The sequence below is a fragment of the Caballeronia sp. PC1 genome (assembly GCF_021353155.1).
GTDB classification, from domain to species: domain Bacteria; phylum Pseudomonadota; class Gammaproteobacteria; order Burkholderiales; family Burkholderiaceae; genus Caballeronia; species Caballeronia cordobensis.
This window is the reverse complement of the sequence record NZ_JAJUBH010000001.1, coordinates 1138911-1366749: the sequence shown is the minus strand read 5'-3', so window position 1 is coordinate 1366749 and position 227839 is coordinate 1138911. Positions and strand designations below refer to the sequence as shown.

Annotated in this window: 215 protein-coding genes, 5 tRNA genes and 3 pseudogenes (2 of these 223 only partly in view); 139 read left to right on the top strand and 84 right to left on the bottom strand. The window is 64.3% G+C overall.

Going from position 1 to position 227839, the window contains the following annotated elements:
- From LY284_RS06545 to def, 3 genes are all read left to right on the top strand, one after another.
- On the top strand, window positions 1–505 hold the 3' end of the coding sequence (locus LY284_RS06545; protein WP_014191119.1) for a cell division protein ZipA C-terminal FtsZ-binding domain-containing protein. Its footprint begins 767 nt before the window's first position; only the last 505 of its 1272 coding nucleotides appear in the window; its start codon lies beyond the left edge, outside the window; its stop codon occupies window positions 503–505.
- 212 nt (window positions 506–717) lie between these two features.
- Complete coding sequence (ligA, locus tag LY284_RS06540) at window positions 718–2796, top strand: NAD-dependent DNA ligase LigA (RefSeq protein WP_014191120.1); 2079 nt, start codon at window positions 718–720, stop codon at window positions 2794–2796.
- Window positions 2793–3326, top strand: a complete 534-nt coding sequence (gene def / locus LY284_RS06535) for a peptide deformylase (RefSeq protein ID WP_014191121.1) — start codon at window positions 2793–2795, stop codon at window positions 3324–3326. The genes ligA and def overlap by 4 nt, the downstream gene beginning before the upstream one ends.
- Before the next feature lie 51 nt (window positions 3327–3377).
- Here the strand turns inward: def and LY284_RS06530 are convergent, their stop codons facing one another.
- From LY284_RS06530 to map, 4 genes are all read right to left on the bottom strand, one after another.
- Window positions 3378–3614 carry a hypothetical protein gene (locus tag LY284_RS06530; protein WP_041730314.1) on the bottom strand — a complete coding sequence of 79 codons (237 nt, stop codon included), beginning with the start codon at window positions 3612–3614 and terminating at the stop codon, window positions 3378–3380.
- Between the two features lie 257 nt (window positions 3615–3871).
- Window positions 3872–5824, bottom strand: coding sequence for a pseudouridine synthase (locus LY284_RS06525; protein WP_014191122.1), 1953 nt, complete (start codon window positions 5822–5824; stop codon window positions 3872–3874).
- A 6-nt stretch (window positions 5825–5830) separates the two neighbouring features.
- On the bottom strand, window positions 5831–8416 hold the full coding sequence (locus tag LY284_RS06520; RefSeq protein WP_014191123.1) for a [protein-PII] uridylyltransferase: 2586 nt from the start codon (window positions 8414–8416) through the stop codon (window positions 5831–5833).
- A 70-nt stretch (window positions 8417–8486) separates the two neighbouring features.
- Window positions 8487–9296 carry a type I methionyl aminopeptidase gene (gene map, locus LY284_RS06515; RefSeq protein WP_014191124.1) on the bottom strand — a complete coding sequence of 270 codons (810 nt, stop codon included), beginning with the start codon at window positions 9294–9296 and terminating at the stop codon, window positions 8487–8489.
- 377 nt (window positions 9297–9673) lie between these two features.
- On the opposite strand from map, the gene rpsB reads away from it, so the two are divergent.
- The 16 genes from rpsB (at window position 9674) to LY284_RS06435 (ending at window position 25628) form a co-directional block, all read left to right on the top strand.
- On the top strand, window positions 9674–10426 hold the full coding sequence (rpsB, locus tag LY284_RS06510; RefSeq protein WP_014191125.1) for a 30S ribosomal protein S2: 753 nt from the start codon (window positions 9674–9676) through the stop codon (window positions 10424–10426).
- Window positions 10427–10571: 145 nt separating this feature from the next.
- A complete protein-coding gene (gene tsf, locus LY284_RS06505) occupies window positions 10572–11453 on the top strand; it encodes a translation elongation factor Ts (RefSeq protein WP_014191126.1) in 882 nt (293 codons plus the stop codon).
- 256 nt (window positions 11454–11709) lie between these two features.
- Window positions 11710–12423, top strand: coding sequence for a UMP kinase (pyrH, locus tag LY284_RS06500; RefSeq protein ID WP_014191127.1), 714 nt, complete (start codon window positions 11710–11712; stop codon window positions 12421–12423).
- 90 nt (window positions 12424–12513) lie between these two features.
- Window positions 12514–13074: a ribosome recycling factor gene (gene frr, locus LY284_RS06495; RefSeq protein WP_014191128.1), complete on the top strand. Its 561-nt coding sequence runs from the start codon at window positions 12514–12516 to the stop codon at window positions 13072–13074.
- Between the two features lie 84 nt (window positions 13075–13158).
- A complete protein-coding gene (gene uppS / locus LY284_RS06490) occupies window positions 13159–13941 on the top strand; it encodes a polyprenyl diphosphate synthase (RefSeq protein WP_014191129.1) in 783 nt (260 codons plus the stop codon).
- Window positions 13935–14747, top strand: coding sequence for a phosphatidate cytidylyltransferase (locus tag LY284_RS06485; RefSeq protein WP_014191130.1), 813 nt, complete (start codon window positions 13935–13937; stop codon window positions 14745–14747). The genes uppS and LY284_RS06485 overlap by 7 nt, the downstream gene beginning before the upstream one ends.
- An 18-nt stretch (window positions 14748–14765) precedes the next feature.
- On the top strand, window positions 14766–15983 hold the full coding sequence (locus LY284_RS06480; protein ID WP_014191131.1) for a 1-deoxy-D-xylulose-5-phosphate reductoisomerase: 1218 nt from the start codon (window positions 14766–14768) through the stop codon (window positions 15981–15983).
- 7 nt (window positions 15984–15990) lie between these two features.
- Window positions 15991–17373 (top strand): RIP metalloprotease RseP, encoded by a 1383-nt coding sequence (rseP, locus tag LY284_RS06475; RefSeq protein ID WP_045450452.1) that lies wholly within the window; start codon window positions 15991–15993, stop codon window positions 17371–17373.
- Between the two features lie 77 nt (window positions 17374–17450).
- Entirely contained in the window at window positions 17451–19763 is a 2313-nt protein-coding gene (gene bamA, locus LY284_RS06470) for an outer membrane protein assembly factor BamA (RefSeq protein ID WP_014191133.1), read from the top strand.
- Window positions 19764–19869: 106 nt separating this feature from the next.
- Window positions 19870–20370 (top strand): OmpH family outer membrane protein, encoded by a 501-nt coding sequence (locus tag LY284_RS06465; protein ID WP_045450453.1) that lies wholly within the window; start codon window positions 19870–19872, stop codon window positions 20368–20370.
- Between the two features lie 28 nt (window positions 20371–20398).
- Window positions 20399–21487 (top strand): UDP-3-O-(3-hydroxymyristoyl)glucosamine N-acyltransferase, encoded by a 1089-nt coding sequence (gene lpxD / locus LY284_RS06460; protein ID WP_014191135.1) that lies wholly within the window; start codon window positions 20399–20401, stop codon window positions 21485–21487.
- A 146-nt stretch (window positions 21488–21633) separates the two neighbouring features.
- Window positions 21634–22092, top strand: a complete 459-nt coding sequence (gene fabZ, locus LY284_RS06455; RefSeq protein ID WP_014191136.1) for a 3-hydroxyacyl-ACP dehydratase FabZ — start codon at window positions 21634–21636, stop codon at window positions 22090–22092.
- A 70-nt stretch (window positions 22093–22162) separates the two neighbouring features.
- Window positions 22163–22951, top strand: coding sequence for an acyl-ACP--UDP-N-acetylglucosamine O-acyltransferase (gene lpxA, locus LY284_RS06450; protein ID WP_014191137.1), 789 nt, complete (start codon window positions 22163–22165; stop codon window positions 22949–22951).
- Between the two features lie 12 nt (window positions 22952–22963).
- On the top strand, window positions 22964–24130 hold the full coding sequence (gene lpxB / locus LY284_RS06445; RefSeq protein WP_014191138.1) for a lipid-A-disaccharide synthase: 1167 nt from the start codon (window positions 22964–22966) through the stop codon (window positions 24128–24130).
- Window positions 24130–24834, top strand: a complete 705-nt coding sequence (gene rnhB / locus LY284_RS06440) for a ribonuclease HII (RefSeq protein WP_014191139.1) — start codon at window positions 24130–24132, stop codon at window positions 24832–24834. The genes lpxB and rnhB overlap by 1 nt, the downstream gene beginning before the upstream one ends.
- Before the next feature lie 17 nt (window positions 24835–24851).
- A complete protein-coding gene (locus tag LY284_RS06435; protein ID WP_014191140.1) occupies window positions 24852–25628 on the top strand; it encodes an RNA methyltransferase in 777 nt (258 codons plus the stop codon).
- Window positions 25629–25637: 9 nt separating this feature from the next.
- On the opposite strand, the gene LY284_RS06430 is transcribed toward LY284_RS06435, so the two are convergent.
- A complete protein-coding gene (locus tag LY284_RS06430) occupies window positions 25638–26456 on the bottom strand; it encodes a pyruvate, water dikinase regulatory protein (protein ID WP_014191141.1) in 819 nt (272 codons plus the stop codon).
- Window positions 26457–26958: 502 nt separating this feature from the next.
- Between LY284_RS06430 and ppsA the strand changes: the two genes are divergently transcribed.
- The 3 genes from ppsA (at window position 26959) to LY284_RS06415 (ending at window position 30860) form a co-directional block, all read left to right on the top strand.
- Entirely contained in the window at window positions 26959–29376 is a 2418-nt protein-coding gene (gene ppsA, locus LY284_RS06425) for a phosphoenolpyruvate synthase (RefSeq protein ID WP_014191142.1), read from the top strand.
- 102 nt (window positions 29377–29478) lie between these two features.
- Window positions 29479–29904, top strand: coding sequence for an NfeD family protein (locus LY284_RS06420; RefSeq protein ID WP_014191143.1), 426 nt, complete (start codon window positions 29479–29481; stop codon window positions 29902–29904).
- A gap of 29 nt (window positions 29905–29933) precedes the next feature.
- Window positions 29934–30860 (top strand): SPFH domain-containing protein, encoded by a 927-nt coding sequence (locus tag LY284_RS06415; protein ID WP_045450454.1) that lies wholly within the window; start codon window positions 29934–29936, stop codon window positions 30858–30860.
- Between the two features lie 35 nt (window positions 30861–30895).
- On the opposite strand, the gene smpB is transcribed toward LY284_RS06415, so the two are convergent.
- The gene (smpB, locus tag LY284_RS06410) at window positions 30896–31345 is read right to left on the bottom strand and encodes an SsrA-binding protein SmpB (RefSeq protein WP_014191145.1); all 450 of its coding nucleotides are present in this window, start codon (window positions 31343–31345) and stop codon (window positions 30896–30898) included.
- Window positions 31346–31464: 119 nt separating this feature from the next.
- Here smpB and LY284_RS06405 point away from each other — a divergent pair, with 119 nt between their 5' ends.
- Window positions 31465–31902, top strand: coding sequence for a type II toxin-antitoxin system RatA family toxin (locus LY284_RS06405; RefSeq protein ID WP_014191146.1), 438 nt, complete (start codon window positions 31465–31467; stop codon window positions 31900–31902).
- Window positions 31899–32231, top strand: a complete 333-nt coding sequence (locus LY284_RS06400; protein WP_014191147.1) for an RnfH family protein — start codon at window positions 31899–31901, stop codon at window positions 32229–32231. Before LY284_RS06405 ends, LY284_RS06400 begins: the two co-directional genes overlap by 4 nt.
- 6 nt (window positions 32232–32237) lie before the next feature.
- On the opposite strand, the gene LY284_RS06395 is transcribed toward LY284_RS06400, so the two are convergent.
- Complete coding sequence (locus LY284_RS06395; protein WP_233385311.1) at window positions 32238–33218, bottom strand: DMT family transporter; 981 nt, start codon at window positions 33216–33218, stop codon at window positions 32238–32240.
- A 221-nt stretch (window positions 33219–33439) separates the two neighbouring features.
- On the opposite strand from LY284_RS06395, the gene guaB reads away from it, so the two are divergent.
- From guaB to guaA, 3 genes are all read left to right on the top strand, one after another.
- Entirely contained in the window at window positions 33440–34900 is a 1461-nt protein-coding gene (gene guaB / locus LY284_RS06390; protein ID WP_014191149.1) for an IMP dehydrogenase, read from the top strand.
- 15 nt (window positions 34901–34915) lie between these two features.
- Window positions 34916–35731 carry a hypothetical protein gene (locus LY284_RS06385; RefSeq protein WP_014191150.1) on the top strand — a complete coding sequence of 272 codons (816 nt, stop codon included), beginning with the start codon at window positions 34916–34918 and terminating at the stop codon, window positions 35729–35731.
- A gap of 149 nt (window positions 35732–35880) precedes the next feature.
- Window positions 35881–37464 (top strand): glutamine-hydrolyzing GMP synthase, encoded by a 1584-nt coding sequence (guaA, locus tag LY284_RS06380; protein WP_014191151.1) that lies wholly within the window; start codon window positions 35881–35883, stop codon window positions 37462–37464.
- Between the two features lies 1 nt (window position 37465).
- Here guaA and LY284_RS06375 read toward each other — a convergent pair whose 3' ends face one another.
- The gene (locus LY284_RS06375) at window positions 37466–38290 is read right to left on the bottom strand and encodes an alpha/beta fold hydrolase (RefSeq protein WP_231927717.1); all 825 of its coding nucleotides are present in this window, start codon (window positions 38288–38290) and stop codon (window positions 37466–37468) included.
- A gap of 90 nt (window positions 38291–38380) precedes the next feature.
- Between LY284_RS06375 and thpR the strand changes: the two genes are divergently transcribed.
- From thpR to ltaE, 18 genes are all read left to right on the top strand, one after another.
- The gene (gene thpR, locus LY284_RS06370; protein WP_014191153.1) at window positions 38381–38956 is read left to right on the top strand and encodes an RNA 2',3'-cyclic phosphodiesterase; all 576 of its coding nucleotides are present in this window, start codon (window positions 38381–38383) and stop codon (window positions 38954–38956) included.
- Between the two features lie 84 nt (window positions 38957–39040).
- Window positions 39041–39604 (top strand): D-alanyl-D-alanine dipeptidase, encoded by a 564-nt coding sequence (gene ddpX, locus LY284_RS06365; protein ID WP_014191154.1) that lies wholly within the window; start codon window positions 39041–39043, stop codon window positions 39602–39604.
- A 22-nt stretch (window positions 39605–39626) separates the two neighbouring features.
- Window positions 39627–41213, top strand: coding sequence for an ABC transporter substrate-binding protein (locus tag LY284_RS06360; RefSeq protein ID WP_081478174.1), 1587 nt, complete (start codon window positions 39627–39629; stop codon window positions 41211–41213).
- 74 nt (window positions 41214–41287) lie between these two features.
- The gene (locus tag LY284_RS06355; RefSeq protein ID WP_085952630.1) at window positions 41288–42262 is read left to right on the top strand and encodes an ABC transporter permease; all 975 of its coding nucleotides are present in this window, start codon (window positions 41288–41290) and stop codon (window positions 42260–42262) included.
- A gap of 19 nt (window positions 42263–42281) precedes the next feature.
- On the top strand, window positions 42282–43193 hold the full coding sequence (nikC, locus tag LY284_RS06350) for a nickel transporter permease (protein WP_014191157.1): 912 nt from the start codon (window positions 42282–42284) through the stop codon (window positions 43191–43193).
- Between the two features lies 1 nt (window position 43194).
- Window positions 43195–44055, top strand: coding sequence for an ABC transporter ATP-binding protein (locus tag LY284_RS06345; protein WP_050878270.1), 861 nt, complete (start codon window positions 43195–43197; stop codon window positions 44053–44055).
- Window positions 44052–44813: an ABC transporter ATP-binding protein gene (locus LY284_RS06340; protein ID WP_014191159.1), complete on the top strand. Its 762-nt coding sequence runs from the start codon at window positions 44052–44054 to the stop codon at window positions 44811–44813. The genes LY284_RS06345 and LY284_RS06340 overlap by 4 nt, the downstream gene beginning before the upstream one ends.
- 277 nt (window positions 44814–45090) lie before the next feature.
- Complete coding sequence (locus tag LY284_RS06335; protein ID WP_014191160.1) at window positions 45091–45483, top strand: DUF1992 domain-containing protein; 393 nt, start codon at window positions 45091–45093, stop codon at window positions 45481–45483.
- A gap of 5 nt (window positions 45484–45488) precedes the next feature.
- Window positions 45489–46097, top strand: coding sequence for a tRNA adenosine(34) deaminase TadA (gene tadA / locus LY284_RS06330; protein WP_014191161.1), 609 nt, complete (start codon window positions 45489–45491; stop codon window positions 46095–46097).
- A complete protein-coding gene (ldcA, locus tag LY284_RS06325; RefSeq protein ID WP_014191162.1) occupies window positions 46091–47014 on the top strand; it encodes a muramoyltetrapeptide carboxypeptidase in 924 nt (307 codons plus the stop codon). Before tadA ends, ldcA begins: the two co-directional genes overlap by 7 nt.
- Window positions 47015–47309: 295 nt before the next feature.
- Window positions 47310–48056, top strand: coding sequence for a GntR family transcriptional regulator (locus LY284_RS06320; RefSeq protein ID WP_014191163.1), 747 nt, complete (start codon window positions 47310–47312; stop codon window positions 48054–48056).
- Window positions 48057–48403: 347 nt separating this feature from the next.
- Window positions 48404–49897 (top strand): NCS1 family nucleobase:cation symporter-1, encoded by a 1494-nt coding sequence (locus tag LY284_RS06315; protein WP_014191164.1) that lies wholly within the window; start codon window positions 48404–48406, stop codon window positions 49895–49897.
- Between the two features lie 12 nt (window positions 49898–49909).
- Entirely contained in the window at window positions 49910–50644 is a 735-nt protein-coding gene (locus tag LY284_RS06310; RefSeq protein ID WP_014191165.1) for an aspartate/glutamate racemase family protein, read from the top strand.
- A gap of 127 nt (window positions 50645–50771) precedes the next feature.
- The gene (gene puuE / locus LY284_RS06305) at window positions 50772–51722 is read left to right on the top strand and encodes an allantoinase PuuE (RefSeq protein ID WP_014191166.1); all 951 of its coding nucleotides are present in this window, start codon (window positions 50772–50774) and stop codon (window positions 51720–51722) included.
- On the top strand, window positions 51719–52240 hold the full coding sequence (uraD, locus tag LY284_RS06300) for a 2-oxo-4-hydroxy-4-carboxy-5-ureidoimidazoline decarboxylase (protein WP_014191167.1): 522 nt from the start codon (window positions 51719–51721) through the stop codon (window positions 52238–52240). The genes puuE and uraD overlap by 4 nt, the downstream gene beginning before the upstream one ends.
- A gap of 50 nt (window positions 52241–52290) precedes the next feature.
- Window positions 52291–53301 (top strand): allantoicase, encoded by a 1011-nt coding sequence (gene alc, locus LY284_RS06295; RefSeq protein ID WP_014191168.1) that lies wholly within the window; start codon window positions 52291–52293, stop codon window positions 53299–53301.
- Entirely contained in the window at window positions 53301–53804 is a 504-nt protein-coding gene (locus LY284_RS06290; protein ID WP_014191169.1) for an ureidoglycolate lyase, read from the top strand. Before alc ends, LY284_RS06290 begins: the two co-directional genes overlap by 1 nt.
- A gap of 143 nt (window positions 53805–53947) precedes the next feature.
- Window positions 53948–54952 carry a low-specificity L-threonine aldolase gene (gene ltaE, locus LY284_RS06285; protein WP_014191170.1) on the top strand — a complete coding sequence of 335 codons (1005 nt, stop codon included), beginning with the start codon at window positions 53948–53950 and terminating at the stop codon, window positions 54950–54952.
- Window positions 54953–55004: 52 nt separating this feature from the next.
- Here ltaE and LY284_RS06280 read toward each other — a convergent pair whose 3' ends face one another.
- Entirely contained in the window at window positions 55005–56198 is a 1194-nt protein-coding gene (locus LY284_RS06280) for a urate hydroxylase PuuD (protein WP_014191171.1), read from the bottom strand.
- A 66-nt stretch (window positions 56199–56264) separates the two neighbouring features.
- Window positions 56265–56618: a hydroxyisourate hydrolase gene (gene uraH, locus LY284_RS06275; protein ID WP_041730323.1), complete on the bottom strand. Its 354-nt coding sequence runs from the start codon at window positions 56616–56618 to the stop codon at window positions 56265–56267.
- 463 nt (window positions 56619–57081) lie between these two features.
- Between uraH and LY284_RS06270 the strand changes: the two genes are divergently transcribed.
- The gene (locus LY284_RS06270) at window positions 57082–58440 is read left to right on the top strand and encodes an 8-oxoguanine deaminase (RefSeq protein ID WP_014191173.1); all 1359 of its coding nucleotides are present in this window, start codon (window positions 57082–57084) and stop codon (window positions 58438–58440) included.
- A 641-nt stretch (window positions 58441–59081) separates the two neighbouring features.
- On the opposite strand, the gene LY284_RS06265 is transcribed toward LY284_RS06270, so the two are convergent.
- Window positions 59082–60014 (bottom strand): LysR substrate-binding domain-containing protein, encoded by a 933-nt coding sequence (locus LY284_RS06265; RefSeq protein WP_008349998.1) that lies wholly within the window; start codon window positions 60012–60014, stop codon window positions 59082–59084.
- 271 nt (window positions 60015–60285) lie between these two features.
- Between LY284_RS06265 and LY284_RS06260 the strand changes: the two genes are divergently transcribed.
- From LY284_RS06260 to LY284_RS06245, 4 genes are all read left to right on the top strand, one after another.
- A complete protein-coding gene (locus LY284_RS06260; protein ID WP_014191174.1) occupies window positions 60286–61860 on the top strand; it encodes an ABC transporter ATP-binding protein in 1575 nt (524 codons plus the stop codon).
- Window positions 61861–61864: 4 nt separating this feature from the next.
- Entirely contained in the window at window positions 61865–62971 is a 1107-nt protein-coding gene (locus LY284_RS06255) for an ABC transporter permease (RefSeq protein ID WP_014191175.1), read from the top strand.
- A gap of 11 nt (window positions 62972–62982) precedes the next feature.
- A complete protein-coding gene (locus tag LY284_RS06250; protein ID WP_014191176.1) occupies window positions 62983–63912 on the top strand; it encodes an ABC transporter permease in 930 nt (309 codons plus the stop codon).
- A 109-nt stretch (window positions 63913–64021) separates the two neighbouring features.
- On the top strand, window positions 64022–65113 hold the full coding sequence (locus LY284_RS06245; protein ID WP_045450457.1) for a BMP family ABC transporter substrate-binding protein: 1092 nt from the start codon (window positions 64022–64024) through the stop codon (window positions 65111–65113).
- Window positions 65114–65188: 75 nt separating this feature from the next.
- On the opposite strand, the gene LY284_RS06240 is transcribed toward LY284_RS06245, so the two are convergent.
- The 4 genes from LY284_RS06240 to LY284_RS06225 form a co-directional block, all read right to left on the bottom strand.
- On the bottom strand, window positions 65189–65398 hold the full coding sequence (locus tag LY284_RS06240; RefSeq protein WP_014191178.1) for a dodecin: 210 nt from the start codon (window positions 65396–65398) through the stop codon (window positions 65189–65191).
- 261 nt (window positions 65399–65659) lie between these two features.
- The gene (locus tag LY284_RS06235; RefSeq protein ID WP_014191179.1) at window positions 65660–66151 is read right to left on the bottom strand and encodes a hypothetical protein; all 492 of its coding nucleotides are present in this window, start codon (window positions 66149–66151) and stop codon (window positions 65660–65662) included.
- A 323-nt stretch (window positions 66152–66474) separates the two neighbouring features.
- Complete coding sequence (gene mscL / locus LY284_RS06230; RefSeq protein WP_014191180.1) at window positions 66475–66915, bottom strand: large conductance mechanosensitive channel protein MscL; 441 nt, start codon at window positions 66913–66915, stop codon at window positions 66475–66477.
- Between the two features lie 168 nt (window positions 66916–67083).
- A complete protein-coding gene (locus LY284_RS06225; RefSeq protein WP_052485618.1) occupies window positions 67084–68523 on the bottom strand; it encodes a DUF2252 domain-containing protein in 1440 nt (479 codons plus the stop codon).
- A gap of 199 nt (window positions 68524–68722) precedes the next feature.
- Here LY284_RS06225 and glgX point away from each other — a divergent pair, with 199 nt between their 5' ends.
- Both glgX and LY284_RS38600 read left to right on the top strand, forming a co-directional pair.
- Complete coding sequence (gene glgX, locus LY284_RS06220; RefSeq protein ID WP_045450458.1) at window positions 68723–70921, top strand: glycogen debranching protein GlgX; 2199 nt, start codon at window positions 68723–68725, stop codon at window positions 70919–70921.
- 170 nt (window positions 70922–71091) lie between these two features.
- Window positions 71092–71214, top strand: coding sequence for a hypothetical protein (locus LY284_RS38600; protein ID WP_255724164.1), 123 nt, complete (start codon window positions 71092–71094; stop codon window positions 71212–71214).
- 76 nt (window positions 71215–71290) lie between these two features.
- On the opposite strand, the gene LY284_RS06215 is transcribed toward LY284_RS38600, so the two are convergent.
- The 3 genes and pseudogenes from LY284_RS06215 to LY284_RS39000 form a co-directional block, all read right to left on the bottom strand.
- Window positions 71291–72541: a tetratricopeptide repeat protein gene (locus LY284_RS06215; RefSeq protein ID WP_045450459.1), complete on the bottom strand. Its 1251-nt coding sequence runs from the start codon at window positions 72539–72541 to the stop codon at window positions 71291–71293.
- Between the two features lie 132 nt (window positions 72542–72673).
- Window positions 72674–73354 (bottom strand): PspA/IM30 family protein, encoded by a 681-nt coding sequence (locus LY284_RS06210; protein ID WP_014191184.1) that lies wholly within the window; start codon window positions 73352–73354, stop codon window positions 72674–72676.
- A 422-nt stretch (window positions 73355–73776) separates the two neighbouring features.
- A pseudogene (locus LY284_RS39000) lies at window positions 73777–74004 on the bottom strand (hypothetical protein); the annotation flags it as partial.
- Window positions 74005–74487: 483 nt separating this feature from the next.
- Here LY284_RS39000 and LY284_RS06200 point away from each other — a divergent pair.
- Window positions 74488–77049 carry a penicillin-binding protein 1A gene (locus LY284_RS06200; protein ID WP_014191186.1) on the top strand — a complete coding sequence of 854 codons (2562 nt, stop codon included), beginning with the start codon at window positions 74488–74490 and terminating at the stop codon, window positions 77047–77049.
- A gap of 75 nt (window positions 77050–77124) precedes the next feature.
- Here LY284_RS06200 and LY284_RS06195 read toward each other — a convergent pair whose 3' ends face one another.
- The 3 genes from LY284_RS06195 to LY284_RS06185 all read right to left on the bottom strand — a co-directional run bounded on the left by LY284_RS06195 (window position 77125) and on the right by LY284_RS06185 (window position 78360).
- Window positions 77125–77556 carry a copper chaperone PCu(A)C gene (locus LY284_RS06195; protein ID WP_014191187.1) on the bottom strand — a complete coding sequence of 144 codons (432 nt, stop codon included), beginning with the start codon at window positions 77554–77556 and terminating at the stop codon, window positions 77125–77127.
- A gap of 7 nt (window positions 77557–77563) precedes the next feature.
- Complete coding sequence (locus LY284_RS06190; RefSeq protein WP_014191188.1) at window positions 77564–77926, bottom strand: copper resistance protein CopC; 363 nt, start codon at window positions 77924–77926, stop codon at window positions 77564–77566.
- An 86-nt stretch (window positions 77927–78012) separates the two neighbouring features.
- On the bottom strand, window positions 78013–78360 hold the full coding sequence (locus LY284_RS06185; RefSeq protein WP_231927718.1) for a DUF2946 domain-containing protein: 348 nt from the start codon (window positions 78358–78360) through the stop codon (window positions 78013–78015).
- Between the two features lie 190 nt (window positions 78361–78550).
- Between LY284_RS06185 and LY284_RS06180 the strand changes: the two genes are divergently transcribed.
- The 3 genes from LY284_RS06180 to LY284_RS06170 all read left to right on the top strand — a co-directional run bounded on the left by LY284_RS06180 (window position 78551) and on the right by LY284_RS06170 (window position 79754).
- Window positions 78551–78627, top strand: a tRNA-Met gene (locus LY284_RS06180).
- Window positions 78628–78853: 226 nt separating this feature from the next.
- The gene (locus tag LY284_RS06175) at window positions 78854–79351 is read left to right on the top strand and encodes a heme-degrading domain-containing protein (RefSeq protein WP_014191190.1); all 498 of its coding nucleotides are present in this window, start codon (window positions 78854–78856) and stop codon (window positions 79349–79351) included.
- Between the two features lie 64 nt (window positions 79352–79415).
- Window positions 79416–79754 carry a multidrug efflux SMR transporter gene (locus LY284_RS06170; protein ID WP_014191191.1) on the top strand — a complete coding sequence of 113 codons (339 nt, stop codon included), beginning with the start codon at window positions 79416–79418 and terminating at the stop codon, window positions 79752–79754.
- A gap of 18 nt (window positions 79755–79772) precedes the next feature.
- On the opposite strand, the gene LY284_RS06165 is transcribed toward LY284_RS06170, so the two are convergent.
- Window positions 79773–80156: a hypothetical protein gene (locus LY284_RS06165; protein ID WP_014191192.1), complete on the bottom strand. Its 384-nt coding sequence runs from the start codon at window positions 80154–80156 to the stop codon at window positions 79773–79775.
- A 298-nt stretch (window positions 80157–80454) separates the two neighbouring features.
- Between LY284_RS06165 and LY284_RS06160 the strand changes: the two genes are divergently transcribed.
- The 6 genes from LY284_RS06160 to LY284_RS06135 all read left to right on the top strand — a co-directional run bounded on the left by LY284_RS06160 (window position 80455) and on the right by LY284_RS06135 (window position 83800).
- On the top strand, window positions 80455–80727 hold the full coding sequence (locus LY284_RS06160; RefSeq protein WP_014191193.1) for a hypothetical protein: 273 nt from the start codon (window positions 80455–80457) through the stop codon (window positions 80725–80727).
- Window positions 80724–81080, top strand: a complete 357-nt coding sequence (locus LY284_RS06155) for a hypothetical protein (protein WP_014191194.1) — start codon at window positions 80724–80726, stop codon at window positions 81078–81080. The genes LY284_RS06160 and LY284_RS06155 overlap by 4 nt, the downstream gene beginning before the upstream one ends.
- Before the next feature lie 163 nt (window positions 81081–81243).
- Complete coding sequence (locus LY284_RS06150; protein WP_014191195.1) at window positions 81244–81528, top strand: DUF1488 domain-containing protein; 285 nt, start codon at window positions 81244–81246, stop codon at window positions 81526–81528.
- Between the two features lie 238 nt (window positions 81529–81766).
- Window positions 81767–81949: a hypothetical protein gene (locus LY284_RS06145; protein ID WP_041730329.1), complete on the top strand. Its 183-nt coding sequence runs from the start codon at window positions 81767–81769 to the stop codon at window positions 81947–81949.
- A 58-nt stretch (window positions 81950–82007) separates the two neighbouring features.
- Complete coding sequence (locus LY284_RS06140) at window positions 82008–82694, top strand: TetR/AcrR family transcriptional regulator (RefSeq protein ID WP_014191196.1); 687 nt, start codon at window positions 82008–82010, stop codon at window positions 82692–82694.
- Entirely contained in the window at window positions 82691–83800 is a 1110-nt protein-coding gene (locus tag LY284_RS06135; protein ID WP_014191197.1) for an enoyl-CoA hydratase/isomerase family protein, read from the top strand. Before LY284_RS06140 ends, LY284_RS06135 begins: the two co-directional genes overlap by 4 nt.
- Before the next feature lie 53 nt (window positions 83801–83853).
- On the opposite strand, the gene LY284_RS06130 is transcribed toward LY284_RS06135, so the two are convergent.
- The 6 genes from LY284_RS06130 to dusA all read right to left on the bottom strand — a co-directional run bounded on the left by LY284_RS06130 (window position 83854) and on the right by dusA (window position 87856).
- The gene (locus LY284_RS06130; protein ID WP_014191198.1) at window positions 83854–84279 is read right to left on the bottom strand and encodes a hypothetical protein; all 426 of its coding nucleotides are present in this window, start codon (window positions 84277–84279) and stop codon (window positions 83854–83856) included.
- 109 nt (window positions 84280–84388) lie between these two features.
- On the bottom strand, window positions 84389–84634 hold the full coding sequence (locus LY284_RS06125; RefSeq protein WP_041731017.1) for a hypothetical protein: 246 nt from the start codon (window positions 84632–84634) through the stop codon (window positions 84389–84391).
- 246 nt (window positions 84635–84880) lie between these two features.
- Window positions 84881–85258 carry a DUF4279 domain-containing protein gene (locus tag LY284_RS06120; protein ID WP_309243192.1) on the bottom strand — a complete coding sequence of 126 codons (378 nt, stop codon included), beginning with the start codon at window positions 85256–85258 and terminating at the stop codon, window positions 84881–84883.
- Window positions 85259–85309: 51 nt separating this feature from the next.
- Window positions 85310–86347, bottom strand: coding sequence for a hypothetical protein (locus LY284_RS06115; protein ID WP_231927719.1), 1038 nt, complete (start codon window positions 86345–86347; stop codon window positions 85310–85312).
- A gap of 309 nt (window positions 86348–86656) precedes the next feature.
- Window positions 86657–86732, bottom strand: a tRNA-His gene (locus LY284_RS06110).
- 119 nt (window positions 86733–86851) lie between these two features.
- Window positions 86852–87856, bottom strand: a complete 1005-nt coding sequence (gene dusA, locus LY284_RS06105; protein WP_014191200.1) for a tRNA dihydrouridine(20/20a) synthase DusA — start codon at window positions 87854–87856, stop codon at window positions 86852–86854.
- Window positions 87857–88033: 177 nt separating this feature from the next.
- On the opposite strand from dusA, the gene LY284_RS06100 reads away from it, so the two are divergent.
- The 3 genes from LY284_RS06100 (at window position 88034) to LY284_RS06090 (ending at window position 89093) form a co-directional block, all read left to right on the top strand.
- A complete protein-coding gene (locus tag LY284_RS06100; RefSeq protein ID WP_014191201.1) occupies window positions 88034–88336 on the top strand; it encodes a hypothetical protein in 303 nt (100 codons plus the stop codon).
- Between the two features lie 31 nt (window positions 88337–88367).
- The gene (locus LY284_RS06095) at window positions 88368–88775 is read left to right on the top strand and encodes a DUF5594 family protein (protein ID WP_014191202.1); all 408 of its coding nucleotides are present in this window, start codon (window positions 88368–88370) and stop codon (window positions 88773–88775) included.
- 114 nt (window positions 88776–88889) lie between these two features.
- Window positions 88890–89093 carry a hypothetical protein gene (locus LY284_RS06090; protein ID WP_041731021.1) on the top strand — a complete coding sequence of 68 codons (204 nt, stop codon included), beginning with the start codon at window positions 88890–88892 and terminating at the stop codon, window positions 89091–89093.
- A gap of 27 nt (window positions 89094–89120) precedes the next feature.
- Here LY284_RS06090 and LY284_RS06085 read toward each other — a convergent pair whose 3' ends face one another.
- Entirely contained in the window at window positions 89121–90152 is a 1032-nt protein-coding gene (locus LY284_RS06085; RefSeq protein ID WP_045450461.1) for a methyltransferase, read from the bottom strand.
- A 236-nt stretch (window positions 90153–90388) separates the two neighbouring features.
- Here LY284_RS06085 and LY284_RS06080 point away from each other — a divergent pair, with 236 nt between their 5' ends.
- Together LY284_RS06080 and LY284_RS06075 are read left to right on the top strand one after the other, a co-directional pair.
- On the top strand, window positions 90389–91126 hold the full coding sequence (locus LY284_RS06080) for an SDR family oxidoreductase (RefSeq protein ID WP_014191205.1): 738 nt from the start codon (window positions 90389–90391) through the stop codon (window positions 91124–91126).
- Window positions 91127–91180: 54 nt separating this feature from the next.
- The gene (locus LY284_RS06075; RefSeq protein ID WP_014191206.1) at window positions 91181–91558 is read left to right on the top strand and encodes a hypothetical protein; all 378 of its coding nucleotides are present in this window, start codon (window positions 91181–91183) and stop codon (window positions 91556–91558) included.
- On the opposite strand, the gene LY284_RS06070 is transcribed toward LY284_RS06075, so the two are convergent.
- The 5 genes from LY284_RS06070 to LY284_RS06050 form a co-directional block, all read right to left on the bottom strand.
- The gene (locus LY284_RS06070; protein WP_014191207.1) at window positions 91555–92025 is read right to left on the bottom strand and encodes a lytic transglycosylase domain-containing protein; all 471 of its coding nucleotides are present in this window, start codon (window positions 92023–92025) and stop codon (window positions 91555–91557) included. The genes LY284_RS06075 and LY284_RS06070 overlap by 4 nt on opposite strands.
- 35 nt (window positions 92026–92060) lie before the next feature.
- Window positions 92061–92408 (bottom strand): hypothetical protein, encoded by a 348-nt coding sequence (locus LY284_RS06065; protein ID WP_014191208.1) that lies wholly within the window; start codon window positions 92406–92408, stop codon window positions 92061–92063.
- A 4-nt stretch (window positions 92409–92412) separates the two neighbouring features.
- Window positions 92413–92802, bottom strand: a complete 390-nt coding sequence (locus tag LY284_RS06060) for a hypothetical protein (RefSeq protein ID WP_014191209.1) — start codon at window positions 92800–92802, stop codon at window positions 92413–92415.
- Between the two features lie 182 nt (window positions 92803–92984).
- Window positions 92985–93182, bottom strand: a complete 198-nt coding sequence (locus tag LY284_RS06055; protein ID WP_041731022.1) for a hypothetical protein — start codon at window positions 93180–93182, stop codon at window positions 92985–92987.
- Window positions 93183–93237: 55 nt separating this feature from the next.
- The gene (locus LY284_RS06050; RefSeq protein WP_014191210.1) at window positions 93238–94665 is read right to left on the bottom strand and encodes an MFS transporter; all 1428 of its coding nucleotides are present in this window, start codon (window positions 94663–94665) and stop codon (window positions 93238–93240) included.
- Between the two features lie 174 nt (window positions 94666–94839).
- Here LY284_RS06050 and LY284_RS06045 point away from each other — a divergent pair, with 174 nt between their 5' ends.
- The 3 genes from LY284_RS06045 to gnd all read left to right on the top strand — a co-directional run bounded on the left by LY284_RS06045 (window position 94840) and on the right by gnd (window position 99273).
- Window positions 94840–95892 (top strand): NADP(H)-dependent aldo-keto reductase, encoded by a 1053-nt coding sequence (locus LY284_RS06045; protein ID WP_014191211.1) that lies wholly within the window; start codon window positions 94840–94842, stop codon window positions 95890–95892.
- Window positions 95893–96193: 301 nt separating this feature from the next.
- Window positions 96194–98287 carry a transketolase gene (gene tkt / locus LY284_RS06040; protein WP_014191212.1) on the top strand — a complete coding sequence of 698 codons (2094 nt, stop codon included), beginning with the start codon at window positions 96194–96196 and terminating at the stop codon, window positions 98285–98287.
- A gap of 5 nt (window positions 98288–98292) precedes the next feature.
- Window positions 98293–99273 (top strand): phosphogluconate dehydrogenase (NAD(+)-dependent, decarboxylating), encoded by a 981-nt coding sequence (gnd, locus tag LY284_RS06035; protein WP_233385295.1) that lies wholly within the window; start codon window positions 98293–98295, stop codon window positions 99271–99273.
- A 45-nt stretch (window positions 99274–99318) separates the two neighbouring features.
- On the opposite strand, the gene LY284_RS06030 is transcribed toward gnd, so the two are convergent.
- Together LY284_RS06030 and nodI are read right to left on the bottom strand one after the other, a co-directional pair.
- A complete protein-coding gene (locus tag LY284_RS06030; RefSeq protein WP_014191214.1) occupies window positions 99319–100173 on the bottom strand; it encodes an ABC transporter permease in 855 nt (284 codons plus the stop codon).
- A gap of 3 nt (window positions 100174–100176) precedes the next feature.
- Window positions 100177–101139, bottom strand: coding sequence for a nodulation factor ABC transporter ATP-binding protein NodI (gene nodI, locus LY284_RS06025; protein WP_014191215.1), 963 nt, complete (start codon window positions 101137–101139; stop codon window positions 100177–100179).
- A 330-nt stretch (window positions 101140–101469) separates the two neighbouring features.
- On the opposite strand from nodI, the gene LY284_RS06020 reads away from it, so the two are divergent.
- Window positions 101470–101979: a universal stress protein gene (locus LY284_RS06020; RefSeq protein WP_041731023.1), complete on the top strand. Its 510-nt coding sequence runs from the start codon at window positions 101470–101472 to the stop codon at window positions 101977–101979.
- Window positions 101980–101997: 18 nt separating this feature from the next.
- Here the strand turns inward: LY284_RS06020 and LY284_RS06015 are convergent, their stop codons facing one another.
- The 3 genes from LY284_RS06015 to lexA form a co-directional block, all read right to left on the bottom strand.
- The gene (locus tag LY284_RS06015; RefSeq protein WP_014191217.1) at window positions 101998–102606 is read right to left on the bottom strand and encodes a DUF2939 domain-containing protein; all 609 of its coding nucleotides are present in this window, start codon (window positions 102604–102606) and stop codon (window positions 101998–102000) included.
- 80 nt (window positions 102607–102686) lie between these two features.
- A complete protein-coding gene (locus LY284_RS06010) occupies window positions 102687–103013 on the bottom strand; it encodes a hypothetical protein (RefSeq protein ID WP_014191218.1) in 327 nt (108 codons plus the stop codon).
- Window positions 103014–103209: 196 nt separating this feature from the next.
- A complete protein-coding gene (lexA, locus tag LY284_RS06005; protein WP_014191219.1) occupies window positions 103210–103887 on the bottom strand; it encodes a transcriptional repressor LexA in 678 nt (225 codons plus the stop codon).
- Between the two features lie 247 nt (window positions 103888–104134).
- Here lexA and LY284_RS06000 point away from each other — a divergent pair, with 247 nt between their 5' ends.
- The 6 genes from LY284_RS06000 to LY284_RS05975 all read left to right on the top strand — a co-directional run bounded on the left by LY284_RS06000 (window position 104135) and on the right by LY284_RS05975 (window position 110084).
- Entirely contained in the window at window positions 104135–105157 is a 1023-nt protein-coding gene (locus tag LY284_RS06000) for a sulfate ABC transporter substrate-binding protein (RefSeq protein ID WP_014191220.1), read from the top strand.
- 88 nt (window positions 105158–105245) lie between these two features.
- Window positions 105246–106130: a sulfate ABC transporter permease subunit CysT gene (gene cysT / locus LY284_RS05995; protein WP_014191221.1), complete on the top strand. Its 885-nt coding sequence runs from the start codon at window positions 105246–105248 to the stop codon at window positions 106128–106130.
- Entirely contained in the window at window positions 106127–107023 is an 897-nt protein-coding gene (gene cysW / locus LY284_RS05990; protein WP_014191222.1) for a sulfate ABC transporter permease subunit CysW, read from the top strand. Before cysT ends, cysW begins: the two co-directional genes overlap by 4 nt.
- 16 nt (window positions 107024–107039) lie before the next feature.
- Complete coding sequence (locus tag LY284_RS05985; protein WP_014191223.1) at window positions 107040–108095, top strand: sulfate/molybdate ABC transporter ATP-binding protein; 1056 nt, start codon at window positions 107040–107042, stop codon at window positions 108093–108095.
- A gap of 27 nt (window positions 108096–108122) precedes the next feature.
- Window positions 108123–109049 carry a CysB family HTH-type transcriptional regulator gene (locus LY284_RS05980; RefSeq protein ID WP_014191224.1) on the top strand — a complete coding sequence of 309 codons (927 nt, stop codon included), beginning with the start codon at window positions 108123–108125 and terminating at the stop codon, window positions 109047–109049.
- 42 nt (window positions 109050–109091) lie between these two features.
- Window positions 109092–110084, top strand: a complete 993-nt coding sequence (locus LY284_RS05975) for an asparaginase (RefSeq protein ID WP_014191225.1) — start codon at window positions 109092–109094, stop codon at window positions 110082–110084.
- A gap of 63 nt (window positions 110085–110147) precedes the next feature.
- Here the strand turns inward: LY284_RS05975 and lysM are convergent, their stop codons facing one another.
- The 4 genes from lysM to gcl all read right to left on the bottom strand — a co-directional run bounded on the left by lysM (window position 110148) and on the right by gcl (window position 114489).
- Window positions 110148–110639, bottom strand: a complete 492-nt coding sequence (gene lysM, locus LY284_RS05970; RefSeq protein ID WP_014191226.1) for a peptidoglycan-binding protein LysM — start codon at window positions 110637–110639, stop codon at window positions 110148–110150.
- Window positions 110640–110942: 303 nt separating this feature from the next.
- The gene (locus LY284_RS05965; protein WP_014191227.1) at window positions 110943–111848 is read right to left on the bottom strand and encodes a 2-hydroxy-3-oxopropionate reductase; all 906 of its coding nucleotides are present in this window, start codon (window positions 111846–111848) and stop codon (window positions 110943–110945) included.
- A gap of 25 nt (window positions 111849–111873) precedes the next feature.
- Window positions 111874–112674 carry a hydroxypyruvate isomerase gene (gene hyi, locus LY284_RS05960; protein ID WP_014191228.1) on the bottom strand — a complete coding sequence of 267 codons (801 nt, stop codon included), beginning with the start codon at window positions 112672–112674 and terminating at the stop codon, window positions 111874–111876.
- 39 nt (window positions 112675–112713) lie between these two features.
- Window positions 112714–114489, bottom strand: coding sequence for a glyoxylate carboligase (gcl, locus tag LY284_RS05955; RefSeq protein ID WP_014191229.1), 1776 nt, complete (start codon window positions 114487–114489; stop codon window positions 112714–112716).
- A 175-nt stretch (window positions 114490–114664) separates the two neighbouring features.
- On the opposite strand from gcl, the gene LY284_RS05950 reads away from it, so the two are divergent.
- The 8 genes from LY284_RS05950 (at window position 114665) to LY284_RS05915 (ending at window position 120602) form a co-directional block, all read left to right on the top strand.
- Window positions 114665–115627: a LysR family transcriptional regulator gene (locus tag LY284_RS05950; protein WP_233385272.1), complete on the top strand. Its 963-nt coding sequence runs from the start codon at window positions 114665–114667 to the stop codon at window positions 115625–115627.
- Between the two features lie 123 nt (window positions 115628–115750).
- Window positions 115751–116122, top strand: a complete 372-nt coding sequence (gene rpsF / locus LY284_RS05945; RefSeq protein WP_014191231.1) for a 30S ribosomal protein S6 — start codon at window positions 115751–115753, stop codon at window positions 116120–116122.
- A gap of 34 nt (window positions 116123–116156) precedes the next feature.
- Window positions 116157–116456 (top strand): primosomal replication protein N, encoded by a 300-nt coding sequence (gene priB / locus LY284_RS05940; protein ID WP_233385258.1) that lies wholly within the window; start codon window positions 116157–116159, stop codon window positions 116454–116456.
- A gap of 2 nt (window positions 116457–116458) precedes the next feature.
- Window positions 116459–116734 carry a 30S ribosomal protein S18 gene (gene rpsR / locus LY284_RS05935; RefSeq protein WP_014191233.1) on the top strand — a complete coding sequence of 92 codons (276 nt, stop codon included), beginning with the start codon at window positions 116459–116461 and terminating at the stop codon, window positions 116732–116734.
- Window positions 116735–116762: 28 nt separating this feature from the next.
- The gene (gene rplI, locus LY284_RS05930) at window positions 116763–117218 is read left to right on the top strand and encodes a 50S ribosomal protein L9 (protein ID WP_014191234.1); all 456 of its coding nucleotides are present in this window, start codon (window positions 116763–116765) and stop codon (window positions 117216–117218) included.
- Window positions 117219–117337: 119 nt separating this feature from the next.
- Complete coding sequence (locus LY284_RS05925; protein ID WP_014191235.1) at window positions 117338–118726, top strand: replicative DNA helicase; 1389 nt, start codon at window positions 117338–117340, stop codon at window positions 118724–118726.
- A 143-nt stretch (window positions 118727–118869) separates the two neighbouring features.
- Complete coding sequence (locus tag LY284_RS05920) at window positions 118870–119496, top strand: DUF47 domain-containing protein (RefSeq protein ID WP_014191236.1); 627 nt, start codon at window positions 118870–118872, stop codon at window positions 119494–119496.
- A 95-nt stretch (window positions 119497–119591) separates the two neighbouring features.
- Entirely contained in the window at window positions 119592–120602 is a 1011-nt protein-coding gene (locus LY284_RS05915; protein ID WP_014191237.1) for an inorganic phosphate transporter, read from the top strand.
- 27 nt (window positions 120603–120629) lie between these two features.
- Here LY284_RS05915 and LY284_RS05910 read toward each other — a convergent pair whose 3' ends face one another.
- From LY284_RS05910 to LY284_RS05855, 12 genes are all read right to left on the bottom strand, one after another.
- Entirely contained in the window at window positions 120630–121436 is an 807-nt protein-coding gene (locus LY284_RS05910; protein WP_014191238.1) for an SDR family oxidoreductase, read from the bottom strand.
- 55 nt (window positions 121437–121491) lie between these two features.
- Window positions 121492–122484 carry a C40 family peptidase gene (locus LY284_RS05905; RefSeq protein WP_045450463.1) on the bottom strand — a complete coding sequence of 331 codons (993 nt, stop codon included), beginning with the start codon at window positions 122482–122484 and terminating at the stop codon, window positions 121492–121494.
- Window positions 122485–122679: 195 nt separating this feature from the next.
- Window positions 122680–124539 (bottom strand): PhoH family protein, encoded by a 1860-nt coding sequence (locus LY284_RS05900; RefSeq protein WP_014191240.1) that lies wholly within the window; start codon window positions 124537–124539, stop codon window positions 122680–122682.
- A 399-nt stretch (window positions 124540–124938) separates the two neighbouring features.
- Complete coding sequence (locus LY284_RS05895) at window positions 124939–125400, bottom strand: peroxiredoxin (RefSeq protein WP_014191241.1); 462 nt, start codon at window positions 125398–125400, stop codon at window positions 124939–124941.
- A 72-nt stretch (window positions 125401–125472) separates the two neighbouring features.
- Window positions 125473–126369, bottom strand: a complete 897-nt coding sequence (locus LY284_RS05890) for a polysaccharide deacetylase family protein (protein WP_014191242.1) — start codon at window positions 126367–126369, stop codon at window positions 125473–125475.
- A gap of 10 nt (window positions 126370–126379) precedes the next feature.
- A complete protein-coding gene (locus tag LY284_RS05885; protein WP_014191243.1) occupies window positions 126380–127426 on the bottom strand; it encodes a bifunctional UDP-4-keto-pentose/UDP-xylose synthase in 1047 nt (348 codons plus the stop codon).
- The gene (locus LY284_RS05880) at window positions 127423–128409 is read right to left on the bottom strand and encodes a formyltransferase (RefSeq protein WP_014191244.1); all 987 of its coding nucleotides are present in this window, start codon (window positions 128407–128409) and stop codon (window positions 127423–127425) included. Before LY284_RS05880 ends, LY284_RS05885 begins: the two co-directional genes overlap by 4 nt.
- On the bottom strand, window positions 128406–129443 hold the full coding sequence (locus tag LY284_RS05875) for a glycosyltransferase (protein ID WP_014191245.1): 1038 nt from the start codon (window positions 129441–129443) through the stop codon (window positions 128406–128408). Before LY284_RS05875 ends, LY284_RS05880 begins: the two co-directional genes overlap by 4 nt.
- 25 nt (window positions 129444–129468) lie before the next feature.
- Window positions 129469–130635: a DegT/DnrJ/EryC1/StrS aminotransferase family protein gene (locus LY284_RS05870; protein WP_014191246.1), complete on the bottom strand. Its 1167-nt coding sequence runs from the start codon at window positions 130633–130635 to the stop codon at window positions 129469–129471.
- 53 nt (window positions 130636–130688) lie between these two features.
- Window positions 130689–131060, bottom strand: a complete 372-nt coding sequence (locus LY284_RS05865) for an SMR family transporter (RefSeq protein ID WP_014191247.1) — start codon at window positions 131058–131060, stop codon at window positions 130689–130691.
- 76 nt (window positions 131061–131136) lie between these two features.
- Complete coding sequence (locus LY284_RS05860) at window positions 131137–132810, bottom strand: glycosyltransferase family 39 protein (RefSeq protein WP_053568130.1); 1674 nt, start codon at window positions 132808–132810, stop codon at window positions 131137–131139.
- Window positions 132811–133180: 370 nt separating this feature from the next.
- Complete coding sequence (locus LY284_RS05855; RefSeq protein WP_045450464.1) at window positions 133181–133555, bottom strand: Mth938-like domain-containing protein; 375 nt, start codon at window positions 133553–133555, stop codon at window positions 133181–133183.
- Window positions 133556–134020: 465 nt separating this feature from the next.
- Between LY284_RS05855 and LY284_RS05850 the strand changes: the two genes are divergently transcribed.
- The 4 genes from LY284_RS05850 to LY284_RS05835 all read left to right on the top strand — a co-directional run bounded on the left by LY284_RS05850 (window position 134021) and on the right by LY284_RS05835 (window position 139846).
- Window positions 134021–135259 carry a pyridoxal phosphate-dependent aminotransferase gene (locus LY284_RS05850; protein WP_014191250.1) on the top strand — a complete coding sequence of 413 codons (1239 nt, stop codon included), beginning with the start codon at window positions 134021–134023 and terminating at the stop codon, window positions 135257–135259.
- Between the two features lie 24 nt (window positions 135260–135283).
- A complete protein-coding gene (locus tag LY284_RS05845; RefSeq protein WP_014191251.1) occupies window positions 135284–136606 on the top strand; it encodes a homoserine dehydrogenase in 1323 nt (440 codons plus the stop codon).
- A gap of 15 nt (window positions 136607–136621) precedes the next feature.
- A complete protein-coding gene (gene thrC / locus LY284_RS05840) occupies window positions 136622–138067 on the top strand; it encodes a threonine synthase (protein ID WP_014191252.1) in 1446 nt (481 codons plus the stop codon).
- A gap of 186 nt (window positions 138068–138253) precedes the next feature.
- On the top strand, window positions 138254–139846 hold the full coding sequence (locus tag LY284_RS05835) for an ABC-F family ATPase (RefSeq protein WP_014191253.1): 1593 nt from the start codon (window positions 138254–138256) through the stop codon (window positions 139844–139846).
- A 67-nt stretch (window positions 139847–139913) separates the two neighbouring features.
- Here LY284_RS05835 and LY284_RS05830 read toward each other — a convergent pair whose 3' ends face one another.
- From LY284_RS05830 to LY284_RS05820, 3 genes are all read right to left on the bottom strand, one after another.
- Window positions 139914–140117, bottom strand: coding sequence for a DUF1289 domain-containing protein (locus tag LY284_RS05830; RefSeq protein WP_233385247.1), 204 nt, complete (start codon window positions 140115–140117; stop codon window positions 139914–139916).
- 52 nt (window positions 140118–140169) lie between these two features.
- On the bottom strand, window positions 140170–141435 hold the full coding sequence (locus LY284_RS05825; RefSeq protein WP_233385244.1) for a phospholipase A: 1266 nt from the start codon (window positions 141433–141435) through the stop codon (window positions 140170–140172).
- Window positions 141436–141536: 101 nt separating this feature from the next.
- Window positions 141537–142871 (bottom strand): Nramp family divalent metal transporter, encoded by a 1335-nt coding sequence (locus LY284_RS05820; RefSeq protein WP_045450469.1) that lies wholly within the window; start codon window positions 142869–142871, stop codon window positions 141537–141539.
- A 551-nt stretch (window positions 142872–143422) separates the two neighbouring features.
- Here LY284_RS05820 and LY284_RS05815 point away from each other — a divergent pair.
- The 4 genes from LY284_RS05815 to LY284_RS05800 all read left to right on the top strand — a co-directional run bounded on the left by LY284_RS05815 (window position 143423) and on the right by LY284_RS05800 (window position 147533).
- Window positions 143423–144514, top strand: coding sequence for a polyamine ABC transporter substrate-binding protein (locus LY284_RS05815; RefSeq protein WP_374730227.1), 1092 nt, complete (start codon window positions 143423–143425; stop codon window positions 144512–144514).
- Window positions 144515–144643: 129 nt separating this feature from the next.
- Window positions 144644–145816, top strand: a complete 1173-nt coding sequence (locus LY284_RS05810) for an ABC transporter ATP-binding protein (RefSeq protein WP_045451935.1) — start codon at window positions 144644–144646, stop codon at window positions 145814–145816.
- Window positions 145813–146718, top strand: coding sequence for an ABC transporter permease subunit (locus LY284_RS05805; RefSeq protein ID WP_041730340.1), 906 nt, complete (start codon window positions 145813–145815; stop codon window positions 146716–146718). Before LY284_RS05810 ends, LY284_RS05805 begins: the two co-directional genes overlap by 4 nt.
- The gene (locus LY284_RS05800; protein WP_014191260.1) at window positions 146718–147533 is read left to right on the top strand and encodes an ABC transporter permease subunit; all 816 of its coding nucleotides are present in this window, start codon (window positions 146718–146720) and stop codon (window positions 147531–147533) included. The genes LY284_RS05805 and LY284_RS05800 overlap by 1 nt, the downstream gene beginning before the upstream one ends.
- Window positions 147534–147567: 34 nt before the next feature.
- Here the strand turns inward: LY284_RS05800 and LY284_RS05795 are convergent, their stop codons facing one another.
- The 3 genes and pseudogenes from LY284_RS05795 to mfd form a co-directional block, all read right to left on the bottom strand.
- Complete coding sequence (locus LY284_RS05795; RefSeq protein ID WP_045450470.1) at window positions 147568–148569, bottom strand: threonine/serine dehydratase; 1002 nt, start codon at window positions 148567–148569, stop codon at window positions 147568–147570.
- 9 nt (window positions 148570–148578) lie between these two features.
- Window positions 148579–149811: an acetylornithine deacetylase gene (gene argE / locus LY284_RS05790; RefSeq protein ID WP_053568054.1), complete on the bottom strand. Its 1233-nt coding sequence runs from the start codon at window positions 149809–149811 to the stop codon at window positions 148579–148581.
- Between the two features lie 751 nt (window positions 149812–150562).
- Window positions 150563–154059, bottom strand: a pseudogene (gene mfd, locus LY284_RS05785) (transcription-repair coupling factor).
- Between the two features lie 116 nt (window positions 154060–154175).
- Here mfd and ispD point away from each other — a divergent pair.
- Together ispD and ispF are read left to right on the top strand one after the other, a co-directional pair.
- Window positions 154176–154898 (top strand): 2-C-methyl-D-erythritol 4-phosphate cytidylyltransferase, encoded by a 723-nt coding sequence (gene ispD, locus LY284_RS05780; protein WP_014191264.1) that lies wholly within the window; start codon window positions 154176–154178, stop codon window positions 154896–154898.
- Between the two features lie 30 nt (window positions 154899–154928).
- Entirely contained in the window at window positions 154929–155420 is a 492-nt protein-coding gene (gene ispF, locus LY284_RS05775; protein ID WP_014191265.1) for a 2-C-methyl-D-erythritol 2,4-cyclodiphosphate synthase, read from the top strand.
- 6 nt (window positions 155421–155426) lie between these two features.
- On the opposite strand, the gene LY284_RS05770 is transcribed toward ispF, so the two are convergent.
- The 4 genes from LY284_RS05770 to ompR all read right to left on the bottom strand — a co-directional run bounded on the left by LY284_RS05770 (window position 155427) and on the right by ompR (window position 158946).
- Window positions 155427–155951, bottom strand: coding sequence for a carboxymuconolactone decarboxylase family protein (locus LY284_RS05770; RefSeq protein ID WP_233385228.1), 525 nt, complete (start codon window positions 155949–155951; stop codon window positions 155427–155429).
- A 98-nt stretch (window positions 155952–156049) separates the two neighbouring features.
- On the bottom strand, window positions 156050–156598 hold the full coding sequence (locus LY284_RS05765; protein ID WP_014191267.1) for a peroxiredoxin: 549 nt from the start codon (window positions 156596–156598) through the stop codon (window positions 156050–156052).
- Window positions 156599–156795: 197 nt separating this feature from the next.
- The gene (locus tag LY284_RS05760) at window positions 156796–158160 is read right to left on the bottom strand and encodes an ATP-binding protein (protein ID WP_014191268.1); all 1365 of its coding nucleotides are present in this window, start codon (window positions 158158–158160) and stop codon (window positions 156796–156798) included.
- A 60-nt stretch (window positions 158161–158220) separates the two neighbouring features.
- Window positions 158221–158946 carry a two-component system response regulator OmpR gene (gene ompR, locus LY284_RS05755; protein ID WP_008349770.1) on the bottom strand — a complete coding sequence of 242 codons (726 nt, stop codon included), beginning with the start codon at window positions 158944–158946 and terminating at the stop codon, window positions 158221–158223.
- Window positions 158947–159218: 272 nt separating this feature from the next.
- Between ompR and LY284_RS05750 the strand changes: the two are divergent.
- Both LY284_RS05750 and LY284_RS05745 read left to right on the top strand, forming a co-directional pair.
- Window positions 159219–159576, top strand: a pseudogene (locus tag LY284_RS05750) (hypothetical protein).
- Between the two features lie 15 nt (window positions 159577–159591).
- On the top strand, window positions 159592–160518 hold the full coding sequence (locus LY284_RS05745) for a DUF1501 domain-containing protein (RefSeq protein WP_045450472.1): 927 nt from the start codon (window positions 159592–159594) through the stop codon (window positions 160516–160518).
- Here LY284_RS05745 and LY284_RS05740 read toward each other — a convergent pair.
- On the bottom strand, window positions 160515–161357 hold the full coding sequence (locus LY284_RS05740; protein ID WP_045450473.1) for a squalene/phytoene synthase family protein: 843 nt from the start codon (window positions 161355–161357) through the stop codon (window positions 160515–160517). The two genes, LY284_RS05745 and LY284_RS05740, sit on opposite strands and share 4 nt — an antisense overlap.
- A 201-nt stretch (window positions 161358–161558) precedes the next feature.
- Here LY284_RS05740 and LY284_RS05735 point away from each other — a divergent pair, with 201 nt between their 5' ends.
- Window positions 161559–161945 carry a DUF5594 family protein gene (locus tag LY284_RS05735; protein ID WP_045450474.1) on the top strand — a complete coding sequence of 129 codons (387 nt, stop codon included), beginning with the start codon at window positions 161559–161561 and terminating at the stop codon, window positions 161943–161945.
- Window positions 161946–161988: 43 nt separating this feature from the next.
- Here the strand turns inward: LY284_RS05735 and LY284_RS05730 are convergent.
- Window positions 161989–162075: transfer RNA gene (locus LY284_RS05730), tRNA-Leu, on the bottom strand.
- Window positions 162076–162266: 191 nt separating this feature from the next.
- Between LY284_RS05730 and LY284_RS05725 the strand changes: the two genes are divergently transcribed.
- From LY284_RS05725 to LY284_RS05715, 3 genes are all read left to right on the top strand, one after another.
- Window positions 162267–162674, top strand: a complete 408-nt coding sequence (locus tag LY284_RS05725; RefSeq protein ID WP_233385218.1) for a DUF2946 domain-containing protein — start codon at window positions 162267–162269, stop codon at window positions 162672–162674.
- Window positions 162675–162766: 92 nt separating this feature from the next.
- Window positions 162767–165124, top strand: a complete 2358-nt coding sequence (locus LY284_RS05720) for a TonB-dependent receptor (protein WP_233385209.1) — start codon at window positions 162767–162769, stop codon at window positions 165122–165124.
- 41 nt (window positions 165125–165165) lie between these two features.
- Window positions 165166–166596 carry a PepSY domain-containing protein gene (locus LY284_RS05715; protein WP_233385207.1) on the top strand — a complete coding sequence of 477 codons (1431 nt, stop codon included), beginning with the start codon at window positions 165166–165168 and terminating at the stop codon, window positions 166594–166596.
- Here the strand turns inward: LY284_RS05715 and LY284_RS05710 are convergent, their stop codons facing one another.
- Complete coding sequence (locus LY284_RS05710; RefSeq protein WP_045450479.1) at window positions 166597–167754, bottom strand: glycerate kinase; 1158 nt, start codon at window positions 167752–167754, stop codon at window positions 166597–166599.
- A 539-nt stretch (window positions 167755–168293) separates the two neighbouring features.
- On the opposite strand from LY284_RS05710, the gene tig reads away from it, so the two are divergent.
- The 8 genes from tig to LY284_RS05670 all read left to right on the top strand — a co-directional run bounded on the left by tig (window position 168294) and on the right by LY284_RS05670 (window position 177513).
- Window positions 168294–169640, top strand: a complete 1347-nt coding sequence (gene tig / locus LY284_RS05705) for a trigger factor (protein WP_233385205.1) — start codon at window positions 168294–168296, stop codon at window positions 169638–169640.
- Between the two features lie 138 nt (window positions 169641–169778).
- The gene (gene clpP / locus LY284_RS05700) at window positions 169779–170432 is read left to right on the top strand and encodes an ATP-dependent Clp endopeptidase proteolytic subunit ClpP (RefSeq protein ID WP_014191278.1); all 654 of its coding nucleotides are present in this window, start codon (window positions 169779–169781) and stop codon (window positions 170430–170432) included.
- A 171-nt stretch (window positions 170433–170603) separates the two neighbouring features.
- The gene (clpX, locus tag LY284_RS05695; RefSeq protein ID WP_008349753.1) at window positions 170604–171875 is read left to right on the top strand and encodes an ATP-dependent Clp protease ATP-binding subunit ClpX; all 1272 of its coding nucleotides are present in this window, start codon (window positions 170604–170606) and stop codon (window positions 171873–171875) included.
- A 184-nt stretch (window positions 171876–172059) separates the two neighbouring features.
- Entirely contained in the window at window positions 172060–174483 is a 2424-nt protein-coding gene (lon, locus tag LY284_RS05690) for an endopeptidase La (RefSeq protein ID WP_014191279.1), read from the top strand.
- A 286-nt stretch (window positions 174484–174769) separates the two neighbouring features.
- A complete protein-coding gene (locus tag LY284_RS05685) occupies window positions 174770–175042 on the top strand; it encodes an HU family DNA-binding protein (protein ID WP_014191280.1) in 273 nt (90 codons plus the stop codon).
- A gap of 75 nt (window positions 175043–175117) precedes the next feature.
- Window positions 175118–175193: transfer RNA gene (locus tag LY284_RS05680), tRNA-Val, on the top strand.
- 26 nt (window positions 175194–175219) lie between these two features.
- Window positions 175220–175296, top strand: a tRNA-Asp gene (locus tag LY284_RS05675).
- A 294-nt stretch (window positions 175297–175590) separates the two neighbouring features.
- Window positions 175591–177513, top strand: coding sequence for a SurA N-terminal domain-containing protein (locus tag LY284_RS05670; protein ID WP_045450481.1), 1923 nt, complete (start codon window positions 175591–175593; stop codon window positions 177511–177513).
- 79 nt (window positions 177514–177592) lie between these two features.
- Here LY284_RS05670 and LY284_RS05665 read toward each other — a convergent pair whose 3' ends face one another.
- Both LY284_RS05665 and LY284_RS05660 read right to left on the bottom strand, forming a co-directional pair.
- Window positions 177593–177931 (bottom strand): hypothetical protein, encoded by a 339-nt coding sequence (locus tag LY284_RS05665; RefSeq protein WP_045450482.1) that lies wholly within the window; start codon window positions 177929–177931, stop codon window positions 177593–177595.
- A gap of 123 nt (window positions 177932–178054) precedes the next feature.
- On the bottom strand, window positions 178055–178726 hold the full coding sequence (locus tag LY284_RS05660) for an arylesterase (protein ID WP_045450483.1): 672 nt from the start codon (window positions 178724–178726) through the stop codon (window positions 178055–178057).
- Between LY284_RS05660 and LY284_RS05655 the strand changes: the two genes are divergently transcribed.
- Complete coding sequence (locus tag LY284_RS05655; RefSeq protein ID WP_045450484.1) at window positions 178725–179426, top strand: ABC transporter ATP-binding protein; 702 nt, start codon at window positions 178725–178727, stop codon at window positions 179424–179426. The genes LY284_RS05660 and LY284_RS05655 overlap by 2 nt on opposite strands.
- Window positions 179427–179468: 42 nt before the next feature.
- On the opposite strand, the gene pgi is transcribed toward LY284_RS05655, so the two are convergent.
- The 3 genes from pgi to LY284_RS05640 all read right to left on the bottom strand — a co-directional run bounded on the left by pgi (window position 179469) and on the right by LY284_RS05640 (window position 184253).
- Window positions 179469–181103, bottom strand: a complete 1635-nt coding sequence (gene pgi / locus LY284_RS05650) for a glucose-6-phosphate isomerase (RefSeq protein WP_233385190.1) — start codon at window positions 181101–181103, stop codon at window positions 179469–179471.
- 207 nt (window positions 181104–181310) lie between these two features.
- A complete protein-coding gene (locus LY284_RS05645; RefSeq protein ID WP_045450485.1) occupies window positions 181311–182882 on the bottom strand; it encodes an NAD(P)H-hydrate dehydratase in 1572 nt (523 codons plus the stop codon).
- 78 nt (window positions 182883–182960) lie between these two features.
- Window positions 182961–184253, bottom strand: a complete 1293-nt coding sequence (locus tag LY284_RS05640) for an FAD-dependent oxidoreductase (RefSeq protein ID WP_233385188.1) — start codon at window positions 184251–184253, stop codon at window positions 182961–182963.
- A gap of 456 nt (window positions 184254–184709) precedes the next feature.
- Between LY284_RS05640 and purL the strand changes: the two genes are divergently transcribed.
- The gene (gene purL / locus LY284_RS05635) at window positions 184710–188741 is read left to right on the top strand and encodes a phosphoribosylformylglycinamidine synthase (RefSeq protein WP_045450486.1); all 4032 of its coding nucleotides are present in this window, start codon (window positions 184710–184712) and stop codon (window positions 188739–188741) included.
- A 239-nt stretch (window positions 188742–188980) separates the two neighbouring features.
- Window positions 188981–191410 carry a family 20 glycosylhydrolase gene (locus LY284_RS05630; RefSeq protein WP_375294256.1) on the top strand — a complete coding sequence of 810 codons (2430 nt, stop codon included), beginning with the start codon at window positions 188981–188983 and terminating at the stop codon, window positions 191408–191410.
- 61 nt (window positions 191411–191471) lie between these two features.
- On the opposite strand, the gene LY284_RS05625 is transcribed toward LY284_RS05630, so the two are convergent.
- From LY284_RS05625 to LY284_RS05605, 5 genes are all read right to left on the bottom strand, one after another.
- Window positions 191472–192254, bottom strand: a complete 783-nt coding sequence (locus LY284_RS05625) for a peptidylprolyl isomerase (RefSeq protein ID WP_045450487.1) — start codon at window positions 192252–192254, stop codon at window positions 191472–191474.
- 85 nt (window positions 192255–192339) lie between these two features.
- Window positions 192340–192654 carry a BolA family transcriptional regulator gene (locus LY284_RS05620; protein ID WP_045450488.1) on the bottom strand — a complete coding sequence of 105 codons (315 nt, stop codon included), beginning with the start codon at window positions 192652–192654 and terminating at the stop codon, window positions 192340–192342.
- Window positions 192651–193187 carry a septation protein A gene (locus tag LY284_RS05615; protein ID WP_014191294.1) on the bottom strand — a complete coding sequence of 179 codons (537 nt, stop codon included), beginning with the start codon at window positions 193185–193187 and terminating at the stop codon, window positions 192651–192653. The genes LY284_RS05620 and LY284_RS05615 overlap by 4 nt, the downstream gene beginning before the upstream one ends.
- Before the next feature lie 117 nt (window positions 193188–193304).
- Entirely contained in the window at window positions 193305–193721 is a 417-nt protein-coding gene (msrB, locus tag LY284_RS05610; protein WP_045450489.1) for a peptide-methionine (R)-S-oxide reductase MsrB, read from the bottom strand.
- Window positions 193722–193768: 47 nt separating this feature from the next.
- Window positions 193769–195295: a YdiU family protein gene (locus tag LY284_RS05605; protein ID WP_231927735.1), complete on the bottom strand. Its 1527-nt coding sequence runs from the start codon at window positions 195293–195295 to the stop codon at window positions 193769–193771.
- 160 nt (window positions 195296–195455) lie between these two features.
- Between LY284_RS05605 and LY284_RS05600 the strand changes: the two genes are divergently transcribed.
- The 9 genes from LY284_RS05600 to LY284_RS05560 all read left to right on the top strand — a co-directional run bounded on the left by LY284_RS05600 (window position 195456) and on the right by LY284_RS05560 (window position 204952).
- Window positions 195456–197114 (top strand): 3-(methylthio)propionyl-CoA ligase, encoded by a 1659-nt coding sequence (locus tag LY284_RS05600; RefSeq protein ID WP_045450491.1) that lies wholly within the window; start codon window positions 195456–195458, stop codon window positions 197112–197114.
- 153 nt (window positions 197115–197267) lie between these two features.
- On the top strand, window positions 197268–199352 hold the full coding sequence (locus tag LY284_RS05595; RefSeq protein WP_045450492.1) for a 3-hydroxyacyl-CoA dehydrogenase NAD-binding domain-containing protein: 2085 nt from the start codon (window positions 197268–197270) through the stop codon (window positions 199350–199352).
- Between the two features lies 1 nt (window position 199353).
- Entirely contained in the window at window positions 199354–199995 is a 642-nt protein-coding gene (gene pncA, locus LY284_RS05590) for a bifunctional nicotinamidase/pyrazinamidase (protein ID WP_045450493.1), read from the top strand.
- Window positions 199992–201170: an acetyl-CoA C-acyltransferase gene (locus LY284_RS05585; protein ID WP_045450494.1), complete on the top strand. Its 1179-nt coding sequence runs from the start codon at window positions 199992–199994 to the stop codon at window positions 201168–201170. The genes pncA and LY284_RS05585 overlap by 4 nt, the downstream gene beginning before the upstream one ends.
- Window positions 201171–201231: 61 nt before the next feature.
- Complete coding sequence (locus LY284_RS05580; RefSeq protein ID WP_045450495.1) at window positions 201232–201534, top strand: Dabb family protein; 303 nt, start codon at window positions 201232–201234, stop codon at window positions 201532–201534.
- Window positions 201535–201539: 5 nt separating this feature from the next.
- A complete protein-coding gene (locus tag LY284_RS05575) occupies window positions 201540–202016 on the top strand; it encodes a PaaI family thioesterase (RefSeq protein ID WP_045450496.1) in 477 nt (158 codons plus the stop codon).
- Between the two features lie 27 nt (window positions 202017–202043).
- Window positions 202044–203048, top strand: a complete 1005-nt coding sequence (locus LY284_RS05570) for an NADP-dependent oxidoreductase (protein ID WP_045451942.1) — start codon at window positions 202044–202046, stop codon at window positions 203046–203048.
- Window positions 203049–203076: 28 nt separating this feature from the next.
- Window positions 203077–203937: an SDR family oxidoreductase gene (locus tag LY284_RS05565; RefSeq protein WP_045451945.1), complete on the top strand. Its 861-nt coding sequence runs from the start codon at window positions 203077–203079 to the stop codon at window positions 203935–203937.
- Between the two features lie 61 nt (window positions 203938–203998).
- The gene (locus tag LY284_RS05560) at window positions 203999–204952 is read left to right on the top strand and encodes an alpha/beta hydrolase (protein ID WP_045450497.1); all 954 of its coding nucleotides are present in this window, start codon (window positions 203999–204001) and stop codon (window positions 204950–204952) included.
- A gap of 5 nt (window positions 204953–204957) precedes the next feature.
- On the opposite strand, the gene LY284_RS05555 is transcribed toward LY284_RS05560, so the two are convergent.
- Both LY284_RS05555 and LY284_RS05550 read right to left on the bottom strand, forming a co-directional pair.
- Window positions 204958–205779 carry an NRDE family protein gene (locus LY284_RS05555; RefSeq protein ID WP_045450498.1) on the bottom strand — a complete coding sequence of 274 codons (822 nt, stop codon included), beginning with the start codon at window positions 205777–205779 and terminating at the stop codon, window positions 204958–204960.
- A gap of 8 nt (window positions 205780–205787) precedes the next feature.
- Entirely contained in the window at window positions 205788–206774 is a 987-nt protein-coding gene (locus LY284_RS05550) for a folate-binding protein YgfZ (RefSeq protein WP_014191308.1), read from the bottom strand.
- Between the two features lie 104 nt (window positions 206775–206878).
- On the opposite strand from LY284_RS05550, the gene mltG reads away from it, so the two are divergent.
- From mltG to LY284_RS05505, 9 genes are all read left to right on the top strand, one after another.
- A complete protein-coding gene (gene mltG / locus LY284_RS05545) occupies window positions 206879–207889 on the top strand; it encodes an endolytic transglycosylase MltG (protein WP_014191309.1) in 1011 nt (336 codons plus the stop codon).
- Entirely contained in the window at window positions 207890–208513 is a 624-nt protein-coding gene (tmk, locus tag LY284_RS05540) for a dTMP kinase (RefSeq protein ID WP_014191310.1), read from the top strand. It abuts the gene before it with no gap.
- A 15-nt stretch (window positions 208514–208528) separates the two neighbouring features.
- Entirely contained in the window at window positions 208529–209566 is a 1038-nt protein-coding gene (locus LY284_RS05535; RefSeq protein ID WP_014191311.1) for a DNA polymerase III subunit delta', read from the top strand.
- Between the two features lie 42 nt (window positions 209567–209608).
- Window positions 209609–210394 (top strand): TatD family hydrolase, encoded by a 786-nt coding sequence (locus tag LY284_RS05530; RefSeq protein WP_014191312.1) that lies wholly within the window; start codon window positions 209609–209611, stop codon window positions 210392–210394.
- Window positions 210395–210456: 62 nt separating this feature from the next.
- A complete protein-coding gene (locus LY284_RS05525) occupies window positions 210457–211230 on the top strand; it encodes an ankyrin repeat domain-containing protein (RefSeq protein WP_041730359.1) in 774 nt (257 codons plus the stop codon).
- A 103-nt stretch (window positions 211231–211333) separates the two neighbouring features.
- A complete protein-coding gene (locus LY284_RS05520; protein WP_014191314.1) occupies window positions 211334–211690 on the top strand; it encodes a Rap1a/Tai family immunity protein in 357 nt (118 codons plus the stop codon).
- Between the two features lie 180 nt (window positions 211691–211870).
- On the top strand, window positions 211871–213109 hold the full coding sequence (locus LY284_RS05515; RefSeq protein ID WP_014191315.1) for a mechanosensitive ion channel family protein: 1239 nt from the start codon (window positions 211871–211873) through the stop codon (window positions 213107–213109).
- Between the two features lie 78 nt (window positions 213110–213187).
- Window positions 213188–214573 carry an alpha,alpha-trehalose-phosphate synthase (UDP-forming) gene (gene otsA / locus LY284_RS05510; RefSeq protein ID WP_014191316.1) on the top strand — a complete coding sequence of 462 codons (1386 nt, stop codon included), beginning with the start codon at window positions 213188–213190 and terminating at the stop codon, window positions 214571–214573.
- A gap of 236 nt (window positions 214574–214809) precedes the next feature.
- On the top strand, window positions 214810–215880 hold the full coding sequence (locus tag LY284_RS05505; RefSeq protein WP_014191317.1) for a glycosyltransferase family 4 protein: 1071 nt from the start codon (window positions 214810–214812) through the stop codon (window positions 215878–215880).
- 97 nt (window positions 215881–215977) lie between these two features.
- Here LY284_RS05505 and LY284_RS05500 read toward each other — a convergent pair whose 3' ends face one another.
- The 3 genes from LY284_RS05500 to LY284_RS05490 form a co-directional block, all read right to left on the bottom strand.
- Complete coding sequence (locus LY284_RS05500) at window positions 215978–216568, bottom strand: YSC84-related protein (RefSeq protein WP_014191318.1); 591 nt, start codon at window positions 216566–216568, stop codon at window positions 215978–215980.
- Between the two features lie 398 nt (window positions 216569–216966).
- On the bottom strand, window positions 216967–217449 hold the full coding sequence (locus LY284_RS05495; protein ID WP_014191319.1) for a hypothetical protein: 483 nt from the start codon (window positions 217447–217449) through the stop codon (window positions 216967–216969).
- 252 nt (window positions 217450–217701) lie between these two features.
- Window positions 217702–217998: a PsiF family protein gene (locus LY284_RS05490; protein ID WP_014191320.1), complete on the bottom strand. Its 297-nt coding sequence runs from the start codon at window positions 217996–217998 to the stop codon at window positions 217702–217704.
- Window positions 217999–218217: 219 nt separating this feature from the next.
- Here LY284_RS05490 and LY284_RS05485 point away from each other — a divergent pair, with 219 nt between their 5' ends.
- The 8 genes from LY284_RS05485 to LY284_RS05450 all read left to right on the top strand — a co-directional run bounded on the left by LY284_RS05485 (window position 218218) and on the right by LY284_RS05450 (window position 227431).
- Window positions 218218–218499, top strand: coding sequence for a hypothetical protein (locus tag LY284_RS05485; protein WP_041730362.1), 282 nt, complete (start codon window positions 218218–218220; stop codon window positions 218497–218499).
- Between the two features lie 195 nt (window positions 218500–218694).
- On the top strand, window positions 218695–219657 hold the full coding sequence (locus LY284_RS05480) for a sugar ABC transporter substrate-binding protein (RefSeq protein WP_041730365.1): 963 nt from the start codon (window positions 218695–218697) through the stop codon (window positions 219655–219657).
- 164 nt (window positions 219658–219821) lie between these two features.
- Window positions 219822–221411 (top strand): sugar ABC transporter ATP-binding protein, encoded by a 1590-nt coding sequence (locus LY284_RS05475; RefSeq protein WP_233385186.1) that lies wholly within the window; start codon window positions 219822–219824, stop codon window positions 221409–221411.
- Window positions 221412–222401, top strand: a complete 990-nt coding sequence (locus LY284_RS05470) for an ABC transporter permease (protein WP_014191323.1) — start codon at window positions 221412–221414, stop codon at window positions 222399–222401.
- 196 nt (window positions 222402–222597) lie between these two features.
- Window positions 222598–223623, top strand: coding sequence for a LacI family DNA-binding transcriptional regulator (locus LY284_RS05465; RefSeq protein ID WP_014191324.1), 1026 nt, complete (start codon window positions 222598–222600; stop codon window positions 223621–223623).
- 17 nt (window positions 223624–223640) lie between these two features.
- The gene (gene rbsK, locus LY284_RS05460) at window positions 223641–224573 is read left to right on the top strand and encodes a ribokinase (protein ID WP_233385183.1); all 933 of its coding nucleotides are present in this window, start codon (window positions 223641–223643) and stop codon (window positions 224571–224573) included.
- 260 nt (window positions 224574–224833) lie between these two features.
- Complete coding sequence (locus LY284_RS05455) at window positions 224834–226537, top strand: methyl-accepting chemotaxis protein (protein WP_233385181.1); 1704 nt, start codon at window positions 224834–224836, stop codon at window positions 226535–226537.
- A 132-nt stretch (window positions 226538–226669) separates the two neighbouring features.
- Entirely contained in the window at window positions 226670–227431 is a 762-nt protein-coding gene (locus LY284_RS05450; protein ID WP_233385178.1) for a 2-keto-4-pentenoate hydratase, read from the top strand.
- Window positions 227432–227458: 27 nt separating this feature from the next.
- Here the strand turns inward: LY284_RS05450 and LY284_RS05445 are convergent, their stop codons facing one another.
- On the bottom strand, window positions 227459–227605 hold the full coding sequence (locus tag LY284_RS05445; RefSeq protein ID WP_233385170.1) for a hypothetical protein: 147 nt from the start codon (window positions 227603–227605) through the stop codon (window positions 227459–227461).
- Between the two features lie 187 nt (window positions 227606–227792).
- Here LY284_RS05445 and LY284_RS05440 point away from each other — a divergent pair, with 187 nt between their 5' ends.
- On the top strand, window positions 227793–227839 hold the start of the coding sequence (locus tag LY284_RS05440) for a PrkA family serine protein kinase (protein ID WP_014191328.1). 1876 nt of this gene lie beyond the right edge of the window; 47 of the gene's 1923 nt are visible here — the first part of the coding sequence; the start codon lies at window positions 227793–227795; the stop codon falls past the right edge of the window.

The window sequence follows — 227839 nt, the reverse complement described above, 5'->3', positions numbered from 1 at the left end:
GATGGAAACCGTCGGCATGGCACGCGAGCTCGACGCGTTCGCCGCGCAGTGCGATGCGCAACTGTCGATCAACATCCTCTCCGACGGCGCGCCGTGGTCCGCGAATTACGTGCAGGCGGTGGCCTCGCAAGACGGCCTGCTGCTTTCGCGCGACGGCACGCGCTTCGTGAAGCTCGACGCGAAGCAGAACCCCGTTTTCATGCTTCAGTTCGGCGACACCAATTTCCTGCGCGACGACCTCACCTACAAGGGCGGCCAGATGATCACGCTCGTGCTCGACGTGCCCGTCGCGGACGAAGACATCCTGCCGTTCCGGCTGATGTGCGATTACGCGAAATCGCTGTCGGAGCGCATCGGTGCGCGCGTCGTCGACGATCAGCGCCGGCCGTTGCCCGAATCGGCGCTGCTCGCCATCGAAAAGCAGTTGATGACGCTCTACGCGAAGCTGGAGCAGGCGGGCATTCCGGCCGGCTCGCCCGCCACGCGTCGTCTTTTCAGTCAGTAACCGCGGCCACGCGCGCGGCTGGCTGCGCGTGTTCGCCGTCGCGAAAATCGCGCCCCGCACCGGGGCGCTTTCTTTTGCGTGGGAGCCGCCGCGTTGAGGTCGCGCTTCAGGTGGAACCTAGGCCGTTCGGCCGATGCCACGATTTACCGATCTTCTGAGACAATCGAACGACCGGTTGTCCGATTTAACTCACCCATTCGAATCGAAGCCGCATGTCCGCAAAAACAAAAGCCGAATCCGCCGCCGTCCGACAGTCGGGCGCTGCCGTGCCCAGTGCCGATCGCCCGGCCGAGCGCGCGGCATGGCTGCGTGCGGAACTGGAGCGCGCGAACTACGCGTACTACGTGCTCGACCAGCCGGACCTGCCGGACGCCGAATACGACACGCTCTTCAAGGAGCTTCAGGGCATCGAGGCGGATCATCCGGATCTGATCACGCCGGATTCGCCGACGCAGCGCGTGGGCGGCGAAGTGGCCGAGGGCTTCACGCCGGTCGTTCACGACGTGCCGATGCTCTCGCTCAACAACGGTTTCGCGGACGAAGACATCGCCGCGTTCGACAAGCGCGTGTCCGATGCGCTGGGCCATGCGGGCGTCGAATACGCGTGCGAACTCAAATTCGACGGCCTCGCAATTTCCCTGCGATACGAGGACGGCCGCTTCGTGCAGGCGGCCACGCGCGGCGACGGCGCGACCGGCGAGGACGTCACGGCGAACGTGCGCACCATCCGCTCGATTCCGCTTACGTTGAAGGGCAAGAACGTGCCGAAGCGGCTCGACGTGCGCGGCGAAGTGCTGATGTTCAAGCGCGACTTCGAGCGCCTCAACCAGCGCCAGCGCGACGCGGGCCTGCGCGAGTTCGCCAATCCGCGTAACGCGGCGGCGGGCGGCTTGCGCCAGCTCGATCCGAAAATGACGGCGCAGCGCTCGCTCTCGTTTTTCGCTTATGGCATCGGCGTGCTGGAAGGCGCGGACATGCCCGCCACGCATGCGGCGCTCCTCGACTGGTACAAGGAGATGGGCTTGCCCGTGAATGCGGAGCGGGCGGTGGTCGAAGGGGCGGACGGCTTGCTCGGCTTCTTTCACAAGGTCGGCGAGAAGCGCGAGAAGCTGCCGTACGACATCGACGGCGTCGTCTACAAGGTCGATCGCCGCGACGAGCAGGACAAGCTCGGCTTCGTCTCCCGCGCGCCGCGCTTTGCGCTCGCGCACAAATTCCCGGCGCAGGAAGCGCTGACCGAACTGCTGGCCATCGACGTGCAGGTCGGCCGCACGGGCGCGATCACGCCGGTCGCGCGGCTCGCGCCGGTGTTCGTCGGCGGTGCGACCGTCACCAACGCCACGCTGCACAACGAAGACGAAGTGCGCCGCAAGGACATCCGCATCGGCGATACGGTCACGGTGCGGCGAGCGGGCGACGTGATTCCCGAAGTCGTCGGCGCCATTCTCGAGCGGCGTCCGGCGGACGCCCGCGAGTTCGTGATGCCGACGGAGTGCCCGGTTTGCGGCTCGAAGATCGAGCGCCTGCCGGACGAAGCCATTGCGCGCTGCACGGGCGGGCTCTTTTGCCCGGCGCAGCGCAAGCAGGCGCTCTGGCACTTCGCGCAGCGCCGCGCACTCGACATCGACGGGCTCGGCGAGAAAATCATCGATCAACTGGTCGAGCAAAACCTCGTGCGCACGCCGGCCGATCTCTTCCATCTGGGCTTTTCGACGCTCGCGGCGCTCGATCGCTTCGCGGACAAATCCGCGCAAAACCTGATCGACTCGCTGGAAAAAGCCAGCAAGACGACGCTCGCGCGCTTCATTTACGCGCTCGGCATCCGGCATGTGGGCGAATCCACGGCGAAGGATCTCGCGAAGCACTTCGGCTCGCTCGATCCGATCATGTCGGCGTCGGTGGAAGAACTGCTGGAAGTGAACGATGTCGGCCCGATCGTGGCCGAAGCCATATACAACTTCTTCAGCGAAGCGCACAACCAGCATGTGATCGAGCAGTTGCGTGCGAAGGTGTCGTGGCCGGAAGGCCCGCCCGCGCCGAAAGCGCCGCAGGGCGTGCTCGCGGGCAAGACCGTCGTGCTGACGGGCACGCTGCCCACGCTCTCGCGCGAGGAAGCGAAGGAAATGCTGGAGACGGCCGGAGCGAAGGTGGCCGGATCGGTATCGAAGAAGACCGACTACGTCGTGGCGGGCGCGGAAGCGGGCAGCAAGCTCGCGAAGGCGGAAGAACTCGGTGTTCCGGTTCTCGACGAAGACGGCATGAAGAAGCTTTTGGAAGGAGTCACTCCATGATTCGCGAAATCCTGAAAATGGGCGATCCGCGCCTGTTGCGCATTGCGCAGCCGGTCGAGCATTTCGATACGCCGGAACTGCACGCGCTCGTGCAGGATATGTTCGACACGATGCGCGACGCCAACGGCGCGGGGCTCGCCGCGCCGCAGATCGGCGTCGATCTGCAGGTGGTGATCTTCGGTTTCGGTCACAACGAGCGCTATCCCGACGCGCCGTCGGTGCCGGAGACGGTGCTCATCAATCCGATCATCATGCCCAACGGGCACGACATGGAGGAGGGCTGGGAAGGATGCCTGTCCGTGCCGGGCTTGCGCGGCGCGGTGCAGCGCTTTTCGATGATCCGGTATCAGGGTTTCGATCAGTACGGCAATGCGATCGAGCGCCTCGCCGAGGGCTTTCATGCGCGCGTCGTGCAGCACGAGTGCGACCATCTGATCGGCAAGCTTTATCCGATGCGCATCACCGATTTCTCGAAATTCGGCTTCACCGAAGTGCTCTTCCCGGGACTCGATCCCGTGCGCGACGAATAAAGCCTTCGAACCGCGAACGAACAGGGCCGCTCCGCAAGGGCGGCCTTTTCTTTACGCCAGCGTTTTCGGGCTGCCGCTGATATCGGGCTGGCGGAACAATTCGACATGCTCCGGATTGGCGGATGCCTGCAAGCGTCCGTCGGGCAGGCGGGCGATGACCATTTCGCCGACGCCGGGGCTCATCACGACGACTTCGTCGCGCAGGGCGAGCAGGGCTTCGAGCCGTCGTCGGCCGCTCACGATCTCCAGACCGGTCCCTGTTTCCCGAACGATGATTTCAACTGACATGACGCTTCTCCTTCAATGCCGTTCGATGCTGCTGATCCCGCCGCCCAGCCCGTTGGCAGGCCGCGCGCAGCGCCCATCTGCCTGACAGGTGTAACGGATCGATGACTCATTTTCTTTAGCCAAAAAGCGGCCAAAAACGAAAAGGCACGATCGGGACTGCATCGTGCCAAATTGCTTGCTGAAACGTCGTTTTTTTGCGACGCAACACGCGCGTCGCGCGCGCCTCGACCGGGGCGCGTGCGAATGCTGCGACTTGCTTAGAAAGTTTCGTTCGGCGCGAGATAGCGCCACTGTCCCGGCGGCAACGCGCCGAGCGTCACCCGGCCCATGCGGATGCGCTTCAGGCCGACGACTTCCAGCCCGACCAGTTCGCACATGCGGCGGATCTGCCGCTTCTTGCCTTCGCGCAGCACGAAACGAAGCTGTTCGCCGTTCTGCCAGCTGACTTGCGCCGTCTTGAGCGGCACGCCGTCGAGTTCGAGACCGTGACGCAGGAGCGCGAGCTTGTCGGCGGGCAAGTGCCGATCGACGTCGGCCGTATGGTCGCCCAAGCGCACGCGCACGAGATACTCCTTGTCGACTTCCGAATGGCCGCCGATCAACTGCTTCGCGATTCGGCCGTCCTGCGTGAGCACTAGCAGGCCCGTCGAATCGATGTCCAGCCGGCCCGCCGGCGCGAGCGTGCGCAGATGGCCCGGCGTGAAGCGGATGCCCGAGCGGTCCTCATCCCAGTGATTGGCCGCGTTGACGAGCGTGACGGCGGGCTCGTAGCCGTCTTCCGCCTGACCCGACACGTAGCCGACCGGCTTGTGCAGGAGGATCGTAACGAGTTGCGACTGCGCGGAGTGTGCCGCCGGCAGGATTTCGATGTTCTGCGTCGGACGAATGCGCGTGCCGAGCGTGTCGATGACGACGCCGTCGACCAGCACCCAGCCTTTCTCGATCCATTCGTCGGCTTCGCGGCGCGAGCAGAGGCCGAGCTCGGACATCACTTTCGAAAGCCGCACGAGGCCGTCGTGATGGTCGCGATGCTTCGGCTCGGATTCGGCGACGGGCGCGGCGGGTTTCGCCGCGGGCTTGCGCGCTTCGTCGCGCTTGGCGAACGGGCGCTCGGAATCGTCGCGGCGCGGTTTGAACGAGCGGCGTTCGTCGCCGCCCGATGCGCGTTCGCCGCGTGCCGGGCGATCTTCGGACGATTTTCGCGGACCGCGTTCGCCAAACGATGAGCGCGAATCGTCGCCGCGCGGTTTGAACGAGCGGCGTTCGTCGCCGCCCGATGTGCGGTCTCCGAACGACTTACGCGGTCCACGCTCGCCGAAAGCGGGACGCGAATCGTCGCCACGCGGTTTGAACGCGCGACGCTCATCGCCACCCGATGCGCGTTCGCCGCGTGTCGGACGGTCTTCGAACGACTTACGCGGACCGCGCTCGCCGAAAGAAGGACGCGAATCGTCGCCACGCGGTTTGAACGAGCGGCGTTCGTCGCTGCCCGATGCGCGTTCGCCGCGAGCCGGACGGTCTTCGAACGACTTACGCGGACCGCGTTCGCCGAAAGAAGGACGCGAATCGTCACCACGCGGTTTGAACGAGCGACGCTCATCGCCGCCCGATGCGCGTTCGCCGCGAGCCGGACGGTCTTCGAACGACTTACGCGGACCACGATCGCCAAAAGAAGGACGCGAATCCTCGCCACGCGGTTTGAACGTGCGGCGCTCATCGCTGCCCGATGCGCGTTCACCGCGAGCCGGACGGTCTTCGAACGACTTACGCGGACCGCGCTCGCCGAAAGAAGGACGCGAATCGTCGCCACGCGGTTTGAACGCGCGACGCTCATCGCCGCCCGATGCGCGTTCGCCGCGAGCCGGACGGTCGCCGAACGACTTGCGCGGACCGCGCTCACCAAAAACGGGACGCGAATCTTCGCCACGCGGTTTAAACGCGCGACGCTCATCGCTGCCCGGCGCGCGTCCTTCCGCGCCCTTGCGCGGACCGGACGCGGGACGCGAATCATCGCCCCGCGATTTGAACGCGCGCGGCTCGCGCGGCGCATCGCCACGCCTTTCAGCGCCCGGCTGCCCGGCGCGCTTCGGACGCGCTTCCTCCGGCGCCGCCGGACGCGCAGGCTTGCGCCCGGTGGTGGTGCCGGATCGAACCGGCGAGCGCGTCGCCGATGTGGGACGCGGATGTTTGGCTGTCAGTTTGACGCGCATAAAGTCTCAGGCTGCGATCGCGCGCAGCAACTCGGTTTCCACCTGGATCTGGGTGCGGTTGTTCGACAGGCTTTTGCCGTCGATCAGAAACACGTCCTCGACGCGTTCGCCGAGCGTGTTGATCCGCGCGGCCTGCACGCCGATCCGGTGTTGCGCCAAAACGCGCGCGATCGAATAAAGAAGGCCCTGCCGGTCATTGGCCGACACGGACAGGATGTAATACTGGCCGCGATCGTCGGGACGAAGATCGACGCGCGGCGTGATCGGAAACGTGCGCACGAGCCGCGAGACGCGGCCCTTCGACGGCTCCGGCAAGATGCGCTCGTCGGCCAGCAACGCGGCCAGTTGCTGTTCGACGAGATTGGCGATGTCGCGATAACTCCCGTCGTGATCCGGATGGGAAACGAGGAAGTTGTCGAGCGCATAGCCGTGGCGCGTCGTCGTCACGCGCGCATCGAGCACGGACAGACCGTTTTTGTCGAAGTACGCGCAGATGCCCGCAAAGAGATCCGGGCGGTCCTTCACGTAGACGAGCACCTGCAGCGCCGCGCCGATGGGCGAGGGCCGCGCGCGCACGATCGGCTCGTCGCTCTCGACATGCCGGTAAAGCACGCGCGTCTGCCACGCGATATCGGCGGGATCGTGCCGCAGGAAATAGCCGACGTCGAGCTGGTCCCAAAGACGCTTCTGCGCATGTTCCGGCACGGTTTCGAGGCGCAGCAGCGCGAGCGCCGCTTCCTGACGCGACTTGAGCTCCGAGTGAGCGTCGGGCTGCGCGCCGCCGAGCACGGCCAGCGTCGCGCGGAACAGGTCTTCGAGCAGCTTGCCTTTCCAGTTGTTCCAGACTTTCGGGCTCGTGCCGCGAATGTCCGCGACGGTCAGGAGATAGAGCGCCGTGAGCCGCCGCTCGGTATTCACTACCGACGCGAACTGCTTGATGACTTCGGGATCGCTCGTATCCTGTTTCTGCGCGACGTGGCTCATCGTCAGATGCTGCTGCACGAGCCAGACCACGAGTTCGCTGTCTTCCTGCCCGATATCGTGCTCGCGGCAGAAGCGCCGGGCGTCGACCATGCCGAGCGTCGAATGATCGCCGCCGCGCCCTTTGGCGATGTCGTGAAACAGCGCCGCGACGTATAGCACCCACGGGCGCTCGAAGTTGCCCATCAACTGGCTGCAGAACGGGTATTCGTGCGCATGCTCCGCGATTGCGAAGCGCCGCAGGTTGCGCAGCACCATGAGGATGTGCTGATCGACGGTGTAGACGTGATAGAGATCGTGCTGCATCTGGCCGACGATGCGCCGGAAGTTCAGCAGATAGCGGCCGAGCACGCTCGTCTGGTTCATGAGCCGCAGCGCGTGCGTGATGCCTTCGGGCTGCTTCAGGATTTCCATGAACAGGCGCCGGTTCTCCGGGTCGCGCCGCCAGTCGCGGTCCATCAGATCGCGCGCGTTGTAGATCGCACGAAGGGTGCGCGCCGAAAAACCCTTCACGCCGCGCGTTTGCTCGTAAAGCAGGAACGATTCGAGAATAGCGTGGGGCTCGCGCTCGAAAACGTCGTCGCGGGCGATTTCGAGCATGCCCTGTTTCTCGACGAAACGCCCGGAAATCACGCGCGTGATGCCGCTCGTCGACGGGAAAAGCTGCGCCTCGACGTTCTGGATCAGGATGGTCGCGAGCTGCGTGACCGCCTTCGCCGCCCAGTAGTAACGGCGCATGAGCTGCTCGCTCGCGCGCTTGGCCGTCGTGGCCTCGAAACCGAAGCTTTCGGCGAGCGGCGTCTGCAAATCGAAGACAAGAATGTCCTGGCGACGCTTCGCGATCACGTGCAGCCGCGCGCGCAGCGCCTTCAGGAAACCCTCGTTGCGGCGCAGTTCGCGCGCTTCGCGATCGGTGATCAGCCCGCACGTGTCCAGTTCGCGCCAGTTGCTGCCGAAGCCCGCCCCGCGCGCGATCCACAGGATCAGTTGCAGATCGCGCAGCCCGCCGGGGCTTTCCTTGATGTTGGGTTCGAGGCTGTAGGGCGTGTCCTGAAACTTCGCGTGCCGCTGGCGCATTTCCAGCACTTTCGCCTGGAAGAACGCGCGCGGATCGAGCGTTTCGCGATAACGCGCGCCGAAGCGCTGGAACAGTTGCGTATCGCCGCAGATGCGCCGCGCTTCGAGCAGCGAGGTCTGCACGGTGATGTCGTTGCCCGCTTCCGCGATGCACTGTTCGACCGAGCGCACGCTGCTGCCGATATCGAGCCCCAGATCCCACGCCATGCCGATGAAGCGCTCGACGCGGCCGTTGAGCTCCGCGTCGTCGTGTTGCGGCGAGGCGTCGGGCAGAAGCACCAGAATGTCGACGTCGGAATAGGGTGCAAGCTCGCCGCGTCCGAAGCCGCCGACCGCGACGAGCGTGGCGCGCTCGGGCATGTCGCAGGCGGCCCAGGCGCCCTTGAGGGCGTCGTCGGTGGCGTGCGCGAGCGCGTGCATCATCGGCTCGACGTTCGATGCCGCCTGAAAGCGATCGATGAGCGCCGCCTTCGCCGCCTTGTAGGCGGCGCGCAGCGTTTCACAGGGCGTGGCGACGGCGGCAGTGCTGCTCATGGATCGGACGGGAAGGCGAGAGAAGAGAGACGCGCCGGCCACCGTGGCCGTCGCGCGGACGAACGCGGTATCAGGCGGTGGCCGCGATCAGTTGCGACGGCGCCTGTGTGCCCGCCGAGACGGTCAGCACTTCGTAGCCGGTCGGCGTGACGAGCACCGTGTGCTCCCATTGCGCCGAGAGGCTGCGGTCGCGCGTCTTGACGGTCCACTGGTCGGGCATGGTGCGAATTTCGCGGCGGCCGGCGTTGATCATCGGTTCGACGGTGAAGATCATGCCCGCCTGCAATTCGATGCCCGTACCTGGACGCCCATAATGCAGCACTTGCGGCTCTTCGTGGAACACCTGGCCGATGCCGTGGCCGCAGTATTCGCGCACCACGCTGTAGCCTTGCGATTCCGCGTGCTTCTGAATTGCCGCGCCGATATCGCCCAGATGCGCGCCGGGGCGCACCTGATCGATGCCGAGCCACATGCAGTCGAAGGTGGTCTGCACGAGGCGCTTGGCGAGAATCGAGCCTTCGCCGACGATGAACATGCGGCTCGTGTCGCCGAAATATCCGTTCTTGATGACGGTGATGTCGATGTTGAGCGCGTCGCCGTTCTTGAGCACCTTCTCGCCCGGAATGCCGTGACAGATCACGTCGTTCACGGAAATGCAGGTTGCCTTGGGATACGGCGGATAGCCGGGCGGCTGATAATTCAGCGGCGCGGGAACGGTGCCCTGTTCCTTCACCATATATTCGTGACAGAGTCGATCGAGCTCCTCGGTCGTCACGCCGGGAACGATGCGCGGCGTGATGAAATCGAGCACTTCGCTGGCGAGCCGGCAGGCGACGCGCATCTGCGCGATATCGTGATCGTTTTTCAGCGTAATGGACATGACTTGGCTCGGAAATGCGTATAGGCGGCAGTGAGCCGCGAAAGCGGCATTATCGCACCTTAAGAAATGCGCCGCACCCGGATAGTTTCAGCCGCGGCGCGGCGGCGGGCGCGTTGCCGGCGCTCGGAACGCCGTTCGCTCCGACCGGGCGGCTTGAGCCGGACAATCGTCACATGCTATACTTGCTGGCTGAGTCGCAATCCATATTGCCGTCACGATGTCACGAGACAATCAGGGCGCAATCGGCGAATGCGACTTAGATTCAGCGGCTTAGTTAGTCGATACGCAAGCCGGCGCACCCAGGGTGTTCCACGCTCATATTGTAGAAGCGCGGAATGCGGCAGCCGGCTTAAGACCCAACCCTCGCGGAGAATTTCATGGCAGTCACGATGCGTCAAATGCTGGAAGCGGGTGTCCACTTCGGTCACCAAACGCGCTTCTGGAACCCCAAGATGGCCCCGTATATCTTCGGTCATCGCAACAAGATTCACATCATCAACCTCGAAAAGACGCTGCCGCTCTACAACGACGCGCTGAAGTACGTGCGCCAGTTGGCAGCGAACCGCGGCACGATTCTTTTCGTCGGCACGAAGCGTCAGTCGCGCGACACGATCGCTCAGGAAGCAGCGCGCGCAGGCATGCCGTTCGTCAACGCCCGCTGGCTCGGCGGCATGATGACCAACTTCAAGACGCTGAAGGTTTCGATCAAGCGCCTGAAGGACATGGAAGCGGCGCTGGAATCGGGTGAAACCGAGCGCATGAGCAAGAAGGAAGCGCTCCTGTTCGAACGCGAAATGGTCAAGCTGCAAAAGTCGATCGGCGGCGTGAAGGACATGGGCGGCATTCCGGACGCGATGTTCGTCATCGACGTCGGCTACCACAAGATTGCTGTCACCGAAGCGAAGAAGCTCGGCATTCCGGTCATCGCCGTGGTCGATACGAACCACTCGCCGGAAGGCATCGACTACGTCATCCCGGGTAACGACGACGCGTCGAAGGCCGTCGCGCTGTACGCCGAAGGCGTGGCCGACGCGATCCTCGAAGGCCGCGCGAACGCGGTGAACGACGTGGTCCAGGCCGTGCGCAACGGCGAAGGCGACGAGTTCGTCGAGGTCAACGAGCAGGCGTAATCGAGCCCTGCGGCCGACAAAAAAGGGGGCTTTGCGAAAGGCCCCTTTTTTTTAGCCAGCGCGATGTTTCGCGATCGTTGAAACCAATTCCTGCTGCCGGCGCTCGAAGCCGCGGCACGTATCAAACAGACTCAAGGAGCGAATGATGGCGGCAATTACCGCAAGCATGGTGGCAGAACTGCGCGCGAAGACCGACGCGCCGATGATGGAATGCAAAAAGGCGCTGACGGAAGCCGACGGCGACATGGCGCGCGCGGAAGAACTGCTGCGCGTGAAGCTCGGCAACAAGGCGAGCAAGGCGGCATCGCGCGTGACGGCCGAAGGCATCGTCACGGCGCACGTCGAAGGCGGCGTGGGCGCGCTCGTCGAACTGAACTGCGAAACCGACTTCGTTGCGAAGAACGACGACTTCCTGGCATTCGGCAAGACGATCGCCGAACTGGTCGCCAAGAACAATCCGGCCGACATCGCGGCGCTGTCGGCGCTGCCGCTGGAAAGCTCGACGGTCGACGCAGTGCGTCTCGCGCTGGTCGGCAAGATCGGTGAAAACCTGTCGATCCGCCGTTTCGTGCGCTTCGAGACCGCCAACAAGGTCGCGGCATACCTGCACGGCACGCGCATCGGCGTGCTGGTCGAGTTCACGGGCGCGGACGAGCAAGTCGGCAAGGACGTGGCCATGCACGTCGCCGCGATGAAGCCGGTTTCGCTGTCGTCGGACGAAGTGCCGGCGGACCTGATCGCCAAGGAGCGCAGCATCGCCGAGCAGAAGGCAGCCGAGTCGGGCAAGCCGGCCGAGATCGTCGCGAAGATGGTCGACGGCTCGATCCAGAAGTATCTGAAGGAAGTCTCGCTGCTGAACCAGCCGTTCGTGAAGAACGACAAGCAGACGATCGAGCAGATGCTGAAGGCGGCGAACGCGTCGGTGCAGAAGTTCGCGCTGTTCGTGGTCGGCGAGGGCATCGAGAAGAAGCAGGACGATTTCGCAGCTGAAGTCGCGGCGCAAGTCGCGGCGGCCAAGCAGTCGTAAGCATCACCCCAAGGCTCCCTTGAGGCGCGTGCGCTGTGAAAAGCGCGGCCACGCGTCGAGCCTGCAGTCCTGCGGCGGATTGTCCCGCCGCAAGAATTCGGCGATCCGGTTCGCACACGAGAGCGGGCGCGGCTGGGCAGGGGTAAACCCTGATCCTCCGCGCCCGCCGCCCGATCCGGCGCGCTTGCGGTAACTAATGTTTCACCCCTACAGTTCTACGTTGTTGCAACCCTCCTCGGCGCGATCGGAACCTCATATGCCCACAGCCTACAAACGCGTACTCCTCAAGCTCTCCGGCGAAGCCCTGATGGGCGACGATGCTTTCGGCATCAATCGCGCAACGATCGAAAGGATGGTGGCGGATATCGCGGAGGTGGTGCGGATCGGAACGCAACTGGCCGTCGTGATCGGCGGCGGCAACATCTTCCGCGGCGTGGCGGGTGGCGCGGCCGGCATGGACCGCGCGACTGCCGACTACATGGGCATGCTCGCCACGATGATGAACGCGCTCGCCTTGCAGGACGCGATGCGTCACGCGGGCATCGAAGCGCGCGTCCAGTCGGCGCTGCGCATGGACCAGGTGGTCGAGCCGTACATTCGCCCGCGCGCGATCCGTCAGCTGGAAGAGGGCAAGGTGGTGATTTTCGCGGCCGGTACGGGCAACCCGTTCTTCACGACGGATACGGCAGCCGCCTTGCGCGGCTCGGAAGTCGGCGCCGAAGTCGTGTTGAAGGCGACGAAGGTCGATGGCGTATACTCCGCCGACCCGAAGAAGGATCCGAGCGCGACGCGCTACAGCACGATCAGCTTCGACGAGGCGATCGGCCGCAACCTGCAGGTCATGGACGCCACCGCGTTCGCACTGTGCCGCGACCAGAAGCTGCCGATTCGCGTGTTCTCGATCACGAAGCCGGGCGCGTTGAGGCGCATCGTGCAGGGCGACGACGAAGGGACGCTCGTCCACGTGTAAACTCTCGCGGTATCGGGCGCTCCGCGGCACGGCAAAAGCCGCGCGGGATGCGCCGCGTTTCGCCGGTAAAACCAGGTTTGGAGGTTGAAAATGAGTGTGGCTGACATTAAAAAGGGTGTCGACCAGAAGATGCAGCGGTCGATCGAAGCGTTCAAGGCCGATCTCGCCAAGATTCGCACGGGGCGTGCGCATACGGGCCTGCTCGACCATATCCAGGTCGACTACTACGGCTCGAACGTGCCCATCTCGCAAGTCGCGAACATGACGCTCGTCGACGCGCGCACGATCGGCGTGCAGCCGTGGGAAAAGAAGATGGTGCCGGTCGTCGAAAAGGCGATCCGCGAGTCCGATCTCGGCCTGAATCCGGCCACGCAAGGCGATCTGATCCGCGTGCCGATGCCCGCGCTGACCGAAGAGCGCCGCCGCGAGCTCACGAAGGTCGTGAAGAGCGAAGGCGAAACCGCGAAAGTCGCCGTGCGCAACCTGCGCCGCGACGCGAACGACGCCCTCAAGAAGCTCGTGAAGGACAAGGAAATTTCGGAAGACGACGAGCGCCGTTCGAGCGACGAAGTGCAGAAGCTCACGGACAAGTTCGTCGCGGAAATCGACAAGCTCGTTCAGACGAAAGAAGCCGAAATCATGACGGTGTGAGGCCGTAGAGACGGTTTCGCCAGCTTCGGGCGCGCATTCGCCCGGGCTGGCTCTCACTCCTTCCGATTCCAAGATTCACCGGCCATGACCTATACCAGCTCTACCGTTACCGTGCCCGATGTCGCGGCTGTCCCGCGTCACGTCGCGATCATCATGGACGGCAATGGCCGTTGGGCGACGCAACGGCGCTTGCCGCGCGTCGCCGGTCACACGCGCGGCGTCGACGCGGTTCGCGCGACCGTCGAAAGCTGCGCGCGCCGCGGCGTCGAATTCGTCACGCTGTTCGCGTTCAGTTCCGAGAACTGGCGCCGTCCGACCGACGAAGTGTCGTTCCTGATGCGCCTTTTCGTCACCGCGCTCGAACGCGAGATCGGCAAGCTGCACGCCAACGGCATCCGCTTGCGCGTCGTCGGCGACATTTCCATGTTCGACGACAAGATCCGCGCGCTGATCCAGCGCGCCGAGACCAAGACCGCGCGCAACACCCGCCTCACGCTGACCATCGCCGCCAACTACGGCGGGCGCTGGGACATCATGCAGGCCGCGAAGAAGCTCATCGCGCAATCGCTCGAAACGGGCGTGGCCGCGCGCGTGGACGACGAATCCTTCGCCGAGCATCTCGCGATGGCCTACGCGCCGGAGCCGGATCTTTTCATCCGCACGGGCGGCGAGCAGCGCATCAGCAACTTCCTGCTGTGGCAGCTCGCGTACACCGAATTCTATTTCACCGATACCTACTGGCCGGATTTCGACGCCGACGCGCTGGACCGCGCGATCGCATCGTACGGCGACCGTGAGCGCCGCTTCGGGCGCACGAGCGCGCAGCTCGCTTCCCAATCGCAGAAGGCCGACACCCTTTCATGCTAAGAACCCGTGTCATCACGGCAATCGTCCTGCTCGCGGTAGTCGTGCCGATCACGCTGTTCGCGCCGATCGGCGCGTTCGGCGCGCTGATCGGCTTCGTCGTGGTGTTCGCGGCATGGGAATGGGGCCGGCTCCTCAAGCTGAACGGCGCGGGACCGGTGGCCTACGCGGTTGTCGCGGGACTGGCGCTCGTCCTGAGCGCGTTCCTCGGCATCAAATCCACGCCGCTGTACGAGATGGCTGCGATCTTCTGGGTGCTCGCCGGTCCGTATGCGCTGCTGCGCAAGCCGACGCTGGCCGCCCACGCGTGGCGCGCCTTCCTGCTTTTCGCGGGTATTGTCGTGTTTCTGGCCTGCTGGCACGCGGTCGTCGACGCGCGCACGCGCGGCGTGGCGTTCGTGCTATCGCTTCTGCTAGTAGTCTGGCTGGCTGATATAGGCGCATACTTCGCCGGAAAAGCGCTCGGCCGCCACAAGCTCGCTCCGTCGATCAGCCCCGGCAAGACCTGGGAGGGCGCCGTCGGCGGGTGGCTCGCGGTCATCGTCATCGGCGCGCTCGCCGCCGGCACCGGTTTTTATGCGCCCACCGTTTTCACGGCCTTCGTCGAGCATCTCGGCTGGGATCGCTCATTCGTCGCGCTTTCCGTGCTGGTCGCGTTCAGCGTGGTCGGCGATCTGTTCGAGTCGCTGCTGAAGCGCCAGGCCGGCGTCAAGGATTCGAGCGGCCTGCTGCCGGGTCATGGCGGCGTCCTCGACCGCATCGACGCATTGTTGCCCGTATTGCCGATTGCCTTGCTCATGCTCGGCTGACCGGCTAGAGAAGAATTCATGCAAAAACGTCTCACATTGCTCGGCTCCACGGGCTCGATCGGCGATAGCACGCTCGACGTCGTGGCGCGGCACCCGGACCGTTTCTCGGTCTACGCGCTCAGCGCGCATCGCAACGGCGAGAAGCTCGTCGCCCAATGTCTGAAGTTTCAGCCCGAAGTGGCCGTCGTCGGCGATGCCGAAACCGCCGCGCGCGTCGCTCAGGCATTGCGCGCCGCGGGCTGCAAGACGGAAGTGACGCACGGGCCCGACGCGCTCGTCGAGGTCGCACGCGCGGATTCGTGCGATACGGTCGTCGCGGCCATCGTCGGCGCGGCGGGCCTTGCGCCCACGCTCGCCGCCGCGCGCGCCGGCAAGCGCATCCTGCTTGCGAACAAGGAAGCGCTCGTGATGTCCGGCCAGATCTTCATGGACGCGGTGCGCGATAACGGCGCGATTCTGCTGCCGGTCGACAGCGAGCACAACGCGGTATTTCAGTGTCTGCCGCCTTGCGCGGACAAAGAGGCGAAGCTGCACGGCGGCGTCTCGAAGATCATCCTCACGGCATCCGGCGGCCCGTTCCGTACGCGCGAGCCGGCCACGCTCGTGAACGTCACGCCCGAAGAGGCCGTGAAGCACCCGAACTGGGCGATGGGCCGCAAGATTTCCGTCGATTCCGCGACGATGATGAACAAGGGCCTCGAAGTCATCGAGGCGCACTGGCTCTTCGATCTGCCCGGATCGCGTATCGAGGTGCTGATCCATCCGCAAAGCGTGATTCACTCGATGGTGTCCTACGCGGACGGCTCGGTGCTCGCGCAGCTCGGCAATCCCGATATGCGCACGCCGATCGCGCATGCGCTGGCGTATCCTGAACGTGTGGACTCGGGCGTCGCGGCGCTCGATCTCGCGCAGATCGCGTCCCTTACGTTCGAGAAGCCCGATTTCTCGCGCTTTCCGTGTCTCGCGCTCGCCATTCAGGCGCTGGAGGCGGGCGGCATCGCGAGCGCCGCGCTCAATGCGGCGAACGAAATCGCCGTGGAGGCGTTCCTCGAGCGCCGCATCGGCTTCATGGCGATCGGCGAAGTGGTGGAGCGCGTGCTGAGCGCCTTGCCGAACACGAGCGCCGCCACGCTTGCCGACGTCCTCGCCGCCGATGCGAACGCGCGCCGTCTCGCATCCGGTTTCGTCGCAGAGCTCACCGCGAGCGCGCCAGGCGCCGAACCCATCGCCCATTGAGGCCGTCATGAACTTTCTGACCGAAATCGTCGCCTTCGTCGTCGCGATAGGCGTGCTCGTCGTCGTCCACGAATTCGGTCACTACAGCGTCGCGCGCCTGTGCGGCGTGAAGGTGCTGCGTTTTTCGGTCGGCTTCGGCAAACCGCTCGTGCAATGGGTTAGCAAGAAGACGGGCGTCCAGTGGACGATCGCCGCGCTGCCGCTCGGCGGCTACGTGAAGATGCTCGACGAGCGCGAGGTCGATCCGGAGAGCGGCCAGAAGATTGCCCCGGAGGATCTGCCGCGCGCGTTCAACCGGCAGAGCGTCGGCAAGCGCATCGCGATCGTCGCGGCGGGGCCCGTCGCCAACTTCCTGCTGGCAATCGCGCTTTTTTCCGCGGTCTTCGCGGGCGGCGTGACCGAACCGGCGGCGATCGTCTCGCAGCCTGCGCCGGAAACGGCTGCGGCGCGCGCGGGCTTCGAAGGCGGCGAAAACATTCTTTCGATGCGCGACGCGCAAGGCGGCGAGACGCATCCGATCCGCTCCTGGTCCGACCTGCGCTGGAAACTGCTCGATGCGTCGTTCGACCACCGCCGCGTCGTGCTCACCGCGAAGACGCACGAGGGCACCTTCGACTTCCCGGTGAGCGTTGCGGGCATCACGGACGCCGACGCCGATCAGGACTTCATGGACAAGCTCGGCTTCGCGCCGGGCGGCGGCACGCTGACGGTGGCGGGCGTCGAGGCGGGCAGCGCCGCACAGAAAAGCGGCCTCAAGGCGGGCGACACGCTGCGCGCGATCGACGGCCGTTCCGTCGACAACGCGTCGAGCTTCATCGACTACGTGAAGGCGCATGGCGCGAAGCCCGTGACGCTCGTGATCGAGCGCAACGGCCAGCGCGAAGCGGTGCAGATCGTGCCCGACATCAAGCGCGATGCGTCGTCGGGCAAGGACATCGGCCGGATCGGCGCGGCGCTCGCGAACCAGTTGCCGACCGTGGACGTGCGCTACGGGCCGATCGAGAGCCTGCGTCTCGGCGTGAACCGCACGTGGGACATCAGCGTGTACTCGCTGCGCATGTTCGGGCGGATGATCGTCGGCGAGGCGTCGCTCAAGAATCTGTCGGGGCCTGTCACGATTGCAGACTATGCGGGCAAGAGCGCAAGGCTCGGTTTGACGGCCTTCGTTTCGTTTCTGGCGCTCGTCAGCATTAGCCTCGGTGTGTTGAACTTGTTACCGATTCCCGTTTTGGACGGTGGTCATCTGTTATATTATTTGGTTGAGGCTGTTACCGGCAAGGCTGTATCCGATCGCTGGCAGCTTGTTCTGCAAAGGGCGGGCCTGGTCTGCATCGTCGCGCTGTCGATGATCGCATTGTTCAACGACCTCGCTCGCCTGATTCGTTTCTGATCCACTTTGACAATTTCTGGCGGCGTCTTTCGAGCGACCGCCGGAACGAATGCAGCTTTAAATACTGGGGAAGCACGTTGTTCAAACCTCATCGCTTTGTTCCTAAGACGGCTGTGGCCGCGGCGCTCGCCGCGACGGGTATGGCGGCGCACGCCACCACGCCGTTCGTCGTGCAGGATATTCGGATCGACGGTCTTCAACGCATCGAACCGGGCTCCGTGTTCGCTTATCTGCCGATCAAGCAAGGCGACACCTTCACCGACGACAAGGCCTCCGAAGCGATTCGCGCGCTGTACGCAACGGGCTTCTTCAACGACGTTCAGATCGCCACCGAAGGCAACGTGGTGGTCGTGCAGGTGCAGGAGCGCCCGGCGATCTCCGCCATCGACTTCGCGGGCCTGCACGAGTTCGACAAGGAAAATCTGACCAAGGCGCTGCGCTCGGTCGGCCTGTCGCAAGGCCGCTCGTACGACAAGGCGCTCGTCGACAAGGCGGAGCAGGAGCTCAAGCGCCAATACCTCACGCGCGGCTACTACGCGGCGGAAGTCACGACCACCGTGACGCCGGTTGACCGCAACCGCGTCGCGATCCTGTTCTCGGTCGCCGAAGGTCCGAGCGCGAAGATCCGCCAGATCAACTTCGTCGGCAACAAGGCGTTCAGTTCGAACACGCTGCTCGGCGAAATGCAGCTTTCCACGCCGAACTGGTTCTCGTGGTACACGAAGAGCGATCTGTACGCGAAGGAAAAGCTGACGGGCGACCTCGAGAACGTGCGCTCGTACTACCTGAACCGCGGCTACCTCGAGTTCAGCATCGATTCCACGCAGGTGTCGATCTCGCCGGACAAGAAGGACATGTATCTGACGATCGCCGTGCATGAAGGCGAGCCGTACAAGATCAGCAGCGTCCAGCTGGCGGGCAATCTGCTCGACCGCGAGGCCGAGCTCAAGAAGCTCATCAAGATCAAGCCGGGCGAGCGCTTTTCGGCCGAGAAGCTGCAGGCCACGACCAAGGCGATCGTCGACAAGCTCGGCGAGTACGGCTACGCGTTCGCGCAGGTCAACGCTCAGCCGCAGATCGATCAGGCGGATCACACGGTCGCGCTCACGCTGCAAGTCGACCCGAGCCGCCGCGTGTATGTGCGTCGCGTGAACATCGTCGGCAATACGCGCACGCGCGACGAAGTGGTGCGCCGTGAAATGCGTCAGCTCGAAAGCTCGTGGTTCGATTCGAGCCGCCTCGGGCTGTCGAAGGACCGTATCAACCGTCTCGGCTATTTCACCGACGTGGACGTCACGACGGTTCCCGTCGAAGGCACGAACGACCAGGTCGACGTCGACGTGAAGGTCGCGGAAAAGCCGACCGGCGCGATCACGCTGGGCGCGGGCTTCTCGTCGACGGACAAGGTGGTGCTGTCCGCGGGCGTGTCGCAGGACAACGTGTTCGGCTCGGGCACGAGTCTCGCGGTCAACGTGAACACCGCGAAGACATACCGCACGCTGACCGTAACGCAGGTCGATCCGTACTTCACGATCGACGGCATCAAGCGCATTACCGACGCGTACTACCGTACGTATCAGCCGCTGTATTACTCGACGGATTCGAGCTTCAAGATCATCACGATGGGTGCGGACACCAAGTTCGGCATCCCGTTCTCCGAGCAGGACACGGTGTTCTTCGGCGTCGGCGCCGAGCAGAACACGATGGATCTCGACTCGGCCACGCCGCAGTCGTATCAGAACTACGTGAACGAGTTCGGCCGCGTGGTGAACAACTATCCGCTGACGGTCGGCTGGTCGCGCGACAATCGCGACAGCGCGCTGGTGCCGAGCCGCGGCTACTACATCCAGTCGAACGCGGAATACGGCACGCCGCTCGGCAACACGACGTACGCCAAGTTCGACGCGCAGTTCCAGTATTACTACTCGTTCGCGCGCGGCTTCGTGCTCGGCTTCAACCTGCAGGGTGGCTACGGCAAGGGTCTGCAAGGCCAGACGTACCCGATCTTCAAGAACTACTACGCGGGCGGTATCGGTTCGGTGCGCGGCTACTCGCCGAGTTCTCTGGGTCCGCGCGACTCCAAGACGAACGACCCGATCGGCGGCTCGCGCATGGCGGTCGGCAATATCGAACTGACGTTCCCGCTGCCGGGCACGGGTTATGACCGCACGCTGCGCGTCTTCACCTTCCTCGATGCCGGTAACGTCTGGGGCGATCCGAACCAGGGCGGCACGAGCGGCGGCGCGAACGGCTTGCGCTACGGCTACGGCGTGGGTCTCGCGTGGATCTCGCCGATCGGCCCGCTCAAGCTGAGCCTCGGCTTCCCGCTGCAGAAGCACGAAGGCGACCAGTATCAGAAGTTCCAGTTCCAGATCGGTACGGCTTTCTAAGCGGCCTGTCTTCGAACGCGAATTTCATTCATTCAGACGTAACGTGAGGAACACTTTGGGAACCGGTAAGCATTCGAAGCATAGGGCGCTGGCGCTTGCGTTGTCGATGGTTCTCGGCCTGGGCGCGGCGATGTCCGCCAGCGCTCAGGAAGCGCGCATCGCGGCCGTGAATTCGGACCGCATCCTGCGCGAATCGTCGGCGGCGAAGGCCGCACAGTCGAAGCTGGAGCAGGAATTCTCCAAGCGCGACAAAGCGCTGCAGGATATGGCGCAGCGCCTGAAGTCGATGTCGGACAACATCGACAAGAACGGTTCCTCGATGGCGCCCGCCGACCGCGCGGCGCGTCAGCGTGACCTCGCGCAGCTCGACGCGGACTTTCAGCGCAAGCAGCGCGAATTCCGCGAAGACCTGAATCAGCGCCGCAACGAGGAACTCGCAGCGGTGCTGGACCGGGCGAATAAAGTGATCAAGCAGATCGCGGAGCAGCAGCACTACGACCTCATCGTGCAGGAAGCGGTGTACGTGAGTCCGCGCATCGATATCACGGATCAGGTGCTGAAGGCGCTGGCCGCGAGCTCGGCCGGCACGGGATCGAGCTCGAACTGACGAGGACTGGGACGAGATGGCATCAGGCATGGCGATCACGCTCGACGAACTGGTGAAGCGCTTCGGCGGCGAGGTGGTCGGCGACGGCGCGCACGCGGTCGGGAGCCTCGCGCCGCTCGACAAGGCAGGCCCCGCGCAACTGGCGTTTCTTGCGAATCAGAAGTATCTGCCGCAGGTGGAAGACACGCGCGCCGGCGCGGTGCTGATTTCCCCCGCGGATCTCGAGAAGGTGACGAATCGCTCGGGCAGCAATTTCATCGTTACGCCGAACCCTTACGCTTATTTCGCGCGCGTCGCGCAGGCGTTCATCGACCTGGCCACGCCCAAGGCCAAGCCGGGTGTGCATCCGAGCGCCTATGTCGATGCCGACGCGAAGGTCGCGGCGAGCGCCGTGATCGGGCCGCACGTCACGGTGGAAGCGGGCGCGGTCGTCGGCGAGCGCGTCAGGCTGGATGCCGGCGTGGTCGTCTGTCGCGGCGTGCAGCTCGGCGACGACGTGCATCTGTACCCCAACGTCACCGTTTATCACGGCTGCAAGCTGGGCGCGCGCGTGATCGTGCACGCGGGCGCGGTGATCGGCGCGGACGGCTTCGGTTTCGCGCCGGATTTCACCGGCGAGGGCGAGGCGCGCACCGGAAGCTGGGTGAAGATCCCGCAGGTGGGCGCGGTGGATATCGCGGAGGACGTGGAGATCGGCGCGAACACGACGATCGACCGCGGCGCGATGGCGGACACCGTCATCGAGGCCAGCGTGAAGATCGACAATCTCGTGCAGATCGGCCATAACTGCCGTATCGGCGCGTACACGGTCATCGCGGGTTGCGCGGGCATCGCGGGCAGCACGACGATCGGCAAGCATTGCATGATCGGCGGGGCGGTGGGCATTGCGGGCCACGTGACGCTCGCGGACTACGTGATCGTCACGGCGAAGTCGGGCGTGTCGAAGTCGCTGCTCAAGCCGGGCCTCTACACGAGCGCGTTTCCGGCCGTGCCGCACGCCGAGTGGAACAAGAGCGCGGCGATCATGCGCAATCTGGACAAAATGCGCGACCGCATCAAGGCGCTCGAAACGGCGCTGGCGGACGCGGGCAAGCCTGACGATCGAAGCGGCGCCTGAGCGCCCGGCGCGGGAAACGCGAAGCGCCGAAGCCGAATCAAGAGCGGGCCGGTTCGAGCAGCCCGACAGACGCAGCAAACCGGGCGGGCGCCTGAGACGGCCCGCCATCCAATTTCCGCGCCGACACGCGCGTGAGCAGAACGACCATGAGCACAGAAAAAATCAATTTCGACATCCACAAGATCCTCACGCTGTTGCCGCATCGCTATCCGATCCTGCTCGTGGACCGCGTGCTCGAACTTGAGCCGCACAAGAGCATCAAAGCGATCAAGAATGTGACGATCAACGAGCCGTTCTTCCAGGGTCACTTCCCGACGCGTCCGGTCATGCCGGGCGTGCTGATTCTCGAGGCGCTCGCGCAGACCGCGGCGCTCCTGACCTTCGCGGAAGAGCCGCACGACCCGGCCAAGACGCTTTACTACTTCGTCGGTATCGACGGCGCGCGTTTCAAGCGCGTGGTGGAACCGGGTGATCAACTGGTGCTCAACGTCAATTTCGAGCGGTACATGCGAGGCATCTGGAAGTTCAAGGCGCGCGCCGAAGTGGACGGCGCGACGGCCGCCGAAGCCGAGCTCATGTGTACCGTGAAGGACACGGACGCTTGAGCGCATTTGCGTTGCGTACACCCCGCGTTCACCGTAACAAGCAGCACGAACCGCATAAGGCCATCAGCGCATGAGCAAGATTCACCCCACCGCGATCATCGAGCCGGGCGCGCAGCTCGACGATTCCGTCGAAGTCGGACCGTACGCGATCGTCGGTTCGCACGTCGTGATCGGCGCGGGCACGACCGTCGGCTCGCACAGCGTGATCGAGGGCCACACGACGATCGGCCGCGACAACCGCATCGGCCATTACGCGTCGATCGGCGGCCGTCCGCAGGACATGAAGTACAAAGGCGAGCCGACGCGCCTCGAAATCGGCGACCGCAACACCATTCGCGAATTCACGACGCTGCACACGGGCACGGTGCAGGATCAGAGCCTTACGTCCATCGGCAGCGATTGCTGGATCATGGCGTACGTGCACGTCGGCCATGACTGCCGGCTTGGCGACAACGTCATCATGTCGAGCAATGCGCAACTGGCGGGGCACGTGATCGTCGGCGATCACGCCATCATCGGCGGCATGTCGGGCGTGCACCAGTTCGTGCGCATCGGCGCGCATTCGATGCTCGGCGGCGCCTCCGCGCTCGTGCAGGACGTCCCGCCGTTCGTGATCGCGGCGGGCAACAAGGCGGAGCCGCACGGCATCAACGTCGAAGGCCTGCGCCGCCGCGGTTTTACGCCCGACGCCATTTCGGCGTTGCGCTCGGCGTATCGCATCGTCTACAAGAGCGGCCTGTCGCTCGAAGAGGCGAAAGTGCAGCTCAAGGAACTGAGCACGGCGGGCGGCGAGGGCGATGCGCCCGTCAAGGCATTCTCGGACTTCATCGCGGCGTCGCAGCGCGGCATCATCCGCTAAGCACGCCGCCCGATGACCCCGAACCACAACCCGCCACGCATCGCGATGGTCGCGGGCGAGCCGTCTGGCGACCTGCTCGCGGCCTCGCTGCTCAAGGGCCTGAGGCAAACGCTGCCGGAAGGCACGCGCTATAGCGGCATCGGCGGCCCGCGCATGACGGCCGAGGGTTTCGAAGCGCACTGGCCGATGGACAAGCTGACCGTGCGCGGCTATGTCGAAGCGCTCAGGCACATTCCCGAAATTCTCGGCATCCGCAACGAGATCAAGCGGCAGTTGCTCGCGGAGCCGCCTTCGGTGTTCATCGGCGTGGACGCGCCCGATTTCAATTTCGGGCTCGAACAACCGCTGCGCGAAGCCGGGATTCCGACCGTGCATTTCGTCTGCCCGTCGATCTGGGCGTGGCGCGGCGGGCGCATCAAGAAGATCGTGAAAGCGGTCGATCACATGCTGTGCGTGTTTCCGTTCGAAACCGCGCTGCTCGAAAAATCGGGTGTGGCCGCGACCTACGTCGGCCATCCGCTCGCGGACGAAATCCCGCTCGAGCCCGACACGCACGGCGCACGCCGCGAACTCGGCATCGCGGAAGGCGGCCCGGTGATCGCCGTGTTGCCGGGCAGCCGCCGTTCGGAAATCTCGCTGATCGGCCCGACTTTTTTCGACGCGATGGAGCTGATGCAGCTTCGCGAACCGGGCGTGCGCTTTCTGATGCCCGCCGCGAATCCGGCGCTGCGCGAATTGCTGCAGCCGCTCGTGGACGCGCATCCGCACCTGTCGCTGACGATCACGGACGGCCGCGCGCAAACCGCGATGACCGCCGCCGACGCGATTCTCGTGAAAAGCGGCACCGTCACGCTCGAAGCCGCGCTGCTCAAAAAGCCGATGGTCATCTCGTACAAGGTGCCCTGGCTCACGGGTCAGATCATGAAGCGGCAGGGTTATCTGCCGTACGTGGGCTTGCCGAACATTCTGGCGGGGCGCTTCGTCGTGCCCGAAATCCTGCAGCATTTCGCCACGCCCGAAGCGCTCGCCGACGCCACGCTGAAACAGTTGAACGACGACGCCAACCGCCGTACCCTGACGGAAATCTTCACCGACATGCACATCGCGCTGCGCCAGAATACGGCGCAGAAGGCGGCCCAGGCGGTCGCGCGGGTGCTGGACACGCGGAGGCCGCGCTAATGGCGGCGAAAAATTCAGCTCAGACGGGACTCGATTTCAGTTCGCCGTTCGACATCATCTGCGGCGTCGATGAAGCCGGGCGCGGCCCGCTGGCGGGCCCGGTCGTCGCGGCGGCGGTGATTTTCGATCCCGCCAAGCCGAGAATCAACGGCCTCGACGATTCCAAGGCGCTTTCGGCCAAGCGGCGCGAAGAGCTCTACGCGAAGATCGTCGATCGCGCGCTGGCCTATTGCATCGCGTCGGCGAGCGTCGAGGAAATCGACACAATCAACATTCTGCACGCGTCCATGCTCGCGATGAAGCGCGCGGTGGAAGGGCTCGCGGTCGCGCCGACGCTCGTCAAGGTCGACGGCAACCGCTGCCCGACGCTTTCGATCCGCTCGGAAGCGGTGATCGGCGGCGACGCGCTCATCAAGCAAATTTCCGCGGCATCGATTCTCGCGAAAGTCACGCGCGACCGCATGCTGCTGGACCTGCATCAAACCTATCCGATGTACGGTTTCGACGCGCATTCGGGCTACGGCACGCCTCAGCATCTGCGGGCGCTGCGCGAGCATGGTCCGTGCGAGCATCATCGGCGTTCGTTCGCGCCGGTGCGCGAGGCGCATGCGCTCGTGTTCGGCTCCGTGCTGCCGGAAATCGCGCCGGAAGTGCTCCAGGTCGCGTCGAACCTCGACGACGGGCCCGACGCGCTCGCTTTCTGAGCGTCATTCATTCCAACGTGAAATCCATCACTTCGCGGGACAACCCGCTCTACAAGCGCATCAAGGCGCTGGCCGGCTCGACCGCGCAACAGCGGCGCAGCGGCCACGCGCTGCTCGAAGGGCTCCATCTGGCGGCGGCCTATCTGGACGCGGCGGGACAACCGGAAACCTGTGTCGTCACCGAAGGCGCGCTCACGCACGAAGAGGCGCGCGAGATCGTCGCGCGGATCGAGGAACGGCGTGTCGTCGTGTTGCCGGATGCGCTATTCGGACAATTGTCGAGCGTCGTGCACGGCGTGGGCATGTTGCTGCTCGTCGAGAAGATCGACAGCGAACTTCCCGCGCGCGTCGCTGAAACCTGCGTGATCCTCGACGGCATTCAGGACGCCGGCAACGTCGGCTCGATTCTGCGCAGCGCGGCCGCCGCGGGCATCACGCGCGTGTTCTGCGCGCCGGGTACCGCTTACGCATGGTCGTCGAAAGTGCTGCGCTCCGGCATGGGCGCGCACTTTCTGCTCGATATTTTCGAGGATGTGGCGCACGAGGATCTGATCGCCCGGCTGGATGTGCCCGTCACGATCACGGATTCGCACGGCGCGGTCGCGCTGTACGACTGCGACCTGTCGGGCGCGCTGGCGTGGGTGTTCGGTAACGAAGGCGCGGGCGTCTCGCAGGTCTGGCGCGATGCGGTGACGCACCGCGTGACCATTCCGCAGCCGGGCGGCATGGAGTCGCTCAACGTGGCGGCCGCGGCGGCGATCTGTCTTTTCGAGCAGTGCCGCCAGCAGCGCTAGCGGGACGCGTCAGTAATAGGACGGCCGTTCGGGCTTGATTTCCTGGAGGATCGTCGTGGCGATCTCCTCGATCGACTTGTGCGTCGACGACAGCCACTTGATGCCCTCGCGCTTCATCATCATTTCCGCTTCGTTGATCTCGTAGCGGCAATTCTCCAGCGCGGCGTATTTGCTGCCCGGACGGCGCTCGTTGCGGATTTCGGCAAGGCGCTGCGGATCGATCGACAAGCCGAACATTTTCGCGCGATGCTCCAGTAGCGGCGTAGGCAGCTTGCCGCGCTCGAAGTCTTCGGGAATCAGCGGATAGTTGGCCGCTTTCACACCGTATTGCATCGCCAGATACAGGCTCGTCGGCGTCTTGCCGCTGCGCGACACGCCGACGAGAATCACGTCGGCTTCGGCGAGATTGCGGTTGGACTGGCCGTCGTCGTGCGCAAGCGAGAAGTTGATCGCCTCGATGCGATTCTTGTACTCCTCGGTGTCCGCGTTCTGGTGGACGCGGCCCATCGCGTGCGTCGATTTCATCTCCAGCTCGTGTTCGAGCGGCTCGATGAAAGTCTGGAACATGTCGAGCACGAGCGCATTGCAGCCCTTGACGACCTCGTTCGACGCGCTGTCGACGAGCGTGGTGAACACGATCGGCCGGCGCCCGTCGAGCGTGACGGCTTCATTGATCTTCCCGACGGTGGCATACGCTTTGTCGATCGAATCGACGAAAGGCACGCGCACGAGCCGGAACTTTTGATCGAACTGGGCCATGATCGAATGCGCGAAGGTTTCGGCAGTGATCCCAGTACCGTCGGAAACGATGAATACGGAAGGCGGCATCGGCAAAAAACCAAATGGGGAACGAAATGGGGTGGGCGCGCTCAGAAGGTAACACGCGGATAACGTGCTGAAAACGCGCGGCAACGTCTTGAGCGCGGCGGCATTAAGCGCCTGTGTTACATTGGTTGCCCTGCGGTGTGCGCCGGCCAACCCAGCGGCGTGAAAGACCTCGATTTTGCCGTGGAATTACTGTTTCTGCCGAAGCAAAACTGACAATCGGCACGGTAGAATAGCGGCAACCTGTTCGATAAGCAATTGCGGACAAACTGATTCGGATTTTCGTCAAATCGCGGTCGTTTCGTCGGTTTTGGCAGCAAAAACCACGTTTTCGAGCAGATTCCCGACGTCCCGCTTCTTTTTGCGACGCGCTCCGGTTCCGGCGGCGCGTTTCCCCCGATGGTTTATCAAACAGGTTGTACGAGATGCGGCCGCGCTCCCATTGAGCGCGCCGCATATGAGCCCACTCGTGCGATCGAGCATTCCATCCACCTTAGGGGCTTGTATGACTAACGCAGTCAATGTTGCGAAAGACGTCGCAAAGGATCAGGCGTATGTAGTTCCATTCGAGCAGTTGCGAATGACCGACGTGGAAGTGGTCGGTGGCAAGAATGCGTCGCTCGGCGAGATGATCAGCCAGCTTTCCGAAGCCGGCGTCAGCGTGCCGACGGGCTTTGCCACGACCGCGCTCGCGTTTCGCGACTTTCTCCAGCATAACGATCTGACCGAGCGCATCGCCAAGCGTCTCGAGACGCTCGACGTCGATGACGTGAAGTCCCTCGCCGAAGCCGGCAAGGAAATCCGCCAGTGGATCGTCGATGCGCCGCTGCAGCCGCGTCTCGAAGACGAAATCCGCCGCGGTTTCGACGTGCTCCAGGCAAGCTCGCCCGAAGAGCTTTCGTTCGCCGTGCGTTCGTCCGCGACCGCCGAAGACTTGCCCGACGCATCCTTCGCGGGCCAGCAGGAAAGCTATCTGAACGTGGTCGGCATCGAGGACGTCCTCGATCGCATGAAGCACGTGTTCGCGTCGCTCTACAACGACCGCGCCATTTCCTATCGCGTCCACAAGGGCTTCACGCATGCTGAAGTCGCGTTGTCGGCGGGCGTGCAACGCATGGTCCGTTCGGACGTCGGCGCGGCGGGCGTCATGTTCACCATCGACACCGAATCGGGCTTCAAGGAAACCGTGTTCATCACGTCGAGCTATGGCCTCGGCGAAACCGTGGTGCAGGGCGCGGTGAATCCGGACGAGTTCCACGTCTTCAAGACCACGCTCGAACAGGGCAAGTACCCGATCATCCGCCGCTCGATTGGCTCGAAGCTCATCAAGATGGAATTCACGAAGCCGGGCGAGCCGGGCCGCGTGAAGACGGTCGACGTCGCTCACGAGCAGCGCAACCGCTTCTCGATCACCGACGAAGACGTGATCCAGCTCGCGAAGTACGCGGTGATCATCGAGAAGCACTATCAGCGTCCGATGGACATCGAGTGGGGCAAGGACGGCCGCGACGGCAAGATCTTCATTCTCCAGGCGCGCCCCGAAACGGTGAAGAGCCAGGCGTCCGGCAAGGCCGAGATGCGCTTCAAGCTGAAGGGCCAGTCGAACGTGATCGCCACCGGCCGCGCGATCGGCCAGAAGATCGGCGCGGGCCCCGTGCGCGTGATTCACGACCCGTCCGAAATGGAACGCGTGCAGCCGGGCGACGTGCTCGTCGCCGACATGACGGACCCGAACTGGGAGCCGGTGATGAAGCGCGCGTCGGCCATCGTGACGAATCGCGGCGGCCGCACGTGCCACGCGGCGATCATCGCGCGTGAGCTGGGCGTGCCGGCGGTCGTCGGCTGCGGCGACGCCACCGACTTGCTGAAGGACGGCGCGCTCGTCACGGTGTCGTGCGCGGAAGGCGACGAAGGCAAGATCTACGACGGCCTGCTCGAAACCGAAGTGACCGAAGTGCAGCGCGGCGAACTGCCGAAGATTCCGGTCAAGATCATGATGAACGTCGGCAATCCGCAACTCGCGTTCGACTTCGCGCAGTTGCCGAATGCGGGCGTGGGCCTGGCGCGGCTGGAATTCATCATCAACAACAACATCGGCGTGCATCCGAAGGCGATTCTGGAGTACCCGAACGTCGATGCGGACCTGAAGAAGGCGGTCGAAAGCGTCGCGCGCGGTCATGCGTCGCCGCGTGCGTTCTACGTCGACAAGCTGACCGAAGGCATCGCCACGATCGCGGCGGCGTTCTATCCGAAGCCCGTGATCGTGCGCTTGTCGGACTTCAAGTCGAACGAGTACAAGAAGCTGATCGGCGGCTCGCGCTACGAGCCGGACGAAGAGAACCCGATGCTCGGTTTCCGTGGCGCGTCGCGCTATATCGCGGAAGACTTCGCCGAGGCGTTCCATATGGAATGCATCGCGCTGAAGAAGGTGCGCGAAGAAATGGGCCTCGACAACGTCCAGATCATGGTGCCGTTCGTGCGCACGCTGAAGCAGGCGGATCGCGTGGTCGAGCTCCTGAAGAAGTTCGGTCTGGAGCGTGGCAAGAACGACCTCAAGCTCGTGATGATGTGCGAAGTGCCGTCCAACGCGATTCTCGCCGAGCAGTTCCTGGAGCGTTTCGACGGCTTCTCGATCGGTTCGAACGACCTGACGCAGCTGACGCTCGGGCTCGACCGCGATTCCGGCATGGAGCTGCTCGCGGCCGATTTCGACGAACGCGACGAAGCCGTGCAGTTCATGCTCAAGCGCGCGATCGAAACGTGTCTGCGACTGAACAAGTACGTCGGTATCTGCGGTCAGGGTCCGTCGGACCATCCGGACCTGGCCGAATGGCTGGCGAAGGAAGGCATCGAGTCGATGTCGCTGAATCCGGACACGATCATCGACACTTGGCAGCAACTGGCGAAGACGTTGTCAAAATAAGTTGTGATCGCGCCTTTCCGCTTGCTTACGGATAAGCGCGGCGTGCTATAAAAAACACCCCGGAACGATTTTGTTCCGGGGTGTTTTCGTTTGGAGACCAGGATGATTGGGCTGATCTGGTGGTTCGCGGCGGGCGCGCTGATCGTCGCGGAGTTGTTCACCGGTACGTTCTATTTGCTGATGATCGCGCTCGGATTGATCGCGGGCGGCATCGCGTTCGTCATGGGCGCGCTCGCGCATGTGCAGATCGGCGCGGCGGCGCTCGTCGCGCTCATCGCCGTCGCGGTGCTGAGGCGTTCGCGCTTCGGCAACTGGAAGCGGCCCAACGACGCTTCGCGCGACGCGGCCGTGAATCTGGACATCGGCGCGACGCTGCAGGTCGAGCAATGGCGCGATGGCCGCGCGCGGGCGATGTATCGCGGCGCGCAGTGGGACGTCGAACTCGCGCCCGGGGAGTCGGAAGGCGCGAGGCTGTATCGCATCACCGCGCTCGACGGCAACCGGCTTATCGTCGCCGCTAAACGTTAGTCGAAGTCAGTGAAATAAGGAGAAAAACAATGTATTTCGCACTTGTCCTGCTCGTCATCGCGATCGTAATCGTGATGAACACGGTCAAGATCGTTCCGCAGCAGCATGCCTGGGTGCTGGAGCGCCTTGGCCGCTATCACGGCACGCTCACGCCGGGCCTGAACATCGTGCTGCCCTTCATCGACCGGATCGCCTACAAGCACATGCTCAAGGAGATTCCGCTCGAAGTGCCGAGCCAGGTCTGCATCACGCGCGACAACACGCAGTTGCAGGTCGACGGCGTGCTGTACTTCCAGGTGACGGACGCGATGAAGGCGTCGTACGGTTCGAGCAACTTCGTGTTCGCGATCACGCAGTTGTCGCAGACCACGCTGCGTTCCGTCATCGGCAAGCTGGAACTCGACAAGACCTTCGAGGAGCGCGATTTCATCAACCAGAGCATCGTCAACGCGCTCGATGAAGCCGCCGCGAACTGGGGCGTGAAAGTGCTGCGCTACGAGATCAAGGATCTGACGCCGCCCAAGGAGATTCTGCACGCCATGCAGCAGCAGATCACCGCCGAGCGGGAAAAACGCGCGCTGATCGCGGCGTCCGAAGGCCGCAAGCAGGAGCAAATCAACCTCGCCGCGGGCGCGCGCGAGGCGGCGATCCAGAAGTCGGAAGGCGAGCGTCAGGCGGCGATCAATCAGGCGCAGGGCGAGGCGTCGGCGATTCTCGCTGTGGCCGAGGCGAACGCGCAGGCGATTCAAAAGATCGGCACCGCCATTCAGACCGCGGGCGGTATGGAAGCGGTCAACCTGAAGATCGCGGAGCAGTATGTCGGCGCGTTCGGCAACATCGCGAAGACCGGCAACACGTTGATCGTGCCGGGCAATCTGTCGGACATGAGTTCGATGATCGCGTCGGCGTTGACGATCGTGAGGGGTGAGGGCGGCGGCGTCGTCAAAAAGGCATAAGACAATCGGGGCGCTCATGAGCGCCCCGATTCGCTTTATCGCGCCGCGCTCCGCATGAGCCGCCCGCGCTCGCGTTCCCAGTCGCGTTTCTTTTCAGTCTCGCGTTTGTCGTGCAGCTTCTTGCCCTTCGCAAGGCCGATTTCGCACTTCACGCGGCCGTCCTTGTAGTGGAAGTTGAGCGGCACGAGCGTATGGCCGCGCTGCTCGACCTTGCCGATGAGTTTGTCGATCTGGTCGCGATGCAAGAGCAGCTTGCGCGTGCGCACCGGGTCCAGATTGGCGAACTTCGACGCCTCGGGCAGCGGGCTGATATGCGTGCCGATCAAAAAGAGCTCGCCTTGCTTGATGACGACGTAGCCCTCCTTGATCTGTCCGCGGCCCGCGCGCAGCGCCTTGACTTCCCAGCCTTCGAGCACGAGACCGGCCTCGTAGCGCTCTTCGACGAAGTAATCGAAGAAAGCTTTTCTGTTGTCGATGATGCTCATGAATGGAAAGTGCCCAACTCGTTTAAAATCACGATTTTAGCAGCGCGCCGCCCGGCATTCGAACTACCGCCGCGTTCTCTTGCGCGTTGCCGCCCAATTAAGCCACCGCTGCGCCCTATATGGCAGACGTTCAGAAAACCGTATTGATCCGCCATTCAGCGGAAGAAATGTTCGACCTCGTCACCGATGTCGCCGACTATCCCAATTTTCTGCCCTGGTGCGGCGGCGTCGAGATCGGCCGCCAGGACGAGAATGGCATGGAAGCGAAGATCGACATCAGCTTCAAGGGCATCAAGCAGCATTTCGCGACGCGCAACACTCAGAAGCGGCCCACCAACATCGATATGGAGTTCCTGAGCGGCCCTTTCAAGAAGTTCACCGGCTACTGGCACTTCACGCCGCTGCGCGCGGACGCGTGCAAGATCGAATTCGCACTGCATTACGAGTTCTCCAACGTGATCCTGGAGAAGCTCATCGGGCCGGTGTTCAGCCATATCGCCAATACGTTCGTCGATTCATTCGTGAAGCGCGCGGATCAGCGCTACGGCAAGCCATGATGCAGATCGACGTGTGTTACGGACTGCCCGGCGGCGCGAGTTTTCTCGCCCGCGTCGATCTGCGCGAAGGCGCGACGGTGCGCGATGCGATCGAGGCGAGCGGCGTGCTGAGCGCGCATCGGGACATCGATCTCGCGACGCAGAAGATCGGCGTGTTCGGCAAGCTGACGCCGCTCGACGCCGCGCTCGCGAACTTCGATCGCGTGGAGATTTATCGTCCGCTGAAAGTGGATCCCAAGACGGCGCGCCAGCGCCGCGTCCAGAAAACCCGCAAGGCCGGGTCGATCGAAGGGCGCAAGTGGCAGTCGAAGGATTCGCGCTCGACCTGAACCGGTTCAGTGCGCGGGCGCTTCGCTCGCGACGGCGGGCGCCGCGCCCACCGTATGCTGCCTGACCGACCAGCACACTCCGATGAGCAGCAGCGCGATCGCGAACACTTCGGGCGTGCGCGGCCAGCGGCCATCGTAGACGAACGCGTAGAGCAGCGCGAAGAGCGTTTCGAACACGATCATTTGGCCCGCGAGCGTCAAAGGCAGGCGCTTCGCCGCCGCATTCCACAGCATGTTGCCGAGCCACGAACCGCCCGTCGCCAGCGCAATACACACGATCCAGAAGAGATGCCAGCGCGCGGCCGGCACGCTTGCCTGCACGGCGCCCGCCGGCAGCATCCATACGATCAGGCCCAGCACGACGCCGAGCAGCCCCGTCACGATGCCCCACAACACTGACCATTCGTAGCCGTCGAAGTGGCGGTTCGCCTGCAGATAGCGTGCGTTGACGACCGCGTACCACGTCCAGGACGCGAGCGCCCCGAGCGCGCAGGCGAGACCGGCTACGCGCGTGAGCACGCCCGTCGCATGCTCGCCGCTGGCGGAGGAGGCGAGCACGTCGCTGAACACATCGACATTGATGCACGCGATGCCCGCCAGAATCAGCAGCAGAGGGCCGGCGAGACGCCTGAGATCGACCGCGCCGTGATCGCGCCGCCCGGCGAGCGTGACCGTCACCGGCAAAATGCCGACGATCAGCGACGACGGCGCGACGCCCACCAGTTGCACCGCGCTCGCGAGCAGCATGTAGTAGAGCAGGTTGCCGACGAGCGCGAGCTTCACCAGCGCGATGAAATCCGCGCGCGTGAGTTTTGTGACGAGCTTGCGCGCAAACGGCAGCGCGACCGCGAGCGAGACGGCGCCGTACATCAGATAGCGCCCGATCGACAGCGTCAACGGAGCAAAATCGGGCAAAAGCCGGGGCGCGAGAAAAATGAAGCCCCAGATCGCGCCCGCCGCCATTCCGTACATCACACCGCGCTGCATTGCCCGCTCCCTGCGTTTATTCCTATTGACGGGGCGAAGAGTAGCGCGCCCCCGGCCGGCCGTCTTGTCGAAAACTGCACCCGCCGAACTGCCAGATTTGCGGCCGAATCGCCGCCGCCGGCGGCCCGGATTTTGCGGGCGAATCGCGTAAGCTGCTGTTCGGGCAGTGAAAATGCGGGGAACTATCGGTATAATCTGCTTTTGCGCCCATAGGATTTGCCATGCGTCTGATCCAGAAAGCACTCACGTTCGATGACGTGCTCCTCGTGCCCGCGTTTTCCAGCGTTCTCCCGCGCGACACCAGCCTGAAATCCCAGCTGACTCGCAACATCTCCCTGAACATGCCGCTCGTGTCCGCCGCCATGGACACCGTCACCGAAGGCCGGCTCGCCATCGCCATGGCGCAGATGGGCGGCATCGGCATCGTCCACAAGAATCTCACCGCCAAGGAACAGGCCCGCGAAGTCGCGAAGGTCAAGCGTTTCGAGTCGGGCGTCGTGCGCGACCCGATCACCGTGCCGCCGCAAATGCGCGTGCGCGACGTCATCGCGCTCACGCAGCAGCATGGCATTTCGGGCTTTCCGGTGGTCGAGGGCGCGCAACTGATCGGCATCGTCACCAACCGCGATCTGCGTTTCGAGGAGCGCCTGGACGAGCCGGTGCGCAACATCATGACGCCGCGCGAGCGTCTCGTGACGGTCAAGGAAGGCACGTCGCTGGCCGAGGCGAAGGCGCTGATGCACAGCCATCGCCTGGAACGCGTGCTGGTCGTCAACGACGCGTTCGAATTGCGCGGCCTGATGACGGTGAAGGACATCACCAAGCAGACCGAAAACCCGGACGCCTGTAAAGATCAGGACGGCAAGCTGCGTGTGGGCGCGGCAGTGGGCGTGGGTGCGGACAATGAAGAGCGCGTCGAGCTGCTCGCGGCGGCCGGCGTCGACGTGATCGTCGTCGATACCGCGCACGGCCATAGCCAGGGCGTGCTCGAACGCGTGCGCTGGGTCAAGCAGAACTATCCGCACGTGCAGGTCATCGGCGGCAACATCGCGACGGCGGCGGCGGCGAAGTCGCTCGTCGAATACGGCGCGGATGCGGTGAAGGTCGGCATCGGCCCGGGCTCCATCTGCACGACGCGTATCGTCGCGGGCGTGGGCGTGCCGCAGATCACGGCGATCGCCAACGTGTCCGAAGCGCTGCGCGGCAGCGGCGTGCCGGTCATCGCAGACGGCGGCGTGCGTTTCTCCGGCGACGTCTCCAAGGCGCTTGCCGCGGGCGCGAACGTCGTGATGATGGGCAGCATGCTCGCGGGCACCGAAGAATCGCCGGGCGACGTGTTCCTGTATCAGGGCCGCCAGTACAAGTCGTACCGCGGCATGGGCTCGGTCGGCGCGATGAAGGACGGCGCCGCGGACCGCTACTTCCAGGACAATTCGGCGAACATCGACAAGCTCGTGCCGGAAGGCATCGAAGGCCGTGTGGCCTACAAGGGCTCGGTGAACGCGATCCTGTTCCAGATCGTCGGTGGCGTGCGCGCGAGCATGGGCTATTGCGGCTGCCGCACCATCGCCGAGATGCACGAGAAGGCGGAATTCGTGCAGATCACGGCGGCCGGCATGCGCGAGTCGCACGTGCACGACGTGCAGATCACCAAGGAAGCGCCCAATTATCACGTCGATTAACTACGCGGACTGATCATGAAACCGTTGCTGCGGGTCGTGCTCGTCGTCAATGCCCTGATTTTCGTCGCGTTCGGCGTGTTGTTCCTGCTGACGCCGTGGCCAGGCTTGTACGGCGCGCTGCAACTGGATTCGATCCGCGTGCAGCCCGCGTTCGCGGGGCAGTTGCTCGGCCTTGCGCTCGTCGGTCTCGCGTGGCTCGCGTTTCATGCGGCGGTCGACGGCGCGTTGACCGCGCGGGCCGCGCGGGTGTCCGGCCACGTGGAATGGCTCTCGGGCGTGATCGTGCTGGTCTGGCTGCTCGGGCTGAAAACGCCCCAGGTCGATGGCTTCGGTCAGATGAGCGCGGCGGTGGTCGGCATCGTACTGCTGGTGCTGGGCCTCGGCAGCGTGAGGCTGTCGTCGGCGGTGCGGCGGCGCGAGCGCGCGGCGCAGGCCGGCGCGGCGTCGGCACAGCGCGCGGAGAAAAAGGCCGCGCAAAAGCGCGAAGTCACGCGCGCGGAGGCGGTGGATACCCCGCGCCCCGCGGCGCGCGCGCCCGACGCGACCGCCATCGACCCGGTTTCGGGCCGCGCGATCGATTCGTCGGGCCGTCCGCTCGATCCCGCTTCACCGATTTCGCCGATTTCCCCGATCCCGCCGGCCGCCGTGCGCGCGCATCCGGACGGCGCGGTCGATCCCGTCACGGGCGGCACGCTCGACCCGGTGACGGGCCGCGCGATCGATCCCGTCACCGGCAGGCGCATCGAGCCTGTCATCAGCGGCGAGATCGATCCGGCGACGGGCAGACGAGTCGATCCGCTCGCGCCCGACGCGGGCCGCGCCCCACGATGAGCGCGGCAGCGGAAAACACGCAGCGCAAACGTGAAGCACAAGCACGGTCGGCCTTCGCGCCGGCCGTCGATTTATTTGCAGGCGGGCCGCGCGAAGCCGCGTCCCGGCAGCCCCGTCATCATTCGTTCACTTAGCCTTTGGCCGCAGCCATGCACGACAAAATCCTGATTCTCGATTTCGGCTCCCAAGTCACCCAACTGATCGCCCGGCGTATCCGCGAGTCGCATGTCTACTCGGAAATCCATCCGTACGACGTCGACGAGACGTTCATCCGCGAATTCGCGCCGAAGGGCATCATCCTGTCGGGCGGGCCGAACTCGGTCCACGAGGCCAAGTCGCCGCGCGCCCCGCAAATCGTCTTCGATCTCGGCGTGCCGGTGCTCGGCATCTGCTACGGCATGCAGACGATGGCCGACCAGCTCGGCGGCAAGGTCGAACTCGGCACCGTGCGCGAGTTCGGCTACGCGGAAGTGCAGGCGCTGAACCACACGGGTTTCCTCGAAGGCATTCAGGACTTCGCGAGCGCACAGGGCGACTCCATGCTCAAGGTGTGGATGAGCCACGGCGACAAGGTCGTCGATTTGCCCGCTGGGTTCAAATTGATGGCGTCGACGCCGTCGTGCCCGATCGCCGCGATGGCCGACGACGACCGCCGCTTCTACGGTTTGCAGTGGCATCCGGAAGTCACGCATACGGTGCAGGGCCGCGCGATGCTCGATCGCTTCGTGCTGGAGCTGTGCGGCGCGCAGGCGGACTGGGAAATGGGCCATTACATCGACGAAGCGGTGGAGAAGATCCGCGCGCAGGTCGGCGATGAGCACGTGATTCTCGGCTTGTCGGGCGGCGTGGATTCGTCGGTGGCGGCGGCGCTCTTGCATCGCGCGATCGGAGACCAGCTGACCTGCGTGTTCGTCGATCACGGCCTGCTGCGTCAGAACGAGGCGGAGCAGGTGATGTCAACTTTCGCTGATCACCTCGGCGTGAAGGTCATCCATATCGATGCGAGCGAGGCCTTCCTGCAGAAGCTCGCCGGCGTGACCGATCCGGAGGCGAAGCGCAAGATCATCGGCGCGGAGTTCGTCGAAGTGTTCCATCAGGAATCGGACAAGATCACGGACGCGAAGTGGCTCGCGCAAGGCACGATCTATCCGGATGTGATCGAGTCGGCGGGCAAGGGCAAGAAGGGCGCGCACACGATCAAGAGCCACCATAACGTCGGCGGCCTGCCGGAAACGCTTAACCTGAAGCTGCTCGAACCGCTGCGCGAGCTTTTCAAGGACGAAGTGCGCGAACTCGGCGTGAAGCTCGGCTTGCCGCCCGCGATGGTGTACCGCCATCCGTTCCCGGGGCCGGGCCTCGGCGTGCGGATTCTCGGCGAAGTGAAGCGCGAATTTGCCGATCTGCTGCGCCGCGCGGACGCGATTTTCATCGAGACGCTGCGCAACACCATCGACAAGGAAACGGGCAAGTCGTGGTACGACCTGACGAGCCAGGCGTTCGCGGTGTTTCTGCCGGTGAAGAGCGTCGGCGTGATGGGCGACGGGCGCACGTATGAATACGTCGTTGCGCTGCGCGCCGTGCAGACGCTGGATTTCATGACCGCGCATTGGGCGCATCTGCCGCACGACCTGCTCGGGCATGTGTCGAATCGCATCATCAACGAAGTGCGCGGGATCAATCGCGTGGTGTACGACATTTCCGGGAAGCCGCCTGCGACGATCGAGTGGGAATGATCTAACTTCGCGCCGCGGGCGAGGCTTCGGCCTCGCCCGCAGGCATGATGTCTCGATTGCCCGGGCGAAGCAGGGCGCTGATCGCCCGCGCCAGACCATCGGGGTTATCGTAGGCGATCATGTGCTCCGCATCGGCCACGCGCTCGACGGCGCAGCCCGCCCGCTCGAACTGCTCTATCTCATCGCCCGCCGCTTTTTCCGACAGGATGATCCCCTTCGCCGCATCCAGATTGGCGAGGTCGTCCAGCCAGTTCCCCGCGTTATCGTCGAGGGCGGAGCGCGCCCAACGGTATATCGCGTGAGGCGAAGCGACGGAAAACGGCCCCAGCCACGCGTCGTTCGTACCCTGCGCCTTCAATTGCGCCAGCCATTCCGAAAAGCCGCCGTGGACGAATTGCGCTTCGGTCACGGAAGTCATCTCCGATAGCATCGCCACGCCATACTCGTTCAATCCGGGTTCGCACAAAATGACTGCGCCGACGTGCTCGCGAAGACGCCGCGCCAGCTTCATCGCGATAAACGCCCCGGCGCTGTGGCCGAAGAGATTCACGCGCTCGAATCCCGTTTGAGCGATGAATTCGGCCAGAACGGCGGCTTGCGCATCCGAACCGTATTCGCCGTCCGTGGGTTTGTCGCTGAAGCCCGCGCCCATGAGGTCGAGCAACAGCGATCGACCTTTGAAGTAGGCGTCCGAGGCAACGACGGGCGCATAATCACTGCTCGAAGCGCATCCGAGGCCGTGGATGAACACGAGCGGCGTCGCGCCGGCATATACATCCAGATAACGAAGGACGGTGCCGCATTCGGCCACGCAGAAGGTGTTCATGTCGATCCTTGAACGGGTTCGAAGCGATGACGCTATTTCACTATGGACACCGAAGCGAGAAAAGGTGTATCGAGCGCAAAAGGGTGAAAAATGGACACAACGCATGCCGATCCCGTTGGCCGGGCCCGCCCCACCGATTCTCTCTTCTTCGCCCTCTATCCGACCGCATCCGCCGCCGCGCGCATCGCCGAACTGAGCGCGCGTCTGTGCGCCAGTCACAAGCTGAAGGGAAGGCCGATTCCCGCCGATCGCCTTCACATCACCTTGCATTACCTCGGCGCGTTCGCGGGCCTTCCCGCCGATCTCATCGCGCAGGCACGCACAGCAGCGGCGCAAACGGCGTTCCCACCGGTCGATATCGTCCTCGACCGCATCGAGAGCTTTTCCGGCCGCCGCGCCAAGCGCCCATTGGTTCTCTCCGGCGAGATCAGCGAGTCGCTCGGCGCGCTTGAACACGCTCTCGGCGCCGCGCTGGACGACGCCGGAATTCCGCTCAAACGCCATCCCGAGTTCAAGCCCCACGTGACGCTGCTGTACGACGAGCGCCGCGTCCATCGCGAGGCCGTCTCGCCCGTCGCCTGGACCGCGCACGAGTTCGCGCTGGTGCGCAGCCGCCTCGGCAAATCGCAATACGAAGTGCTTGCGCGCTGGCCGCTCGAATCGTAATTTGCCGAAACCATCCGACAGAGGGTTTCGCGGATTTTTCTTCCGCGTTAAGGTTCGTCTATCGATATTCAGGCCGCGCCCCACATGACTCGATCCCGCCTGTTGCCCATCACGCCCGAAACGCATGACGTCCAGATCGATCTCGTCTACGCGACCGATCGCAATTTCACCGGCAAGCCGATCTACAAAGCCCAGCATTGCCTGCTGCTCGAACCCGCGGAAGCCGCATTGCGCAAGGCAGTCGATATCGCGCGCAGCATCGGCATGACGTTGCGGATTTTCGATGCCTATCGTCCGCCGCAAGCCCAGAAAGTGCTGTGGGATTTCCTGCCCGATCCCAACTTTATCGCCGAACTGGGGCGCGGCTCGAATCATAGCCGCGGCACGGCCGTGGACCTGACACTCGTCGACCGGCAAGGCAACGAACTCGACATGGGCACGGGCTTCGACGCGATGGTCGTCGAATCCGAACACTTTCATCTGGATTTGCCGGAGCCGGTGCAGCGCAACCGCACGCTGCTGCTGGGCGTCATGCACGGCGCGGGATTCACGCACATCAAAAGCGAGTGGTGGCATTACGAATTGCCAGGTTCGCGCGAACTTGCTTTGATCGACAACGAAGAAAGCGGCCCGCTGCGGCTCATGTAACAGGGGAAAATCGCATATGAAAATGAGTGCAGTCATTCTGGCGCTGGCGTTCGTCGTGTGCGGCGCCGAACTGGGGAGTGCGGCCAGTGCGGCGACGCCGAAGGACATGTTCGTCATGGCGACGCTGCTCGACGAGTTCACATCGCTCGACCCCGGCGAAATCTACGAACTGGTGCCGGAGGAATACGTCGCCAACACGTATGACCGGCTGGTGCGCGTCGATCTGAAAGACCCGTCGAAATTCAATGGCGATGTCGCCGAGTCCTGGACCGTCAGCCCGGATGGCCTCACGTTCACGTTCAAGATCCGCCCGGGGCTCAAGTTCCACTCGGGCAACGCGCTCACGGCCGACGACGTCGCGTGGTCGATCCAGCGCACCGCCTTGCTCGACAAGGGCGCGGCGGCCGTGCTCGCGGGCATTGGCTTGACCAAGGCGAACGCCGCGCAGAATGTGAAGAAAATCGACGATACGACCGTCTCCGTGACGACGGATCGTCGCTATGCGCCGACCTTCGTGCTGAACGTGCTCGGCTCGTGGCCGGCGTCGGTGGTGGATCGCAAGCTCGTGGAATCGCACGCCAGGGGCAACGATTACGGCAACGAGTGGCTGAAGACCAACGAGGCCGGCTCGGGCGCGTACAAGCTCGTCAAGTGGACCGCGAACGACAGCATCGTGCTGCAGCGCTTCGACGGCTACCGCATGCCGCTCGCGATGAAGCGCATCGTGCTGCGTCACGTGACGGAAGCGGCGAGCCAGCGGCTGATGATCCAGAACGGCGATATCGACGTCGCACGCGATCTCTCGCCCGACGATCTCGACACGCTCTCGAAGTCGGGCGTCATCAAGGCGACGGCCATTCCGCAGGCGACGCTCATGTATCTCGGCCTGAACAACAAGAACCCGAATCTCGCGAAGCCGGAAGTCTGGGAAGCGATGAAGTGGCTGATCGACTATCAGGGCATTCAGAAGAACGTGATCCGTACCACCTACAAGGTGCACGAAACGTTCTTGCCCGAAGGCTTTCTCGGCGCGCTCAACGAAAATCCGTATCACCAGGACGTGGCGAAGGCGAAGGCGCTGCTCGCGAAAGCGGGACTGGCCAACGGCTTCACCGTGAAGATGGACGTGCGCAACGACTATCCGTACAGCGAGATCGCGCAGGCCGTGCAGGCGAACCTCGCGCTCGCGGGCATCAAGGTGCAACTGATGCCGAGCGACAACAAGCAGACCCTCGGACGCTATCGCGCGCGGGCGCATGACATTTACATCGGCGAGTGGTCGGCGGATTACATCGATCCGCACAGCAACGCGCAGGGTTTCGTATGGAACCCGGATAACTCGGATGCGTCGAGCTACAAGATGCTCGCGTGGCGTAACGCGTGGGACATTCCGCAACTGACGAAGGAAACCAACGCGGCGCTCGCGGAAAGCGACACGAAGAAGCGCGCGCAACTCTACGAGAAGATGCAGCGCGAAGTGCTTGCCAGGTCGCCGTTCGTCATCATGTTCCAGAAGGTGTCGCAGGTGGCGGCGCGTCCCGGCGTGACCGGTCTCGAAGTCGGGCCGATCAACGATCTCGTGTCGTATCGCAACCTCAAGAAGCAGTGAGCACGCTTGCGCCTTCCGACCGCGCGAGCGCCGCGAAGGGGCGCGTGCTGCTCGCGCTTGCCCGCTGGATCGCGATGCTCGCCATCACGTTCACGGGGCTGCTTGCGATCACGTTTTTCATCGGCCGCAAGATTCCGATCGATCCGGTGCTCGCGATTCTCGGCGACCGCGCATCGGCAAGCGCGTACGCGGCCGCGCGGCTGCGGCTCGGCCTTGACAAGCCGCTCATCGATCAATTTCTGATCTACGCGCGCGACGTGCTGCACGGCAATCTCGGCATTTCGCTTCTGACGGCAAATCCGGTCATCGACGATATCAGACGCGTCTTTCCCGCGACGCTCGAACTCGCGACGCTCTCGACGTTCATCGGCGTGGCGATCGGCGTGCCGCTCGGCGTGGCGGCGGCGGTGAAGCACAATCGCATCGTCGATCACATCGCGCGCGTGATCGGGCTCGCGGGCAGCTCCGTGCCGGTGTTCTGGCTCGCGCTGATGGGTCTTCTGCTGTTCTACGCGCGGCTGCATTGGGTCTCGGGGCCGGGGCGCATCGATCCGATGTACGACGGCATGGTCGACACGCGCACGGGCAGCCTGCTGATCGATTCGCTCATCGCCGGCGAATGGGATGTCTTCAGGAACGCGTTCTCGCATATCGCGCTGCCGGCGAGCGTGCTCGCGTTTTATTCGATCGCATATCTGTCGCGCATGACGCGCTCGTTCATGCTCGAACAGTTGAGCCAGGAATACGTGACGACCGCGCGCGCGAAGGGCCTGCCCGAGCGCCGCGTGATCTGGCGGCACGCATTCGGCAACATCGCGGTGCCGCTCTTGACGGTGATCGCGCTCGCGTACAGCTATCTGCTCGAAGGCTCGGTGTTGACCGAGATCGTGTTCGCGTGGCCGGGCATCGGCTCGTACCTGACGGGCGCGCTGCTGAACGCCGACATGAACGCGGTGCTCGGCAGCACGCTCGTGATCGGCGCGACGTTCATCGCGCTGAACCTTCTCACCGATGCGCTGTATCGCGTCTTCGATCCACGGGCCCGCTGACATGGAGGACCTTGCGCAGATGAAACCGGCGCGAACGAACTGGCGCGCGTGGCTGCTCACCGATACGCCCGCGTCGCCGCGCCAGGCCGCGCTCGGCCGCGCGTACCGGCGCTGGCGGCGGTTCTCGTCGAATCCGCTCAGCATGCTCGGGCTTGCGATTCTGCTGTTGCTCGTGGTGGTCGCGGCCATCGGTCCGATGGTGGTCGCGCGGGACCCGCTGCAACAGGTGCTCGCCGAACGGCTGACGGCGCCGAACGCCGCGCACTGGTTCGGCACCGATCAGCTCGGCCGCGATATCTTCTCGCGGCTCGTGCATGGCTCGCGCCTCACGCTGGCGATCGCGCTGCTGGTCGTCGTGCTGGTCGTGCCGGTCGGGCTGCTGATGGGCACGGTGGCCGGTTATTGCGGCGGTTTCGTCGATACGGTGCTGATGCGCGTGACCGATGTCGCGCTGGCGTTTCCGAAAATCGTGCTCGCGCTCGCGTTCGCGGCGGCGCTCGGTCCCGGCGTGCTCAATGCGGTGATCGCGCTGTCGATCACCGCATGGCCGCCCTATGCGCGGCTCGCGCGCGCGGAATCGCTGCGGCTCGCGCAGGCCGACTACATTCACGTGGCGCGTCTGCAAGGCGCGTCGCCGCTGCGCATTCTGTTGCGCTATATCGTGCCGCTGTGCTCGTCGTCGGTGATCGTGCGCGCGACGCTCGACATGGCCGGCATTATTCTCGCCGTCGCGGGCCTCGGCTTTCTCGGGCTGGGCGCGCAGCCGCCGAGCCCGGAATGGGGCTACATGGTCGCGGCGGGCCGCAACGTGCTGCTCGACGCCTGGTGGGTCGCGACGATCCCCGGTCTCGCGATCCTCGCGGTGAGTCTCGCGTTCAACCTGCTCGGCGACGGTCTGCGCGACGTCTTCGATCCGCGTCATGGGGGCTGACATGCCGCAGCCGCTCGCGCAAATCGAAGGGCTCGACGTCGCGTTCGCCGGTCACGACGGCGTGCTCATGCCGGCCGTGCGCGGCGTGTCGCTGACGGTGCGGCCGGGCGAGCGGCTCGGCATCGTCGGGGAATCGGGTTCGGGCAAGTCGTTGACGGGGCGGGCGCTGCTCGGACTGTTGCCGCCGGAAGCGAAGTGGTCGGCGAAGTCGCTGCGTTTCGAAGGGCACGACCTGCTCGCGATGCGCCCGAAAGAGCGCCGCCGCCTGTGCGGCACGCGCATGAGCATGATCCTGCAAGACCCGAAGTATTCACTGAACCCCGTGATGACCGTGGCGCAGCAGATGCGCGAGACGTTCGTGCGGCAAGGCGTGAAGGAGGGCAGGCGCGCGTTGCGCGAGCGCATCGTGGCGGCGCTGGACGCCGTGCATATCCGCGATGCGGCGCGCGTCGCGGATGCGTATCCGCACGAGTTGTCCGGCGGCATGGGCCAGCGCGTGATGATCGCGATGATGGTCTCGGCCGGCCCGCGGCTGCTCATCGCCGATGAACCCACGAGCGCGCTCGACGTCCTCGTGTCGATGCAGGTGCTCGCCGTGCTCGACGAGATGATCGAGCGCCATGGCACGGGGCTCGTGTTCATCAGCCACGATCTGCCGCTCGTGATGTCCTTCTGCGATCGCGTCGCGGTGATGTACGGCGGCCGCGTGGTCGAAACGTGCGCTGCGCGCGATCTCGCGCACGCGACGCATCCGTACACGCGCGGGCTGCTCGCGGCGAATCCGCCGCTCGCCAATCCGCCCGACGAACTGCCGACCCTGCGCCGCGATCCCGCGTGGCTCACCGAATCCTACGAACGATGATCGATCTCGACCACGCGCGCATTCGCTTCAAGACGAAGACCGGCCACGTCGATGCCGTGCGGGATGTTTCCTTGCGCGTGGAAGAGGGCGAGGTGTTCGGGCTCGTCGGCGAATCGGGCAGCGGGAAGTCGACCGTGCTGCGCGCGCTCGCCGGGCTCACGCCGCTGCACGGCGGCAGCCTTCGCATCGGTTCGCGGCGCGGCAGGCACGATGTGCAGATGGTGTTTCAGGACCCGTACGGCGCGTTGCATCCGCGTTTTACCGTCGATAAAACGTTGCGCGAGCCGCTCGCGATCAACGGCATCGGCGATCAGGACGCGCGCATTCTCGCGGCGCTCGCCGAAGTCGGCCTCGGCGCGGCGTTCCGGTTTCGTTATCCGCATCAGCTTTCGGGCGGGCAGCGCCAGCGCGTGTCGATCGCGCGCGCGTTGATCGTCGAGCCGCGCGTGCTGCTGCTCGACGAGCCGACTTCCGCGCTCGATGTCTCGGTGCAGGCGGAAATCCTGAACCTGTTGCGGCGGCTGCATCGCGAGCGCGGGCTGACGATGATTCTCGTGAGTCACAACCTCGCGGTGATCGGCTTTCTCTGCCAGCGCGTCGCGGTCATGCGCAATGGTGAAATCGTCGAGCAACTCAGCGTGGACGCGGTGCGCTCGCGCGACGTCGCCCACGAGTACACGCGGCGGCTTCTGCTCGCGACCGAAGGCTACACGCGCGGCGGCGATGGAACGCGGCTCGAAAGCGAACAGGGAGCCTAGTCATCGTACAAGCACAGTTGTTGCGGCCAGGTCAACGAATGTTGCGAAAACGACGCATAAGCGTGCCAATAAGACCGGTATACACCGGCGCGCCGCGAACCCGCGGTTCTTGAGCGAAAACGTTGCGTTAGGCGCTGATAGAATAGGCGCTGGATTGTCGAGACGTGCCGAACAACGCCCGAGCGTGAGTTTCCGGATGCCTTCCGACTTCGAGCTAACCAACGGAAATCGTGACAGACCGCGCCCGTACGCGGGTGAAAGCCGGTCGTAATCCCCGATGAAATTGCTAGATGCTTTAGTCGAACAGCGGATCAATGAAGCCGCTGCGCGTGGCGAGTTCCATAACCTGCCGGGCGCGGGCGCTCCGCTTCACTTCGACGACGACGTCCTCGTGCCCGAGGAAGTGCGTGTCGCCAATCGAATCCTCAAGAACGCGGGTTTCGTCCCGCCTGCCGTGGAGCAACTGCGCGCGCTGCGCGGTCTTCAGGAAGAGTTCGATCGCGTGACGGACCCCACCGCGCGCTGCCAGTTGCAGGCCAAGATGCTCGCGCTCGATATGGCGCTCGAATCGCTGCGGGGCGGCGGTTGCGTGCCGCACGAGTATCGCCGGCGTATCGCCGAGCGGCTCTCGGAGCGCGCGCAGTCCCGCGTGGCGCTGGAAATGAAGTGATCGGGATGTTGCCCGGCGCTTCGCCCGATCCGCTCTCCACCGCCGATTCCTCCATCGAGCGCGACCGCCGCTTCATGGCGCTCGCGCAACGCGCCGCCGAAGAAGCCCGCCGTGCCGGCGAAGTGCCGGTGGGCGCGGTGATTGTCCTCGGCGACGAAATTATCGCGACGGGCTTCAATCATCCGATCCGCGGGCACGATCCTTCCGCGCATGCCGAAATGGCCGCGCTGCGCGCCGCCGCGCAAAAACTCGAGAATTACCGGTTGCCGGGCTGCGAGCTCTATGTGACGCTGGAGCCGTGCCTGATGTGCGCGGGCGCGATCATGCATGCGCGCATTGCGCGCGTCGTCTATGGCGCGGCGGACCCGAAAACGGGCGCGTGCGGCAGTGTCGTCGACATGTTCGCGAACGGGCAGCTCAATCATCACACCACGGTGACAGGCGGCGTGCTCGCCGACGAGTGCGCACACGCGCTCAAGAATTTCTTCGCGGAACGCCGCCGTCTCGCGCGCGATGAGCGTGATGCGCGCCGCGCGCGGGAAGCCGGGCGCAGCGCCGCCGCCGATTCCTCCGATCACGCCGATCACACAACGAATCCAACGACAACATCGTGAAATCACGCACCATCGACCTCGTCGCGCCGTCTGGCTATCCGCACGATCCGGCGGCCGTAGACCGCGGCATCGGGCGATTGCGCCGGGAAGGGCATCGCCTCGAAAACGTCGACGCGACGCGGCGGCGCTTCCAGCGCTTCGGCGGCACCGACGCCGAGCGCGCAGCCGACCTCAATCGCCTGGCCGACCCTTCGCGTTCGCTGCCGGATATCGTGCTGGCGGTGCGCGGCGGTTACGGCGCGTCGCGCATCCTGCACGGCCTGGACTACCTGGGCCTGCGCAGGCTCGCGGATCAGCCGGTCGCGATCGTCGGACACAGCGATTTCACGGCGATTCAGTGCGCGCTCTATGCGCATGCGGGCGTGAAGAGCTTCGGCGGGCCGATGTTCGCGGGCGATTTTGGCGCGGAAGAAGTGAGTTCCTTCACGATGCGGCATTTCTGGAACGCGATCTCCCATTCGAGCTTCACGGTCACGAGCAACGCGCCGCAGCGCCAGACGGTCGATGTGACCGGCATGCTGTGGGGCGGTAATCTCGCGATTCTGACCTCGCTCGTCGGCACGCCGTATCTTCCGCCGGTCGAGGGCGGGATTCTGTATATCGAGGATGTGAACGAGCATCCGTTTCGGATCGAACGGATGATCTATCAACTGCATCAGTCGGGCGTGCTCGGCCGCCAGCAGGCGATCGTGATGGGCGAATTTTCGGGCGGACGCCTCTCGGACTACGACAACGGCTATTCGCTCGACGCGATGATCGAGCAAGTTCGCAACGTGACCGGCATCCCGATCGTGACGGGCTTGCAGTTCGGTCACGTCGAGAATCTGCTGACCTTGCCTTTCGGCGCGACGGCGCATCTCGTATCGACGGAGCGGGGGTTCACGCTGAAGCTGTCCGACTATCCGCATCTGGCTTGACACGCATGAGACGGGCGCTCGACGAGCGCCTTATTTTGCCTCTTAATTCGCAACTAACCGTCTTTGCTTACCTTCACCGCAACTTCGCGACATGCCAGCCGGTCCTCTAAATTGTCGACAAAAAAGTGGCGGCAATGCTGACAAAAATGAGGGAAATTCCCGTAGAGGCTTATAGACACTGGCGATGCCGCCTGCGCGACCTCCACGAACCGCACCAAAATCGCCAAATTCGAAAATGAATTGTTGACAATCTTTATGTCGATTCTAAGATGCTTAACATGCAAGCGAGCACATCATGTCCGACACCAAGCGTAGTGCTGCATCGAATGCTTCAGATCCCGCTCCGAACGGCGCGAATGCCGAGTCGATCGCCGAGAATATCCGCGCCGCGATCCTCGAACATCGTCTCGCTCCGGGCGCGAAGCTGACCGAAGCGCAATTGTGCGAAGTGTTCGCCGTGAAGCGCGGAACCGTCCGCCAGGCGCTCGCGCAGCTGGCGAACGAACGGCTCGTCGATCTGGAGCCGAATCGCGGCGCGTTCGTCGCGAGCCCGTCGCTGCAGGAAGTGCACGAAGTGTTCGAAATGCGCCGCATCATCGAACTGGCGGTGGTGCAGCGGATCGCGCAGGGCCACGGCATGCGCCGGCTCAAGTCGATCAGCTCGACGATCGGCAAAGAGCGCCGCGCGTTCGAAAGCCAGGACTTTTCGTCGTGGATCAGGCTGTCAGGCGAATTTCACACCGAGCTCGCATCGCTCACGGGCAATACGGTGCTGTGCGAGTGCCTGTCGGGGCTCGTCGCGCGTTCGACGCTGATCTCGGCGCTGTATGAATCGCTCGGCAAGAGCTCGTGCTCCTTCGAGGACCACGAACAGATTCTCGCCGCGCTCGATGCCGGCGATGCCGCGCACGCCACCGACCTCATGGCGCAACATCTGCGCGATGTCGAGTTGAAGATGCTGGAGCGGCCGGCGCGCGGCGCGGTCGATCTGAAGGAAGTATTCGCAAGGCCGCCCGAGCGCGAAAGAGCGCTCGACGCGTAGCAGCAGAGACACGGCGAAGCGCAGACTTCGCCATCGAAAGAATCAAGCAGGACTAAATGAATGGAGGCCGTGCCTCGCGCCTTGCGCCGGGCGCGTGGAGAGTCGCACGCGGCGAACATCCGCGGCGTGCGCAGCATCGAACAGGACGCTCAGCCGAGCGTGCAATGAAATCCGCCGCGGGGCGGGCGTCGAGCCAGGGCTCGCGCGCTCTTTGCCTTACGCCCCGCTGCGAAAACGCAAATCCGAAGAATGCCGCGCCGATTCGACAGGTCGGCTAAGGCATCGATGGACGCTTGTCACGCAAGCCTTTGCTTTTTTTCATTACGCAAGCCTATGAAGGAGACGTCATGGCCCAGTTCAGTGCTTCCGGCAATTCAGCCCTGCCGCAATATCAAGAGCAGACAGAGGATCATGATCCCAGTCTGCCCGCCGGTTACAGCGACCGCCTCTATAACGAGGATCTTGCCCCGCTGAAGAATCAGACCTGGGGCGCCTACAACATCTTCGCGTTCTGGATGTCCGACGTGCACAGCGTCGGCGGCTACGTGTTCGCCGGCAGCCTGTTCGCGCTCGGCCTGACGAGCTGGCAGGTGCTCGTGTCGCTGTTGATCGGCATCGGGCTCGTGAATGTGCTGTGCAATCTGATCGCCAAGCCGAGTCAGGTTGCGGGTGTGCCATATCCCGTCGCGTGCCGCGCCACCTTCGGCGTGCTCGGCGCGAACATTCCCGCAGTGATTCGCGGGCTCATCGCGGTGGCGTGGTACGGCATCCAGACGTATCTGGCGTCGAGCGCGCTCGTCATCGTCGTGCTGAAGTTCGTGCCGTCGCTGATGCCCTATGCCGATGTCCACAAGTACGGCTTCGTCGGGCTCTCGGCGCTCGGCTGGGCGGGCTTCATGCTGCTCTGGGTGCTGCAGGCCGTGGTGTTCTGGCGCGGCATGGAGATGATCAAGAAGTTCATCGACTTCGCCGGCCCCGCCGTGTATGTCGTGATGTTCATTCTCGCCGGCTACATGGTGTGGCGCGCGGGCCTCGGGAACATCGGCCTGAATCTCGGCGGCGTGAAGTATCACGGCATGGAAGTGATTCCGGTGATGATCACCGCGATCTCGCTGGTCGTGTCGTACTTCTCCGGTCCGATGCTCAACTTCGGCGACTTCTCGCGCTACGGCAAGAGCTTTCGCAGCGTGAAGCGCGGCAATTTCTGGGGCCTGCCGGTCAACTTCCTGGCCTTCTCGCTCGTGACCGTCATCACCACCGCGGCGACGCTGCCGGTGTTCGGCCAATTGATCACCGATCCGGTGGAGACGGTTGGCCGCATCGATCATCCGTCTGCGGTGATTCTCGGCGCGCTGACCTTCACGATCGCGACCATCGGCATCAATATCGTCGCGAACTTCGTGTCGCCGGCCTTCGACTTCTCGAACGTCGCGCCGAAGCTCATCAGCTGGCGCATGGGCGGGATGATGGCGGCGGTCGCGTCGATCTTCATCACGCCGTGGAATCTCTTCAACAACCCGGCCGTGATCCACTACACGCTCGATATTCTCGGCAGCTTCATCGGACCGTTGTATGGCGTGCTGATTCTCGACTTCTATCTCGTGAAGCGCGGCAAGCTCTCCGTCGACGATCTCTACACGGTGTCCGAGACGGGCAAGTACTGGTACACGAAGGGCGTGAACCGCCGCGCGGTGATGGCGCTCGTGCCGGCCGCCGTGCTCGCGACGCTCTGCGTGATGGTGCCGTCGCTGGAAGGCGCCGCGAACTTCTCGTGGTTCATCGGTGCGGGGCTGGGCGCGGTGTTCTATTACTTCCTCGCCGCCCGCAAGCAGCAGCATTAAAGGAGCATGGCAATGCGCATCAAACTGATCAATCCGAACACCACGCAGCGCATGACCGATGCGATGGGCCGCTGCGCGCGGGAAGTCGCCGCGCCCGGCACGGAGATCGTCGCCGTGAGCCCGACGATGGGCCCGCCGTCCATCGAAGGCTATTACGACGAAGCGGTCGCGTCGCTCGGCCTGCTGGCGGAAGTGCAGGCCGGAGAAAAGCAGGGTTTCGACGGCTACGTGATCGCCTGCTTCGGCGATCCGGCCCTCTACGCCGCCCGCGAACTGGCGCGCGGACCGGTGATCGGCATCGCGGAAGCGGCGATGCACGCGGCGAGCGTCATCGCGCCGGGCTTTTCGGTCGTGACGACCTTGCAGCGCACCTGCGGCATGGCATGGCATCTGGCGGAGCGTTACGGCATGACGCGCTTTTGCAAGAACGTCCGCGCGACCGACGTCCCCGTGCTGGAGCTGGACGAGCCGGGTTCGCCCGCGCGCCAGACGATCATCGACGAATGCCGGCGCGCTCTCGACGAGGACGGCTCGGACGCCATCGTGCTCGGCTGCGCGGGCATGGCCGAGTTCTGCCGCGAGGTGGAAGACGCGATCGGCGCGCCGGTGGTGGAGGGCGTGACGGCGGCGGTGAAGTGGGCGGAGGCGCTCATCGCGCTCAAGCTGCACACGGCGAAACGCGGCGATTTTGCCCGACCGCTGGCGAAACGGTACGACGGCGTCCTGTCGGATTTCAGCCCCCGCTGATGGCGTTTGCGCCCGGGCACATACACCTGACGTGACCCGCATTATCTGCCCTGATGTATGGGCGCGTCAGGGCCTTTTCGCTACACTGAATCGTCGACAATCCGTCCCCACCCGTCCTATCCAAGCCATGTCACTCGATCCGAACTACCCACGCGACCTGATCGGCTACGGCCGCCATCCCGTGCAGGCGAACTGGCCGGGACGCGCGCGCGTCGCCGTGCAATTCGTGCTCAATTACGAAGAAGGCGGTGAAAACTGCGTCCTGCACGGCGATCCGGGCTCGGAGCAGTTTCTGTCGGAGATCGTGGGCGCGGCGGCGTATCCGTCGCGTCACATGAGCATGGAATCGATCTACGAATACGGCTCGCGCGCGGGCGTGTGGCGCATCCTGCGCGAATTCGAGAAGCGCGGCCTGCCGATGACGATTTTCGGCGTCGGCATGGCGATCGAGCGGCATCCGGAAGTGGCGAAGGCTTTTGTCGAACTCGGCCACGAGATCGCGTGTCATGGCTACCGCTGGATTCACTATCAGGACATGTCGCCGGAACGCGAGGCGGAGCACATGCGCCTCGGCATGGAAGCGATCGAACGCGTGACGGGCGTGCGGCCGCTCGGCTGGTACACCGGGCGCGACAGTCCGAACACGCATCGGCTGGTCGCGGAATACGGCGGCTTTCTCTACGACTCGGACAATTATGGCGACGATCTGCCGTTCTGGACCGAAGTCGAAGTGACGGGCGGCGCGAAGCAGCCGCATCTGATCGTGCCGTACACGCTCGACACGAACGACATGCGCTTCGCGACGCCGCAAGGTTTCAACACGGGCGAGCACTTCTTCACGTATCTGAAAGACGCGTTCGACGTGCTCTACGAAGAAGGCGACGAAGCGCCGAAGATGCTGTCCATCGGCATGCACTGCCGCCTGCTCGGACGCCCCGGGCGCTTGCGCGGACTGCAGAAGTTCCTCGATCACATCGAGAAGCACGATCGCGTGTGGGTGACGCGGCGTATCGACATCGCGCGTCACTGGCGCGAGCAACATCCTTTCGAAAAAGCTCATAACGGGACGGCGGCATGAAGGCGATGCATTACACACTCGACCAACTCAACTCCATGCCCGCCGACACGTTCGTGACGGTGCTGGCCGGCATCTTCGAACATTCGCCGTGGGTGCCCGAAGCCGCGGCGGCGCAGCGTCCGTTCGGCGATATCGGCGCGCTGCACACGGCGATGTCGAAGATCGTCGAAACCGCCGGCGAAGAGAAGCAGCTCGCGCTCATCAACGCGCACCCGGAACTCGCGGGCAAGGCGGCGGTGCGTGGCGAACTGACGGCCGAATCGACGCGCGAGCAGAGCGGCGCGGGCCTGAACCTCTGCACCCAGCAAGAGTTCGACAGATTGCAGGCGCTGAACAAGGCGTACCGCGACAAGTTCGGCTTTCCCTTCATTCTCGCCGTGCGGGGCTACGACCGCCACGGCATCATCGCGAACTTCGAAAAGCGCGTGAATCACGACCGCGCCGAAGAGCTTCGCACGAGTCTCGATCAGATTTACCGGATCGCGCGCTTCAGGCTGGACGACCTGATCCAGCACTGAGCGCGGCACGATCCGCTTTCACCGCAACCGAAACCCCAAGGACGAAGACAATGGCAATTCCGACACTCGATCCCAACGCGCCCGAATTCACGCGCCGCTATGTGAACCTCGCGGACCCGCGTCTGGGCGCGCAGGCACTGGAGGCGAGCGACGATTTCTTCGCGCCGAAGGAACGCATGCTGAACCCCGAGCCGGCGGTGTTCATTCCCGGCAAGTTCGACGATCACGGCAAGTGGATGGACGGCTGGGAAACCCGCCGCAAGCGCACGACGGGCTATGACTGGTGCGTCGTCAAGCTGGCGCGGCCGGGCGTGATCAAGGGCATCGATATCGATACGAGCCACTTCACCGGCAACTTCCCGCCGGCGGCGTCGATCGAGGGCGCGCATGTCGTCGAAGGCGCGCCGAATCAGTCGACGCAATGGACCGAGATCGTCCCGTCGACGACGCTGCAGGGCAACAGCCATCACTACCTCGATATCACGGCCGAGCAGCCGTTCACGCATCTGCGCGTGAATGTCTATCCGGATGGCGGCATCGCGCGTCTGCGTGTGTATGGCCAGCCGCAACTCGACTGGCGCAATGCGGATCGCAGCCAGCTCGTCGATCTCGGCGCGATGGAAAACGGCGCCTATCTCGTCGGCACGAACAACCAGCACTTCGGACTTGCCTCGACGCTGCTCATGCCGGGCCGCGGCGTGAACATGGGCGACGGCTGGGAAACGCGCCGCCGCCGCGAGCCGGGCAACGACTGGTGCATCGTCGCGCTGGCGCAGCCGGGCGTCATCAAGAAAGTCGAAGTGGATACGGCGCACTTCAAGGGCAACTATCCGGACCGCTGCTCGCTGCAGGCGGCGTATGTCACGGGCGGCACGGACAGCTCGCTCGTTACGCAGGCGATGTTCTGGCCCGTGCTCCTCGGCGAACAGAAGCTGCAGATGGACAAGCAGCATTTCTTCGAGTCGGAGCTCGCGGCGCTCGGTCCCGTGACGCATGTGCGCTTCAACATCTATCCCGACGGCGGCGTGTCGCGTCTTCGTCTCTTCGGCACGCTTGCATAATGAAAAAACTCGCTATCGAACCGTTGACGCGCGCTGCGTTCGAGCCTTATGGCGATGTCATCGAACTCGATGGCGCGAAGCAGATTCCGATCAACCTCGGCACCACGATCCGTTTTCACGATCTGTGCGATGTCGACGTCGAAGAGCAGGGCGGTCACACGCTCGTGAATCTCTTTCGCGGACAGCCGCGCGCGCTGCCGTTCGAGTGCAGGATGATGGAACGGCATCCGCTCGGCAGCCAGGCGTTCATTCCGCTCGACGACCGGCCGTATCTCGTGGTCGTCGCGCCCGCGGGCGATCTCGACGAATCGAAGATCCGCGCGTTCGTCACGAGCGGCTGGCAGGGCGTGAACTATGCGCGAGGCGTGTGGCACCATCCGCTGCTCTCGCTCGGCAAGGTGAGCGATTTCGTCGTGGTCGACCGGGGCGGCGGTGAAGGGCACAACCTCAACGAGCAGGATCTGAAAGAATCGCTCTGGCTGACCGAGGACGCGATGCGCTGATTCTTTCGGCTCGCGTGGTTTGATTGAAGGACCGGTGATCTCGCCGGTCCTTTTTTTTCGTCCCGCGCGGCGCCGACGTCAAACATCCGGAGCGGCTAAGATGGACGCCTCATTCCGATGCGCACATGAAGAGGTCCGACCGCATGATCGATTTACGCAGCGATACCGTTACCCGTCCCAGTCAGCCGATGCTCGCCGCGATGTCGGCAGCACCTGTCGGCGACGACGTCTGGGGCGACGATCCCACTGTGCTCGCACTCCAGGCCACGCTCGCCAGCCGCACGGGCAAGGAAGCGGGCCTGTTCTTCCCGAGCGGCACGCAGAGCAATCTCGCCGCGTTGATGGCGCATTGCGCGCGCGGCGACGAATACATCGTCGGGCAGTCGGCGCACACGTACAAATACGAAGGCGGCGGGGCCGCGGTGCTCGGCAGCATTCAGCCGCAGCCGATCGAAAACGCGCCCGACGGATCGTTGCCGCTCGACAAGATCGCAGCCGCGATCAAGCCGATCGACAACCACTTCGCGCGCACGAAGCTGCTCGCGCTGGAGAACACGATCGGCGGCAAGGTGCTGTCTGCCGATTATGTCGCGAAGGCGACGCAGCTCGCGCGCGATCGCGGTCTGTCGACGCATCTCGACGGGGCGCGCGTGTTCAATGCGGCGGTGGCGTCGGACAAACCGGTCGCGGATCTGTGCGCGCCGTTCGATACCGTGTCGATCTGCTTTTCGAAGGGGATGGGCGCGCCGGTGGGCTCGGTGCTGGTCGGGCCGAAAGCGTTGATCGACGCCGCGAGCCGCTGGCGCAAGGTGCTGGGCGGCGGCATGCGTCAGTCGGGCCTGCTCGCGGCGGCGTGTCTGTATGCGCTGGACAATCACGTCGATGGGCTCGCAGAGGATCACGCGAACGCCGCGCATCTCGCGGCCGGTCTTGCGCAAATCGAGCCACTCCGTATCGACTCGCACGCGACGAACATGGTCTTTGCGCAGATTCCCGAGGCGCATTGCGCGCCGCTCGAAGCTTTTCTGAAGGAGCGGGGCATCCTGACGCAGATGCTCTACGCGTCGCGCTTCGTCACGCATCGGGATGTGTCGCGGGAAGACATCGACACGGTGATCCGCGCAGTGAAAGACTACTTCACGCGTTGAAAATGAAAAAGCCGCGCTTCGAACCGAAGCGCGGCTTTTGCTCAACCGAACCTTATTCCACCGCGCCGCCGGCGAACCACGCCGCGACCTTCTGGCGCTCCGCATCCGTCATTTGCGTCACGTTGCCAAGCGGCATTGCTTTGAGCGTCACCGCCTGCTGGTGCACGCGCTGCGCGTTCTGCTTGATCTCGGCGGGCGTATCCAGCAACACGCCGGAGGGCGCGCTGCCCATCATCGTCGGATGCGCGGAGTGGCACGTCGCGCAGCGCTGCTGGATGATCGGCTGAATGTCGGCGACCTTGATCGTCGGCGCGCCAGCGGCTTGCGCGACCGGCACCGTGGGCGCGGGCATCGTCCAGGCGAACGCGCCGAGCACCAGCACGAGACCTGCGACCGGCATGTACCACAACACCTGGCCGCGGTGGCGCATCACGAAGAACTGGCGAATCAGCGCGCCCGCCAGCATGATGAGCACGAGGAGCACCCAGTTGTACTTGTGCGTGTAGGTCATCGCGTAGTGGTTCGACAGCATCGCGAACACCACCGGCAGCGTGAAATACGTGTTGTGCACCGATCGCTGCTTGCCGCGCTTGCCGTAGATCGCGTTCGGCGTCTCGCCCTTGAGCATCGCGGCGACCATCTTGCGCTGGCCCGGAATGATGACGAAGAACACGTTCGCCGACATGATCGTCGCGATCATCGCGCCGGTGATCAGATACGCGGCGCGGCCGGCGAACACGTGACACGCGATCCACGCGGCGACCAGCACATAGATGCCCACGCAAATGCCGAGCAGCTTGTCGTTGGTGCCGAGCAGGCGGCACAGCGAGTCGTAGACGATCCAGCCGGCCATCAGAAAGCCGAGCGCGGCGGATACGGCGACGACCGGGCCCATGTCGAGCACGTTCTTGTCGATGAGATAGGTGCTCGGCGACATCAGATACAGCACCAAGAAGAGGCCGAAGCCCGACATCCACGTGGTGTACGACGGCCAGAACGACCAGTGCAGATGCTCGGGCATGTCGGACGGCGCGACCGAATACTTCTGCATGTGATAGAAGCCGCCGCCGTGGACGTGCCAGAAGTCGCCGAACACGCCGCGCCGGCGCGCGTTCGGATCCGTGGGCGGTTTCAAACTGTTGTCGAGCGCGACGAAGTAGAACGATTCGCCGATCCATGCGATCGCGACGATGACGTGCAGACAGCGCAATACGAGATTGAGCCAGTCGGTGACAAAGCCTTCCATGTACTCCTCCACTACCGATTTATGTGCTTGTGGGGTCCAAGCTGTGTTTTGTCTTTCGCTTTTGGCTTAGCTTCCGCGATACGTGCTGTACGCCCACGGCGACACGAGCAGCGGCACGTGATAGTGCGCGCCCGAATCCGCAATGCCGAAGCGCAGCACGACGCGATCGACGAAGCGCGGCTCGGGCACTTTCACGCCGAGCGTTGCGAAGTAATCGCCCGCATGGAACACGAGTTCGTATTCGCCGGTTTCGAGATCGGCGCCTTCGAGCAGCGGCGCATCGGCGCGGCCGTCGTCGTTCGTGTGGATGGTCTTGATCGCGCGGCGGGCGTCGCCGTTGAGCGCGAACAGCTCGACTTTGAGATGCGCGCCCGGGCGGCCGTGCGCGGTGTCGAGGACGTGGGTAGTGAGCTTGCCCATTCGCAGTTTCCTTGAGTTGTGCGAGTTCCGGCGTTGCGCATCGATCCGAAATTCGGCACCTGGCTTTCATCGGTGCGTCAGCGGCGGATCGAGGCTCCACGTCAGTGGCTACATACCCGTCGGCGTTTCAGATGCGCGCCGTGTACAGCATTGTAGAAATTTGAGACGCGCTGTGCGCCCGCGATAGGAAAGATAATGCCCAACGCATGACAGCGGCGCGTAAGCCTTGGGATGCGGCTTTCCCCAGGGGCGCTTTTGCCGATGCTACGCGCGTCAAAAATCGCGAATATATGGCTGGCGTGAAGACGACTATGACGCCTGGTTGATTGCGTCCCGTTTTTTGACCGCGGACAGTGGCCATGCGCGCGAAATCGATGGATTTTCGCGGCGTCCCGAAGACGGCGGCAGACGCTGGGTAACCGGGGCTTTTCACCGGTTCTCAATCATCTGGAGGCATTTTCCGATGCAACGCAGTCTTCTGGTCAAGAACGCCCACATGCTCGTCACGATGGACGAGCAGCGCCGCGAGATCGCCGATGGCGGTCTCTATATCGAAGGCAACCGCATCGTCGCGGCGGGTCCGACGAGCGAACTTCCGCCCACGGCCGACGAGGTGCTCGACATGCGCGGCCATCTCGTGATTCCGGGCCTCGTCAACACGCACCATCACATGTATCAGAGCCTGACGCGCGCGGTTCCCGCCGCGCAGAACGCCGAGCTCTTCGGCTGGCTGACGAATCTGTACAAGATCTGGGCGCATCTGACGCCGGACATGATCGCCGTCTCGACTCAGACCGCGATGGCCGAACTGTTGCTGTCCGGCTGCACGACGTCGAGCGACCATCTTTATATCTATCCGAACGGCAGCCGGCTCGACGACAGCATCGCGGCGGCGCGCGAGATCGGCATGCGTTTTCACGCGGCGCGCGGCAGCATGAGCGTCGGGCAGAAGGACGGAGGCTTGCCGCCCGATTCGGTCGTCGAAAAGGAGGACGCGATCCTGAAGGATTCGCAGCGTCTGATCGAGACGTACCACGACGAAGGCCGCTACGCGATGCTGCGTGTGGTCGTCGCGCCGTGCTCGCCGTTTTCGGTGAGCCGCGAGTTGATGCGCGATGCGGCGGTGCTCGCGCGCGAGTACGGCGTGTCGTTGCACACGCATCTGGCCGAGAACGTGAACGATGTCGCGTATAGCCGCGAGAAATTCGGCATGACGCCGGCGGAATATGCCGAAGATCTCGGCTGGGTCGGCCATGACGTGTGGCATGCGCACTGCGTGCAGCTCGACAAACCGGGCATCGAACTGTTCGCGCGCACGGGCACGGGCGTGGCGCACTGTCCGTGCTCGAACATGCGGCTCGCGTCGGGCATTGCGCCGATTCGCGCGATGCGCGATGCGGGCGTGCCGGTTGGCATCGGCGTGGATGGATCGGCATCGAACGACGGTGCGCAGATGGTGGCCGAAGTGCGGCAGGCGCTGTTGCTGCAGCGCGTGGGCTTCGGGCCGGACGCGATGACCGCGCGCGAGGCGCTCGAGATTGCGACGCTCGGCGGCGCCAGGGTGCTCAATCGCGATGACATCGGGGCGTTGGCGCCGGGTATGGCGGCGGATTTTGTGTCTTTCGATTTGTCGCAGGCGTCGTTTGCCGGGGCGTTGCATGATCCGGTTGCTGCGCTGGTGTTTTGTGCGCCTTCGACGGTGTCGACTAGTGTGATCGACGGGAAGATTGTGGTGAGGGATGGGAGGTTGACTACGGTCGATCTTGGGGCAGTCGTGGAGAGGCACAATCGCTTTGCGCGGGAGTTGGTTGAGGTTTTGTGAGGGTTTTTGCTTTGGGTTTTCGTGGATTGCCTGATTTCGTGTCGGTCTATTGGCACTGCCCCTGTGCGGGGCGGCACCTACTTTCTTTGCTGCTGCAAAGAAAGTAGGCAAAGAAAGCAGCTTTCCCCAGCCTAAGCACTTCACGCCGGCAGCGGCACAGGCGATTGGGTGAATGGAACCCAGAGTAGCGAGTGTTCCCGTTGCCGCGCCGGGCGTGGATCGCGCACGGTCTGACGAGCCAGCACCTTAAGGGCGCTGGTTCAGCACGAAATAGCTCCGGCACAGCGCTACGCGCTGCCGCGGGGTTTGCAAAGGAAACCAGTGGGACACGAATGCGCTCGCGTACCCGATCGACCCATCGGCCGCGAAGCGGGCCGGAACTTGAAATGGCTGTACCGGTTTGTTAAGCGGCGCGATGTGACGGACCGTGCGCGATCCAAGCCCGATGGGTCCTTTGGGGGCGACACTTAGGCGAGTGCCGCCTAGGAGGAGAAGAGTGGCCAACGTGCGTGTGACCGCGGGCGGTGAGAAAGCTGCTTTCTTTGGTGACTTTCTTTGCAGCAGCAAAGAAAGTTACCCCCGCCCCGGGGAGGGGCAGCGCCAATAGACCAACACGAAAACAGGTTCCACGACGAAAAAGCTCAAGGCTGATCGATCAACGACCGGGTCGCCTCAGCAACAAGCCCCCGCAACCATCGCACCTCATCCGAATAATGACACCGCTCATGCCACAACTGGTAATACTGCATAGGTGGAAAATCGAGCGGCGCGGGCACCACCGCGAGCGGCAGGAACCGCGCATAGTGATCGGCAAACAACCGCGTCGTCGTGAACACAAGATCCGACTTGATCAACACATAAGGCGCGAGATTGAAGTACGGCAGCGTAACGACGACATGACGCTTCAACCGCTCACGCGCGAGATGCACGTCGATCGCGCCACGCTGGCCGACCGAATAAGGCGTCGGCGCAAGATGCGGCGCGTTCAGGTATTGATCGAGCGTCAGCCCGCCACGCTTCGCAAAAGGATGCGTGTTGCTGACGAGACACACGATCTTGTCGACGAACAGGTTCGAAAGATGCAACTGCTCAGGCGGCTCCGGCCAGTTGCCCACGACGATGTCGAGCTTGCCGTCCTCCAGCGCGAGCTCGTAGTCGAACGCGGGACCGAGCGAATGAAATTCGAGCGTCGCGTTGGGCGCGGCCTGCCGGAATCGTTCGACGACGGTCGGCACGAACAGCACGTTCAGATAATCGGGACAGCCGATGCGATAGCACCGGACCGACGTGGAAGGATCGAAGTTGTGCTGCTGAACCTTGATGCGCTCGATCTCGCGCAGCGCGTTCTGCGTCGGTTCCAGAAGGCGCAGGCCATATTCGGTCGGCACCATGCCGGATTTGCCGCGCACGAGGAGCGGATCGCCGGTGATGTCGCGCAGCCGGCGCAAGGCGGCGCTGATGGCGGGTTGCGACTGATTGAGCTTGACGGCCGCGCGCGTCACGCTGCGTTCCATCAGAAGGGTATGCAAGACGCGCAATAAGTACGTATCGATCGCCTCGCGTTGCTGACTCATGTTATCTCCACTATATGTTCTGGCTGATCGACGCAGGGGTGCGACATATCATTTTTAGTATGACGCGAAAATTTCGTCAAGGTGTGAGTTACCCGCAAATAGTGGCTTAACGCCGTACAACACCTAATTTTGAGTTATCGACTTCGAGTCTCGAATTCTGTAAATTCTGCCCGCGATATGAGTTCGTGCGACATAACGGTGTCTCAGGCTCCTGAGCGGTAACTTTTTCCAGCCCGGCCTGCTCGGTGGCCGGGCGCATTTCTGGATCTCAATGGGCGACGCCATCCTCACGTCGACGACGCCACCGCGCCTGGCGTTGTCCGGCATCAGCAAGCAGTATCCGTCCGTCAAGGCGAACGACGGCGTGAATCTCGTCGTCATGCCGGGCGAAATCCACGCCGTGCTCGGCGAAAACGGCGCGGGCAAATCCACGCTGATGAAGATCATCTACGGCGCGGTGCGGCCCGACGAAGGCGAGATCCGCTGGCAGGGCGAAGCCGTGGAAATCGGCAGTCCGGCGGCGGCGCGCAAGCTCGGCATCGGCATGGTGTTCCAGCACTTCTCGCTGTTCGAGACGTTGACGGTGGGCGAGAACATCGCGCTCGCGCTCGACGATAAATTCGACATGAAAGCGCTCGGCAAACGCATCCGGGAGGTGTCGAAGGACTACGGGCTCGATGTCGATCCGCAGCGTCACGTACACAGCCTCACGGTCGGCGAGCGCCAGCGCGTGGAGATCGTGCGGTGTCTGTTGCAGAACCCGCGGCTGCTCATCATGGACGAGCCCACTTCCGTGCTCACGCCGCAGGCCGTTCAGAAGCTCTTCAAGGTGCTGCGCCGGCTCGCGTCGGAGGGCTGCAGCATTCTCTATATCAGCCACAAGCTCGACGAAATTCAGTCGCTCTGCGAGAACGCCACCGTGATGCGCGGCGGACGCGTGACCGGCAACGTCGATCCGCGCCGCGAAACGCAGGCGTCGCTCGCGCAGCTGATGGTCGGCCATTCGCTGCCCGACTACACGCGGCGCGAGCACCGGCCGGGCGACGTGCGCCTTGCAGTGAAAAATCTGTCGGTCGCGAGCCCCGATCCGTTCGGCACCTCGCTCGACAACGTCTCGTTCGCCGTGCACGCGGGCGAGATTTTCGGCATCGCGGGCGTGTCGGGGAACGGTCAGGCGGAGCTGCTCGCGGCGCTGTCGGGCGAGATCCGCGACAAGCACGTTGCCGCCGATGCCGTGTCGATCTGCGGCAAGCCCGCGGCGCGTCTCAGCGCGGGCGGCCGGCGGCGCCGAGGCTTCGCGTTCGTGCCCGAGGAACGGCTGGGCCGTGGCGCGGTGCCCGCGATGTCGCTCGCCGACAACGGCCTGCTCACCGCGCATCGCGAAAATCTGGTGCGCGGCGGCTGGATCAGGGCGAACGCGGTGAAGGCGTTCGCGCAGCGCTGCATCGAGTCGTTCGACGTGCGCTGCGGCGGCAGCCACGCGCTCGCGCAAAGCCTGTCGGGCGGCAATCTGCAGAAGTTCATCGTCGGGCGCGAGATTCTCCAGGAGCCGAAAGTGCTCGTCGTCGCGCAGCCGACCTGGGGCGTCGATGTCGGCGCGGCGGGCTTCATCCGTCAGCAGTTGCTCGATCTGTCGGCGCGCGGCGTCGCGATCCTCGTCATTTCCGAAGAGCTCGAAGAACTGTTCGATATCTGCGACCGGCTCGCCGTGATCGCGCGCGGCAAGCTCTCGCCGGTGCGCAAGACGAGCGAAACCAACGCGGAGGAAGTCGGCCTCTTCATGGCCGGTCTCTTCGACGGCAAGGCCGCGCCCACAGCCGAACCCGACTCACTTCTCAAGCATTAAGCCGATGACCTTTCCCTATCGACTCGAAGCGCGCCCGACGCCCTCGCGCGTCATGCAGCTTGCCGTGCCGGTGGTCGCCGCCGTGGCGACGCTCGTCATCGGCTTTCTGATTTTCAGTCTCGTCGGGCAGGACCCGCTGCGCGCGATGCACGCGTTCTTCATCGAGCCGCTCGCCAGCGTCAACGGCTGGTCCGAGCTCGTGCTCAAGGCGTCGCCGCTGTGCCTGATCGCGCTCGGGCTCGCGGTGGGCTATCGGGCGAACGTGTGGAACATCGGCGCGGAAGGGCAGATGCTGCTCGGCGGCATCGTCGCGGGCGGCATCGCGATTCATGCCGGCGACGCCTCCGGCTGGTGGACGCTGCCGCTCATGATGGCGGGCGGCGTCGTCGGCGGCATGCTGTGGGCGGCGATTCCCGCGCTGCTCAAGAGCCGCTTCAACACGAACGAAATCCTGACGAGCCTGATGCTCACCTACGTCGCGACGCAATTGCTGATCTATCTCGTGAGCGGCCCGTGGCGCGACCCCGAAGGCATGAACTTCCCGATCTCGGCGATGTTCGGCGACGACGCCTTGTTCCCGCGCCTCTACGGCGACTGGCACTGGGCCTGGCTCAAGGGCACGCGCATCAACGCGTCGGTGTTTCTGACGGCGATCGCGATTCCGCTCGTGTGGCTCTTCATGCGCAAGAGCTTCGCGGGCTTCCGGATGAACGTCGGCGGTCTTGCACCGCTCGCCGCGCGCTACGCCGGTTTCTCCGACAAGAAGACGATCTGGACCTCGCTGCTGCTCTCAGGCGGTCTCGCGGGGCTCGCCGGCATGGGCGAAGTCGCCGGGCCGATCGGCCAGCTTCAGGCGGGCTGGTCGCCGGGATATGGCTTCACCGCGATCATCGTCGTGTTCGTCGGGCGGCTGCATCCGGTGGGCATCGTGCTCGCCAGCTTGCTGATGGCGCTGCTTTATCTCGGCGGCGAAGCGGTGCAGACGTCGCTGCAACTGCCGCAAGCGCTCGCGGGCGTGTTTCAGGGCTTGCTGCTCTTCTGTCTGCTCGGCTGCGATCTCTTCGTGAATTACCGCGTCAGGCGCAGGACGAGCGCGCATCACGCCGCATAAGAGGGAGGAACATGGATATCAATCAAGCCAGCAATCTCGCGTCGAGCGCCGTGGTCGCCGCCATCCCGCTGATGTACGCCGGCGCGGGCGAGCTCGTCGCGGAGAAGTCGGGCGTGCTCAATCTCGGCGTCGAAGGCATGATGCTGATGGGCGCCGTCACCGGTTACGCGGTCACGGCGATCACGGGCAGCCCGTGGCTCGGCATCGTCGCGTCGGTGTTCGCCGGGCTCGCGATGGCGCTGCTCTTCGGCTTTCTCACCATCACGATGCTCGCCAATCAGGTCGCAACAGGCCTTTCGCTGACGATCTTCGGCATCGGCTTCTCGGCGTATATCGGCAAGCCGTACACCTCGGCCGCGGTGCGCTCGACCATCGACGCGATGCCGATTCCCGGCCTCGCATCGATCCCCGTGCTCGGCCCTGCGGTGTTCTCGCTGACGCCGCTCGGCTATCTCGCGTTCGTCATGTTCGCGGCGATCGGCTGGTTTCTCTACAAGACACGCGCGGGGCTCGTGCTGCGTTCGGTCGGCGAATCGCCATCGGTGGCGCATTCGGTGGGGTTTCCGGTCGTCGGCGTGCGCTATGGCGCGACGCTTTTCGGCGGCGCGATGGCGGGCATCGCGGGCGGCTATTACTCGATCGTCTATCTGCACGTCTGGCAGGAGCAACTGACTTCGGGGCGCGGCTGGATCGCGCTCGCGCTCGTCGTGTTCGCGACGTGGCGGCCCGGGCGGCTCCTGATCGGCGCGCTGCTCTTCGGCGCGGTGATGGCGCTGCAGTTCTACGCGCAAGCCGTCGGCGTGCCGGTGCCCACGCAATTCCTCGCGATGCTGCCGTATCTCGCCACCATCGTCGTGCTCGTGGTCATCTCGCGCAATCCGAACACGATCAAGCTCAACGCGCCGGCCTCGCTCGGCAAGCCGTTTTTCGCGGCGAGCTAGCGACAGCCGTTGCGGGCGCGCCGCAACGCGGTTTCGTCCGTTTTTTTGGCCGACCACACTCGGACATCGCATTCCCGTTTCAAACACAACATCGACCAGGAGAATCACAATGAATAAACCGTGGCTTAAGGCGATCACCGCGACGGTCGCGCTGTCCGCCACCGTCGCCGCGCTGTCGACGGGCGCGCAGGCGGCCGACGCGCCGGGCGTCGCGTTCGTCTATCTCGGCAATCCGGGCGATGCGGGCTGGACCTTCGCACACGACGCCGGCAGCAAGGAAGCCGAAGCGAAGTACGGCAGCAAGATCAAGATCACGCGCGTGGAGAACGTGCCGGAATCGGCGGACTCGGAGCGTGTGTTCCGCGATCTCGCGAACAAGGGCAACAAGGTGATCTTCGCCACGAGCTTCGGCTATCAGGATTTCGCGCTGAAGGTCGCGAAGGATTTCCCGGACACGATCTTCCTCACGGCGACCGGCTTCAAGAAGGCGAAGAACTTCGGCACCTATGACGTGCGCATGTATCAGGGCGCGTATCTCGCGGGCGTCGCCGCGGGCTATGTGACGAAGACCAACACGCTCGGCTTCGTCGCCTCGGTGCCGATTCCCGAAGTGGTGCGCAACATCAACGCGTACACCATGGGCGCGCGCTCGGTGAATCCGAAGGTCCACACGAAGGTCATCTGGATCAATAGCTGGTTCGATCCGGGCAAGGAAAAGCAGGCGGCCGAAACGCTGATCGGCCAGGGCGCGGACGTGCTCCTGCAGAACACCGACTCCAACGCGACGCTCAACACCGCCGCCGAGAAGAAGGTCTACGCGTTCGGCTGGGATTCGAACATGAAGAAGTTCGGCCCGAGCGCGCATCTGGGCTCGGTGGTCGCGCACTGGGGCGTGTACTACAACGACGTCATCCAGAAGGTCATCGACGGCAAGTGGAAGAACGACCCGGTATGGCTCGGCATTCCGCAGAAGGCCGTCGATCTCGAAGACCTGAACACCGGCGTGATTCCGGCGAAGGCCGCGCAGGCGGTGGCCGCGAAGCGCGACGAACTGCACACCGGCAAGTGGGATGTGTTCAGCGGCCCGATCAAGGATCAGTCGGGCGCGGAGAAGGTGCCGGCCGGCAAGACGCTCACCGATCCGGAATTGCAGCGCATCAACTGGTATGTCGAGGGTGTCGACGGCTCGTTGCCGAAGTAAGCGCTTTTCCGTTCCAAAGCAAAACGCGCCTCGCTTCGCAGCGAGGCGCGTTTTTTCATGACATCGGCAAAAGCGTCAGTCTTCGATGCGCAGTCCCACCTTGATCGTCACCTGCCAGTGCAGGATCTTGCCTTCCTCGACGTGTCCGCGAGTTTCCACCACTTCGAACCAGTGCATGTTGCGCAGCGTCTTCGACGCCTTCGAGAGTGCGACGCGCACGGCGTCGTCGCTCGATTGCGGCGAGGAACCAGTGAGTTCGATCTGCTTATAGACGTGTTCCGACATGGTGTTCTCCTTGTAGTCCCCGAGGGGATGTCCTTCGGGGCATGATGAATCGGCTCAGGCGGCGCGTCGTGCCGCCCGAAGAAGCATGCAATACCGATGCAGCAAGGCACGCGCCATCACGCTCGTCGCGCGTGGCTTCCATTAAAGGACAGGAAAGCGCCGGGGAATAGTCGGGGTTTGCGCGAAGCGCGCGAGCACGCGGCGAGCCTCGTGAGAGAGGCTCGCACGCATCCGGTACTGCGGGGAAAGGTCACGCAGGGATCAACGCAGCGGCCGCGAGGCGGCATCGCCCGCATCCTGGCGGCGGGCGCCGCGGCGTCTGCGCGCCGAAACCGTCGCGCCGAATTCGCTCAGGATCTGCGCGCGCGCACGGCTCGCGAACACGAGGAAACCGAAACCGTTCGCCTCGTACCAGTAGCCGCCGTTCTCGAGACCGTCGAGCGGCTGTTCGAGCGCATTGGTGATCGATTCGACACAGCGCCTGTGCAGCTCGTCGATGGCCGGATACGGCGGCTGCGCGCCTCGTACGCTGCACAGAAGCACATCGAGGCCCGGCAGCACATGCGCGTACAGAACCGGTTCGTCCTGCGCGCGAGCGCGGGCGATCTTCGTGTCTAGCTGACCAAATGGCTTGAAATGCCGAACCACGGCGAGAAAAGACTCGTCGCCGTCGGCCTTCACGCGTTTACGCTTTTTCGGGAAGGACATAAAAACTCGCCTGAAAAAGAATTGCAAGAAACGCAGCGTCCTCATGCGGCCACTCCCGTCTTGGCGCGCCGCACGTCGATCTTTTATAGCGCATCGATGTGATTAGGTCACGGTGAATCGGGCCTGACATTTTTCGTGACCGCTAAGCCGCCGGTGCACGTTGCTGGCGCACGATTCGTGCCGATGACCGTTTGGCGGCCCGCTTGGCATCCCTCTGAGCATCTATCCCAATAATAGTCCTGCTGCTACCCGCGCGAACAGCTTTCATGAAGAAAAAAGCGGGTGGGCGCACCGAGCGGGGCGGGGTGGCAATCTGGAAGACCCGCGCGCGCGGCGCGGGTTCCCGTGAATCGGGCGGTTTTGCCCGCCTAGACGCGCGGCGACTTCTTGAGTTCGTCGCGGATTTCGCGCAGCAGCAGCACGTCTTCCGGCGTTGCCGCAGGCGCCGTTTCGGCCGGCTTGCGCAGGTTGTTGATGAACTTGACCATCAGAAAGATGATGAACGCGAGGATGATGAAGTTGATCAGCGTCGTGATGAACGAGCCGTAGCCGAACACGGCGACGCCCGCGGTCTGCAGATCCTTGTACGAATCGGGATTGCCTTTGAAGGTCGGTGGTATCTGCCCCAGCTTGACGAAGAGATTGGAAAAGTCGAGCCCGCCGGTGGCGAGGCCGACGACCGGCATGATCAGATCCTTCACGACGGAGTTGACGATCGTCGAAAATGCGCCGCCGATGATGACGCCGACTGCGAGGTCCATGACGTTGCCCTTCAGGGCGAAGTTCTTGAATTCCTCAATCATGCTCATGCGCGGCTTCCTCCGGTTTTTTGGGTTGGACGTTGTGCTGGCTCGGACGGCAGCAAGGGCTATGCCATTGAAACACCCGCGAAACGCTGCACATCGCGGGCACCGTCAATGATAGTCAATTCGACTGCGGATCGCCCGCGCGCGTGCGCTGTGTCGCCGAAGCGATCGTCATGCCGCCGGCACGCGGCCCACGCTGATGGCCGCGCAAAAGGCGGCGTGGTCGGCGACCACCTGCGAGCCATAGCGCTCGGCCCACATCGCATAGGCCGCGTCGAGCCGGTCCGAATGCCCACAGTAGCCCGCGATGAGCGCGGCGTCGCCGGTGCGCGCGTGGGCGCGGGCGAGCAGCAGCCCGAGGCACCACGCGTAGAAATCGAAGGTCGCGCCATGCAGCCAGTCGACCGGGATCGAGCCGCGGATCTGCTTCATTTGACGTACGTAGAAATCGCGGCCGGCGATGGTGGTCCAGCCGAGCAGGGCGTCGGAGGAGCTTTGCATGAGCCGCTGCCCGTGCACGACGCGCCGTCCCTGATGCCGGTACGGCTCGTCGAGCGGCGGCACGAAGGGCGCGGCGGCGGGCACGATGCCTTCTTTCACCTGCATGAAAAGCGGATCGCCGAGCGCGCGCCCGACGAGCAGCACGAGATACGCGCGCGTGCCGACGCTGCCCACGCCGACGACGCGATGCGCGACATCCGCGACGTCGTAGCGTTCGAGCATCATCCGCCATTCGCCCGCGATGGTCTGCAAATACGCCTTGAGGCCATCGATCACATGATTTTTCTCGGCGGCGTCGAGCTTCGTGAGGATCGGCGGATCGACCTTGAAGCGATAGCTCTTGCCGGCGGGCTCCGCGATTTTCGCGAGCATCGTCGCGTGCGAGCGCTTCATCGCGCGCTCGACGGTCTTCTCGATGGTGGCTTTTTCCTCCGCATCGAGTTTCGTCGGCGCGTCCATGTGCAACGCGCTCGCATAGGAGCGCATCTGCCAGAGTTCGTAGGGGCTGACTTGCCAGAGCCCGTCCATCGTCGTGCGGTACGCCGCGCACGCCGAGCGCACTGCGCGCTCGCGTCCCGTCGCGTCCACGCCGTTTTCGCGCGCGGCGACATTGATGCTCGCAGTCAGCCGCTTCAGGTCCCATTCCCACGGGCCGACGAGCGTCTCGTCGAAATCGTTCAGGTCGAACACGACGTCCTGGCGCGGCGTGCGAAACAGACCGAAGTTATTGATGTGCGCATCGCCGTCGATGATCACGTTGTGCCCGATCGACGGCGACCTGGCCAGGTCCCACGCCATCACCGTCGCGGAGCCGCGCAGGAACGCGAACGGCGACTCCGCCATGCGTTGCATGCGCAGCGGAATCAGCCGCTCCTGACGGCCCGCGTTGCCCGCGAGCACGCGCTCGACCGGGTCGGGCCGGTCGGGCGCGGGCGTCCAGGCGCCGTGGGCGTCGAACGCGATGGCGTCGCGCAACGCGCGGCCGGCGGCACGGCTTGCTTCAGCCGTGCCGTCGACCGGGGAATTCGCGGAGGTGTCGGGGCGTGTGGACAAGGCGTCTTCTCCTTCGGCGGTGCGGAACGTGGCGGACAGTGCTCGGACGCCCAGCATTCGGCGCTCCCAGGCGGAACGTTTTACACTCGACGCGTCCGAAGCATGAGCGGCGGGGCGTCGCCCACGGCCCGGAGCGGATGACGCGCGGGCACGGCGCACGGGCATAAGAAGTGCTTCTCACGATCCGCCTGAAGCCCCGCAATGCCAACGTGCACTCCCGACGCCCGGTGCGTCATCCTATCGAAGACATCATCTCATGCCGAACGAACTCCGCATTGCCGAAGGCTCGCCGTTCCCGCTCGGCGCGACCTGGGACGGAAAAGGCGTTAATTTCGCGCTGTTTTCCGCGAACGCCACCAAGGTCGAACTCTGCCTTTTCGACGAAAAAGGCGAGAAGGAAACGCAGCGCATCGAACTGCCCGAATATACCGACGAAGTCTGGCATGTCTACGTGTACGGTCTCGAGCCCGGCACGGTCTATGGCTACCGCGTGCATGGCCCCTACGAGCCGGAAGCCGGGCATCGCTTCAATCCGAACAAGCTGCTGCTCGACCCGTACGCGAAGGCGCACGTCGGCGAGCTGAAATGGGACCCGGCCGTCTTCGGCTACACGCTCAATGCCGAAGGCGACGATCTCACGTTCGACGAACGCGACAGCGCGCCTTTCATGCAGAAGTGCCAGGTCGTCGATCAGACCTTTTCATGGACGCACCCCACGCGCGTGCGCGTGCCGTGGGAGCACACGATCTTCTACGAGACGCACGTGCGCGGCTATACCAAGCGGCATCCGGCGATTCCGGAGTCGATGCGCGGCACGTTCGAAGGGCTCGGACAGAAAGAAGTGGTCGAGTACATCAAGAGTCTGGGCGTGACATCGGTCGAACTGTTGCCGATTCACGCCTTCGTGAACGACAGCTATCTGCTCGACAAGGGCCTCACGAACTACTGGGGCTACAACACGATCGGCTTTTTCGCCGCCGATCCGCGATACTTCGCGCGCGGGCCGGGCGTCATCGCCGAGTTCAAGGAGATGGTGGACCGGCTGCACGAAGCCGGGCTCGAAGTGATTCTCGACGTCGTCTACAACCACACCGCCGAAGGCAACGAGCGCGGGCCGACGCTCTCGTTTCGCGGCATCGACAACGCGTCGTACTACCGGCTCATGCCGGAGGAGGCGCGCTATTACATCAACGATACCGGCACGGGCAACACGCTCAACCTCTCGCATCCGCGCGTCCTGCAGATGGTCACGGACAGCCTGCGCTACTGGGTGACGGAGATGAACGTCGATGGCTTCCGCTTCGACCTCGCGACGATTCTCGGCCGCGAGCCGTACGGCTTCGACGAAGGCGGCGGCTTTCTCGATTCGTGCCGGCAAGATCCGATTCTGTCGAGCGTCAAGCTCATCGCCGAGCCGTGGGACTGCGGGCCGGGCGGCTATCAGGTCGGCGGCTTCCCGCCGGGATGGGCCGAATGGAACGACCGCTATCGCGACACGGTGCGCGAGTTCTGGAAGGGCGACGAAGGCATCGCGCCGGAGCTCGCCACGCGCATGACCGCATCGGGCGACAAGTTCAACAAGCGCGGGCGCAGGCCGTGGGCGAGCGTGAACTTCATCACCGCGCACGACGGCTTCACGCTCAACGATCTCGTGTCGTACAACGAAAAGCACAACGCGGCGAACGGCGAGGACAACAACGACGGCCACTCGGACAACAAGTCCTGGAACTGCGGCGCGGAAGGCCCGACGGACGATCCCGAGATCCGCACGCTGCGCGAGCGCCAGAAGCGCAACATGCTCGCGACGCTGCTGTTTTCGCAAGGCACGCCGATGCTGCTCGCGGGCGACGAATTCGGCCGCACGCAGCAGGGCAACAACAACGCGTACTGTCAGGACGACGACATCAGCTGGGTCAACTGGGACATCGACGACGACGGGCGCGCGCTCACCGAATTCCTGCGCAAGCTGACGACCTTGCGTCACACGCTGCCGGTGTTGCGGCGCCAGCGTTTTCTCACGGGCGAGTACCACGAGGACTTGCAGGTCGCCGACGTGAGATGGCTCGGCACGACCGGCGATGAGCTCACGCAGGAGCAATGGGACGATCCGAACATGCGCTGCTTCGGGCTCGTCATCGACGGACGCGCGCAGGCGACCGGCATCCGCAAGCCGGCCTCGGACGCGACGCTGTTGCTGATCGTGAACGCGTATCACGACGTGGTCGATTTCACGCTGCCCGATATTCCGGGCCCGGACGAATGGATCTGCCTGATCGACACGAATGCGCCGATTCGCGAGGAGTTGCCGGAGTTCGGCTCCGACGACGTGTATCAGGTGACGGGCCGCTCGCTGCTGCTCTTCGCGCTCCAGCCGCGCGGCGCGACGAAGCGCATTTTCAAGCGGCTGGAAGAAGCGCTCACGGACGAGGTGCCGCCCGAAAGCGGGGCGGGTTGAGTCTCGGATCGGCAGAGCGACGCGCGCGACCGGTTATCATCTGGTTTTTGCGATAGCGACAGGAGGCGGCGCGAGCCGCCTTCTTTTTTTCCGATGCCCGTATCGATCACGCTTGAAACGACGCTTGAATCAGCGCATGAACGCGCCAGCGCGCGCGCGGCCGCAGCGGCATGATCCTGCACGCCATCCTGCGCGTCGCGGGCTGGGATCAGCTTGAGCGCATCTGGGAATTCGTCGTCGGCTTTTTCAAGTTTCTGTGGGCGTTGCTGCGCTTTCTCGGCGGCGGCGGCTGATGCGCTGATTTTCCTCGCCGAAACGACAAAGGCCCCGCGCAAACGGGGCCTTCGCATTCATGCTGGCGTGGAAAAGTCAGGAATCGCGCCAGCCGTCATCGTTGCTGCCGAGGTCCAGACCACCGCCGCCGCCACCGCCGTTGTCGTTCCAGTCGTTCGAGCCGCTGCCGAAGTCCAGGCCGCCGCCGCCGTTGTCGTTGCCGTTGCCAAAATCGAGACCGCCATTGTCGTTCGACGGACGATCCACAGGCACCTCACGCTCGATCACGCGATCCCTACCGTGCGACAACGCCTGTCCCAGCAGCACGCCGGTAAGCAGGCCGCCCATGCCGCCGCCGAACCCGCCGCCGCCTTGCTGGATGATGACGGGCGGCTGCTGGCCCTGCTGCGGCGGATAGGGTCCTTGCTGAGGATACGGCCCTTGCTGAGGATACGGCTGCTGCTGGTTGCGTCCGAAGCGTTCCGCTTCCTGCGCGTAGGGCGAACCGCCCGGCGCGCCGTTTTGCGCGTAATTCTGCGCGTTCGGGTCGGGCCGGCCATCGGCGCGCGCTTTCAGGCTCTCGACCTGATTCTCCAGGTCTTCGATGGCGTACGGCGGCACCGGATTCTTCGCGTTCGACAACGCCTCGACCATCTCGCGCAACTGCGTCTCCGCGCCTTCCACGTCGCGCAGCAGCGCTTCGTGACCCGGCGCCGTGGAGAGCCGCACGTCGAGCTTGAGCGTGCGCACGTCGTTCAGCAGTTCGGTCGCGCGCTTGAGCTGGGCGCGGCGGTCATCGTCGGCGCGGCCGTCGTCGCGCGTGCGGGCGCGGCGCAGGCCCCAGCGCAGCACGAATGCGATCGCCGCGATCAGCACCGCCAGACCGATCCACGCGCCCATGCCGAGGCCGTGGCTTTGCGGCGCGGGCGCGGCGGCCTGATTCTGATTGAACGGATTCTGCGTGACCGTGCCCGTCGTGCCGCGTGTCGTGCCGTTGTCGGAACGCGGCGAAATGCTGGCGCGCGTCGCGTCGGCCTGAATGCGGGCTTGCGTAGCCGCGAAGCGCGACGGGTCCGTGAAGCTCAGCGACGGATCGAGCGATTTCGCCTGCTGCAGATGCGAAAGCGCGTCACTGTAGCGGCCCTCGCGGTCGAGCACCTGGGCGTAGAGATAATGCGCGTGCGCGTTCTTCGGATGCGCTTCGAGCACTTCGCTCAACTGCGAGTCGGCCTTTTGCCAGTTGCCCTGCGTCATCGACTGCTCGACCTGCTGCGCGGTCGGCACGGCGAACGCGAGCGGGGAAGCGAGCGACAAGGACAACGCCAGAGCGGTCAACATCTTTTTCATGATACCGGCCGGACGCGATGAACGTCCGCCTCCTGTCGATGCAATCGTGTACTGCACAAGGTAGCGCATATTCGTGCGACGCGCCGCTCGCGAGGTAGTTCGCGGCGCGTGCCCGCTTTCCGATATCGGCCCTTACTGCGCCGGCGTGTTCAACTGCTTCTTCAGCGCTTCGAGACGATCTTCGACGGACGGCCCGCGATTGAGTTCGGCGAGCTTGTCGTCGAGTGCCTTGCCCGATTTCTGATCGGCCGAATTCAGGCGCGCATCCGAGCGCGCGTTGGCGAGCTGAACCTTGTCTTCGAGCTTCTGAAAATCTTCGGAAAGATTCTTTCCGCCGATGCCGCCGAGCGCCGTCGCGGCGGTATCTTTCGCGGTTGCGATCTGCTGCTTCGCCTGAAGGATGTTCGAGCGCGCGTTGAGGTCGTTGCGGCGCTGACGCATGTCGGCGATCTGCTTCTTCAGATGATCGACCGACGGCTCCAGCGTCTGCAGTTCGGCCGCGAGCGCGTCGCGTTCGGTTTCGGCGTTCGCCTGCGCCGCGAGCGCTTCGCGCGCGAGGCCTTCGTCGCCCGACTGCAGCGCGCGCTTCGCGCCGTCTTCGTACTTCTTCGCCTTGTCGTTGGCGGCGTCGCGCTTGCTTTGCTGCGTCGCGACCTGCGCTTCGATCTCGATGAGCGAGTTTTCCGCCTTCGCGATGCTTTCGTCGAGCTCGCGCACGATCTGGCGAGCGTCGCGCGAAGGGTCCTGCATGGTATCGGCGGCGTCGTTCAAGAGGCCTTTGACCGTGCGCGTGATGGAATCGAAAAGCGACATGTATTTCTCCTGGATGAAGACGGCGGGGTGCGCGCCCGCCTGCGTGCCACGCGGCTCGAATGTGAGGCGCAAGGCGCGAGATTGCAAGCGCGCAGTGCGACGACGCGCGCACCGGGTTTACCCGCTCATTAGATCATGCCGCGACTTAATCGGGACTTAATGAAGGTTAAGGAGTGTAACGACATGGACGTGCGATGCCGCGACGCGTCCCGCCGATGGCGTGAAGCACGGATGCGCTGCCGTCAGCGTCCGGAACGCGTGCCGTCGGTGAGCGAGGTGTCGTCGCCGGGATCGGTGTCGTGCTCGACTTCTTCTTCGGATGCAGCCGGCGCGGGATGCGAACGTGGCAAGCTGCGCGCCTGCGCTGCCCGCTTGGTCGCGCTCGCCGCCGCCTCGCGGGCCTCGCGCGCCGCGGCTTTCGCGGCGACGCTCTTGAGCGCGGCATTGAGCGCATCGGGTGCTTTCGGCGCGCGCAGGCGGTCGACGATGCCGGCCACCTTGATCTGCTCGCTCGTCGCGTTGAAGTTGAGCACCGCGCGCCGCATGAGTTCGCTCACGCTGATGCCGAGCGTGTCCGCCGTCTGGCTGATGGCCATCTTCTGCGCGGGAGTCACGAAAACAACGATGCGTTCGCTGGGTTTGGTCGTCATGAGCGGCTCGCAAACAGTAAGGCGATCGTAACGGCGATCGCGACTTCGGTTCATCAAACAACGGCACGACAGCGCAACGGCGGGCTCTCGCGGTGTGGCCGGGAACCTGCGATCCGTTCATCCATCATATCGGTTTGTGCGCGGACGTGGGTGTGGCCCACCCCGCATCACGCGCGATGAGCGTCGCGCAAAAAAGGCGCGCGTTCAACGACTTGGGTATTTTCTCATACGGTTGTCCACAAGGCTCTCAACACTTTCTGTGGGTAACTCCTCGAATCATGCCGATTCCACCGCCGCGCGTCATTTACTTACAAAAAATCTCCGGCGGTTTTGTAGTGGCGCCCCCGAATTCTTTAAAATGCCCTGTTACGCTCGGTGAAAGCCGGCCCGCTCATTTGCTCGTCCCGTCTTTGCAGTAGCGCCCACACGGCGCATCGCAGCGCGGCAGCGCGCGCGCTTCACGGCGCGCCAACGAACCCAGTCATGCCTATCATCAAACGACCCGACTCATCGAGATCCTCGCGGCACGATCGCGAACCCCGCTGGAACAGCCTCAACGATGCCAGGCACGCTGACGGCGGCGGACGCGATGGCAACGGCGGCAACGGCCGCGGCGGTCGCAATGGCGGCAACGGCCGTCATGACCGCAACGACAGAAACGATCGCAACCGCCGCTCGCCGTGGGCGCGCATCGCGCTGTGGTTCGGCGGCATCGCGGCCATCGGCGCGGTGGTCGGTGCGCTCATCGTCGGGTACGCGCTCGTCGTCATGGAGCCGAATCTGCCGTCGCTCAACGCGCTGATCGACTATCGGCCGAAGGTGCCGCTGCGCGTCTATACCGCCGACCACGTGCTGATCGGCGAATTCGGCGAGGAGCGCCGCAGTCTCGTGCGCTTTCAGGACATCCCCGATCAGATGAAGAAGGCCGTGCTCGCGATCGAGGATTACCGCTTTTACGATCACGGCGGCGTGGACTTCATCGGCATCCTGCGCGCGGGCGTGACCGATCTCATGCACGGCGGCGCATCGCAGGGCGCGAGCACGATCACGATGCAGGTCGCGCGCAACTTCTTCCTATCGAGCGAAAAGACCTATACGCGCAAGGTCTACGAGATGCTGCTCGCCTACAAAATCGAGCGCGCGCTCACCAAAGACCAGATTCTCGAGCTGTACATGAACCAGATTTATCTGGGCGAGCGCGCGTACGGCTTTTCGGCTGCGGCGCGCGTGTACTTCGGCAAGGATCTGAAGGACATCACGCTTGCCGAAGCGGCGATGCTCGCGGGCCTGCCGAAAGCGCCGTCCGCGTATAACCCGGTCGTCAATCCGAAGCGCGCGAAGGTGCGTCAGCAGTACATCCTGAAGCGCATGCTGGATCTGAACTTCATCACGCGCGCGCAGTACGATCAGGCCGCCGCGGAAGAAATCCATACGAAGTCGGGCGGTACCGAATACGGCGTGCATGCCGAGTATGTCGCCGAAATGGTGCGGCAGATGATGTACGCGCAGTACAAGGAAGAGGCCTACACGCGCGGCCTCACGGTCACGACGACGATCGATTCCGCCGATCAGGACGCCGCGTACAAAGCCGTGCGCAAGGGCGTGATGGATTACGAGCGGCGTCACGGCTATCGCGGGCCGGAGGGCAACATCAGCCTGCCGTCGAATGCGGACGACCGCGCCGAGGCGATCGAAGACGCGCTCGTCGATCATCCCGACAATGGGGAGCTCGTCTCGGCGGTCGTCACGGCCGCGAGCCCGAAGCAGGTGACGGCGCAGTTCGTCGGCGGCGATACGGCCAACGTTTCGGGCGAAGGCCTGCGCTTCGCGGCGGCGGGGCTGCGCAGCAACGCGTCGAAGGCGCTTGCGATCAAGCCGGGCGCGATCGTGCGCCTCACGCAGGACGCCAAGGGCAACTGGCAGATCACGCAACTTCCGCAGGTCGAAGGCGCGCTCGTGTCGATGACGCCGCAGGACGGCGCGATCCGCGCGCTCGTCGGCGGTTTCGACTTCAACAAGAACAAGTTCAATCACGTGACGCAGGCCTGGCGTCAGCCGGGTTCGAGCTTCAAGCCGTTCATCTATTCGGCCGCGCTCGACAAGGGCATCGGACCCGCGACCATCATCAACGATGCGCCGCTGTACTTCCCGGCGGCGGGCGGCGGCGACGCATGGGAGCCGAAGGACGACGACCAGCCCGACGGCCCGATGTCGATGCGAACCGGCCTGCAGAAGTCGAAGAACCTCGTGTCGATCCGCATCCTGTCGTATATCGGCACGAACTACGCGCAGGACTTCGTCACGCAGAAGTTCGGCTTCGACAAGGACAAGACGCCGCCTTATCTGCCGCTCGCGCTCGGCGCCGGGCTCGTTACGCCGTTGCAGCTTTCGGGCGCATATTCGGTGTTCGCGAACGGCGGCTATCGCATCAATCCGTATCTGATCGCCGACGTCGCCGATGCGCGGGGCAGCGTGATCTCGCGCGCGAGTCCGCTTGTCGCCGGCAGCAACGCGCCGCAGACGCTGGAGCCGCGCAACGCGTACATCATGAACAGCCTGTTGCATACGGTCGCGTCGCAGGGCACGGGGTCGGGCACCAACGTGCTCAAGCGCAACGACCTGCAAGGCAAGACCGGCACGACCAACGACGCGAAAGACGGCTGGTTCGCGGGTTATCAGAAGCAGCTCGTCGCGGTGGCGTGGATGGGTTACGACCAGCCGAAGACGCTCGGCAGCCGCGAGTTCGGCGCGCAGTTGGCGTTGCCGATCTGGGTCGAGTACATGGGACGCGCGCTGCGCGGCATTCCGCAGGAGCAGATGGCCAAGCCTGACGGCATCACGACCGTCGACGGCGAACTGTTCTACGCGGACCGCACGCCGGGCGCGGGCTTCGTCGCGAGCATCGGGCTGGATAACACCAACCCGATGGCGGGCGACGCCACCACGATGGGCGGCGTCGGTCCGGCGGGCATGCAGGCGCCGCCCGCGCCGCCAGTCACGACCGACGAGCGTAAGCAGATCATGGATCTGTTCAGCAAGCACTGACCGTCTGCTTGTCGTCGAGCGCAAAAAAAGCGCGCCGGGTGTGAGCCCGGCGCGCTTCGCTTTTGGGGATGACGTTTATTGACCGACCGTCGCCGCCGATTTCACCGCGCAGGTCACGTCGAGCGTGGATTTGTCCGCGAACGTGAGGGTGAGGGGAATCGTCGAGCCGACCTTGAGCGGCTTGCCCGGTTCTTCGAGCATCAGGTGATAGCCTTTCGGCGCGAAACTCAGCGTGCCGTGCGCGGGCACATCGACGGATTCGACATGCGACATCGTCGCCGTGCCGTTCTTCGTTTCCGACTTGTGCATCATCGCCATGCCAAACGCGGGCGTTGCGGCGGCGGTGATCGTCGCGGGCTTGTCGCCGTTGTTCGCGACGGTGAAGTAGCCCGACGAAGGCAGATTCGGCGGCATCGCGCGAACCCAGCAGTCGCGGGCCTCGAGCGACGCGGCCTGAGCGAAGGAAGCGCAGGCGAGCGCGCCTGCGAGTACAGCGATCTTTTTCATTCTGTTCTCACTTGACGGTGAAGTTGTAATGACCTTGCGTGCGATGCCCGTCCGCCGCGACCGCGGTCCATTGCACCTTGTAGACGCCCGGGGCGAGATCGCCGAGCGCGACGCTCATGTGCTTCTTGTCGTTGGCGTCGACGATGGATTTCGCCGTGTTGACCTGCGTGCCCTGAGCATTGGTGACGATGAGCTTGCTGAAGGTCGGTTCGAGCGCCTCGCCGAAGTCGATCGCGACTTCGTGCGGTGCGCCGACAGTCGCACCGGGGCCGGGGTTTTGAATCTTCGGCAACGCATGCGCGAACGCGAGTTGCGCCGAGCCGATGAATGCGAGGGCGAGCGCGCCGCGCATGATCGATGATGAAAGCATGATGTGTCCTTGCGTGCCCGAAGCCGTTCGGTCATCGAGCGATGTGTGCGAAGTGCAAATGGAAGGCGTGTGTGCGCCCGTGCGACTCAGGCGACAGCGGGCGGGGCGCGCGGTTGCGCAAAGGCAAGCCACGCGCGACGCGGCGCGTCGGCGCGCAAGGGCGCAGCGAAAACCTCGCGCGGCGAGAATGTGAAGCCGGCCGTATCGAGCGACGAGGGCGGTGTGGGCGCGTGCGCGATGAGGTCGCAGTAGTCGCATGCCCGCAGATGATCGGCGACGCCGTGTTGCGGATGCTGCGGCGCTTGTGCGTTCGTCGCGCATACCGAAGCGAGCAGCGATTCGATGCGTGCATGTTCGAGCGTCTGCGATGCGGCGGGCGCGAGCGAAAGCAGCAGCATCGCGCATAGTGCCGCGAACCCGCCGATCTTCCTCATGATGCTCCGACGCAATTGCTGCATGCCGCGCTCGATACGATGATGAACGAACGATTATGCCACGCGTGTTTCGATGCACTTCGGCGCGCAGCGCGATGCTTCGACGCAGCCTCGCTATCTTTCTTCGCTTCGAAGCAAACGAGGCATTGCGCCCAACTAAGCGATGGCTTATAATCTTTTCTTCGACGGACGCGGGGTGGAGCAGTCTGGCAGCTCGTCGGGCTCATAACCCGAAGGTCGTAGGTTCAAATCCTACCCCCGCAACCAACACCGTCCAGCATCACATCGAAAAGCCCGGTCAAGCCGGGCTTTTTGCTTTTCATCGCCGTGATATCGACGCCTTCGACACCCCCCGCCGAAGTCGCATTTGCACCGGTTCATGGCCGACTCGCACGTGGCCGCATCGCATGCGCATGTCAAAATCGCGAAGATGCGGCGCTGCATCCCCACGCGCCCACTCAATCCAGGTACACGCAAAAGGAGTCGCCCGCTCATGGACATTCCACACGTTCTGCAGGCCATTGCGCATCAGGAGCGCACGCTCGTGTTCCCGCAGTTCCATGCCGACCATGCATGGCAGATCGGCACGCAATTGCGCGAGATGGCGCTGGCGCGCGATGCGGCCGTCGTGATCGACGTGCGCACGTTCGGCCGCAAGCTCTTCTATTTCGCGCTCGACGGCACCACGCCCGACAACGCGCGCTGGGTCGAGCGCAAGTCGCGCACCGTCGAGCATTTTCACCGCAGCTCCTATGCGCTCGGCCTCGCGCTGCAGCAGGCCGGGACGACGCTCGCCGAGAAGTACGGTCTTCAAACCGCCGAGTTCGCCACGCATGGCGGCGCGTTTCCGTTGCGCGTCGCAGGCGCGGGCGTGATCGGCTCGGTGGCGGTGTCGGGACTGCCGCAGCGCGACGATCATCAGATGGTCGTCGAGGCACTGTGCGCCGTGCTCGGCGAAAACTTCGGCAAGCTGTCGCTCGGACACGAGTGAAGGCCATCGCTTCGAACGACAAGCGACAAACGACGAACGACAAACGAACGAATACGACAACACGATGCGCTCAACCGCTTATGTGCTCCTCGCCATCGCGATCGTCGCGGAAGTCATCGCGACGTCCGCGCTGCGCGCCTCCGATGGCTTCACGCGCGCGCTTCCCGCAGCCATTGTCGTGGTCGGATACGGGCTGTCGTTTTATCTGCTGTCGCTGACACTGCGCGCGCTGCCCGTCGGCATCGTGTATGCGGTGTGGTCGGGCGCGGGCATCGTGCTCATCACGCTCGTCGCCGCGCTGCTCTTCAAGCAGACGCCCGATTTGCCCGCCATGTTCGGCATGGGCCTCATCGTCGCGGGCGTCGTCGTGCTCAATGCGTTCTCGAAAATGAGCGCGCACTGAAGGCGCGCCCGGTCGCGCTCACTTGCAGCGCACGATCATCGAGCGATTCTTGACGTTCGCCGAGATCACGTTGCTGATGCCGCCGCCGGTCGGGCCGCCTTCCTCGTTGTCCTTCGAGACGATGTCGTAGCCCGTCGCGCCGCATTTCTTGCCGGCGAGCACGTAGCAGCTTCCCCAGCTCGATCCGGCATCCGCGCCGCTGCAGTTGACGGCGTAGCCGGTCTGTCCGTCAGGCAGATTGATGAGCGATGCCTCGTTCGACGACGCACACGCGCCCAGGCTCGCGAGCGCGACGGCAGCCGCGCCCAACGCGAGCGCGCGCAACGACACGAAACGCGAAACGGCGCCGCCATGCGCGACGCGTGCGGAGATACGGCGCATGCGCCGACCGGGTTGCTTCATCTTTACCTCGTGAGATCGAATGGCGATGCGCGCCGCCCGTCGCGGCTTCGCGGCGAGGGCGCTTTTTGAGATGTGCATTGTCCCATACGCGGCTTACGCGACACGTAAGCGGATGTTAGCGGCGGCTTCGGGCGCGCCACTTGCGAAAGCAAAAGGCACACGCCCGCATGCGCCCATCTTGGCCGATGAACTATTTTCCGGATCGCGCGCCTTATTTCATTGCACTTCCGGTTGGAATTGCCAGTCCGGAGAACCACGAAACCGCGCATGCGGCGCGCACGAAAAGGGAGAGAAAGACATGGCGGAACGAGTCACGGGGCCATATCGAGGGTATTACATCAGCGCTTCGGCGCGGCTCGTGCAGACACAAGGCGAAAGCGGAAGCGATGGCGGAGCGCCGATCTACGTCGGCTCAGTGAGTCTCGCGCGCGGCGGACCGGACGACGTGCATCGCTTCGAGGCGCTCGTCGATCTCGGACCCGAGCAGCGCTTCGCGACCGAAGAGGAAGCGCTGGAACATGTGGAGCGGGCGGCGCGCGAGTACATCGATCGATTGCTGCACTCGACATGATGCGCCCCATTCATCTTCGGCACGCGGTGCTGTACGACGTCGCGAATTGCCTCATCGATCTGTTTCCGAGCGGTGCCGACGTCGCGGAAATCGGCCACGAGTCGGCGCCCGCGCTGTTCGTGAGTTGGCGCACGGGCGGCGTGGCGAATCATCCCGGCAACATCGCGTGGGGCGTGCATTACCGCTTCGACGCGCAAGTGCTGCGCGACTATCCGCATCTGCCCGAAGCCGCGCGCGACCGCGTCTGCGAACGCGTGCGCGACATGAGCCGCCTGCTCGACTTCAATTACGCCGATCCGCTGGCGAGCTCGCTGCTCGTCGTGGATGTCGACGAATCCGTTCTCGCCGCTTAGGTCGCCGCGACAGGCGAGGTGCTGGACCGCACGGCGCGAGCGCGAGTACCATAATCGCCGAATCGATTGGTGCGATCGTTTGCGGCGCCGCAAACAGACTCGCCTCGGTGACGCAACAAGCGCTTGAACGTAGCCGGCCGCCACGCCCAGCAACGAGACAATCATGAATATTCGATTCCTCCCGGACGCGCCCGATTATCGCGATTCCAACCTGACCGTCGAATTCGCCGCGCTCGTCGATGGCAGACGCGTGCCATGCGCGATATCGGTGGAGGCGCTGGAAGATCATTTCGGCGCGCAGACATATGACAGCGCCGGCTGGATCGGCGCGTTCGCTGCAGCACGTCCGCATATCGAAGCGGTGGCGCGCGAGCACTTGCGCGTGACCAACGGCATGCCCGTGCTGCTGAAAAGCGGCCATTTCCCGCCGGGCCGCGTGACCGTCTGATGCGTCGATCGCGTCATTAACGCAGCGCGGCATTCTTCTTCTTACACGGCCGATGTAAGACCTCCATCGCGCTGCTCGTCCTATCGCTGCGGGAGATGTCGCGCCGTCTTCCGCGCGATCGCGCAACGGAGTACCATCCCGATAACACGCCGTACGCGATGCGATTCGCTCGGCACATTACTTGCTCAACGGCATGCGCTGTCCAGAGCAACCATTATAAAAATCGCGCGGGGTCGTCATGCTTCAATCCTTTGTTCACTCGCTTATCGAGTCCAATGCGCTATGGCTCATCTGGGCAGCCGTCGGTGTGCTGATTCTCGGCTTTTGCATCGTGTTCGCGTCGGTCGTGCTGCGCGAATCGGACGAGCCGCTTTATCGCGCTGCATCGCGTCGCGACGACGACAGCAAGATGACCGTCTGAGCGCGCGCGCACGCGCCGCCATTTGACTTCGAGAGGGGCGCTGCCGACAATGCCTCGCATGGAACCGCAGCAGCGGCGCACCGAGCAAAGACGCGAGCAGCGTCACGCGCTGCGCGAGCGCATACTTGAGGTTTCGCGAGCGATCGTGAAGCGCGAAGGGTTCGCATCGCTCTCGATGAGAAAGCTGGCCGAGGCCATCGACTATTCGCCCGCCGCGCTCTATCTTCATTTCAGGAGCCGCGGCGAGATCGCGCGCGCGTTGCGCATGGAAGGGCACGCGAGTCTTCATGACGCGTTTCTCGCGCAGGCGACGATCGCCGATCCGGCCGCGCGGCTGAACGCGATGGCGCGCACGTATGTCGAATTCGGGCTGGCCGAGCCCGAGACGTATCGGCTGATGTACATGGAATCCGCAGTGTGCGCCGAGCCCGACGCGAACGGCGCCGGCCGCGTGGACAAGGCGGCCGAGTCAGGCGCGGCGACGCTTTCGCTGATCGCGGACGCGTTCGTCGAGTTGCGCGCGGCCGACCGGCTGCCGCCGCACGCCGCGCCGCTCGCCTGCGCGGAAGGGCTGTGGGCGAATCTGCATGGCATCGTCGCGCTGAAGCTGAATGGCGCGCCGTTGCCGGAGACGCCGGCCGCGACGCTCGTCGAGTTGTCGCTCGATGCGTGGTTCGCGCCGGTCGACCGAATTGAAGCGCGAGGCGCCGAACCTCGAAACCGACCCGACACTTCAACACGATGACCACCGAAGACATCCGTATCGACACCGCCAACGGCATCGGCTTCATTGCGCTCGATCGTCCGAAGGCACTCAACGCGCTGACCCCGCCGATGCTGCGCGCGATCAGCGAGGCATTGCGCGCCTGGCGGCACGATCAGGCGATCCGCGCCGTCGTCGTCTACAGCCCGCACGTGCGCGCGTTTTGCGCGGGCGGCGACATCCGCTTCCTCTACGAGTCCGCGAAGGCGGGCGAGCGCGACGCGATCGACGCGTTCTTCATCGACGAATACAAGCTCAACCACGCGATCTTCACGTTCCCGAAGCCGTATGTCGCGGTGATGAACGGCGTGGTGATGGGCGGCGGCATGGGCATTTCGCAGGGCGCGCATCATACCGGCGGGCTGCGCATCGTCACGCAGTCGACGAAGATGGCAATGCCCGAGACGCGCATCGGCCTCTTTCCCGATGTCGGCGTGAGCTGGTTCCTCGCGCGCGCGCCGGGCGCGATCGGCCGGTATCTCGCGGCGACCGGCGCGAGCCTCGCCGCCGCCGATGCGCTCTATGCCCGCATGGCCGACGCTTATCTCGACGATGGCGCGTTGCCGGGCCTCGTCGAGTCGTTGCGGCATCAGCGTTTTCTCGATGGCGTGGAGATCGTGCGCTTCGTGCAGACCGAAACGACCAAGCACAAGGTCGCGCCGATCCCGGAGAAGAGCGAGCTCGCCGCCGCGCGCACGATGATCGACAAGCATTTCGCGGCGGGCAATGGCGCGTCGATCATCGCGTCGCTGGAGCGCGAAGCCGACAACGGCAACGACTGGGCGAAGCGCACCGCGGCCGAGCTGCGCGAGCGCTCGCCGCTTTCCGTCGATATAGCGCTGCAGCAGGTCGATCGCGCGAAATTCTCGACGATGGCCGAGACGCTGCGCCGCGATCTCGATCTCACGCGCACGACGTTCGAGCGCGGCGACGTGCTGGAGGGCATCCGCGCGCGCATCGTCGACAAGGACAACGATCCGCGCTGGAAGATCGCGCGCGCCGAAGACGTCAACGCCGCGGATGTGGATCGCATGTTCGAAAGCGCGTGGACGCCGGCGGCGCATCCGCTGCGGCTTTTGAAGGACTGAAATGACGAAGCGGCCCGAGCGGGCCGCTTTTCGATTCGAGCGCTCGTCGCGGCTCAGCGCGAGTCGCTGCCCGCCATGAAGGCGCGCATGAAGACGAGCGCGCCCCAGCCCCAGATCGCATTGGCGATGAAGCTCGGCGCGAGGCGCGGCAGCATGTTGCCGCTCGGCCAGATGCCGCGCGCCGGGTCGATCACGAACGCGCCGACCGCCGTCAGCACGATGCCGCCGAAGACGAGTGCGCCGATCCACGGCGCGCTGTGATCGGGTGCGACGCGCAGAAGCCACGCCATCAGGACGGCGAAGACCGAACTCCACAGCGCGTTGGCGATGAATTCGGGAATGCCGAGCGGCAGGAACGGCGTGGTGGAAAAGCCGGCCGGATCGACGAGTCCCGCCGCGTGCAGCAGCGCCAAAGTCGATTCGCGAAAGAACAGCGCGGCGAGGAAACCAGAAACGAACGGCAGGATGACTTTTTGCATTGGCTGGACCGCCTGGAAGCCGAGGGCGCGGTGCTCTCCGATTATCGAAACGAGCGCCATTATAGTGGCGTCGCGCGCGTTTCCTGGCCGCTTGGTTGCCATGGCCGCGCTATTTCGCGATCGCGTCGCTCGCCGGACTGTGATGCAGCATGCGGTCGCTGTTGGGCGGCGGGCTGGGTTTCTTGACGGGCATGTTGTCGGGATTGTCGGGGCGCGTCGCGCTCGCGGACGGCGCGCCGGGGGCGCTCGGCGGTTTCACCATCGATGCGGTGTCGTCGGGGCGGGTGGTTTGGGCGTGGGCGGGGAGGGTCGTCAGGAGCATCAATGCTGCTGCCGCGAGAGGGTGCCGAATCATGGTGGTCTCCGCGAGGGCGAGACCTGAGTGGCGTGCATCCGGCGTGCCCGGCAGGGGCTTGAAATGCAAAAAGCCCAGTCGAATGACTGGGCTCAGACTGCTGACAAAGCCCAGGCTCTTGCCAGGGTTTTGTCGTTAAATGAGCGTCATGCTCAAGAACTCGTGTCCAAGGACCACTTGCTGCGCAAGATCGATGCGGCGGTGGATTTCGTCGCGACCGCGTTCGATCTGCTTTGCCGCCGCTTGCTAGCGGTATTCGTCAATCTCCACGGTCCCGCCGAGCGACTCCATCATTGTGCGGATGTCATCCGGGACGTCTGGTTCGCGATTGCCGCTCTCATTGTTCCAGTAGCACCAAAATCTTACTTCTACGCCTTCGCGGGCAAGCAGGTCACGAAGACCTGGCCGTGACAAGTTTAGGCGTTCGGCAAGATAGCGTAGATGGGGTTCGAGTTGATCACTAAGAACAAACAATTTGCTTCCAACGCCCCATAGACCGACTCGCCCCGGCGTGCGGCTTGGTCGACCGGATGGTGTAATGAAGTACTGGCCTTTCGAAATCGCCGTGTCCGGCTCAACGCCAAAATAGGCGGTCCAGAATGAAGGCGTTACTGAATCACCCATTACATGAAACGTCGCGTGTGCGAGTTGATGCTCACTCATCAGAAATCCCTGTTAGTTGGCCCAGTCATGGAAGTTGGCGACAAAATTGCCATTGAAATAGACATCGCCGTTGTCATGCCAAATAACGTTATCCGCCGGTCCGAGGCCATTATCAGGTTTGAAGTCGTGAAGGATATCGCCAAACCTTTTGTAATCGTAGCCAAGCATCTTCGCTGCGAAGCGCGGATTATTTGTGCTCGCTGCAAGTTGCTCAGCATCGCCGCTCAGGTCGCTCGGTACATACTCGAACGGCTCCGCATTACTGAGCAACGAGCCGCCGTCACTGTCGTCGGCACCTTCGAAGCTCTTGAGCATCGAATCGCCGCCGCTTTCGTCGTCCGAACCCGCACCGCCAGGCACGGCCCCGGCGCCTGCTTCGGTAGCGCCCAGCCAATCGAAACCGCTGCCGCCTCCGCTGATCGCGCCACGCGAGCCGGATGCGAAATCGCGCACTGAATCAAGGCCCGAGGCGAGCATATCGGAACCAAAGCCCGATTCGCCTCTGGCGCGTTTGAGCGCCGCGAATTCGTGCAGGTCCAAGACTTCGTCGTTCCTGGCTTTGAAGCAGACGCCGCCGCCTCGTTTCGGCCAATACTGCGGCGCATACCACTTGTACACCTCTTGCCCGCTCCACCAGTATCGTTGGCGATTGATGGCGGGCACGAGGCGGCCATCCTGAACGGCGCGGCGCAGCACGCGCGTGATGCCGTCACCATCGACCGGAACATCCCGACTCGATACCCGCAACTCATGACGGATGAAATCGACATACTGGCGGAATTCGGTACTCAGGTAAGTGCTGCGTCGATCGATGCGCGGCCGAAACAGCCGGTCGAAATCCCGACGGTCCTGCTTAATCTGCCTCTCTTGCTCTGTCTGCTTATCCTCGCGCTCTTCGTAGGACAGATCCCCGTATGGGTGAGTGCGCCACATAAACCAGTCGATCTGATGAAATTCACGCCGAGTCATCAGCGTGCATTGCCAGCCGAAGCCGCCTGACAGCGGCACATACAGCGCATTGAACGAGCGGCCCCATTTGGGAAACGCCATGTCACCTCCATATTTGACAGGATTGCTAATTCTAATAGGCGGCAATTTGCTGTCAGTGGAGGCGTCCCAAAAACGAAGTAGTCGAAACCGGACTAATCGCTGAGAACGGAGCGAAGAGCGACACGCCCGGGCGCATCGCGACAGCGCGCGGGTCCCGCAGCCATACGTCGGAATAAGGACTGTGGTTGTAAATCTGCGAAGACGAAAGAAGCAGTCGACAATTGACCGGATCCGTTCACAACGTGGTTACGCAAGAGCCATAAAGCAAAAAGCCCAGTCGCGATGACTGGGCTTTTTGCTTAAATTCTCTGGGGTGGCTGATGGGACTCGAACCCACGACGACAGGAATCACAATCCTGGACTCTACCAACTGAGCTACAGCCACCACTGTTACCGCGATCTCGACTGCTTCAGAACAGCAGCAGCAATCGAGAAGCGAGATTATACGAACAAAGATTGCGCTTGCCTAGTCCCTTTGAGCATCTTTTTCCGACGCACGCGCCATCACGATTCGATTGCTTCGACGGCCTCGCGAAGATGACCGCGCGCCTCGTCGAAAATGCCGAGATCGCCCGTGGCGAGGCGGCGGCTGTCCGACAGCACGCGACGCCATCCGCGCGCACCCGGCACGCCGCGATAGAGCCCGAGCGCATGCCGCGTCACCGCGCCGAGATACGTGCCGCGCGCGAGTTCATGGCGCGCATAGTCGATCAGCTCCGCTTCGATTGCTTCGCGCGAGGGAACCGGCGTATCGGCGCCATAGAAGCGCGTGTCGACGCCCGCGAGCACGTACGGATTGTGATAAGCCTCGCGCCCGAGCATCACGCCGTCGACGTGCTTCAGATGTTCCTCGACTTCGTCCAGCGTCTTGATGCCGCCGTTGATCGAAATCTCCAGATGCGGGAAGTCGCGCTTCAGCCGATAGGCGTACTCGTACTTGAGCGGCGGAATCTCGCGATTCTCCTTCGGGCTCAAACCTTTGAGGATCGCGTTGCGCGCATGCACGATAAACACCTCGCAGCCGGCATCGGCGATGGTGCCGACGAAATCGCGCACGAACTCGTAATCCTCGACCGTATCCACGCCGATGCGATGCTTGACCGTCACCGGAATGGACACCGCGTCGCGCATCGCCTTCACGCAATCCGCGACGAGTTGCGGCTCTTTCATCAGGCACGCGCCGAATGCGCCGCGCTGCACGCGTTCCGACGGGCATCCGCAGTTCAGATTGATTTCGTCGTAGCCCCATTGCTCGCCGAGCTTCGCGCTTTTCGCGAGATCGGCCGGCTCGCTGCCGCCGAGTTGCAGCGCAACGGGCGCTTCGGCGGGCGTGAACGCGAGATGGCGCGCGACATCGCCGTAGAGCAGCGCGCCCGTCGTCACCATTTCCGTGTAGAGCCATGCGTGGCGCGACACGAGCCGGTGCAGGGACCGGCAATGGCGGTCGGTCCAATCCATCATCGGAGCGACGGATACGCGGCGGGGGCTGATCTTCGATACGGCTGACATGAATGACGGCGGCCGCGCTTTCGGGCGAACCACTTGAATCTGAAGGGGAATCCGCAATTTTACCGCAGCGCGGCAGTTCGGTCGCAAGCACGCGCCTCCGGCGCAAACGCAAACCGCCGCGCGCCCACCGTGCTAGCATTTTCAAACCACCCCGAAAAGACGACATGGGAGGCAGCTATGGCTACTTTGGCGATCGACGGCGTGCGCTGGACCAATGACCGCGTGACCAGCGTGCGCTGGGGCAGTTTCGATCCGGGCACGAACGCGTGGACCACGCCCACCACCATCGTGGATGTCCAGCAGGTCGTGGACGCCATCAAGAGCGGCAAGGAAGTCCGCACGCTCTTCATCCTGGGCGGCCGCAGCTTCCTCGGCCCGAAAGTCGCCGCGCTGCCGTATGCGAACGGACATATCGGCATCGAGGCGCGCGTGCAGGACGGGCAGATCGAGAAATCGCTCGAAGACCTGCCAGCCGTGTGAGCCGCCTGCGGAGGACGCGCGGAGACAAGCGTTGAATCGAGAACAGGCGCTCCGGTTCGAGACCGAGTTCATGCCGCGCATCGCCGAGCGCGTGACGCGTATCGTCGGTCACGGCGTGCGCGTCGCCATCCTTCCGTATGAAAGCCCGCTCGTGCCCACGCGCCTGCACGTGAGCGCCGGCCGCGCACCGGGCGAGGGCAAGGATGAGGACGACGGGCACCGGCATGTCTATCGCTGTGCGCTCAACGTTTTCCTTACCTGGGACGACGAGGAAATCGAGCGTCTGCTCGGCGCCGGCGGCGAGGTCCGTTTCCTGCGCTATCTCGATGCAATCGCAGCAAAGCTCGACGCCTGGCAGGGCGCGCGCGAAGTCGATCTCGCCACGCGCTCGCAAGCGGAACCGTCGGTGCTGTTCGGCGGTCTGGACTTCGAAGCCTGATCACGGCGGCCGGCTGCCGCCCCTTAGCGCCCGTTCAGCCGGCGCATCGCATCGCCGGTGCATGCACATCGCGCATCGCCGGCCGGGCGCATCAACGTGAACGAGGAGGTCGGTATGGCATCGTCGAATGAAGGCAATCTGCGCGCATTCGTGCAGACCGCGGAACAGGCGGGCGGCTTCGTCTGGGTCATCGCGCTCGTCGATTTCAACGCGCGCGAAGTCAAACGCGCCATGGTGTCCGAAGAGAATTTCGCCACGGCCGACGCGGCCCGCGACGCGGGCAACGATCGCCTGAAAGGGATGTCGAACGACCGCTGACCGTCACGGCGCGCGCTCGAGACGCACTCACTTGGTTGCGATCACCATCGAATCCGGTCCCGCCAGGGGTTCGACGCGCGCCGTCGCAAAGCCGGCTTCCTTCATCCACGCGCAGCATTGCGCGCCGGTGTAGTCGAAGCCGCCCGGCGTCTCGATGAGCATGTTGAGACTCATGAGCAGGCCGAACGCGTTCCGGCGGCGTTCGTCGTCGATGATCGCGTCGTACACGATGAGACAGCCGCCCGGCGGCAGCGCGGCGTGGCATTTCGCGAGCAGTTCGAGTTTTTGCGTCAGGTTCCAGTCGTGGAGGATATGGCCCATCACGAGCACGTCGGCCGAAGGGCAGGCGTCCGCGAAGAAGTCGCCGGGATAGAAGTGCAGCCGGTCCTGCAAGCCGTGCGCGGCGACGTAGTCCTCGAAAACCGGGCCGACCACCGGCAGGTCGAAGCCGCCGCCCGTCAGATGCGGATGCGCCAGCGCGACCTGCACGGGCAGCGCGCCCTGCGCCGCGCCGATATCGATGAACGTGCGGTACTCGCTCCACGGAAACTGCCGTGCGATCGCCTGGGCCGCGCCCATGCTGACGCCGCTCATCGCCTGAAGAAAGCCGCGCAGTCGCACGGGATCGCTATAGAGCGCTTCGAAGAGATTGCCGCCGTGCTTCGCTTCGTTTTGCGGCAAACCGGTGCGCAACGCCTCGGTGAGCGATCCCCAGAACGGATAGAGACGCGCGTTCGCCATCTCCAGCAGTCCGCCGACGTACGAGGGCTTGTTGCGGTCGAGGAAGAAACCGGCATCGGTCGCGTTCGCGTAGCGGCCGTCTTCGCGCGTGAGCAGATCGAGCGCGACGAGCGTATCCAGAAAATCGAGCTTCGCACGCGGATGCAGTTCGAGCGCCTGCGCGAGTTCGTCTGCGGTGCGCGGGCCGTTCGCCAGTTCGGTGAACACGCCGAGCGCGACCGCGGAGAGCAGCGCCTTCGACGCCCAGAAACCCATGCCGATTTGCAGCACGCGCTGCGGATCGAGGCTGGCGTTCGTGGAATCTTGCGCGTCCTGCATGATGCGCCTCCTGTCGAAAGTACGACGAATGGCGGTTCGATTAACCTGTAGGCAAGCCTGAAGGTCTGCGTAACTCTAGGTGGCGCGCGTGCCGGGTTCAAGCCGATATGTGGCCGGTGACACTCAGCGAGAACGTTCGATGTTTTCGAACGTGTGCGCCGGGCGCATCGTACGGCAGGGCGCGAAAGCGCACCCATAATGCTTTCACACTGATCAACGTTCACAAGGAGAACGTCATGAATCGCTTCGAAGGCAAGACAGTTCTGGTCACTGGTGGCAACAGCGGCATCGGTCTCGCGACGGCGCAGGCATTCGCCGCGGAAGGCGCGCGGGTCGTCATCACGGGTCGCGACGAAAGCTCGCTCGCGACGGCGCGCGAATCACTCGGCGCGAACGCGCTCGCAATACGCAACGTGACCGGCACGGTCGAAGCGGCGCGCGAACTCGCGCAACGTCTCGCCGATGCGAATGTCCGGCTCGACGCGGTGTTCGTCAACGCGGGCGTCGCCCGGTTCGCGCCGTTCACCGACATCGACGAACAGGCCTGGGACGAAACCTTCGCCATCAACGTGAAGGGGCCGTACTTTCAGATTCAGTCGCTCGTGCCGCTTCTGAACGAAGGCGCATCGATCGTGCTGAACGGTTCGATCAACGCGCATATCGGCATGCCGATGTCGTCGATCTATGCGGCGAGCAAGGCGGCGTTCGTGTCGTTCGCCAAGACGTTGTCGGCGGAGTTGCTGCCGCGCGGCGTGCGGGTGAACGTGGTGAGTCCGGGCCCGGTCACGACGCCGCTGCACGATAAGCTCGGCCTCGCCGACGAAGCCGCCGCGCAACTGCGCAGCCAGATTCCGCTCGGCCGCTTCGGCAAGTCGAGCGAAGTGGCAGCGACGGTGTTGCATCTCGCCGCGCCGGAATCGGGCTTCATCGTCGGCACGGAGATCATCATCGACGGCGGCATGAGCCAGCTTTGAGTCCGGCGTAAAGGCGGCGCACAATCGCGCGAGGCGACCACACGGGCCATCGGCATGAGCGAAAACGAAGAGCGCGAAAACGTAGAGCGCGACAGCGCAGCGGCCGCACGGGAAGCGCGCTACCGGCGTTACGAAGCGGCGGGCGAAACCTCGGTTCGCGCGGACCTCGACGAAGCCGTCGACGGCGATCCGGAAGCGCCGTTCAAGCGCGCCTGGCTGCGCCGCAAGGAAGCGGCGCGTCAGGACGAGCAGTTTCGCGCGATGTTCGCCTCGGTGACATCGGCCAACGACGCCGCGCAACTGGCGCGTGATTCGGCGCAGGCGTCGCGCCGCTCGGCCTTCTGGACGATGATCGCGGCGCTCGCTTCGGCGATCGGCGTGATCGTCAATGCGGCCATCGCGCTCGGCTGGCTCGACTGGCTGCGGCGTTAGCGCACGATGCGCACGGCGGGTTGCAATTCGCCCCAGCCGACGAGGATCTGCTGGATGCTGCGCGCATAGGCATCGCGATGCTTCGGCGATTCCGAGTGATACGCGCCGATGGCCTGCCACGTGTTGCCGTACTTCACCATCTTCTGCTTCAGCAGCCACGCGGCGACGAACACGTTGACGCACGGATCGGTGAGCGCGCGATGCGGAATGCCATGACGGGCGAGATCCGAGAAATGGATGGAGTTGATCTGCAACTGGCCGACATCGATCGAGCCGTTTGCGTTGCGGTTGACGGCGGCGGCATCGCCTTTCGATTCGCGCCACGCGACTGCGCGCAGCACGAGCGGATTGACGCCCTGATAGGCGCCTGCCTGCTCGAAGCAGTCGTCGGCGCGGGCGGCGCTCGCAAAGAGCGCGGCGCCCGTCAGCACGCAGGCGGCGAGAACGCCGAAGGCCGGATGGACCATGAACGTGACCCCTACTTGAGATGAGCGGGCGCGGCTTACTGCGCGAGCGCGGTATCGATGCGAAGCTCGACGTCTTTCAGATAGATGCGCGATTCGTCGGACACCACGAGGCGCGGTTCGGGCGCGCTGCACTTGCAATCGACGGCGCGGCGCGTTTTCTTCGTTTTCTTGTTCGACGCCCGGGCGGGCGGATCGTCGTCGCTGGCCGCGGGCGGCAGCATCGCGAGCGTGGGCAGGGGCGGGTAGACCTTTTGCACCGCGGGCCCGAGCGCGGCGAGCGTTTGCACGGAGGCGGGCGCGCTCACGTCGAGCGGACCGGCGAAGGCGCTTGACGCCAGCAACAGCCCGGCGGCGATGGGAAGCAGGCGGGAGATTCGGCGCATGGCGTCAGCCTCCCTGCGTCGGCTTGATCGACACGCTGTACGGCTGTCGCGCGCTCGCGGTCAGGTTTTCCAGGCTGAGCCTGACCGCGTGTTTCGCCGGCACGCCTTTCCAGATCGCCTGATTCAGGTATGGAAAATCCTGCGCGAGCGCGGTGACTAGAATCGTCGTCGGCTGTTTTTGCGCGGCGGCGAGCGCGCCTGCTTTCGCGAGGATCGCGCTCAATTGCGGATCGCGCGCGCCGAGGGCGTCGGCGGGAATCTCGAAGCGCAGGATGTCGGCGCTGATCGCCGATTTATCGGTCTGGGCCGTGCTGGCCGCGGGCATCGGCGCGCAGCCGGTAACGGCGATGGCGACGGCGATGGCAAAAAGTGACGCTGCCCACTTCACTGGCATCTCCTGATTGAGTCATGGCGATATGCGAGTTGTCGGCGCGGGTTCGCGCGACTTGATAGCCGCGCGCAAACGTTTCGCCAAATAGCAAGACTTGACTCAGAAGACGCCGTTTCGAGAAATCGGCGCGCGCAAATCGGGATGACCGGCGTGGCGCCCTTGCCGATATGTCGGTGGCGTGACGCTCAGATGCGCCACCACGCGCCGACGCTCGGCTCGGCATCGAGCGCGCGAAGGAAATCGGCGGCGAACGCATCGGCGGCGAGCTGCCATTCCTGCGAGCCTTCGGCGAGATCGTCAGGGTTCTTCAAACCGCGCGCGTGACGGATGACGGCGACCGTTTCGGTCAGGGCGGCGAGGGAGTCGAGGGTGTGCGAGTTCATACCGCGGTTATCGGCGCAAAGGCCGCCGGCTTGAGCCTCGCGTTTCATAAAACCGTCACGCCTTCTTCTTCCCATGCCCCGAAACAAGCGCCCCTGCATCGCGTGACAGCCCGAACAGGTCCAGCACGCCGACGAGACCCACGAACGCCACGATCAGAAACGCGATGCTGAAATCCTCCGGCCCGATGGTCTGCGCATTGTGGCCGTGGATCCACTCGCCGATGCGCAACGCGATCGCGCCGATCGCGACGCCGATGCCCATCGTCATCTGAAAGAGCGTGCTGGACAGCGCCGATGCGCCGCTCATCTGCGATTTCGGCACGTCGGCGAAGGAGAGCGTATTGAGCGCCGTGAATTGCAGCGAGCGCGACAAGCCGCTCGCAAACAGCACGACGGCGATCACGAGCGTGGGCGTCGACGGTGTGAGCAGGCTCATCGCGGCCAGCGAGAGCGCGGCGATCACGCCGTTGACGATCAACACCGGACGGAAGCCGAAACGCCGCATTACGGGCGTCGTCACGAGCTTCATCGACAGATTGCCCGCGAACACCGCGAGCGTCAGCAAGCCGGATTCGAACGCGTTCATGCCGAAGCCGACCTGGAACATCAACGGCAACAGGAAAGGCGCCGCGCTGATGGCGATGCGAAAGAGCGAGCCGCCGCCCATCGCCACGGCGAAGGTCTTCACCTTCAGCGCCGACAAATCCACCACCGGCTGCGCCGCACGCCGCAGATGCCGCCACGACGCGACGCCCGCCACCACGCCCACCGCGGCGAGCAGGCCGATGCGCCGCCAGTCGGCATCGCTGCGGCCGATCAACTCCATCGCATAGAGCAGCGTCGTGCAGGCGATGCCGCAGAGCGCGAAGCCCGGCAGATCGAAGCGGCGCTTCGCGTCCTCGCGCACGTTGTCGATGTAGCGCAGCGTCAGCAGAAGGCCGATGAGACCGAGCGGCACGTTCAGATAGAAGATCCAGCGCCACGACGAATATGTCGTGATGAAGCCGCCGAGCGGCGGGCCGATCACCGGCGCGACGAGGCCCGGCCACGTGATGATCGCGATCGCGCGCATCAAGCCTTCCTTGGGCGTCGCGCGCAGGACGGCGAGGCGTCCGACCGGCACCATCATCGCGCCGCCCATGCCCTGCAGCACGCGCGCCGCGGCGAAGGCGGGCAGGGTCGAGGTGGTCGCGCACAACACGGAGGCTGCCGTGAATAGGGCGATCGCGCTGGCGAACACCGTGCGCAGGCCGAAACGGTCGGCGGCCCAGCCGGAAATCGGAATGAAGACGGCGAGCGTGAGCAGATACGCCGTGATGCCGAGACTCATGTCGGCGGGATGCACGCTGAACGAGCGCGCCATTTGCGGCAAGGCGGTGGCGATGATCGTGCCGTCGAGGTTCTCCATGAAGAAGGTCGCGGCGACGAGCATGACGATGAGCGACGAGCCCGTGTTCTTCTCGCGGACGCTTGTGGGCGGCATCGTCGGGCGCTCCTCTTCGTGTGGTCGGAAGGCTGTCATTCTAGCCGCGACAGCAGACCTTTCGTGGCTATGGTAGGTTTTGCGATTGCCGGAAAACCAGCCAAGTTTCATTCCGACAACGCGCCAACACGAAGCCAACAGCGCGCAAACACCACGCCAACAAGAGGACAGCACATGAAGTTTCGGAAACTGGGTGATTCGGGTGTCGATGTCAGCCTGATCGGGCTCGGCACCATGACCTGGGGCGAGCAGAACACTGAAAGCGAAGCGCATCAGCAGATCGACCATGCGCTCGGCGAAGGCGTGAATCTGATCGATGCCGCCGAAATGTACCCGGTCCCGCCGCGTCCGGAGACGCAGGGCCGCACGGAGGAATACATCGGCACGTGGCTCGCGAAGAACGCCGCGAAGCGCGGCGATATCGTGCTCGCGACGAAGATCGCCGGGCCCGCGCGCCAGCCGCACAATCCGCGGCACATCCGCGGCGCGGGCAATCAGTTCGACCGCAAGAATCTGAACGAAGCCATCGACGGCAGCCTGAAACGCCTGCAAACGGATTACGTGGATCTGTATCAGCTGCACTGGCCCGACCGCAACACGATGACCTTCGGCCGCACGGCGTATCCGTATATCGACGACGAGTACACGGTGCCCATCGAGGAAACGCTCGTCGCGCTCGCCGAGCTGGTGAAGGCGGGCAAGATCCGTTACGTGGGCGTATCGAACGAAACGCCGTGGGGCGTCGCGCAATTCCTGCGCGCGGCCGAGAAAGCCGGGCTGCCGAAGATCGTCAGCATTCAGAATCCGTACAGCCTCGTGAACCGCACGTACGAGTTCGGCTTGTCCGAGTTCACGCACCGGGAAGGCGTCGGGCTGCTCGCCTACTCGCCGCTCGCGTTCGGCTGGCTGACCGGCAAGTACGAGGGCGGCGCACGCCCGGCGGGCGCGCGCATCACGCTTTACGAGCGCTTCCAGCGTTACAGCAAGCCGCAGGCGCTCGCGGCGATCACCTCCTACGTCGAACTGGCAAAACGCCACGGACTCACGCCGACGCAGCTCGCGCTCGGCTTCGTCAATACGCGGCAATTCACGACCAGCACGTTGATCGGCGCGACCTCGATCGCGCAACTGAAGGAGAACATCGAGAGCGTGAACGTCGAACTGTCGGATGAAATTCTGGCCGAAATCGACGCGCTGCACGAACGTCAGCCGAATCCCGCGCCGTGAAATTGCCTGTCCGGTCAACGATTTGACCAAAAATCGCATGGCCGGGACGCGAATGTGTCAGCATTGACGTTCGCGTTTTCATTCGATATCGCTACATAGTCGCCTGTAACGCCGGGCTAACTTTTGGCCCGTACTCTGCCGTAACGCCGCCCCGGGTCCTGCAATGCGGGATTCGCGGCGCGCTCCCCGAGTCACCCGCGGTGCGGTGCCGTTCGCGAGGCACTACACTTGCTCGATGGTCCTGGTTGCCCGCTGCGGCGCCTTTCGCCACAGCGCGCTCTTTGCAAAGGAGTCGTCGCTCATGTCTCAAGCATCATCGCAGGCCAAAGATCTCGATCGCCTCACGATCGACACCATCCGCACGCTTTCGATGGACGCCGTGCAGAAGGCCAATTCCGGCCACCCCGGCACGCCGATGGCGCTCGCGCCCGTCGCTTTCCATCTCTGGCAGAACCATCTGCGCTACGATCCGGACGCGCCGCTATGGCCGAATCGCGACCGCTTCGTGCTGTCCGTCGGCCATGCGTCGATGCTGCTGTACTCGCTGCTGCATCTCGCCGGCGTGAAGGAAGTCGACGAAGACGGCAAGCCGACGGGCCAGCCCGCCGTATCGCTCGACGACATCAAGCAGTTCCGCCAGATCGACAGCAAGACGCCGGGCCATCCGGAATTTCGCCTGACCACCGGCGTCGAGACGACGACCGGACCGCTCGGGCAAGGTCTCGGCAACAGTGTCGGCATGGCGATGGCCGCGCGCTGGAAGGAAGCCCGCTTCAACAAGGGCAAGGACACGCTCTTCGATTACCGCGTCTACGCGCTCTGCGGCGACGGCGACATGATGGAAGGCGTCTCGCACGAAGCGGCTTCGCTCGCGGGGCATCTGAAGCTGTCGAACCTGATCTGGATCTACGACAGCAACACGATCACGATCGAAGGCCACACGGAGCTTGCCTACAGCGACGATGTCGAGGCGCGCTTTCACGGCTACAACTGGCACACGCTGCACGTCGACGACGCCAACGACGCGACCGCGCTCGAAGCCGCCATCAACAAGGCGAAGTCGCATACCGACAAGCCGACGCTGATCGTCGTGAAGAGCATCATCGGCTGGGGCGCGCCGAACAAGCAGAACACCGCGAGCGCGCACGGCGAGGCGCTGGGCGAAGAGGAAGTCAAGCTCGCGAAGAAGTTCTACGGCTGGCCGGAAGACAAGCAGTTCTACGTGCCCGACGGCGTGATGCAGCATTTCGCGGACGGCATGGGCGCGCGCGGAAAGAAGGCGCACGATGAATGGAAGCAGCGTTTCGACGCCTACGAAAAGGCGCAGCCGGACCTTGCGAAAGAAGCGTGGCACATGCTGCGCAACACGCTTCCCGAAGGCTGGGAAAGCGCGATTCCGACCTTCGAGGCGGACGCGAAGGGACTCGCCACGCGCGACTCGTCGGGCAAGGTGCTGAATGCGATCGCGCAGCAGATTCCGTGGCTCATCGGCGGGGCGGCGGACCTGTCGCCGTCGACGAAAACGAATCTCAAGTTCGAAGGCGCGGGCAGCTTCGAGCACGACAGCTACGGCGGCCGCAATCTGCATTTCGGCATTCGCGAGCACGGCATGGGCGCGGTCTGCAACGGCCTCGCGCTGTCGAACCTGCGCGCGTACGGATCGACTTTCCTGATCTTCAGCGACTACATGAAGCCGCCGATCCGCCTCTCCGCGATCATGGAAGTGCCGGTGATCTACGTGTTCACGCACGATTCCATCGGCGTCGGGGAAGACGGGCCGACGCATCAGCCGATCGAGCAGCTCGCGACGCTGCGCGCGGTGCCGGGCCTATGCCTCTTGCGTCCCGCCGATGCCAACGAGGTCGGCGAAGCATGGCGCGTGGCGCTGTCGCATAGCAAGGAGCCGACGTGCCTCGTGCTGACACGCCAGGCGCTGCCGACCTTCGATCGCACGAAATACGCGTCGGCGGAAGGCGTGCGGCGCGGCGCGTACGTGCTCGCCGATACCGAAGGCGGCAAGAAGCCCGAGGTGCTGCTGCTCGCGACGGGCAGCGAAGTGTCTTTGTGCGTCGATGCCTACGAGAAGCTGAAGGCCGAAGGCGTCGCGGCGCGCGTCGTCTCCATGCCTTCGTGGGACATCTTCGAAAAGCAGGACGCGGCGTACAAGGAATCGGTGCTGCCCGACGACGTGCACGCGCGCGTCTGCGTGGAGCAGGCCGCCACGCTCGGCTGGGACCGCTATGTCGGCCGCCTGGGGTCGCAGATCGTGATGCACACGTTCGGCGCGTCGGCCCCGCTGAAGGCGCTCAAGACCAAGTTCGGCTTCACGCCGGAGGCGGTGTACGAGGCCGCGAAGAAACAGATCGAACGCGTCAAATCCAACGGCAAGGAGTGACCATCATGCAGATCGGCATCGTGGGACTGGGGCGCATGGGCGGCAATATCGGGCGTCGGCTGATGCGCGACGGGCATACGTGCGTCGTGTACGACCACGCTCCGGAGGCGACCCAGGCGCTGGCGAGCGAAGGCGCGACGGGCGCCAAGGATCTGGGCGATCTTGTGGCGAAGCTCGACGCGCCGCGCGTCATCTGGCTGATGCTGCCCGCGGGCAAGATCACCGAGGACACGCTCAATGACCTGCACAAGATTCTCGGCGCGGACGACGTGATCATCGACGGCGGCAATTCCTTCTACAAGGACGACATCCGCCGCGCCGCGCAATTGCGCGAGCAGGGCATTCATTATGTCGATGTCGGCACGTCGGGCGGCGTCTGGGGCCTGACGCGCGGCTATTGCATGATGATCGGCGGCGAGGAAGCGGTCGTGAAACGCATCGATCCGATTCTCGCGACGCTCGCGCCCGGACGCGGCGACATTCCCGAAACGCCGGGCCGCGAAGGGCGCGATCCGCGCGTCGAGAACGGCTACATGCATTGCGGGCCGGTCGGCTCGGGGCACTTCGTGAAGATGGTTCACAACGGCATCGAATACGGCTTGATGCAGGCCTATGCCGAAGGCTTTCACGTGCTCGAACGCAAGGACTCGAAAGAGCTGCCGGAAAACGAGCGCTATTCGCTCGATCTCGCCGATATCGCGGAAGTCTGGCGGCGCGGCAGTGTCGTGTCCTCGTGGCTGCTCGATCTGACCGCGGGCGCGCTCGCGGGCGACGGCTCGCTCGACCGCTATTCGGCCGAAGTCGCGGACAGCGGCGAAGGGCGCTGGACGATCGAGGCAGCGATCGAGGAAGCGGTGCCCGCGCAAGTGCTGTCGGCGGCGCTTTACACGCGCTTTCGCTCGCGCGATGCCGAGTCGTTCCCCGAGCGCATGCTGTCCGCGATGCGCTTCGGCTTCGACGGGCATCACGAGTTTCCGGCGAAGTAGGGCTTCGAAAACGGCGATGGACTTTCCAGGGTCCATCGCCGGTTTTCACTTCATCATGCGTCGCCTGAAAAGCCACGCACACAGGAAAAACGGCACGATCGCATAGGCGATCAATACGCCGAGATGCAGCGCCACGCCGTCGAACGGGCGGGCGAGCATCGCGCAGCGGATCAGTTCCACCGCGTGAAACAGCGGCAGCGCCTGCGCGGCGTGCTGCGCGAAGGCGGGCAGTTGCGCGATCGGGAAGAACACGCCGGAGAGCAGGAGCATCGGCGTGAGCGCGAGCGTTTGATAGAACATGAAGAAGTCGTAGCTCGGCGCGAGCGCGGTGACGACCATCGCCGTGCTCGCGAACGCAAGCCCGGTCAGCACGATGACGGGCAGCGCGATCAGCATCGACGGAAAGTTCCCGTAGCCGAGCGCGCCCGCGACCAGCATGATCGCCACGCCCGAGAGCACCGACTTGCTCGCGGCCCAGACGATCTCGCCGAGCACGATATCGCCGAGCGTGAGCGGCGTGTGCATGATCGCCTCCCACGTGCGCTGCACGTGCATGCGCGAAAAGCCCGAATACATCGCTTCGAAGCTAGACGACATCATCACGCTCGACGCCACCGTGCCTGCCGCGAGAAACGCGATATACGACACGCCGTCGACGTGCCCGACCATCAGCCCGAGGCCGAGCCCCAGGCCGAACAGATAGATCATCGGATCGGCGAGATTGCCGATCATCGAGGCGATCGCGAGCTTTTTCCACACAAGATAGTTGCGCCGCCACACCGACATCCAGTGCGTCGCGTTCGCGGGCAGCGCATTGGACAGCGGCGTCAGATTGTCCGAACCCTTCGGCTGCGTGCGCGGGCGTTTTCGGTCGACGCGCGTTCGTTCGAGCGTATCCATGGCTCAGTCCACCATCTCGCGTCCCGTGAGACGCAGGAACACATCTTCGAGATTCGCCGGGCGATGCAGATAGCGCACGTCGGCGCGGCCTTTCACGCGCGCATGCACGGGCTGCGGATCGTCGACGTAGCAAAAGAGCGTCTCGCCGCTCACTTCCATGCGCTCGACGAACGGCTCGAGTTCGGCGGCGAGCGCCTGCGGATCGGGTCCGTAGATCTCGATCACGTCCGAGCCGATCACCGATTCGATCAGATCGCGCGGCCGGCCTTCCGCGATCTTGCGGCCTTCCTCGATCACGCAGAGCCGGTCGCACAGGCGCTCGGCTTCTTCCATGAAGTGCGTCGTCAGGAGAATCGTCTTGCCGCGCGCGAGCAGCGAGCGCAAGCGCTCCCAGATGAGGTGCCGCGCCTGAGGATCGAGGCCCGTGGTCGGCTCGTCCATCACGAGGACATCGGGATCGTTGACGAGCGCGCGCGCAAGCGTGAGACGCCGCTTCATGCCGCCCGACAACTCGCCGACGCGCGCATCGGCCTTGCTCTCCAGCCGCGCAAACTCCAGCAGCGAAGGCACGAGCGCGTTCATGCGCGCGCCCGTCAGGCCGAAATAGCGGCCGAAGACGAGCAGGTTCTCGCGCACCGTGAAATCGGGATCGAGATTGTCGAACTGCGGCACGACGCCCACGCGCTCGCGCGCGAAACGGGCGCGCGCGGGCACCGGCTCGCCGACGAGCCGGATCGCGCCGCTGTCCGGCGACGTGATGCCGAGCAGCATCTTGAGCGTCGTCGTCTTGCCCGCGCCGTTCGGACCGAGCAGCCCGAAGCATTCGCCGGGCCGCACGTCGAACGACAGGCCATCGACGACGGTGCGCTCACCGTAGCGCTTCCTTACTTCGGTGAATTCGATGGCGCGCGTGCCGCTTTCATCGCCGGCGGTGCGTGTCGTTGCTTGCAATGTTTGATCAGTCATGCATTCGTGACGCAGGAAAAGCCGCAAAACCGCATAGGGAAATCCAGCGGGCTAGTGTAATCCAATGCACCAGCGCGGCGCTCGGCGTGCAACCGCAAGCGGCGCTCCTGGGTCAAACCTGTGCGCGGTGGGCCCGAACCGATTCCGGCTGAAACTGCCAGAGGCTTGTCCGCCGGGCGGCTCGCGGATCTGGCACGGTGCGAGCTAGCGTGCTGCTTCGGTTAGCGTTTTCCAGCGTTGTCACGCATGGTGCGACACACGAAGATGAAGACGCATTCGGCCACATTGGGCTGCGCGCGGACGCGAACGGCATTGGCCAGGGAGATCATGATGGAAAGCTATCGAAAGATCCTGCTCTGCTACGACGGCTCCAGAGAGGGCCGCAAGGCCTTGCGGCAGGGCGCCAATCTCGCGCTCGACCTGAACGCGGAGACGCACGTGCTCGCGGTGGTGGATATGCGTTCGAGCATCGCCCAGAGCGCCGGACTGCTAACCGATATGGCCTGTGGCCGCTTCGAGGAAGCCGCGCGCGATATTCTCCAGGAGGGCGTCGAGTGGCTGCGCGAACGCGGCCTGCAAGCGCAGGGGCACTTCGCGTTCGGGCATCCGATCGACGAAATCGCGGCACTCGCCGAGAGCCTTCAGGTCGATCTCGTCGTGGTGGGGCATCGCTGCCGCAGCGGGCTCGCGCGCTGGTGGATGGGCGCGGGCAACACGCCGCTGCTCGACCGCGTGAAGTGCAGCATTCTGGTCGCCGTGTGTCAGGCGGGCGAATCGGCCGAGGCGGAAGACGAAGCGGCGTACGCGGCGAAGCCGGTCAAGGCCGAAGCCGGCGCCTGAGTTCGCACGCGTGCCGGATCAACCGGCGAGATCGACCGCAACGAGCTTCCACGACACGAGCCCGTAGCGATGGAAGATCGCCGAGTAACGCGCATCGCCGGCGCCGTGCCGATAGGTGACGACGAACGTGTTGAAGTCCCTGTACCCGGCGGTGGTCTGCGGCGGCTCGGCAGGCGCCTGTTGCGCGGTCGCGACGCCGGAGGAAGGCGCGTTCGCCGCTGCGTTGTCGTGCGGCGCTGCGCTGTCGCCCGCGGGCGGCGGACGCTCGCCGGGATCGCCGCGCGGCGGAATGCCGTTCAGAATGGCAGCGACGCCGTCCGGCGTCGCGTACGAATCCACCAAAGGACCGACGAGCGCCGCGCCGATCATCGCACCGATGATTGCAAGCGGATTGCCGCTCTTCTGGATATCGATGCGGCGCGTGAGCAGCGCGGCGACCTGGTCCTTGAGGCTCGCGCGAAGCGCGGGAAAATCCACGTATTGATTGACGGTCTGCGCATCGCGCGCATCGGCTGCGCGCTTGACGCGATTCAATGCGATATACGGCGACGCATAAACGAAACCGAGCGCCGCGACGAGAACCAGAACGACGAGCGCGGTGAGAACAGATCGGGAAGTGCGTGACATGCGGCGGCGAAGCCTCTCTTGCAGAATGTGATCCGGGATTGACCACGCCGATGCGCGATAAATCCCGGAGCATCGTGCATTCACGCGAGAATGCCGCCCGCGAGCTCCGCGCTTTCCTCGGCGATGCAACGGTCGATCATGCGCGACACTTCATCGATCTTGCCGACCAGAATGACGCGCGATTGCCCGCGATAGACCCGCACCGGTGCGCGTTGAGCGGGCTCCGCGTGCACACCGCTGTTCAACGACACGCGCGCGAAAGCCGGCTGGCGGGACGGCAGCGCGGGCATGTCGTCGAAGAGATCCGGCGTGGTTTCGGCGCGCGGCATGCCGCACGCGATCAGCGTGCGCAGATGGCGCAGGCGGCCGAATTGACGGAAGGGCAGCAGACGGGCAAAACGTTCCATGATGACTCTCCAGACGATAGGACGCACCGCGGCGCACCGCGCGCGGTGGCCGTCATGCTTGTTGTAGTTGAGACGCCTGAGGGCGTTCGAAGCAGTGTGTGAAGAGAGTTTCCGCTGTCACCGAGACATTTTCTGTCTCTTTGTGACGAGCGAGGCGACATTTATTCTGCCGCCTGCCACTCCCTCCGCTGCCCCGTCAGAACTCGCCCGAACGGATCAAACCGACCGCGATGCCTTCCAGCGCGAAATCGCCGCTGCCGGAGCGCACGAAGATGTTTTCATAGTCCGGGTTCTCGGCAATCAATTCGACGCCGTCCGCCCGGCGCTTCCAGCGCTTCACGGTGACGTCATCGCCAAGACGGGCGACGACGATCTGTCCGTCTTTCGCTTCATTGCGCTTTTGCACCGCGAGCAGATCGCCGTCGAGAATGCCGGCGTCGCGCATCGAAAGGCCGCGAACCTTGAGCAGATAGTCCGGCTTGCTGGAAAAGAGCGCGGGATCGCACGCGTAGTGCTGCGAGATATGCTCCTGCGCGAGGATCGGGCTGCCCGCCGCGACGCGCCCGACCAGCGGCAGCGACAGTTGCATGATGCTCTGATGCGGCAGCGTGAACTGATGCGGCAGATCCTCCGCGCGATCGAGGCGCGACACGTCGCCGAGCAGCCGGATGCCGCGCGACGAGCCCGCCGCCAGCTCGATCACCCCCTTGCGCGCCAGCGCCCGAAGATGTTCCTCAGCCGAGTTCGCCGAACTGAAGCCGAGCTCCGCCGCGATCTCCGCGCGTGTCGGCGGGAAGCCGGTGCGGTCGATCGCGCGCTGGATCAGTTCGAAAACCTGCTGTTGCCGCGCGGTAAGTTTTGATGTTCTGGTCACAGGCTAGGCCCCTGATGCACTGTATGAATGGACAGATCACTGTATTTTTATACAGTATAGCCCACTTTTCAAGCTTTACTTTAAGTTCGACCGTGCGGCCGCGAAGCCGCGTCGCTTCGCGCTTCTTCCACCCAGGAATAAGGTTCTTAGCAGTTTTACGTATAAAAAAGTGAGAAACGATTATTTCTAATCATATAGACCCGTCGATAGACTGATTCCGTCAATTCGATAAGACGGAGAACGGGGAATGCAAAGCATCAACACGGGATTGCGAAGGCTGCTGGCAGCGGCGACGCTCGGCGCGGCGGGCCTGATCATGACTGCACCGGCGCATGCCGACACGTCGTTTCTGAACGTTTCCTACGATCCGACTCGCGAGCTGTATCAAGACTTCAATCAGGCGTTCGCGAAAAAATGGAAGGCCGATACGGGCGAGACGGTGACGTTCAAGCAGTCGCACGGCGGCTCGGGCGGTCAGGCGCGCGCGGTGCTCGACGGCCTGCAGGCCGATGTCGTGACGCTCGCGCTCGCCTACGACATCGACGCGCTCGCGGGCAAGGGCCTCGTCGGCGCGGACTGGCAGAAGCGTCTGCCGGACAATGCGTCGCCCTACACCTCGACGATCGTGTTTCTCGTGCGCAAGGGCAATCCGAAGCACATCAAGGACTGGGACGATCTGGCGAAGCCTGGCGTTTCCATCGTCACGCCGAATCCGAAGACTTCGGGCGGCGCGCGCTGGAACTATCTCGCGGCGTGGGCCTATGCGCAGCACAAGCCGGGCGGCAACGAGCAGACCGCGAAGGACTTCGTCACGAAGCTGTACAAGAACGCGGGCGTGCTCGATTCCGGCGCGCGCGGCGCGACGACGAGCTTCGTGCAGCGCGGGCAGGGCGACGTGCTGATCGCGTGGGAGAACGAGGCGTTCCTGTCGCTCAAGGAGTTCGGCACGGACAAGTTCGAGATCGTGGTGCCTTCGGTGAGCATTCTCGCGGAGCCGCCGGTCGCGGTCGTCGACAAGGTGGTCGACAAGCACGGCACGCGCAAGCTCGCGGAAGCGTATCTCAAGTACCTCTATAGCGACGAAGGCCAGCAGATCGCCGCGCGCAATTTCTATCGTCCGCGCTCGGACAAGGTGCCGGCCGAGCTCACGAAGCAGTTCCCGAAGCTCAAGCTCTACACCATCGACGACACGTTCGGCGGCTGGACCAAGGCGCAGAAGACGCACTTCGCGGACGGCGGCGTGTTCGATTCGATCTATCAACCGCAATAAGCGAACGAAGCGGCGACGCGGCGCATAAGACGCCGCGCCCGCGAGAAGACGCGTCCGACCCCGGCGCGCAAACAAGGATGACTCAAGGATGACGACCCTCACATTCAGGAAGCCGAGCGCGCTTCCCGGGTTCGGCCTGACGATCGGCATCACGGTGGCGTATCTGAGCCTCGTGGTGCTGATTCCGCTTGCCGCGACCTTCGCGAAGACCGCGACGCTCGACTGGGCGCAGTTCGTGCGCGCGGTGACATCGCCGCGCGTGCTGGCCTCGTACCGGCTCACTTTCAGCGCGGCGCTCGGCGGCGCCCTCATCAACGCGGTGTTCGGCTTTCTCGTCGCGTGGGTGCTGGTGCGGTACACGTTCCCGTTCAAGCGCATCGTCGATGCGATCGTCGATCTGCCGTTCGCGCTGCCGACGTCGGTGGCCGGCATTTCGCTCGCGGCCGTGTACGCGGGCAACGGCTGGATCGGGCAGTATCTCGCGCCGCTCGGCATCAAGGTCGCGTTCACGCCGCTCGGCGTACTCGTCGCGCTGACGTTCATCGGCTTGCCGTTCGTCGTGCGCACGGTGCAGCCCGTGCTCGAAGACTTCGAGCGCGAGCAGGAAGAAGCCGCCGCGTGCCTGGGCGCGACGCGCTGGCTCACCTTCCGCCGCGTCGTGCTGCCTTCGCTCTTTCCCGCGCTTCTGACCGGTTTCGCGCTCGCGTTCGCGCGCGCACTCGGCGAGTACGGCTCGGTGATTTTCATCGCGGGCAACGTGCCGATGAAGTCCGAGATCACGTCGCTGCTCATCATCACCAAGCTGGAGCAGTACGACTACGCCGGCGCGACCGCGCTCGCGGTGGTGATGCTGTGCGTGTCGTTCCTGATGCTGCTGCTCATCAACACGCTGCAGTGGTTCCTGCAACGGCGCACGAGCAAGACGGGCGCGGCGCCCGCCAGTGTCGCGCTGGCAGCGGGAGAAACGGCATGAGCAAGGTGCTTCCGTTGCAAACGGCGACCCGTCGCGACGCGCAAAACATGAATCCCGTCACCGAGCCGCGCGCGGTGCGCTGGCTGCTGACCGGCATCGCGCTCGTCTTCCTGGCGCTCTTTCTCGTCGTGCCGCTCGCCGCCGTGTTCGTGCAGGCGTTCGCGAAGGGCATCGACTATTACTTCGAATCGCTGAAGGACCCGGACGCGTGGTCGGCGATCAAGCTGACGTTGATGACAGCCGCGATCGCCGTGCCGTTGAACGTGGTGTTCGGGCTCGCCGCGTCATGGGCGATCGCGAAGTTCGAGTTCAAGGGCAAGGCGCTCCTGACGACGCTGATCGACCTGCCGTTCTCCGTGTCGCCGGTGATCTCCGGTCTCATCTACGTGCTGATGTTCGGCGCGCAGGGCTGGTTCGGTCCGTGGCTCGCCGCGCACGACGTGCAGATCATCTTCGCGGTGCCGGGCATCGTGCTCGCGACGATCTTCGTCACGTTCCCGTTCGTCGCGCGCGAGCTGATTCCGCTGATGCAGGCGCAAGGCAACGACGAAGAGGAAGCGGCGCATGTGCTCGGCGCATCGGGCTGGCAGATTTTCCGGCGCGTGACGCTGCCCAACGTGAAGTGGGGCCTGCTCTACGGCGTGATTCTCTGCAACGCGCGCGCGATGGGCGAGTTCGGCGCGGTGTCGGTGGTCTCGGGCCACATCCGCGGCCAGACCGACACGATGCCGCTGCACGTCGAAATTCTCTACAACGAATACAACTTCTCGGCTGCCTTCGCGGTGGCGTCGCTGCTCGCGCTGCTGGCGCTCGTGACGCTCGCGCTGAAGCTCCTCGCGGAGCGGCGCATGACGCAAGCCGTCACCGAAGCCAAAGCCACCGCACAGAATTGAAGAGGCCGACACCATCATGAGCATCATCGTTCGCAATCTGCAAAAACGCTTCGGCGATTTCACCGCGCTCGACAACGTCTCGCTCGACTTTCCGGCGGGCGAACTGGTCGCGCTGCTCGGGCCGTCGGGCTGCGGCAAGACCACGCTCCTGCGCGTGATCGCGGGCCTCGAATTCGCCGATGCGGGACAGGTCGTGCTGCACGGCGAGGACGTCGCGGAAGTCGGCGCGCGCGAGCGGCAAGTGGGCTTCGTGTTCCAGCATTACGCGCTGTTTCGCCATATGACCGTGTTCGAGAACGTCGCGTTCGGCCTGCGCGTGAAGCCGCGCCGCGAGCGTCCCGCGGAATCCGTGATTCGCGAGAAGGTGCACGAGCTTCTGAAACTCGTGCAGCTCGACTGGCTATCGGAGCGTTTTCCCTCGGAGCTTTCGGGCGGGCAGCGTCAGCGTATCGCGCTCGCGCGTGCGCTCGCCGTCGAGCCGAAAGTGCTCCTGCTCGACGAACCCTTCGGCGCGCTCGACGCCAAAGTGCGCAAGGAATTGCGCAGCTGGCTGCGCCGTCTGCACGACGATCTGCATATCTCGACGCTTTTCGTCACGCACGACCAGGAAGAGGCGCTCGAAGTGGCGGACCGTATCGTCGTGATGAATCACGGGCGTGTGGAGCAGGTGGGCAGTCCGCAAGACGTGTACGATCATCCGCAGACGTCGTTCGTCTACGAATTTCTCGGCGCGGCGAACCGGCTGCAGGGCAATGTCGATGCGAACGGTTTCATCGCCGATGGCGCCGCGAGCCCGATCGCCGCGAATGCGCATTTCAGCGGCCGCGCGCTTGCGTACGTGCGCCCGCACGATATCGCGCTGTATCCCGCCGATGGCGCGCACCGCGACGGCATCACGGTCGGCGTGCGGCGCGTCGTGACGCTCGGCGGCTCGGTGCGCGTCGAGCTCGAAGGCAGCGGCGGCGTGATCGAGGCGGAACTGGATCGCGAGGCATGGCGCGCGCTCAGGCTCGATATCGGCGATGGCGTCACCGCCGTGCCGCGCGCCTTGCGCGTGTTTCCCGCGCAATGAAGACACCATAAAAATAGAGAGGCTGAAATGAACTTCCAGCAATTGCGCTTCGTGCGCGAAGCCGTGCGTCAGAACATGAATCTGACGGAGGTCGCCAACGTGCTCTACACGTCGCAGTCGGGCGTGTCGAAGCAGATCAAGGATCTCGAGGACGAACTCGGCGTCGATATCTTCATCCGCCGGGGCAAGCGGCTCACCGGTCTCACGGAGCCGGGCAAAGAGGTGCATCAACTGATCGAGCGCATGCTGCTCGACGCCGAAAATCTGCGGCGCGTGGCGCGCCAGTTCGCGGATCAGGACAACGGCCATCTCGTCGTCGCGACGACGCACACGCAGGCGCGTTATGCGTTGCCCAAGGTTATCCGCCGGTTCACCGAAGTCTTCCCGAAAGTGCATCTCGCGCTGCGCCAGGGCAGCCCGCAGCAGATCGCGCAGATGATCATCAACGGCGAAGCGGATATCGGCATCTCGACCGAAGCGCTCGACCGTTATCCGGACATCGTCACGTTTCCGTGCTATTCGTGGCATCACACGGTCGTGGTGCCGAAGGATCATCCGCTCGTCGGGCGCGAAAACATCACGCTCGAACAGATCGCCGAATATCCGATTGTCACCTACGACACCGATTTCACCGGCCGCTCGCACGTCGATCAGGCGTTCGCGAGCGCGGGCGCGATTCCCGACATCGTGCTGACCGCGATCGACGCCGACGTCATCAAGACGTATGTCGAGCTGGGCATGGGCATCGGCATCGTCGCGGCGATGGCGTACGACGCGAAGCGCGACACCGAACTGGTCGCGCTCGATACGCAGCATCTGTTCGAAGCCAGCACGACGCGCGTCGGCCTGAGAAAGGGCGCGTTCCTGCGCGCGTACGCGTACCGGCTGATCGAAATGTTCGCACCGCAACTCGACGAAGCGCAGATCGCCGCGCAGCTTCGCGAAGCGGCTTGATCGAACCGTGAGTCGCGCGCCGGCTGATTTACAATCGCCGGCATGAACACTTCTTCTCTACCTCGCATCGCCGTGCTCGCAACGGGCGGCACCATCGCCGGACAAGCGGGCGATGCATCGAAGACGGCGGGCTACAAGGCGGGCGTCGTCGGCGTCGACAAATTGCTCGATGCCGTGCCCGCGTTGTCGGCCGTCGCGCGCATTCACGCCGAGCAAATCGCGAGCATCGACAGCAAGGACATGAGCGCCGCGCTGTGGACGGCGCTCTCGCGCCGTATCGATGCAGTGCTCGCGCAGGACGATATCGATGGCGTCGTCGTCACGCACGGCACCGATACGCTCGAAGAAACCGCCTACCTGCTGCATCTCACGGTGAAGAGCACGAAGCCCGTCGTGCTGACGGCGGCGATGCGCCCGTCGACCGCGCTGTCCGCCGACGGCCCGCTGAACCTGCTGAATGCGGTGACGGTCGCGGCGTCGAAGGACGCGGCGGGCAAGGGCGTGCTCGTCGCGTTCAACAACCAGATTCACAGCGCGCGCGATGTCGTCAAGACGAGCACCTACGCGGTCGATGCGTTCCGGTCGCCCGAAACCGGCGCGCTCGGCTTCGTGCAGGACGGGCGCGTGGAATTTCAGCGCATGGTCCTGCGGCCGCATACCGCCGCGAGCGAATTCGCGGTGGCCGATCAGTGGCCGATGGTGGAAGTCGTCACGAGCCATGCGGATGCCTCGCGCGTGACGGTCGATGCGCTCGTCGCGGCGGGCGCGCAAGGCATCGTCGTGGCGGGCACGGGCAATGGCTCGATGCACGCGACGCTCACGCAGGCGATCGCCGATGCGGTGAAGCAGGGCGTCGCGGTAGTGCGCGCGTCGCGCGTGGGCTCGGGGCACGTGATGCGCAACGGCGCGGCCAGCGACGATGCGCTCGGCACCATCAGCGCGGGCACGCTCAATCCGTACAAGGCGCGCGTGCTGCTGATGCTGGCTTTGGCCGCGGGCGCGAAAGACCTGCAGCGCATCTTCGATACGTACTGAGCGTACTGAAAACAAAAAACGCGAACGGAGGTTCGCGTTTTTTGCGTCATGCTTGCGGCGGTATCAGGCGGCGGGAATGCGCAGCACCTGACCCGGGTAGATCTTGTCCGGGCTCTTCAGCATCGGCTTGTTCGCTTCGAAGATCAGATCGTTCTTCGAACCGTTGCCGTAATACTTCTCGGCAATCTTCCATAGATTGTCGCCCGACACCACGGTGTAGTACTGCGACTCGGGCTCGGCGTTCGGCACGGTCAGTTGATCGTCGACCTTGTCGACGTGCTGCACGTTGCCCGCGGCGACCAGAATCTTTTCCTTCGTAGCCTGATCCGCTGCCTGACCCGACACGGTCACGGTATGCGACGCGCCGTCGTACTTGACTTGCAGATTGTCCGCGTCGAGACCTTGCGAGCGGATATACGTCGCGATGGCTTCGCCCGCTTTCTGGTTGAGCGCGGCGACATCGACGGGCGCCGCTGCGGGAGCGGCCTGCGCGCTCGGCGTGGCTGCGCCGAAGAGTTTTTCGCCTGCTTCCTTGATAAAGCTGAGGATACCCATTGTTCAACTCCTTAATTAAATGGTGATTGAGGGCTCGCGAAGTCTAGGCAGATTAGTCGCGATGACCACCAGATAGTTCTGAGTTTCAACAAAAGGATTTGTAGCACCGCACATGCGTCAACGGTAGAACACAACTAGCAACAATCCGACGCGGACACCCGACGACAAACCGTCTGACCGACCAAGGCTTACCCGGCGCACCGCCGGGTGCCGCTTCTCGGACCCCACTGTGCCGCCCTCAGCCCAGAGCGGCAGTTGTCCCGCGTGCCCATACGCGGGACGCCCCACGGTTCAGGTGACGCGTTACGCGGCCTTGGCTTGCGCCGGCTCGTCGGCCACCTGGAAGTTCGACATGATCTCGAGCGCGCGCACGAGCGCCGAGTGATCCCATGCTTTGCCGCCGTTCGCCGCGCACACGCTGAACAACTGTTGCGCGCTCGCGGTGTGGGGCAGGGCGAGACCCATCTTGCGCGCGCCGTCGAGCGCGAGGTTCAGGTCCTTCTGATGCAGTTCGATACGGAAGCCCGGGTTGAACGTGCGCTTGGTCATGCGCTCGCCGTGCACCTCGAGGATGCGCGACGATGCGAAGCCGCCCATCAGCGCTTTGCGCACGCGTTCCGGATCGGCGCCCGAGCGCGCGGCGAAGAGCAGCGCCTCGGCGACGGCCTCGATGTTCAGCGCGACGATGATCTGGTTCGCGACCTTGCAGGTCTGGCCCGCGCCGTTGTCGCCAATGAGCGAAATGTTCTTGCCCATCAGGTCGAAGAGCGGCTTGGCCACGGCGAACGACTTTTCCGGCCCGCCGACCATGATCGTGAGCGTCGCTTCGCGTGCGCCGACTTCGCCGCCGGACACTGGCGCGTCGAGATAATCGCAGCCGAGCGCGTTGATCTTCTTCGCGAATTCCTGCGTTTCGAGCGGCGCGATCGAGCTCATGTCGATGACGAGCTTGCCCTTCGACAGGCCCTTCGCGACGCCGTCATCGGCGAACAGCACATTGGCGACATCGGGCGTGTCGGGCACCATCGTGATGACGATCTCGCTCGCCTGCGCCACTGCGCTCGAATCGTCCACGACTTTCGTCTGCGCGCGGATATCGTCCGGCACCGGATACTTGCCGTTCACGACGAGCGAATGACCGCCCTTGATGAGATTGCGCGCCATGTGCGCACCCATGATGCCGAGGCCGATGAAACCGATCGTTGCCATACTTTGTGCTCCTCCTTAACGTTTTTTACGCGGTGGCGGCGGTCTTCACGCCACCGATGCTCTGCAGCCAGCCGAGGCCCGCTTCCGTCCCGTTGAGCGGCTTGTACTCGCAGCCGATCCAGCCTTGATAGCCGATCTCGTCGAGCAGCGCGAACAGGAACGCGTAGTTGATTTCGCCGGTGCCCGGTTCGTTGCGGCCGGGGTTGTCGGCGAGCTGGATATGCGCGATCTGCGGCAGATTCTTCCTGATCGTCGCGGCGAGCTCGCCTTCCATGCGCTGCATGTGATAGATGTCGTACTGCAGGAACAGATTGTCCGAGCCGACCGCGCGGATCACGTCCAGGCCTTCCTTCGAGCGGTTCAGCGCGAAGCCCGGAATGTCATACGCGTTGCACGGCTCGACGAGCAGCCTGATACCTTCTTTTTTCAGTGCTTCGGCTGCGAATCTCAGGTTCTCGATGATCGTCGTGCGTGCCTGTTCCGCCGACACGCCCGCCGTCGGAATGCCGACGAGGCAGTTCAGTTGCGGCACGTTCAGCGCCTTCGCGTACTCGATCGCGCGCGGCACGCCTTCGCGGAATTCCGCGACGCGGTCCGGCAGGCAGGCGATGCCGCGTTCGCCCGCTTCCCAGTTGCCCGCGGGCAGGTTGTGCAGCACGATCCGCAGATCGTTCTCTTTCAGGCGCTGCTGAATATCGCCGATCGAGAACGCGTACGGGAACAGGAACTCGACCGCCTTGAAACCCGCGTTCGCCGCCGCCGCAAAGCGGTCGAGGAACGGGACTTCATTGAAGAGCATGGTCAAATTCGCGGCAAATTTCGGCATTGTTCTTTCCTGTTGGTCGGTCAGTGAAGGGCGCTTCGTTCAGTCGAGCGGCGTGACGGCGGTCGGCGCATCGGCCTTCGTTTCGGCGAGCTCTTCGAACTCGTTGATGGCGTCGATCTCGGTGCCCATCGCGATGTTCGTCACGCGCTCGAGAATCATCTCGACAACGACCGGAACCTGATGCTCCGCCGCGAGCGCCTGCGCCTGCTTGAGCGCCGGCGCGATGTCTTCCGGCTTGTGCACGCGCAGCGCCTTGCAGCCGAGACCTTCGGCCACCGCGACGTGATCGACGCCATAGCCTTCGAGTTCAGGCGCGTTGATGTTGTCGAACGCGAGCTGCACGCAGTAGTCCATGTCGAAGCCGCGCTGCGCCTGACGGATGAGGCCCAGATACGAGTTGTTCACGACCACATGCACGTACGGCAGCTTGAACTGCGCGCCCACAGCCAGTTCTTCGATCATGAACTGGAAGTCGTAGTCGCCCGACAGCGCGACGATCTTGCGTTGCGGATCGGCTGCACGCACGCCGAGCGCGGCGGGAATCGTCCAGCCGAGCGGGCCGGCCTGGCCGCAGTTGATCCAGTTGCGCGCCTTGAACACATGCAGGAATTGCGCGCCGGCGATCTGCGACAGACCGATCGTCGTCACGAAGCAGGTGTCGCGGTCGAACGCGAGGTTCATTTCTTCGTAGACGCGCTGCGGCTTCATCGGCACGTTGTCGAAGTGCGTCTTGCGCTGGAGCGTGCGCTTGCGCTGCTGGCAATCGGCAACCCACGCGCTGCGATCCTTCAGCTTGCCCGCGGCCTTCCATTCCTTCGCCACTTCGACGAACAGTTCGAGCGCGGCCTTCGCATCCGACACGATGCCGAGGTCCGGTCCGAACACGCGGCCGATCTGCGTCGGCTCGATATCCACGTGCACGAACTTACGGCCCTTGGTGTAAACCTCGACGCTGCCGGTGTGGCGATTCGCCCAGCGATTGCCGATGCCGAGCACGAAGTCGGAGGCGAGCATCGTCGCGTTGCCGTAACGGTGCGACGTCTGCAAGCCGACCATGCCGGCCATCAGCGGATGATCGTCGGGGATCGCGCCCCAGGACATGAGCGTGGGAATCACGGGCACGCCGAGCGTTTCCGCGAATTGCACGAGCAGGTCTTCCGCCGCGGCGTTCAGCACGCCGCCGCCCGACACGATCAACGGCTTTTCGGCGTCGTTGAGCATCGAGAGCGCCTTTTCGATCTGCGCGCGCGTGGCTTTCGGCTTATAGACCGGCAGCGGCTCGTACGTGTCGATGTCGAATTCGATTTCGGCCAGTTGCACGTCGATCGGCAGGTCGACCAGCACCGGACCCGGACGGCCCGAGCGCATCAGGTGGAATGCCTGCTGGAACACGCGTGGCACGAGCGCCGGCTCGCGCACCGTGACGGCCCACTTGGTGACGGGCTTGGCGATCGATTCGATATCGACGGCCTGGAAATCTTCCTTGTACAGACGCGCGCGCGGCGCCTGGCCGGTGATCGCGAGAATGGGGATCGAATCGGCCTGGGCGGAGTAGAGGCCGGTGATCATGTCCGTGCCCGCCGGACCCGACGTGCCGATGCAAACGCCGATGTTGCCCGGCGCCGCGCGGGTATAACCTTCGGCCATGTGCGACGCGCCTTCGACGTGACGCGCGAGCACGTGGCTGATGCCGCCCGACTTCTTCATCGCCGAGTAGAACGGGTTGATGGCCGCGCCCGGCACGCCGAACGCGGTATCGATTCCTTCTTTTTCCAGCACGAGGACGGCTGCGTCGACGGCTCTCATCTTGGGCATGATTGTCTCCTTCCTGGGGTCTCTATCCGAAATCGCTGTCTGCATATGAAGCAGGGTTCCATTGCACTTTAAGTTTGTGAAAAAGGTTTGATAAGATCAGTCGGAGTCGCTTTATCCCGTACAAAAAGTTTCGAATGGCGCTGCGGGGCGGTTTGGAGACGATTGGAGACGCGAGATGGACCGTTTCAAGCAGATCGAGACTTTCGTGCGCGTGGCCGAGGCAGGCAGTCTCGCCGCCGCGGCGCTGGAGGAGGGCGTGTCGCCGGTGATCCTCGGACGTCGCATCGACGCGCTGGAGAAGCGCCTGGGCGTCAAGCTGATGTACCGTTCGACGCGGCGGCTCGTCGTCAGCGAGGAGGGCGCGGCGTTCCTCGATCGCTGCAAGAATCTGCTGTCGGAATGGGATCAGGCGGAAAACGAGCTCGCGGCGGGACGGCGCGCGGTCGGCGGACATCTGATCGTGTCGGCGCCGGCGGCGTTCGGGCGCATGCATGTCGCGCCGCACGCGCCCGTCTTCCTCGCGGACAAGCCCGAATTGCAGATGTCGTTCAATCTGACCGATCGCGTCGTGGATCTGGTGCGCGAGGGCTACGATCTGTCGATACGCATCGGCGGGGCGGTCGATCCGAACTTCGTCGCGGTGAAACTGGCGAGCAACCGGCGCGTCGTGTGCGGCACGCCCGCGTATTTCAAGAAGCACGGCCGGCCGAAAACGCTCGAAGATCTGCCCAGTCACAATTGCCTCGCGTTCAATCTGCAAGGGGGCCAGAACCGCGGCTGGTATTTCCGCCGCAACGGCAAAGTCGTGACGGTGCGCGTCTCCGGCAACCTCGATTGCAACGACGGCGAGTTGCTGCATCGCTGGGCGTCGGAAGGACTCGGGCTCGGCTGGCGCTCGACGTGGGAAATCCAGCGGCAACTGGAGTCGGGGGAGCTGGAAACGGTGCTCGACGAGTTCGAATTGCCCGACTACGACATCCTGGCGGTCTACCCGCAGCAGCGCTACGTACCGGCGCGCGTGCGCTACTTCATTGATTATCTTAAGGAAATCTACGCGCAACCCGGTTATTGGAGCCGTCCGCTCACGCTTCCGGGCGAACCGCGCGCGGGAGCCCGCGCACGGCCGCTAACTGCTTGAAAACGCGCTCGAAATGGCAATTGCGCGAGCGCATACAAAAAGCTATAATCTCCGGCTTCTCACTTGCCGCACCGGTCCGACGCCCGGGCGGCTTCTATCCAAAAGTTCGCACAAGGAGTGAATATGCGTCATTACGAAATCGTCTTTATCGTGCACCCCGATCAGAGCGAGCAAGTGCCCGCCATGATCGAGCGCTACAAGGGCACGATCACGTCGCACGGTGGCCAGATCCACCGTATCGAAGACTGGGGCCGCCGCCAACTGGCCTACATGATCGAGAAACTCGCCAAGGCTCACTACGTCTGCATGAACATCGAATGCGATCAGGCCACGCTCGAAGAGCTGGAGCACGCATTCAAGTTCAACGACGCCGTGCTGCGTCACCTCATCGTCAAGATGAAGAAGGCCGAAACCGGCCCGTCGCCGATGATGAAGGAAGTGCAGCGCGAAGAAGCCAAGAAGGCGGCCAGCCAGCCGTCCGAAGCGCAGGCTTAAGGCGAACGCATTCGCCACAGCCACCAAGGTTTAAGTGAACCGGCTGCAACTGACAGCAAGCGTCGTGGAACGCGAACCGGTGCGACACACGCCCGCCGGCATTCCGATCGCAAGCTGCACGTTGCAACACGCCGCGGAAGTCGTCGAAGCGGGCATCGTCCGCAAGATCGAACTGACCCTGCAGGCGGTCGCGGCCGGTGAAGCGAGCGGCAAGCTGGAAAGCTGTCCGATGGGCGTCGAAACACGCTTCACGGGCTTTCTGGCGAAACGAAGCCGTAACGCGCGAACTTTGGTGTTTCACATCACAGAATTGCAGGACATTGGAAAGGACTAATCATGCCCCGCCCGACTGGTAAGAAATTCGACAAGCGTCGTCAGCAACAAAACCCGCTCTTCAAGCGCAAGAAGTTCTGCCGTTTCACGGCAGCCGGTGTCGAGCAGATCGACTACAAGGACACGGAAACGCTGAAGGACTTCATCGGCGAAAACGGCAAGATCACGCCGGCTCGTCTGACTGGCACGAAGGCGCACTATCAGCGCCAGCTCGACACGGCAATCAAGCGCGCGCGTTTCCTCGCGCTGCTGCCGTACACCGACCTGCACAAGGCCTAATCAGACGACGCACTAAGGAAAGCCAAAAATGCAAATCATTCTTTTGGAAAAGGTCGTCAACCTGGGCAACCTCGGCGACATCGTCAAGGTCAAGGACGGCTACGCACGTAACTTCCTGATCCCCGGCAAGAAGGCACGCCGCGCAACGAAAGACGCAATCGCCGAATTCGAAGTTCGCCGCGCCGAACTCGAAAAGGTCGCTGCTGAAAAACTGTCGGCTGCGCAAGCGCAAGGCGAAAAGCTGAGCGGCTTCACGGTTCAGATCTCGCAGAAGGCTGGCGTCGACGGCCGTCTGTTCGGTTCGGTCACGAACGCGGACATCGCCGATGCGCTGAAGAAGCAAGGCTTCGCGGAAGTGGAAAAGGCGCAAGTGCGTCTGCCGGAAGGCCCGCTCAAGATGGTCGGCGACCATCCGGTTCAAGTGGCGCTGCACACGGACGTGCTGGTCGACGTCACGGTGTCGGTGCTCGGCGAGCACGCGTAAGTTTCAAGCGAGGCCGCGCGCCTCGCGTCGTATTACAAAAAGCGGGAGTCGATGCGACTCCCGCTTTTTTTCGTCTGAACGTAGTAGCGCACGCTGTATTTCATCGATAATTCCACCCCATGAACGCTCCGTCCAAAGACCCGCAACTCGACGCGCTGAAGGTCCCGCCGCACTCGATCGAAGCCGAGCAATCCGTGATCGGCGGCCTGCTGCTGGACAACGCAGCATGGGACCGTATTGCCGATGTCATGCATCAGAGCGATTTCTATCGCTACGACCATCGCATCATCTACGAGCACATCGGCAAGCTGATCGCGGCGACGCGCCCGGCTGACGTCATCACCGTCTACGAAGCGCTCACGATGGCCGGAAAGGCCGAGGAAGTGGGCGGGCTCGCGTATCTGAACGCGCTCGCGCAGAACACGCCGAGCGCGGCGAATATCCGCCGCTATGCCGAGATCGTGCGCGACCGCGCGGTGTTGCGGCGTCTAGTCTCGGTCGCGGATGAAATCTCCGCCGACGCCTTCAATCCGCAAGGCAAGGAAGTCCGCCAGATTCTCGACGAAGCCGAAGCGCGCGTGTTCTCGATCGCGGAAGACGGCGCGCGCGGCACGCAAGGCTTCCTCGAAATCGGACCACTGCTCACGCAGGTCGTCGAGCGCATCGACACGCTGTATCACACCGCCAATCCGAGCGACGTGACCGGCACGCCGACCGGCTTCGTCGATCTCGACCGCATGACCTCGGGCATGCACGGCGGCGAGCTGATCATCGTGGCAGGCCGTCCGTCGATGGGTAAGACGGCGTTCTCGATGAACGTCGGCGAATACGTGGCGGTGGAATATGGTTTGCCCGTCGCGGTGTTCTCGATGGAAATGCCCGGCACGCAACTGACGATGCGTATGCTCGGCTCGGTCGGCCGGCTCGATCAGCACCGCATGCGCACGGGCCGCCTCACCGACGAAGACTGGCCGAAACTCACGCACGCCGTGCAGAAAATGAGCGAGGCGCAGCTTTTCATCGACGAAACCGGCGGCCTGAATCCGATGGAACTGCGCTCGCGTGCGCGCCGTCTGTCGCGGCAATGCGGCAAGCTCGGGCTGATCATCGTCGACTATCTTCAGCTTATGTCCGGCTCGGGCGGCGGCGAAAACCGCGCGACCGAAATCTCGGAAATCTCGCGTTCGCTCAAGAGTCTCGCGAAGGAACTCGACGTGCCCGTGATCGCGCTGTCGCAGTTGAACCGCGGCCTGGAGCAGCGCCCGAACAAGCGGCCGATCATGTCCGACTTGCGCGAGTCGGGCGCAATCGAGCAGGACGCGGACGTGATCCTCTTCATCTATCGCGACGAAGTCTACAACCCCGACAGCCCCGACAAGGGCACGGCGGAAATCATCATCGGCAAGCAGCGTAACGGCCCGATCGGCCCGGTGCGCCTGACCTTCCACGGTCAGTACACGAAGTTCGACAACTTCGCCGGCGCGCAGAACTTCTACGGCGGCGAATAAGCCTTTTATCGCATCAACTGTCAAGCGTTCGCGTCATCCGCGCGTCTGCGCCCGTTCAACGCGCGGTGCGCCGGATGGTGGGCGCAGGTACAATATGTCAGTTTGATGTCTGCCTCACATTTGACCCATTTAACGGGATTTTCATGTTCGGTCGTTTCATGCCCACCGAGGGCAAATTTTTCGAGATCTTCAACGAGCACGCGAAGTGCATGGTCGACGCCAGCCGCGAGCTCGAACTGCTGATCGACAATCTCGACGAAGCAGAGGTTCACAAGCAGAAGGTCCAGGCGAACGAAAAGCGCGCGGACAAGCTCACGCACGAAACCATCGACCTGCTGCACAAGACGTTCATCACGCCGCTCGACCGCGACGAAATCCACAAGCTCATCACCACGATGGACGACATCCTCGATCTGATGGAGGACGTCGCAACGGCCATTTCGCTGTATGACGTGCGTGCAGTGACGTCCGAAGCGAGCCAGCTCGCGCATATCTGCACGGGCACCGTCACGCGCGTGCAGCAGGCCGTGGCATTGCTGGCCGACATGAAGCGCGCGAGCGAGATCCTGAAGATCTGCGAGGAAATCGACCGTCTGGAGTCGGACGCGGACCGCGTGCTGCGCTCGGCGATGTCGAAGCTCTTCCGCGAGGAAGACGACGTGAAGACGCTCATCAAGCTAAAAGCGATCTACGAGTTGCTCGAGACGATCACCGACAAGTGTGAAGACGTCGCGAACATCATCGAAGGCATCGTGCTGGAAAACGCCTGATCATGCCGCCGCGCCCGCGACGCCTGACGCGCCGCGGGTAACGACGACAGACAACCCGCACCATTTCGCGCGCCGGCAGAAAACAACACCAACTGATGCATTCGATTCAACTCGCCATCTGGGCAGTCGCCTTGCTCGTCATAGTCGCACTCGCGTTCGACTTCATGAACGGCTTTCACGACGCCGCCAATTCCATCGCCACGGTCGTTTCGACCGGCGTGCTCAAGCCGCAGCAGGCGGTCGCGTTCGCCGCCGCGTTCAACGTGATCGCGTATTTCATCTTTCACCTGAAGGTCGCGGCGACCGTCGGCAAGGGCACGATCGATCCCGAAATCGTCGATCAGTACGTGATTTTCGGCGCGCTCGTCGGCGCGATCGGCTGGAATATCGTCACCTGGATCTACGGCATTCCGTCGAGTTCGTCGCATGCGCTGATCGGCGGTCTCGTCGGCGCGGCGCTCGCCAAGTCGGGCTGGGGGTCGCTCAACATCGACGGTCTGCTCAAGACCGTGGCGTTCATCTTCATCTCGCCGCTGCTCGGCTTCGTGCTCGGTTCGTTCTTCATGCTGCTGGTGTCGTGGCTGTATTTCCGCACGCCGCCCTCGAAGGTCGACCGGCGTTTTCGCCGCATGCAGCTTGTCTCGGCCGGCCTCTATTCGCTCGGCCACGGCGGCAACGACGCGCAGAAGACCATCGGCATCATCTGGATGCTGCTGATTGCGACGGGTTACGCTTCGTCCACCGCCGACGCGCCGCCGGCCTGGGTCATCGGGCTCTGCTACCTGTCGATGGGTCTCGGCACGCTCTTCGGAGGGTGGCGCATCGTGCGCACGATGGGCCAGAAGATCACGAAGCTCAAGCCGGTGGGCGGTTTCTGCGCGGAGACGGGCGGGGCGATCACGCTCTTCGTCGCGTCGTTCCTCGGCATTCCCGTGTCCACGACGCACACGATCACTGGCGCGATCGTCGGCGTGGGCGCGACGCAGAAGTTCAGCGCGGTGCGCTGGGGCGTCGCCGGGAACATCGTGTGGGCGTGGATTCTCACCATCCCCGCATCCGCCGCGCTGGCCGCGGCGGGCTGGTGGGTCGGCCACCACTTCCTCTGAGCCGTACCCCGCGGCTCTGGGCGCGCCTCAGATGATCGGCGAGGACACGCCGTCCATCGGAATGATCGCGCCCGAGACGTAACTCGCGCGGCGGCTCGCCAGAAAAAGCGCCACATCGGCGATTTCCTCGGGCCTGGCATAACGACCGAGCGGCACTTTCGCCTGGCTCTCGGCGAGCACCTGATCGCGCGTGACGCCTTGCCGCTTCGCTTCCAGCTCCAGCGCTTCCTCGACGCGCTCCGTGAGCGTGCCGCCCGGATTGATCGCGTTGATGCGGATGCCGAGCTTCGCGTAATGATGCGCGAGCCCGACGGTATTGAGCATCAGCGCTGCATTCGCCGCGCCGCCCGCGATATGAATGTCCGTCGCAATTTTCCCGCCCATCCCGACGATATTGACGATCGCCCCCGGCTCGGCGCCCGGTTCGCTGCGCAGCCGCTCGGCCATGCGTTTGAGCACGACTTGCTGCGGATAGACGTAGGAGAAGTATTTCGCGTCCATGGCCGCCTTGTACGCGGCGGCGTCGAGCGTATCGGGGTCGTAGCGGCGCGCGGCGCCAGCGCTGTTGATCAGAATGTCGATGGGGCCGAGCGCGGCGCTCGCTTCCTCGACGACATCCTCGGCGCTGTGCGCCTCATGCAGATCGGCGCGCGCGAGATGCACGTGATAGCCGCTGCTGGCCAGTTGCTCGCGGGCGCGGGCGAGATTCGCGGCATCGCGCGAGACGATGGCGACTTTCGCGCCCTCGCTCGCGAACGCTTTCGCGCATGCAAATCCGATTCCCTTGCTGCCGCCCGTGATCAGGACGACCTTGCCCGCGAGTCCCAAGTCCATGTTCCGCTCCGTCGACGAATGATCGGGACACGATAGCAGAGACGCGCCACGCGCGTCAGTTCGTGCCGGTCGCGAAGCGGGCGATGGGGTCGTCGTTCTGCACGGGACGAGGCGCGGCAAGCGAACCTGTGGACGCGCGCATCACGCGAACGGGCGGTTCGGCGGGGTCGTCGGCTGCGGCCTGCGCGGTGCGCGCCTGCTGACGCGCGGCGCGTGACGTCGGGGGCGGCGGCTCGAAAGCGTCGGCGGCGGCTTGAATCGGATCGGGCGTGGCGCCGACGGCGGCGACCGATGGCGTGGTCGCACCGGCAGCCTGCGATTGTCGCTGCGCCGCGGTGAGCGTCGATGGCGGCGGCTCGAAGGCGTCGGCGCTTGCTGGTGGCGGCGCCTGACGCGCGTAAGTCGGCGCGGGTGTCGGCGGCGGCGCAGGTGTCGCGACAGGCGGCGTCGCGGCAGGCGCGGACGCAGGCGATGCCAGATAAGTCGGGGCATCGAAAGGGGCTGGCGCCGACTTCGGCGGCGCGACCCGCCGGATGCCGTCGAAGCGCTTCGCCCAGTACGGGTTCGTCAGATAGTCGAGCCGCACGGTGCCGCCCGTGGACGGCGCATTCACGAAACGCAGCTTTCCGACGTAGATCCCCACATGCGAATGCGGCCGCCCGGTCGTGTTGAAGAAGATCAGGTCGCCGGGCGCGATCTCGTCGGGTTCGACCGAGTCGCCGCGCGAACTCATTTCCGCCGTCGTGCGCGGCAGATTCACCGACGCCGCGCGATCGACGACGTAGCGCACGAGGCCGCTGCAATCGAAACCCGCGTCGGGCGTGTTGCCGCCCCAGCGGTAGGGCACTCCGACGAGCGACATCGCCTGGATGGAGATTTCCTCCCGCCCGACGCTGTGATCGACGAAGGTCGGGAAGCCGGGCGGCGGCTTATAGGTTCGGTTCGCACTCGTGCTGGCGGCGGGCTTGCTGCGCGCAGCCTGCTGCGGCGCGGTTCCACACGCGGCGAGCAGCACGGCAACGAGAAGCGGCAACCAGATTCGAGACATTGCAGAAAGGCGAGCGAAAATTCGCCAGGAAGGGCGGTTGTGCCGATACTAGCCCGCCGAACGGGCGTGCGGCAAGATGTCTTGAGGATTTACATGAAGTTTGTGCCGTAAGTCTTGCCGCCGGTGCACGTCCAGCAAAAGAAAAGGCCTGGCGGATCGCTCCGCCAGGCCGTCTTCAACGAACTTCCGTCGTGATTAGAGAATATCGGACGCGTAATCGGCAAGACGCGAACGCTCGCCGCGCGCGAGCGTCACGTGACCGCTGTGCGTCCAGCCCTTGAAGCGGTCGACGACGTATGTCAGCCCCGAACTGCCTTCGGTCAGATACGGCGTGTCGATCTGCGCGATATTGCCGAGGCAAATGATCTTCGTGCCAGGGCCCGCGCGCGTGACGAGCGTCTTCATCTGCTTGGGCGTCAGGTTCTGCGCTTCGTCGATGATCACGTACTTGTCGACGAACGTCCGGCCGCGCATGAAGTTCATGCTCTTTACCTTCAGGCGCGAACGGATTAGCTCCTGGGTTGCGGCGCGGCCCCATTCGCCTGCGGCATCGTCGGTTTTCTGGAGCACTTCGAGGTTGTCGTCGAACGCGCCCATCCACGGCTGCATCTTCTCTTCCTCGGTGCCCGGCAGAAAGCCGATATCCTCGCCAACGGGCACGGTGGCGCGCGTCACGATGATCTCGTTATAGCGCTTGTCGTCGAGCACTTGCGCGAGACCGGCGGCGAGCGCCATCAGCGTCTTGCCGGTGCCCGCCTGGCCGAGCAGCGTGACGAAATCGACTTCCGGGTTCATCAACAGGTTGAGCGCGAAGTTCTGCTCGCGATTGCGCGCCGTGATGCCCCACACGTTGTTCTTGTGATGGCCGTAGTCGCGCAGCGTTTGCAACAGGGCGGTCTTGCCGTTCAGCTCGCGCACCACCGCGTGAAACGACGGTTCGCCGTTCTGCGGTTCGAGATACACGAACTCGTTGACGAGCATCGACGGACACAGCGGCCCGGTCACGCGGTAATACGTCGTGCCGGTTTTCGTGTCCTGCCAGCTTTCCATGCCCTTTGCATGCCGGGTCCAGAAATCCTGCGGCAGCGCGCGCACGCCCGAGTACAGGAGGTCCTTGTCCTCGAGAACCTGGTCGTTGAAGTAGTCTTCGGCGGGCAGACCCAGCGCATGCGCCTTGATGCGCATGTTGATGTCTTTCGACACCAGCACCACCTGACGGTCCGGCCGCTCCTTCTGCAACGCGCGCACGACGCCGAGAATCTGGTTGTCCGCCTTGCCGACGGGCAAGCCCTGAACCGGCTCGATATCCGTGAGCGTGGTCTGGAAGTAGAGGCGGCCGAGCGCGTCGCGATTGCCTTGCGACGAAAGCGGAATGCCTTCGGTCATCTTGCCCGTGTGCGCGACGAGCGCATCCAGCGTGCGGCTGACCTGACGCGCGTTGCGCGCGACTTCCGACATGCCCTTTTTGTGGTTGTCGAGTTCTTCCAACGTCATCATCGGCAGATAGACGTCGTGTTCCTCGAAGCGGAAGAGCGAACTCGGATCGTGCATCAGCACGTTGGTGTCGAGCACGAAAAGCTTGCGCAATTCGGTTTCGGCGGTCGCAGCCTTGCGGCGTTTGCCCTGGGCCCTGGCTTCGTCGCGGGCGGCGGATGGGGCGGGCGCCACGGGCGTGTCAGCACGTTCCGCACGTTCGGCGCGGGCGTCGATTCCGGCCGGCGTTTCGCGCGCGGCGGGCGCGGGTTGCAGGAGCGCCGCGGTCTGTTTCGATTTTCGGCCGCGCGTTGGCACGGTGCCGGGCGCGGGCGGCGGCACGGCCGCTTCGGCGTGCGCTCCGGACGGAATCTGGGTCAGCACTTCGCTCGCGATCGAGCGCAGCGTATGCGCGGCGTTGGCTGCGGGACGCTCGGCGGTGACGGTCTCGACCGCGCCGAAGGCGTCGTCATCGCTGGCCGCCGCAGATTTTTTCGACTGCTTCGAAGGCCGGGCTTTGGCCTTGTATTCTTCAGCCGGAAGGAGATGGCCGAGCTTGGCCGGGGCGGTAGGCAAAGGCATGGTGTTCCCTCGAAAGGAATCGGGTTCGTGTATCGTGCGCCGCCTGTCGCATCCTGCTCGTACGCCCTCGAAGCGATACGATTCCAGCAGTTTGCGCCCGGTGGCGCGCTTCGTTGTCGAAATCGCCGGTTCGCCTAAGTTTCGATCTGCTCCTTGGAGGTTGCGTGCGGCGCGACGCGCGCAAGCCGGGACAGCGTGGCTTTCGTGCGGCGCCAAATAAAAAAGCCGCCGTTCCGATTAGCGGAACCAGCGGCTGACTTCTGTTTCAGAGCGCGTTTCCCTTGCCGACTCCGCATAGCCCGGGTCCACGCCGGCCGTGCCGGCAGGCGCACGGCGGCTTGCGCGAAGACTACGGAAATGGGGTGGACAGGCGCTCATTGCGGTCCAATATAGCGTGCCTCAAATCGCTTGTACAGCCTCGACGATGGCCTCTACGTGGCCTGGCACCTTGACGCCGCGGAACTCGCGCCGAAGCACGCCTTTCGCGTCGATGAGGAAGGTCGAGCGCTCCACGCCGCGCACTTCCTTGCCATACATTTTCTTCATTTTGATGACATCGAAGAGCGAGCAGATGGCTTCGTCGCCGTCTGAAACGAGCGTGTAAGGCAACTCCAGCTTGGCCTTGAAGTTGTCGTGCGATTTCACGCTGTCGCGCGAGATGCCCACGATTTCCGCGCCGGCGGCCTTGAACTGGTCGTAGTGGTCGCGAAATTGCAGGCTTTCGGTCGTGCAGCCCGGCGTGTTGTCCTTCGGATAGAAAAAGAGCACGACTTTCGTGCCGCGCAGGCTCGAAAGCGTGAACTCGCCACCCGTCGCGGGTGCGGTGAAGTCGGGTACGGGCTGGTCGACTGCAACTGACACGTAGGTTTCTCCGGTTGTTGTGATTTGTCGGTGAGAAAGAGCGACGAGATGCGAAGCGGCCACGCGCCGCTTTCAGCCCGGCTGGACGATGAGTTCGCCCGCGCGGCCCGGAATCTCGCCCCACGTGACAGGGTACGTGGGCAGCGTCGCGCGGTCCAGCGCCGCATGGTAATCGCCCATCGTGGCGAAGCTGTGTCCCTGCGCGCGCCAGCCGGCAAGCAGTTGCTCGAAGATCGGCGCGAGCTTCTGGCCTTCGAGTTCCGCGTGCAGCGTGAACACCTGATCGTGCGGATTGTCCGCCGTGTAACGCAGCAGATGCGCGGCGACGCTGCTTTCGTCGACGCCATCGACACCCAGCACTTCGTCGAGCGTGGGCAGCGTGGTCGGCATCTGGACGTGGTTCAGCGTGCGGCCGTCGAGCACGGGAATGTACGGCGTGTGACCGCGCCCGTCGGACGCATAGCGCATGCCCCAGGCGTCGATCTGCTCGAACGCGTAGCCGTTCATCTGCCAGCCCGCCGCGCCGTGCGTGACGGGCGGCGCGCCGAAAATCTCGATGAAGCGCGCATGGCTCTGCTCCATCTGCGCGACGGTCCATGCGCGATCGCGCGCGCGCACGTTGTCCTGCCAGTAGACGTGATCCCACGTATGGATGCCGCATTCGAAGCCGGCCTCGTGGATCGCGCGCATTTCGGACACGGCTTCGCGGCCGATGTCCGGCCCCGGCAACAGCACGCCGTACATCAGCGTCTTCACGCCGTAATGCTCGACCACCGACGTGCGCGACACCTTCTTCAGAAAGCCCGGCCGGAAAACGCGCCGCAGCGCCCAGCCCGTGTGATCCGGGCCGAGGCTGAAGAGGAAGGTCGCGCGGGCGCTGAATTTGTCGAGCAGGCGCCCGAGATTGGGCACGCCTTCGCGCGTGCCGCGCAAGGTATCGACGTCGATCTTGAGAACGATGCGGGCCACGCGCTTGCCTTTACGCCTGTTCGACGAGCTTGCGGGCTTCGCCCACGTGCGCGCGATACGCTTCGAAAATCTTGCGCAGCGCGTCGTCCATCGACGCTTCCGGCTTCCAGCCAAGTTCCTGCATGGTGTTGTCGATCTTCGGCACGCGGTTCTGCACGTCCTGATAGCCCGCGCCGTAGTACGCGCCCGACGAAGTCTCGACGAGCTGCACCTTCTTCGCGCTCTCCGCGTACTCGGGAATCTGGTTCGCGAGCGCGAGCATCTTGTTCGCGAGTTCGCGCACCGAGAAGTTGTTGGTCGGGTTGCCGATGTTGTAGATCTTGCCCGACGCCACGCCGTCCTTGTTCTCGATGATCTTCATGAGCGCGCCGATGCCGTCGTCGATATCGGTGAACGCGCGCTTCTGCGCGCCGCCATCGACGAGACTGATGTTCTCGCCGCGCACGATGTGGCCGAGGAACTGCGTCACGACGCGCGACGAACCTTCCTTCGGCGTGTAGATCGAGTCGAGGCCCGGGCCGATCCAGTTGAACGGACGGAACAGCGTGAAGTTCAGGCCTTCCATGCCGTAGCCCCAGATCACGCGGTCCATCAACTGCTTGGAGCACGCGTAGATCCAGCGCGGCTTGTTGATGGGGCCGTAGGAGAGCACCGAGTTTTCCGGGTCGAACTGCTCGTCGGTGCACATGCCGTACACCTCGGAGGTCGACGGAAACACCAGATGCTTGCCGTACTTCACGGCCGAACGCACGATCGGCAGATTGGCTTCGAAGTCGAGCTCGAATACGCGCAGCGGCTGTTTCACGTAGGTCGCGGGCGTGGCGATCGCGACGAGCGGCAGGATCACGTCGCACTTCTTCACGTGATACTCGACCCACTCCTTGTTGATCGTGATGTCGCCTTCGAAGAAATGCATCCGCTCGTGATTCGCGAGGTCGCCCAGGCGGTCGGTTTGCATGTCCATCCCGAAGACTTCCCAGTCGGTGGTTTCGAGGATGCGCTTGGACAGGTGATGGCCGATGAAGCCATTGACACCCAGAATCAGAACTTTTTTCATGAATGACGAGAGGATTGAATGATGCGGCCAAATTCGGCAGGTTCGACGGTGCGCGCTTCGTTCGACGGAGCGCCGCCGGCATCGAGTGGCCGGCGACGCAACTCGTGGATGGCAATGACGCGGCCGTCGCCGCAGACGCCAAACAGCGCATTATCCGTCACGCTCAGGCCCGGGGGCAAACGCCGCAGCTCACGGAGTCTTTCGGGCGGCACGCCCGGCGCGCCCGTTTCCGGCACGAGCCGCGCCCGCGCGACGATGAAGCGCTCCGCGCCGATATCCGTGAACGCGCCCGGATACGGCGGCGCAACCGCGCGGATCAGGTTGTAGACGCGCTCGCCCGGCTGCGACCAGTCGATGCGCCCGTCCTCCGGCTTGCGCCCGCCGTAATAGCTGCCCGACGCGAGATCGTTCGGCAGATGCGGCGCTTCGCCCGCGAGCAAGGCGGGCAGCACGCGCCAAAGCGTCTGCTCGGCGGCGACCACGGTTTTGTCGAAGACCTGGCTCGCGGTGTCGTCGGGGAGAATCGGCACCGGGGTCTGCGCGAGGATCGCGCCGGCATCGGGCTTCTCGGCCATTTCATGCAGCGTCGCGCCGGCTTCGGTTTCGCCGTTGAGCACGGCCCAGTTCGTCGGCACGCGGCCGCGATACTTCGGCAGCAGCGAGCCGTGCATGTTGTACGCGCCGCGCCTGGCGAGCGACAGCAGCGACACCGGCAGCATGTTCCGGTAATAGAACGAGAAGATGAAATCCGGCGCGATGCTTTCCACCGCGTCGAAGAGCTCGGGCGATTTCGGATCGGCGGGCGTGATGGTTTCGATGCCGTGTTCCGCCGCGACCTGCGCGACGCTGCCGAACCAGATGTTCTCGCTCGCGCTGTCCTCGTGCGTGACGACCAGCGCGACATCGACGCCGCGCGCGAGCAGCACCTGCAGGCAGCGCACGCCGACGTTGTGATAGGCGAAGACGACTGCGCGCGGTTTCATCGACCGTTGTCCTCACGCGTGACGACCGCGACAGGCTGCACCGCCTCCTGAGCCGGCCTGACCGCGGAGGGCAGGCCGTCGCGCTGCTCCAGAATGGTCTGCACGAGATAGCGCGGCCGCGCGCGCACTTGCTGATAAATGCGCCCGATGTACTCGCCGAGCAGTCCGAGCGCGAAGATGATCACGCCGAGCATGAAGAACGTAATGGCGAAGAGGGTGAACACACCCTGGACTTCCGCGCCGAACATGAAGCGGCGAATCACCAGCAGCAGGAACAGGCCCGCCGAGCCGACCGACAGAATCACGCCGATGAACGACAGCCATTGCAGCGGCACCACGGAGAAACCCGTGACGAGATCGAAGTTCAGGCGGATGAGGCTATAGAGCGAATACTTCGATTCGCCCGCGAAGCGCTCTTCGTGCGCGACATCGACTTCGATCGGGTTCTGCGCGAAGGTGTACGCGAGCGCCGGAATGAACGTGTTGATCTCGCCGCAGCGGTTGATCGTGTCGATGATATGGCGGCTGTAGGCGCGCAGCATGCAGCCCTGATCCGTCATCTTGATCTTGGTGATGCGCTCGCGCAGGCGGTTCATCGCGCGCGACGCCTTCTTGCGCCACAGGCTGTCCTGCCGCTGCTGGCGAATGGTGCCGACGTAGTCGTAACCCTCGCGCATCTTGCCGACGAGCTTGCCGATTTCCTCGGGCGGATTCTGCAGGTCGGCGTCGAGCGTGACGACGATCTCGCCGCGCGACTGCTCGAAGCCCGCGAGAATCGCCATGTGCTGCCCGTAATTGCCGTTGAGCAGAATGACGCGCGTGGTGTCGGGCCGCACGTGGAATTGCTGCGCCAGCAGCGCGGCCGACTTGTCGCGGCTGCCGTCGTTGATGAAAATCACCTCGTACGACGTGCCGAGCGCATCGAGCGCCGGATAGAGGCGCTGAAAGAGGGCGGCGAGGCCGTCCTGCTCGTTGTACACGGGGATGATCACCGAAAGCTCGGGAGTCGTCGCCGGAAAATCCAAATGACTCATGTTGCGCTGAGTGTCCTTGCTGGTGTTACCCGTTGAGTTGTGCGTCGCCGAACTGTTCGCAGATCTCGTCGATCGATTTCACGACGTGCGCGACGTCGTCCGTGCTCATCAGCGTGAAGAGCGGCAGCGTGACCGTCGACGCGCCGTAGCGCTCCGCATGCGGGAACATGCCTTCGCCGAACCCGCGCGCCCGATACAGCGTGAACAGGTGCAGCGCCGGATAATGCACGCCCGCGCCGATGCCGCGCGCCTTCAGCTCGCCCATGAACTCCGCGCGCGTGAGCTTCAGTTTGTCGAGCGGCAGCGCGATCTGGAACATGTGCCAGTTGCTGTCGGTGAAATTGCGCGGCGGCAGGCCGACGCCGAGCTTCACGGCCGCGCCGCCTTCGAACGCATCGAAATAGGCGCGCGCGAGTGCGCGGCGTTTTTCCGTGAAGCGCTCGATCTGGCGCAACTGGCCGAGCCCGACGCGCGCCGCGACGTCCGTCAGGTTGTACTTGCCGCCGAGCACGTCGCAATCCATGCCGTCGAAGCCCGTGCGCGTGATACCTTGCAGCCGGTACTTGCGCGCGAGTTCCGCCTCGTCCTCGTTGTTGAGCACGAGCGCGCCGCCTTCGATCGAGGTCACGTTCTTGTTGGCGTGGAAGCTGAACGAGACGATGTCGCCGATCGCGCCGATGCGCTTACCTTTCCACGTCGAGCCGAACGCCTGCGCGGCGTCCTCGATCACGCGCAGCTTGTGGGCGCGCGCGATCTCGTAGAGCCTGTCCATGTCGACGGGCAGGCCCGCCAGATACACCGGCATGATCGCCTTGGTGCGCGGCGTGATGGCGCGCTCAAGCAGGTTCAGGTCGATATTGCGCGTGACCGGATCGATATCGACGAACACCGGCGTCGCGCCCACTTCGAGAATCACGTTCGCGGTCGAGACCCAGGTCATCGGCGTGGTGATGACTTCGTCGCCCGGGCCGACACCCGCGATGCGCAAGCCGATCTCCATCGTGCAGGTGCCCGAGTTGAACGCCCGCACGGGGCGGCCGCCGACATACGCGGAGAGCTCGGCTTCGAACTGCTGACATTGCGGGCCGGTGGTGATCCAGCCCGAGCGCAGCACGTCGACGACGCCCTGAATGGTCTCTTCGTCGATCTCCGGCTTCACGAAAGGCAGGAACGGCCGCGTTGTTTGAGTCATGGACTAGCGCCAAAAAAATGAATTGATCCGATCGAACGTTCGACCGCGCGGCCTTAGCCGCGCGCGAGCACCACGACGCCCACGAGAATGATGCCGATGCCGATGAGCCGCTGCATCGACAGAACTTCGCCGAACAGATACCACGCCGCGAACGCATTGACGACGTAGCCGAGCGAGAGCATCGGATAGGCGACCGAGACGTCCACCCGCGACAGCCCGACGATCCACACGACGACGCTCAGCACATAGCACGCGAGCCCGCCGATGATGGGCAACTGCGTCGCGATCTTGATGCCGACCGGCAGGATGTTCGCGGGCGTCATCTCGAAATGGCCCACCGCGTTCACGCCGGCTTTGAGCAGCAGTTGGGCGCATGCGTTCAACAATACGCCGATGACGATACAAATGAAGGAAATCGGGTTCATCGTGCGTTTTTCAAATACGGGACAAGGATACTCGGTTCATCTCGAAATGCCGAACGATCGTGCGGTGCAATATCGCTCACGGCTGCGGTTTTTCGACGATCACACGCCGCGCGTCGCGCGCGATGACCTGCATCGGCACATGGCGTGCCGCGAGTTCGTCGTAGCGGCCCGGACCCATGAGGGCGAGGGCGTAACGGTCGGCGTCCCATCGCCTGATCCACTCGTCGAGGCTCGGCACCCATTTTTGCGGCTCGGTCTGCACGCCGAAGGTCAGTTCGTCGGCTTCCTGAACCATGATCATCGTGTGTCCCAGATAGAAGGGCATCGTGTGATCGAGCTTGGCGATGGAATAGAAGGGTGTGTCGGGCGGCAGCTTGGCCATGGCGGCCGTCACGGCCGGCACGAGCTTGACGCCTGAGCTTTCCTTGCCGAACACGTCGTGCCCTGTGCCCGCGATCGTGCCGAGCAACAGCCACGCCGCACCCAGCCCGGCCGCGCCCGCGAGCACGCTGCGGCGGTTCAGCCAGAGCGCGAAGATCGTGACTACGAAGGCGACCGCGAGGCCCGCGTACACCCAGACCTGGAACGCGCGATACAGCGCGTTCGGATTCGTGGCGCTGCCCGCGCGGCCGATGAAAATGGCGCCGAACGCCGCCGCGATGAGAAACACCGCGTAGCCGATCAGATGCATGCGGTACCGCGATTTCGTGAGCGACGGCAAATAAAGGCCGATCACGAGCGCGAGCGCCGGCGCAATCGGCAGCACGTAAGACAAAAGCTTCGAGTGCGACGCGCTGAAGAACAGGAAGATGAAAGCCGACCAGACGAGCAGCATCGTGACCGGCGCGAAGCCGTTGGGCTGGCGCGGCGTTTTCAGACCGTGACGCACGCTTTGAAAGGCTATCGACAGCCAAGGCAGAAAACCGACGAGCAGCACGGGCACGAAGTAATACCACGCGCCCGGGCGGTTCTGTTCCGGCGTCAGGTAGCGCCTGAATTGCTGCACGATGAAGAAGAAGTCGAAGAACTCGGGATTCTTCATCTGCACGAGCACGAACCACGGAGCCGTCACGATCAGGAACACGATCACGCCGCTGCCGATATAGAGCCTTCGCCAGAGCGCCCAGTCGCGCGAGACGAGCGAGTAGAGCACGAGGACCGCGCCCGGCAGGATCAGGCCGACGAGGCCCTTGGACAACACCGCCGCGCCCATGCCGGCCCAGCAGAGCCACATCCAGAGGCGCACGTGACGCGTCGAAAGGCCGGGACGCTGGGCGAGCAGCAGCGCGCAGAGCGTCAGTTCCATCCAGAACGACAGGCCCATGTCGAGCGCGTTGAAGTGGCCCATCAGGTTCCAGTACGGGCAGGTCGCGAGAATGACCGCGGCGGCGAAGCCGGTCATTGCGTTGAACACCCGCGTGCCGGTATAGCCGACGAGCAGCACGCCCGCGAAACCGGTGAGCGCCGTATAGAGCCGCGCCTGCCATTCGCCGATGCCGAACCAGGCGAACGTGAGCGCGTTCGCCCAGGTCTGCAGCGGCGGCTTTTCGAAGTATTTGTAGCCGTTGTAACGCGGCGTGATCCAGTCGCCGGTCACGAACATCTCGCGCGCCATTTCGGCATAACGGCCTTCGTCGCTGGGGACGAGATGGCGCAACCCGAGCGGCGCGAACCAGACGATCGCGAGCGCGAGAATCAGAAGAATGAGCGAAAGATGCGTGAGCGGTAGCCGCGAAGGCTTATCGTTCATGAAGTCGACCTGTCCGATGCCGCGATGCGCGGCGCTAGTGAAACGAAATGGGCGGTGCGCGCGGGCTGCGCGAGAATTCGGCGTGCGCATGCTCAGGCACGCATTTTCGCCGAGAGTTCGCCTGGCGCCGATGCGCCGCGCGCATGCCGACCGGCGGCCGGCCCGGCGTCGCCGCGACTGCCGCCGGATGCGTCGCGCCGCCCCCCGGCGCGCGTCCCGGAAAGACGCATGCGGGCGGGAGTGTAGCGCACGCCCGCCCGGCGATTGTCAATTTTGACGCGGAGCCGGCGCCGGCTCGCGCCGATACCGGAACGGGCGCGAGTCTGACAGCGCTTCCTTAACGGTTCCTTAGCGGTTCCTCAGGCGCGCCTCAGACTTCGATCAGCAGCGCGGCGGCGACACGGCGGCCTTCGGACATCAGGATGTTATAGGTGCGGCACGCCGCGCCGAAATCCATCGTCTCGACACCGATGCGGTGCTTCGCCAGTTGCGCCGTGAGGCGCGGGTGCGGAAAGCGCAGCCGCGAGCCGCTGCCGAAGATGACGACTTCCGGGGCGGCCTGAACGAGCGCCTCGAAGTGCTCGGGCGTGAGCGCCTCGAACGACGACACCGGCCACGCCGCGACGGGCGTCTGGGGCATGACGATCACGCTGCTTTCGTGTCTTTCGAGATTGATCGCCACGAAACCGTCTCCGTAGCTCGTGATGGTGTTGAGCGCGCTGTTGGAATCCTGGTGCAGTTTCAAAACAGTGATCCGGCAAGGGAAGAGGTGAAGACTCAGCCCGCGACGCGGCTCATCGCGTTTCGCGCCAGCCTTTCATGCCGGCTTTTCGCAACGAAAACGGCGTTGCGGACCGCGTTCCTTTGGTGCATTGCGGAACTGAGTCATAATCAGTAAATTATAACTTTTCGGCTGCCGGGCTCGCTCGTGCGCCGCCTGTTGCGCTCGCGTGCCAGCCACAAGCCGCCTCCGACTCGCAATCCGGTCCGCATCGCCCCCCGCCTTACCTGGCGCGGCGTCAGAAATGCATCGTTCGGCGCTCGGGAACGAGCGGATCGCCCGGGCGAGCCGCCTTCAGGCTTCACCCTCGGTTTTTCGCACCACGCCCCGCGGCCGCCCGCGCGCGTGGCTGGCTGCATGAAATACCGGGCCGCATCCGACCGGCACCACAAAACCGTCCGCATTCACAACAGAACCAGAGCGCCAGCCGTGAAACCGATTCTCAAATCCAACAAGCTGCAAAACGTCTGCTACGACATTCGCGGACCTGTGCTCGAACATGCGAAGCGCCTCGAGGAAGAAGGCCATCGCATCATCAAGCTCAATATCGGCAATCTGGCGCCGTTCGGCTTCGAAGCGCCGGACGAGATCATCCAGGACATGATCCGCAATCTGCCGGGCAGTTCGGGCTATTCGGATTCGAAGGGCGTGTTCGCCGCGCGCAAGGCGATCATGCATTACACGCAGCAAAAGGGCGTGGCGGGCGTGGAACTGGACGATATCTACATCGGCAACGGCGCGTCCGAACTGATCGTCATGGCGATGCAGGCGCTGCTCAACGACGGCGACGAAGTGCTGCTGCCCGCGCCCGACTACCCGCTCTGGACGGCGGCCGTGAGCCTCTCGGCGGGCACGCCGCGCCACTATATGTGCGACGAGAGCAACGGCTGGATGCCGGACCTGGACGACATCCGCGCGAAGATCACGCCGAACACGAAGGCGCTCGTCGTGATCAATCCGAACAACCCCACGGGCGCGCTGTATTCGGACGAACTGCTGCTCGATCTGATCGCGCTCGCCCGTGAGCACGGCCTCATCATTTTCGCGGACGAGGTCTACGACAAGATCATCTACGACGGCAAGACGCATACGTCGATGGCCGCACTCTCGGAAGACGTGATCACGGTCACGTTCAACAGCCTGTCGAAGAGCTACCGTTCGTGCGGTTATCGCGCGGGCTGGATGGCGATTTCCGGGCTGATCGAAGAAAACCGCCGCCGCGCGAAGGATTATCTCGAAGGCCTCGGCATTCTCGCGTCGATGCGCCTGTGCCCGAACGTGCCCGGCCAGTATGCGATCCAGACGGCATTGGGCGGCTATCAGAGCATCAACGATCTGATCCTGCCGGGCGGGCGTCTCTACAAGCAGCGCGAGCTCGCGTACGAGATGCTCACGGCCATTCCGGGCGTGACCTGCGTGAAGCCGCAGGCCGCGCTCTACATGTTCCCGAAGCTCGATCCGAAGATGTACCCGATCCAGGACGATCAGCAGTTCATCACCGACCTCCTGCTCGAAGAGCGTGTGCTGCTCGTGCAGGGTACGGGCTTTAACTGGCCGACGCCGGATCATTTCCGCGTGGTCTTCCTGCCGAACGTCGACGATCTCGCGGATTCGGTGAACCGCATCGCGCGCTTCCTCGACGGCTATCGCAAACGGCATTCCGCTTAATTTCTCTTTAAAGACTCGCGCTGCATGGAACCGATCAAAGTAGGACTCTTGGGCTTCGGCACGGTCGGCAGCGGCACCTTCACGGTGCTGCGCCGTAACCAGGAAGAAATCAAACGACGCGCGGGCCGCGGCATCGAAATCGCGCGCGTCGCGGTGCGCACGCCGGCGAAGGCCGAGGCCGCTGCCGCTCAGGGCATCGCGGTGACGGACGACTTCGGCGCGGTCGTCGACGATCCTTCCATCGATATCGTGTGCGAAATGATCGGCGGCACGGGCTTCGCGCGCGAACTGGTGCTGCGCGCGATCGCCAACGGCAAGCACGTCGTGACGGCCAACAAGGCGCTGCTCGCGGTGCACGGCACGGAGATTTTCGAAGCCGCGCGCGCCAAGGGCGTGATGGTCGCGTTCGAGGCGGCGGTGGCGGGCGGCATTCCGATCATCAAGGCGCTGCGCGAAGGCCTGACGGCGAACCAGATTCAATACATCGCGGGCATCATCAACGGCACGACGAACTACATTCTTTCGGAAATGCGCGACCGCGGGCTCGACTTCGCGACCGCGCTTAAAGCCGCGCAAGAACTCGGTTATGCGGAAGCCGATCCGACCTTCGACATCGAAGGCGTCGATGCCGCACACAAGGTCACGATCATGAGCGCGATCGCGTTCGGCGTGCCGGTGCAGTTCGATCGCGCGTACGTGGAAGGCATCAGCAAGCTCGCGGCCATCGACATTCGTTACGCCGAGGACCTCGGCTACCGTATCAAGCTGCTCGGCATCGCGCGGCGCACGGAGAAGGGCATCGAACTGCGCACGCATCCGACGCTCATTCCCGCCAAGCGCCTGCTCGCGAACGTGGAAGGCGCGATGAACGCGGTCGTCGTGCACGGCGATGCGGTCGGCACCACGCTGTACTACGGCAAGGGCGCGGGCGCGGAGCCGACGGCATCCGCCGTGGTCGCCGATCTCGTCGACGTGACGCGCCTGCATACGGCCGACCCGGAGCATCGCGTGCCGCATCTGGCGTTCCAGCCGGATTCGCTGTCGAACACGCCGATCCTGCCGATCGACGAAGTGACGAGCGGCTACTACCTGCGTCTGCGCGTCGCCGACGTGACCGGCGTGCTCGCGAACATCACGCGCATTCTCGCCGACAAGGCCATTTCCATCGACGCGTTGCTGCAAAAGGAATCGGAAGAAGTCGACGGCGCGAACAAGGGCGAAACGGACATCATCCTCATCACGCACGAGACGCTGGAAAAGAACGTGAACGCGGCGATCGGCGAGATCGAAGCGCTCTCCACGGTCGTCTCGAAGGTGACGAAGCTGCGCATGGAAGCGCTCAACTAAGCACGGGTTAGCACGATGAACTACATCTCGACGCGCGGCGCCGGCCAGAACGAGCGCCACACGTTCTCGGACATTCTGCTGGGCGGCCTCGCGAAAGACGGCGGTCTGTATCTGCCGAACGACTACCCGAAGGTCAGCGCCGCCGAACTCGCGACATGGCGCACGCTGTCGTACGCGGATCTCGCGTTCGAAGTGCTGTCCAAATTCAGCGACGACATTCCCGCCGACGACCTGCGCTCGCTCACGCGCAAGACCTACACGGCGCAGGTGTACAGCAATGTGCGCCATGAAGAAAGCGCGGTGCAGATTACGCCGTTGAAGACGCTCGGCGAGGAAAACGGCACGACGCTGTCGCTGCTGGAATTGTCGAACGGCCCGACGCTCGCCTTCAAGGACATGGCGATGCAACTGCTCGGCAATCTGTTCGAGTACGCATTGGCCCGGCACGGCGAAGAGCTGAACATTCTCGGCGCGACGTCGGGCGATACCGGCAGCGCGGCGGAATACGCGATGCGCGGCAAGACCGGCGTGCGCGTGTTCATGCTGTCGCCGCACGGGAAGATGAGCGCGTTCCAGACCGCGCAGATGTTCTCGCTGCAAGACCCGAACATCTTCAATCTGGCCGTCGAGGGCAATTTCGACAACTGCCAGGACATCGTCAAGGCCGTGTCGAACGATCATGCCTACAAGGCGAAGCACAAGATCGGCACCGTCAATTCGATCAACTGGGCGCGCGTCGTCGCGCAGGTCGTGTACTACTTCAAGGGCTACTTCGCGGCGACGGCGAGCAACGAGGAGCGCGTGTCGTTCACGGTGCCCTCGGGCAACTTCGGCAATGTGTGTGCTGGGCACATCGCCCGCATGATGGGCCTGCCGATCGATCAGCTCGTCGTCGCGACCAATGAAAACGACGTGCTCGACGAGTTCTTCAAGACGGGCGTGTACCGCGTGCGCGGCGCGGCCGAGACGTATCACACGACCAGCCCGAGCATGGACATTTCGAAGGCGTCGAACTTCGAGCGCTTCGTGTACGACTTGCTGGGCCGCGACCCGGCGCGCGTGCTGCAGCTTTTCCGCGACGTGGAAGAACAGGGCGGCTTTGATCTCGCGGCGAGCGGCGACTTCGCGCGCGTGAAGGAATTCGGCTTCGTGTCGGGCAAGAGTGGCCACGACGATCGCGTGAAGACGATTCGCGACGTGTTCGACCGGTATCAGACGATGATCGACACCCATACCGCCGACGGCGTGAAGGTCGCGCGCGAGAACCTGAAGCCCGGCGTGCCGATGATCGTCCTGGAAACCGCGCAGCCGATCAAGTTCGGCGAGACGATCCGCGAGGCGCTCGATTGCGAGCCGGAACGGCCGTCGGCGTTCGTGGGACTTGAAAAACTGCCACAAAGGTTCGATATCGTTCCCGCGGATGCGAGCGTGGTGAAGGCGTTCATCGCCGAACGAACGTAGGGCGAGGCGCATCCGCCTCGTGCGGAGCGGCGCTGAAACGCATGGGCGCGGCCGCACTGGCCGCGCCCTTTTTCTTCGCGGCGCGATTTCGCGCCGAGCGCCCGCATCGGTGAAACGCGGGAAAACCCCGCCAAAAGCTGCTAAAATCTTAGGTTTTTCGTCGTACCCCATTCAAAAGGACGCGCCGTGCTGTCTACCGCCAACATCACCATGCAATTCGGGCCCAAGCCCCTCTTCGAGAACATCTCGGTCAAGTTCGGCGAAGGAAACCGCTATGGACTGATCGGGGCGAACGGCTGCGGCAAGTCGACGTTCATGAAAATCCTCGGCGGCGACCTGGAACCGAGTTCCGGCAACGTCATGCTGGAGCCGAACATCCGCCTCGGCAAGCTGCGCCAGGATCAGTTCGCCTATGAAGACATGCGCGTGCTCGACGTCGTCATGATGGGCCACACCGAAATGTGGGCCGCGATGACCGAGCGCGACGCGATCTACGCGAACCCCGACGCGACGGATGACGACTACATGCGCGCCGCCGACCTCGAAGCCAAGTTCGCCGAATACGACGGCTACACGGCCGAGGCGCGTGCGGGCGAGCTGCTGCTCGGCATCGGCATCGACATCAACGATCACAACGGCCCGATGAGCAACGTCGCGCCCGGCTGGAAGCTGCGCGTGCTGCTCGCACAGGCGCTGTTCTCGAAGCCCGACGTGCTGCTGCTCGACGAGCCGACCAACAACCTCGACATCAACTCGATCCGTTGGCTGGAAGACGTGCTCAACCAGTACAACTCGACGATGATCATCATCTCGCACGATCGGCACTTCCTGAACCAGGTCTGCACGCACATGGCGGACATGGATTACGGCACGCTGAAGATCTGGCCGGGCAATTACGACGACTACATGCTGGCCTCCACGCAGGCGCGCGAGCGTCAGCAGAACGCCAATCAGAAGGCGAAGGAGCGCGTGGCCGACCTTCAGGACTTCGTGCGCCGTTTCTCGGCCAACAAGTCAAAGGCGCGTCAGGCGACCAGCCGCCTCAAGATGATCGACAAGATCAAGATCGAGGAATTCAAGCCGTCGTCGCGTCAGAATCCGTTCATCCGCTTCGAGTACGAGAAGAAGCTGCATAACATCGCGGTGGTCGCGGAAGACATCACCAAGAAGTACGATCGCACGATCTTCCAGAACTTCTCGCTGTCCGTGCAGCCGGGCGAGCGCATCGCGATCATCGGCGAGAACGGCGCGGGCAAGACCACGCTGCTCAAGTCGCTCAAGGGCGCGCTGGATCTCGATCACGGCACCGTGAAGTGGGCGGAGAACGCGAACGTCGGCTACATGCCGCAGGACACGTACGAAGAGTTTCCGAAGGACGAGACGCTGACCGAGTGGATCGACCAGTACCGCAAGGAAGGCGACGACGAGCAGATGATGCGCGGCACGCTCGGCCGGCTGCTGTTCAACGCGGACGACATCAGGAAGAACGTGAAGGTGCTGTCGGGCGGCGAGAAGGGCCGCATGATCTGGGGCAAGCTGATGCTCGGCCGCCACAACGTGCTCCTGATGGACGAGCCGACGAACCACATGGACATGGAGTCGATCGAATCGCTGCAGATCGCGCTCGAGAAGTTCGAAGGCACGCTGATCTTCGTGTCGCATGACCGCGAGTTCGTCAGCGGGCTGGCGGACCGGATCATCGAAGTGAAGACCAATGGCACGCTAAGGGACTTCGGCGGGAATTACGAAGACTTTTTGTCGAGCCAGGGGATTCAGTAATCGCCGGCCCGGCGGCAGCGTTACGAAGCGGCCCGTCTCGAAAGAGCGGGCCGTTTTTCTATCGGCATCAGAGTCTGTCGTTCCGAAACCGCATCGCGGTGCCTTCGCGCGTGATGCGTTCCCAGATCGCGCGTTTTTCGTCGTCGGTCAGAAAGACCCAGTTGGAGACCTCGCCGGCCGTGCGGCCGCAGCCCTTGCAAACATCGTCGAAAAGCGTGGAGCACACGCCGATACAGGGGCTGTCGGGAAGGTCGTGAAGATTGGAAGCCATGGGGTTCACTCGTGACCGCGTCATCGGACGCGGTCCAAATCTCAAAAAAAGTTCAGCGCGCGATACTGTAGCCTATTCGCGCGATCCAGTGATGCCGCTGGTTGTAGTCGAGGATATCCTCGCCATAGCCGTTGAAGTAGCTGAGGAAGAGATAGCCGCCCCAGGCGCTGCCGATCAGCTTGGCGAGCGGATACGTGAACTGCGAATCGATGCTGCCGTACCAGTGCTTCGTGCCCTTGCGCAGTGTCGTCGCGAGCTGCCAGCCGTCCGGGCTGCCGTACTTCACGAGAAAGTCCACGTAGCCGCGGTAATCCGCAATGTCCTGATTGCCCGATTTCGACAGGTAGTAGTAGAACTTCGGCGAGAGCGTCAGGTGATGGGCGTTCAGATCGCCGAAATCCCACGTCGGGCGCACGAACGCGATATTGATCGCGCGCGATTCGTCGCCGCTCTTGCCGTTCGACTCATGCCCGAAGCCCGCGGAAACGCCCATGCGCGTGAAAAGCGGACTCTTCCAGCCGGTGTCTTCCACGTAGTAGAACAGTTGCGGCTGGAAGCTGATGTCGCGAAACGGCGACGACTCCGCGGACAGATTCCAGATCGCCGTCTGCGTGTAGCCGAAGTAAAGATTGTCGAGCAGGCCGCGCGAGCGCGGATCGTCGGGGAGATGAAGACGGTACTTGAAGCTGAACTGGAATTTGGCGAGATTATCGCCGTTCTTGCCGTCGGCGAAATAGATCGGATCGAACGTCGAGAAACGGCCGGAGAGCATCGTATCGCTGGTGGATGCCGGCAAGGCGACCGCGTTCGCGGCGGCGCTCGCGCTCGCGACCTGCGCGGGGGTCGTCGCCTGCGCTTCACGCTGCTCGGCCGCCACGACCTGCGTCTGCGTTTCGCTGCGATTGAGCGTGACGAGCATCGGCGACGCATCGAAGCCGACTGGATCGATCTTCACCGTGCCGCGCGCCGACTCGGGCCACGGCGCGGAAAAGCGCACGCGGCGGTATTGGCCCGGCGCGAGGCGCAGATGGTCGGGCACGTCCGGATCGCGCGCAAGCGTGAGCGGCACGGGCGGCAGATCGCCGTTGGTCAGACTGACGGTGAGTTGCTTCGGCACTTCGACGCTCAAGGGTGTGCGGTCGTCGTCGGTATAGAGCAGGGTCAGTTCCAGCGGCTGCGAAGCGGCGGCTTCGCGCGCAGGCTGCAACACGGCGACGGTGGCATGCGCCGCGCCGCTCGCGCAGAAAAGGGCGACGAGCAGCGTGAGCGGGCGTGAAGCGACAACCTTTGGCAAACGGGGGCATGGGCCTAAAGCCATGGAGTGCGGGTCCTGTTTCGGGGCGCAAAAAGGGGGTGACAGCAGGGTGTGACAGCACAAATCGCACCGCGATCCCGAAAATCGGCGCCCGATGGACGGCGTCAGCCTGGCAAGACCGCCTGCCACAGCATCGCGCCGTTCAGGGCGACGATCACGCCCGCGCACGCCCACGCCAGCGCGAGCGGAACACGCGCGACGCGCCAGCGGCCCATCAGCCCGAAATCGGAGGCGAAGCGCACGAGCGGAATCACGGCGAGGGGCAGTTGCAGGCTCAGCACGACCTGCGTCGCGACCAGCAGCGTGTTCGAACCGTGCTGGCCGAAGCTGCCGACCGCGACGAGCGCTGGCCCGATCGCGAGGCCGCGCGTGAGCATCGCGCGGGCCCAGCGGGCCATTTTCAGGCGCAGAAAGCCTTCCATCACCGCTTGGCCCGCGAGCGTGCCCGTGACCGTCGCATTCAGGCCGCAAGCGAGCAGGGCGGCGGCGAACACGACGCCCGCCCAGTGACTGCCGACGAGCGGCGCGATCAGCCGGTGCGCATCCGCGAGATCGTCGACGTCGACGTGACCGCTCGCATGGAACACCGCCGCCGCGACCACCAGCAGCGAGGCGTTGACGATGAACGCGAGCGTGAGCGACGCGAAGGTGTCGATATTCACGCCATGCAGCGCGCGCCCGATGGACACGTCGTCGCGGATGTTCGCGTGCTCTTTCACGAGCGCCGAGTGCAGATAGAGGTTGTGCGGCATCACGGTGGCGCCGAGAATGCCCGCCGCGAGCCAGAGCATGCCGGCGTCGCGCAGCAGTTCGCGCGATGGCGCGAGCCCGCGCATCGCCTCGCCCCAGACCGGATGCGCGAGCGCCAGTTCGATCACGAAGCAGAGGCTCACGAAGAAGATGAGCGTCGTCACGGCCCGCTGTAGCGGCCGGCGGCCGCGGCTTTGCAGCGCGAGCATCGCGAACGTTCCGACCGCCGAGATCAGCACGCCCGCGGTCAGCGAGAGGCCGAAGAGCATCTGGAGCGCGACCGCGCTGCCGACGACCTCCGCCACGTCGCACGCGATGATCGCGATTTCGCATGCGATCCACAGCACGATCGTCGTGCGGCGGCTGTAGCGCTCGCGGCACAACTGCGCGAGATCGCGCCCGGTCACGACGCCCACGCGCGAGGCGACCCATTGCAGCAGCATGCCCATCAGGCTCGCGAGCAGGACGACGAAAAGCAGCGAATAACCGTAGCGCGCGCCGCTCGCGAGCGCCGTCGCCCAGTTGCCGGGGTCCATGTAGCCCACGGCGACGAGCGCGCCCGCGCCCGCGAACGAATACCAGCGTCCGCGCGGGCGCGGCGAGCGTGGCCGTTCCTCGCGGCTGGCGGGCGACTGCGCGCCGGTTTTCGCGGCGGAAAGCTGAGCGAGCGCGGACGGATGGGTATTCATGCGGGAAACGGCCTCGAATAGCGATGCAACGGCGGCGTCGGTCAGGCGTGCGTGCGTTGCCGGTTCAGAAAACGCCGCATCTCGCGGCGCACGTCGAATTGGCTCGCAACAACCGTTCCGCTGGCTATTCGTCAGGCTCGCGCGCCCGTGATTTGAGGCGGCGTGAGGCCGATCACGAATAATGACATTGCAACGGGCTTACGCGAGCGCGCGCCACGATGCGAGTGTGGTTTTATCAGGTGCCGCGTGGGCCCATTAGGGGATAAAATGCGCGCTCTTTCCGGCGGCCCGCCATCGCGGGGCGGGCCGCCGGAGAACGCCCGCCGCGCGCAAGGCAAGGCTCGCCGGCCGTGGGCGCCACGGCGTGTACATTTTGCGCGACACGCGGCGCATTATTTTTTGTCGCGCTTGTGTTTAATGGTAGTTTCCGGGTTTCAAAGGGAGTCGCGGGCGCGATGCGGCGTGAAACGACGCGCGGGCACCGCTCGGCACGATGCCGTGACAAGTCGGAACAAGGGAGAATCGAGATGAACGAGAAACTGGCGAGCCGCATGGCGAAGCTGGCGGGCGCCCTGACATGCGCCGCGATGTTGACTCCGCTCGCCGCGACGGCGAAGGACACGCAGTTGAACGTGTACAACTGGTCGGACTATATCGCCAAGGACACGATTCCCAACTTCACCAAGCAGACCGGCATCAAGGTGAAGTACGACAACTACGACAGCGACGACACGCTCCAGGCCAAACTGCTCACCGGCCGCTCGGGCTACGACATCGTCGCGCCGACGAGCAATTACGCGGGCAAGCAGATCGCCGCGGGCATCTTCGCGCCGCTCGACAAGTCGAAGCTCCCGAACCTCAAGTATCTCGATCCCGACCTGATGAAGCTCGTCGAGGGCGCGGACCCCGGCAACAAGTACACGGTGCCCTGGGCGTACGGCACGACCGGTCTCGGCTATAACGTCGACAAGGCCAAACAGATTCTGGGCGCGAACGCCGAGCTCAACAACTGGGACATCCTGTTCAAACCCGAGAATATCTCGAAGCTGAAGGCGTGCGGCGTCTCGGTGCTCGACGCGCCGGACCAGATGTTCGCGGCCGCGCTGCATTACATCGGCAAGGATCCGATGAGCACGAATCCGGCCGACTATCGCGAAGCGCTCGCGATGATGAAGAAGATCCGCCCGTACATCACGCAGTTCAATTCGTCGGGCTACATCAACGATCTGGTCGGCGGCGACATCTGCTTTACCTACGGCTGGTCGGGCGACGTCGTGATCGCGAAGCATCGCGCGGTCGAAGCCAAGAAGCCGTTCAAGATCGAGTACTACATTCCGAAGGGCGGCGCGCCCGTGTGGTTCGACGTGATGGCGATCCCGAAGGACGCAAAGAACAAGGAAGCCGCGCACGAGTGGATCAACTACATCGAGACGCCGCAGGTTCACGCGGCCATCACGAACGCGGTGTTCTACCCGAGCGCCAACCTCGAAGCGCGCAAGTACGTGGACAAGGATGTCGCGAACGATCCGGCCGTGTTCCCGCCGCAGGACGTCATCAAGACGCTGTTCCTGTTGAAGCCGCTGCCGCCGGAAATCCAGCGCCTGCAGACGCGGCTCTGGACCGAGTTCAAGTCCGGCCGATGAAACCGGCAAGCCGGTCATTCTTTTGAATAGACGAAGCCCCTGGACCGCCGGGGGCTTTGTTCGTGGCCGCGGCGCATGCCGGCGCGAGCCACGCAAGACACATGGAAGCAGGGAGTCGAACAGGCAATCATGAGTGAGCAGTCGAGCGCGTTGAAGGCAGCGCCTAATTCCGGCCGGCGCGAGCCGGGCAGTTCTCCCACGGCCCAGAGCACGGACGACGGCTTCGTGCGGATCGTCGATGTCGTGAAGAAATTCGGCGAGACGACGGCCGTGCGCGGCGTCAATCTGTCGGTGAAAAAGGGCGAGCTTTTCGCGCTGCTCGGCAGTTCCGGCTGCGGCAAATCGACGCTTCTGCGCATGCTCGCCGGGCTCGAGACCGTGACCGAAGGGCAGATCCTGATCGACGGCGAAGACCTGGCGAAGATGCCGCCGTACAACCGCCCCGTGAACATGATGTTCCAGTCCTACGCGCTCTTTCCGCATATGAGCGTGGAATCGAACGTCGCGTACGGGCTGAAGCAGGAAGGCGTGAAGGGCTGCGAACTGAAAGACCGCGTGCATGCCGCGCTCTCGCTCGTGCAGATGGCGCAGTACGCGAAGCGCAAGCCGCATCAGCTTTCGGGCGGCCAGCAGCAGCGCGTCGCGTTGGCGCGCAGCCTCGTTAAGCGTCCGAAGCTGCTCCTGCTTGACGAGCCGATGTCCGCGCTCGACAAGCAGATTCGTCAGCGCACGCAGATCGAGCTCGTGAATATTCTCGATTCGGTCGGCGTCACCTGCATCATGGTCACGCACGACCAGGAAGAGGCGATGACGATGGCCAATCGCCTCGCCGTGATGAGCGAAGGGCAGATCGTGCAGCTCGGTACGCCGCACGAAGTCTACGAATATCCGAACAGCCGCTTCTCGGCGCAGTTCATCGGCTCGACCAATCTTTTCGACGGCAACGTGGTCGAGGACGAGCCGGATCACGTGTTCGTCGAATCGACCGAACTGCCGGTGCGGCTTTACGTGAGCCACGGCATCACCGGGCCGCTCGGCATGCCGGTGACGATTTCCGTGCGCCCCGAGCGCATCGCGCTCACGCGCAAGCCGCCCGAAGGCGCGTACAACTGGGGCCGCGGCAGGGTCACGAACATCGCGTATATGGGCGGCTACACGCTCTATCACGTGACGCTCGATTCCGGCAAGGTGGTGGTCGCGAACCTGTCGAGCCTCGCGATCGGCGAAATCGATTCGCCCACGTTCGACGACGAAGTCTACGTGCGCTGGAGCGCATCGGCCGGCGTGGTGCTGACGTCATGATGAAGCTGCTCAATCGATTCGGCGTAAGCGGGCGCTCGCTCGTCATCGGCGGGCCGTATCTGTGGCTGCTGCTGCTCTTCTTCGTGCCGTTCCTGCTCGTCGTGAAGATCAGCTTCGCGGACAGCCAGCTCGGCATTCCGCCATACACGGATCTGGTGAAGCTGGAAGAGGGCGTGATGCATATCGCGCTCGACTTCGCGCACTACGCGTTCCTGATCCAGGACAGCCTGTATTTCGCGACCTACATGAACTCGCTGCTGGTCGCGGCGGTGTCTACCTTGCTGTGCCTCATCATCGGCTATCCGATGGCGTATTACATCGCGCGCTCGAATCCGGCCTCGCGCAACATTCTGATGATGGCCGTGATGCTGCCGTTCTGGACGTCGTTCCTGATTCGCGTGTACGCGTGGATCGGCATTCTCAAGAACAACGGCCTGCTCAACAACTTCCTGATGTCGATCGGCGTGCTGCATTCGCCGATCGAGCTGTATCACACGAATATCGCGGTCTATATCGGCATGGTGTATTCGTATCTGCCGTTTCTCGTGATGCCGCTCTACGCGCATCTCGTCAAAATGGATCTGACCTTGCTCGAAGCCGCCTACGATCTCGGCGCGAAGCCGTGGAAGGCGTTCGTGACGATCACGCTGCCGCTGTCGAAGAACGGCATCATCGCGGGCTGCCTGCTCGTGTTCATTCCGGCGGTGGGCGAGTACGTGATTCCCGAACTGCTCGGCGGCGCGGATACCCTGATGATCGGCCGCGTCATGTGGAACGAGTTCTTCAACAACGCCGACTGGCCGATGGCTTCGGCCGTCACCTGCGCGATGGTGCTGCTGCTGCTCGTGCCGATGGCGCTCTTCCAGCATTTCCAGGCGAAGCAACTGGAGGAGAAACGATGATCAAGCCCAGCCGTCCGTTGCAGTTCACCGCGCTCGGGCTCGGATTCGCGTTTCTGTATATCCCGATCCTGAGCCTCATCGTTTATTCGTTCAACGACTCGCCGCTCGTCACCGTCTGGACGGAGCCGTCGCTCAAGTGGTATCGCGCGCTCGTCACCGACGACGAACTCATCAACGCCGCGTGGCTCTCGCTGCGCATCGCGTTCTTCACGGCGTGCGCGTCGGTCGTCATCGGCACGTGGGCGGGTTTCGTGCTTGCGCGCATGGGGCGCTTCAAGGGCTTCACGCTCTACGCCGGCATGATCAACGCGCCGCTCGTGATTCCCGAAGTCATTCAGGGCATTTCGCTCTTGCTGCTGTTCGTCGAAATGTCGAAGCTGCTCGGCTGGCCGGATCGCGGCTTCTTCACGATCTGGATCGGCCACGTGATGCTGTGCATTTCGTATGTCGCGATCATCGTGGAATCGCGCGTGCGGGAGCTGAATCCGTCGCTGGAGGAAGCCGCGCTCGATCTCGGCGCTACGCCCTTGCGCGTGTTCTTCACGATCACGCTGCCGCTGATTTCGCAGGCGCTCGTGGCGGGCTGGCTGCTGTCGTTCACGCTGTCGATCGACGATCTCGTGCTGTCGGCGTTCCTGTCCGGCCCGGGCTCGACGACGTTGCCGCTCGTCGTGTTCTCGCGCGTGCGTCTGGGGTTGAATCCGGAGATGAACGCGCTCGCGACCCTGTTCATCGCGCTCGTGACGATCGGCGTGATCGCGGCGAACTACTTCATGCAGCGGAGCGAGCGCAGAAGGCTCGCCGCGGTGATGTAAGCAAAAACGGCTCCGCGATGGAGCCGTTTTCGTTTCAGGCGTTCGACAGATGCCGCGCGAACGTCGCCGGATCGGTATTCGTGCCGCACAACAGCACGCCCACGCGTTTGCCCTGCAGGCGCTCGCGCAGCGGACCGAGCAGGGCGGCCGTGGCGGCCGCGCACGCGGGCTCGACAGCGAGCTTCAGTTCATTGAAAAGCAGCGCCATGCCGTGCCGCAATGCGTCGTCCGAGACGGTGACGATGTCGTCGATATGCCGTCGGCACAGTTCGTAGCTGTATTGCTCGGTGTGCGGCGCCATCAGCGAATCGGCGATGCCGTGCATCGCGCCCATCTTGATCGTGTGATTCGCTTCGAAGCTGCGCCGCATGGCGTCCGAGCCTTCCGGTTCCACGCCGTACACATGCAGCGACGGATTTGCGAGACGCATCGCCGTGGAGACGCCTGCGGCCAGCCCACCGCCGCCGATCGGCAGAATCACCGCTTCGAGATCGGGCGCCTGCGAGGTCCATTCGTAGCCGAGCGTCGCCGTGCCGAGCACCGTGCGATAGCCGTTGAACGGATGGATGAACACGCGGCCTTCCTCCGCCTCGACACGGCGCACGACATCGAACGCTTCGGCGACGTTTTCCGCGAACACGACGTCCGCCCCGAAGCGCCGGCACAGCGCAACGCGTGCCGGGCTCGCGCTCTTGATGATGACGACCTTCGCGCCGACTTCCATGCGCTGCGCCGCGTAGGCGACCGCCACCGCATGATTGCCCGCCGACACGCACGTGACGCCCGCCGAACGCTCGCTGTCGCTCAAGGCGAGAATGTTCGAGAACGCGCCGCGCGCCTTGAACGTGCCGCTCGCCTGCAGCAACTCGAACTTGAACGTGACCGGCGTGCCTTCGAGCGTCGGAAAGTCGTGGCGTTCGAACGTCGGCGTGCGCGCGACCCAGGGCGTGAGCACCATGTGCTGCTCGGCGATTTCGTCGAGTGTCGGAATCGGTGTGCCGTCGATCGTATTGTCGGTATGCTGGGCGGTGGACATGGGCGTGGATCAGCGCGGTTGAGCGTCGACGGACATGCTGTGAATGAACTTGCCGAGGAACGCCTCGCACTGCGCGAGCTGTTCCAGCGACACATACTCGTTCGCCTTGTGCGCCTGCTCGATATTGCCCGGCCCGCACACGATGCTCGGCACGCCCGCGTTGGCGAAAAGACCCGCTTCCGTGCCGTAGGCGACCTTGCGCTTGTCCTGGTTCGACGTGAGCGCGCGCACGAGCTGCGTGATCGCGGCCTGCTCGGTGGCGTCGAGGCCGGGCGCGGACGCGAGCTTGGTGAATTCGATGGCCGCGTTGCCGTGCTCCTTGAGCATCTTCGGCAGCAGCGTTTCATGCGCATAGGCTTCGATGCGCCGGAAAATCTGGTCCGGGTCGATGGTCGGCAAATTGCGGAACTCGAACTCGAAGTTGCATTCGGCGGGCACGGTGTTGATCGCGTTGCCGCCTTTGATCGTGCTCGTCTGGCCGGTGGTGAAGGGCACGTCGTAGAGTTCGTCGAAGGGGCCGCGCGCGCGGAATTCGTCGACGAGATCGCGGATATGGCAGATGAGCCGCGCGGCGTATTCGATCGCGTTGAGGCCCTTCGGCGTGAGCGACGAGTGCGCCGCGAAGCCGCGCACGCAGCAGTGGTACGTGTTGATGCCCTTGTGCGCGATGACGGGGCGCATGGAGGTCGGTTCGCCGACGATGCAGCCGTCCGGTTTCAGTCCGCGCTTTTGAAGGTCGGCGATCATGATCGGCGCGCCTGCGCAGCCGACTTCTTCGTCATAGGAAAGCGCGAAGTGGATGGGCTTCGCGAGCTTCGTCGCCTGCATGGCCGGCAGCATGGCGAGCGCCGCGCCGATGAAGCCTTTCATGTCGCAGGAACCGCGCCCGTAGAGGAGGCCGTCGCGCACTTCGGGCTTGAACGGGTCGCTTTGCCAGTCCTGGCCGTCGACGGGCACGACATCCGTGTGACCGGACAGCACGATGCCACCGTGGGTTTCGCCGTCGTGGGCCGGGACGGTGGCGAAGAGATTCGCCCATTGGCCGCGCGGATCGGTGGTGATGGTCGCATCGATGCCGGACTTGCGAAGTTCGTCGCGAACGGTTTCGATCAGGCCGAGATTCGGATTGCGGCTGACCGTATCGATGGAGATCAGCCGTTCGATCCACGGCAGGGAAATGGGGGTTTCGCTCCGGGTTTCGCTCTGGGCTTCGAGATGCGCCGTGTCAGCGATCTGTGACATTTTTTGACTCCTGCGGGTAGGGTTTGATCATAGCCCAAATGGGGAACGCTGGCCGCGGTTGGGCTTTTTCCGCTATTTTTTTGGTTTGTCGTGGAACCTGCTTTCGTGTTGGTTTATTAGCACTGCCCCTCCCCGGGGCGGGGGTAACTTTCTTTGCTGCTGCAAAGAAAGTCACCAAAGAAAGCAGCTTTATCACCGCCCGCGGTCACACGCACGTTGGCCATTTTTCTCCTCCGGGAACGGCCCTCGCCTAAAGAGTGCCCTCATAAACCCAACCGGGCTTGGATCGCGCACGGTCTGACAAGCCAGTGCGCGAAGCGCGCTGGTTCAGCACAAAATAGCTTCGGCACAGCGCTGCGCGCTGCCGCCGGGTATGCGAGGGAAACCAGTGGGAGGGCGAGTGCGCTCGCGGCCCCGAGCCCGATTAACCCATCGGCCGCGGAGCGGGCTGGAACTTGAAATGGCTGTACCGGTTCGTTAAGCGGCGCGATGTGACGGACCGTGCGCGATCCAAGCCCGGTTGGTCCTTCGAGGGCACTCTTTAGGCGAGGGCCGTTCCCCGAGGAGAAGAGTGGTCAAACTGCGTGTGACCGCGGGCGGTGAGAGAGCTGCTTTCTTTGGTGACTTTCTTTGCAGCAGCAAAGAAAGTTACCCCCGCCCCGGGGAGGGGCAGTGCTAATAGACCGACACGAAAACGGGATCCAACAAACAGAAAACGGGACCCACCGACAGAAACAAAAACAAAAAACCCTCACCGCGCGGCAAGCGCCTGCCTAACCGGCCCCCCCAGCGCCCGCAGCGTCTCCTTGACAGTAGAAATCCTCACCGCCAAATCCGGACTCCGCGCTTCGATCCGCAACTTATCCTGCCCCGCCAACTTGATGTGCTTATGCTTCTGCACCATCTCGATGATCTTCATCCCATCCACCGGAGGATTCGGAATGAACTGCAACGATATCGACAACTCCGCCGCATCGATCTTGGAAATGCCCAGCGGCTTCGCCGCCAGCCTCAACCGATGCGTCTCGACCAAAGCATGCGCCTGCGGCGGCAACTTGCCGAACCGGTCGACGAGCTCTTCGAGAATACCGTCGATCGCATCGCTCGACTCGCAGTTCGCCAGCCGCTTGTACAGCGACAAACGCTCCTGCACATCGCCGCAGTAATCGGCGGGCAAAATCGCCGGCGCATGCAGGTTGATCTCGGTCGTCGCCGCGAGCGGCGCGTTCAGATCCGGCTCGCGTCCTTCCTTCAAAGCGCGCACGGCATCGTTCAGCATGTCGGTGTAAAGCTGGAAACCGATCTCCTGAATCTCGCCCGATTGCTTGTCGCCCAACACCTCGCCGGTGCCGCGAATCTCGAGGTCGTGCATCGCCAGATAGAAGCCCGAACCGAGTTCCTCCATCTGCTGAATCGCTTCGAGGCGGCGCTGCGCCTGCTTCGTCAGCGACTGCGGATCGTGCACGAGCAAGTACGCATACGCCTGGTGATGCGAGCGCCCCACGCGCCCACGCAACTGATGCAGCTGCGCAAGACCGAACTTGTCCGCGCGATGCATGAGGATGGTGTTCGCGCTCGGCACGTCGATGCCGGTCTCGATGATGGTCGTGCACAGCAGCACGTTCGCACGCTGCCCAACGAAATCGCGCATCACGCGCTCAAGCTCGCGCTCGTGCATCTGCCCGTGTGCCACCGCGATGCGCGCCTCGGGCACGAGGGCCTCCAGCATCGTGCGGCGGTTTTCGATCGTCTCGACTTCGTTGTGCAGGAAGTACACCTGGCCGCCGCGCTTCAGCTCGCGCAGCATGGCCTCGCGGATCACGCCGTCTTCCTCGCGGCGCACGAAGGTCTTGATCGCCAGCCGCTTCTGCGGCGCGGTCGCGATCACGGAGAAATCGCGCAGGCCTTCGAGCGCCATGCCGAGCGTGCGCGGAATCGGCGTCGCGGTGAGCGTGAGCACGTCGACTTCCGCGCGCAACGCCTTGAGCGCCTCCTTCTGTCGCACGCCAAAGCGATGCTCCTCGTCGATGATCACGAGCCCGAGCCGCTTGAACTTCACATCGCTCGACAAGAGCTTGTGCGTGCCGATCACGATATCGATGCTGCCTTCGTTGATCTGCTGTATCGCCGTCGAGACTTCCTTGCCGGTCTTGAAACGCGACAGCTCCGCAATGCGCACGGGCCAGTCGGCGAAACGGTCGGTGAAGGTCTGCGTGTGCTGCTCGGCGAGCAGCGTCGTAGGCGAAAGAATCGCGACCTGCTTGCCCGCCATCACCGCGATGAACGCGGCGCGCAACGCGACTTCCGTCTTGCCGAAGCCGACATCGCCGCACACGAGCCGGTCCATCGGTTTGCCGCTCGTCATGTCGCCGATGACCGATGCGATCGCCGCCGCCTGATCGGGCGTCTCCTCGAAGCCGAAGCTCTCCGCGAACTTCGTGTAATCGCGCGGTTCGAGCTTGAACGCGTAGCCTTCGCGCGATGCGCGGCGCGCATACAGATTCAGCAGTTCGGCCGCGGTATCGCGGATTTGCTGCGCGGCCTTGCGCTTCGCCTTTTCCCACTGGCCGGAACCGAGCTGATGCAACGGCGCGCTGTCCGGGTCCGCGCCGCTATAGCGCGAGATCACGTGCAACTGCGCGACCGGCACGTACAGCTTCGCGTCGTTCTGATATTCGAGGTGCAGGAACTCGGTTTCGCCTTCGCCGAGGTCCATCGACACGAGACCCATGTACCGGCCGATGCCATGTTGCGCATGCACGACCGGATCGCCGATCTTCAGTTCGGCGAGATCGCGCACCATCGAATCGACATTGCTCGCCTGTTCCTGCCGCCGCCGGCCGGCTCGACGCGCGAGCGGGCCGTATAGCTCGGTTTCGGTGACGATCGCGAGTTTCTCGGAGGGCAACACGAAGCCGTTTGCAAGCGGCGCGATGCCGAGCGTGAACTTCGCGTCGGCGGTGAGCCATTCGAGGAAGGTGTCGCGCGACTCGCCGCGCAGGTGGTTGTCCGCGAGCAATTGCTGAATCGTTTCGCGCCGTCCCGCCGATTCGGCGACGAGCATCACGCGGTTGTCCGTCTGCTCCAGATAATGGCGCAGTGCGAGCAGCGGCTCGTCGGCGTGACGGTCGATCGCGAGGCCCGGCAGCGGCACCGCCCAGCCGCCCTCGGGCGTCGCAGGGAATTTGAGCTGCGCGAAGGGCTTTGCGAAGGTGAAGAAGTCGTCGTCGGTCAGAAAGAGCCGGCGCGGTTCGAGCAGCGGGCGCTCGCGGTCGTGCGAAAGGAAGTCGAACCGCTGCTTCGTGTCGTGCGTGAAGCGCTTGATCGCCGCGTCCATGTCGCCGACGAACACAAGCTGGGAGCCTTCCGGCAGGTAGTGAAAGAGCGTCGCGGTTTCGTCGAAAAACAGCGGCAGATAATATTCGATGCCCGCCGACGGCACGCCGTTGCCCATGTCCTTGTAAATCTGCGAGCGGCTCGGGTCGCCCTCGAAGACTTCGCGCCAGCGGCTGCGGAATGCGGTGCGCGCGGCTTCGTCGAACGGAAACTCGCGGCCCGGCAACAGGCGCACGTCGCGCACCGGGTAGAGGCTGCGCTGCGTGTCGGGATCGAACGCGCGGATCGAGTCCACCTGATCGTCGAACAGATCGAGGCGATAAGGCAGCGCCGAGCCCATCGGATAAAGATCGATCAGCGAGCCGCGCACGCAATACTCGCCCGGGCGCACGACTTGGCTCACGTGCTCGTAGCCCGCGAGCGTCAGTTGCGCCTTGAGCTTCGCTTCGTCGAGGCGCTCGCCTTGCGTGAACGAAAACGTGTAGGCCGCGAGAAACGAGGCCGGCGGCATGCGGTACAGCGCCGTCGTCGCGGGCACGATAAGAATGTCGCAGCGTCCTTCGCCGAGATCGTGCAGCGTCGCGAGACGCTCGGAGACGAGATCCTGGTGCGGCGAAAAGGTGTCGTAAGGCAGCGTTTCCCAGTCGGGCAGAAGACGCACGCGCGCATCCGGCGCGAAGTAGGGGATCTCGGCGGCGAGACGCTGCGCATCGACGGCGCCCGCGGTGACGACCGTCAGGAGCGGCACGCGCTCGCGATACGCGGTGTGATAGCGCGCGATGGCGAGCGCATCGGAGGAGCCGGACGCGCCGTCGAAGACGAAGCGCTGACCCGCCTTCACGAGCGCGATGGGAGCGCTGGACTGCGCGTTGACGGCTTGGGTGGACGCTTTGGTGGACATAGGGTAGGCATTGAACCGTCCCTGGCGCAACGCCGAAAAGGCGCGCGGGACGTGGTCGCGAAAGACGTATTATAAAATCCGGGCTTCAACTTTGACTTGCGCCCCTCATTTGCCAGTGAATTTGCCCGTGACTCCCCGCCTGTTCTCACTGATTCCCTGCGCCGGAACCGGCAGCCGTTCGGGCGCGCCGATGCCGAAGCAGTACCAGATGGTCGCGGGCCGCCCGATGCTCGCGTACACGCTCGCGGCGTTCGACGCGTGCTCCGAATTCTCGCAGACGCTCGTCGTGCTCGCACCCGACGACCACCATTTCGACGCCCGGCGCTTCGCCGGCCTGCGCTTCGCGGTGGAACGCTGCGGCGGGGCCTCGCGGCAGGCGTCGGTGTACAACGGCCTCGTGGCGCTCGCGAATTTCGGCGCGCGCGACGACGACTGGGTGCTCGTGCACGACGCCGCGCGCCCCGGCATCACGCCCGAGCTGATCCGCAAGCTCGTCGCGGCACTGCGCGACGATGCGGTCGGCGGCATTCTGGCGCTGCCGGTCGCCGATACGCTGAAACGCGTCGCACCGAACATGCCCGACGCGCCCGATACCGGCACGCGCATCGCCCGGACGGAATCGCGCGACGGCCTCTGGCAGGCGCAAACGCCGCAGATGTTCCGGCTCGGCATGCTGCGCGAGGCGATCGAGCGTGCGCGGCACGACGGCCACGACCTGACGGACGAAGCAAGCGCCATCGAATGGCTCGGGCACTCGCCGAAGCTGGTTCAGGGCAGCTTGCGCAACTTCAAGGTGACCTATCCGGAAGATTTCGCGCTCGCGGGCGCGATTCTTTCCGCGAAGCCCTAACCGCTAACTTCTACTGCAAGGTTTGGATCGATGGATTTCAGAATCGGACAAGGATACGACGTCCACCAGCTCGTCGAGGGCCGGCCGCTCATCATCGGCGGCGTGACGATTCCCTACGAACGCGGCCTGCTCGGCCATTCCGACGCCGACGTGCTCCTGCACGCGATCACGGACGCGCTTTTCGGCGCGGCATCGCTCGGCGATATCGGCCGGCACTTTCCGGATACGGCGACCGAATTCGCGGGCGCGGACAGCCGCGTGCTGCTGCGCGAAGCCATGAAGCGCGTGACGGACGCCGGTTTCGCGATCGCCAACGTGGACAGCACGATCATCGCGCAGGCGCCGAAGCTCAGCCCGCATATCGACGCGATGCGCGCGAACATCGCCGCCGATCTCGATCTTTCGATCGACCGCGTGAACGTGAAGGCCAAGACCAACGAGAAGCTCGGTTATCTCGGCCGGAAAGAGGGCATCGAGGCGCAGGCCGCGGTGCTGCTGCGGCGCACGTCGATCGACGGATAACGGGCGCTATTTCCCTTCCGCTTCGATGGTCAGCGCCACCGCGTTGATCACCGCCGCGATGCGCCCGACGTCGCGCAGTTGCGTCGTCGACATGCCTTCGGCAACGAGATTCTCGTAGTGCGATTTCACGCAGAAATGGCACTTGCCGATGATCGACGCCGCGAGCGCGTACATCTCGAAGCGCCGCTTGTCGACGCCGCCATGCGTGGCGTACGCGTTCATGCGCAGGTTTGCGGGCTGCGTCTTGAGATCGGCGTTGCCGGCCATCTCCAGATACGGATACCAGACGTTGTTCATGCCCATCAGGGCAGCCGCCGTGAGCGCGGCGTTCGTCTCTTCCGGCGACAGCACGCCCGCATTGCGGATGATGCCAACGAGCTTCGTCGCCTTCGCGGCGAACGCGGCGGCCAGCGCGACGCCCACGGCGTCATTGCCTTCGAGCGACGAGCGGGCGATCGTGCCGTCGATGTTCAGGCGGATGTCCTTCGCGTAGTCGGGCACCAGATCCTTGATCGCAGACAGAAATTCCATTGTTTTCTCCTGTTCGATGGCGTTAAAAAGCCCGCCAGCGCCGAACACGCGTTCGGCCGAATGGCGGGCTTTGCGGAATCGGCAGCGATCGGACGCGCTTACAGCGTCGCGCCGCCGACCGCGCGGTTGCACGGACACAGCTCGTCCGTCTGCAAGCCGTCGAGAATACGCAGGACTTCTTCGGGGCTGCGGCCCACGTTGAGGTTATTGACCGACACGTGCTGAATCACGTTATCGGGATCGATGATGAACGTAGCGCGCAGGGCCACGCCGGCTTCCTTGTCGCGCACGCCGAGCTGATCGATGAGCTCGCCCTTCACGTCGCCGAACGCGTAGTGGTTCAGCTTGTTCAGGTCCTTGTGCTCGCGACGCCACGCCAGCTTGACGAACTCGTTATCGACGCTGCCGCCCAGCAGCACCGCGTCGCGGTCCTCGAAATCCTTCGCCAGCTTGGCGAACTCGACGATTTCCGTCGGACACACGAACGTGAAATCCTTCGGATAGAAATAGATGATCTTCCACTTGCCCGGAAAGGACTGCTCGGTGACTTCCTCGAAAGCGGACTGGCCGTTCTCTTCGTGATGATTGAAACCCGGCTTCGCAGCGGTGACGGTGAATGCTTCGACTTTATCGCCAACGGTCTTCATGCGCTAACTCCTGTGGAATCGTTGAGAGGACAATCTCCAACCAAACTACTGGATCGCCGTAACGCGCGCATGACACGCCCGTGCCAGGCGTGCCGCGCGTGAGCCTGGTTCATCTTAACGGTATTTAAAGGAGCGCCTCAATAGTATTTGGCTAATGGGCGGGATAGCTTTTCGCAAAGCGGCGCGAGGCGCGCGGGTCAGGTCTCGAAGCGCGCGCCGCCTTTCATGGGCGGGAAGTCGATCGTCACTTCGAAGCCGGGAAGTGGCGTGCGGTTGCGCAGGCGCAGCGTGCCGCGTTGCCGCGTGACGAGACGCTGCACGATCGCCATGCCGAGGCCCGTGCCGTTCGCCTGCGTGCGCGCGGCGTCGACGCGATAGAACGGGCGCGTGATGAGCGCGACCTGATCGTCAGGGATGCCGCGGCCTTCGTCCATCACCGAGAGTTCGACCTTGCCGTGCGCGACGCGCGTGAGCAGCGTGATGCGCGCGACGTCGTCGTGCTCGCTGCGACCGTACTTGCGCGCGTTTTCCAGCAGGTTGCCGACCACGCGGCGCGCGTCCGTCGGATCGCCTTCGATCACCGCGCCTTGCGCGAGATCGGTGCGCATGACCACGCCTTCGTCGGCCTGGAAACGCGCGGCGAGTTCGCCTGCGATCATCGAGAGATCGACCGCCTCGGGCATGCGCTGCATCGGCCGCGCATAGTCGAGAAAGCGCCCGATGATCATGTCCATCTGCTCGATGTCGTCGATCATCGCGAGCTTGGTCGCTTCGTCCGACGGGCTCATTTCGGTTTCGAGACGCAGGCGCGCAAGCGGCGTGCGCAGATCGTGCGAGATGCCCGCGAGCATCAGCGCGCGGTCGGCTTCGAGCTGCTCGAGATCCTGCACCATCTGGTTGAAGCTGCGATTGGTTTCCGCCGCGACGCCCATGCCACGCTCGGGCAGACGCTCGGGCGACTGCCCCGAACCGAGCTTGCGCGCCGCGAGCGCGAGGCGCGCGAACGGCCGGTTCACGAGACTCGTGATGAAGGCCGCGCCGAACAGCGACAGCGCCAGCGCGAACACGCCCCAGCCGGCCCATTGCAGCCCGGTGACGGTGTCGAGCTGATCGCGGTCGAGCGCGACCCAGTAATCGTCGTCGTCGATCTTGAAGCTGATCCACACGCCGGGTATGTCGTTGACCGATTGCGCGATGATCGTCTCGTTGCCGAGTCGCCCGCGCACGTCGCGTTCGATCAGCCGGTTGAGCGATTCATCGGGCTGGAGCTTGTACTTGTCGGTGGTCTCGCGCGGATAGACGCGCACGCCCTCGTTGCTCTCCAGATCCTGAAGCAGCGCGCGGCGCAGATCGGGGTCGGAATAGAGCAGGGCGGTGCGCGTGAGCTTGACCACGGCGACGAGCTGCAGCGCCACGCGTTGCGCGCGCGGCTCGCGCTCGATCACGCGAAAGCTCTGGAACCACGCCGTCAGGCTGACGGCGATGAGCAGCGCGATCAGCGCGAAGGTTCGCCAGAACAGGCCGCCGAACGCGAGCGCCAGTAGCCGCCTGTCGATGCGCATGGGTCTGTCGGGCTCAGCTCTGTGAAGGGGATAAAGCGTGGCGAAACTCGCTCAAGTGAATCAGGCCGCGCCGTCGGGAATGAAGACGTAGCCCAGGCCCCAGACCGTCTGGATGAAACGCGGACTGCTGGGATCCGGCTCGATCAGCTTGCGCAGACGCGAGATCTGCACGTCGAGACTGCGATCGAACACTTCGTATTCACGGCCGCGTGCAAGCTCCATCAGCTTTTCACGCGACAGCGGCTGGCGCGGATGACGCGCGAACACCTTGAGCACCGAGAATTCGCCGGTGGTCAGCGGAATTTCCTGGCCGTTCTTCGTGAGCGTGCGCGTGGCCAGGTTCAGCGCGAACTCGCCGAACTCGAACACTTCGGTGGTTTCGGACGGCGCGCCGGGCAGTTCAGACGGCGTCTGACGGCGCAGCACCGCGTGGATGCGCGCAACCAGCTCGCGCGGATTGAACGGCTTCGGCAAGTAGTCGTCGGCGCCCATTTCGAGACCGACGATGCGATCGACATCCTCGCCCTTGGCGGTGAGCATGATGATCGGCGTGCGATCGTTGCTGCCGCGCAGACGACGGCAGATGGAAAGACCGTCTTCGCCGGGCAGCATCAGATCGAGCACGAGCAGATCGAAACGTTCACGCACCCAGAGCTTGTTCATCGACGGCGCGTTTTCCGCGACGTACACGTTGAAGCCCTGTTCACCGAGATAGCGCCGCAGCAGGTCGCGCAGGCGCGGATCGTCGTCGACTACGAGAATTTTTGAAGGGTTCTTGGTTTCCATGGCGGCATCTTAGCGCGTTTGATCAAACGCCGAGTTTGTAACAAAAGCGAGTGTAACAGTTGGTTACAAAATTTACGGAGGCTGTGGCACGACCTAAGGGTTTGCTGCGTACACTGCTTTACCTGAGCCCGCCATTCGGTAGATACTCCATTAGACCAGTGCGTCTTGCGGCCCGACCAAGCCCTTCCTAAGACGTGCGCGAAAAGACTGAGGCTGTCCGGTTGTCGAGCAACGAAGGGAACAATATGAAGGGAGCGCGGCAGCGCGGACCCGTGCGCACCGAGCGCATTCTCAGAAAGACACTTATCGCCAGTGCGCTCTACGCAGTACTGAGCACGCCTCATGCTTATGCGCAATCCACCGGCTTCACCCGCGACGGCAATGCTGTCGATAGCAGCGTCCCGAATTCGCGCGGCCGCTTCGATGGCCGCATGATTCGCGCGCAACAACGCCTGGGCAAGGGGGCGGCGTCTACGGGCCGCGATCACGACGCCAAGGCTTCCGCCATGCAGCCCGTTCAGCAAGCCGATCAGGCGCCGCCCGCCGCGCCACACGGTGATGACTGCCGACGAGCGTCGTCTCTTGCGCCAGCACATCGAAGAAGCCGTGCGCGATCTCTACAAGCGGTAAGCGGCGCGCACCGCGATGAACCGACGTCAATTCCTCTCGATTGCCGGCGCGTTCGCAGGATGCGCGGGCGGCATCGGCGAGGTTTCCGCTTCTGGCCACCTGGATTCATCGTCTTCCATTCGGGCGCTTGTGCTCGTCGATCTCGACGGCGGCAACGATGGGCTCAACACCGTCATCCCTTTTTCAGACCCGCGCTATCGTGTGCTGCGGCCTAGACTCGCGCTGCCACGCGAGCGCGTCATCGCGCTCGACGAACGCACGGCCTTGCATCCGTCGCTGCTGCCGTTGATGAGCGCGTGGCGCGCGAACGAGCTTGCGATCGTGCAGGGCGTGGGCTACGACGCGCCGAACCGGTCGCACTTTCGTTCACGGCAGATCTGGGACACGGCGTCGCATGCGGATGAATACCGTCACGATGACTGGATCGCGCGCGCGAACGCTCCGCACACGCGCGTGACCGCCGCTTCGTTCGATGTCGCCGCGCGCCTCGCATCGACGCATGGCGCGGCGACTGAAGTCAGCGTGATTCACCTCACGCTGCACGGCTTCGATACGCACGAGAACCAGGCGCGCCGCCATGCGGCGCTGCTTGCCCGGCTCGCGCAAGGGCTCGCCTCGCTGCGCGCGGCGTTGATCGCATCCGGCGCATGGCAGCGCACGCTCGTGATGACGCGCTCGGAGTTCGGGCGCACCGCGCGTGAAAACGCCGCGGGAGGCACGGATCATGGCGCGGCCGCGCCGCATTTTCTGATGGGCGCGCGCGTGCGCGGCGGGCTATTCGGACCGGGGCCGCAACTCGACCGGCTGAACGCGGATGGCGGCGTGCCCGTCGGCATCGACTTCAGGAGACTGTGTGCGACCGTGCTCGGCGCATGCTGGCCGCACGACCGCGCATCGATACTGGAAGGGCGCTTCGAGCCGCTGCCGGTTCTGCGCGCCTAGCGCGTTTTCCATGCGATCCACAGCTTGCGGATCGGCGTAAGCGAAATGCGCTGATGCAGCACCTGAAAGTTCTCGCGCTCGATTTCATCGAACAGCGCAAGCGACAGTGCGGCACGCGCACGCAGCACGCGTTGCGTCGCGCGTTCCGCGGCGGGAATCGACGCGAGTGCATCCCCGAGCGCGCGCCGGGCGCGATCGGTCTGATAGCGCATGAGATCCGAGAACGCATCGCTGTACTTGCGATTGATGATGTCCGCCGCGGTCACGTTGAAGCGCTGCAACTCGTCGATGGGAATGTAGATGCGGCCGAACCGTGCGTCGTCGCCGATCTCCTGAACGCGCTCGGCGAGCAGCAGCGCCGAGCCGAGCGGTGCGGCCCAGGCCGCCGCGCCTTGCGGATCGCGCGCGCTCGCGCGGGCGACGGCCGTCGCGAATGCGCCGCCGGTCTGCTCCAGATAGCGCCTGAGGCCCGGCCAGTCGAGATAGCGCGCCTGGTCCAGATCCATGCCGAAACCGTCGACGACTTCGGCAAGCGAGGCGCGCCCGGCATCGTCGAGAACGGGATGCGCGGCGTCGCCCGCATGCGCCTTCAGGGCTTTCGTGACGGGATGCGTCGGTTCGCCGCCGTCGAGCCGGGCGAGTTCGCCTTGCCACCACGCGTGCTTGGTGCGGCCAATGGTCGGATCGCTGGTTTCCTTCACGGTCTCTTCGAGCTCGCGATAGAGCGCGTAGAGCGCGGTCAGTAGCGGCTGGCTCGATGCCGGCGCGCGGCGCAGCGCGTAGTACGTGCCGGAGCCTTCGGGCGCGGCCTTTTGCTGGCAATAGTCGTCGAAGTTCACGAACGGGGCGGGTGGGGAGTTCGAAGGTCGTTGTGGTCTTGGCGGTTTGCGCAAGCAGTTCGCGCAAACACGGCCGCTCATTTTATCCGGCGAGGCGCGGCGGCGCTGAACGTCGCACGCAGCCTGCGCGCGTGTGTGCGCCGAAGCACCGACGTCGAACGTTTGCGCGCGCCACACTGGCGCAACCGAGAGGAGGCGCACATGGGCTTGAGCAAATCCGAGAACAGGCAGTTCGGCGACACATGCCTGCCGTACCTCGTGCGCAGCGTGGCCACGGATTTCGGCTTCGATTTCCGCGTGTGTCCGCGTCAGATGCACGTTTCGCCGACGCTCGGGCTGCATATCACCGCGCAACGCCGCGCCGACGCGCCGCTCGCGTTTCCGCTCAACGTCTTCGTGTACTGGCAGCCTTCGTGCGCCCGGCGATTTCTCTCGCACGTCGACAGGCCTGTGGCCGCCGCGCGCGCAAGCGAACGCATGCCCGAGGAGATCAGGCGGCTGATGGAGATGTCGGGTGTCGATTTCGCGGGCCGTTCGCAAGCGAAAGGCGAAGTGATGATGGTCGAAGTCGGCGAGATCAGCATCTGACACAAACAAAAAAACCCCTTTGCCAATGAAAGGGGTTTCGTTGTGGTGCGAGGAGCGGGACTCGAACCCGCACACCCTTGCGGGCGTCAGGACCTAAACCTGGTGCGTCTACCAATTTCGCCATCCTCGCACGCTGCATTCGGCACCGGTCCATTGTGCCAAGCCCGAAATTCTAACTGATTCGTCTGGCGATGTCTGCGAAATTGCGTCGCGGCGGTTAGGCATCCGATTCCAGTCATACGCATCGCGCGATTGCAGCTTGTCCGTTGCCTGCCTACAATCTCGTTCAATTCTTCCGCTTCGGCACCCAGCCTTTCCCTCATGACTCGCAACGCGCGCAATCGCTTCGTCGCATGGCTCGGCATCGCCGCCATGTGGCTTGCCATTGTCGCGCCGGTCATCAGCCAGACGATCGCCGAGCGCGCTGCCGCGAGCGATCCGCAAGCGGTGCTGTGCGCCGTCGATGCATCGCAGGCGGACGAGGGCGACACCGCGCACGCAGGCGGTCACGCAAGCAATCACGCCGGCAGTCACGACGCCGCCAGCCATTTCGACGCCTGCTCGTATTGCGGGCTGCTCGCGCACAATCTGCCGGTCGCCGTTGGGTTCGGCCATGACGCCGTGCGCATCGAGCGTGTCACGCGCGTCGTGGTGTCCGTGCATAGCCGTGCCGTCGTATCGAAGTCCTTCAACGCCGCGAGCCCGCGCGCGCCGCCCGTTCTGTCCTGAAACCGTCTTCCGTCCGATTGCCTCGACGTTCGCCGCGCGCATGAGCGCCGCGAACGTGCGCGATCGCTCGTCAGTTCTTTCAGGATTTCACGATGTTCACGCTCACCACGCGAGCGCGACGGCGTTCGCGCCATCGCGCCGCAGCGCGTTCGCGCGCCTGGCTGCCGCTCTCGCTCATGGCGCATGCGGCGCTGTCCGCGGCTGCTCCCGGCGAAGGCGATAACAACGCGCCCGCCCATCAAGACGACGCCACGCTCGCGCCGGTCGTCGTCACCGCACAGGCGGCGCCGCGCGCATCGTCGCTCGATCCGAATCTGCCCGCCAGCGTCGATACCGTCACCGCGGACCAGTTTCAGTACTGGAACGTGACGACACCCGAAGACGTGCTCAAGTACGCGCCGAACATGGCCGTGCGCAAGCGCTTCATCGGCGACCCGAACGCGACCATCGCCGTGCGCGGCACGAGCAACGCGCAGACCGCGCGCGGACTCGTCTACGCCGACGGCCTCTTGCTCAGCAACTTCCTCGGCAACACATGGACCTTCGCGCCGCGCTGGTCTATGGTCTTCGCCGACGACATCGAACGCACCGACGTCATCTACGGCCCGTACTCGGCGCTTTACCCGGGCAACTCGATCGGCGCGACGGTCGCGATCACGACGCGCATGCCGACGCAATTCGAAGCCGACGCGAAAGTGCAGGGCTTCACGCAGCACTTCGATCTGTTCGGCGTGAACCGCAACTTCAACGGCACGAACACGACGGCGACGATCGGCGACAAGATCGGCAAGTTTTCGTTTCTGATCGGTGTCGATCATCTCGAGAACACCGGGCAGCCGCTGCAATTCGCGACGCTCGCGCAATCGAAGACGCCCGCGAGCGCCGCCGCCACGCCGGTCACCGGCGCGTATTTCTATAACGACCAGTTCAACGCGCGCACCGCGGTGCTCGGCACGTCGAGCGAGGCGATCGAGCGCACGTTTCAGGATCAGTTGCGCGTCAAGCTCGCCTACGACATCACGAACACGCTGCAGGCGGGCTTCACGCTCGGCTACTGGCATCAGAAGTACAACAGCGACACGCAGACTTTCCTGCGCGACGCCGCCGGCAATCCGGTGTACAGCGGGCGCGTGAACATCGGCGGATTCGAGTACAACCTGCCGGCCGCGACGTTCGCGCCGAGCATGGGATCGAGCGAGAACTTTCTCTACGGCGCATCCCTGCGCACGCACAACGCCACCGGATGGAACGCCGAGGCGGTCGCGTCGTACTTCGACATCACGCAAAGCATCGCGCGCACCGCGAATTCGGGCGTGCCCGGCGACGGCCCCGGCACGCTGACCGACGGCAGCGGCTCGGGCTGGAAATCGCTCGACCTGCGCACGAGCTGGACGCCGACAGCGCGTGCCGGTCTCACCGCGCACGCGCTGTCGTTCGGGTATCACTACGACAACTATTTTCTCGACAACGTCACGTCGAACACGAACGCGTGGCGCGATGGCGGCGGCGTGTCCTTCGCCAACTCGTTCGGCGGACGCACGCGCACGCAGGCGGTCTATGCGCAGGACGCGTGGCGCTTCCTGCCGCGCTGGGCGTTCACCTACGGCGTGCGCTACGAGAACTGGAACGCGTACGACGGCGCACGCGCGGTCGGTGCGACCGCGCTCGGCTATCCGGACGCGAGCGAGAGCCACTGGTCGCCGAAAGCGTCGCTGTCCTTCGATGTCACGCAGGATCTGACCTTGCGCGCATCGATCGGGCGCGCGTACCGGTTTCCGACCGTCGGCGAGCTGTTTCAAGGGCAGATCAACGGCATCTCCATCGTCAACAGCAATCCGAACCTGAAGCCCGAAGACGATCTGTCGAAGGAACTGACGGCGGAATGGGTGCGCGGCAACGGCCTGTACCGCTTCACGCTCTTTCAGGACGACGTGAAGAACACGATCCTGAGCCAGACCAACACGACCGTCATTCCGAACGTCACGAACTTCCAGAACATCGACAAGGTGCGCTCGCGCGGCGTCGAATTCGCCTACCAAGGGCAGGACGTGCTGCTGCGCGGGCTCGATCTCATCGCGAACGCGGCGTACACGCAGTCGAAGATTCTCGCCAACGCGAACAATCCGGCGTCGGTCGGGAAGTACTTCTATCGCATTCCGCTGTGGCGCGCGAACGTGGCGGCGACGTATCACACGCCCGGGAATACGGCCACCACGCTCGCGGTACGGTATTCGGGACGGCAATACAACACGCTCACGAACACCGACGTCAATCCGAACACGTACGGCGGCACGAGCACGTACGCGGTCGTCGACGCGAAGTTCACATGGAAACCGACCAAGCGCACGGAGCTGGGTGTTGGCGTCGACAACCTGTTCGACAGGCGCTACTACGTGTTCCACCCTTACGCGGGGCGCACGTTTTATCTCGAAGGGCGCATCGGCATCTGATGACCTTCCACGGAAAACGCACACATTCAACGAGAATCGTCATGCTCGCACCCAATTTGAACGCCGCCGCGGCCACGCCGGAAGTGGAAGTCATCGCGCATCGCCGCACGCTGTGGCGCTGGCATTTCTATGCGGCGCTTTTCGTGATGCCGCTGCTCCTCGTGCTCGCGATCACCGGCACCATTTATTGTTTTCAGCCGCAGATCGAGCCGCTTTTGTATCGCGACAGGATGGTCGTCGCGGAATCGCACGGTCCCCAGCTTTCGCGCGATGTCCTGCTCGCGAAGGCCGCCGCGAGCGAGCCGCGCGGCGCGGTGCCGACGCTCGCGCAAATCGAAACCGACCGCGCGCGGAGCGCCGAGTTCGTGTTCCGGCTGCCCTCGGGCGAGAGCGAGAGCGTGTACGTGAATCCGTACGATGGCGCGGTGCTCGGCACGCTTTCCGTCGAGCATCGGCTGATGAAGCAGGTGCGCAATCTGCATCGCGGCCTGATGCTCGGCAAAACCGGCGAACTTGTGATGGAGCTTGCCGGCTGCTGGACGCTCGTGATGATCGGCACGGGCATCGCGCTGTGGTGGCCCGGCCGGCAAAGCAAGGGCGGGGTATGGCTGCCGCGGCTCTCGCTGACGGGCCGCGCGTGGTGGCGCGATCTGCATGCGGTCGGCGGCATCTGGCTCGCGCTCGGCGCGCTGTTCTTCGTGCTCTCCGGGCTGCCGTGGTCGGGTTCGTGGGGCAAGGAGTTCAAGGCGCTCGCGACATCGGCGTCGCTCGGGTATCCGAAGGGCGCGTGGGGCGAAGCGCATGTGCGCTCGACGGCGCCATCGGCATCGGCATCGAACGATGAACACGCAATGCACGGCATGACCATGAAGATGGACGATCTGCCGCTGCATCAGACGCCGTGGGCCGTCGGCGCGACGCAGGTGCCGGACAGCGCGCAGGCATCGGCGCAAACCCAACGCGTTTCGCTCGACGACGTGGTGACGCTCGCCGCGAAGCAGGGCGTCGCCGACGACTATGGCATCGCGTTGCCGACCACGCCCACGGGCGTCTACACCGTGTCGTACTTCCCCGCCGATCCGCGCGCGGAACGCACGCTGCACATCGATCAGTACAGCGGGCGCGTGCTTTCGGACATCGGTTACGGCAGCTACGGGCGCGTCGCGCAATGGATCTCGTACGGCACGTCGCTGCACATGGGTCGCTACTTCGGCTTCGCGAATCAGATCGTCAGTTCGGCGATCTCGCTCGGACTCGCGGCGCTCGCGGTGACGGGCTTCGTGATGTGGATGAAGCGTCGGCCCGCCCGCGCGCTCGGCGCACCGGCACGGCCCGCGAAGCGCCCGCCGATGCGCGTTTGGCGCGGCTCGCTGACCGTGCTCGGCATGATTTTCCCGTTGATGGGCGCGACGATGCTCGCGGTCTGGTGCATCGACCGCCTCGCATTCGGTGCGAAGCGTGCGCCCGCCTGATCAGACCGCGCCGAAGCGCAGCCGCGTGAGTTGCTCGGCTTCGTTCGCGAGCAATCGCGCGGCGTCGCGGATGGCGACATCGAGCGTGATCGGGCCCGGCGCGGGCGAGAAGCAGCCGCTGAAAAATTCGGAAAGACGCGGCAGCGCGGCCGAATCGACCGCGCCGGAGAGCAGGCAAGCCGGCACGCCTGCCGCGCGTGCGTGCTTGCAGGCGATGAACGGCGCCTTGCCGTGCAGCGTCTGCACGTCCGAGCGGCCTTCGCCCGTGATCAGCCAGTTCGCGCCTTCAAGCGCGGCATCGAGCCCGATCTCGCGCGCGACGACTTCCGCGCCCGTCTCGAAGCGCGCACCGAGCATGTGCAGCGCGAAGCCGAGGCCGCCCGCCGCGCCCGCGCCCGGTTCGTTGCGCTTTTCGACGCCCATCGCCGGTTCGAGCAGATCGGCGAAATGGGTCAGGGCGGCGTCGATGGTCGCCACTTGCTCCGCGCTCACGCCTTTTTGCGGCCCGAAAACCGCGGTCGCGCCGTGATCGCCCGTCAGCGGATTGTCGACGTCGGACATGCCGACGAACTGCGCCTCCTTCACGCGCGGATCGAGCCCCGAGGCATCGATGCGCGCAATCTGCGCCAGCGCCGACGGCACCGGCGCGAGTTCCTTGCCGTTTGCATCGAAGAGCTTGAGCCCGAGGCCGACGAGCAGGCCCGCGCCGCCGTCGTTCGTGCTGCTGCCGCCGAGCGCGACGTAGAACGTGCGCGCGCCGGAATCGAGCAGCGCGCGGATCGCCTCGCCCATGCCGAGCGTGCTGCGCTCGGTGACGGGCACGGCCATGCCGTCCGGATCGGTGATGCCGACGACTTCCGCCGTCTCGACAATCGCGCCGCCGTCGGCGAGCAGGCCGGTCGCGGCGTCGCGGCGCGCGGCTGCCGCGCCGCGCACGTTGAGCATGCGGCGCTCGCCGCCCGCCGAGAGCATCGCGTCGAGCGTGCCTTCGCCGCCGTCGGCCATCGGGCGGATGCGGATGTCGGCGTCCGGCCGCGCGCGCCTGATGCCTTCCGCAATGGCGTTCGCGACGCCTTCGGCGGAAAGCGAGCCCTTGAACGAATCGGGAGCGATGACGACGACGGGAGCAGCGGACGTGACAGGCGTGGCGTTAGGCATGGTGTCTCGAATGTTCTGATGTGGAAGGGGTCGATTGAAAAGCCGCGGCGAGGCCCAATGTATGCCTTCGCCGCATGCGCTTCATGCAGTGCGGCAATGCATCGCGCGGCAGGCGGCTTCGTCGCGTGAATCATGCGCCGGCAAGCTTATCAGCGTGGCCCGGTCCGCAAAATAGCGGCGTGCCGATAACCGGAATTGTGCCCGCGCGCGCGTGCCGGCAAAACGCGGATTTACGCCGAAATCCGGCGGAAAATCGGGCGCTTTTCTGGCGAAATCGCGTCGAACCGGCCGGATCGCATGCCCTTGTCCGGGCCACGCGGAATTTGTTTGCTAGAATACTTGGCTCTGTTGACTGACACCGTGTCGGACGACGATCCGGCACTACCGTGCAGACCTGGCAGACGCGCTCTGCGCGGGTCTTACGGCGCCAGGCGTCGATTTCGGCCGGCTCGCGCAGAGCTCGCATCCGGACCCGCGCCTTTAGAACCGCGGAAGAACCGAACACCGAATTCACGATTTACTTTAGGACGATTTCAGCCATGGCTAACGTTGTTGAAAACCTCGGCAAGCTCGAACGCCGCGTGACCATTTCCCTGCCGAAAGATTCGGTGCAGAAGGAAGTCGATTCGCGTATCCGCCAGTTGGCCAAGAACGTGCGCATGCCGGGTTTCCGCCCGGGCAAGGTGCCGCTCAAGATGGTGACGCAGCAATACGGCGGCCAGGTCGAAGCCGAAGTGCTGAGCGACAAGGTCGGCAAGGAATTCTTCGACGTCACGCGCGCCGAGAACCTGCGCGTTGCGGGTCAGCCGAGCTTCGCGCCGAAGGCCGAAGGCACGGAAGACCAGTACGCGTTCGACGCGACCTTCGAGGTGTATCCCGAAGTGCAGCTGGGCGACGTCGCGAACGCCGAGATCGAACGTACGGTCACGACCATCTCCGAAGCGGAAGTCGACCGCACGCTGGATATCCTGCGCAAGCAGCGCGTGCACTTCCATGCACGCGGCGAAGCCGGCGAGCACGGCGACGGCGGTGGTGACGTCGCGGCCAAGGACGGCGACCGCGTGACGCTCGACTTCGTCGGCAAGATCGAAGGCGTGGCATTCGAAGGCGGCAGCGCGGAAGACTTCGCGTTCGTGCTGGGCGAAGGCCGCATGCTGCCCGAGTTCGAGCAGGCTGCAACCGGCCTGAAGGTCGGCGAATCGAAGGAATTCGACCTCAAGTTCCCGGAGGACTACCACGGCAAGGACGTGGCGGGCAAGACGGCGCAGTTCACGATCACCATCAAGAAGATCGAGTGGCCGCACCTGCCGGAAATCGACGCGGATTTCGCGAAGTCGCTCGGCATCGAAGACGGCGATCTCACGAAGATGCGCACCGAAATCAAGGACAACCTGGAGCGCGAAGCCAAGCGCCGCACGCAGCAGATCGTGAAGAACCAGGTCATGGACGCGCTCCTGAAGATTTCGGACCTGGACGTGCCGAAGGCGCTGATCGAGCAGGATCAGCAGCGCCTCGTCGAAATGGCGCGTCAGGATCTGCAGCAGCGCGGCGTGCCGAACGCCGCCGACGCGCCGATCCCGGCCGAAATGTTCGCCGAGCAGGCCGAGCGCCGCGTGAAGCTGGGCCTCGTGCTGGCCGAGCTGGTGAAGGCGAACGAACTGCAGGCGAAGCCCGAACAGATCCGCGCTGAAGTGGACGAATTCGCCAAGAGCTACGAAGACCCGAAGGAAGTCGTCCGCTGGTATTATTCGAACCAGCAGCGCCTCGCCGAGATGGAAGCGTACGTCGTGGAAAGCAACGTCGTCGATTTCGTCCTGGGCAAGGCCAAAGTGACCGACAAGGAAGTCAGCTTCGAGGAACTGGCCAGCGCAACGGCGCAAGCCTGACGCGTGAGGCAGGGGGCGTGCGGAGTCGTCGGATGACGGCTCGCACGCCTTTTTTGCATTAAAGTTTGGGCGTTTGCATGCCGTTCTAGTCGATGTTCCTTTGTCGTTCAGTACCCTTATTCCGAACAAGGAAATTGCATGACCTTTCGCGCTGAATTGCTCGACACGTTGGCGTCCCACGCACCGCGGGACTTCGAAGCCCAGGCGCTCGGCCTCGTTCCGATGGTCGTGGAAACGAGCGGCCGCGGCGAGCGTGCCTATGACATCTACTCGCGTCTCCTCAAGGAACGCGTGGTGTTTCTCGTCGGTGAAGTGAACGACCAGTCGGCGAATCTGGTCGTCGCGCAGTTGCTGTTCCTCGAAAGCGAGAATCCCGACAAGGACATCAGCCTGTACATCAACAGCCCGGGCGGCTCGGTTTCGGCCGGCATGGCGATCTACGACACCATGCAGTTCGTGAAGCCGGACGTGTCCACGCTGTGCATGGGTCTCGCCGCGAGCATGGGCGCGTTCCTGCTGGCGTCGGGCGCGAAGGGCAAGCGCGTCGCGCTGCCGAACGCACGCGTGATGATTCACCAGCCGCTCGGCGGCGCGCGTGGCCAGGCATCGGACATCGAAATTCAGGCGCGGGAGATCCTGTACCTGAAGGAACGTCTGAACCAGTTGTTGTCGCATCACACGGGTCAACCGGTCGAGCGCATCGCGCGCGACACGGATCGCGACAACTTCATGTCGGGCGACGACGCGCAGGCTTACGGCATCGTCGACCAGGTGCTTCACAAGCGTCCCTGAGGCGTCCGGAGCGGCGCCGCGCCGGCCCCTCGGAGACGAGCCGGCACAGTGACGAGGTCGCGCACGCGGCGCAACGCCAAACGCGCTTCGTTTGCCCTCGCGGGGTCGAATCTGCGAGGGGGAATCGAAGGGCGTATCATGTAACAAGAGTGTCCGGAGGCTTACACATTTATGGCGGACAAAAAAGGTTCCAGTAGCGAAAAGCTGCTGTATTGCTCGTTCTGCGGAAAAAGCCAGCATGAGGTCAAGAAACTCATTGCTGGGCCGTCGGTGTTCATCTGCGATGAATGTATCGACCTGTGCAACGAGATTATTCGCGACGAAGCGGCCGGCGCGGCGGAAGAGGCCGGGCTGACCAAGTCCGACCTGCCGAGCCCGCAGGAAATCAGCGATATCCTCAATCAGTACGTGATCGGCCAGGAACGCGCGAAGAAGATTCTCGCGGTGGCCGTGTACAACCACTACAAGCGGCTCAAGCACCTCGACAAGAAGGACGATATCGAGCTGTCGAAGAGCAACATTCTCTTGATCGGGCCGACCGGCTCGGGCAAGACGCTGCTCGCGCAGACGCTTGCACGCATGCTGAATGTGCCGTTCGTGATCGCGGACGCAACGACGCTGACCGAAGCCGGTTACGTCGGCGAGGACGTCGAGAACATCATTCAGAAGCTGCTCCAGAACTGCAATTACGAAGTCGACAAGGCGCAGCGCGGAATCGTTTACATCGACGAAATCGACAAGATCAGCCGCAAGTCGGACAACCCGTCCATCACGCGCGACGTGTCGGGCGAGGGCGTCCAGCAGGCGCTGCTCAAGCTGATCGAAGGCACGATGGCGTCGGTGCCGCCGCAGGGCGGACGCAAGCACCCGAATCAGGACTTCATTCAGGTCGATACGACCAACATCCTGTTCGTCTGCGGCGGCGCGTTTGACGGTCTGGAAAAAGTCATCACCGATCGCACCGAGAAAACCGGAATCGGTTTCGGCGCGAGCGTGAAGAGCAAGCAGGACCGCGATGCGGGCGAAGTGCTGCGCGAAGTCGAGCCGGAAGATCTGATCAAGTTCGGTCTGATTCCCGAGCTGATCGGCCGTCTGCCTGTCGTGGCGACGCTCGGCAAGCTCGACGAAGCCGCGCTCGTGAAGATTCTGATCGAGCCGAAGAACGCGCTCGTGAAGCAGTATCACAAGCTCTTCGCGATGGAGCGCGTCGAACTGGAAATCCGCCCGGCGGCGCTTCAGGCCATCGCGCAGAAGGCGATTCGCCGCAAGACCGGCGCGCGCGGCCTGCGTTCGATTCTGGAACAGGCGTTGCTCGACGTGATGTACGAACTGCCGACGATGAAAGGCGTTTCGAAGGTGATCGTCGACGACAACACCATCGACGGCGACGGCAAGCCGCTGCTCATCTACGAAGACGCGCCGAAAGTAGCTGGTTCGAACTGAAGCAGGCTGTGTGTCGGCGAAAGGCCGTTCATGGCGACGTGAACGGCCTTTTATTTTTTCCGGTTTAATGTGGATGTTACTGACGCGATCTTTGACTAACGACTTTTCCCTTCCGATAAAGGCTTGCAATAGCTCTGAACGGCCTTACTTACGACTGAACTGATTCCATTAATGGGGAAATGAAATGTCAGGAACCCAACTCCTCCCGCAGGAACGCATTACGCTGCCGCTGCTCCCGCTGCGCGACGTAGTCGTTTTCCCGCATATGGTGATTCCGCTCTTCGTGGGGCGGCCCAAGTCGATCAAGGCCCTCGAAGCCGCGATGGAAGGCGGCAAGCACATCATGCTCGTCGCCCAAAAAACGGCGGCGAAGGACGAGCCGACCGAAAAGGACATGTACGAAGTGGGATGTGTCGCCAACATCCTGCAAATGCTCAAGCTGCCCGACGGCACCGTGAAAGTGCTCGTCGAAGGGCTGCAGCGCGCGAAAACGCTTTCGATCGAAGAGCAGGAAACGCAGTTCTCCTGCGACGTGATGCCGCTCGAGCCCGATCACGCCGACAGCGCTGAAACCGAAGCGCTGCGCCGCGCGATCGTCTCGCAGTTCGATCAGTACGTGAAGCTCAACAAGAAGATTCCGCCGGAGATCCTGACGTCGCTGTCGGGTATCGATGAAGCGGGTCGTCTTGCGGACACCATCGCCGCGCATCTGCCGCTCAAGCTCGACCAGAAGCAGCACATCCTCGAGATGTTCCCTGTGATCGAGCGCCTCGAACATCTGCTCGCCCAGCTCGAAGCCGAAATCGACATTCTGCAAGTCGAGAAGCGCATTCGCGGCCGCGTGAAGCGCCAGATGGAAAAGAGCCAGCGCGAGTACTACCTGAACGAGCAGGTCAAGGCGATCCAGAAGGAACTGGGCGAAGGCGAAGAGGGCGCGGATCTCGAAGAACTCGAGAAGCGCATCACCGCCGCGCGCATGCCGAAGGAAGCCAAGAAGAAGGCCGATGCGGAGCTCAAGAAGCTCAAGCTGATGTCGCCGATGTCCGCGGAAGCGACCGTTGTGCGCAACTACATCGACACGCTGATCGGCTTGCCGTGGCGCAAGAAGAGCAAGGTCAACAACGACCTCACGAACGCGGAGCGCGTGCTCGACGAAGACCATTTCGGTCTCGAAAAGGTCAAGGAACGCATTCTCGAATATCTCGCGGTCCAGCAACGCGTCGAGAAGGTGAAGGCGCCGATTCTCTGCCTCGTCGGGCCTCCTGGCGTGGGTAAGACTTCGCTCGGCCAGTCGATCGCGCGCGCGACGAACCGCAAGTTCGTGCGCATGGCGCTCGGCGGCGTGCACGACGAGTCCGAGATCCGTGGCCACCGCCGCACGTACATCGGTTCGATGCCCGGCAAGATCCTGCAAAGCCTGGCGAAGGTCGGCGTGCGCAATCCGCTCTTCCTGCTCGACGAAGTCGACAAGATGGGCATGGATTTCCGTGGCGATCCGGCATCCGCGCTGCTCGAAGTGCTCGATCCGGAGCAGAACCATACGTTCGCGGACCACTACATCGAAGTGGACTTCGACCTGTCGGACGTGATGTTCGTCGCGACGTCGAACTCGCTGAACATTCCGCCGCCGCTGCTCGACCGGATGGAAGTCATCCGCCTGTCGGGGTACACGGAAGACGAGAAGGTCAGCATCGCGCAACGTTATCTGTTGCCGAAGCAGAAGCGCAACAACGGCCTGAAGGAAGGCGAGATCGACGTCACGGAACAGGCTATCCGCGACATCATTCGCTATTACACGCGTGAAGCGGGCGTGCGTTCGCTCGAACGCGAAATATCGAAGATCTGCCGCAAGGTCGTGAAGATGTTGCTGCTGAAGAAGGCCGAAGGCGCGGTGAAGGTCGATGGCTCCAACCTCGACACCTTCCTCGGCGTGCGCAAGTACGACTTCGGTCTGGCCGCGAAGGACAACCAGATCGGTCAGGTGACGGGTCTCGCGTGGACGGAAGTCGGCGGCGATCTGCTGACGATCGAAGCGGCGGTCATGCCCGGCAAGGGCGGCGTGATTCGCACGGGTTCGCTCGGCGACGTGATGAAGGAATCGGTCGAAGCAGCACGCTCGGTGGTGCGTTCGCGTTCGCGCCGTCTGGGTATCACGGATGAGTCGTTCGAGAAGAAGGACATCCACATCCACGTGCCGGAAGGCGCGACGCCGAAGGACGGTCCGTCCGCCGGTATCGCGATGACCACGGCGCTGGTGTCGGTGCTCACGGGTATTCCGGTTCGCGCGGATGTCGCGATGACGGGCGAAATCACGCTGCGCGGCGAAGTGCTGCCAATCGGCGGGTTGAAGGAGAAGCTGCTGGCGGCGCATCGCGGCGGCATCAAGCTCGTGCTGATCCCCGAGGAAAACACGAAGGATCTGGCCGACATTCCCGACAACGTGAAGAACGCCATCGAGATCGTGCCGGTTCGCTGGATCGATCGCGTGCTGGAACTGGCGCTGGAGCGCACGCCGGAGTCGCTGCCGGAAGACGAAGCCAAATCGACGCCGGTCGCTGCCGAAACGCAGAAAGATGCGCCGGCTTCGGGTGAGGTCGTCAAGCACTAAACGCTTCGCGCGACACGGCGTTCGTCGCGGTGTTGCGTGATCGTTGCTAAAAACCCGCGGGTTCATCCCCGCGGGTTTTCTTTTTGCGCGCGGCATTTTCGAAGAGACTCTCTAATGCGCCCGCAAACCGCGCCGGATCAGGCTCAACCCCCGTTGACACGCGTCTTTCGGCTAAGTTAAATGAGCGCCGCATCCAGACTTATCGAGATGACTGGCCGCATCGATGCCTGACGTCGATGCATGGCCACATCGACTACAACGTGCCAATTCTGATTCGGGGACTACGATGAACAAGACGGAACTGATCGACCATATCGCACAGCAAGCCGACATCTCCAAGGCCGCCGCCGGCCGCGCGCTCGACGCGGTCATCGGCGGCGTGCGCGCCACGCTGAAGAAGGGCGGCACGGTGACGCTCGTCGGCTTCGGCACGTTCGCGGTGGGCAAGCGCACGGCACGCACCGGACGCAACCCGCGCACCGGCGACGCGATCAAGATCAAGGCCGCGAAGGTCCCGAAATTTCGCCCTGGCAAAGCGCTGAAGGATGCGCTAAACTAGCGGACTCGCTGGATACGGCGCTTTCAACACGAAGCCCGTTTTCAGCGCAGCGCAAACCAAATGAATTTGCGGACCGGGTGCTTAGCTCAGTTGGTAGAGCGGCGCCCTTACAAGGCGTAGGTCGGGAGTTCGAGCCTCTCAGCACCCACCAGGTCTCTGTTCATTGCGCGCTACCCAGGAGCGGTAGTTCAGTTGGTTAGAATACCGGCCTGTCACGCCGGGGGTCGCGGGTTCGAGTCCCGTCCGCTCCGCCAGGAATCAATCAGAAAATCCCGTCCGCTGAAAAGCGCGCGGGATTTTTTGTTTGCGTAGCGCAACTTGCAGTCGATCAAGAGTGCTAATTATCGTTACACGACACGAAACGCGGATCACGCAAATTGCTTCGATCGCATCTTAAGCGGTTGATAAATAAAGCAATCTCCCGCTTGCAACGGTCTACGCTCCACGCGCCCGGTCGTTCGAAGAAACCGATCCGCTCCCGCCTTTCGCCTTTTCCTCCGCCACTGTTGTAATATCGAGCGTTTTGTTCTGACAACGCAGCGCTACGCATGCTCGACTTCTTCCGAAATCACCAGCGGCTGATGATGGCCTTGCTGATCCTTATCATCGTGCCCGGTCTGGGCATGGTCGGGATTCAGGGTTTCAGCAATTACTTCGACGAGAGTTCTTACGTCGCCAGCGTCAACGGCCATAAGATCACGCGTGCCGAATTCGACAGCGCCTTCCGCCAGCAAGTGGACCGCGCGCGCTCGATGCTCGGCGCCCAGTTCGACGCCAAGATGTTCGACACGCCCGAAACGCGCGCCGCGATGGTCGATAGCCTCGTGCAGCAGCGGGCGATGGCCGACGAAACGCAACGTCTGCATCTGACCGCATCGGATGACGCCGTGCGTCGCGCGCTCATGACCGATCCGGTGATCTCGTCGCTGAAAAAGCCCGACGGAAGCATCGATCTCGACCGCTACAAGCAACTGCTCGCAATGCAAGGCATGACGCCCGAGCAGTACGACGAGCGCATGCGCTATACCCTCGCGACCGAGCAGATTCCGGGCAGCATTCAGGGCTCGTCGTTCACGTCGAAGTCGCTCGCGCAAAGCCTCACGGAACTCGCCGAGCAGAAGCGCTCGGTGCAGGGCCTGTCGCTGCGCACGGCCGATTACGCCGCGAAAATCCAGCCGACCGACGCGCAACTCACGGCGTTCTACGAAGCGCATCGCAATGAATTCGCGACGCCCGAAACCGCGACCATTCAGTACCTCGTGCTGTCGCCGTCGACGATCGCGGCGGCATCGAAGCCGAGCGACGCCGATCTGAAGAAGTACTACGACGACAACATCCAGCGCTATCGCACCGAAGCGGAAGTGCGCGCGAGCCATATCCTCGTGAACGCGCCGAAAGACGCGAGCGCCGCCGATAAAGCGAAGGCAAAGCAGAAAGCCGAAGAACTGCTCGCGCAGGTCAAGGCGCATCCGGACCAGTTCGCGCAGATCGCGCAGAAGAACTCGGAGGACCCGGGTTCGGCGAACAAGGGCGGCGATCTCGGCTACTTCGCTCGCGGCCAGATCGCGGGCGGCAAGGCGTTCGACGACGCCGCGTTCGGCCTCAAGAAGGGCGAGGTGAGCAATATCGTCGAGTCGGACTTCGGTTATCACATCATCGAGGCGACCGACGTGAAGCCGTCCATCACGAAGCCGTTCGATGAAGTGAAGGACGCGCTCGCGAAGGACTACACAGCGCAACAGGGCACGAAGGGTTTCGCCGACGCCGCGCAAGGCTTCACCGATCTCGTCTACGAAAAGGCGAAGTCGCTGCAACCGGCGGCGGACAAATACAAGCTCGCGATTCAGACCGCGACCGTGGGTCCGAAGCCGAATCCGCAGTTGCCGCAGGACAATCCGCTCAACAACCCGAAGCTGCTGGCAGCCATCTTCGCGCCGGACTCGGTGAAGGACCGCAACAACACGCAGGCGATCGATGTCGGCAACAACACGCTGATCGCCGCGCGCGTGACGGATTACAAGGCGTCGAGCGTTCCCGCATTCGACGTCGTGAAGGACGAGGTGCGCAAGAAGGTCGTCGCGGACCTGGCCGCCGCAATGGCGAAGAAGGAAGGCGAGGCGAAGCTCGCGGAACTGCAGAAGTCGAAGTCGGCCGATGGTTTCACGTCGCCCGTCACGGTGTCGCGCAACGACGCGCAAGGCTTGCCGCCCGCGGCGCTATCCGCGATCTTCAAGGCGGATGCATCGAAGCTGCCCGCGTATGTCGGCGTCGATCTCGGTGCGGACGGCTACGCGATCTATCGCGTGAACGGCATCGACAAAGCCACGCCCGTCGCGGCCGACCGTCTCGCGGGTGCGCAGCAACAGGTCGCGCAAGTCTACGCGCAAGCTGAAATGGAGGCCTATCTGAGCTCGCTGAAGGCGCGTTCGAAGGTCAAGCTGAGCCAGTCGCCGCCGCCGACATCGAACTGATCCATCCGCATCGGTATACAAGAAAGCCCCGCGTCCGAAAGGTCGCGGGGCTTTTGTTTGAGATACCGCCAAGCGTCGCTTACAGGCAGGCCTGAATATCGCCGGTCGCCTGGCTGCCGGCCGCACCCGATGCGCGGAAGCCGACCCACGTGCCCGCGCCTGTCGTGGCCGGACGAACGACGGCCGCCGCGCCGTTGGGCGGCTGCTGGCCGGGGACGTAGACGTCGACGGCCTTGTCGCCCGCGAGCGTGTCCTGCGACACGACTTGCTGCTGCGACTTGTCGGCCCACTTCTGGGCGACGCATTGCGCGACCACGTTCGGCGCCTTCTGGCTCGTGCCGACTTGCTGCACGGCAGGCGGCTGCGCGGCACAGGCCGAGATCGCAACGGTCAGGGCGAGAAGAGGGAAGTATTTCACGTGACCTCCTTGTAGAGTCGCTCGACAAAAGAGCGGGGTTATAAGAGTTACGCGAAAGTCTCAGATATCTGAATCGTGGCCGTGTTCCGCGTCGATAAAAAGCTGTCGCGGCCGGCGTCGCGGTCAATGAACGGCGGCGGCGCCCAGCAAGGGTTTCAAGGTTGGCCAGACGTTATCCAGCAGCAAAGGCTGGGCCTGCACCGTCGGATGGATCTGATCGGCCTGGAACATGGCAGGTTTGTCAGCAATGCCGGCAAGCAGGAAGGGCACGAGCGGCACGTTGTGCTCCTTCGCGATACGCTCGTAGACGGCGTGGAACTTTTGCGTGTAGTCCGGGCCGTAATTGGGTGGAACGTGCATGCCGATGAGTAAAACCTTCGCATGCGCGGCTTGCGATGCATCGACGATGCCGCGCAGGTTTGTTTCCGTGGTCGCGAGCGGCACGCCACGCAGCGCATCGTTCGCGCCGAGCTCGACGATCACCACGGCGGGCTTGATGCGCGAAAGCACCGCGGTCAGCCGCGCGCGCCCGCCGCTCGTGGTGTCGCCGCTGATGCTCGAATTGGCGACGCTATAATCGAAACGCTCCTTCGCCAGCCGCTCGCGCAAGAGATTCACCCAGCCGGTATCGCGCGGCAAGCCGTATTCGGCCGAGAGGCTATCGCCCAGCACGACGATCGCGGGTTTCGTCTGGGTGGCCGCCTGAACTTCCGCGGCGTGCGCGGGCGCGATGCCCGTTGCCGCCAGCGCAATCGCGGGCACGAAGCCGCGCAAGCTCTTTTTCAAAGTGTCCATGCAAAACAATATCGAACCGGTCATCGAAGTACGGGGATTAAGCAAGCGGGTGAAGGACGCGACAGGCGAGCTCACGATTCTCGATCAGATCGATCTGTCGATCGCGAAGGGCAGCAGTGTCGCGATCGTCGGCGCGTCGGGCTCGGGCAAGTCGACATTGCTCGGACTGCTTGCGGGATTGGACAGCGCGAGCCAAGGCTCGGTTCGTCTGTTGGGCAAGGATCTGACGAACCTGAACGAAGACGAACGCGCCGCGTTGCGCAGCGGCGCCGTCGGGTTCGTGTTTCAGTCGTTCCAGTTGATGCCGCATCTGACCGCGCTCGAAAACGTGATGCTGCCGCTCGAACTGCGCGCCGAGATGCCGCACAGTGAAATCGCCGCGCGCGCACGGTCGCTGCTCGATCAGGTCGGCCTTTCGCAGCGCACGAGCCACTATCCGAAGCTGCTGTCCGGCGGCGAGCAGCAGCGGGTTGCGCTCGCGCGGGCGTTCGTCACGCATCCGGCCGTGCTGTTCGCCGACGAACCCACCGGCAGCCTCGATGCCGCCACGGGCTACGCGATCATCGATCTGATGTTCGAAATGAACCGCCGCAACGGCGCGACGCTCGTGCTCGTTACGCACGACCCTGAACTCGCGGAGCGCTGCGACGCCACCGTGACGATCGAAGCCGGCCGGCTCGTCAACGGCCTGAGCGTATGACAAAGCCCGCATCGCTGCGGGCTTGCGTGTGCATCGGCGGGATCAGCGCTTCAACGCTTTGCGCGCCCGCTCGATCAGCGTCGAAGTCGACGAGTCGTGCTTCTTCGGATCGGCGCTTTGCGCGGTTATATCGGCCTCGACGACCTTGCCGAGAATCTTGCCGAGTTCCACGCCCCACTGATCGAACGAGTTGACGTCCCACACCGTGCCCTGAACCAGCACCTTGTGCTCGTACAGCGCGATGAGCGCGCCGAGCGTTTGCGGCGTGAGCGCATCGAGCATGATCGTCGTGGTCGGACGGTTGCCGGGGAAGCTCAGATGCGTCGCGAGTTCTTCCTTGCCGGGGCCCGCGACCTTCTTCGCTTCTTCGAGCGTGCGGCCGAGCATCAACGCCTCGCTTTGCGCGAAGCAGTTCGCGAGCAGCTTCGCGTGATGATCGACGAGCGGATGCTCCGGCGTCAGCACGGCAATGAAGTCGATCGGAATCAGCGTCGGGCCCTGATGCAGCATCTGGAAGAACGCGTGCTGGCCGTTCGTGCCCGGCTCGCCCCAGATCACCGCCGCCGTCGGATAATCGACCATCTTGCCGTCGAGGCGCGCGGACTTGCCGTTGCTTTCCATCTCCAGTTGCTGCAGATACGAAGGCAGATAGTGCAGCGCTTGCGAATACGGCGCGATCAGGTCGCTTTGCGAGCCGAAGAAATTGCGATACCAGATGCCGATCATCCCCATCAGCACGGGCAGATTCTTGTCGAGCGGCGCCGTGCGGAAGTGCTCGTCCATCGCGGCCGCGCCTTGCAGCAGTTCGTCGAAATGCTTCGGCCCGACGGACAGCATGATCGACAGCCCAACCGCCGACCATAGCGAGTAGCGCCCGCCGACCCAGTCCCACATTTCGAACACGTTTTCTTTCGCGATGCCGAATTTGACGACTTCGGCCGGATTCGCCGACACGCCGACGAAATGCTTCGCCAGTTGATCTTCGGGGCAGCCCGACTTGAGGAACCAGTCGCGCATCGAGTGCGCATTGGTCATGGTTTCGAGCGTGGTGAACGTTTTGGAGACGACGATCGCAAGCGTCTCTTCGGCGTCCACTTGCTGCAGCACGTTCCAGAGATCGGCGCCATCGACGTTCGATACGAAGTGCGTATCGAGTTCCTTCGATGCGAGATGATGCAGCGCATGCACGACCATCTTCGGCCCGAGATCCGACCCGCCGATGCCGATGTTCACCACATGGCGAATGCGCTTGCCGGTATAGCCGGTCCACGCGCCGTCGCGGACCTTATCGGAGAAAGCGGCCATCCTGGCCTTTTTTTTCTGCACCTGATCGTAAAAAGGCGCGTCCGGCGACTGCGCGCGCAGCGCCGTATGGAGCACCGCGCGATGCTCGGTGATATTGACGATGTCGCCACGGAACATGGCGTCGCGCCGCTCGGTGACCTTGGCTTGCTGCGCGACCTCGACGAGCAGCTTGAGCGTTTCGTCCTTGACGCGGTTCTTGGAGAAGTCGATTGCGAGGCCGCCGCCTTCGAAGGTCAGGCGTTCGGCGCGCGTGGGCGCGGTGTCGTTTTCCGGCGCGAACCAGTCGCGCAGGCGCTCGCCGGAGATGGCATCGAAATGCGACTGGAGCGCCGACCAGGCAGGAAGCGAATTGAGCATCGAGGGTTGGGTCATGAGCGGTCCGATAGTCTGAAGGTGACAGAGGAATACGTTCGTGCGATTGCGGCTCGGCTTGCCTGCGCGTGCGTGTCGTGTCTGGTGAACGCGACTGCACATCAACTGAGGCCGCGGTTGCCCGAATCAAAAAGAGTATAGCGACGATGCGTGAACGGATGCTTGCAAAGCGTCACAGCGGCCCGCGCTCGATGCGCGTAAGCGTCGTCAGCTTTGCGCATGCTCCGCGTAAAAGCGGCGGTTGATGAGACCGCGCACCGCGGGTGCGAGTTCGCCAGCGGTCAGGCCCGCCGGGCCGGTGCCGCCGTCGGTGAGGGTTTGCGCGGCGAGACCGTGTAGCCAGACGCCGGCAAGCGCCGCCTCGTACGCCGGCAGTTTCTGCGCGAGCAATGCTCCGATCAATCCGCCGAGCACGTCGCCGGTGCCGCCTGTCGCGAGTCCGGCGTTGCCGGTCGGATTCACGGCGACGCGGCCATCGGGCGAGGCGATCACCGTGCCCGATCCCTTCAGCACGGCGATGGCGCCGTAACGCGCGGCGAGCTGGCGCGCGGCGGCGATGCGATCGGCCTGCACCGCCTTCGCGTCGGTGTGCAGCAGACGCGCGGCTTCGAGCGGATGCGGCGTCAGGATGCATGGATCGCTCTGCGCGCCGCGCGCCGCGACCTCGGAGGCGAGCGCATCGTCCTGCGCGACGAGATTGAGCGCGTCGGCATCCAGCAGCTTCGGGATGTCGAGCTTCAGCACGTCGGCGAGCAAGGTTGTGGCGCGCGGGCTCGTCCCCATGCCGCAACCGATCGCGAGCGCGTCCATTTTCTCGAGCGCGAAACCGTCGGCGCGATGCAGCATCAGTTCGGGATGCGGCGGATCGTAAGGCGGAAAACCCTCGCCGACGAACGCGACATGCACCTTGCCCGCGCCGCCGAAGAGCGCCATGCGCGCGGCGAGAATCGGCGCGCCGCACATGCCCGTGTCGCCGCCGATGACCGCGAGCGAGCCGAAGGTGCCCTTGTTGGTCGCGTTGTCGCGCGGCGGCATGCACGCGCCGAAGAGCGCCGGCACATTGAGCACGATCGACGGTGCGGTGCTCGCGTCGATGTCGAGCGTCGCGACGAAAAGCTTGCCGGTCAGATCGCGTCCGAGCGACGTGAAGTGCCCCGGCTTCGCCCCGATGAAGGTAATGGTGGCGCTGGCGCGCACGGCGTCGCCGCCGTTCACCGGCGCGCCAGTGTCGCTGTTCAGGCCGCTTGGAACGTCGAGCGCGAGCACGCGGCCGCCGTCGTGCGACTGCCGAGCCCGGCGCGTCATGCGTGCGGCGATTTCCGCGAACACGCCTTCGAGCGGGCGCGTGAGGCCGATGCCGAACATGCCGTCGACGAGCCAGCCGAAACCGTCGAAGGAGGCGGGCGGCTCGGCGTCGATCGGCACGCCCGCCGCGCGCGCGGATTCGAGCGCCCAGCGGGCATCGTCGGGTTTCACTTCCACCGGCATGCACAGCCGCACCGCGATGCCCGCGCGATGCAGCCGCTCCGCCATCACGAGCGCATCGCCGCCATTGTTGCCCGGGCCCGCGACCAGCCACACGGGCAGCGCGCGGGCATCGGGATCGTGGTCCAGAGCGTCGATGATGCACTGGGCGGCCGCCGCGCCCGCGCGCGCCATCAACGTGTGCGGCGGTAGCGCCGCGGCCGCGCGCGCTTCGAGCGTGCGCAGCTCGGCGAGCGTCTGGAGCGCGAGGGGATCGTCTTTGGGCGTGAAGTAGGGGGAACGGGCGGCGGTCATGGCGGCGGCAGGCGTGTCGGGAATCGAATCGTTCGACGACCCGGCGTGTGCAGCGATCGTGCCCGGCGCGCCGGTCCGCTAGAAGCGTTCGGGGCTCAGCGCGGCGAGGGTATCGGCGGGCAGATCGGGCGTGACGCCGGAAACGAGGTCCGCGATCACTTTAGCAGACCCGCACGCGAGGCCCCAGCCCGCCGGGCCGTGCGCCGCGCTTACGAAAAGGCGCGGATGCCGCGTCGCGCCGACCATCGGCACGCCGTCGACGGTCATGAGGCGCACGCCGTCCCATGCGCGCGCGGCCGACACGCGCGCCGCGCCCGGAATCCAGTCGTGCGTGCCCTGGCCGAGCAGGTCGAGCGCGCGGCGGGACAGCGCGGCGTCGAGCGGCTTGCCGGCCTTGGCGGCACTCTGGAACACGCCCGCGCCGCCCACGCGCAGCCGCTGGTTGATGCGCGTCATCGTAATGCGCTTGATCGAATCGACCACCGTGAGATGCGGCGCGCGCTCCTCGTAGGCGACGGGCGCGGTGAGCGTGTGCACGCGCAGCGGGAACAGCGACGCCGCCGACGGGTTTGCGCCGATGAGCGCCGGCGTGCCCGCGCCCGCCGCGACCACGATCGCATCGGCGGCGATCAGCTCGACGTCGGCGCTGCGCTTTCTGGCTTCGTTCGGCACGGCCAGCTCGACCGCCGCGCGCGCGCCGTCCAGACGCAGCGCCGCGACCGCGCGATGCATGCGGAACTGCACGCCTTCGTCTTCGAGCACCTGCTTGAGCTGCTTGGTGAAAAGCGGACAGTTCGCCGTGCGCTCCTCGGGCAGCAGCACGGCGCCCGCGAATTCGGGATGATCCGGCACCGACGGCTCGACCGCGACGCATTCTTCAGGCGTAAGCACGCGATGCGGCACGCCGCACGCCTTGAGCAGGGCGATGGCCGGCTGCGCTTCATCGAGCTCGCGTTCCTGGCGAAACACGTGCAGCACGCCGCGGCGCTGCTCGAAATCGAGTTCGAGGCGGCTTTCGATATCGGCCAGCACGCCGCGCGACATCGCGACGAGCGGCTGCAGGCGGGCGTACTGCGCGGTGAAGGCCTCGGGGTCGCGCAAGCTCGCGTGCTGCTTGAGGAAATCCCGCGCGGCGGAATCGAAGCCGGTTTTCACCATCATGCCGCTTTGCTTCGCCCGGCTCGACGCCATGAAGGTCGGGCCGAACCAGACATCGAGCGGCGAGGGCAGGAGCGCGCCGCCTTGCCCATAGGTTGCGCCTTGCGCGACGGTCGCGTGGCGCTCCACCACGCAGACGCGGTGGCCTGCCGCATGCAACTGATAGGCGGTGGCGATGCCGGCGATTCCTCCGCCGATGACGATGACATCCATGACTTTTTGTGCCCGAAGGCGCGAGATTGCAATGCAGCGTGGCGTGACGCGCGCATGGAAAGCGCCCGAGGCCGCGCGGCTTGACGATGAAACGACGGGCGAACGGCCTGACGCGGCGCGCGCCGTACCCGGAGAAAGCGCGCCATGATAGCGCCAAAATCGTTTGCGGGGGACCGTGCGCCGCACGCCGCGCGCGGTCCGAACCGGCTGCGGATCGGGCGGCCGACTCGCCGCCGCGCTATTTCGGGATGCGCAACGGCGCGGCGCGTGACGCCCGGCCACCGCCGCGCCGCGGCCGGGCGGAGCCTCCGACCCGATTTCGAGACGCGCATCCGGGTTATAATCGCGGTCTTCCTTTCGCCTCCCGCCGTATTGCGTGCTCGAATCCGATTTTCCGAATTCTGCGAAGCGAGCGTCGCGCGAGCGGCACACAGACGTCATCGACGCACCGTCACAATGGCCCACTTCTCGTGTTTCCCCGGCGCTTCGGCCCTCTCCGATTTCCGTCAGACCCGCCTGCTCGAAAAACTCGCCCGCATCGACGCGAATATCGTCGGCGTGCGCGGTCAGTTCCTGCATTTCGTCAACTCGACCGAGCCGCTCACGGACGAGGACACGAGCCGCATCGAGGCGCTGATGCATTACGGCGCGCCGTTCGAGGAATCGAAAGAGCGCGGCCATGTCGAGACCTTCATGGTCGTGCCGCGCTTCGGCACCGTCTCGCCGTGGGCGAGCAAGGCGACCGACATCGCGCATCATTGCGGGCTCGACACGGTGCGGCGCATCGAGCGCGGTGTCGAGTACTCGGTCATCATGAAAAGCGGCTTTCTCGGCGGCAAGAAGGCGCTGTCGGACGAAGCGCGCACGCAAGTCGCCGATGTCCTGCACGACCGCATGACCGAAAGCGTCGCGGCGTCGCGCGATTCGGCCCTGCATCTATTCGATGAACTGCCGGCCAAGCCCTTGCAGACGGTCGATATCATCGGCGCGGGGCGCGGCGCGCTCGAAGCGGCGAACACCGAACTCGGCCTCGCGCTCGCGGACGACGAGATCGACTATCTGGTGAGCGCGTTCGAAGCCCTGAAGCGCAACCCGACCGACGTCGAACTGATGATGTTCGCGCAGGCGAACAGCGAACACTGCCGCCACAAGATCTTCAACGGCGAATGGACCATCGACGGCGAGAAGCAGGACATGTCGCTGTTCCAGATGATCCGCAATACGGAGAAGCTGAATCACGCCGGCACGATCGTCGCGTATTCGGACAATTCGGCGATCATGCAGGGCGGCGTGGCCGAGCGCTGGTTCCCGCGCGGCGAGGGCGAACACTATCAGCGCCACGTCGAAATGACGCACACGCTGATGAAGGTCGAAACGCACAATCACCCGACCGCGATCTCGCCGTTCGCGGGCGCGGCGACCGGCTCCGGCGGCGAAATTCGCGACGAAGGCGCGACGGGCCGCGGCGCGCGTCCGAAGGCCGGCCTCGCGGGCTTCACGGTGTCGAACCTCGATTTGCCCGATGCGCGCGAGAAATGGGAAAACGCGCGCGACTCCGCCGTGCCTTTGGCCACGCGCAATCCGTCCGAAACGCATGAGCCGTATGGCAAGCCCGAGCGCATCGCATCGCCGTTGCAGATCATGATCGACGGACCGATCGGCGCCGCGGCATTCAACAACGAATTCGGCCGCCCGAACCTCGGCGGCTATTTCCGCACCTACGAGCAGAACGTCGCGGGACGCGTGCGCGGCTATCACAAGCCGATCATGATCGCGGGCGGCATCGGCAATATTTCGGACCAGCACACGCACAAGAACGATCTGCCGGCGGGCACGCTCTTGATCCAGATCGGCGGGCCGGGCATGCGCATCGGCATGGGCGGGGGCGCGGCGTCGTCGATGGCGACCGGCGCGAACACCGCCGAGCTCGATTTCGATTCGGTGCAGCGCGGCAATCCGGAAATTCAGCGCCGCGCGCAGGAAGTGATCAACACGTGCTGGCAGATGGGCGAGGGCAATCCGATCCTGTCGATCCACGACGTCGGCGCGGGCGGCATCTCGAACGCGTTCCCGGAACTCGTCGATGGCGCGGGCAAGGGCGCGCGCTTCGAACTGCGCAAGGTGCAACTGGAAGAGAGCGGCCTGTCGCCGCGCGAAATCTGGTCGAACGAAGCGCAAGAACGCTACGTGCTGGCGATTTCCCCGAACGATCTGCCCGCGTTCCAGGCGATCTGCGAGCGCGAGCGCTGCCCGGTGGCGGTGGTCGGCGTCGCGACGGAAGAGCGTCAGTTGAAACTGATCGACGACGCCAACGAAGGCCAGGAACCCGTCGATATGCCGATGGACGTGCTGCTCGGCAAGCCGCCCAAGATGCATCGCGACGTGAAGCGCGAAGCCGAGCGCTTCGAAGCCGTCGATGTGACGGGCCTCGCGCTGTCGGAAGTCGCGATCGATGTGCTGAAGCATCCGACCGTCGCGAGCAAGTCGTTTCTCATCACGATCGGCGATCGCTCGGTCGGCGGCACGACCGCGCGCGACCAGTTCGTCGGTCCGTGGCAGGTGCCCGTCGCCGATTGCGCAGTCACGACGATGGACTACGCCGGTTATCGCGGCGAAGCCATGACCATGGCCGAGCGCACGCCGCTCGCCGTCATCGACGCGCCCGCGTCCGGCCGCATGGCGGTGGGCGAAGCGGTGACGAACATCGCGTCCGCGCCGATCGAATCGCTGAACAAGCTGAAGCTTTCCGCGAACTGGATGGCCGCGTGCGGCAGCGCGGGCGAAGACGCCGCGCTGTATGACACCGTGAAGGCGATCGGCATGGAACTGTGCCCGGCGCTCGGCATCAGCATTCCGGTCGGCAAGGATTCGCTGTCGATGCGCACCAAGTGGCAGGACGGCGTCGCGAAGGAAGTGGTCTCGCCGGTGTCGCTCATCATCAGCGCGTTCGCGCCGGTCGAAGACGTGCGCCGTCATCTGACGCCGCAGCTCGTCCAGGACACGAACACGGTGCTCATCGCGATCGATCTCGGACGCGGACGCAATCGCATGGGCGGCAGCATCCTCGCGCAAGTCACGCAGCAGGTCGGCGACGCGGTGCCCGACGTCGACGATGCCGAAGACCTGAAACGCTTCTTCGCTGCGATTCAGGCGCTCAACGCCGGCGGCAAGCTGCTCGCGTACCACGACCGTTCGGACGGCGGCCTCTGGGCGACCGTGTGTGAGATGGCGTTCGCGGGCCATGTGGGCGTGTCGCTGAACGTCGACATGCTGACGCTCGACGCCGATCACGAATCCGATTACGGCGACGCGAAAGACTGGGCGAAGCAGACGAGCGGCCGCCGCGACGATCGCACGATCCGCGCGCTGTTCTCGGAAGAACTCGGCGCGGTGATTCAGGTGCGCGGCGCCGACCGCGATGCGGTGCTCGTCGCGCTGCGCGAACACGGGCTGTCGGCGTGCTCGCATGTGATCGGCAAGCCCAACGAGAGCGGCGCGATCGAGATTTACCGCGACGCGAAGAAGATTTTCGATGCGCCGCGTGTCGATCTGCATCGCGCGTGGAGCGAGGTGAGCTGGCGCATCGCGCGGCTGCGCGACAACCCCGCATGCGCCGATGCCGAATACGAGGCGCTGCTGGATGCGGCCGATCCCGGCATTTCGCCCGCGCTGACGTTCGATCCCGCCGAAGACGTGGCCGCGCCGTTCATCGCGACGAACAAGCGTCCACGCGTCGCGATCCTGCGCGAGCAGGGCGTGAACTCGCATCTGGAAACGGCCTACGCGTTCGATCGCGCCGGCTTCGACGCGCACGACGTCCACATGAGCGATCTGCTCGAAGGCCGCGCGACGCTCGCCGATTTCGCGGGCGCGGTGGCATGCGGCGGCTTCTCATACGGCGATGTGCTGGGCGCGGGCGAAGGCTGGGCGAAGACGATCCGCTTCAACGCGCAGCTCGCCGACATGTTCGCCGCGTTCTTCGCGCGTCCGGACACGTTCGCGCTCGGCATCTGCAACGGCTGCCAGATGATGTCGAGCCTCGCGTCGATGATTCCCGGCGCGGAAAACTGGCCGAAGTTCACGCGCAACAAGTCGGAGCAGTTCGAAGCGCGCTTCTCGCTGGTCGAAGTGCAAAGCTCGCCGTCGATGTTCTTCGCCGGCATGGAAGGCTCGCGCATTCCGGTCGCGGTCGCGCACGGCGAAGGCTTCGCGGACTTCTCGCAACAGGGCGATCAGGCGAAGGCGCTCGTCGCGATGCGTTACGTCGATCATCGCGGCAATGCGACGGAGCAGTATCCGTTCAACCCGAACGGCTCGCCGCAGGGCATCACGTCCGTGACGACGCCCGATGGCCGCTTCACCGTGCTGATGCCGCACATGGAGCGCGTGCATCGCAACGTGCAGATGAGCTGGACGCCTGAGGACTGGACCACCGACGGCAGCCCGTGGCTGCGCGTGTTCCAGAACGCGCGACGCTTCCTCGGCTGATCGCGGTTGTCGTTTCATGCAAAACACCCCGAAGTGAGCGCTTCGGGGTGTTTTGCTTTGCGCGAGCGATATCGTTTCTGCCAGTCGACACATATCCCAAAATAATGCGACCGTAAGTTCCGGGTATAGTCCGCGACAAGCCGCGATCCGCGGCGGCACCCGGAGGAGACATAAAACAAGTGCTATCACATTACTTAGGTAAGCTAATTTTATCGAGCGTGGCCGTCGCGGTCTCGTGCCTGCTGACGGCGTGCGGCGGCAGTTCCGATTCAGATTCCGCGAATCTGTCGCCGGTAGCGCGCGCGGCCGTGCTCGGCGATAACCTGATGGTGCGCGTCGCAATCGACACCAACGATGCCGCGAAATCCGGCACGAACTGCGCGGACCTCGGCGCGGACTGGGCGAGTTGCGCGCGCGGCAAGCTGATTCTGGAAAACGCCGGCGGGCGCAGCATCGCCGCGGGCGGCTGGACGCTGTACGTCCACAGCATCCGGCGCATTCTGATGGTCGAGCAACCCGCGTTCGCGTGGAAGCACATCACGGGCGATCTCTATGCGCTGACGCCGCGAGCGGGCGCGTTCACGCTCGGCGCGGGCGAGCGCATCGAAGTGCCGTTCGTCGGCGAGTACTGGTACCAGCGCTATAGCGATCTGCTACCGCGCGCGTATGTCGTCGACGGCAACGCGGCGCCCGCCATCCTCAAGCACAACGATACCGACGACGAAACCCGCTACGTCGACCGTATTCCGCCAAGCGCCGACGACGCCGCCGCGTTCGCCGCGACGCCCGCGCAAGTGCAACGCGCGCGCGCGGAAGCCGCGCTGCCGTCGGCGCAGCAAGTCGCGGCGCGCGCGCTGCCGGCCGTTTTGCGCTCGACGCCCAATGAAGGCGTGGCGCAGATCGGCGGCATCGAGTTGTCGATGTCCGGCCTGACGTCCTCGCAACGCGCGGCGCTCGAAGCACGCGCGGCGACGCTCGGTCTCACCGGCGCGGCCCTGCGCGTGAACGGACAGATCGCGGGCGGCTCGCTGCCCGCCGATATCGCGCGCGCGGGCGGTTATCGCCTGACGATCGCACAGGGCGGCACAAACATCGACGCGTTCGATGCCGCCGGACTCTTCTACGGCGTGCAAACGCTCCTGTCGCTTACGCCCGCGGGCGGCGGCAACGTTCCGGCGATGACTGTCGAAGACGCGCCGCGCTACACGCATCGCGGCATGCACGTCGATGTCGCGCGCAACTTTCGTCAGCCCGCGACGCTGCGCCGCCTCATCGACCAGATGGGCGCGTACAAGCTCAATCGCCTGCATTTGCATCTCTCCGACGACGAAGGCTGGCGTATCGAGATTCCCGGCCTGCCCGAACTCACCGATATCGGCGCGAAGCGCTGCCACGATCTCACCGAAACGCGCTGCCTCGTGCCGCAGCTCGCCTCCGGCCCGGACAATCGCTCGGGCGGCGGGTATCTGAGCCGCGCCGACTACGTGGCGCTCGCGCGTTATGCGGCGGACCGCTTCGTCGAGATCATTCCGGAGATCGACATGCCCGGCCACGCGCGCGCCGCGGTCGTTTCGATGGAAGCGCGGTTTCAGCGTCTGAGCGCGAAAGGCGACAAGTCCGGTGCGAACGCGTACCGTCTGCTCGATCCCGCCGATACCTCCAACGCGACGACGGTCCAGTTCTACGATCGCCGCAGCTTCATCAATCCGTGCGTGGATGGCGCACAGCGCTTCGCGTCGAAGGTCATCGGCGAAATTGCGGCGATGCATCGCGAGGCCGGCGCGCCGCTTTCCGTGTGGCACTTCGGCGGCGACGAAGCCAAGAACATTCTGCTCGGCGCGGGCTTCCAGCCGCTCGACGGCACGGACCCCGGCAAAGGCCACGTCAATCTCGCGGCGCAGGACAAGCCGTGGGGCCGCTCGCCGCAATGTGCGGCGCTGATCGCGTCGGGCAAGGCGGCTTCCGTCGACGAACTGCCGTCGATGTTCGCGCGCCAGGTGAGCCAGATCGTGCGCAACAACGGCATCGGCACGATGGCCGCGTGGCAGGACGGCATCAAGCACGCGAAGGGCCCGCAGGATTTCGCGACATCGAACACGATGGTCACGATGTGGGACACGATTTTCTGGGGCGCGTCGGACACCGTGCAGGCGCTGAGCGGGCAGGGCTACAAGACGGTGCTGGCGCTGCCGGACTATTTGTACTTCGACTTCCCGTATGCCTTCGATCAGCGCGAACGCGGCTATTACTGGGGCTCGCACGGCACCGACAGCTTCAAGACGTTCTCGCTCGCGCCGGACAATCTGCCGCAAAACGCCGAAATCATGGCCGATCGCGACGGCAAGCCATTCGAGGTGACGAGCGCGGGCCCGGCACCGCACATCGAAGGCATTCAGGGGCAGGCGTGGGCTGAAGTGATGCGCACGGACTCGCAGTTCGAATACATGGTCTATCCGCGTCTTCTGGCGCTCGCGGAGCGTGCGTGGCACCGGGCGGAGTGGGAGCGGCCGTATCGGGATGGCGAGCGTTACAAGCTCGGCGACACCGACAAGGTCGATAAAGCCGCGCTCGCGCGGGATTGGGCGCAGTTCACGAGCGTGGTGCAGAACCGCGAGCTGGCCAAGCTCAAGCGCGCGGGAGCCGTCATGCGCGAGGGCGCGGGGAGTTGACCGCGCAATGAGAAAAGCCGCCCGAGGGCGGCTTTGCCTGACGTCCAGCTACAGAAAAAACTTACTTGATCACCGCCTTGCTGCGCAGGCCTTCCTCGAACGTCTGCAGCTTCTCCTGCTGGATCTGCTGCGAAATCTGCGCCTTCACCTGATCGAGCGGCGGCGGGGCGATTTCGCGGGAATCGTCCAGACGGATGACGTGATAGCCGAACTGCGTCTTCACCGGCTCGGGCGTCACTTCGCCCTTCTTGAGCTTTTCGGCGGCCGCGCCGAATTCCGGCACATACGCCGAAGGCGAAGACCAGTCGAGATCGCCGCCGTTCTTGCCCGATCCCGGGTCCTTCGAATATTGCTTGGCGAGATCCTCGAAGCTCGCGCCGCCCTTGATCTTCGCGATCAGATCCTTCGCCTGCGCTTCGTTGTCGACGAGGATGTGATGCAGATGCAGTTCCTTGCCGCCGCCGTTCTGCTTGACGAGCTGGTCATAGCGCGCCTTGATTTCGGCGTCGGTCGGCTTGTTCTTGTTCACGAAGTCTTCGATCAGCGCGCGCAGCACCACGGTCTGCTGCGCCACGGCGATCTGAGCCTTAACGTCCGGGCGCATCGGGATGCCTTCGCGCGCGGCTTCCTGCATCAGGATTTCGCGGTTGATGAGTTCCTCGCGCACCGCCTGCTGAAGCTGCGGCGAATCCTGCTGACCTTGTGCGACGAGCTGCTTGACGAGCGCATCGGCGCGCGACGTGGGAATCGGCGTGCCGTTCACGACGGCGATGTTTTGCGCAAACGCGGGCGCAGCCGCGAATGCAGCCAGCAACACCCAGACGCGGGTTTTTTTCAAAGTCATCGGAGGTTCCTAACTGAGCAAACGGACGCCTTTACAGGCGAGATTCAAGAGGCAAGAGGGCGGATGAACACACGGAACCGCGCGTCTATTCGAATTGTTCTGCGAACTCCTGCGGCGTGTAAGCCCGGATCGCGAGCGCGTGCACGCCGCGTCGCAATTCCTCAGCCAGCGCATCATACACGAGTCGATGCCGGGCCACGCGCGCACGGCCGGCGAAGCAATCGGCGACGATCGTCACCGTGTAGTGGCTGCCCGAGGCCGCGCCCGCATGGCCGGCGTGCGCGGCGCTGTCGTCGTCGATATGCACGGATTGCGGTGTGAGCGCCGCGTTCAGGCGGGCTTCGAGATGCGCGATCTTTTCCGCCGCCGATGCGCTCGTGAAATCGAACGATGCGCTCATTGTCCGTCCTCCTTCATGTATTTCGCGAGCCAGAAGCTCTGCGCGACGATAAACAGGACGAGACAACCCGTCGCGCCGAAGAGCTTGAAGTTCACCCACTGATCCGTCGTGAAGTTATACGCGACGAACAGATTCACGATGCCGAGCAGCGCGAAAAACACCGCCCACGCCACGTTCAATTGTCCCCACACGCGATGCGGCAGCACGATCTGCTTGCCCATCATCGCTTCGATCAGATTCTTTCTGAAGCCGAGCTGCGCGACGATCAGCGCGAAGGCGAACAGCCAGTAAAGCGCGGTCGGCTTCCATTTGATGAAGGTGTCGTTGTGCAGCACGAGCGTCGCGCCGCCGAACACGACGACCACGCCGAGGCTCACCCACAGCATCGGATCGACCTTGCGATGCCGGAACGCCACCCACGCGATCTGCACGAGCGTCGCCGCGATCGCCACGGCCGTCGCGGTATAGATGCCCCACACCTTGAATGCGACGAAAAAGAGAATGATCGGAAACAGATCGAACAGAAATTTCATTGGCGTGCGGACGTGATGGGCATCGGGTGATGGCGGGCGCGCGACGAAAAAAGCGCCCGCGAGAAGCGGCGGGCGCCGGTGCGACGTTTCAGGTACGACGTGACGCGGACCTGGCGCTTACTTGGGTTCGAATTGTAGCGCAGCCGAGTTGATGCAATACCGCAAACCGGTCGGGGCGGGGCCGTCCTCGAACACATGGCCGAGATGCGCGCCGCAGTTCTTGCACAGCACTTCGATGCGCAGCATGCCGTGCGTGCGGTCGGTCTTCTCCTGGATCACCTCGCCGTTGATCGGCTTGAAATAGCTCGGCCAGCCGCAACCGGCGTCGAATTTCGTGTCGGACTCGAAAAGCGGCGTGCCGCAACAGACGCAGTCGTAGACGCCGCGCTCGTCATGATCCCAGTATTTGCCGGTAAACGGGCGCTCGGTCACCGCGTGGCGCGTGACCTGATACTGCATGTCGTCGAGCTCGCGGCGATACGTCGCGTCGTCTTTCTGCAGCGGATAGCTGGTCGGGGTGTCGTCTTTGCTCATCTGTCGGTCCTTTTCTGGCCTCGAAGGCCTCGTATATGAGGGCGATGCTAGGAAGAACAACTCACTTCCAGTGCGCCCGCCCAGTCGGGCGGCAGGCCGGCGTAGGCCTCGTTTTCCGGCTGCTCGTCGAAGGGGCGGCGCAGCACGTCCAGGAGGCGCGCCACTTCCGAGAAATCCTTTTCGTTCGCCCGGCGGATCGCCTGTTCCGCCAAATGATTGCGCAGCACGTATTTCGGATTCACGCGATTCATCGCCGCCGCGCGCGCGGCGTCGTCGCGCGGTTCGTGCGCGAGGCGCTCGCGATAAAGCGCGGCCCACGCATCGAACGCGGCGCGGTCGAGAAAGAGATCGCGCACGGGCGCGTCGCCGCTCGCGTCGGACTTCGAGAGCTTCGAGAGGTTCCGGAACGTCAGCGTGAAGTCCGCGCGATTCGCGTGCATGATTTCGAAGAGCCCGTTGGCGAGCTTGTCGTCGCCTTCGAGTTCGGTGGCGAGGCCGAGCTTCGCGCGCATCGTCGCGACGAGCGCCGGCCCGAAACGCTCTTTGTAGCGTTCGAGCACTTTCTGCGCCTCCTCGACGACGCGTTCGGCGCGGCCTTCTTCCGGCAGATTCGCGCCGAACAGCGGCACGAGCGCCTGCGCGAGACAAAAGAGGTTCCAGTACGCGACCTGCGGCTGGCGGCCGTAGGAATAGCGCCCCTGCGTATCCGAGTGATTGCAGACGTGATGCGCGTTGAACCCGTCCATGAAGCCGAACGGGCCGTAATCGATCGTGAGGCCGAGGATCGACATGTTGTCGGTATTCATCACGCCGTGACAGAAACCGACGCCTTGCCATTGCGCCATCAGATCGGCCGTCGTGCGCACGGCTTCGTCGAGCAGCGCGAGGTATGGATCCTCGGCGTTTCTGCAATGCGGATAGAAGCGGTCGATGACGTGATCGGCGAGCTTGCGCAAATCGTCGATGCGGTCGTTCGAATAGAAATGCTCGAAGTGCCCGAAACGCACGAAGCTCGGCGCGACGCGCGTGACGATCGCGGCCGTCTCGATGGTCTCGCGGCGCACTGGCAGATCGGCGCCGATGACGGCGAGCGCGCGCGTCGTCGGGATGCCGAGATGGTGCATCGCCTCCGAGCAGAGAAACTCGCGGATCGACGAACGCAGCACCGCGCGGCCGTCGCCCATGCGCGAATAGGGCGTGCGCCCCGCGCCCTTGAGCTGCACTTCGAGGCGCTCGCCATCGCGCTCTACCTCGCCGAGCGTGAGCGCGCGGCCGTCGCCCAGTTGCCCCGCCCACACGCCGAACTGATGGCCCGAATACACGGCGGCATAGGACAGCGAATCGGCCGGCCAGTCGCGCGTCGGATTGCCGGCGAAGTATGCGGCGAATGCGTGCTTTTCGGCACCCGTCGCGACATCGGAATCGAAGCCGAGCGATTCGGCGGTCTCGCGCGAAAACCCGACGAGGTAGGGCTCTTCGACCGGCGCGGCGGGTAGACGGGTCAGGAAAGCGGTGCCGAGCGCGGCGAACGAACCGGGCTGGCCGATGCGTATCGCGCTGGCGATTTCGTTCATGGAACGCGCGCCGGCGGGCGTCTCGTCGCGCGCCGCGCGCACGGCATTGCTTGGGGAAAACGACATGTTGAGCGCCTCTGAGTTAAACGATATTGTAATTCCGCGCCCGCGGGCCTGCAGGAGCGCCACACGTCGCTCGACACCACGGAGATCATCGCTTATGACGTCGCCGCTCTACGGCCAGATGATGGAATTACCGCTGCTCGCGTCGTCCCTGCTGTCTCATGCTTCGCGTCACTTCGGCGACAACGAGATCGTGTCGCGCCGCATCGAAGGCGACATCCACCGTTACACGTATCGCGATTGCGAAAAGCGCGCCAAGCAGCTCGCGCAGGCCTTGATCGCGCTTGGCGTCGGAGAGGGCGAGCGCGTCGGCACGCTCGCATGGAACGGCTACAGACATCTGGAGTGTTATTACGGCGTCTCGGGCATGGGCGCCGTCTGCCATACGATCAACCCGCGGCTTTTTCCCGATCAGATCGCGTTCATCATCGATCACGCGGAGGACGCCTACGTCTTCTTCGACATGACGTTCGCTCCGCTCGTCGAGCTCGTCGCGCCGCAGTGTCCGAACGTGAAAGGCTGGATCGCGCTTGGCGACGCCGCGTGCATCGAGCAGCATCTGTCGAACCTCAGTGTGCCGGTGCTGAGCTACGAGACGCTCATCGGCGCGCACGACGGTAACTACGAATGGCCGATGCTCGACGAGCGGCAGGCCTCGTTTCTCTGCTACACCTCGGGTACGACGGGCAATCCGAAGGGCGCGCTGTATTCGCATCGCTCGACGGTGCTGCACGCGTACGGCGCGGCACTGCCCGATGCGATGGGCGCGTCGTCGAGCGATGCGATCCTGCCTGTCGTGCCGATGTTCCATGTCAACGCGTGGGGCATCCCGCACGCCGCGCCGCTCGTCGGCGCGAAGCTCGTGTTTCCCGGCAAGGACCTCGACGGCAAATCGCTCTACGAGTTGATGGAGGCCGAAGGCGTCACCTATTCGGCCGGCGTGCCGACCGTCTGGATGGGCCTGCTCGCTCACATGAAGCAGCACGACGCGCGTTTCTCGACGTTGAAGCGCACGGTGATCGGCGGCTCCGCGTGCCCGCCCGCGATGCTGCGCACCTTCGAGGAAGACTACGGCGTGCAGGTGATTCACGCGTGGGGCATGACGGAGATGTCGCCCCTCGGCACGCTCTCGCGGCTCTCCTTCAAGCAGAAGCAGCGTCCGCTCGACGCGCAGCGGCATTCGCTGGAGAAACAGGGCCATGCGATATTCGGCGTCGACATGAAAGTCGTCGGCGACGACGGCCGCGAGCTGCCCTGGGACGGCAAGTCGTTCGGCGATCTGTACGTGCGCGGTCCGTGGGTCATCGACCGCTATTTCCGCCGCGACGATTCGCCGCTCGTCGACGGCTGGTTCCCGACGGGCGATGTCGCGACCATCGATCCCGACGGCTTCATGCAGATTACCGACCGCAGCAAGGACGTGATCAAGTCCGGCGGCGAGTGGATCAGCTCGATCGATCTGGAGAACATCGCGGTGTCGCATCCGCAGGTCGCGGAAGCGGCGTGCATTGCGTGCGCGCATCCGAAGTGGACCGAGCGGCCGTTGATCGTGGCGGTGCTCAAGCCGGACGCGACCGTCACGCGCGAAGAACTGCTCGCGCATTTCGAGGGCAAGGTGGCGAAGTGGTGGGTTCCGGACGATGTCGTGTTCGCCGACGAACTGCCGCATACCGCGACGGGGAAGCTGCAGAAGGTCAGGCTGCGCGAGTTGTATCGGGAGTATGTGTTGCCGAACGCCGCCGAAAATCCCGCTTGAATGGCCTCGCTTCGAAAGACCCCGGCCCGTTCGCGCGGCGCCGGGGTTTTTATTTTTCGCCTCGTTTCCGCGGCATTTGAACGATCGTTCTTTTTTGTGTATTCTGCTTCGATCCCGCTATAAATCCGGTATCGGTCGACAGGAGACACCTTCATGGCAGTGGACTACACGATCCGCGGCGGCGTGGCCGTCATCACGCTCGACAATCCGCCCGTCAACGGGCTCGGGCATTCGACGCGCCTGGGCATCGTCGAAGGCATCGGGCGCGCGAATGGCGATGAAAACGTGCGCGCCATCGTCATCATCGGCGCGGGCAAGGCGTTTTCGGGCGGCGCGGACATCACCGAATTCAACACGCCGAAAGCCACGCAGGAGCCGACGCTCACCACCGTGATCAAGGCGCTCGAAGCCAGCGCGAAGCCCGTGGTCGCGGCGATTCACGCCGTCGCGATGGGCGGCGGCCTCGAACTCGCGCTCGGCGCGCATTACCGCGTCGCGTCGCCCGGCGCGCAGATCGCGCTGCCGGAAGTGAAGCTCGGGCTCTTGCCCGGCGCGGGCGGCACGCAGCGCTTGCCGCGCGTGGTCGGCCTGGAAACGGCGCTGAACATGATCGTGTCGGGCACGCCGGTTCTGTCCGAAAAGCTCGCGCAAACCGGTCTCTTCGACGAACTCGCCGAAGGCGATCTGCTCGAAGCCGCGCTGTCGCTCGCGAGCCAGGCCGCCGACAAGGGCAGCGAGCATCCGAAAGTCCGCGATCGCAAGATCGACCATCCGAACGCCGAGGGTTTCATTCAGTTCGCGAGGAATGGCGTCGCGGCCGCCGCGAAGCATTTCCCGGCGCCGCACAAGTGCATCGACGCGATCGAAAAAGGCGTGAAGGAAGGCTTCGAGCGCGGTCTCGCTTTCGAGCGCGAATGCTTTCTCTCGCTCGTGCAGACGCCGGAAAGCCGCGCGCTGCGTCACGCGTTCTTCGGCGAACGCGCGGCGGGCAAGATCGCCGACGTGCCGCCGGGCACACCGGTCAGGGCCATCGCTCGCGTGGGCGTGGTCGGCGCGGGCACGATGGGCGGCGGCATCGCGATGACCTTTCTCAACGCGGGGCTTCCCGTCACGCTGCTCGAAACGAAGCAGGAGGCGCTCGACCGCGGCCTCGCCACGATTCGCGGCCATTACGAAGCGCAGGCCGCAAAGGGCAAGCTCACCCGGGAACAAGCCGAAGCGCGCATGGCGCTCATCACGCCGACGCTCGCCTACAGCGATCTCGCCGACGCCGATCTCATCATCGAAGCGGTGTTCGAGGACTTGAGCGTGAAGGAGAGCGTGTTCCGTCAGCTCGATAAATGCGCGAAGCCGGGCGCGATTCTGGCATCGAACACCTCGACGCTCGATCTGAACCGCATCGCAGCGTTCACGCAGCGCCCCGGCGACGTCATCGGCATGCATTTTTTCAGCCCCGCCAATGTGATGAAGCTGCTCGAAGTGGTGCGCGGCGAAAAGACCGGCAAGGACGTGCTCGCCACCGTCATGCAGCTTGCAAAGAAGATCCGCAAGACGGCGGTGGTGTCGGGCGTGTGCGACGGCTTCATCGGCAACCGCATGATCGAGCAATACATTCGCCAGGCGCTTTTCATGCTCGAAGAAGGCGCGCTGCCCGCGCAGATCGATCGCGCGATCGAGAAGTTCGGCTTCGCGATGGGCCCGTTCCGCATGAGCGATCTCGCGGGCAACGACATCGGCTGGGCGATTCGCAAGCGCCGCTATCGCGAGCAGCCCGCTCTGCACTATTCGGGCATCGCTGACACACTGTGCGAGGCGGGCCGCTTCGGGCAGAAGACCGGCGCGGGCTGGTACGACTATCAGGCCGGCAAACGCGAGGCGCTGCCGTCGCAAGCCGTCGATGCGATGATCGTCGCGTATTCGAACGAACGCGGTATCGCGCGGCGCAGGATCGGCGACGAGGAAATCGTCGAGCGGCTCGTGCTCGCGCTCGTCAACGAAGGCGCGAAGATTCTCGAAGAGGGCATCGCCGCGAAGGCGTCGGATATCGACATGGTCTATCTGACGGGCTATGGCTTTCCGCTGTGGCGCGGCGGGCCGATGCTCTACGCGGACACCATCGGGCTCTACAACGTGGAGCGCGCGATCCGCCAATACGCGAAACAGGCCAACGGCGAGGCGTGGCAGCCGTCCGCGCGCGTGACCGAACTCGCCACATCGAATGGACGCTTCAATGACTGAGATGAAACCCGTCGAAGACGTGCTCCTCGTCGTCGATATCCAGAATGACTTCATGCCGGGCGGGGCGCTCGCCGTCGCGCGCGGCGACGAAGTCGTGCCCGTGGTCAATCGCCTCGCGCGCGCGTTCTCGCATGTCGTGCTGACGCAGGACTGGCATCCGCGTTCGCACGTGTCGTTCGCGGCGAATCACGCGGGACGCCAGCCCTTCGAGACGATGACGCTGCCTTACGGCGAACAGGTGCTGTGGCCGGTGCATTGCGTGCAGGACACCGACGGCGCGGCGCTGCATCGCGATTTGCACGTGCCGCACGCGCGGCTCGTCGTGCGCAAGGGGCACCACGAACACGTGGACAGCTATTCGGCCTTCGTCGAAGCCGATCGCGTGACGCCGACCGGCCTCGAAGGCTATCTGCGCGATGTCGGCGCGACGCGCGTGTGGCTCGCGGGACTCGCGACCGACTATTGCGTCGCGTGGTCCGCGCTCGATGCGCGCGCCGCCGGCTTCGAGGTCAACGTGATCGAAGACGCGTGCCGCGCGATCGATCTGAACGGCTCGCTCGACAAGGCCTGGCAAGACATGCACGCCGCCGGCGTGAAGCGCGTGAAGTCTGACAACATCGTGAAGGCAAGGGAGACCACATGACCGATGCAGTCATCGTATCGACAGCGCGCACCGCGCTCGCCAAGTCCTGGCGCGGCGCGCTCAACATGACGCACGGCGCGACGCTCGGCGGCCATGTGACGAAGGCGGTCGTCGAGCGCGCGGGTATCGATCCTGCGCGCGTCGAGGATGTGATTATGGGCTGCGCGAATCCGGAAGGCGCGACGGGCATGAACATCGCCCGGCAGATCGCCTTGCGCGCGGGCCTGCCGGCTTCCGTGCCCGGCATGACGGTGAACCGCTTCTGCGCGTCGGGCCTGCAGACGATCGCGCTCGCCGCGCAGCGCGTGATGTCGGGCGAGGGCGATGTCTTCGTCGCGGGCGGCGTCGAATCGATCTCGTGCGTACAGAACGAGATGAACCGGCACATGCTGACCGAAGGCTGGCTCACGCGGCACAAGCCCGAAATCTACTGGTCGATGCTGCAAACCGCCGAGAACGTCGCGCGGCGCTACGACATCTCGAAGGCGCGGCAGGACGCGTACGGCGCGCGCTCGCAACAGCGCGCGGCGGCGGCGCAGGCGGCCGGCAAGTTCGCCGACGAAATCGTGCCGATCACCGTGCTCGCCGGTCTCGCCGACAAGGCGACGGGCCGCATGTTCACGCAGGAAGTCACGCTCGCCGCCGACGAAGGCATCCGCGCCGACACGACGCTCGAAGGCGTGTCGAAGATTCGCACGGCGCTGCCGGGCGGCGTTATCACGGCGGGCAACGCGAGCCAGTTCTCCGATGGCGCGTCGGCGTGCGTGGTGATGAACGCGGCGCTCGCGGAAAAACAGGGCTTGCAGCCGCTCGGCATTTTCCGGGGCTTCGCGGTGGCGGGCTGCGAGCCGGACGAAATGGGCATCGGCCCGGTGTTCGCGGTGCCGAAGCTGTTGCGGCGCGCGGGCCTCACGGTCGACTATATCGACCTGTGGGAACTGAACGAAGCCTTCGCCGTGCAGGTGCTCTATTGCCGCGACAAGCTCGGCATTCCCGACGAGCACCTCAACGTGAACGGCGGCGCGATCGCGGTCGGGCATCCGTATGGCGTGTCGGGCGCGCGCCTGACGGGCCACGCGCTGATCGAAGGCAAGCGGCGCGGCGCGAAGTTCGTCGTGGTCACGATGTGCATCGGCGGCGGGCAAGGCGCGGCGGGGCTTTTCGAAATCGTGTGAGGCGTTGCGGTGCGAGGTTTTTTGCTACGCTTCGGGATTCACTCGCAATGAAGGAGCCGCCGTGCTACGTCACATCGTCATGTGGAAGCTGAAAGAAAACGCCGAGGGCGCGAGCCGCGCGGAAAACGCGGAGAAACTGAAGGCGAAGCTGGAAACCTGCCGCAGCATCGTGAAGGGCCAAGGGCATTTCGAAGTCGGCACCGCGCAGCCCGGTTTCGACTGCACGTATGACGTCGTGCTCGTCTCCGATTTCGACGACCGTGCCGCGCTCGAAGCGTATCAGGTTCATCCGAAGCATCAGGCGCTGAAGGACTTCGTCGCGGCGATCCGCGACGAACGTCAGTGCGTCGATTACGAAGTGTGAGCACGATGTCCTCTTCCGAATCCGCAGGCGGCGTGTCCATCGAAAGCCCGTTCATCGACGCGCTCGGCGTCGTGCTCGTCAAGGCGAAGGACGGCGAAAGCGAAGTGCGCATGCCGCTGCGCGACGAGCACATGAACACGTGGGGCATCGCGCACGGCGGCGTCACCATGACGCTGCTCGACAGCGCGCTCGCGCTCGCGGCGCGCAGCATCGCGGGCGACGGCATCGGCGTCGTGACCGTCGAGATGAAGGTCAACTTCATGCAGCCGGGGCGCGGCGAATTGCGCGGTTACGGGCGCGTATTGCACCGCTCGACGACGATGGCCTATTGCGAAGGCGAGGTCCGCGACAGCGAAGGCCATTTCGTCGCGAAAGCGCTCGGCACGTTCAAGTACATGAAGCGGCTCGCGGTCGGGCGCGACATCGTCAAACAGAAGATGCGTTCCGATCCGAAGGCGATGCCCGGACCGAGCGACGCCTGAATCCCATTTTTGCGAAGGAGCATGCGCATGACAGACGCACAGATCAACCGTCGGATTTTGCTCGTCTCGCGGCCGCAAGGCGAGGCGTCGGTGTCGAATTTCAAGCTCGTCGAAACGCCGCTCGCGCCGCTTCAGGACGGCGAAGTGCGCGTGCGCAATCACTATCTGTCGCTCGATCCGTACATGCGCGGCCGCATGGACGACGCGAAATCGTACGCCGCGCCGCAGCCGCTCGACGAAGTGATGATCGGCGGCACCGCGGGCGTCGTGACCGAGTCGCGCAACGCCGCGTTCAAGGCGGGCGACAACGTCGTCGGCATGCTCGGCTGGCAGGAATTCGGCACGTCCGACGGCAAGGGGCTGAACAAGGTCGATACCTCGCGCGTGCCGCTTTCCGCGTATCTCGGCGCGCTCGGCATGCCGGGCGTCACCGCGTGGTACGGGCTCAACGGCATCATCGAACCGAAAGCGGGCGAAACGGTCGTCGTCTCGGCGGCGAGCGGCGCGGTGGGCAGCGTCGTCGGGCAACTGGCGAAGGCGGCCGGCTGCCGCGCGGTCGGCATTGCGGGCGGGGAGGAAAAGTGCCGCTATGTCGTCGAGACGCTCGGCTTCGATGCATGCGTCGACTACAAGGCGGGCAAGCTCTACGAAGATCTGAAAGCCGCCACGCCGAATGGCGTCGACGGCTATTTCGAGAACGTCGGCGGCGAAGTGCTCAATGCGGTGCTCGCGCGCATGAATGCGTTCGGGCGCGTCGCCGTGTGCGGCATGATTTCCGGCTACGACGGCAAGCCCTTGCCGATGGATGCGCCAAGACTCATCCTCACGCAGCGCCTGAAGCTGCAGGGCTTCATCGTCTACGAGCATCTGGACATCTGGCCGCAGGCGTTGAAGGAACTCGGCGAGCGCCTCGCGACGAACAAGCTGCATTTTCGCGAAAGCATCGCGCAAGGGCTCGACAATGCGCCCGAAGCGTTTCTCGGCCTGTTGCGCGGGAAGAACTTCGGCAAGCAGCTCGTGAAGCTCATTTGACGCGCGATTGATTCGCAAGGAGTCGCAGGTGGATCGCTTCGAAGGCAAGGTCGCCGTCATCACGGGCGCGGGCAGCGGATTCGGGCGCGAGTTCGCGAAGCAGGGCGCGGCGCTCGGCATGAAGCTCGTGCTCGCCGATCTCGACGCCGCCGCGCTCGCCGCGACCGTCGAAGCGGTGCGCGCGCAAGGCGGCGACGCGATCGGCGTGCCGACGGACGTATCCGACAGCGCACAAGTGCAAGCGCTCGCGCGCGCCACGCTCGATGCGTTCGGCGGCGTGCATCTGCTCTTCAACAACGCGGGCGTCGGCGCGGGCGGCTTCGTCTGGGAAAACAGCGCGAACGACTGGCAATGGGTGTTCGGCGTGAACGTGATGGGTGTCGCGAACGGCTTGCGCGCATTCGTGCCGATCATGCTCGAACGCAAGGAGCCCGCGCATATCGTCAACACGGCGTCAGTGGCCGGCCTGCTCGCGGCGCCCGCGATGGGCGTCTACAACGCGTCGAAACATGCCGTCGTCGCGATGACCGAAACGCTGTATCACGACTTGCGGCTGGCGGGCGCGCCGTACATCGGCGTGTCGCTGCTGTGCCCGGCGTTCGTGCCGACGGGCATCGCCGACGCCGAACGTTCGCGGCCCGAAGCGCTCGCCAACGAGGCGCCTTACACTGCCTCGCAAAAGCTCGCGGCGCGGCAACTGACGAGAGCGGTGGAGGGCGGCAAGCTCACCGCGCGCGAGGTCGCCGAAGCGGCGTTCGACGCGGTGCGCGAAGGGCGTTTCTATGTCATCACGCATCCGGCCATCATGCCGTCGGTGCAGCTTCGGCTCGACGATATCGCGCAACTGCGCGCGCCCACCGATCCGATGTCGCTGAAACGTCCGCGCTGACGGGGCGCGCTTCGTGGCATCATCGTGACCCTTTGACGCTTCTTTCAAGCTTCTTTCGCCGATGCCGCTCAATCCCAAGATCGCACAAATTCTGGAGATGGTCGCGCGCGCCAATCGCCCGCCGTACCACACGCTCACGCCGCAGCAGGCGCGCGCCGCCTACGCGATGAGCGCGCAGATTCTCGATATCGCGCCGCTGCCGATGTTCAGCGTCGAAGACCTGCGCATTCCCGTGCGCGACGGCGAAACCATAGGCGTGCGCATCTACCATCCGACGGAGCCGGGCTGGGCGCAACCTGCCGCGGGACTGCTGTATTTTCACGGCGGCGGCTTCACGGTCGGCAGCGTGGCGACGCACGACGCGCTGTGCCGGAAGTTCGCGCACGATGCGGGCTGTGCCGTCGTATCGGTCGATTACCGGCTGGCGCCTGAGCACAAGTTTCCCGTGGCGGTCCACGATGCCTTCGACGCGCTGCGCTGGCTGCACGGCGAAGCGCCGACGCTCGGCATCGATCCCGCGCGGCTCGCCATCGGCGGCGATAGCGCGGGCGGCACGCTCGCCATCGTCTGCGCCGTGCTCGCGCGCGACGCGGGCATCGACTTGCGGATGCAATTGCTGATTTATCCGGGCACGAGCGCATGGCAAAAGAGCGCGTCGCATGCGCGGCTCGCGGAAGGCTATCTGCTTTCCGGCGAGACGATTCAATGGTTCTTCGACCAGTATCTGCGCGATGACCGCGACCGCGACGACTGGCGCTTCGCGCCGCTCGATGCGGCGAGCGGCGTGCCGGATTTCAAGGGCGTCGCGCCGGCGTGGATCGCGGCGGCGGACCACGATCCGCTATTCGACGAAGACATCGCGTTCGCATCGATGCTTCGCGAAGCGGACGTGCCAGTCACGCTCATGCGCTATGAAGGCATGATCCACGAATTCTTCAAGATGGGCGGGTTCGTGCCGGACGTGGCGCAGGCGCATGCGGACGCGGTGGAGGCGTTGCGGGCGGCGCTGGCGTGATCCGTTTAGCCTTCGATCCCGAACCCGAACGCCCGCTCGAACGCTCCCGGCCGCACGAGGCGATGCGAACCGTCATCGTCGCTGCGCTCCTTGATGTCGAGCGACAGCCCGCGCGCTAACGGCATCACGCGCAACGCCGTGGTGCTGCGCGTTCCGTAATCGGGCGATTCGATGAACGCCGCCGAAAGCACGCGCTCGCGCTCGATGGAAATGCCGGTCGTTGGAAGATGCTCGTCGTTCGCGATGCGCGGATCGCGCAAAGTGTCGATGAGCACATCGAGCGGCGGACGCTCGTCGGCGTGAATCAGATCGCAGAGCGCCTCGCGCTGCGCGACGAGCTTCGGCCACGGCGTGTTGAGCAGACTATTGGACAAGCCGTGCACGCCGGCTTCGAGCAGAACGGGCGGCGCATCGGCGCGATTGCCGTACCAGCCGAGCTCGCGCCGCGTGAAATCTCCGCACAGCAGATTGAAACCGTTGTAGCGATGCCCCTCACGCGCGACGCCGCGCAGATAGTCCATCGGCGCGACGCGCTCGCCCGCGAGAAACGCGCTGACGAGCGTGCCGCGCGTCGGCGCGTTCGGACGCATCTCGCTGGGTGCGCGATAGTTGGTCAGCGCGGCGAAGCGGCCATCGCCCGACACGCCGAGCCACGTCCCGCCGCCCGTCAGATCGCGGCCCGCGAGGACGCCCGGCGCATCGTTCCACCAGTGCAGCGGCTCGGTGTCGCGGCGAAAGAACTCGTCGCGATTCGCCGACAGCGTCAGCAGGGCGCGGCCGTTCTCCAGCGAAGCGTCGGGCTGCCAGTCGAATACGATCAGACACATGTGCGTGCTCAGGCGTCGGCAGGAAAAGCGTAGGGCAGCGGCACGAAGGCGAGCGCCGGGCCGGACGCGGACCCGACGTGTACCGTACCGCTATCCAGCGCCGCGAGCTTGACCTCGACGAGACAGTCCACGCCGCCGCCTTCGCCGGGCGCCACGTTGACCACGAGCCCGCACGGCTGGCCCGGATCGTCGGAGTGAAACAGTTCGGCGCCGGGCGTGGCGGACTCGGCATGCGCAAGCGCGGTGCGACGCTTGATCGTGCCGCGATACTGGCTGCGCGCAACAATCTCCTGCCCGGGATAGCAGCCTTTCTTGAAGTTCACGGCGCCGAGGACGTCGAAGTTCACCATCTGCGGAACGAACTGCTCGACGGTGGCGTGCGTGATGCGCGGCTCGCCCGCGTGTATGTCGAGCCAGTCCCACATCGCTTCGGGCACGCGCGCGAGTTTGCCTTCGAGCTTCGCGAGGTGCGCCTCCACATCGGCCTTCGGTCCGACCCACAGGAAGCGCGGCCGATGCGCCGCGTCCGGCACGCGGATCAGCGAGCCGTGCGGGCCTTCGACCTTCACGTGCACGCCGTCGGGCAGCGCATCGAAGATGCCGGACAGCGCCGCGCGGACGTCGCCCGCGAAGCCGACGGCGGCGGTTTCCGGCGTCGCGTCGGTGAGCTTGACCTTCGAGCGCAGGACGAACATCGACAGACGCTTTTGCACGGCGGCCTGCACGTCCTGGGCGATGAGAAGCCGCACGGCCTCCGCCGTGCGCCACATCAGAAACGAGCCGAGCAGCCGGCCCTTCGGCGAGCAATAGCCCGCGAGACGCGCCGTCGAGGCGTCGAGATGCTGGACATCGTTCGTGATTTGCGTGTGCAGGAAAGCGGCGGCGTCCTCGCCCTTGACGTCGATCACGCCAAACTGGGTGAGCGGCATGTACGCGCCGGCGGTCTTGACGGATTCGAAGTCGGAAGCGGCGAGAGCTGTGGTCTGGGAATTCATGGAGTAGGCGGCTGTCAATCCTATCGTTTGGGCCGGGGCCGGCGAATGCGGCCCGGGCGCAGGCGGCAAGTTATTATATTGGTCTTATCTCAAGCGTGTTTCGCATGACCTTTTTGAAGAAATGCGTCGTGGCGGCGGTGCTCGCCGCGATGCTCGCGGCGGCCGTCGCGGGCGGCGTCTGGTGGTGGGCCAACCGCCCGATGGAACTGTCGACGCCCGAACTCGACGTCACCATCAAGCCCCACAGCAGCCTGCGCAGCGTGAGCGCCCAGTTGAACCGCGGCGGCGTGCCCGTCGAGCCGGAGCTTTTCGTGCTGATGACGCGCGTGCTCGGCCTCTCCGCACAGTTGAAGTCGGGCAATTACGCTTTCAAGAGCGGCATCACGCCTTACGAAGTGCTGCAAAAGATCGCGCGCGGCGACGTGAACGAGTATGTCGCGACCGTCATCGAAGGCTGGACGCTGCAGAAAATGCGCAGCGAACTCGACGGCAATCCCGCGCTCAAACACGACACCGCCGGCATGACCGACATCGACCTGCTGCGCGCGATCGGCGCGGCGGAAGTGGAGAAGGCGTCGGCCGAGGGGCTCTTCTTCCCCGACACCTATCTTTTCGATAAAGGCACGAGCGATCTCACCGTCTACAAACGCGCGTACCGGCTGATGCAGACGCGCCTTACCGAAGCGTGGAACACCCGCGCGCAAAATCTGCCTTACAAGACGCCTTATGAAGCGCTCATCATGGCGTCGATCGTCGAGAAGGAAACCGGGCGCGCGCAGGATCGGCCGCTCGTCGCGGCGGTGTTCGCGAACCGGCTGCGCATCGGCATGCCGCTGCAGACCGATCCGACCGTGATCTACGGGCTCGGACCGGCCTATGGCGGGCGGCTGAAGAAAAAGGACCTGCAGACGGACACTCCGTACAATACGTACACGCGCATGGGCCTGCCGCCGACGCCGATCGCGCTGCCCGGCGTGGCCGCACTGAACGCCACGCTCAATCCCGCCGCGAGCAGCGCGCTCTATTTCGTGTCGCGCGGCGACGGCAGCAGCATCTTTTCCGACAATCTGGGCGACCACAACAAGGCCGTCGACAAATACATCCGGGGTCAATGAATGGCGCGCGGCAAGTTCATCACGTTCGAAGGCATCGACGGCGCGGGCAAGACCACGCATCTCGACTGGTTCCGCCAGCAACTCGCGGCAAAGCTCGAAGCCAGCGGACACCAGGTCGTGATGACGCGCGAACCGGGCGGCACGCCGCTTGGCGAAACGCTGCGCGGCATTCTGCTGAATCAGCCGATGGATCTCGAAACCGAAGCGCTCCTGATGTTCGCCGCGCGCCGCGAGCATCTGGCGCAGGTGATCGAACCGGCGCTCTCGCGCGGCGACTGGGTCCTGTCGGACCGTTTCACGGACGCGACTTTCGCGTATCAGGGCGGCGGGCGCGGCCTGCCGCGCGATAAGCTGGAGGCGCTGGAAAGGTGGGTGCAGGGCGGTTTCCAGCCGGACCTCACCGTACTGTTCGATGTGCCGACCGACACCGCCAGCGAGCGCCGCTCGGCCGCGCGCGCGCCGGACAAGTTCGAAAGCGAATCGGAAGCGTTCTTCGAGCGCACGCGCGGCGAGTATCTGCGCCGCGCGGAGGAATCGCCGCAGCGCTTTTTCGTCGTCGATTCGAGCCGGCCGATCGCCGATATTCGCAAGAAGCTCGAAGAAGCGCTCGCAGACCTCTGTTAACACACACTTTTTTCGATGATCTATCCCTGGCAAACCGGCGACTGGCAGCGTCTTCAGCAATTGCGCGCGCACTGGCCGCATGCGCTTTTGCTGCATGGCGAAGCCGGCATCGGCAAGCTGCAGTTCGCGCAGCACCTGGCGCAAGGACTGCTTTGCGAGACGCCCGCCGCGAGCGGCGAGCCGTGCGGCGCGTGCCCGGCATGCCTGTGGTTTTCGCAAGGCAATCATCCGGATTACCGCGCCGTGCTGCCCGAAGCGCTTGCCGGGCTCGCCGCCGGTAACGCCGACGCCGACGCATCCGCCGAAAAAGCCGATGGCGACGACGGCAAGAAGACCCGTGCGCCGAGCAAGGAAATCAAGATCGAGCAGGTGCGCGCGCTGCTGGACTTCTGCGGGGTCGGCTCGCATCGCGGCGGCCTGCGCGTCGTGCTGCTGTATCCGGCGGAGGCATTGAACGTCGCGGCCGCCAACGCGCTCTTGAAGACGCTGGAAGAACCGCCCTCGGGTGTCGTGTTCCTGCTCGTGTCGGCGCGCATCGACCGGCTGCTGCCGACCATCATCAGCCGATGCCGCCAGTGGCCGATGAGCGTGCCGCAACCGGACGAAGCGCGTACATGGCTGGCGTCGCAAGGCGTCGACGATCCCGTGGGAGTCCTCGCGCAGGCGGGCGGCGCGCCGCTGGCCGCGCTGGCGCTCGCCAACGACGAAAACCGCGCATTGCGCGACTTCACGCTCGCGCAACTCGCCGCCGGCCCGAACTGCGACGCCTTCGCTTGCGGCGAGAATCTGCAGAAACTGCCGGTGCCGCTCGTGCTCGGCTGGCTGCAGCGCTGGCTCTACGATGTGCTCGCACAGCGCACGGCGGGCCGTCCGCGTTATTTTCCCGGCGCGGCGAAGGCGCTGTCGCGCTGCGCGCAGAGCGCGGACCCCGCGGCGCTCGCGCGGTACATGAAAACGGTCACGCGGCAGCGCGCGGTGGAAAATCATCCGCTGAACGCGCGTCTCGTGTTCGAGGAACTGTTCATCGGCTATCGCGGGATCTATACGGCCTGAACGCGGCCTGAACGCGCACGAAAAAGCTTCAAGGAGCACCGGATGTTCGTCGATTCACACTGTCACATCAATTTCGAAGGGCTCGCCGACCGTCTGCCCGACGTGCTCGACAAGATGCGCGCGCACGCCGTCACGCATGCGCTGTGCGTGTCCGTCGATCTGGAAACGCTGCCTTCGGTTTTAGCCATCGCTGAGAAGTACGAGAACGTGTACGCGTCGGTGGGCGTGCATCCGGATCACGAAGACATGCGCGAGCCGAGCGTCGCGGAACTCGTCGAGCTGGCGCAGCATCCGAAAGTGTGCGCGATCGGCGAGACCGGGCTCGACTACTATCGTCTGGAAGGGCGCAGCCTCGCCGACATGGAATGGCAGCGCGAACGTTTTCGCACGCACATTCGCGCCGCGCATATCGCCGCCAAGCCGCTGATCGTTCATACGCGCTCGTCGGCGGAAGACACGCTGCGCATCATGGAGGAAGAGCGCGCGGGCGTGCCCGGCGGCGTGATGCATTGCTTCACCGAGGCGTGGGACGTCGCCGAGAAAGCGCTCGCGCAGAATTTTCATATCTCGCTGTCGGGCATCGTCACGTTCAAGAACGCGAAGGACGTGCAGGAGGTCGCGCGCCGCGTGCCGATCGACCGGCTGCTCATCGAGACCGATTCGCCGTATCTCGCGCCGGTGCCGTATCGCGGCAAGCCGAATGAACCTGCTTACGTCAGCTATGTCGGACGTTTCATCGCGCAGTTGCGCGAAGCGCCGGAAGAAGCCGTCGCCGAAGCCACCACCGACAACTTTTTCCGTCTCTTCAAGATCGCGCGGCCGGCGTGACGTCCGTTCCGGCGTCGGCCCGCGCACAAGAAAACTGTTTCAAGGCAATCCGAAGGTCACTTATGAACAATTCCCCGATGGTTTCCACTCTGTCCGCGGCGAGCACGCCAAACATTTCGCGTGCGCGCGATGCGCATGCCGCCCGAAAGGCCGTGCGCGGTTTCGTCGCCGGCGCGCTCTTCGCGGCCTGCGCCATCGCGCAGCCGGTCTGGGCGGCGTCCGTGGACTCGCTCATCAAGGCGGTCAAGTTCGACGACATTTCGGCCGTCAAGAAGCAGCTTGCGCAGGGCGCGGACCCGAATACCGTCGATAACACCGGCAGCCCGATCATCGTGATCGCGGCGCGCGAGAAGTCCGACAAGGTCGGCCAGTTGCTCGCCGACAACCCCAAGACCGATCTGGAAAAGACCGATGCCGCCGGCGAGAATGCGATGATGCTCGCCGCGCTCAACGGCGACGCCACCTTCGTGAACCTGCTGATCGCGAAGGATGCCGAAGTGAACAAGAAGGGCTGGACGCCGCTGCACTACGCGGCCACCAACGGCCATGACGATGTCGTGAAGATTCTGCTCGACCATTCGGCCTATATCGACGCGGGCTCGCCGAACGGCACCACGCCGCTGATGATGGCTGCGCGCGGCAACCATCTTTCGACCTGCAAGCTGCTGCTCGACGAAGGCGCGGATCTGCGCGTGAAGAACCAGCTCGGCATGACGGCGGTGGATTTTGCCCGCAAATACGAAGCGAGAGACGTGGCCGAAGGCCTGCAGGCGCGCCTGGATTCGATGCCGAGCGGCGGCAGCGCACCGCAAAGCGGCTCAAACGGTGCAAAATAGCGCAGCGCGATTTCCGGCGCGGGGCGAGGGCGGTCAGGCGCGGCCGCTCTTCGCTCCGTACGCGTACGCAAATTAAGCCGCCGCTCAACATAAAAGGAAGACCATGCTGCGGGAATTCGTCATCGCCTGTGCTCTCGCGACGCCCGTGTGCGCGTTCGCGTTTACCGGCAACGATCTGAACAAGCTCTGCACCAAAACGGACCCGAACTCACGGACCGCCTGCGCGGCCTATATCGAAGGCGCGGCGGACGGCATCTACAACACGATCGAGGCGATCGGCGGAACCTCCGGGCCGCAGATCGGCCAGTACTTCTGCCTCCCGGCGGACGTGAAGCCGCAGCAGCTCACGGACGCGGTGCGCAAGTACATCGCCAACAATCCCGACAAGGCCGATTTCAACGCGACCACGATGGTCTCGCTCGGTCTTGGCAAGGCGTTTCCCTGCAAGGCGGAGCGCTAAGTATATTTCTTCATGCCCGGACGCCGCCGCGCGTTCGAGCGTTACGCTTGCTGATTTAGCAAGCGCGATGGCCGCGCCCGGACGGCCATCGCCGCAGCGTTCTGCTTTCGCATCCGTGCGATGCGCTCCGCCGTATCCACCTCGCCGTCAATCCATTCACGAGGCCGATCCCGCGACGCTATGCATTCACTCGATCATTTCCTGGATCTCGCCGAACGGCCGCTCGGCACCTGGCCCGGCGCGTTCATCGTCGCGATCATTGCGGTGGCGTTCGCGCTCGGCGTGCATCGCATCGGCGCGCGCATCCTGACGCGCATCGCGCGGCCGTATCCGCTGATGAGCGTCGTGCTGCGCTACATCGACACGCCCGCGCTCATCCTGCTCGTTTTCCTCGGCATCGGCTTCATGATTTTCGAGGCGCCCGATGCGCTGCCATTCATCGGCGTGCTGCGCGATGTCGAAACGGTCGCGCTGATCGGCGCGCTGACGTTCCTCGCGGTGCGCTCGGCGGGCGCGGTGGGCGAGGCGATCGTGCAGGCGCATCCGCTCGACACCGACGACAATCTCAACGCGCGCCGCATCCACACGCAGGCGCGCGTGCTCGCCCGTTCGGTGATGGTCGTGATCGTGATCATCGGTTTCGGCGGGGCGCTGATGGCGTTTCCGAGCGTGCGCCAGATCGGCGCGAGCCTGCTGGCGTCGGCGGGCGTGGCCGGGCTGGTGGCCGGTATCGCGGCGCGGCCGGTGCTCGGCAATCTGATCGCCGGCTTGCAGATCGCGCTGTCGCAGCCGATTCGCCTCGACGATGTGGTCGTCATTCAGGGCGAATGGGGCCGCGTCGAGGAAATCACGGGCACCTATGTGTCGATCCGCATCTGGGATCAGCGGCGGCTCATCGTGCCGTTGCAGTGGTTCATCGAGAACCCGTTCACGAACTGGACGCGCAACAGTTCGCAGATCATCGGCACGGTGTTTTTATATGTCGATTACCGCATGCCGATCGCGCCGCTGCGCGAGGAATTGCAGCGCATCCTCGAACACGCGCCGGAGTGGGATGGCCGCGTGCAGGTGCTGCAAGTCACCGACGCCACCGATCGCGCCGTGCAACTGCGCGTGCTCGTCAGTTCCTTTGATTCGGCGCTCAACTGGGATTTGCGCTGCCGCGTGCGCGAGGGGCTCGTGAATTTCGTGCAGGCCGCGTATCCGCACTACTTGCCGCGTGCGCGCGCCGATTTGTCCACCGGCAAGGACAGCCACGTCGATTTCGCGCCGCCGCTCGAACGCGCGGGCGCGTCGCAGCCCGCGAGCACCGCAAACACGGCCGCCGATCCCGTCGCGAGCCGCGGCGAACGCGGCGGCCCGGACCCGCGCGCGCATGCGGCGGCGTCGACCGCGCCGGAGTCCACCGGAAAAGCCTGAAACCCGCGACAAGGTTTCAGGTCGAAAATTTCCGGATTATGCTTAAAACCAAACGTTCGAAGAGGAAAAGGAAAGCTCATGAGCCGTCTCGTCGTCGTATCCAACAGGGTCGCCACGCCGACCGAAACCAAGGGCTCCGCGGGCGGGCTCGCCGTGGGCGTCTTCGGCGCGCTGAAAGACAGCGGCGGCGTCTGGTTCGGCTGGAGCGGGGACGTTGTCAGCGAGACGGTCGCGAACCAGGGGCCGAAGCTCGAACAGGACGGCGCGGTGACGTTCGCGACGGTCGGCCTGCCGAAGAAGGACTACGACCAGTATTACCGCGGCTTTTCCAACGCGATGCTGTGGCCGGTCTTCCACTATCGCAACGATCTCGCCGTCTACGACCGCGACGAATACGCCGGCTACCGGCGCGTGAACGCGTGGCTCGCCCATAAACTCATCAAGCTGATCGAACCCGACGACATCATCTGGGTACATGACTATCACATGATTCCGTTCGCGGAGGCGTTACGCTCGGCGGGCATCAACAATCGCATCGGCTTTTTTCTGCATATTCCGTTTCCGTCGCCGCAGATTCTGTTGAACATTCCGCCGCACGAGGAACTCGTGAAGTCGCTGTGCTGCTACGACGTCGTCGGATTTCAGACGGAGCGGGACCGGGTCGCGTTTCACGATTACATCGTGCGCCATGCGCACGGCACGGCCACGCCAGACGGCCGCGTCGAAGCCTTCGGCAGAACGCTCCGGACGAACGTGTATCGCATCGGCGTGTTTCCGGACGAAATCGCCGAGCAGGCCGAGCGCGGCGAAGCGCGTCAGGACGTGATGGACCTGAAGCAGAGCCTCGAAGGCCGCAAGCTCATCATGAGCGTGGACCGCCTCGATTATTCGAAGGGCCTCGTCGAGCGGTTTCGCGCGTTCGAGCATTTTCTGGAGAAGTCGCCGGAATGGCGCGGCAACGTCACGCTCGTGCAGATCGCGCCGCCCACGCGCTCGGACGTCGAAACGTATCAGCAGATTCGCCAGAACCTGGAGTACGAAGCGGGGCGCATCAACGGGCGCTATTCCGGGCTCGACTACACGCCGATCCGCTATCTCAACCAGCGTTACGACCGGTGGAAGCTGATGTCGCTGTTTCGCGAATCGCAGATCGGCCTCGTCACGCCGCTGCGCGACGGCATGAATCTGGTCGCGAAGGAATATGTCGCCGCGCAGAATCCGGACGATCCGGGCGTGCTCGTGCTGTCGCAGTTCGCCGGCGCCGCCGACGAGATGACCGGCGCGGTGATGGTCAATCCGCACGATATCGTCGGCACGAGCGAGGCGATCGGGCGCGCACTCGCCATGCCGCTCGCCGAGCGCAAGGAGCGCTACGAAACCAACATGTCGGCGCTGCGCCGGCACGATCTGGGCGTATGGCGCGACGATTTCCTCGCCGATCTGCGCGGCGACGCCAAGACGTAACCGGCCCGCGAAACGAATGTTGCGGGTCTGTAACAGAGCGATGAAAGTGCAAGAAGCCTGCGCGACGCACGCGTTCGCGCTCGATAATGCCTCGTCGACGCATCGTGCGAGAGGGAAAAACGCGTAAGGGCAAACCTCGTTACCCGGCCTTACGGTCCGCTGTCATACTCGATGCGCCTCGCGGCGAGGCCGTGCAGTCCGCGCCGCACGCCGTTATACGCATGGAGACGAGAACGATGAGAATTGCCCAGATTGCACCGCTGACCGAATCGGTGCCGCCGAAGCTCTACGGCGGTACCGAACGCGTCGTGTCGTACCTCACCGAAGCGCTCGTCGAGCTCGGTCACGAGGTCACGCTCTTCGCGACCGGCGATTCGCAGACCAGCGCCAACCTGGAAGCCGTATGGCCGCGCGCGCTGCGCCTGGATCCGGCGATTCGCGACCGCATCGCGCCGCATATGCTGCTCATGGAACTGGTGCGCCGGCGCGCCGAGGAGTTCGACGTCCTGCATTTCCACATGGACTACTACTCGTTCTCGCTCTTCAAGCGCCAGGACACGCCGTTCATCACGACGATGCACGGCCGCCTCGATCTGCCCGAGCAGCAACCGGTCTTCGATACGTTCAACACCGCGCCCGTTGTCTCGATCTCGGATGCGCAACGGCATCCGCTGCCGCAGGCGAAGTGGGTCAGCACGGTCTATCACGGCCTGCCGGAGACGCTCTACGTGCCGCAGCCGGTGGAGCAGAAGTATCTCGCGTTCCTCGGGCGCATCTCGCCGGAAAAGCGCGTGGACACGGCGATTCGTATTGCGGGCCGTTGCGGCTTGCCGATCAAGATCGCCGCGAAGGTCGATTTCGCCGATCACGAATACTTCGAGCGCGAGATCGCGCCGCTGCTCGAATTGCCGTATGTCGAGTATGTCGGCGAGATCAACGACAGTCAGAAGGCCGAATTTCTGTCGGGCGCGCACGCGCTCGTCTTTCCGATCGACTGGCCCGAGCCGTTCGGCCTCGTGATGATCGAAGCGATGGCGTGCGGCACGCCGGTGATCGCGTTCAATCGCGGTTCGGTGCCGGAAGTGGTGGACGAAGGCGTTTCCGGCTTTATCGTCGAGGATGAGATCGGCGCGGTGGCCGCGGTGAATCGCCTGCACACCTTGTCGCGCGAGCGCGTGAGAAAGCGCTTCGAGGAACGTTTCACGTCGCACCGCATGGCGCGGGAATATCTCAATGCCTATCAGACCGTGGTGCGCGCGCAAAAGCGTTCGCGCTTCAAGCTGATCGATCGCGCGACGTCGACCTGAGCGCGCGCAAAAACCAGAAAAAAACCGCCGTGTAACGCGACCTTCGGGTCGCGTTACACGGCGGTCATGCATTGCCGCGCGAGCGAAAGATGTGCGCTCAGTACTTGATGCGCGACACCTTCGTGCCTTGCAGCGAGACGTCCGCCATCAGGCCGGCATTGGTCAGCACGATGGCTTCGACCGGCTTGGTGGCCGTGGTCGTGTCAATCACGCCGTTCGCGCCCATTTTCACGAGCGCCACCGATGCGTCCGCGCCTGCCGACCAGCCGTCGGAATTGCGGAATTTGTCGAGCGCGTCCTGCGTCATGAACAGGAAGATCAGCGCCTTCGACTGCGCACCCGCCTGCAGGCCGAACGAACCCGACGTAGTGCTGTAATAGCCGACGGAACTGCCGCCCACCCGCAACGCGCCCTTGCCGTATTGCGCGCCGACGATGAAGCCCGCCTGGATCACCGACGGGAACACCAGCACGCCGCGCGATTTCGCGACCAGTTCGCGCGAGCCGCCCACGGTGGCGTAGAGACGCTGGATGGTGCTGTCGACGTCGGCGTCGATGGCGCGGCGGTCATCGGCCGCGCCGGCCGCTGCTTCGGCGCCGGAGTTCTTGTTTGCCGTGCAGCCGGCAAGCGCGAGGCCTCCCAGCGCCAGAACGGCGGTCGACTTGAGCATGAAGTTTCGTCTTTGCATCATTGTTCTCCATCGTGGAATTTAGGAAACCCCATAGAGCGGGAGGGTGAGGCACGCAAAGTTATAGCACAGCAACATGAAACGCGAACCCCGTCCATCGCTCGAAGCCTTGTCACACATGCCTTTTCAGGCTCTGCCACATTTCAAGGCGCGATCAGATCCGCCTTAGCTTACTCCTAATCCGTCCCCATAACGCCCGGTGGGACGGTAAATTACACAAAACTTTCTAGCGAAACGCCGTCACCTATCAGGGTAGACGAAGCTTGGCCAAATCGAAACGGAATCGGCGATTTCGCCCGACGCGTGACACGCGGGCGAGCACAATTTTCGTGACGCCTGCTCCGACGAATCCGCGAAAGCCGCAACAGGAAGTAGCAACGACCGTACCCGGCCGCCGCTCAAGGATGACTTGTCGTTTTTACTTCGGTAGGAGGAGAAGTGGGCGAGGCGGCCGGTGTACGCTGCGGCCGCCGCAGCGCGCGACGGATTCCACCGATCAGCATGCCGAGCACGAGCAGGGTGGCGGCGGGCACGATCCAGTAGCCGACGAACGCATGCCACAGATAATCCGCCAGCGTCGCCTTGCGGTGCGCGTATTCGTTCTGCGCTTCCTGGTGCTTGATCTCGGTGGCGGCCAGAACGTCCTCGGGGCAGCCCGCGGCGCGGGCTTCGTCGGGCGTGCCGTGGCAACGCGCGACGGCGCCGGCCTCGCGCTGTGCGTCGGTCATCTCCCAGCTCGAGAGCGACTTCTGGAGATCAGCCTTGTTGTACGCCATCTCCACGCGCACTTCGTTCACCGCGATAATCAGCACCGGCACGAACCAGAACGTGATTACCATGAGCCACCGCCTGAACCAGCGGTTCTTATGTCTCCATGCCATCCACTGCCTCCATGCGTGGCGTATGGCCTCGCTCGAAACAACGGCGGCCGATGGCGTATGACTTGTATTGATGAGGGGGCCGCCTTCGCGCCATCTTATGAGAAAAAGACGACGGTGCGAATCACTTGCTTGGGTGCAGTGCAATAAAGGCGGGTAGACAGCGTAAATACGACAGGGCCGCCGCGCGCGAACGGCGCGGCGTGATGGCTCAACGTCAGTGCGGCTGCAGCGCGCCGCTTTTCAGCCCTTGTCTCAGCCCTTGTTGCTCAGACAGCTCTTCATGAACGCCTTGCGGTCATCGCCTTTCTTATCGGTTGCCTGCTGATTGCACGCGGTCATCTTCTGCTGTTGCGTCATCGGCGTGGAAGCGGCAGCGGGCGCGGCGGCCAGGCAGCTCTTCATGAACGCCTTGCGGTCGTCGCCCTTCTTGTCGCCCGCCTGCTTGTTGCATTCCGTCATCTTGTTTTGCTGGCTGTTGGCGGCGAAGGCCGTATTCGCGCCGAGCGTCAGGCTCAGCACGGCGATGAGGGCGGTGGCTCGAATGATCATGTGACGCTCCCTGATTTGAATGGCGGTTATTTTTTCGACGGCGCGCGCCCCGCGGCCCGTCGCCCGGGCATTATGGCAAACCCAATATGAACGGTGTATGGGATAAGGTGAAATCGTGAGGCGGCGGGAACGTTGCTTGCAAGCGCCTTACATCGCCACATGCGTCCCGCCGCCGACGTATGATCGTGCGACGCACGTCCAACACGAGGGAGACGGTTCATGTCCACGCCGCTGTCCGACCATTACAAAGGCTTCGAAATCAAGGTGCAGGCATTGCGGCGCGCGAAGGAGCGCGACGAGCCGGACGACGGCCCCCGCCACTTCGATATCGTCGTGACGATCTCGAAAAGCGCGCATGGCGAAAGCGGCCGCCCGGCCATGTTCGGCGTGCCGGAGCAGGAACCGTTCGATAGCCCGATCGATGCGACCCGCGCGGGCATCGACTACGCGCGCGACATCATCGACAACAAGGTGGAAGGGCAGTCGGTCGAAGATCTCTGATCTCCGGCAGACACGTTGCCCGCGTCACGCCGACACAGCGCACGGCCTACACGTTAGCCCGATTGACCTCGCGCGCCGCTGCATCGAGAATCGACGGCGGGCAAACGTTCAAATCGCGCCCGAAAGGCCCGCGTTGCTCGCATTCGCTGCATCTCGCACGACCACACGAACCAGAACAAAGCATCGGAGATCCGCATGAATCGAACCATCCGCCGGCGCGTCCTGACGGCTGCCGTCGCGCTCGCCGTCTGCGCCGCGCTACCGCTCGCCTCGTCATCCGCCTTCGCGCAAACGCCGGCCAAGCCGAAAGTCGCGCTCGTCATGAAGTCGCTTGCCAACGAGTTCTTCCTGACGATGGAAAACGGCGCGAAGGATTATCAGAAGCACAACGCCAGCCAGTTCGACCTGATCACCAACGGCATCAAGGACGAGACCGACACCGCCGCGCAGATTCGCATCGTCGAGCAGATGATCGTCTCGAAGGTCGACGCGCTCATCATCGCGCCGGCCGATTCGAAGGCGCTCGTGCCGGTGATCAAGAAGGCGGCGGACGCGGGCATTATCGTCGTGAACATCGACAACCGGCTCGATCCGGACGTGCTCAAGTCCAAGGATCTGAACGTGCCGTTCGTCGGACCGGACAACAAGAAGGGCGCGCGCAAGGTGGGCGACTATCTCGCGCCGCGCCTGAAGAAGGGCGATGAAGTCGCGATCATCGAAGGCGTGACGACCACCACGAATTCGCAGGCGCGCAGCGCCGGTTTCAAGGAAGCGATGGACGCGGCCGGCATGAAGGTCGTCGCGCTGCAGTCGGGCGAATGGGAAATCGACAAGGGCAACGCGGTCGCCTCGCAGATCCTGAACGCGAATCCGAACGTGAAGGCGCTCCTGTGCGACAACGACAACATGGCGATCGGCGCCGTGTCGGCGATTCGCGCGGCGGGCAAGGCGGGCAAGGTGCAGGTCGTCGGCTTCGACAACATCGGCGCGATCAAGCCGATGCTCAAGGACGGCCGTGTGCTCGCGACCGCCGACCAGTACGCGGCGAAGCAGGCGGTCTTCGGCATCGACGTGGCGCTCAAGGCGATCGCGGGCCACAAGAAACAGTCGGAGTTGTCGCAGGTGGTCGAAACGCCGGTCGATCTCATCACCAAGTGAGTTTCGCGGGCGCGCGTCGAAAATCAGCCTCAAGTTCGCCGCCCGCCTGCCGATAAGATGCTGACGAGCGCGCAGGACAGACCTTCGGGGAACGTCCGCGCGACGGCTTCGGAAGCGCACGACCACCCCCAGCGAGGATGCAAGGCACAGCTTTGAAGCGCCCCATGACCGGATCGAACGATGCGAACGTGCTGACGGTGACGGGCATCGGCAAGACTTATGTCGAGCCGGTGCTGGCGGACGTATCGCTCGAACTCGCCGCGGGGCAGGTGCTCGCGCTCACCGGCGAGAACGGCGCGGGCAAGAGCACGTTGTCGAAGATCATCGGCGGGCTCACCGATCCGACCACGGGCACGATGACGCTCGCGGGCCAGCCCTACGCGCCCAGAAGCCGCTCGGAGGCCGAGGCGCTCGGCGTGCGCATGGTGATGCAGGAGCTGAACCTGCTGCCCACGTTGTCGGTGGCGGAGAATCTGTTTTTGAACCGCTTGCCGAGGAATGGCCTCGGCTGGATCGACCGGAAACGGCTCGCGCAGGACGCCCGTCACGCGATGGCGCAAGTCGGCCTCGACGCGATCGACCCGGACACGCTCGTCGAGCGTCTGGGCATCGGGCATCAGCAGATGGTGGAAATCGCGCGCAATCTGATCGGCGATTGCCGCGTGCTGATCCTCGACGAACCTACCGCGATGCTCACGGCCCGCGAAGTCGACTTGCTGTTCGAGCAGGTGGAGCGGCTGAAGGCCCGCGGCGTGGCGCTCGTGTACATCTCGCACCGGCTGGAAGAATTGCGGCGCATCGCCGGACGCGCGGCCGTGCTGCGCGACGGGCGCCTCGTGCATGTCGGCGCGATGGACGAACTGACGAGCGAGCGCCTCGTCACGCTCATGGTCGGACGCGAGATCGGCGAGCGCATCGATCTGGGCGAGCGCAAGATGGGCGATGTCGCGCTGAAGGTGGAGGGCATGACACGCCTGCCCGCGGTGCGCGACGTGTCGCTCGAAGTGCGCGCGGGCGAGATTTTCGGCGTGAGCGGGCTGATCGGCGCGGGCCGCACCGAGCTCATGCGGCTGATTTACGGCGCGGACCGCGCGGATGCCGGCAGCGTGTCGGTGGCACATAAGGGAAAGGCGCTGCGGCGCGTGTCGGTGCAAACGCCGTCGGATGCCGTGAATGAAGGCATCGCGCTCATCACGGAGGATCGCAAGGGCGAAGGCCTGCTGCTCAGCCTGCCCATCGCCGCGAACGTTTCACTTGGAAACCTGAGCGCGGTGGCGCGGCATGGCGTGGTCGACGCGCGCCGGGAAGCTGCGCTCGCTCAAGCTCAGATCGACGCGATGCGCATTCGCACGTCGGGTCCGGCGCAGGCGGTGTCGGAACTGTCAGGCGGCAATCAGCAGAAAGTCGTGATCGGCCGCTGGCTCGCGCGCGACTGCTCGGTGCTGCTGTTCGACGAACCGACGCGCGGCATCGACGTCGGCGCGAAGTTCGACATCTACGGGCTGATGGGCGCATTGGCCCGCGAAGGGCGCGCGCTCGTGGTCGTGTCGAGCGACCTGCGCGAGCTGATGCTGATTTGCGACCGCATCGGCGTGATGTCGGCCGGACGCATGACGGGCGTGTTCGAGCGCGCGAACTGGACGCAGGACGCGCTGCTCGCGGCGGCATTCTCCGGTTACGCGAAACGCGAGGCGATCCTGCACGAGCCGATCGCGCCGGACGCCAAAGCGCCCGAAGACAACGTGGAGCATTGAATGAGCGAAGCGAACCTGCCCGCCGATGCGCCGAAGAGCACGAAAGGCGTCGGCACGCGCCTCGGGCTGTCGAATTACCTGGGCCTCGCGGGCGCGCTCGCCGCGATGATCGCGCTGTTTTCGGTACTGAGCACGCATTTTCTGACGTACGACACGTTCAGCACGATTGCGAACCAGATTCCGGATCTCGTCGTGATGTCGGTCGGCATGACGTTCGTGCTGATCATCGCGAGCATCGATCTGTCGGTCGGGTCGGTGCTGGCGCTGGGCGCGTCGGTGGTGAGCGTGGCCGCGCTCCAGTGGCACTGGCCGGCGTTTCCCGCCGCGCTGATCGGCCTCGCGGCAGCCGCCATGACGGGCGCCGTGACCGGCCTCGTGACGGTGGCGTGGCGGATTCCGTCGTTCATCGTGTCGCTCGGCGTGCTGGAAGGCGCGCGCGGGCTCGCGTATCAGATGACGAACTCGCGCACGGCGTACATTGGCGATGCGTTCGATTTCCTGTCGAATCCGATCGCGTTCGGCATCTCGCCCGCGTTCCTGATCGCGGTCGCGGTGATGATTGTTGCGCATTTGGTCTTGACTCGGACGGTTTTTGGCCGATATCTCGTAGGAATCGGCACGAACGAGGAAGCCGTGCGGCTCGCGGGCGTGAATCCGCGGCCCTACAAGGTCATCGTTTTCGCGTTGATGGGCGCGCTCTCCGGGCTGGCCGCGCTGTTCCAGATTTCGCGTCTGGAAGCGGCGGATCCGAACGCAGGCGCGGGCCTGGAGCTTCAGGTGATCGCGGCGGTGGTGATCGGCGGCACGAGCCTGATGGGCGGGCGCGGGTCGGTCATCAGCACGTTTTTCGGCGTGTTGATCATCTCCGTGCTGGCGGCGGGCCTCGCGCAGATCGGCGCGAACGAGCCGACCAAGCGCATCATTACGGGCGCGGTGATCGTGGTGGCGGTGGTGCTGGACACATACCGCAGCAGAAGGAAGCGTGTCTGATTGAGGGACGTCGCGAGGCGCGCACCGCACGAGGCGGAAATAGCGGCCGGCGACGGGGAAGCGAAGCGGCAAGCAGGAAGCGGCAAGCAGGGCGCGGGGAAGCAGTAACACGGCGCATGACAGTGCAGTAGCGGGCGCGCCGGACGCCTTACGACCAATAAGAGCAGCAAGACCTAAGAAAAGCGAAGGACGATGTATGGCGACGATCAAAGACGTGGCAGCCATTGCCGGGGTGTCGTTCACGACGGTATCCCATGTAGTGAACAACTCGCGACCGGTGTCGGCCGACGTGCGGGCGAAAGTCGAGCGGGCGATCCGCGAGCTCGACTACGTGCCGTCGGCGGTGGCGCGCTCGCTGAAGGCGCGCTCCACCGCGACGATCGGCCTTCTGGTGCCGAACGCGACGAATCCGTATTTCGCCGAGCTTGCGCGCGGCGTCGAGGACGGCTGCGCGAAGAACGGCTATTGCGTGTTCTTCTGCAACTCCGACGACGATCCCGCGAAGCAGCGCAGCTACCTGCGCGTGCTGCAGGAAAAGCGCATCGACGGCCTGGTGATCGCGTCGGCGGGTGAGGATTCGGTGCTCGCGCAATGTCTCGCGGGCGCGCGCGAGCCGCTCGTGATCGTCGATCGCAATATCGAGGGGCTGCAATCGGACCTCGTGCAGATCGACCACGAAAAAGGCGCGTATCTCGCCACGCGGCATTTGCTGCAACTCGGGCATTCGCAGATCGGCTGCATCACCGGGCCGGTGGCCACCGCCGTCTCCGCGATGCGCCTGCACGGCTTCATCCGCGCGATGGCCGAGCGCGGCGTCGAAATTGCGCCGAACGCGATTCAGCAGAGCGACTTTTCCGCGACGGGCGGTTATGCCGCGGCCTCGCAACTGCTCGACAACATGCGGCCGACCGCGATCTTCGCGTGCAACGACATGATGGGCATCGGCGCGCTGCGGGCGGCGGCCGAGCGCCATATCAACGTGCCGACGGATTGCTCGATCATCGGTTTCGACGATGTCGAGCTGTCGCGCTACACCTATCCGGCGCTCTCGACGGTCGGGCAGTCGGTGCGCGCGCTCGGCGAAATGGCGGCGCAGACGCTGATCGACCGCATCACCGGAAAGCTGACTGGGACGACGCGCCGCCGCGTGGTGCCGCCGCGCCTCGTGCGGCGCGAATCGACGGCGGTCGTGCCGGAAGCGTACCGCGTCGACAGAACGTAACAAGCAAGGAAGCAACGATGGGCGAAAAAGCAGCGATCGGCCGCGTCACCGTGGTCGGCAGCCTCAATATGGATCTCGTCGCGCGTGCGCCGCGCCTGCCGAAGCCGGGCGAGACGCTCGCCGGGCACGCGTTCGCGCAGGTGCCGGGCGGCAAGGGCGGCAATCAGGCGGTCGCCGCGGCGCGCTTGGGCGCACAGGTCGCGATGATCGGCTGCGTCGGCAACGATTCGAACGGCGCGACGCTCAAAGGCAGTCTGGAGGCGGAAGGCATCGACTGCAGCGCGCTCGCAACCAGCCCGGACGCGCCGACGGGCGTGGCCCTCATCGTCGTCGATGACGCGAGCCAGAACGCGATCGTCATCGTCGCGGGCAGCAACGCCTCGGTGACACCCGCGCGCATCGAGGAACAGCAGGCGCTCCTGGCGCAGGCCGACGTGATCGTCTGCCAGCTCGAAACGCCGGTGGAAACCGTGCGCGCGGCGCTCGCCGCCGGCCGCCGGCTGCAACGCACGACGATCCTGAATCCCGCGCCCGCCGCGCGCAAGCTCCCGCCGGACTGGTTTCCGCTCGTCGACTATCTGATTCCGAACGAGATCGAAGCCGCGACGCTTTCGGGCGTCGCCATCGATACGCCCGACGACGCGCGCCGCGCCGCGCAGGCGCTGAAGGCGAAAGGCGCGCGCAATGTCATCGTGACGCTCGGCGCGCAGGGCGTGCTCGCGCTTCTCGACGGTGCCGGCGAAGACGGCGTGCACGTGCCGTCGCCGCAAGTCGACGCCATCGACACGACCGCCGCCGGCGACACCTTCATCGGCGGATTCGCGGCCGAACTGGCGCGCGGCGCGGCGGCAATGGACGCCATCGCATTCGGCCAGCGCGCGGCGGCCGTGGCGGTCACGCGCGAAGGTGCGCAGCCGTCGATTCCGCGCCGCAGCGAAATAGCCGCATAACTTTTCAATGGTCATTGAAAACGGCGCGTTTGTACGCGCCGTTTTCTCTTCAGACGAAATATTTCCCTCAAGTGTCACGCCTTGCACGCCGTTTACGTCGATAGCGGACGCGCGAAATTTCGCACGCACGCGCAAACGACGGAAGGGACGGCGCGCATCGGCCGCGCGGACGTCTTCGGCGCGCAAGGACTGAGTCTCTCGCGCGCTGGCCGTCAACTGGCCGGGAGACCCGCTTCTCGAGCGGCATCAGGGAAAACTCAATGAAAAAGGCTTTGACGATCAAGGCGCGCCTCGGCTTCTCGATGGTGTTTCTGGGTGCGCTGCTCATCGCGATCGGCGCGCTGGGGCTCACCGGCATGAGCCATTCGAATGGCGCCTTCCTCAACACGTACTCGGTGCAAATGCCCGCCGCGATCGCGGTCGGCAACGCGGAAATGTACGCGGCGCGCGAGCGGCTCGTGTTCGACCGCGCGGCGCTGCTCGCCGGCACGCCGGAAGTGGCGTCCACGGTCGAGCGCTCGCGCATGATGCGCGATCGCGCCGACGGCTACTGGAAGGAATACATGGCGCTGCCGCAATCGCCGGGCGAAAAGCATCTCGCCGACGCCGCGCAGGAAAAGCGCCTCGCGTTGCAGGGCATCGTCGACAAGGGCATCGCCTCGATCCTGGCGAACGATCACGACGCCATCATCGCGAACGCGAAGGCGATGCAGGCCACGTACAACGAACTCGCCAACGCCAACGACGCGCTGCGCAAGTTCCTGACCGAGGCGTCCAAAGCGAGCTACGAGGCCACGCAGAGCCGCTTCCTGTGGCTCCGCGCGCTGAGCCTGTGCGCAATCGCGCTCGGACTGGCGGCGGCGGCATTCGCGTGGGTATCGCTGCGGCGCGCCATCGCGCGGCCGCTCGAAACCGCGCTCGGGCATTTTGACGCGATCGCCGCCGGCGATTTGCGCCGCGAAGTGGTCGTCACGTCGCGCGACGAAATGGGGCAACTGCTCCAGGGTCTCGCCAACATGCGCACGAGCCTCCTGACGACCGTGCGCACCGTGCGCTCGGGCAGCGAATCGATCGCCTCGGCGACGCAGCAGATCGCCGCCGGCAACACCGATCTGTCGTCGCGCACCGAGGAACAGGCGTCGGCCTTGCAGGAAACCGCGTCGAGCATGGAAGAGCTGACCGGCACCGTGCGTCAGAACGCCGACAATGCGCGCCAGGCGAGCGCGCTCGCGGCGAACGCGTCCGAGATCGCGGGCAAGGGCAGCGCGGTCGTCACGCAGGTCGTGACGACGATGGGCGAGATCAACCAGAGCTCGTCGCGGATCGCGGACATCATCACGATCATCGAGGGCATCGCGTTCCAGACCAATATTCTCGCGCTCAACGCGGCGGTCGAAGCGGCGCGCGCGGGCGAGGAAGGGCGCGGCTTCGCGGTCGTCGCGGGCGAGGTGCGCAGCCTGGCGCAACGCTCGTCGGCGGCGGCGAAGGAAATCAAGGAACTGATCGATACATCCGTGGCGCGCGTGCAGACGGGCACGACGCTCGTCGACGAAGCCGGCCGCACGATGAACGAGATCATCGGCGCGGTGCAGCGCGTGACCGACATCATGGGCGAGATCGCGGCGGCATCGGAGGAGCAGTCGAGCGGCATCGAGCAGGTGTCGCGCGCCGTCACGCAGATGGACGAGGTAACGCAGCAGAACGCGGCGCTCGTCGAGGAAGCGGCCGCAGCGGCGCAGTCGCTCGAAGATCAGGCGGGGCGTCTGCGGCAGGCCGTCGCGGTCTTTCAGGTGGCGGACGGCGCGCCGCTTGCTGCTGTCAGGACGGCACCGGCGCCGACCATTGCACCGCGTGCAACGGTGGCTGCGCGGGTCGCGCCGAAGACGGCGCCCAAATCTGTTCCTAAACCTGCGCCGGCGGTCAAGGCGACCGCGGTCGCAGGCGGCGACTGGGAGACGTTCTGAGCACGGCGGGCGGCGCGTAGCCGCGCACGGGGCAGGACGACGCGCGCGCGAATTCTTGCGCGCGTGACCAACGCCGATCCTGTAACCCGTACACTGAGGGAAATGCGTCACCGTTCACACGAGGATATCGACATGACCGGATCGACACTCGCCGCGAAACTCGCGGACGCCCGCCGCCGGCATCAAATGATCGAGGCGCTCGAACCCGCCGACATTCCGGCCGACGCGCCCACCGCCTACGCGATCCAGCACGAGATGCTGAAAGCGTCGGAAGCGCGCATCGGCGCGTGGAAGATCGGGGCGCGCGCGCCCGATGCGCTCGCCACCGGCGCGCCCATCGACGCCGGGCTCGTCCATGTTTCGCCCGCGCGCCTGCCTTTTCAATCTTTCTTCCGCGTGCTGGTGGAACTCGAGATCGCGTTCCGCTTCGCTTACGCGCTGCCCGCGCGCAGCGATCCTTACACGCGCGAGGAAGTCTTCGACGCGATCGGCGGTATCGCGGTCGCGCTCGAAATCGTCGACAGCCGTTTTGCGCAATGGCCCAATCTCGACCCGCTCGCGCAACTGGCCGATTCACAGAACAACGGGGCGCTCGTCATCTCGGGCATGGAGCCTTACGACGTGGTCGCGCCGGGCTTCGACTTCCTCACGCCGCGCCTGGAATTCACGCTCGACGGCGAAAGCATCGCACCGGCCGCGCTCGGCAATCCGGCGGGCGATCCGCGCGAGTTGCTGCCGTGGCTCGTCAACCATTGTTCCCGTATGGGATTGACCGTCGAGCCGTTCTGGACCATCACCACGGGCTCTTATACAGGTGCTGTTCGCGTCGATGGACCGGCGATGCTGCATGGCGCGATCGACCGCATCGGCGAACTAGAGTTGGTGCTCGCATGATGACGAGACACCCTACGTCGGGAACGGTTATTGATGATGCTGCGCGGACATCGCGGTATTGGATGTCATGAGCGTGAGTTGCGCCGCATTGGCGGACAAGAGCAGTGGATAAGTCGCGGCGAGCGCGGGGAAACGAACAGGCAGCAACGTTGCCGAGCAAGACGATACAGACATTGCGACATCGGGATGCACATTGTAGGTGAACGAAAATAACGCACCAAGCTAGGAATTCTGCGAAGCAAATGAACAACGCAAGTGCGTGAAAAAAAATTCGAAAGGGTTTAGGATGATTTCAAGCGATGTCGTTTCGATTACGCGCGTTGCGCACGGCATAGCTTTCTGACTTCGGCGAGGAGGTAGCATGGATATCTACAGCAGTTTCGCGACCCGCTTCGAAAAAACTCGAGA

What these genes read in the sequence shown, in the direction of transcription:
- LY284_RS05865 (WP_014191247.1), bottom strand. Translation starts at nt 131,060, where the DNA reads ATGAACCCGATTTCCTTCATTTGTATCGTCATCGGCGTATTGTTGAAC.
- rplI (WP_014191234.1), top strand. Translation starts at nt 116,763, where the DNA reads ATGCAAATCATTCTTTTGGAAAAGGTCGTCAACCTGGGCAACCTCGGC.
- rpsR (WP_014191233.1), top strand. Translation starts at nt 116,459, where the DNA reads ATGCCCCGCCCGACTGGTAAGAAATTCGACAAGCGTCGTCAGCAACAA.
- LY284_RS05495 (WP_014191319.1), bottom strand. Translation starts at nt 217,449, where the DNA reads ATGGCATGGAGACATAAGAACCGCTGGTTCAGGCGGTGGCTCATGGTA.
- LY284_RS06135 (WP_014191197.1), top strand. Translation starts at nt 82,691, where the DNA reads ATGACCACCGAAGACATCCGTATCGACACCGCCAACGGCATCGGCTTC.
- LY284_RS06010 (WP_014191218.1), bottom strand. Translation starts at nt 103,013, where the DNA reads ATGGAACGTTTTGCCCGTCTGCTGCCCTTCCGTCAATTCGGCCGCCTG.
- LY284_RS06120 (WP_309243192.1), bottom strand. Translation starts at nt 85,258, where the DNA reads ATGGGTGATTCAGTAACGCCTTCATTCTGGACCGCCTATTTTGGCGTT.
- LY284_RS05985 (WP_014191223.1), top strand. Translation starts at nt 107,040, where the DNA reads ATGAGCATCATCGTTCGCAATCTGCAAAAACGCTTCGGCGATTTCACC.
- uraD (WP_014191167.1), top strand. Translation starts at nt 51,719, where the DNA reads ATGAAGGCGATGCATTACACACTCGACCAACTCAACTCCATGCCCGCC.
- LY284_RS06140 (WP_014191196.1), top strand. Translation starts at nt 82,008, where the DNA reads ATGGAACCGCAGCAGCGGCGCACCGAGCAAAGACGCGAGCAGCGTCAC.
- LY284_RS06225 (WP_052485618.1), bottom strand. Translation starts at nt 68,523, where the DNA reads ATGCTGGGCGTCCGAGCACTGTCCGCCACGTTCCGCACCGCCGAAGGA.
- LY284_RS06430 (WP_014191141.1), bottom strand. Translation starts at nt 26,456, where the DNA reads ATGCCGCCTTCCGTATTCATCGTTTCCGACGGTACTGGGATCACTGCC.
- LY284_RS05500 (WP_014191318.1), bottom strand. Translation starts at nt 216,568, where the DNA reads ATGCAAAGACGAAACTTCATGCTCAAGTCGACCGCCGTTCTGGCGCTG.
- nikC (WP_014191157.1), top strand. Translation starts at nt 42,282, where the DNA reads ATGAAACCGGCGCGAACGAACTGGCGCGCGTGGCTGCTCACCGATACG.
- LY284_RS05670 (WP_045450481.1), top strand. Translation starts at nt 175,591, where the DNA reads ATGCTCGACTTCTTCCGAAATCACCAGCGGCTGATGATGGCCTTGCTG.
- cysW (WP_014191222.1), top strand. Translation starts at nt 106,127, where the DNA reads ATGAGCAAGGTGCTTCCGTTGCAAACGGCGACCCGTCGCGACGCGCAA.
- LY284_RS06100 (WP_014191201.1), top strand. Translation starts at nt 88,034, where the DNA reads ATGGCTACTTTGGCGATCGACGGCGTGCGCTGGACCAATGACCGCGTG.
- gnd (WP_233385295.1), top strand. Translation starts at nt 98,293, where the DNA reads ATGCAGATCGGCATCGTGGGACTGGGGCGCATGGGCGGCAATATCGGG.
- ddpX (WP_014191154.1), top strand. Translation starts at nt 39,041, where the DNA reads ATGACTCGATCCCGCCTGTTGCCCATCACGCCCGAAACGCATGACGTC.
- LY284_RS06405 (WP_014191146.1), top strand. Translation starts at nt 31,465, where the DNA reads ATGGCAGACGTTCAGAAAACCGTATTGATCCGCCATTCAGCGGAAGAA.
- LY284_RS06525 (WP_014191122.1), bottom strand. Translation starts at nt 5,824, where the DNA reads ATGCGCGTCAAACTGACAGCCAAACATCCGCGTCCCACATCGGCGACG.
- LY284_RS05535 (WP_014191311.1), top strand. Translation starts at nt 208,529, where the DNA reads ATGATCTATCCCTGGCAAACCGGCGACTGGCAGCGTCTTCAGCAATTG.
- puuE (WP_014191166.1), top strand. Translation starts at nt 50,772, where the DNA reads ATGTCACTCGATCCGAACTACCCACGCGACCTGATCGGCTACGGCCGC.
- LY284_RS05465 (WP_014191324.1), top strand. Translation starts at nt 222,598, where the DNA reads ATGGCGACGATCAAAGACGTGGCAGCCATTGCCGGGGTGTCGTTCACG.
- LY284_RS06235 (WP_014191179.1), bottom strand. Translation starts at nt 66,151, where the DNA reads ATGAGGACGCTGCGTTTCTTGCAATTCTTTTTCAGGCGAGTTTTTATG.
- LY284_RS05975 (WP_014191225.1), top strand. Translation starts at nt 109,092, where the DNA reads ATGAACACTTCTTCTCTACCTCGCATCGCCGTGCTCGCAACGGGCGGC.
- LY284_RS05715 (WP_233385207.1), top strand. Translation starts at nt 165,166, where the DNA reads ATGCTCGCACCCAATTTGAACGCCGCCGCGGCCACGCCGGAAGTGGAA.
- rseP (WP_045450452.1), top strand. Translation starts at nt 15,991, where the DNA reads ATGAACTTTCTGACCGAAATCGTCGCCTTCGTCGTCGCGATAGGCGTG.
- LY284_RS06215 (WP_045450459.1), bottom strand. Translation starts at nt 72,541, where the DNA reads ATGAAAAAGATGTTGACCGCTCTGGCGTTGTCCTTGTCGCTCGCTTCC.
- LY284_RS06360 (WP_081478174.1), top strand. Translation starts at nt 39,627, where the DNA reads ATGAGTGCAGTCATTCTGGCGCTGGCGTTCGTCGTGTGCGGCGCCGAA.
- LY284_RS05490 (WP_014191320.1), bottom strand. Translation starts at nt 217,998, where the DNA reads ATGATCATTCGAGCCACCGCCCTCATCGCCGTGCTGAGCCTGACGCTC.
- lysM (WP_014191226.1), bottom strand. Translation starts at nt 110,639, where the DNA reads ATGGGTATCCTCAGCTTTATCAAGGAAGCAGGCGAAAAACTCTTCGGC.
- ligA (WP_014191120.1), top strand. Translation starts at nt 718, where the DNA reads ATGTCCGCAAAAACAAAAGCCGAATCCGCCGCCGTCCGACAGTCGGGC.
- LY284_RS05620 (WP_045450488.1), bottom strand. Translation starts at nt 192,654, where the DNA reads ATGAGCGCATCGTTCGATTTCACGAGCGCATCGGCGGCGGAAAAGATC.
- LY284_RS05655 (WP_045450484.1), top strand. Translation starts at nt 178,725, where the DNA reads ATGCAAAACAATATCGAACCGGTCATCGAAGTACGGGGATTAAGCAAG.
- LY284_RS06290 (WP_014191169.1), top strand. Translation starts at nt 53,301, where the DNA reads ATGAAAAAACTCGCTATCGAACCGTTGACGCGCGCTGCGTTCGAGCCT.
- LY284_RS06480 (WP_014191131.1), top strand. Translation starts at nt 14,766, where the DNA reads ATGCAAAAACGTCTCACATTGCTCGGCTCCACGGGCTCGATCGGCGAT.
- LY284_RS05645 (WP_045450485.1), bottom strand. Translation starts at nt 182,882, where the DNA reads ATGACCGCCGCCCGTTCCCCCTACTTCACGCCCAAAGACGATCCCCTC.
- LY284_RS06255 (WP_014191175.1), top strand. Translation starts at nt 61,865, where the DNA reads ATGACCTTTCCCTATCGACTCGAAGCGCGCCCGACGCCCTCGCGCGTC.
- LY284_RS06130 (WP_014191198.1), bottom strand. Translation starts at nt 84,279, where the DNA reads ATGCAAAAAGTCATCCTGCCGTTCGTTTCTGGTTTCCTCGCCGCGCTG.
- LY284_RS05735 (WP_045450474.1), top strand. Translation starts at nt 161,559, where the DNA reads ATGGGCTTGAGCAAATCCGAGAACAGGCAGTTCGGCGACACATGCCTG.
- LY284_RS06245 (WP_045450457.1), top strand. Translation starts at nt 64,022, where the DNA reads ATGAATAAACCGTGGCTTAAGGCGATCACCGCGACGGTCGCGCTGTCC.
- LY284_RS05760 (WP_014191268.1), bottom strand. Translation starts at nt 158,160, where the DNA reads ATGCGCATCGACAGGCGGCTACTGGCGCTCGCGTTCGGCGGCCTGTTC.
- argE (WP_053568054.1), bottom strand. Translation starts at nt 149,811, where the DNA reads ATGTCACAGATCGCTGACACGGCGCATCTCGAAGCCCAGAGCGAAACC.
- LY284_RS05880 (WP_014191244.1), bottom strand. Translation starts at nt 128,409, where the DNA reads ATGAAACCGCGCGCAGTCGTCTTCGCCTATCACAACGTCGGCGTGCGC.
- ispF (WP_014191265.1), top strand. Translation starts at nt 154,929, where the DNA reads ATGGATTTCAGAATCGGACAAGGATACGACGTCCACCAGCTCGTCGAG.
- LY284_RS06520 (WP_014191123.1), bottom strand. Translation starts at nt 8,416, where the DNA reads ATGAGCAGCACTGCCGCCGTCGCCACGCCCTGTGAAACGCTGCGCGCC.
- LY284_RS06065 (WP_014191208.1), bottom strand. Translation starts at nt 92,408, where the DNA reads ATGCGCCGAATCTCCCGCCTGCTTCCCATCGCCGCCGGGCTGTTGCTG.
- LY284_RS06000 (WP_014191220.1), top strand. Translation starts at nt 104,135, where the DNA reads ATGCAAAGCATCAACACGGGATTGCGAAGGCTGCTGGCAGCGGCGACG.
- LY284_RS05585 (WP_045450494.1), top strand. Translation starts at nt 199,992, where the DNA reads ATGACCGATGCAGTCATCGTATCGACAGCGCGCACCGCGCTCGCCAAG.
- mltG (WP_014191309.1), top strand. Translation starts at nt 206,879, where the DNA reads ATGACCTTTTTGAAGAAATGCGTCGTGGCGGCGGTGCTCGCCGCGATG.
- LY284_RS05725 (WP_233385218.1), top strand. Translation starts at nt 162,267, where the DNA reads ATGACTCGCAACGCGCGCAATCGCTTCGTCGCATGGCTCGGCATCGCC.
- LY284_RS06320 (WP_014191163.1), top strand. Translation starts at nt 47,310, where the DNA reads ATGTCCGACACCAAGCGTAGTGCTGCATCGAATGCTTCAGATCCCGCT.
- LY284_RS05480 (WP_041730365.1), top strand. Translation starts at nt 218,695, where the DNA reads ATGAATCGAACCATCCGCCGGCGCGTCCTGACGGCTGCCGTCGCGCTC.
- thpR (WP_014191153.1), top strand. Translation starts at nt 38,381, where the DNA reads ATGGACACAACGCATGCCGATCCCGTTGGCCGGGCCCGCCCCACCGAT.
- LY284_RS05470 (WP_014191323.1), top strand. Translation starts at nt 221,412, where the DNA reads ATGAGCGAAGCGAACCTGCCCGCCGATGCGCCGAAGAGCACGAAAGGC.
- rpsF (WP_014191231.1), top strand. Translation starts at nt 115,751, where the DNA reads ATGCGTCATTACGAAATCGTCTTTATCGTGCACCCCGATCAGAGCGAG.
- LY284_RS06345 (WP_050878270.1), top strand. Translation starts at nt 43,195, where the DNA reads ATGCCGCAGCCGCTCGCGCAAATCGAAGGGCTCGACGTCGCGTTCGCC.
- guaA (WP_014191151.1), top strand. Translation starts at nt 35,881, where the DNA reads ATGCACGACAAAATCCTGATTCTCGATTTCGGCTCCCAAGTCACCCAA.
- ltaE (WP_014191170.1), top strand. Translation starts at nt 53,948, where the DNA reads ATGATCGATTTACGCAGCGATACCGTTACCCGTCCCAGTCAGCCGATG.
- LY284_RS06250 (WP_014191176.1), top strand. Translation starts at nt 62,983, where the DNA reads ATGGATATCAATCAAGCCAGCAATCTCGCGTCGAGCGCCGTGGTCGCC.
- LY284_RS05860 (WP_053568130.1), bottom strand. Translation starts at nt 132,810, where the DNA reads ATGAACGATAAGCCTTCGCGGCTACCGCTCACGCATCTTTCGCTCATT.
- LY284_RS05600 (WP_045450491.1), top strand. Translation starts at nt 195,456, where the DNA reads ATGACGTCGCCGCTCTACGGCCAGATGATGGAATTACCGCTGCTCGCG.
- LY284_RS05625 (WP_045450487.1), bottom strand. Translation starts at nt 192,254, where the DNA reads ATGACTTTGAAAAAAACCCGCGTCTGGGTGTTGCTGGCTGCATTCGCG.
- LY284_RS05550 (WP_014191308.1), bottom strand. Translation starts at nt 206,774, where the DNA reads ATGAATTCCCAGACCACAGCTCTCGCCGCTTCCGACTTCGAATCCGTC.
- uraH (WP_041730323.1), bottom strand. Translation starts at nt 56,618, where the DNA reads ATGGGCAAGCTCACTACCCACGTCCTCGACACCGCGCACGGCCGCCCG.
- LY284_RS06200 (WP_014191186.1), top strand. Translation starts at nt 74,488, where the DNA reads ATGCCTATCATCAAACGACCCGACTCATCGAGATCCTCGCGGCACGAT.
- pyrH (WP_014191127.1), top strand. Translation starts at nt 11,710, where the DNA reads ATGCCCACAGCCTACAAACGCGTACTCCTCAAGCTCTCCGGCGAAGCC.
- LY284_RS06195 (WP_014191187.1), bottom strand. Translation starts at nt 77,556, where the DNA reads ATGAAAAAGATCGCTGTACTCGCAGGCGCGCTCGCCTGCGCTTCCTTC.
- LY284_RS05570 (WP_045451942.1), top strand. Translation starts at nt 202,044, where the DNA reads ATGACAGACGCACAGATCAACCGTCGGATTTTGCTCGTCTCGCGGCCG.
- tmk (WP_014191310.1), top strand. Translation starts at nt 207,890, where the DNA reads ATGGCGCGCGGCAAGTTCATCACGTTCGAAGGCATCGACGGCGCGGGC.
- LY284_RS05525 (WP_041730359.1), top strand. Translation starts at nt 210,457, where the DNA reads ATGAACAATTCCCCGATGGTTTCCACTCTGTCCGCGGCGAGCACGCCA.
- purL (WP_045450486.1), top strand. Translation starts at nt 184,710, where the DNA reads ATGGCCCACTTCTCGTGTTTCCCCGGCGCTTCGGCCCTCTCCGATTTC.
- LY284_RS06055 (WP_041731022.1), bottom strand. Translation starts at nt 93,182, where the DNA reads ATGAACTCGCACACCCTCGACTCCCTCGCCGCCCTGACCGAAACGGTC.
- cysT (WP_014191221.1), top strand. Translation starts at nt 105,246, where the DNA reads ATGACGACCCTCACATTCAGGAAGCCGAGCGCGCTTCCCGGGTTCGGC.
- LY284_RS05830 (WP_233385247.1), bottom strand. Translation starts at nt 140,117, where the DNA reads ATGGCTTCCAATCTTCACGACCTTCCCGACAGCCCCTGTATCGGCGTG.
- LY284_RS06270 (WP_014191173.1), top strand. Translation starts at nt 57,082, where the DNA reads ATGCAACGCAGTCTTCTGGTCAAGAACGCCCACATGCTCGTCACGATG.
- LY284_RS06280 (WP_014191171.1), bottom strand. Translation starts at nt 56,198, where the DNA reads ATGGAAGGCTTTGTCACCGACTGGCTCAATCTCGTATTGCGCTGTCTG.
- LY284_RS05915 (WP_014191237.1), top strand. Translation starts at nt 119,592, where the DNA reads ATGCATTCGATTCAACTCGCCATCTGGGCAGTCGCCTTGCTCGTCATA.
- lpxD (WP_014191135.1), top strand. Translation starts at nt 20,399, where the DNA reads ATGGCGATCACGCTCGACGAACTGGTGAAGCGCTTCGGCGGCGAGGTG.
- ppsA (WP_014191142.1), top strand. Translation starts at nt 26,959, where the DNA reads ATGACTAACGCAGTCAATGTTGCGAAAGACGTCGCAAAGGATCAGGCG.
- LY284_RS06485 (WP_014191130.1), top strand. Translation starts at nt 13,935, where the DNA reads ATGCTAAGAACCCGTGTCATCACGGCAATCGTCCTGCTCGCGGTAGTC.
- gcl (WP_014191229.1), bottom strand. Translation starts at nt 114,489, where the DNA reads ATGCCCAAGATGAGAGCCGTCGACGCAGCCGTCCTCGTGCTGGAAAAA.
- LY284_RS06020 (WP_041731023.1), top strand. Translation starts at nt 101,470, where the DNA reads ATGGAAAGCTATCGAAAGATCCTGCTCTGCTACGACGGCTCCAGAGAG.
- lpxB (WP_014191138.1), top strand. Translation starts at nt 22,964, where the DNA reads ATGACCCCGAACCACAACCCGCCACGCATCGCGATGGTCGCGGGCGAG.
- LY284_RS05905 (WP_045450463.1), bottom strand. Translation starts at nt 122,484, where the DNA reads ATGTCTCGAATCTGGTTGCCGCTTCTCGTTGCCGTGCTGCTCGCCGCG.
- LY284_RS38600 (WP_255724164.1), top strand. Translation starts at nt 71,092, where the DNA reads ATGATCCTGCACGCCATCCTGCGCGTCGCGGGCTGGGATCAGCTTGAG.
- LY284_RS05475 (WP_233385186.1), top strand. Translation starts at nt 219,822, where the DNA reads ATGACCGGATCGAACGATGCGAACGTGCTGACGGTGACGGGCATCGGC.
- LY284_RS05520 (WP_014191314.1), top strand. Translation starts at nt 211,334, where the DNA reads ATGCTGCGGGAATTCGTCATCGCCTGTGCTCTCGCGACGCCCGTGTGC.
- LY284_RS05710 (WP_045450479.1), bottom strand. Translation starts at nt 167,754, where the DNA reads ATGCCTAACGCCACGCCTGTCACGTCCGCTGCTCCCGTCGTCGTCATC.
- ompR (WP_008349770.1), bottom strand. Translation starts at nt 158,946, where the DNA reads ATGGAAACCAAGAACCCTTCAAAAATTCTCGTAGTCGACGACGATCCG.
- LY284_RS06015 (WP_014191217.1), bottom strand. Translation starts at nt 102,606, where the DNA reads ATGTCACGCACTTCCCGATCTGTTCTCACCGCGCTCGTCGTTCTGGTT.
- LY284_RS05870 (WP_014191246.1), bottom strand. Translation starts at nt 130,635, where the DNA reads ATGACTCAAACAACGCGGCCGTTCCTGCCTTTCGTGAAGCCGGAGATC.
- LY284_RS06400 (WP_014191147.1), top strand. Translation starts at nt 31,899, where the DNA reads ATGATGCAGATCGACGTGTGTTACGGACTGCCCGGCGGCGCGAGTTTT.
- LY284_RS05950 (WP_233385272.1), top strand. Translation starts at nt 114,665, where the DNA reads ATGGACCGTTTCAAGCAGATCGAGACTTTCGTGCGCGTGGCCGAGGCA.
- LY284_RS05505 (WP_014191317.1), top strand. Translation starts at nt 214,810, where the DNA reads ATGAGAATTGCCCAGATTGCACCGCTGACCGAATCGGTGCCGCCGAAG.
- LY284_RS06530 (WP_041730314.1), bottom strand. Translation starts at nt 3,614, where the DNA reads ATGTCAGTTGAAATCATCGTTCGGGAAACAGGGACCGGTCTGGAGATC.
- LY284_RS06260 (WP_014191174.1), top strand. Translation starts at nt 60,286, where the DNA reads ATGGGCGACGCCATCCTCACGTCGACGACGCCACCGCGCCTGGCGTTG.
- dusA (WP_014191200.1), bottom strand. Translation starts at nt 87,856, where the DNA reads ATGTCAGCCGTATCGAAGATCAGCCCCCGCCGCGTATCCGTCGCTCCG.
- LY284_RS06315 (WP_014191164.1), top strand. Translation starts at nt 48,404, where the DNA reads ATGGCCCAGTTCAGTGCTTCCGGCAATTCAGCCCTGCCGCAATATCAA.
- LY284_RS06150 (WP_014191195.1), top strand. Translation starts at nt 81,244, where the DNA reads ATGAATATTCGATTCCTCCCGGACGCGCCCGATTATCGCGATTCCAAC.
- alc (WP_014191168.1), top strand. Translation starts at nt 52,291, where the DNA reads ATGGCAATTCCGACACTCGATCCCAACGCGCCCGAATTCACGCGCCGC.
- LY284_RS06265 (WP_008349998.1), bottom strand. Translation starts at nt 60,014, where the DNA reads ATGAGTCAGCAACGCGAGGCGATCGATACGTACTTATTGCGCGTCTTG.
- frr (WP_014191128.1), top strand. Translation starts at nt 12,514, where the DNA reads ATGAGTGTGGCTGACATTAAAAAGGGTGTCGACCAGAAGATGCAGCGG.
- uppS (WP_014191129.1), top strand. Translation starts at nt 13,159, where the DNA reads ATGACCTATACCAGCTCTACCGTTACCGTGCCCGATGTCGCGGCTGTC.
- mscL (WP_014191180.1), bottom strand. Translation starts at nt 66,915, where the DNA reads ATGAGCATGATTGAGGAATTCAAGAACTTCGCCCTGAAGGGCAACGTC.
- LY284_RS05900 (WP_014191240.1), bottom strand. Translation starts at nt 124,539, where the DNA reads ATGCCTTTGCCTACCGCCCCGGCCAAGCTCGGCCATCTCCTTCCGGCT.
- LY284_RS05910 (WP_014191238.1), bottom strand. Translation starts at nt 121,436, where the DNA reads ATGGACTTGGGACTCGCGGGCAAGGTCGTCCTGATCACGGGCGGCAGC.
- LY284_RS05685 (WP_014191280.1), top strand. Translation starts at nt 174,770, where the DNA reads ATGAACAAGACGGAACTGATCGACCATATCGCACAGCAAGCCGACATC.
- LY284_RS06415 (WP_045450454.1), top strand. Translation starts at nt 29,934, where the DNA reads ATGTATTTCGCACTTGTCCTGCTCGTCATCGCGATCGTAATCGTGATG.
- tkt (WP_014191212.1), top strand. Translation starts at nt 96,194, where the DNA reads ATGTCTCAAGCATCATCGCAGGCCAAAGATCTCGATCGCCTCACGATC.
- LY284_RS06395 (WP_233385311.1), bottom strand. Translation starts at nt 33,218, where the DNA reads ATGCAGCGCGGTGTGATGTACGGAATGGCGGCGGGCGCGATCTGGGGC.
- LY284_RS05615 (WP_014191294.1), bottom strand. Translation starts at nt 193,187, where the DNA reads ATGAAATTTCTGTTCGATCTGTTTCCGATCATTCTCTTTTTCGTCGCA.
- LY284_RS06155 (WP_014191194.1), top strand. Translation starts at nt 80,724, where the DNA reads ATGATGCGCCCCATTCATCTTCGGCACGCGGTGCTGTACGACGTCGCG.
- LY284_RS06465 (WP_045450453.1), top strand. Translation starts at nt 19,870, where the DNA reads ATGGTTCTCGGCCTGGGCGCGGCGATGTCCGCCAGCGCTCAGGAAGCG.
- LY284_RS06090 (WP_041731021.1), top strand. Translation starts at nt 88,890, where the DNA reads ATGGCATCGTCGAATGAAGGCAATCTGCGCGCATTCGTGCAGACCGCG.
- otsA (WP_014191316.1), top strand. Translation starts at nt 213,188, where the DNA reads ATGAGCCGTCTCGTCGTCGTATCCAACAGGGTCGCCACGCCGACCGAA.
- nodI (WP_014191215.1), bottom strand. Translation starts at nt 101,139, where the DNA reads ATGACTGATCAAACATTGCAAGCAACGACACGCACCGCCGGCGATGAA.
- rpsB (WP_014191125.1), top strand. Translation starts at nt 9,674, where the DNA reads ATGGCAGTCACGATGCGTCAAATGCTGGAAGCGGGTGTCCACTTCGGT.
- LY284_RS06045 (WP_014191211.1), top strand. Translation starts at nt 94,840, where the DNA reads ATGAAGTTTCGGAAACTGGGTGATTCGGGTGTCGATGTCAGCCTGATC.
- LY284_RS05765 (WP_014191267.1), bottom strand. Translation starts at nt 156,598, where the DNA reads ATGAAGACCGTTGGCGATAAAGTCGAAGCATTCACCGTCACCGCTGCG.
- LY284_RS05560 (WP_045450497.1), top strand. Translation starts at nt 203,999, where the DNA reads ATGCCGCTCAATCCCAAGATCGCACAAATTCTGGAGATGGTCGCGCGC.
- LY284_RS06115 (WP_231927719.1), bottom strand. Translation starts at nt 86,347, where the DNA reads ATGGCGTTTCCCAAATGGGGCCGCTCGTTCAATGCGCTGTATGTGCCG.
- lon (WP_014191279.1), top strand. Translation starts at nt 172,060, where the DNA reads ATGTCAGGAACCCAACTCCTCCCGCAGGAACGCATTACGCTGCCGCTG.
- LY284_RS06185 (WP_231927718.1), bottom strand. Translation starts at nt 78,360, where the DNA reads ATGAGGAAGATCGGCGGGTTCGCGGCACTATGCGCGATGCTGCTGCTT.
- LY284_RS05920 (WP_014191236.1), top strand. Translation starts at nt 118,870, where the DNA reads ATGTTCGGTCGTTTCATGCCCACCGAGGGCAAATTTTTCGAGATCTTC.
- tadA (WP_014191161.1), top strand. Translation starts at nt 45,489, where the DNA reads ATGTTGCCCGGCGCTTCGCCCGATCCGCTCTCCACCGCCGATTCCTCC.
- glgX (WP_045450458.1), top strand. Translation starts at nt 68,723, where the DNA reads ATGCCGAACGAACTCCGCATTGCCGAAGGCTCGCCGTTCCCGCTCGGC.
- LY284_RS06160 (WP_014191193.1), top strand. Translation starts at nt 80,455, where the DNA reads ATGGCGGAACGAGTCACGGGGCCATATCGAGGGTATTACATCAGCGCT.
- LY284_RS05820 (WP_045450469.1), bottom strand. Translation starts at nt 142,871, where the DNA reads ATGAATACCCATCCGTCCGCGCTCGCTCAGCTTTCCGCCGCGAAAACC.
- LY284_RS05485 (WP_041730362.1), top strand. Translation starts at nt 218,218, where the DNA reads ATGTCCACGCCGCTGTCCGACCATTACAAAGGCTTCGAAATCAAGGTG.
- LY284_RS06340 (WP_014191159.1), top strand. Translation starts at nt 44,052, where the DNA reads ATGATCGATCTCGACCACGCGCGCATTCGCTTCAAGACGAAGACCGGC.
- LY284_RS06375 (WP_231927717.1), bottom strand. Translation starts at nt 38,290, where the DNA reads ATGAACACCTTCTGCGTGGCCGAATGCGGCACCGTCCTTCGTTATCTG.
- LY284_RS06165 (WP_014191192.1), bottom strand. Translation starts at nt 80,156, where the DNA reads ATGAAGCAACCCGGTCGGCGCATGCGCCGTATCTCCGCACGCGTCGCG.
- LY284_RS06420 (WP_014191143.1), top strand. Translation starts at nt 29,479, where the DNA reads ATGATTGGGCTGATCTGGTGGTTCGCGGCGGGCGCGCTGATCGTCGCG.
- LY284_RS05605 (WP_231927735.1), bottom strand. Translation starts at nt 195,295, where the DNA reads ATGAACGAAATCGCCAGCGCGATACGCATCGGCCAGCCCGGTTCGTTC.
- LY284_RS05640 (WP_233385188.1), bottom strand. Translation starts at nt 184,253, where the DNA reads ATGGATGTCATCGTCATCGGCGGAGGAATCGCCGGCATCGCCACCGCC.
- clpP (WP_014191278.1), top strand. Translation starts at nt 169,779, where the DNA reads ATGACCTTTCGCGCTGAATTGCTCGACACGTTGGCGTCCCACGCACCG.
- LY284_RS06190 (WP_014191188.1), bottom strand. Translation starts at nt 77,926, where the DNA reads ATGCTTTCATCATCGATCATGCGCGGCGCGCTCGCCCTCGCATTCATC.
- fabZ (WP_014191136.1), top strand. Translation starts at nt 21,634, where the DNA reads ATGAGCACAGAAAAAATCAATTTCGACATCCACAAGATCCTCACGCTG.
- smpB (WP_014191145.1), bottom strand. Translation starts at nt 31,345, where the DNA reads ATGAGCATCATCGACAACAGAAAAGCTTTCTTCGATTACTTCGTCGAA.
- LY284_RS05815 (WP_374730227.1), top strand. Translation starts at nt 143,423, where the DNA reads ATGGCGAAGCTGGCGGGCGCCCTGACATGCGCCGCGATGTTGACTCCG.
- guaB (WP_014191149.1), top strand. Translation starts at nt 33,440, where the DNA reads ATGCGTCTGATCCAGAAAGCACTCACGTTCGATGACGTGCTCCTCGTG.
- LY284_RS05795 (WP_045450470.1), bottom strand. Translation starts at nt 148,569, where the DNA reads ATGTCCACCGCCCAGCATACCGACAATACGATCGACGGCACACCGATT.
- LY284_RS06385 (WP_014191150.1), top strand. Translation starts at nt 34,916, where the DNA reads ATGAAACCGTTGCTGCGGGTCGTGCTCGTCGTCAATGCCCTGATTTTC.
- pncA (WP_045450493.1), top strand. Translation starts at nt 199,354, where the DNA reads ATGAAACCCGTCGAAGACGTGCTCCTCGTCGTCGATATCCAGAATGAC.
- LY284_RS05745 (WP_045450472.1), top strand. Translation starts at nt 159,592, where the DNA reads ATGAACCGACGTCAATTCCTCTCGATTGCCGGCGCGTTCGCAGGATGC.
- LY284_RS06210 (WP_014191184.1), bottom strand. Translation starts at nt 73,354, where the DNA reads ATGTCGCTTTTCGATTCCATCACGCGCACGGTCAAAGGCCTCTTGAAC.
- LY284_RS05980 (WP_014191224.1), top strand. Translation starts at nt 108,123, where the DNA reads ATGAACTTCCAGCAATTGCGCTTCGTGCGCGAAGCCGTGCGTCAGAAC.
- LY284_RS05530 (WP_014191312.1), top strand. Translation starts at nt 209,609, where the DNA reads ATGTTCGTCGATTCACACTGTCACATCAATTTCGAAGGGCTCGCCGAC.
- LY284_RS06125 (WP_041731017.1), bottom strand. Translation starts at nt 84,634, where the DNA reads ATGATTCGGCACCCTCTCGCGGCAGCAGCATTGATGCTCCTGACGACC.
- clpX (WP_008349753.1), top strand. Translation starts at nt 170,604, where the DNA reads ATGGCGGACAAAAAAGGTTCCAGTAGCGAAAAGCTGCTGTATTGCTCG.
- rbsK (WP_233385183.1), top strand. Translation starts at nt 223,641, where the DNA reads ATGGGCGAAAAAGCAGCGATCGGCCGCGTCACCGTGGTCGGCAGCCTC.
- LY284_RS05515 (WP_014191315.1), top strand. Translation starts at nt 211,871, where the DNA reads ATGCATTCACTCGATCATTTCCTGGATCTCGCCGAACGGCCGCTCGGC.
- LY284_RS05805 (WP_041730340.1), top strand. Translation starts at nt 145,813, where the DNA reads ATGATGAAGCTGCTCAATCGATTCGGCGTAAGCGGGCGCTCGCTCGTC.
- LY284_RS06170 (WP_014191191.1), top strand. Translation starts at nt 79,416, where the DNA reads ATGCGCTCAACCGCTTATGTGCTCCTCGCCATCGCGATCGTCGCGGAA.
- LY284_RS06240 (WP_014191178.1), bottom strand. Translation starts at nt 65,398, where the DNA reads ATGTCGGAACACGTCTATAAGCAGATCGAACTCACTGGTTCCTCGCCG.
- LY284_RS06145 (WP_041730329.1), top strand. Translation starts at nt 81,767, where the DNA reads ATGCTTCAATCCTTTGTTCACTCGCTTATCGAGTCCAATGCGCTATGG.
- LY284_RS06070 (WP_014191207.1), bottom strand. Translation starts at nt 92,025, where the DNA reads ATGGTCCATCCGGCCTTCGGCGTTCTCGCCGCCTGCGTGCTGACGGGC.
- rnhB (WP_014191139.1), top strand. Translation starts at nt 24,130, where the DNA reads ATGGCGGCGAAAAATTCAGCTCAGACGGGACTCGATTTCAGTTCGCCG.
- LY284_RS05875 (WP_014191245.1), bottom strand. Translation starts at nt 129,443, where the DNA reads ATGAGTCATTTGGATTTTCCGGCGACGACTCCCGAGCTTTCGGTGATC.
- LY284_RS05595 (WP_045450492.1), top strand. Translation starts at nt 197,268, where the DNA reads ATGGCAGTGGACTACACGATCCGCGGCGGCGTGGCCGTCATCACGCTC.
- hyi (WP_014191228.1), bottom strand. Translation starts at nt 112,674, where the DNA reads ATGCCGAAATTTGCCGCGAATTTGACCATGCTCTTCAATGAAGTCCCG.
- map (WP_014191124.1), bottom strand. Translation starts at nt 9,296, where the DNA reads ATGTCCATTACGCTGAAAAACGATCACGATATCGCGCAGATGCGCGTC.
- LY284_RS05575 (WP_045450496.1), top strand. Translation starts at nt 201,540, where the DNA reads ATGTCCTCTTCCGAATCCGCAGGCGGCGTGTCCATCGAAAGCCCGTTC.
- pgi (WP_233385190.1), bottom strand. Translation starts at nt 181,103, where the DNA reads ATGACCCAACCCTCGATGCTCAATTCGCTTCCTGCCTGGTCGGCGCTC.
- LY284_RS05720 (WP_233385209.1), top strand. Translation starts at nt 162,767, where the DNA reads ATGTTCACGCTCACCACGCGAGCGCGACGGCGTTCGCGCCATCGCGCC.
- LY284_RS05450 (WP_233385178.1), top strand. Translation starts at nt 226,670, where the DNA reads ATGACCGGATCGACACTCGCCGCGAAACTCGCGGACGCCCGCCGCCGG.
- LY284_RS05845 (WP_014191251.1), top strand. Translation starts at nt 135,284, where the DNA reads ATGGAACCGATCAAAGTAGGACTCTTGGGCTTCGGCACGGTCGGCAGC.
- LY284_RS05825 (WP_233385244.1), bottom strand. Translation starts at nt 141,435, where the DNA reads ATGGCTTTAGGCCCATGCCCCCGTTTGCCAAAGGTTGTCGCTTCACGC.
- tig (WP_233385205.1), top strand. Translation starts at nt 168,294, where the DNA reads ATGGCTAACGTTGTTGAAAACCTCGGCAAGCTCGAACGCCGCGTGACC.
- LY284_RS05555 (WP_045450498.1), bottom strand. Translation starts at nt 205,779, where the DNA reads ATGTGTCTGATCGTATTCGACTGGCAGCCCGACGCTTCGCTGGAGAAC.
- LY284_RS05885 (WP_014191243.1), bottom strand. Translation starts at nt 127,426, where the DNA reads ATGAAAAAAGTTCTGATTCTGGGTGTCAATGGCTTCATCGGCCATCAC.
- LY284_RS06075 (WP_014191206.1), top strand. Translation starts at nt 91,181, where the DNA reads ATGAGCGAAAACGAAGAGCGCGAAAACGTAGAGCGCGACAGCGCAGCG.
- def (WP_014191121.1), top strand. Translation starts at nt 2,793, where the DNA reads ATGATTCGCGAAATCCTGAAAATGGGCGATCCGCGCCTGTTGCGCATT.
- LY284_RS06060 (WP_014191209.1), bottom strand. Translation starts at nt 92,802, where the DNA reads ATGCCAGTGAAGTGGGCAGCGTCACTTTTTGCCATCGCCGTCGCCATC.
- LY284_RS05445 (WP_233385170.1), bottom strand. Translation starts at nt 227,605, where the DNA reads ATGTCTGTATCGTCTTGCTCGGCAACGTTGCTGCCTGTTCGTTTCCCC.
- LY284_RS06085 (WP_045450461.1), bottom strand. Translation starts at nt 90,152, where the DNA reads ATGCAGGACGCGCAAGATTCCACGAACGCCAGCCTCGATCCGCAGCGC.
- LY284_RS05455 (WP_233385181.1), top strand. Translation starts at nt 224,834, where the DNA reads ATGAAAAAGGCTTTGACGATCAAGGCGCGCCTCGGCTTCTCGATGGTG.
- LY284_RS06050 (WP_014191210.1), bottom strand. Translation starts at nt 94,665, where the DNA reads ATGCCGCCCACAAGCGTCCGCGAGAAGAACACGGGCTCGTCGCTCATC.
- LY284_RS05965 (WP_014191227.1), bottom strand. Translation starts at nt 111,848, where the DNA reads ATGGCAACGATCGGTTTCATCGGCCTCGGCATCATGGGTGCGCACATG.
- LY284_RS05660 (WP_045450483.1), bottom strand. Translation starts at nt 178,726, where the DNA reads ATGGACACTTTGAAAAAGAGCTTGCGCGGCTTCGTGCCCGCGATTGCG.
- LY284_RS06175 (WP_014191190.1), top strand. Translation starts at nt 78,854, where the DNA reads ATGGACATTCCACACGTTCTGCAGGCCATTGCGCATCAGGAGCGCACG.
- LY284_RS05770 (WP_233385228.1), bottom strand. Translation starts at nt 155,951, where the DNA reads ATGGAATTTCTGTCTGCGATCAAGGATCTGGTGCCCGACTACGCGAAG.
- LY284_RS06030 (WP_014191214.1), bottom strand. Translation starts at nt 100,173, where the DNA reads ATGGATACGCTCGAACGAACGCGCGTCGACCGAAAACGCCCGCGCACG.
- LY284_RS06310 (WP_014191165.1), top strand. Translation starts at nt 49,910, where the DNA reads ATGCGCATCAAACTGATCAATCCGAACACCACGCAGCGCATGACCGAT.
- tsf (WP_014191126.1), top strand. Translation starts at nt 10,572, where the DNA reads ATGGCGGCAATTACCGCAAGCATGGTGGCAGAACTGCGCGCGAAGACC.
- LY284_RS05810 (WP_045451935.1), top strand. Translation starts at nt 144,644, where the DNA reads ATGAGTGAGCAGTCGAGCGCGTTGAAGGCAGCGCCTAATTCCGGCCGG.
- msrB (WP_045450489.1), bottom strand. Translation starts at nt 193,721, where the DNA reads ATGAGCAAAGACGACACCCCGACCAGCTATCCGCTGCAGAAAGACGAC.
- lpxA (WP_014191137.1), top strand. Translation starts at nt 22,163, where the DNA reads ATGAGCAAGATTCACCCCACCGCGATCATCGAGCCGGGCGCGCAGCTC.
- LY284_RS06355 (WP_085952630.1), top strand. Translation starts at nt 41,288, where the DNA reads ATGCTCGCCATCACGTTCACGGGGCTGCTTGCGATCACGTTTTTCATC.
- LY284_RS05925 (WP_014191235.1), top strand. Translation starts at nt 117,338, where the DNA reads ATGAACGCTCCGTCCAAAGACCCGCAACTCGACGCGCTGAAGGTCCCG.
- LY284_RS06335 (WP_014191160.1), top strand. Translation starts at nt 45,091, where the DNA reads ATGAAATTGCTAGATGCTTTAGTCGAACAGCGGATCAATGAAGCCGCT.
- thrC (WP_014191252.1), top strand. Translation starts at nt 136,622, where the DNA reads ATGAACTACATCTCGACGCGCGGCGCCGGCCAGAACGAGCGCCACACG.
- LY284_RS06080 (WP_014191205.1), top strand. Translation starts at nt 90,389, where the DNA reads ATGAATCGCTTCGAAGGCAAGACAGTTCTGGTCACTGGTGGCAACAGC.